The sequence below is a fragment of the Serratia sp. NA_112.1 genome (assembly GCF_052691715.1).
On the sequence record NZ_JBQZFO010000001.1, the window covers coordinates 680,748 to 911,433 of the forward strand.

Here is a 230,686-nt window from a genome sequence, read left to right on the forward strand (position 1 = left end):
TGCCTTCTGTGATAAAGCGCAGGAAATGACGATACCCAATGAAGTTGAGTTTTTTGCTGCCGGGCGTTTGGCCTCCTCGATTGAGGGTGAACACTTAAAAGAAAAGGCGGAACGTGCTGGTGTCCATTTACTCGGTTTTGTACCGGTTGAATCATTTTTAGCAAAAATCGATATGGTTTATTTACCGACAATGTGGAATGAGCCCTTTGGCCGTGTTGTTGCTGAAACTGCCTCTGCAGGAAAGCATGTCTTTACCTCCTACGCTGGCGGCGTAGCGGAAGTGGCTGAATATTATGAAAATATCTATGAGCTGAATGAGTTTACACTAGAGAAGTTAAGAACACTAAAGAATCACCATGTTGAAGCACTTGATGTGAACCCTTTTGATGTAGGGCAGTTGGCTGCTGATTATAAAGAGGTTTATAAAAACTAATATGGGATTATCATCAAAAAAAATCGTCGACTACTTCGTTATTACATACCTGATGGTTCTCTCGATCAGTGGAGTATTGAACATTGTTGCCCATAATACGACGCGTTTTTTATTAATCTATAAAGATATTTACTCGCTGATATTACCGGCTTTTTTACTTCTATACCTGGTGGCTAACAAGGCTAGATTAGGTCCTGGTTTCCGCAACTATCTGTTGTTATTTATTGGGATGGTAATGCTATCTTTGAGTTATGTATTGATATCTATACTCAATAATAATTTTAAAATGGGTAACATTGTCACTCAATTCCGTTTTGAACTATTTACCTATAGTGCATTACTGGTAGGTGCTTTCCTTGTTTGTTTAGAACGCGAACATCGGATGCAGTTGCTATTTAAAATAATCAAATTTTATATTGTCGTCACAGTTATCAATGCAATCTTCGCTATTTTGGAAAGTTTATTTTCCGGTGTGCTTTATGCTGTTGCTGGGGTAAATCCAGGTCTACAATTTACACAGGTAGGCAAAGATAACGGTTTGATTTTGCGTTCTGCCAGTGGCTTTTTCAGGGCCATTGGGCTTTTTAGTGGGCCTTTTACATTAGCTGAATTTTTGTTCTTCGGTCTGATATTAAGCCCATTTGTGAGCAACAAGCATAGATTTAAGTATATTATTATTGTCACTGCCGGTATTGTATGTTCTACATCTAAAACGGCCATGATTATGGCTGTTATCTATTTTGGTTATCTTTTCATCCGTCGTTTCTTGCCGCTGAAATTAAGTTTGGCAAGTGTGGCGATGGTTTGTATAGTTTTGCTGACATTCTTTTATACCACCATGACGGATTTGGGTGTATATAAATCACTTTATTCTAGTGACAATAACTATGCAGAACAAAGTATATTGGCAAGGATTCTATTAATAGAAGAGGTTAGGCATAGCGATACATATTCTATATTGAGTGGCGCCGGCTATGGTCTTAATGGCAACGCCGCAACCGGAGATATAGCTGCAATACCACTTGATAGTATTTATATTTTCTTGCTTTCGAATTATGGCGGCGTGGGGATATTTATTTTCTTATTAGCCTCTTCTATAATTTTACTCAGATTATATATGAAGGTATGTCGAGGATACTTTTTCCCAGGAGTATTTCTCTATTGGATGATCTCGATTTCGATTAATTTCGTATATAACAATCCAATTACAAACTATCCAGGTTATATTTTCTCAATAATCATTTCTACATTGCTTCTGTCCTTCCGGCAGGATGAGTTTTATAAAGTGGCTGATGCCAAACAACTCCACGAGAAGATACGTTAAGTTTATATTGTAAAATGGCATCGTCATTGAGGTATTTATGGTTTTTATTAACGCAAGATTTCTTACTCAGGAACTTACTGGTGTACAACGTTTTGCAGAGCAAATCAGCTTAGCATTGCAAGAAATTAGAGATGATATTGTCTTTATTTCTCCTGGTGATATTAAAAATAAAAAAACTGCTGATCTACTTAATGTTAAAGTCATCGGTAATAGAGCGGGGCACCAGTGGGAACAGCGTGATCTTCCTGTTTTCTTAAAAAATAATGGAAGTCCCTTGCTCGTCAATCTTGGGAATACAGCGCCATTATGGTATAAAAACAAAATTGTTACACATCATGATATTACCTATAAAAAATTTCCAGAAAGTTATTCGCGGAAATTCAGGTTAATGTATAACCTGCTAATTCCGGTAATGCTGAAGAATAGTCGTGCATTATTGACTGTGAGCGAGTTCTCCAAAAAAGAAATCACAAATGCTTATAATTATGATACTCAAAAAACTTTTGTGATCTCTAACGCAGTATCAGAAATATTTACTCGCAGAGAAACAGAAAGACAAGTTGTAGATGAACCATTTTTATTATCGGTTTCGTCCCCAAATTATCATAAGAATTTTCATGGGCTATTAGCTGCTTTCTCTGTCATATCAAAAAACTCTGATATCAAACTGAAGATTATTGGTGGCAAGAATAAGAATTTCTCTGGCATTGACTTTTCTGCTAACGGCGAAATTGACATGAAAAATGTTGAGTTTTTAGGCCGTGTTACTGATGAAGAGTTAGTCAGTATTTATCAAAGTGCTCTGGCATTTGTATTCCCTTCATTTTATGAAGGATTCGGTATACCTCCGCTTGAGGCGCAGGCTTGTGGTTGTCCGGTTGTATCATCAAACCAGGCTTCATTACCTGAAGTGTTGGCGGAAAGTGCCTTGTATTTTGATCCTTATAACCATAAAGACATGGTCAATGCTCTCGATAAGATTGTTCATGATGAAAAATTGCGAGATGAATTAAAGATTGCCGGATACAATAATATCCCAAACTATTCTTGGCATGAATCGGCTAAAAGATTAGATGATATTATCAATAAGTTGTAATGATGTTTCAAACTAATTGGGCTCTTGGAAATAATTAATTTTTCCTAACGCATTTGAAATTTTTCTCAATGGTTGTGTGAAAAATGAGTAATCTCGTTAAAAATATATTCTATTTGGTTACGGAAAAATTCGCAACGACATTTATTCTTTTGCTTTCTAATGTCATTGTTATCCGTTACCTGGGCGTTGAGGATTTTGGTAAGCTCGCTATTTTTCAACTTTATTATTTACTGGCGGTTACAGTATCTGAGTTTGGGATTCGTAGGGTCTATTCATCACTAAAGTCTCCAAGCCGTGAAGCATTAATATTTAATCAAGCTTTTAATATAAAGCTTGCGAGCTCTCTTTTCTTTTTTATTGTTGCTTTATTATATTTGTATATCAGTAATTATGATATAAAATTTTATGCACTTTTATTGGCATTTGTAGCTTCACCATTTGAGATATTCACCTATCATTTTGAAGCGAATTTAAAGAATGCAACTCTGGTGAAAATCAGAGTTACTGTTTCTCTCCTTATGGCATTATTGCGAATTTTTCTCTGTTTTGTAGGTGAGAATAATTTAATTTATATTATGCTGACATATGCATTCAGTAATCTCATTATTAACTTGCTTTGCGTATTTGCTACCCGCAAGCACAAAATGAAAATTACTAGAGTGAGAAGTCGGCTTTACCGTTCAGTTATCAGAAAGCATCTGTTCAGTCGCTCACTGTTTTTCTGGATATCAGTAGTTATTGTTCAGTTAAATATGCGAACTGACCAATTTATGTTATCACTTTTGGCTGGTACGGCTAGTGTGGGTATTTATGCGGGCGCATATAAATTAGTAGAGCAACTTCTCACCATACCTTCGTTGTTGGCTGGGGTTTTTCTTCCTTACATCAGTAAAAGTCAGTCCTTAGACAAAGAAAAGTACCTTGAGAACCTTTATCTGTACGGTCTGCTTGCCAGTATTCCTATCAGTTTGCTACTAGCATTTTCCGCTCCGTGGTTAATTCCATTTTTGCTTGGTAAAGAGTTCAGTGCATCAGTTCCTGTTTTTGCTGTATTGATGCTTTCATTGCCAGTATTAGTTATCGTCAACCTCAGTGGCTTATATTACAGTATATTTAAACTCGAACGCTTTGCTATTATACGAAACGCGTTTGGTCTGCTTTTGAGTATCTGTCTTAACTATTTCTTTATAAAAATTTATGGCGCTACTGGCGCCGCATTTTCCGTTATTATCAGCTACAGTTGTGTTGCTTTTATTATCGAATGGGTGACACCTCAAACACGGAAAAATGCAAATATTAAGCTTAAGGTTTTAATAGACCTTTTAAAACTAAATACCTATCAGGAATTAATTTTTAATGTTAAAGCTAAAATTTTCAAAAAATGACAAATTAAGAACGCGGGTTTTTTGGTGGGAGCCGAAGGATGGTATCCATAATGCTGGTGACCATTTGGCAAAAGTCATTGTTGAGCAAATGTTGACTCTTAAAGATAAAGGTATCCTCGATAAGAGTAATGCAAAGAACAAATTGCTTTCCATTGGTTCTGTTATGCATTTTGCCAATACGGGTGATTGCATTTGGGGTACCGGGATTAATGGGAAGATCAGCCACGAGCAAATGAAGTTCAGCAATCTTGATGTGCGTGCTGTACGTGGACCACTAACCCGTGAACTATTGCAAAAGCGTGGCATCTCGGTTCCTGAGGTGTATGGCGATCCAGCATTGTTATTGCCTACTTTTTTCAGTAAAGAGCTTCTGACTGATGAATCATTAAAGCGTGAAATGATCATTATCCCTCATATGAATGAGGATTTTAAAAAATATGATAAGTACGCAGATATCCTCTGTTCACCGCGGCAGGGTGCATTGGCCTTCACACAGGCTATTGTGAATAGTAAATTTGTAATTTCCAGCTCTTTGCATGGTGTTATTATTGCTGAGGCGTACGGAATCCCTGCGATTTTCCTTGATGGTAACAGCGGCGAATCCAAATTCAAGTATGATGATTACTATTTTGGTACGGGAAGAAAAGAATATCCCATTGCTTCTACGATTGAAGAGGCTTTGTCATTGACTCCAGCAGAGCCCATTGATATGCCGACAGTTTCTAAACGCCTTTTCAAAGCATTCCCTTACGATCTCTGGTAATCAATTCGCACCCGTCGATAGACTATGTTGGCGGGGCTAAATAAATTTGGTTGTGAAATGAAGATAGCATATTATCCGGAAAACACTGGAACCAATGATTACAGTAATAGATTTAAACATATCCTTTCTCAATTTGGTGAAGTGGAGGGCGTTTCATTCAAAAGCATTGTTAAGCGCTTCACTAAACTTGAATTTTGTAGACATGATGTGATTTTTATCAACTGGCTTGATTCTGGTATTATCGATAATCAAGGCAAGGTAAGAAATTCCTTGATGATAAAGGCAATCCTGAAAATATTACTCTTCAAGATTGTGGCGAAAAAAGTTATTTATGTTCGCCATAATTTATATCCTCACGGAACTCAGGTTGAAGATAGCCTTCGTGCAAAGCGTTATGCTGATATTTTAATGAAAATATCTGGAGTGGGCGTAGTCCATTCACCGGTGGCGGCCACTGCTGGGATGCATTATATACCCCATCCTTTGTATAAAACCGATAATGAATTTATAAAAAGAGAGTTATTGAGTGATGATAAGAAGGAGAGTTTTGTATTCTTTGGGCGGATAAATAAATATAAAAAGCTGGAAGAGTTAATTACAAATTTCCCCTTGGAAAAAAAATTAATCATTGCTGGAAGCTATGATGATGAAAGTTATGTTGAGAAATTAAAAAGCATTTCGTCAGATAATATATCAATCCTTGCGGGTTATATTGATGATGCTACTGCAGAGAAATTGATTTCATCATCACAAGGATTAATTATTTGTCATGCAGATCCAGATATGATTGTCAGCGGAAGCTTTTTCTATGCATTATCTGTAAAAAGTCGGATCATTTGTGTGGAAACTGACTTCCTTCGTTGGGCTAACAATATTTTCGGCGACAATGTGGTTGTTTGTTTCAAGGATATCGATGACCTACATGAGAAAATTAGTTTGTTGCCTCCAGTGAAGGAATTTGATCATGATGTTATTGAATTAATTAAAGATAACTTTGGTCAGCTTGTTATCACTGAAAAGATCAAATCATTAATTTAATATTTATTGTGGCTCTTTATTTTAGAATATGCTGGGAGAGGGTATGCCTGAACAGAGATTGAATGTAGGTGTTGTAGCTGATTGGCTAGTAACCTATGCTGGCGCAGAGCGCGTAATAAAAGAATTTATTGATATATACCCAGAATCCACTCTTTATTCTGTAGTCGATTTCTTATCTGATGCCGCCAGGAAGCAGATTCACAACAAGCATGCAAATACTACCTTTATACAAAACTTGCCTAAGGCTAAAACCAGCTATCAGAAATATTTGCCGCTGATGCCTTTAGCTATAGAGCAACTGGATGTTTCTTCCCATGACGTTGTTTTGTCGAGCAGTCATGCTGTAGCGAAAGGTGTCTTGACTGGGCCAGATCAATTACACATTAGTTACGTACATTCACCAATTCGTTATGCTTGGGATTTACAACATCAGTACCTTCGTGAAGCAAACCTTATGAAGGGGATAAAAGGCAAGTTGGCAAAGTGGTTGTTGCACAAAATTCGGATGTGGGACTACCGCACCGCTAATGGGGTTGACCACTTCATTGCAAATTCACATTTTATCGCTCGCCGAATCAAAAAGGTTTATGGGCGAGAAGCCGATGTGATTTACCCTCCGGTTGATGTTGACCGATTCTTACTGAATGAAAATAAAGATGATTTCTACTTCACGGCTTCCCGTATGGTTCCCTATAAACGTATGGATCTTATCGTTGAGGCATTTAGCACTATGCCTGATAAGAAACTCATCGTGATTGGTGATGGCTCTGAGATGGCCAAGATCAAGTCTAAAGCTGGGAAGAATGTTGAGATCCTGGGCTATCAAAGTAATGAAGTGTTGCAGGATCATATGTCGAGGGCCAAGGCCTTTGTTTTTGCCGCGGAAGAAGATTTTGGCATCACGCCGGTAGAGGCTCAGGCATGTGGAACACCGGTAATCACCTTTGGTAAAGGAGGGGCGTTGGAAACCGTTCGCCCATATGGAGTAGATAACCCAACGGGTATTTTCTTCTTTGAACAAAGTGTCCCCTCTTTGGTGGCTGCAGTGCAGCAATTTGAAAAAATTCAAGACGAAATCAGCCCCGTTGATTGCCGTACGCAGGCATGCAAGTTCTCTGCAGAGCGTTTTCGGGCCGAATTGGCTGAATATATAAATGTCAAATGGCATGAGTTTAATACGGCCAAAACCATAAAATACTGATCGGTGAGATTTATCATGAGTAATATTTATCCTGTTATTATGGCTGGCGGTACCGGAAGCCGTTTATGGCCTCTTTCCAGAGAATTATTCCCTAAACAATTTTTAACGCTATGTAGCGAGTTTTCTATGCTGCAAACAACGGTGAATCGTCTGGATGGCTTAGATATATCCAATCCTCTCGTTATTTGTAACGAAGAACACCGTTTCATTGTTGCTGAACAACTGCGTCAAATTACTCGCTTATCGCACAACATTATACTGGAGCCAGTAGGCCGTAATACAGCTCCTGCGATTGCGTTAGCTGCTCTGCAAGCAACTGGTAATGGAGAGGATCCTCTGCTGTTGGTTCTAGCTGCAGATCATGTTATTCAAGATGAGAAGACGTTCCGTGATGCTGTTCTTCAGGCAGTTCCATATGCTGATAAGGGCAATCTGGCTACTTTTGGTATTGTCCCTACTGGCCCAGAAACTGGCTATGGTTACATCCATAAGGGTGAAAGCATTGACGGTTCGGTAACTTGCCAGGTGTCACGCTTTGTAGAAAAACCCAATCTGGCTACAGCACAGGAATATATTAAAAGCGGAGACTATTTGTGGAACAGCGGTATGTTCCTATTTAAAGCCAGTCGTTATCTTGAAGAGTTAAATAAATATCGTCCAGATATTCTTGCTGCTTGCCGTCAGGCGTTACAGCATACTTCTCCGGACCTGGATTTTGTTCGTGTTGACCGCGAAGCCTTTATCGCTTGTCCGGACGAGTCTATTGACTATGCGGTTATGGAGCAAACGGCAGATGCGGTTGTAGTACCCCTGGATGCTGGTTGGAGCGATGTTGGCTCATGGTCAGCACTATGGGAAATTAGTGAAAAAGATCAGGCAGGTAACACTAATTTCGGTGATGTCATACAGCATGACTGCTCAAATAACTATATCAGGGCAGAACACAAATTAGTGGCGACCGTAGGTGTTGATAATCTGGTGGTGGTTGAGACCAAAGATGCTGTATTGATCGCTAATAAGGATAAAGTGCAGGACGTTAAGGAGATTGTAAATTATCTGAAACGTAACAAACGTCCTGAAAGTAAACAACATCGTGAAGTATATCGTCCTTGGGGTAAACACGATGCAATTGCGCAGGGGGATCGTTTCCAGGTACGGAAAATAACGGTCAAACCTGGTGAGAAGTTATCTCTGCAAATGCATCATCATCGCTCCGAACACTGGGTCGTCGTCTCTGGAACGGCGAAAGTGTTCAAGAACGGTACTGTTCAATTCGTGGGTGAAAACGAATCTATTTACATTCCATTAGGCGTCGAACACTCTTTGGAAAATCCAGGGAAAATTGCGTTGGACCTCATTGAAATCCAATCGGGTTCCTATTTGAGCGAAGATGATATTGTTCGATTTGATAATAATGGAAAGTACGATTAATTGCTTTACGTTTCAATTATTAGAACATAAATGTGTAACATCTTTGGTAAGGATTTTCAGATGGCTCAAACTTTAACCTGTTTTAAAGCATACGACATTCGTGGTCGATTAGGCGAAGAGCTGAACGCAGATATTGCCTATCGTATCGGTCGTGCATATGGCGAATTTTTAAAGCCGAATGAAGTTGTAGTTGGCGGCGATGTGCGTTTAACCAGCGAGGAGTTGAAACTTGCACTTGCAGATGGCCTACGTGACGCTGGCGTTAATGTGCTTGATATCGGGCTAAGCGGTACTGAGGAGATTTATTTCGCTACTTTTCATTTAGGTATTGATGGCGGAATCGAAGTTACTGCTAGCCATAATCCGATGGATTATAATGGGATGAAACTGGTGAGTAGCCAGGCGAAACCTATCAGTGGTGATACTGGATTGCGCGATATTCAGAAACTGGCTGAAGAGAACCGTTTTTCTCCGGTTGCCCCTGGCACTCGCGGTACTTATCAACAAATATCTATTGAAGAAGCTTATGTTGAGCATTTGCTTGGCTACGTTGACATTAAAAATCTGAAACCACTAAAACTTGTTATCAATTCCGGCAACGGTGCTGCAGGGCATGTGATTGATGCTATTGAGACACGGTTTAAAAACTTGAATGTTCCTGTCGAATTTATCAAGGTACATCACCTGCCCGATGGTAACTTCCCAAATGGTATCCCAAATCCTCTACTGCCTGAATGTCGGGAAGATACAGCACAAGCTGTACGTAAGCATAAAGCAGATATGGGGATCGCGTTCGATGGTGATTTCGATCGCTGCTTCCTGTTCGATGAGAACGGGGGGTTCATTGAGGGCTATTATATTGTAGGCCTATTGGCTGCCGCGTTCCTGGAAAAAGAAGCCGGTGCTAAAATCATTCACGACCCACGTTTGAGTTGGAACACTATTGACGTAGTTGCCGCTAGTGGTGGGGTGCCAGTAATGTCAAAAACTGGCCATGCCTTTATCAAGGAACGCATGCGTAAAGAAGATGCGGTTTATGGTGGGGAAATGAGTGCCCATCACTATTTCCGTGAGTTCTCTTACTGTGACAGCGGGATGATCCCGTGGTTACTGGTTGCAGAGCTTGTTTGCCTCAAAAATTTGACACTTGGGCAACTGGTTGAAGATCGTATGTCTGCATATCCTGCTTCTGGGGAGATCAACAGCCAGTTACAAGACCCTCAATCGGCGATCAAAAAAGTATTGGAGCGTTATCAACCTGATGCCTTATTGTTCGATCAAACCGATGGTATCAGCCTAGAGTTTGCAGACTGGCGTTTTAATCTTCGCAGTTCCAATACCGAGCCAGTGGTACGCCTCAACGTTGAATCGCGGGCAAACCCATTATTGATGAAGCAGAAAACAGAAGAGATCCTTGCCTTACTACGCAGTTAAACTTTGTAATTACGCTATATTGAAAGCCTGGGTCATGAACTACCCAGGTTTTATAGGAATATAGTTTGCAGAGAAAACTTACAAAAGGCATCTATACTATGATAGTGAATAGGTCGTTATCAATGAATGGTTTCCGTCGTGGGAGTTTTCATACCAATGCATCCCTGACATCAATGTTGCAACGATTTTCAGATATTTTTATCGTTTTCTGCGGGCTTTACTTATCCTGCCTTATGTCTGGTACCCGATTCTCAATGCAACACTGGGTTATGGTGTTAACTTCAATTGTTATTTTCCAGATGATAGGTGGTATTACTGATTTTTATCGTTCTTGGCGCGGTGTTCGTGCAGGATTAGAAATTCAGCTGATTTTGCAAAACTGGACGATAAGCTTATTGTTGACCTCCGGTGCTGTTGCTTTTGTTAACGATTTTAGTAACGAATATATCGTTTATATCCAGTGGTACTTGTTAGTCTGCTGTGGTTTGGTGATAACACGTAGTACTATCCGGCTGATGCTAGGCTATATGCGTAATTTGGGGTTTAACACTCGCAATGTAGCTATTATGGGGTCAATGCCGGTAGGGATTCGTTTGGCGGAAACGTTACGTGATGCGCACTGGATGGGATTTCGCGTTCTGGGCATTTATGATGATAGCGAAGAACCATTGAGCGCTATGCTTGAACGACGCGGTAATCTGGCACAATTGATTGAAGATGCAAAATGTGGGCGTATTGACCGCATTTATATCGCTATGTCGATGGAGCAAGAGAAATTAATAAAAGATACGGTTTCTGAGCTTTCAGATACTACCTGCTCGGTAATGTTGATTCCTGATATTTTCACTTTTAATATTTTGCAATCACGCTCAGAGGAAATAAATGGTGTGCCGGTGGTATCATTATTTGATACACCTATGAGCGGTGTTAATCAGGTCATTAAACGTGTAGAGGATATTGTCCTTTCAATATTTATTCTTCTGTTCATTTCCCCTGTTTTATTGCTTATTTCAGCTATGGTGAAGTTCACTTCTCATGGCCCCGTGATTTTCAAACAACGTCGATATGGCATGGACGGGAAAGCAATCGAAGTATGGAAGTTCCGTTCAATGAAGGTTATGGAGAATGGCGATAAGGTCATTCAGGCAACAAAAGGGGATGTCAGGATTACGCCTGTCGGTGCTTTCCTTCGTCGTACATCTTTAGATGAGTTACCTCAATTTATTAACGTACTGAAAGGGGATATGTCAATTGTTGGGCCTCGTCCTCATGCCGTTGCGCATAATGAACAATATCGCAAGTTAATTACAGGTTATATGCTCCGTCACAAAATGAAACCTGGAATTACCGGTTGGGCTCAGATAAATGGTTGGCGTGGCGAGACGGATACATTAGATAAAATGGAAAAACGGGTTGAGTTTGACCTTGATTATATCCGTAACTGGAGTGTTTGGTTAGACGTGAAAATTGTTTTTCTGACAATATTTAAAGGGTTTATCAGTAAAACAGCCTATTAGTTTTCTGATGGATATACATCAATGCCTGGCTCCTCATTTTTTTAAAACTCATGAGTAGTACTTTTTTATTCAGGAGGTTAAGTTGATATTTCAGCCAAACACAGGTCATTGTCATTCTGGCCGTTATACCAGGATGGTTAAAGCATTGGCAGCCGCAGGTATCATGCTGTTGGGATCCTATCAAGGTGCGAATGCTTTTGAGATTGGGGTGAATGTTCATTTGCGGAACTACCCTAAGCCGACAGATAATTATCTTACCCTTATTAAAGATTATGGGTTTACGTCATTTCGCACTGGCTTCCTGTGGGGAATGGTTGAAAGGACATCTGGCGATTTTAAAGTTGTCGGGCCTCTTATCAAGGAAGATGATGCATTCCAGCAAGGCGTTTCCAAATATGGATTGAATTCTTTACTTATTCTTGCATATGGCAATGCCGCTTATAATGTTCCTGATTATCCAACCACTCCTGAAGCCATCGATGGGTTTGCCAACTATGCTTATTGGACTGCCAAACGCTTCAAGGGAAAAGTAAAGTACTATGAGGTTTGGAATGAATGGACTGTGGGGACTGGGCTGAAGAAGAAAACAGGGGTTCCTCCTCCTGAGGTTTTTGCACAATTAGTGAAGAAAACATCGGCTGCTATTAAACGGGCTGACCCCGATGCGATTGTGATGGCAGGTTCTCTTAACCCTTTGGGGCAACGGGGCATTAGCTGGTTTGATAAGTTAATGGAATTAGGGATACTGAATGATATCGATGCTATATCACTGCATCCTTATTCGTATCGTAATGAAGATATGGCGTTGAGAAACCCCGAGGATAATCTTGCCGGCATTGATAAGTTTGAAGCCAGAGTAAGAGCATTCTCCAAAAAAACAGTTCCTTTATATATTACTGAAATGGGGGTTCCAACATATAATGGACCTGGTGGTTTGAGTAATGCCGCTGCCGCTCAATATATCGTAAAATACACTATGTTGGCAAAATCGCGCCCCTACATCAAAGGGGTGTGGTGGTACGATCTTATTGACGACGGCGATAATCCAAAAATAAATGAACACCGATTTGGTTTGTTGGACAGAAAGGAGAAACCGAAAGCGGCGGCATTGGCTTATGAAAAAATCGCCAAAGTTGCGCGCGATTATAGCGTGAGTGATTATAAGGTATCTGCTGATGGGGTGATTAGCATTGCGCTTAAGGGGCAAGGTAATCAGTATGCGATGTTGTCTTGGCAGAAGTCCAAGGTCGCGCAACCTTCGGAGCAACCAAATGGCTTGAGATCTTTAATGAGTAGTGTAACAGGGCAGTCATCAGCGAAGCCTGATGTAAATCCTCTCGTTGAGATGAATAATCAGAACGTAACATTACAGGGCGATACTCCAGTATTGGTCTTGTCTGATAAGCCTATAGCTGTGCCAACTCGTTGACATTTATTTTTGAATTAGGTGTTACTATTTTGTTCTTCATTCTATTTTATTGTTTTTTTAAATATGACCGAGAAGCACTTTACTCTCAATCAGGTGGTTTCTATGCAGGTCGTTGAGAAATTGAAACCCACCGCTGATAATAAAAATCCCACTCGTCTGGATTATGTTGACTCGATAAGAGGAATTGCGGCAATTAGCGTCGTTATTGCTCATTTTCTGGTGCCTATCTACGGATACGATAAATTTATTTTTTCCCATGTTTTTGATCTCGGGAAAATAGGTGTTGTGTTATTTTTTATTATCAGCGGATTTATCATACCTTTTAGTTTTAGACGTGAAAATGGTGGGGTGCAGGCATTCTTTATCTCACGATTTTTTAGACTTTATCCAGGTTATTGGTTTTCTTTGTTATTATATTTGGTTGTGTCTTACGCTTTGGGTATGCAATTCCCATGGCATCAGATCTTTGCCAATATTACGATGTTCCAAACTGCATTTCGTGTGAAAGATATTGTGGGTGTTTATTGGACTCTCTTTATCGAACTGGTTTTTTATTTCATGTGCGTATGTTCATTCATTTTGGGCCTGCTCAATAAAGTCAGGTTTAACTTCATATCTTCCCTTGTAATGCTGGTTATCGCCCTGGCGTTAGCCATTGCCAGACGCAAGCTGGATGAAGAGTTTCCTGTTGCCTTGCCTTTGGCTCTGTCATTGATGATGTTTGGTGGTTTATGGCGATCATATCTGCTTGATGGTGATTTCATCGCTAAAAAACTGGCTACATACTATATCGCTATTTATGTCTGTGTGATTCCAATAGTGAGTTTCTTTTCTTATGGAATAGAACCTGGTCATACAATGCGTTATACAGTGACATATTATCTTAGCATGTTACTTTTTATCGCTCTTACGACTCGTTTTAGGATCCATAACAAGTTTATGGTTTGGATGGGGGTGATCAGTTACTCAGTTTATCTTATTCATCCAAGTTTGTTGATAATTTACGAACATTTCACTGCTGATTTTTCTAACTTCAGTCGGTATCTGCTAGGAAGCATCGGAGTTCTTCTGACGCTGCCTGCGTCATATCTGGTGTATAGATTTATCGAGCAGCCTTCTATCAATCTTGGGCGTCGTGTAAAGTCTAGTATGGTTAAAGTAGCACAGCTTTGATTCCATTCGTTGTGAAGTGTTCTGGATAGTTGAAGTAGATGATAATATCAAAAGCACCTTCGTATCTCTTTACGATGGTGCTTTTTTTTTGCCGATTTTCAGGTTTTTATATTTTTTTCAATACGTTATTGCTGTTTTTAATGCTAAATAATTTGTTGAGTCGAAAAATTTTCCACTCGATCCATTTACTTTTTCTTGAGCCGTCAGCTACTTCGTGTTGTCCTCGTCAATAAACCCTTCTTGTTTACATGGTTTTTGTGCTGGCATTGAGTTGTTAACAGTATCGCCAATTATTCATATATTGAATATGTGAGTTTTTATTGACGTCTTTTAGTAATGTTAAAAATCCTTGCTTACCATAATGTTAACGCCTATACCGATGTTTTTATTCGAAGTAATAATAATCTCATGTCTTGTCTTGACAGAACCTGCTTTCAGCTACTTTACTCATTTTATAACTATGGGCGCTTAAAGGAGTTATTTAAATAAGTTTAATTTCATTGCTATTAATTCAGTGTTGAGTCTATGTGCAAGCCCAAACCTCTTTTAAGTCAGTAGCTAAGTTAGCATTACTGGTATTCAAGAGCTGTATGGGATCTATTTTTTACCTTAATTTTACTTAGGTTAGGAGTTTTTTATGGCTTCTTTAGCATCTCAGCATCAGGCAGCGGCTATCTTTTACTCGGTATTGGGGCGTACTCCATCTTTGACCGAGATCGATACTTATGGGCAACAGCTTCAAACTGGTGCTAAAACGCCTGCGCAGCTAGCACAAGCGTTTATTAGCTCTTCGTCAGGGGCCGCACTGTACGGCGGTAAAACTGACTCGGAAATTTTGCAAATTATTTATACCCGTGAGCATGGTGCCGCGGCTACAGAGCAGCAACTGACAGATTATCTGGCAGCTAACAGTTTGAGCTCTGCGGTATCTAATGTAGTCAATGATTTACTTAATTATTCTGGCAGTGATTCGACGTTGCTGTCTCAGCAAGCCGCATTTGAAAATAAAATCGATACGTTACTGTACCCTTCAACGGCGACCAGCGCTTTAGGGCAAGGGGCATCGGATATCCAGGCAATTTTGTATGTGGTTGGTTCTACTGCCACTGCTGATGCGGTGAACTATTTCGGGGCTAAAATCAATGCTGGTATGACCCTGACTCAGGCAGCAGCGGCGAACATCAGTGGTCGTTCTTATCTAACCTCGCTGACTGATGACGCGTTTATCGCTCGTCTGTTCCAATTTGGTTATGAACGTGCACCTACGTCTGCGGAAGCTTCAAGTTATCTTTCTCTGTTGCAGGGCGGCGCTACTCGTGCTGACGTGTTGGTAGATATTATCCAAGCCTTGAGAGGTACTGTTGGTGCTGGGGATCAAACCGCTCAGCAGCACTTTAACAGCGCTACAACCGTCTACCAGGCAGGGCATCTTCCTGGGTTGTCGTATCAGGAGCAGGTAGCCGCAGTTTATCTGGGAGTTGCCGAACGTGGTGTTGATGCTTCGGGTCTGGATACCTGGAGCAAACAAATGGCTGCCGGTACCTCCTACAGCACTTTGATTGGCAAGTTGGTTGGTTCTGCAGAGTTCCAACGCAAAGGCGGTCAACTGACTGGCGATGACTTCATTCAGCATGTTTTCAGTGCGGTGCATGGTGTCGCGGCGACAGCTGGACAGTTGGCAACATATAGTGCTCTTGGAAGCGATAAGTCATTAATCACTCAAGCGATTATCAACGATCTGCGTACCTCTACGGCGACTGATGCCGCGACAGTAACCCAGCAGCACGGTTTTGAATTTGATATCGGTACCAGCCTGCTGTACAAAACTGCAGCCTCACTGACGGCCACAGCAGCTGGCGGTAATGCTACCGGCACTGTGAATACAGGCGCATCGCACCAGATCAGCAATGCAGAAACTGCAGTGTTGACCGATGTTCAGCTTGCCGCTAACGCAGCCAGTGTTGTTAACCTGAAGTTTGCCGATCATCTGGCGAATCTGACCATTAACGGTACCAGCGCGGCAACGGTCAACCTGTCTGACAACGGTGTTAACCCGGGTGTAGATATCACTGTGAATAACGGTAACGTTATTCTGAATGCCAGTTCAGGGGCTGATGATGTCCTGGTCACCGCTACGGCAGCTGTTGCTACTGCTACTGGTGATTTTAATCTGGGAGCAGGTAACGACTCACTGAAATGGTTGGGTAATGCGGCAGTTGGCGGTGCCAACACCGTCGGCGCTGGCATTTCTGGCAACGGCGGCGATGGCGTTGATACCATTTCCGCCAACTTTATTACCAAAAACGTGGTGATGTCAGGTAACGCGGTTGTCCGCACCGCGACGATTACCAGCAATGCTTCGCAGTTCACCAATTTTGAGAAAATTGACCTGGCTGGCTACATCGGCAAAGCAACGGTTAACACTGGTTCCACAGCCGCAAACCACACCTTTGACTTTGGTTTGTTAACCGGTAATGCAGTTTCTGAATCCAGCACTACCGGTTTGACCAACAACGTCGTTCAGGCTGCCACCTCCAACATTGGCTCACAAGGTTTTGTGTTGTCTGGTTTGGCTGAAGCAGTGAAGGTGATTAATGCTGCCGGCGGTAACTCCGCGCAGTTGGAAGTGACCGGTAATGCGACGGCGGCGAGCAGCGTGGAAATTACTTTCCTGCAGAATGCCACTAACCACTTTAACGTCACTTTCGATGCCGTTAGCTCAACCGATGTGAATGCCGGCTCCCTGGCACTGAACAGCAGCAGCAGTGTATTGTTGCCAACCGTGCTGAGCACGCTGAACATTGCGTCTGGCGGTACTGGTAACTTTGACAATATTTTGTCACTGACCGGGACTAACGCGCAGGTTCAGAACATTGCCATCACTGGTGATCATGTCCTGGATCTGACTGTGGGCAGTGGTTTTAGCAACGTGCGTGATATTAACGCAACGGCTAATACTGCCGGCCTGAATTTGGATTCCAGCCATGCCGGTACCGGTGACGGTATTATTGTCCAGTTGCTGAACATTCTGCCGTTGAGTGTAGTAACAACGGGGTTGTTGGCACCGGTACTGACAGCTCTGGGTCTGAATGGTTATCAATTGAATGTAGAAGGTACCGGCGCTGCTGACAGTTTCAGCGTTCTGGGTAACACTACCTTGGCCGGCGGCAACGGCGTGAACACCTATGATCTGAAGTCCAGTACTACTCAAGCCGGTGTCACCATTACCGACTTTGATAGTACCAAAGACAAGATTGTTGACGCAGCTTCTGCCTTAACAATTTCTGGTGACACCAGCGGTACTGCGGTAGCAGATTACGGCACCCGTGCCTCCGATACCCTGGATGCTCTGTTGGGGACTCTGGTTGGCGGCCTGACCAACGGCGTTATCGGTCTGTTGGGCGGTATCCTCGGCCTGGACAACAGCAACTCATTGACCGCGAAAGTGGGCGTAGCGTCTGTGGTGTTCGGTGGGACAGGTAATAATGACAGTTCTTATGTGATTATTGATAACAACAATAACCACACACTGGATACCAGCGACAGCGTGGTTTACCTGACTGGGCAAAACCATCAGCAACTGTTGGATACTCTGCATTACGCGTGAGTGTATACTCAGTAGAGAAATAGTTTCCATGAACACTGTTAGTTATTAAATAATACGGGGGGGGGGTAACCTCCCCGTATTTTATTTTGTGATCGGAGTCATCGTCTTTAACTTACTCTTTCACTCATAATTCCCCTGTGCTTTTTATGCCATTTATCTTTTTGTTTTCGCAGGTTTTGCTGGGGGGGGGGTTAGAGTTTTTTTTGTATGCCGCCTTGCCGATATCCACTTTCTCTATCTATAGTTAAAAAAAGTATCTGCAGTCTCGAGCATGTTTGAGGGGGCTTCTTTAGGATTTTCTTTATTTTTAATTTTTTAAGAATTTCCTTAGAGGAAATCAATGCGGATTGGACTGACAGTGCACATGATGTAAGGGCAGAAAGTGAATCAATTTATACCGCGTAATGAAATTGCGGATGTTATACGGACACGCAGCAAAATCTTCTGGACCGTTGGCATATTCACCGCATTTATAAATATATTAATGTTAGTTCCCTCTGTCTATATGTTGCAGGTCTACGACAGGGTACTTCCTTCCCGTAATGAAATCACTTTGCTGATGTTAACGCTGATTATGCTGGGAATGTTCGGCATGATGGCGCTTCTTGAGTATGTTCGTAGCATGGTTGTTATCCGTATCGGCAGTCAGTTGGATATGCGATTGAACACCCGTGTTTACACTGCGGCCTATGAATCCAATCTGAAAAATGGCTCTTCCGACGCAGGACAGATGCTGGGTGATTTGACCACCGTACGGCAGTTCCTGACCGGCAGCGCATTGTTTGCGTTCTTCGATGCGCCCTGGTTCCCGATTTACCTGCTGGTGATTTTCCTGTTTAACCCGTGGTTGGGATTGTTCGCTCTGGTTGGCTCACTGCTGCTGGTTGCATTGGCGGTGGTCAACGAAATGGTTTCCAAGAAACCATTGGGGGAAGCCAGCAAGCTATCGATCATGTCCAGCAGTTTGGCGAGTACAAATTTGCGTAATGCCGAAGTGATCGAGGCATTGGGCATGTTACCTAATCTAAAGCGCCGCTGGTTCGGTTTGCATCAGAGATTTCTGAATAGCCAACGTGTCGCCAGTGAGCGTGCCACTACCGTTACCTCCATAACCAAGTTTGTTCGTCTTTCTTTGCAATCCCTGGTGCTGGGACTGGGGGGCTGGTTGGCGATTGATGGCCATATTACCCCCGGCATGATGATTGCAGGTTCTATCCTGATGGGGCGTACGTTGGCACCTATCGAGCAGGTGATCAACGTTTGGAAGAGCTGGAGTTCTGCCAAACTCTCCTATCAGCGCCTGGTGAAATTACTGGATAAACATCCGCCACGCGGTATGGGGATGTCTTTGCCACGGCCGGAAGGGGTCATCTCTGTTGAAGGTGTCACTGCCACGCCTCCGGGCTCCAAAGGCGATGCGGTATTACATAATGTCAGCTTCGCTATCCAACCGGGTGACGTACTGGGGATTATCGGGCCAAGCGCTTCCGGTAAGTCCACGCTGGCACGTTTGTTGGTAGGTATCTGGCCGGTCAGCGAAGGTATTGTGCGGCTTGATAACGCTGATATTTACCAATGGAACAAAGACGAACTGGGGCCCTACATCGGTTATCTGCCGCAGGATATTGAACTGTTCGCCGGCAGCATTGCTGAGAACATCGCTCGTTTTAACGACATTGATTCTGAGAAAGTGATTGAAGCCGCCAAGTTGGCCGGGGTCCATGAGCTGATCCTGCGTTTCCCTAACGGTTATGATTCAATCATTGGCAATGGCGGGGCGGGATTATCCGGCGGACAGAAGCAGCGTATTGGCCTGGCCCGGGCGCTGTATGGCGATCCTTCCCTGATCGTATTGGATGAACCCAACTCCAATCTGGATGATGCCGGTGAGAAAGCGCTGAATCAGGCGATCCTGTTCCTTAAACAGCGTAATAAAACGGTGATCCTGATTACCCATCGAACCAACCTGTTGTCGATGACCACCAAGCTGCTGCTGTTAGTGAACGGTACCGTCAATGCGTTTGGCCCAACTCAGCAGGTGCTGCAAGCGTTGGCCAATGCGCAGAAGGCGCAAACCCCACAGCAGGCGGTGCGCGCAGTCAACTCCGAGCCGGACGAAGGTAATATCCCAAAAACTCAAATTAATTAAGCTGTGTACTTGCCGGGCGGCGCCAAAATGCCGCCTGCAGTCAAAGGAGTTGGTATGTCTACGCACATTGGCGAGCCGCAAGACTCGTATTCAGAACAGATCCCGCAGGATGAACGGCGTTTCACCCGCATGGGTTGGTTAGTGGTAGGGATTGGTCTGTTTGGCTTCTTCGCCTGGGCTGCGTTTGCCCCTTTGGATAAAGGGGTCGCAGCACCGGGTTCGGTGACCGTTTCCGGCAACCGTAAAACCGTACAGGCGCCGGCCAGTGGCATCATCAAAAGTATTACGGTAAAAGAAGGCGACAAGGTTAAAGCGGGTGAGGTGTTGGTGCAGTTGAGCCAGGTTCAGGCCCAGGCGCAGGTTGACTCACTTCGCGACCAATATTACACCACGCTCGCCAGCGAAGGCCGTTTGTTGGCCGAACGTGATGGATTAAGCAAGGTCACTTTTTCTCCTGTATTTGAAGCCATTCAGGCTCAGCCGCGGGTCGCTGAGATCATTGCGCTGCAAACGCAGTTATTCTCTTCACGTCGCCAAGGATTACAAAGCGAAGTTGACGGTTATAAACAGTCAATGGACGGTATGCGTTTCCAACTGAAGGGTCTGCAGGACTCAAGGGTCAATAAGCAAATCCAGCTTTCCAGCCTGCGTGAACAGATGAACAGCATGAAGCAACTGGCGGCGGACGGTTATTTACCGCGTAACCGCTATCTGGAAGTACAGCGTCAGTTTGCGGAAGTGAACAGCAGTATCGATGAAACCGTTGGGCGAATTGGTCAGGTACAAAAACAGTTGCAGGAGTCACAGCAGAGGATCGACCAACGCTTTGCCGACTATCAACGCGAAGTCAGAACTCAGTTGGCGCAAACGCAGATGGATGCCAGCGAGTTTAGGAACAAGTTGGAAATGGCGAATTTTGACCTTGGCAACACGGCTATCACTTCGCCGGTAGATGGCACTGTTGTAGGACTGAATATCTTTACTCAGGGGGGCGTCGTGGGAGCGGGTGACCACCTGATGGACGTTGTACCAAGTCAGGCTACGCTGGTGGTGGATTCACGCCTCAAGGTAGAGCTGATTGATAAAGTGTACAACGGATTGCCGGTGGATCTGATGTTTACTGCTTTCAACCAAAACAAGACCCCGAAAATACCGGGGACGGTGACGTTGGTTTCTGCCGACCGTCTGGTCGACAAGGCCAATGGCGAACCCTACTACCAAATGCAGGTCACGGTTTCGCCTGAGGGCATGAAATTGCTCAGTGGCGAAGACATCAAGCCGGGGATGCCTGTTGAGGTGTTTGTGAAGACCGGCTCGCGCTCACTGTTGAGTTATCTGTTTAAACCTATTTTGGATCGCGCTCATACTTCATTAACCGAGGAATAATTTTGATTCAATTTAAACGACAGGTTGCTGGCCTTGCTATCAGTACCCTCTTGTTTGCGATAGCTGCGCCGGTTCATTCGATAGGGATTATAGACGCATATTCGCTGGCACTTGAAAAAGATCCGACCTTTAGGGCGGCTATAAAAGAGAAAGAGGCGGGAGACGAAAACGAAAACATCGGCAGGGCGGGGTTGCTGCCGAAGGTATCGCTTAATTACCAGAACTCACCGAGAAACTGGCAAACGCAGAAGTTTCCGCAAGGTGATCTCTTTGGCCGCGTCACTGAAACCACCAAACGGCAGCAGTACCGCAGTTATTCCAGCTCGGTTACGCTGACGCAACCGCTGTTCGATTACGAGGCTTATGCACGCTACAAGGCTGGCGTGGCGCAGACCCTGATGTCTGATGAACGCTACCGCAGTAAGTTTCTCGACTTGGCTGTACGGGTGATCTCCGCCTATGTGGAAGTGGCTTACTCCAAGGACCAAATCGCTTTAGCCTCAGCGCAAAAAGCAGCCTATAAAGAACAGTTGTCGCTGAACGATCGCTTAATGGGCGCGGGTGAGGGTACCATTACCGACGTTTCCGAGACTCAAGCGCGCTACAGCCTGGCAGAGGCGCAGGAAATTGAGGCGCGTGATGCGCTGGATGCGGCTCAGCGCGAGCTGGAAGTCATTATTGGTATGCCACTCAATCAGCTCGATGATGTACAGCTGCTACGCCCTGGCAAATTCCAGGTGGCGCCGTTGATCCCATCAAAGTTTGAAGAGTGGCAAAAAATTGCCCTCGAGAATAACCCGATGTTAGCGGCTTCTCGCCACGGGGTTGATGCGGCGAAATATGAAGTGGAGAGAAATCGTGCCGGTTTTATGCCGCAGGTGCAGCTCTACGCCTCGCATTCTGAGAATGACTCGAGCAGCGATAATACGGTTAACCAAAAATATCGCACTAACAGTATTGGCGTGCAGGTGAGTATGCCGATCTACGCCGGCGGAGGGGTTTCGGCATCGACTCGCCAGGCTGCATCTCGATATGGGCAGGCGATGTACGAAATGGATGCGCAGGTGGGCACCACGCTTAACGATCTGCGCAAACAGTATAATCTTTGTATCAGTAGCCGTGCCAAACTGGCGGCCTACGAGCTGGCGGTGAAGTCGGCGACAACTCAGGTAACGGCAACACGCCAGAGCGTGCTGGCGGGTCAGCGTGTCAACGTCGATGTACTTAATGCTGAGCAACAGTTGTACAGTGCTCAACGTGATCTGGCCTCGGCTAAGTACACTTACATAAAATCCTGGATTACGTTGCTGAGTGATTCGGGAACCCTTGATGAACGAGATGTAAAACGCGTGGCGCAGTATTTTTCCAGGAGCCATTGAACAGATAGTTACACTCATCATGACTATTTATCCGAAAGAGCAGCCTTGAGCTGCTCTTTTTTGTCTCAATACGTTATGTTTGCGGACAGCAACGCCATTGGATTTCTGTGGATGAAGGTTGAGAGCCGCTTTGACTGCTCTGACGTTTTGGCGATAAGTCGAGTAAGTTGTATCATGTCTGCCTGCATTAATATCTGAGTTGGCATTTTTCTCCTGATTTTTTGAACCAATAGATTATTTTTAACCAGTGAGGATTCTCCAGTAAGGCTGGGGAAGAGGGGTTGATATGGCGATTTTAGTCACCGGCGGAGCCGGTTATATCGGTTCTCATACCGTTCTGGCTTTGCTGGAGCGCGATGAGGATGTGGTGGTATTGGATAACCTGTCGAACTCTTCGGAAGAGTCTTTGCATCGTGTAGAAAAGTTAGCGGGCAAAGCGGCTGTGTTTTACCAGGGGGACATTCAGGATGGCGAATGCCTGAAGCGTATCTTCGACGCTCATGCGATAGATTCGGTTATCCATTTTGCCGGTTTGAAAGCCGTGGGGGAGTCGACTCGCAAGCCACTTGAGTACTATCAAAACAATGTTGCCGGCACGCTGGTGTTACTGGATGAAATGCGCCGTGCAGGTATTCACCAATTTATCTTTAGCTCTTCCGCTACAGTTTATGGCGCTAACTCTCCCGTGCCTTATGTGGAAACAACGCCGATTGGTGGTACCACTAGTCCTTACGGCACATCAAAGTTGATGGTTGAGCAAATTCTGCAGGATTTCGCTAAAGCGGAGCCACAGTTTTCCATTATCGCTTTGCGTTACTTCAATCCGGTAGGTGCGCACGAGTCAGGCTTGATTGGTGAAGATCCAAATGGTATCCCGAACAATCTGTTGCCCTATATCTCTCAGGTAGCCATTGGCAAACTGGATAAGTTGGGCATTTTCGGCGGCGATTACCCAACTGAAGATGGCACCGGTGAACGTGATTACATCCACGTGATGGATTTGGCCGAAGGGCATTTGGTGGCGATGGATCATTTGAAGAAAATTGTGGGTTTCAAAGCATACAATCTGGGAGCAGGAGTAGGGCACTCGGTTTTGGCAATGGTGCAGGCTTTTGAAAAGGCTTCTGGCATGAAGATCCCATATCAGATCTTGCCGCGTCGTGATGGCGATTTGCCTGCTTTCTGGGCTGACGCGAATCTTGCCCGTGAGGAGCTGGGTTGGGAAGTGCGGCGTGGTATCGATGAAATGATGCGCGATACCTGGAATTGGCAAAAGAATAACCCGCAAGGCTATAGCCGCAAAAGTTGAGTTGGGGTAACACTCCATTCTGACTAAGCCCGCAGTTCAACGCTGCGGGCTTTTTTTAAGGAACAGGTAGGTTGCAAAGGATATGACTTGCATTAATTAATAATCATTCTCAATTTTATTCTGTTTTAATTTGTATGTATAACTATAAGCACACTACTTATTTCGATTGGTATTTGTCCGATAAATGCTATGTGATTCATCAATCGATATCAAAAAATCGCGGTCTTTATAGAGGCTTGTCTTTTTTGTTTTTTCTTTAATTTCAATCTATTATGTTTATTATTGCCAGGTGGGGAGGTCGTTGCGTAGACAAATGATGTTTTGTCTACGTGTGGTTAATGTATTAACTTCTGACATGGGTGTATACTTCAGGCCGAATAAATTGATGTCATTTTCTGCTGTGTGCTATAACGCAACAATGCAATGCAACGGCATTGCGCTGATTTTATATGTGCTGCAGTAATGAAACAGTAATTGCTGGGAGTTCCCACAAAAATGCTAAAAGCTGTCATTCCCGTTGCAGGTCTAGGAACCCGCATGTTACCGGCCACCAAAGCTATCCCTAAGGAAATGTTGCCGGTCGTAGACAAACCCCTCATCCAATACATTGTGAATGAATGCGTTGCTGCTGGTGTTACGGAAATTATTCTTGTTACACATTCATCAAAAAATGCCATTGAAAATCACTTTGACACTTCGTTTGAACTGGAAAGCATGCTGGAGTCGCGCGTCAAGCGCCAACTGCTAGAAGAAGTGCAATCGATCTGTCCTAAAGGCGTTACGTTGATGCATGTACGCCAAGGTCAGTCCAAAGGCTTGGGGCATGCAATCTTGTGCGCTAGACCATTGATTGGTGACGAAGCTTTTGCGGTACTGCTACCCGATGTCTTAATTGACGATGTTGCCTCAGATCTTAAAAGAGATAATTTGGCTAGCATGATTGCTCGATTTGCGGAACATGGACGCAGTCAGGTCATGGTAGAACCCGTGCCGGAAGAAGATGTCTCCAAATACGGGGTGGTCGATTGCAGTGGTGTCGAAATTCATCCAGGTGAGAGCCTGCCAATGCGTGCAATTGTAGAAAAGCCACAGTTGGATAAAGCACCTTCAAATTTGGCTGTGGTTGGCCGTTACGTATTGGCTGCGGATATTTGGCCGTTGCTGGAGAAAACGCCTTACGGTGCTGGTGGAGAAATTCAGTTAACCGATGCGATTGCCCTGTTGATGGAACAAAAACCGGTTGATGCTTTTGCTATGGTAGGGCGTTCTCATGACTGTGGCGACAAGCTGGGCTACATGAAGGCCTTCGTTGAGTTCGGGCTCCGGCATCCGACGCAGGGAAAAGATTTTTCGGCGTGGCTGAAAAGGGTTTTCAATCACTGATACCACGTGTTTTTGTGTGTTAGGAATCCAGTCGATTCCTAGAGAAAAATGGTGCTGCTGAATGTAACGTAACAAGCAACCTGTGCGTGATAGCGGTAAGACCTAAAGATCCTGTAAACTGGATTTTTTGAAATATGTAGTAGAATCAATTGGTTGCTTGGTTTGTACTCTGGTTGCGATAATGCCAGGGGCGGTAGCGTGGTTGTAAATAGTGAAGAACCCTGAAGCTTGCCTTTCCTGGCGAGGCGCTCGTTAGCAAACGCAGTTGATAAGTATTACGTTTCTTATGTTAGGGAATTTTAATCTTAAATCGAGTTTTCATATGAAGTATAGCTTAGGTTACCTCTGGGATTTGGTTGCGGTCATCACAGAGAAAGAATTAAAAGTTAGATATAAAAGCAGTTTTTTTGGCTATTTGTGGTCAATTGCTAACCCATTACTCTTTGCGATGATCTACTACTTCATCTTTAAGTTAGTGATGAGGGTTCAAATACCAAACTATACGGTATTTATTATTACCGGGCTTTTCCCGTGGCAATGGTTCGCGAGTTCTACAACGAATTCTTTATATTCTTTTATTGCCAATGCACAAATAATAAAGAAAACAGTATTTCCTCGTTCCGTTATCCCTTTCAGTAACGTACTTATGGAATGTCTGCATTTTTTATGCACCATTCCTGTGATTATTGTCTTTCTCTATGTATACGGTATGCGTCCTTCGGTTGACTGGATTTGGGGAATTCCGTTAATTGGTATAGCCCAAATGTTGATGACTTTTGGCATTGCAATGATGTTGTCGACGTTGAACCTTTTTTTCCGTGATCTAGAAAGATTCGTGACCCTAGGTATTATGCTGATGTTTTATTGCACGCCAATTCTTTATTCTGGCGATATGATACCCAAAGAGTATCATTTCTTAATCGATTATAACCCGCTGGCAAATATGATACTCAGTTGGCGCGATCTTTTCATGAATGGGGTTATCGATTATCACCAGGTTGGTATGCTCTATGGATATGCACTTTTATTTGTCATCATCGGTACAAGCATATTTAATAAATTAAAGTACAGATTTGCAGAGATACTATAATGAGTTTGGCTATAGAGTTTAAAAATGTTACTAAGTGCTATCCATTATATCATCATATTGGATCTGGCATCAAAGAATTGATTTTTAATCCACGTAGAGCATTAAGCTTGCTAAGTGGTCGAAGCTATTTAGCGGTTGAAGACATTAGCTTTCAGGTTCAGAAAGGGGAGTCTGTAGCACTTATTGGTCGTAATGGCGCGGGAAAGAGTACTTCACTTGGTTTGGTCGCTGGTGTAATGAAGCCATCGTCCGGTACTGTAAGTGTCGTTGGGCGCGTTGCGTCCATGTTGGAATTGGGCGGTGGCTTTCATCCCGAGCTTACTGGAAGAGAGAATATTCGACTTAATGCCACATTGTTAGGGTTGCGTCGTAAAGAACTAAAACAACGTCTGGATAAAATTATCGAGTTCTCTGAATTAGGTGAGTTCATCGATGAACCCATTCGGGTCTATTCAAGTGGTATGCTGGCGAAGTTAGGGTTTTCGGTGATAACACAGGTAGATCCGGATATATTGATAATCGATGAGGTTCTGGCTGTGGGTGATATTGCTTTTCAGCGGAAATGTCTGAAGACTATTAATGAGTTCAAAAAGAAAGGGGTTACAATTCTTTTTGTTAGTCATAACCTTGAGGATGTTGAGAAAATCTGTGACAAAGTCATTTGGATTGAAAACCATAAAATGAGAGAGATGGGAGATGCCCACTCCGTTATCTCTCAATATAAAATAGCAATGGCCTGATTTTTATAATTCTGACTTTTAGGTAATTCACATGAGCTCTATTAAGATTTATACTTGTCATCACAAACCAAGCGCGTTTCTTGATTCATCGCTGATTCAACCGATTCACGTTGGTAAGGCAAATAACCCGAATGAGATCGGCTGTCTTGGTGATGATACTGGAGATAATATCTCTTTCAAAAACCCGTTTTACTGTGAGTTGACCGCGCATTATTGGGTGTGGAAGAATGCGCAACCGGCAGACTATGTTGGTTTTATGCATTATCGACGTCATTTTAACTTCTCAAAAGATCAACAGGTTCCGGAAGATAACTGGGGCGTAGTTAATTATGAGAAAATTGATGCGTCATATCATGATAAATTTGGTTTAAACGATAAAGATATTTCTCTATGTCTGATGGATGTTGACATTGTTTTGCCAAAGAAATGGGATGTCAGTGCTGCAGGTAGCAAGAACAACTATCATCATTACAAAGTTTCTAACTACCTGCATATTGAAGATTACGATGCTGCATTGGAAATCCTTGCTGACATTTACCCTGAGTATAGATCTGCTGCAGATAAGTTTAATAACGCTACGGATGGTTATTACACAAATATGTTTGTTATGCGAAAAGATATCTTTAATGACTATTCCAAGTGGCTATTCACTATTTTGGAAAGGTTAGAAAGTAAACTTCGATTCAAAAATTATAACTCACAAGAAAAGCGAGTTGTTGGTCATATCTCAGAGCGTTTGCTGAATATTTATATCGCGTACCAAATTGAACAACACGCTTTTAAAGTGAAAGAGTTACAACGTACTTTCATCGAACAAGAAACTTTTAATGCTACCTTAAAGCCAATCTTTTCGACCAAGAATGTCCCAGTGGTGATCTGCTTCGATGATAATTACTCTATCAGTGGCTCCGCGTTAATTAATTCTATTGTTAAGCATGCAAGTTCAGAACTCAATTATGACTTGATTATTCTTGAAAATGGAATTTCTTTATCAAACAAACGTCGTTTGTTGTCTCTAGTTGCTGATGTTGAAAACTTCAGTCTTCGTTTCTTTGATGTTAATGCCTTTAGTGAGATAAAAAACGTCTTTACCCGTGCTCATTTTAGTTCGGCAACCTATGCTCGTTTGTTCATTCCGAAACTTTTTTCCGAGTTTGAAAAAGTTATCTTTATTGACGCAGATACTGTTGTTGAAAGTGACCTGGCTGAATTGATGACCATCCCGCTTGGGAATAATCTGGTCGCTGCAGTAAAAGACATTGTCATGGAAGGGTTTGTCTTATTCGGTGCAATGTCTCAGTCCAGTGATGGTGTAATGCCAGCCAAAGAGTATTTGTCAAGCTCATTGGAGATGGTTAACCCTGATGGCTATTTCCAAGCCGGTATTTTGGTATTTAACATTGATTTGATGAACAAGGAAAATACGTTTTCCAACCTAATGGATGCGATGAAAAGCAAAACATATTGGTTCCTTGATCAGGATATAATGAATAAAGTGTTCCATGGCCGCGTGCACTATTTGCCATTGGAATGGAACGTATATCACGGTAATGGTAATACTGAAGATTTCTTCCCTAATTTACCTTTTAAAACCTACATGGATTATCTTGAGGCTCGCAGAAAACCGAAGATGATTCACTTTGCCGGTGAGAATAAACCGTGGAATACGCGCCACGTTGATTTTTTTGATAACTATCATAAAAACATCGTGAATACGCCATGGGCGTTTGAAGCTTATGAACGCCTGATTGGCACCTCGGTTTCACATGCTTCTGCAGCACAGCTTGTGAACAATACGCCCGTGTTGCTGCAGACCAAATTAAAACGCGCTTTGATGCCGACTCTTAATAAATGGGCACCAATAGGCACGTCTCGTCGCAACTTTATGACGAAATATTACTACAAAGTTAGACGCGTAATTCTTGGGTAACTTAATGATGAATAGCAAAAAAATCCTAATTGTAGGTGCCGGTTTCTCTGGCGCAGTAATCGGACGTCAACTGGCTGAACAGGGGCATTTGGTTCAAATCATCGACAGCCGGGATCATATCGCAGGTAACTGCTACGATGCCCGTGATGCGAAGACCGACGTTATGGTGCATACCTATGGTCCGCATATCTTCCATACTGACAACGAACAGGTATGGAATTTTGTTAATAGTTACTCCACCATGATGCCCTACGTTAATCGGGTTAAAGCGACGGTTGACGGACAGGTTTTCTCGTTGCCAATAAATCTTCATACGATTAACCAATTCTTTAAAAAAACCTGTTCACCAGCGGAAGCCAAGGCATTAATCGCTGAAAAAGGTGACAGCAGCATTACTGAACCGAAATCGTTTGAAGAGCAAGCGTTGCGTTTTGTCGGCAAAGAGCTTTATGAAGCCTTCTTTAAAGGTTACACCATTAAGCAATGGGGCATGTCCCCAGCTCAACTGCCAGCATCGATCCTTAAACGTTTACCTATTCGCTTCAATTATGATGATAACTATTTTAATCATAAATTTCAGGGTATGCCGAAAGACGGCTATACCAAAATGGTTGAAGGTATTTTAGACCATGCGAATATTGCCGTATCTCTCGGTGTACAATTCCAGCCGCAGGAACGCGAGCGATACGACCATGTGTTTTACAGCGGACCACTGGATGCGTTCTATGGATTCCAGTTCGGTCGTTTAGGGTACCGTACGCTAGATTTTGAAAAATTCTCTGTGGATGGTGATTACCAGGGGTGTGCGGTAATGAACTATTGCGAGCAATCAGTACCTTACACGCGTATCACCGAACATAAATATTTTTCGCCGTGGGAGCAGCATGAAGGCTCTGTTTGTTATAAAGAATATAGCCGTGCATGCGAGGAAAACGATATACCTTACTACCCAATTCGACAAGTCGGTGAAATGAGCCTGCTGGAAAAATATGTCGATTTGGCAGAAAAAGAAAATAACATGACCTTTATCGGGCGGTTGGGAACCTACCGCTATCTGGATATGGATGTGACTATTGCTGAGGCGTTGAAAACCGCTGAAATTTATCTGACCAGTCTGGAGAAAAAAACGACCATGCCGGTATTTACGGTCAGTATCAGATGAAAACCACGGCGTTAATTGTTACTTTCAATCGCCTGGAAAAATTGAAACAGTGCTGGATGGCAACTGCCGCGCTGCCTTTTGAGCATATTGTCGTTGTTGATAATGCTTCTACCGATGGTACTCAGACTTGGCTGAACGGGATTGAGGATGCTCGTCTGCATGTACTGCGTGCTGACCAAAATAATGGTGGTGCGGGTGGGTTTAAGCTTGGCGCAGAAATCATTGCTCAAAAAATAGATACTGATTGGGTATTTATGTTTGACGATGATGCTTATCCTCAAGCTGAGTTGCTGGTGCGTTTTGCCGAGTTGGTAAAAACTAATTATGCAGCATATTGTTGTCGGGTACTGGATAAGCAGGGTGTACTTTGTAAAATGAATGTGCCCTTCAGTAAGATGCCAACATCGCTGATGCGCACGCTCGATTATGTTGCAAGGCCTGCCCGCTATACCCCGACAGGACTGGAGGTGTCAGAGGTTGTGACGCTGTCATTTGTTGGTGCAATAATTCGCAAAGACGTTTTAGCCGCCAATATTGAGTCTATCTGGTCAGAACTTTTTATTTATTATGATGATCTTTACTTCTCTTACAGGTTGAATCAACAGGGATATCGATTCCGATACTCGCCAGAGCTGCTGTTCTTGCATGATGTAGCACCGGCTAATGGGGGGATCAACCCGCCGTGGAAGGTATACTATCTGGTCAGGAACTTGCTGCTCTCCAGAGTGTTGTTCAAAAAAAATGAGAGACCTTACTCATTTGGAGCCATCGTGTTACGTATTGCTAAATATTTACTTTCTGTTACCTCGCAAGCTAACAAGATAGAATATATTAGATATGTAGTACGCGGTATTGTTGACGGTATATCACGTAAAACTGGTAAACGACATTAGCCGGTAAGAGTTAAATGAAAAAGATTTGTTATTTTATCAACTCAGATTGGTACTTTGAACTTCACTGGGTTGAAAGAGCCTTGGCAGCTAAAGCTGCCGGCTATGAAATTCATGTTGTCAGCCACTTTGTGGGAGACGGCATTCAGCAAAATCTGGCAGAAAAAGGTTTTATCTGTCATGACTCTTCTGTTTCCGAGCTTTCCATCAACCCAATTAATTTTTTTGGCTCATTGGTTAAGGTCTGGCAGTTACTTAAGAAAATTAACCCGGATGTATTGCATTGTATCACCATCAAACCTTGCCTGATGGGGGGCTTCTTTGCCCGTTTTTATAATAAGCCTATCATTTTGGGCTTTGTAGGACTGGGCCGGGTATTTATGGAAGATAAGTTGTCGATGAACGTTATTCGTTTTCTGACATTACATTCCTATAATCATATATTTAAGAATAAAAAATGTCTGTTGGCCTTTGAACATGAGCACGATCGTGATCGGCTCATTGACCTTACTGATGCCGTAAAAAGCCAGACTGTAGTGATCGACGGGGCCGGTATCAATCCGGAGATCTATCACTATTCATTGGAAATCAATCGAGAAAAACCCATTGTGCTGTTTGCCAGCCGTTTGCTGTGGAGCAAAGGACTGGGTGATTTGGTGGAAGTGAAGAAGCGTTTAGCGCTTAAAGGCGTAGATTTTGTGCTCAATGTGGCAGGGATCTCGATCGTTGACGATCCCGATGCTATCCCATTGTCGCAAATTGAAGAATGGCATCAGCAAGGGTTGATAAACTGGCTTGGCCATTGTTCTGATGTTTACAGTCTTATCAAAGCTTCTAACGTTGTGGCGTTACCCTCTACCTATTCTGAAGGTATTCCTCGCATCTTGCTTGAGGCGTCGTCTGTCGGGCGCGCTTGCATTGCTTACGATGTTGGTGGATGCCAAAGCCTGATCATTGATGAATACACAGGGAGTTTGGTGGAGAAACGTAACATCAAACTTTTGGCAGAAAAGTTGGAAAAATTACTTACCAGCCCAAACAAACGTGTAGAGATGGGCGTTCGTAGTCGAGAGCGAATTGAGAGCAAATTCGCATCATCACTGGTTATTGATGACACGCTGAAACTCTATCAGCGTGCGATTGCCACCGGGAATTATTAATTTAAGGAGCACTATTTTGGCTTTTTTCGCGAAATTATGGACGAAAAGGCATAATAGGGATGTTCAGACTCCACCGATATCGAAGAAAACATTTTATTTGGTTTCAGCTGCAGGCATGCCAAATTTTGGCGATGACATGCTGACGCGATATTGGATAAATGAATTGCAACGACAGTTTCCTGGCAGCGTTATTTATCTTGATGCTGTGGATGCTGTGGTAGCTACGGAGCTGTTCCCAGGGGTTAAATGCGTTGATTATCTTTGGCGCTTGGCGCAGGCTCTGGGTGACGATGGGTCCGTTCAGGAAAAATTTGCTGATCCTTATACGCTGCCGCTTCGTGAGCGCTTGATGACCGAGGCATTTATCTCTGCGGAAAGCATCCATCTGTTAGGGGGCGGCTACATCAATGAACTCTGGGGAGCCAATGCGCGGTTGATAGAGCTTGCGGCTTACTTTGCCGAAAAACATCAGTTGGTCAGCTACGCAACCGGACTTGGATTGCAGCCGCTTTCGCCCGAAAATGCCACTAAATTCGCCCCCTCCATCCGCCAATTTAATCAGTTTGATGTGCGAGACGAAGCCAGTTACGAGGTATTGAAACCTTTCGAGCTGCCAGACCTGAGCTTTACTGGGGACGATTATTTTGCTTTCCCTGGTTCTCCTATCGGGCGTCTTGTCGAAAGTGAACAACCCACTCTTCATTTGTGTATCCACACTGAATTGTCTGAAGGCGGGATTCTGACAGATAATCTGCTGCTATTGTTGCAGAAGGCGGTAGCTAGTTTTTGTCGTACCCATCCTGCGGCCGCGATCAATTTTTATGAGTTTCGTCCAGGCTCAGATGGGGTATTTTTCCGTCAGGTGCAAGAACGTTTCCCACAGGCAAATTTCATACAGTTCGAACAGATTTGGCAAGATGGTTTAACATTCGCCACCAATGATTTTTGCATCAGTTCACGTTTTCATTTCCAGGTGATTGCTGCAAGCCTTGGTATCGCGGGGATTGCGCTATCGTGGTCAGATTATTACGACAACAAATTTGCCAGTTTGCAGCCGATGTCTGACTGGCCTATGGTTCGGCCGGATATCAGTGTGGATGCATTGGTGCCATTGCTATCACCAGAAGTCAGTATTGATCGCCAGTCAGGAAAGGAACTTATTCAGCAAGCCAAGCAACATTTATTGACACAACTGTATAATTTCTGATGGTTTATTATCTGTTGTAAAGCCTATCGCACCAATCACTACCCACGCGGTTCAATCCTGAGTTAACATGTGTGCCACATCACAAAACCTGTTGGCCAAAGTTGCTAACAGGGTCATCCTCAGACAGGAGTTCTTCAATGTCCAAGCAACAAATCGGCGTTGTCGGCATGGCGGTAATGGGCCGCAATCTGGCACTGAACATCGAAAGCCGTGGCTATACTGTTTCGATCTTTAACCGCTCAGGCGACAAAACCGACGAAGTTATTGCAGAGAATCCGGGTAAAAACTTGGTGCCGCACTACACCGTTGAAGAGTTTGTTGAATCTCTGGAAAAGCCACGCCGCATTTTGCTGATGGTGAAAGCGGGCGAAGCGACGGACAAGACCATTGCTTCCCTGACTCCGCACCTGGATAAAGGTGACATTCTGATCGACGGTGGCAACACCTACTATCAGGACACCATCCGTCGTAACCGCGAACTGTCTGATCAAGGTTTCAACTTCATCGGCACCGGCGTTTCCGGTGGTGAAGAGGGCGCATTGAAAGGCCCTTCAATCATGCCTGGCGGCCAGAAAGAAGCTTACGAGCTGGTGGCGCCAATCTTGAAGAAAATCGCTGCGGTAGCGGAAGGCGAGCCTTGCGTGACTTATATCGGCGCTGACGGTGCCGGTCACTATGTGAAGATGGTACACAACGGTATCGAGTACGGCGACATGCAGCTGATTGCAGAAGCCTATTCCCTGTTGAAACAGGCGCTGAACCTGAGCAATGAAGAACTGGCTGATACCTTTGCCGAGTGGAACAAAGGCGAACTGAACAGCTACCTGATCGACATCACCAAAGATATCTTCACCAAGAAAGATGAAGAAGGTAAATACCTGGTTGATGTGATCCTGGACGAAGCGGCCAACAAAGGCACCGGTAAATGGACCAGCCAGAGCTCTCTGGATCTGGGCGAGCCGCTGTCGTTGATCACCGAGTCAGTGTTCGCGCGTTACCTGTCCTCACTGAAAGACCAGCGTGTGGCTGCATCTAAAGTGCTGACCGGTCCTAAAGCGACCCCAGTGAGCGGTGACAAGGCTGAATTCATTGAGAAAGTGCGCCGCGCACTGTACCTGGGCAAAATCGTTTCTTATGCGCAGGGCTTCTCTCAATTGAAAGCCGCTTCCAAAGAAAACAACTGGGATCTGCACTACGGCGACATTGCCAAGATCTTCCGCGCCGGCTGCATCATCCGTGCACAGTTCCTGCAGAAAATCACCGACGCCTATGCACAGGACGCGGATATCGCTAACCTGTTGCTGGCACCTTACTTCAAGCAGATTGCTGACGAATATCAGCAGGCGCTGCGTGACGTGGTGTCCTACGCGGTGCAAAACGGCATCCCTACGCCGACCTTCTCTGCGGCTATCTCTTACTACGACAGCTACCGTTCAGCGGTTCTGCCTGCCAACCTGATCCAGGCGCAGCGTGACTACTTCGGTGCTCACACCTACAAACGTATCGACAAAGAAGGCGTGTTCCATACCGAATGGATGGAATAATCCCAGCGCTTGACGCATAAAAAAAGCCGCCGAGGTTAACGCCCGGCGGCTTTTTTATTGCCTGAAAAACAGGATTATCTCTGATGCCGCTCACGCAACCGGCCAATCACTTTGCTCAAGTCCAAATCCTGATCCTGCAACAGCACCAGCAGGTGATAAATCAGATCAGAAGCTTCGTTGGTCAGCTCTTCACGATCGTTCACCGTAGCGGCCAGTGCGGTCTCCACGCCTTCTTCCCCGACTTTCTGTGCGATGCGCTTGGTGCCGCTGGCATACAGGCTAGCGGTGTAAGAGCTGTCGGGGCTGGCGTTTTTACGTTCTGCCAGCAGTTGTTCCAACTGATACAGAAAACCCCAATCGCTGCTGGCCGGGTGGAAACAACTGGTGTTACCCAGGTGGCAGGTAGGGCCGATCGGATTGACCAAAATCAACAGCGTGTCGTTGTCGCAGTCCGGGGTGATGCTGACTACGTTGAGGAAGTGGCCGGAGCTTTCGCCCTTGGTCCACAGGCGCTGTTTGGTGCGTGAGAAAAAGGTGACCTTGCCGCTCTGTTCGGTCACGGTCAGCGCTTCCTGATTCATATAGCCGAGCATCAGCACTTCGCCGGATACGGCATGCTGCACGATTACCGGCAGCAGGTGGTCAGTTTTTTCCCAGTCGAGCTGGTTTCTTTGTTGTTCTGTTAACACAGGCGGATCTCCACACCTTGTTCGGACAAGAACCTTTTCAGGTCACCGATATTAATGATTTGTTTGTGGAACACCGAAGCGGCCAGTGCGCCATCGACATCGGCATCGCGGAAGGCTGCCAGGAAGTGTTCCATGGTGCCTGCGCCGCCGGAGGCGATCAATGGCACTTTGCACACTTCGCGAATCAGCCGCAGCTGTTCCAAATCGTAACCGTTACGCACGCCGTCCTGATTCATCATATTCAGCACAATCTCGCCGGCACCGCGTTTTTGCACTTCTTTCACCCAATCCAGGGTTTCCCACTCAGTGACGCGGGTGCGGTTTTCGTCCCCGGTGTACTGATTAACGTGGTACTTGCCGGTGTCGGCTTCGAACCAGGTATCAATACCGACCACAATGCACTGCACGCCAAAGCGATCTGCCAGGCGGCTAATCAGCGTCGGGTCGGCCAGCGCTGGAGAGTTGATGGAAATCTTGTCGGCGCCGAAAGACAGGATCTGGCTGGCGTCTTCCGGGCTTTTAATCCCACCGGCGACGCAGAAGGGGATGTCGATCACTTCTGCCACGCGTGATACCCAGCTTTTATCTACCACCCGGCCGTCGCTTGACGCGGTGATATCGTAGAACACCAGTTCGTCCGCGCCTTCCTGCGCATAGCGCTGCGCCAGCGGCACGATGTCGCCGATAATTTCATGATTGCGGAACTGCACGCCTTTCACTACCTGCCCGTCTTTAACATCCAGGCACGGGATTATCCGTTTTGCCAGCATGCGATCGCCTCCTTAACGCTAAACTTACCTTCCAACAGGGCGCGCCCCACAATCACACCTTCAACGCCACTGCCGCGCAGTTGGGCGATATCATCCAGATTGCCGATACCGCCAGAGGCCTGGAAGGCGATCTGCGGATATCGTTGGCTGATTTCCTGATACAGCGCCACGTTGGAACCGGCCAATGTCCCGTCACGGGAAATATCGGTGCACAGCACGTGCCTGAGGCCATAGGGTAAGAACTGTTCAACCACCTGTTCCAGTGTGGCGTCCGAGTTTTCCTGCCAGCCGCTGATCGCCACGCGTTTGGTGCCGTCTGCGTCAATGCGCACGTCCAGCGCCAGTACCATGGCATCGGCGCCGTAACGTTCAAACCAGCCCTGTACCAATTGCGGTTGTTTTACTGCGGTGGAGCCGATTACCACGCGGGTTGCGCCGGCCTCCAGCAGGGCAGCGACGTCCCGCTCGTTGCGAATGCCGCCACCAACCTGTACCGGTACGTTAACGCCCGCCAGCAGCTTGCGCAGCAGGGGGATTTGGCGCGCGGTCGGGTCTTTCGCACCGGTCAGGTCGACCAGATGCAGTACCTGCGCGCCCTGTTGTTGATAGTCCTGCAGGCGTAACAGTGGATCGTTACCGTAGTCGCGCTGCTGGCCGTAATCGCCCTGATGCAGACGCACCACGTTGCCGTCGATCAAATCCAAAGCCGGAATAATCATGCTGCCTACATCTCCAGAAAGTTTTTCAACAGTTGCGCACCGGCCGCGCCAGATCGCTCTGGATGAAACTGCACGCCGAAGAAGTTGTCTTTTTGTACGGCGGCGGTGAAGGGCTCGCCGTAATTCGCCTGGGCGATGGTACTTGGGCATATCGGCATCGCATAGCTATGAACGAAGTAGAAGTAGGCACCCTCTTCGATGCCACGGAACAGGTGATGGCCCGCCTGGGCAGAGACCTGATTCCAGCCCATGTGCGGCAGCGGCAGGCCAAAGTCGGTCATCTGGGTTACCGGGGTATCGATAATGCCCAGCGTGTCGATGCCACCGTTCTCTTCGCTGCTTTTTGCCAGCAACTGCATGCCGAGGCAAATCCCCAGCACCGGCTGGGTGCAGGCCTTGATCAACTCAATCAGCTCGCGCTGTTCCAGTTGATCCATCGCCGCCTGCGCGGTACCCACGCCTGGCAGGAACAGCTTGTCGGCGCGCAGGACCGTCTCCGGGTCACGGCTCACTTCCGGGCGGTAGCCCAAACGCTGCACCGCGTAGGTGACGGAGGCCAGGTTGGCGCAGCCGGTGTCCAGAATCACCACGTCCATCACAGCACTCCTTTCGAACTCGGGAGGGTGTTGCCCTCAACGCGGATCGCCTGGCGCAGCGTGCGACCAAACACTTTGAACAGGCTTTCGACGCGGTGATGGTCGTTTTTGCCTTTGGTTTTCAGATGCAGCGTGCAGCCCATGGTGTAGGATAGCGAACGGAAGAAGTGCTCGACCATTTCGGTGCTCAGATCGCCAACGCGCTGATAGTTAAATTCCGCTTTATATTCCAGGTGTGGACGGCCGGAGATATCCAGCGCGCAGCGTGCCAGGCACTCGTCCATCGGCAGTACAAAGCCGAAGCGCGCGATGCCGCGTTTGTCGCCGAGTGCCTTGTTCAGCGCTTCGCCCAGTGCCAGGCCAGTGTCTTCCACCGTGTGGTGATCGTCGATATACAGATCGCCTTTCACGTCGATGTCCATGCGGAAGCCGCCGTGGGTAGCGATCTGATCCAGCATGTGGTCGAAGAAACCGACACCGGTTTTGATCTTGCTGCCGCCTTCGCGATCCAGCCAAACGTTAACGTCGATCTGCGTTTCTTTGGTCACGCGGTTAACCTGCGCATGGCGATCGCGCTGGGTCAGTTGGCGCGTAATTTCTTTCCAGCCCAGGGTGTCGCGCTGATAGCGCAGCCCCTTAATACCCATGTTATCCGCTAGTTGCACATCGGTCGGACGATCGCCGATCACATAGCTGTGGGCGGTATCCATCACGCCCGGCTCCAGATAGCCTTTCACCAGCGCGGTCTTCGGCTTGCGGCAGTCGCAGTTGTCCGCCGGCAGGTGTGGGCAGATCAGGACATCTTCAAAGTGAACGCCCTGTGAGCTGAGGATCTGCATCATCAGGTTATGCGGCGGATCGAAGGTTTCCTGTGGGAAACTGGCGGTGCCGAGGCCATCCTGGTTGGTGATCATCACCAGTTGATAACCCGCCTGCTGCAGCTCCAGCAGGCAAGGGATCACGTCCGGCTCCAGCGCCAGCTTGTCCAGACGATCGACCTGGAAATCTTCTGGTGGTTCAGCAATCAGCGTGCCGTCACGATCAATAAAGAGGAATTTCTGGCTCACATTGGCTCCTGGCGAGTCTTGGTTGCACCGGGCAGGGCAGACAGCGCATCAACCACGCGCTGGCATTCTTCACGGGTGCCTATGGTGATGCGCAGGCAGCCGGATAACCCCGGTTGTTTATTTTGGTCTCTTAAGATGATGCCTTGATCCCACAAGGTTTTAAACACATTACTGGAAGCAGTGAATCGTGCCAGCAGGTAATTGCTGTCGCTGGTGAAAACCTGTTCAACACAGGCACAGTTTTCCAGTGCCTGCTGCAACCAACGACGGTTGGCTGCAATCTCGGTAACCCGTTGGCGCATGATGCGGATCCCCTCGGTGCTGAGCGCCTGGGCGGCGATATCGGCGACCGGAGTGGAGAGCGGATAAGGGGCGATCACCTTCAGCAGCAGAGCGATTAAATCTTCATTGCCGAGGGTAAAACCGCAGCGCAGCCCAGCCAGTGCAAAGGCCTTGGACAGGGTGCGTAAGATAGCCAGGTGCGGGTAGTCATTTAGCCAGCCAGCGACGCTTGCCTGTGGGCAGAATTCGATATAGGCCTCGTCGACCGCAACGATCGCCTTGTCCTTGGCCATTTCCAGCAGGCTGCGCAGATCGTTGGCATCGATCAGGTTACCTGTCGGGTTGTTGGGGCTGCAGACGTAAATCAGTTTCACGTTGTCCAGGCTGTCGGCGATAGCCGGCAAATCCAGCTGCCAGTCCTGTTTGGCCGCCACGGTACGACGCTCCACGTCAAAGGTTTCGGCGCTGACGGCATACATGCCGTAGGTCGGCGGACAGAACAGGATGGCGTCTTTTCCCGGCTCGCAGAATGCGCGGATCAGCAGTTCGATCCCTTCGTCAGCCCCACGGCTGACCAGCACCTGCTCCTTTTTAACCCCGGCGTACTCGGCGTAGCGTTCAATCACCAATGCCGGTTGGCACTCCGGGTAACGGTTAAAGGTTTGAGCGGTCAGTTGGAACTCGGGGGCAATCGGGTATTCGTTGGCGTTCAGCCACACGTCGCCGTTGCCACCCAGGCGGCGTGCCGACTGATAAGGGGTCAGATCGCGAACGTTGGCACGGGCCAGATTTTCAATGCTCATGCTTGCTCCTTCAGGGCGGCAACGCGCAGGGTCACGGCGTTTTTGTGGGCAATCAACTGCTCGGCGGCGGCCAGGGTTTCAATGGTGGCGGCCAGGTTCATAAAGCCCTGCGGCGTCAATTCCTGCACCGTCATGCGTTTTTGGAAATCCGCCAGCCCCAAACTGGAGCAGGTGGCGGTGTAACCATAGGTCGGCAGCACGTGGTTGGTGCCGGACGCATAGTCACCGGCAGACTCCGGTGACCAGTCACCAAGGAACACCGAACCGGCGCTGGTAATGCTATCGACCAGAGTGCGGGCGTCACGGGTCTGAATGATCAGGTGTTCCGGGCCATACTGGTTGCTGATGGCCACGCATTCGGCCAAATCTTTGGTGACAATCAGTCGGCTACTGGCCAGCGCCTGACGCGCAGTCTCGGCACGCGGCAATTGTGCCAATTGTTGCTCTACCGCCTCGGCCACTGCTTGCGCCATAGAGGCGTCCGGCGTCAACAAAATCACCTGCGAGTCCGGGCCGTGCTCTGCCTGCGACAGCAGATCCGAGGCGACGAAGGCCGGAGTGGCACCGGCGTCGGCGATCACCAGCACTTCGGAAGGGCCGGCTGGCATATCGATAGCGGCACCGTCCAGTCGTTGGCTGACCTGGCGTTTGGCTTCGGTGACAAAGGCATTGCCCGGCCCGAAGATTTTCGCTACACGCGGCACGGAATCGGTGCCGAATGCCATAGCGGCGATCGCCTGTGCCCCGCCGACCTGAAACACCTCTTCCACTCCGCACAGTTGCGCGGCATACAGTATCTCATCGGCAATCGGCGGCGGTGAACACAGCACTACGCGACGGCAGCCGGCGATACGTGCCGGTGTCGCCAACATCAATACGGTAGAAAACAGCGGCGCGGAGCCGCCGGGAATATACAGGCCGACCGAGTCTATTGGACGGGTTACCTGCTGGCAACGTACCCCCGGCTGGGTTTCCACATCGACCGGCGGCAGTTGCTGCGCATTGTGGAAAGTCTCCACATTACCGACCGCTACGGCCATCGCCTGTTTGAGCTCATCACCCAGGCGGGCGCTGGCAGCCGCTATTTGCTCTGCAGTGACGCGAAGTGCGTTAACCTCGGTTTTATCAAATTTGGCGCTGTAATCACGCAGCGCCCGATCGCCATTGGCCTTCACGTTGTCGAGGATTTCGCTCACCGTGCGGGTGATGCTGTCCGAAGCGGAGATCGCCGGACGCATCAGCAGTGCCGTGCGCTGTTCGGTGCTGCAGTCTGCCCAGTTGACCAGAGTATTGAAGTTCGACATGGGGTTACTCCATCATCTTCTCAATAGGCAATACCAGAATCGAGCTGGCACCGAGCGCTTTCAGTTTTTCCATGGTTTCCCAGAACAGGGTTTCGCTACTGACCATGTGCATGGCTACGCGGTTCTGTGCCCCGGCCAATGGCAGAATGGTCGGGCGTTCGGCACCCGGTAGCAGCGCGATGATTTCGTCCAGGCGTTCACTTGGCGCGTGCAGCATGATGTATTTGGATTCACGCGCCTGGATCACGCCCTGAATACGGGTCATCAGACGATCGATTAATTGCTGCTTGGCTTCCGGCATTTCGCCGTCGCGCTGGATCAGGCAGGCTTTCGAGCGGTAAATCACTTCAACTTCGCGCAGCCCGTTGGCTTCCAGCGTGGCACCGGTGGAGACCAGGTCGCAGATGGCGTCGGCCAAACCGGCACGTGGGGCGACTTCAACCGAACCGTTCAGCAAACAGGATTTGAAGCGTACACCCTGTTTGTCGAGATATTGCTTGAGCAGGTGTGGATAAGAGGTGGCGATACGGGCGTCTTGCAGGCTTTGCGGACCGGTGTATTCACTGTCGAGCGAGGTTGCCAGCGACAGGCGGCAACCGCCGAAATCCAGGCGACGCAGGGTGAAGTAACGCGGGTCTTCGCCCTGAGCGCGGCGGGTGAGCAGCTCTTCTTCCAGCACGTTCTCACCGATAATACCCAGGTCGACCACGCCATCCATCACCAGGCCTGGGATGTCGTCATCACGGACGCGCAGGATATCGATCGGCATATTCTCCGCGAAGGCGATCAGGCGTTGTTGCTGCAGGTTGATTTTGATACCGCAGCGCGCCAGCAATTCCTGAGACTCATCACTCAGGCGGCCCGATTTCTGCATGGCTATCCGTAAACGTGTTTTATCCAGCATGGTAACCTCTGTTTAATCTGTAATTTTATGAATTTATTATGAAAATTATTTTATCTGTCTGTCCGGAGCCAAAAAAAAACCCTCGGAAGAAATCTTCCGAGGGCTCTCTCTTGCATTCTGCGCGCCACTGGAAGATTAGAAAACTGTCTTCCAGCACACATCGCCTGAAAGACTAGTCAGGGTGATGGTGATGATGGTGGCTGAACTGAATGCGTGTCATGGTGTTTTCTCTGTATAAAGTCGCTACAAACTCAATTACTAATTAACCTAAACTATCCACTGTCTTTCACGCAACTCTTTTTTCTCGTCATAAATTTAATTTATTGAAACAGGATGAATTATTAGCAAGACACGACTTTACCTAAGCTTAGGTTAGTTGGATTGAATCACTACGCCGACTGGCGTAGCCTTAATGGGCAAAGCGCTGCAGTCTTCAAGAGAGGAAGCTGATGAAAAAGGTAGCCATTATTGGCCTGGGTTGGTTGGGTATGCCGCTGGCTCTGTCGCTGATGAGCCGTGGGTTTGACGTTGTTGGCAGTAAAACCACGCCGGATGGCGTCGAAGCCGCACGGATGAGCGGGATTGAATGCTATCAGCTGGAACTGATGCCGGAACTGGTTTGCGAACCGGAGGATCTGGAGGCGCTGCTACGTGTCGATGCGCTGGTGGTGACACTCCCGGCCCGCCGCACCGTCGAAGGCAGCGAGAACTATTTTAATGCGGTACGCATGCTGGTGGACAGCGCGATGGCCTTTGGTGTGCCGCGTATCCTGTTTACCAGTTCAACCTCGGTGTACGGGGAAACCACTGGCACGGTACGCGAAGACTCGCCGTTGAAGCCGGTTTCACCTTCCGGTTTGGTGCTGGCGGCGCTGGAACGTTGGTTGCATGAGCTGCCGAACACCTCAGTGGATATTTTGCGTCTGGCCGGGCTGGTGGGGGGCGATCGCCATCCTGGACGTTTCCTGGCGGGCAAAGTCGATGTCAAAGGCGGTTCGCAAGGGGTCAATCTGGTGCATCAGGACGACGTGATCGCCGCGATCCAACTGCTGCTGAAACTGCCGAAAGGCGGCCATGTTTATAACCTGTGCGCCCCGGCCCATCCCACCAAGCGTGAGTTCTATCCGGTGCTGGCCGAACAATTAAATCTGTCGCCGCCGCAATTTGCCGCCGAGACGGAGCAGGGCGGGCGACTGGTGGACGGCAGCCGTATCTGCAATGAACTGGGGTTTGAATATCAGTATCCGGATCCGGCGAGAATGCCAGTCAATTAAGCGTTTATACCCGTCATCTTTCAAATTGCAGTGTTGTTACCTGGTTACAAGACCCGTCCGTGGGTCTTGCCCCTTCGGGGCCGCTGCAAGCAGCGTTCAAATCTGTTCCCGACAGATTTGTCACTCACCCCAGTTACTTACTCGAGTAAGCGCCTGGGGATGAGCGAGCTGGGCGCCTAGCTGCAACTTGCAAGCTATAGGGTATAGATCTGTCTTGGCAAGTGCGGGGCTTTTTTTTGCGCTGTTCGCCGGATTGCTACTTCAACGCCATGGAGGCTGAAACCTCTCCGGCGTGCTGTAAATCCTCCAGCAATGCGCTCAGTGCCTCCTTCGGCAACCCCGGCCGGCTCACCAGACTCAATGCCGCCTGATAAGACAGCGCTTGCCCCCCTAACTGTTTCAATACGCCTTGCTCTACCCAACGCGCAGCATAATGGGTGGGCAGGTAACCGAGATACTCGCCGCTGAGCACCAAATGGGCGACCCCTTCCATATGATGAGCGACGGCGCCGAGGTTTAACGGTGCCAGCGGACAAAGTTGCTGTGCCAACAAATAACCGCGTTTAACCCAGCGTGCATTTTCAATCTGTTCACGCCCCGGTTGCTCCAGCGTAAACAGCGGGTGATCGCTGCTGCAATAAACCGCCTGCGTCTCTGCTATCCAGGGTTGATACTGCAACTCGTCCAACTGCTGACCGAAATAACCGATGCCCAAATCAAGCTGCTGATTCAGCAGCCCCTGTTCCAGTTCGCCGGGAGCGCAAATTCGGCACTGTAACTGCACATCCTGGTGTCGGCGTTGAAACTGTTTGATGGCATGGCTGAAAGGATTACCTGGCAGAGACACCAGATTATCTACCAGGCCAATCTGCAAATCCCCGGTCAGCAGGCCGTTCAGGGACTGACTGACGCGGGTAAAGTCCCGAGCGGCATTGAACAGCGTGCGGCAGGCGATCAGCATGCGTTCGCCTTTTGGGGTGAGCATGAAGCCGGAACGGCCGCGCTGACACAGGCGAAATCCCAACCGGGTCTCCAGGGTGGCGAGATGGGTGCTGATGGTGGACTGATTCATCATCAGTGCTTCCTGAGCGGCGCTGACGCCCTGCGCCTCCGCTACTGCGACGAACACCCGCAGCAGTTTGAGATCGATATCGCTTAGATTGGTGAGCATCTGTCCCTCCGCAGAAAATATCTTGCCGTTAACCCATTTTTAACATCGTTGAAGAGGGCGTTGGCGAGTGTAACTTGTCCTTTCTTATGGCATGGATTTTAAATAAAAATCAATAGTTCAAAGGTTTAGTAAACATCATCTTTTTCAATGCTTACAGGCGAAAGCGGGAATGGTAGCCAGACGAAGTTGCAGGGTAGCCTGTAATTGTTATTCAAATGTTGAAATGCTGACCCCAAAAACAAGGAAACGCCATGCTGAATCAACCTCAAAGCGGCAACGACATGCCGCGTTTCGCCGGTCTCCCCACCATGATGCGTCTGCCCGCGGCCGAAGATGCGCGCGAGCTGAATGCGGCCTTCGTCGGTATTCCTCTCGATATTGGTACCTCAAACCGCAGCGGCACGCGTTACGGGCCGCGGCAAATCCGTCAGGAATCGGTGATGATCCGCCCTTACAACATGGGCACCGCTGCCGCACCTTTTGAACGGCTGCAGGTTGCCGACCTGGGGGATGTTGCTATCAATCCTTACAGCCTGGAAGACAGCGTTCGTCGCATTGAGCAGGCCTATAACGGCATTCTGGCCTATGGCTGCATTCCACTGACGCTGGGGGGCGACCACACGCTGACGCTGCCTGTTCTGCGCGCCATGGCCAGCCAATATGGCCCGGTCGGATTAATTCACGTAGACGCTCACTCAGACACCAACGAAGAGATGTTCGGTGAAAAATTGGCGCACGGAACGACTTTCAGACGAGCCTTTGAAGAGGGGCTATTGCAGCCACAAAGAGTCATTCAGATTGGTCTGCGCGGCAGCGGCTATGAGGCTGATGATTTCGATTGGTCACGCAAGCAGGGGTTCCGCGTGGTCACGGCGGAAGCCTGCTGGCACCGCTCGTTAGCACCGCTGATGGCGGAAGTGCGCGAGCAGATGGGCAATGCGCCGGTTTACCTCAGTTTCGACATCGACGGTCTGGATCCGGCATTTGCACCGGGTACCGGCACGCCGGAGGTCGGTGGGCTGTCAGTCTGGCAGGGGCTGGAAATTGTCAGAGGCTGCCAGGGGCTGAACCTGGTCGGCAGCGACGTGGTAGAGGTTTCGCCACCTTACGATCGTTCCGGCAACACCGCGTTACTGGCGGCTAACCTGTTGTTTGAAATGCTGTGCGTACTGCCTGGGCGATAAGGCGACGGCGATAACCTGATCGGCGGAGCCGTTGCGCCTGAGACCGAATCATAACAAGCATGCGGAGTGACCGATGAATCTCGACCTGCTGGTAGTGGTGTTTTACTTTTTGGTGATAGGGGCGGTGGGTTGGCTTGGCGTTCGCCGGGCCACCACCAAGGAAGATTATCTGGTGGCCGGCCGCAATCTGGGGCCTTGTTTGTACCTGGGCACGCTGTCCGCTGTGGTGCTTGGCGGAGCCTCTACCATTGGCAGCGTTAAGCTGGGTTACACCTATGGGATCTCGGGCGTGTGGCTGTGCGGTGCGCTGGGCGCGGGGATTGTGGTGTTGAGCATGGTGTTGGCCAAACCCTTGCTCAAGCTAAAGCTCTATACCGTCAGCCAGGTGCTGGCGCGTCGCTATCATCCGGCTGCCAGGGTCACCAGCGGTGCCATTATGCTGGCTTATGACCTGATGGTGGCGGTGACCTCGATTATTGCTATCGGCAGTGTGATGCAGGTGATGTTTGATTTGTCGTTCACCGCATCGATTCTGCTCGGCGGTGGTTTGGTGGTGCTATATTCGACGCTGGGCGGCATGTGGTCGCTGACGCTGACAGACATCATTCAATTTATTATTATGACCGTTGGGATGATGTTGGTGCTGATGCCGATGAGCATCATCAAGGCTGGTGGCTGGGAGGCGTTCGGCAGCCTGCTGCCAGCGAGCTATTACCAGTTGTCCTCGATCGGATTGGATACCATCGTGGTATTTTTCCTGATCTACTTCTTCGGCATTCTGATTGGTCAGGATATCTGGCAGCGGGTATTTACCGCCCGTAGCACCAATATTGCTCGCTATGCCGGTTTGGGGGCTGGGGTGTATTGCGTGTTGTATGGGGTGGCCGGCGCTCTGATTGGCATGGCCGGCAAATTGGTACTGCCGCAACTGACCAATACCGACGGCGCCTTTGCCGCCATTGCGCAGGCGGTGCTGCCGCCGGGCGTTAGCGGGCTGGTGGCTGCGGCGGCGTTGGCGGCGCTGATGTCGACGGCCAGCGCCTGTTTGTTGGCGTCCTCAACCATCGCGCTGGAAGACGTATTGCCGGCAGTCCGCAAGCGGCCCTCCGGTGGGCTGGTGGCCGGGCGATTCACAACCTTGGTCATGGGTTGCATTATGTTGGGGCTGGCGTTCGTGGTGCGGGATGTGATGATGGCGCTGACGCTGGCTTATAACCTGTTGGTGGGCGGGATGTTGATCCCGCTGATCGGTGCGATTTTCTGGCAACGTGCCACCAGCACTGGTGCTATTGCCAGCATGCTGACCGGCAGTTTGAGCGTACTGGCACTGATGTATTACCACGGCCTTGAGGCCAACAGCCCGATCTACGGCGGTTTGTTGGCGGGCGGGGCGGCCTTTCTGATTGGCAGCCTGCTGACCCGGCCAAGTCCGCAGCCGCAGGTACAGCCGGAATAATGGGTAACCATGGGGCTGTGGCAGGCCGCCCCATTACCCGCTACAGCCAGCCGGACCTCTTCAGTTTTTGATACAGGAAGAAGCAGCCGATGGCGGTCACCCCGAGGATAGTGTGATAGGCCCAGGGGAATTTCAGTTCAGGCATATTGGCGAAATTCATGCCGTACAGGCTGAATATCACCGTTGGGAGCGCCAGGATCGCCCCCCAGCCTGCCAGTCGCTTTACCACTTCGTTCTGTTTTACCGTGACCAGCGCCAGGTTGACGTGCATGGCGTTAGTCAGCATTTCTCGCATATCGTCGATAGTACTGACCACTTGGCGCGCATGGTCTTGCACATCTCGCACGTAGGCGCGCAGCTCTTTCGGAATCACCTCTTCATGCAGGCGAATCAGCTGATTGCAGATTTCGTCCATCGGCATCGCGGCATTGCGCAACGCCAGCAGGTGGCGCCGCAGGGTATAGACGTTCTCAATGGCGGTCTGATCAAACTCGGATTTGAACATGTTGGTTTCGATGGCTTCGATCTCCGTCTCGAACTTCGCTACTACGGTGCGGTAGTTATCAACCACAAAGTCCATCACCGAATACAAGGCAAAGCCCGGCCCACGGCACATTTGTTTGTGGTTTTCCTCGGCCTTGAGACGGATAGGCGCATAGCTGGGCGAATCGCCGTGACGCACCGTGACCAGAAAGTTTTTGCCGACAAAAAAGTGGGTTTCGCCGTACTCGACTTCGTCCTGACCCCACTGCGCAGTTTTGACAACGATAAACAGCGAATCGCCGTAGGCTTCCAATTTTGGCCGCTGGTGGGCGCAAAGCGCGTCCTCAATCGCCAGATCGTGCAATCCAAACTCCTCCTGAACCTTGCGCATAAAGGCGTCTTCCGGCTGCCACAACCCTAGCCAGACGAAGGTGTCCGGCTGTTTGACCACTTCGCTGATATCATCAATGGTCACTTCACCCAGCCGTTGACCGGCCTTGTACGCCACGCAATTCACGACCATGGTTGCGTTTTCCATCAAGCCACCTGCTATTCAATAAGAGTTTTGGTGAGAACGTAACATTCGTGTTCCACCGGATAATTCTGCAGCGTCATCTGTAGTTGGTAACCGAGTTTCTCGTAGAAGGGCCGCGCCTGAAAGCTGAAGGTATCCAGGCGAACATAACGACAACCCCGCATTTTTGCCTCCTGTTCAGCCGCCAGCATCACCTTGCGACCTAACCCGCCGCCGCGCTGTGAATCATCCACCCACAGCCATTCCACGCTCAACCAGTTTCCCCAGGTCTCACCGGTCAGGCCTGCGACTACCCGACCGGCTTCGTCCTGGCTATAGACGGCAAGGGATTTGCGTTGGGTGGGGTCAATATAAGGACTATTATGGGCTCGCAGCCCCAAACGGATAACGTTGAGGGTTTCTTCGTCAGGTACCTCGGTAACGGTGATGTTCATATTTTCTCCTGGGTGAACCCTTAACTTAAGCACAGTCCGTGGAAAATGCAACATATTGAAATTTAAAACAAACGTTGAAATCAGCCAACTGGACTACACTAAGCAGGTCAGTTTTTAGCCAGGAGGGTGCCATGCCCCGATTGACCGTGATGACTGTTTTACTGTTATTGAGCGGGCTGCTGCATGCAGCGCCGACGGTGACGCAATTACAGGATAAATTGGAACACCCATGGTCGCTGGCGTTTTTGCCTGGCGATCGGGGAATGTTAATCACTGAAAGACCGGGCCGTCTGCGGTTGTGGCAGCAGGATAAAGGGCTGTCAGCGCCGATTAGCGGCGTGCCACAGGTGTATGCCCGGGGGCAGGGGGGGTTGCTGGAAGTGCTGTTGGCGCCGGATTTTGCCGACAGCAGGCGGGTTTACCTCAGCTTTGCCGAAGCGGGTGAGGATGGCAAGGCGGGGACTGCGGTGGGCTACGGTCAGTTAAGCTCCGACAGCCGGCGGCTGGAAAACTTCAGGGTGATTTTCCGTCAGCAGCCGAAGCTGTCGGTCGGTAATCACTTCGGTGGCAAGCTGGCGTTCGATCGTCAGGGATATCTGTTTATCGCACTGGGCGAAAATAACCAGCGGCCTACGTCGCAGGATCTGGACAAGCTGCAGGGCAAGATCCTGCGGTTAACCGCCGAGGGGGCAGTACCGCCGGATAATCCGTTTGTCGGTCAGGCCGATAAGCGGCCAGAAATCTGGTCTTATGGCCAGCGCAATCCACAGGGATTGGCGCTGAACCCGTGGAGCGGTGCCATCTGGGAGCACGAACATGGCCCGCGTGGCGGGGATGAGATCAATATTCCTCAGGCGGGGAAAAACTACGGTTGGCCGATCGCCACCTATGGCATTAATTATTCCGGATTGGCGATCCCGGAGGCTCAAGGGCAGAAGGTGGCCGGTACCGAACCGCCACTTCATTATTGGCCGGTGTCGCCTGGTATCAGCGGCATGGCGTTCTATGACTCGCAACGCTTCCCAGTCTGGCGACATTCGCTATTTATTGGTGGGTTGGCGCAAAAGGAGTTAATCCGGTTGACGCTGGACGGTAATAAAATTGTGGGGGAAGAACGGCTGCTGGCAGATCTTGGTGAGCGCATTCGCGAAGTGCGCACCGGACCGGATGGCTATCTTTATCTGCTGACGGATGAGAGTGACGGTAAGCTGCTGAAAGTTGGGGCGTCGTAAAAAGCGCCCCGTGAGAATCAGGTTAACTCACTCATCACACCCTGCTGATAGGCGGGACGTGTGGTTAACTGTTGGTACCAGCGTTCCATGTTCGGGCGGGGTTGACGCTCAATCGGCATAGAGAACCAGGCGTAAGCAAAGCTGCCGAGCGGGATGTCACCGATACCGAACGACTGGCCGGAAAGATAAGGCTGGCGGCCCAGGGTTTCTTCCACGATGTCGAAGTGCTTTTCCAGCGTGGCGATCGCCGCTTCAATTTTGGCCATGTCGCGCAGTTCCGGCTTGGTGCGTACCAGGCCCCAGAACACCACGCTAAAGTGGCTGACAATGGTGGCGGTGGTCCAGTCCATCCATTTCTCAGCGCTGGCGCGGGCCTGCAGATCCTGCGGGTAGAGTGGCTCACTGCCAAACTTTGCCGCCAGATAGCGCACGATGGTGTTGGATTCCCATAGCACGAAGTCATCGTCCTGTAGCAACGGCACCAGGCCGTTAGGGTTTAATGAACGGTAGAGCTCATCGTTCACCTTGCCGAATGCGCCACCGGCGTTGATATGGCTGTAGTTCAGTTCCAGCTCTGCGGCGCACCACAGCACTTTTCTGACGTTGTTCGAATTTTCACGACCCCAAATGGTCAGCATAGAACGCCTCTTTATACGGGTGAATAAACCTAAGCTGTTATTCGTACGCCACAATGGGAGCGTTGTCACACCGGAAGGCATTTTTTGCCGATAGGGTTGCCATTAACGCTCCCAGCGGCAAATTTCCCAACCCTGTTCCATCGCCAGAGCCTTGAGCTCAGTGTCCGGGTTGATCACAGTAGCGCTATCGACGTACTCCAGCATCGCCTTGTCGTTGAGAGAGTCGCTGTAGCCGTGGCAGTGTTCGAAATGCAGGTGCGGGTGCTGCGCCAACCAGTGCTGCAGGCGGATCACCTTGCCTTGTTGATAAGTCATGGTGCCGTAGGTGTGGCCAGTGAAACGGTCATCGATGATTTCAACGCCGATCGCCAACGCGTCGTCGGCCCCGAGCTGCTCGGCAATCGGCCTCACCAGATGTTCGCCGGTGGCGGAAATCACCAGGATGCAGTCGCCGCGTTCGCGATGCCACTGTAGGCGTTCACGGGCGGCCGGGTAGACTCGCGGCAGAATATCGCGGCGGATATAACGCTGCACCCAGCCGGCCACCGTCTGGGTGCTCAGACCGGCCAACGGGGCCAACGTGGCCTGCATGTAATCCTCCATTGACAGCTTGCCCTGATAATAGAGCTGCATTAGTTGCTGTTCCTGCTGTTCCAGTTCCGCCGGCGCAAACCCTTCGGTGACTAACCAGCGCATCCACAGGCTGGCGCTGTCATCATCAATCAGGGTTTCATCCAGGTCGAATAAGGCTAAATCCATCAGTATTTCTCCGGCAGGCAGGGAGTGAAATGGGGGTGTATACAGAATAGCGGATAGCGTAAGCCGCCAGCCAGTGGCGGCAAACAAATTGCGCAGAGCATAAGAAACCCTGATGACAGTTTTGCGACACTTTGTTGAATCTTTGCATAACTTAGAACGCAACAATATTGGCTGTCGTCTCTGATGGGGTGGTAACTATAGGTTTAATGCGCTGGTCATCCAGGAGTTAACGATGCTGATCATTCGCCTTTATAGCGGTCCGGTTTTTGTCGGCGATGAAGAGGAACAGGATAATGACGCCACCACTGACATTGAAGCCGCTGCCGCAGCTGAGTTTTTCGCAGCTTGAGACCTCATGCAGTACCTAATGGCTTAAATCGGGTCGAACACGTTTTCGACCCTGATTATTTTTGATTACTCCGCCAGCGCCTGCTGCAGATCGGCGATCAGATCTTCCGCATCTTCAATACCCACTGACAGACGCAGTAACTGTGGCGTGATGCCGGTTTTTAGCCGTTGCTCCAGCGGAATCGATGCATGGGTCATGCTAAACGGCTGGCTGATCAAACTTTCCACACCGCCGAGACTTTCTGCCAGGGTGAACAGTTTTGAACGCTTGATCACCCGGCGGGCAAAGGCATCGTCACCTTTCAGCCGTACCGAAATCATGCCGCCAAAGCGGCTCATCTGCTTTGCCGCCAACCCATGTTGCGGATGGCTTGTCAGGCCCGGATAGTAGACTTCTTCTACCTGCGGCTGGCTTTCCAGCCACTGGGCGATGCGTAGGGCGCTGTTACTGTGGCGCTCCATGCGCAGCGCCAGCGTGCGGATACCGCGTAGTGTCAGGAAGCTGCTGAACGGGTCGAGAATGCCACCCACCGCGTTTTGCAGGAAACCCAGCTGTTCGGCCAGCTCCGGGTTATTCCCTACCGCAGCCACACCGGCCACCACGTCGGAATGGCCATTGAGGTATTTGGTGGCAGAATGCACTACCACGTCAAAGCCGAGTTCCAGCGGACGTTGAATATAAGGTGAGGCGAAGGTGTTGTCCGCCACGCTGATCAAGCCGTGTTTTTTAGCGATCGCCGCGATGGCGCTCAGATCCGCGAGTTTCAATAGCGGATTGGTCGGCGTTTCCACCCAGATCATTTTGGTATCCGCTTCGATCGCCTGCTCCAGAGCGGCAATGTCCGCCGGGGAAACGTAGGTAACCCGCAGACCGGCAGTGCGGCTGCGTACCCTTTCCAGCAGGCGATAGGTCCCGCCGTACAAATCGTCAACCGCTACCAGGTGGCTGCCCTGATCGAGCAGCTCCAGCACCGTCGAGCAGGCTGCCAGGCCAGAAGCAAAAGCGTAGCCGCGGCTACCGCCTTCCAGTTCGGCGATGGCGCTCTCCAACGCGGTACGCGTTGGGTTGGCGCTGCGTGAATATTCATAGCCGGTATGCTCCCCCGGTGCCGGTTGGGCATAGGTGGAAGTGGCGTAAATAGCCGGCATTACGGCACCGGTAGCGTCCGGGGTATAACCGGCATGAACGGTCAACGTATCAAACTTGGTCATACAATCATCCTTATTAACGTAATTTTTGGCGCCAGGCGTTAAGCACGTCTGTGCGGGTAATCAGACCGAGGAAGCGCTCGCCGTCGAGCACCACCGCCACGTGGCCGTGGTTGAAGGTGGCGAGCAAATCCTGATAGCTGGCTTCTTTTTGCAAGGTTTTGACCGAATGGGTCATGGCGCGGGAGGCTGGCAGGCTGAAATGTTTGGCATCTGCCTGCACGGCATTTAGCAGATCCCACTCGTCGATCAGACCTATCACCCGATCGCCCTCCAGCACCGGCAACTGTGAAATGTCATACAGCCGCATGCGGGCATGGACGATAGCCAGGGTATCTTCCGATGCCACCGACACCGCCGCGCCTTCGTCGTGGCGGTAAGCGATCAGATCGCGCAGATCGCCGTGCTGCGGCTTGCTTAGCAGGCCCTGTTCCAGCATCCAGTGATCGTTATACATTTTAGACAGGTATTTGTTGCCGCTGTCGCACACAAAAGTGACCACCCGTTTGGATTCCGTCTGCGCCTGGCAATAGCGCAGCGCGGCGGCCAACAGGGTGCCGGTGGATGAACCGGCCAGCACGCCTTCTTTGCGCAGCAGATCGCGCGCGGTGGTGAAGGCTTCGGCATCGCCGATACGATAGGCGTTGCGCACCTGGTTGAAGTCGCTTAACGGCGGGACAAAATCCTCACCGATGCCTTCTACCAGCCAGCTGCCGGCCTCACCGATCTGACCGTTATCGAGGTAGTCCGCCAGGATCGAACCGGCGGGGTCAGCCAGCACAAATTCGGTCTGTGGCGACACTTCGGCAAAATAGTGGCTAAGACCGCCCAGCGTGCCGCCGGAACCGACGCCGACCACGATAGCATCCACCTGATGGCCCATCTGTTGCCACAGTTCCGGGGCGGTGGTGCGGGAATGGGCCGCCGGGTTTGCCGGGTTGTTAAACTGATCGATATAGAACGCGCCAGGTATCTCACTTGCCAGGCGTTTGGCGTAGTCCTGATAGTAAGCCGGGTGGCCCTTGCCCACGTCGGAGCGGGTCAGCAAAACTTCCACACCCAGTGCACGCAAATGGAAAATCTTCTCCCGGCTCATTTTGTCTGGTACCACCAGCAGCAATTTATATCCCTTCAGGGCGGCCACCAGCGCCAGCCCCAGGCCGGTATTGCCAGCGGTGGCTTCAATGATGGTCCCGCCTGGCTGCAGGCTGCCATCACGCTCAGCCTGTTCGATCATCGATAGTGCCACGCGGTCCTTGATCGAACCGCCGGGGTTTTGATTCTCCAGTTTGACGAACAGTCGGCAGGGGCCGGTATCGAACTGGGTCAGTTCCAACATCGGAGTGTTGCCGATCATATCGATGACGGAATGGGATATGGCCATGGGGTGCCTCCAAAATAATTCGGTTTAAAAGCCGTTATCTGGATGATAGCCCTGGCAATAAGCTCATTAAAAAGAACAAATAACCGTTAAATATGCATTTTTGGAATATATTAATTCAATTTGGACGTATGGAGGCACAGATGTGCAGCAGTTTAGATGTGCAGCCGTGTAGCGGTGGGTAGTATAAAAAAAACACTTACGGCTGGCTTTTTATCCAAATTACGCGTAACAGCGTACAGTTATGTAAAAATGATGAAAATTCATCCTAAACCCTGCAAAAATAAGATGAATCTAATAAACTCACAGCAAGGGCATTTTCGGTACGCCGCTCACCCGTCATGGGGCCGCAGGGAGTTTGCGGTTGGTAAATGCGTGCCGGGCCACTCTCGCTGGTTGGCTGAAAACGTGAATATGTTTGAAAGTTAACGCTATTTCAATGATTTGAATGGACACTCTGGCGACGTCATGATGAAAAGAAACTTACCTACCACACTGAAAAAATTAACTTTTAGCGTCAGCATACTGTTGCTGGCCGTGCCTGTTGTCCAGGCGGCCGAAGCGCCGGCGGCGCCGCAGGTGGACGCCAAGGCCTACGTGCTGATGGATTACAACAGCGGTAAAATCTTGGCGGAAGGCAATGCCGACACCCGTCTCGACCCCGCCAGCCTGACCAAGATCATGTCCAGCTATGTGATCGGCCAGGCAATCAAGGCCGGCAAGATTAAACCTGAGGATATGGTGACCGTCGGTAAGGACGCCTGGGCGACCGGCAACCCGGCGCTGCGCGGCTCCTCGCTGATGTTTATCAAGCCGGGCGATCAGGTACCGGTAATAGAACTGAACAAGGGCATCGTCATTCAGTCGGGTAACGATGCCAGCATCGCACTGGCCGATTACGTAGCAGGCAGCCAGGATTCGTTTGTTGGCTTGATGAACAACTATGCCAAATCGCTGGGCCTGCAGAATACCCATTTCCTGACGGTGCACGGCCTGGATGCGGAAGGGCAGTACAGCACCGCCCGCGATATGGCGCTATTGAGCCAGGCACTGATCCGCGATGTGCCGGATGAATACGCGCTGCACAAAGAAAAAGAGTTCACCTTCAATAAGATTCGCCAGGTTAACCGCAACCGTCTGTTGTGGAGTACCAACCTGAGCGTCGATGGCATCAAAACCGGCTATACCGGTGGCGCTGGGCATAACCTGGTGGCTTCCGCTACCGACGGCCCAATGCGTTTGATCTCGGTAGTGCTGGGTGCGCCAAGTGACCGTATCCGCTTTAGTGAAAGTGAAAAACTGCTGACCTGGGGTTTCCGCTTCTTTGAAACCGCCACGCCAATCAAAACGGACAAGCCGTTTGTGACCCAGAAAGTGTGGTTTGGCGACGTCGGCGAAGTGCCATTGGGCGTAGCGAAAGATGCCGCCGTCACTATCCCGAAAGGGCAGATGAAAAACCTGAAGGCCAGCTACAAGCTGAACCAGCCGACGCTGGAAGCTCCGTTGGCAAAAAATCAGGTGGTCGGCACCATTGATTTCCAGCTCGACGGCAAAACCATTGAGCAATATCCGCTGGTGGCGATGCAGGAAGTGAAAGAAGGGAACTTTTTCAGCCGTATCTGGGACATGGTGATGATGAAGCTGACCCAGTGGTTCGGTAGTGTGTTTGGTTAACTTCTCCGTTAATGCAGCCCAATGAGAAGGGTGTACTCAGTTACACCCTTTTTGTAATAACCAAAATAATTGGAGTTGCATCAAGGCGGCAAGAGCGAGAAGCTCCAGGAGCTTACTCACGTAAGTGACTGGGGTGAGCGCACGCAGTTAACACAGATGCAGCTTCAAGTATGAAGGGTATTCAGTTACAGGCTACCACCTTGATCGCCAGCCCACCTTGTGATGTCTCGCGATACTTGGCGTTCATGTCTTTGCCCGTTTCATACATGGTTTCGATCACCTTATCCAGGCACACGCGCGGCTCACTGGTGCGGCGCAGCGCCATACGTGCGGCATTGACCGCCTTCACCGCGGAAATGGCGTTACGTTCGATACAGGGCACCTGAACCTGACCGGCCAGCGGATCGCAGGTTAGCCCCAGGTGATGCTCCATGGCGATCTCCGCCGCGATGCAAACCTGAGCCGGGCTGCCGCCCATCAATTCCGCCAGACCGGCTGCCGCCATGGAGCAGGCGACGCCCACCTCGCCCTGACAACCCACTTCTGCACCCGAAATAGAGGCGTTCATCTTGTACAGCGCGCCAATGACGCCAGAGGTCAGGAAGTAACGGCTATAGGAATTAGGGTTCACCGGGCGAATAAACTGGTCGTAATAGGCCAGCACCGCCGGGATGATGCCGCAGGCACCGTTGGTTGGGGCGGTCACCACGCGGCCACCGGCGGCGTTCTCTTCGTTGACGGCAAAGGCGAACATATTGATCCAGTCGACCACGTTCATTGGGTCGATATTATTCTTGTCGCCGGTGACCAGCAGGCGGCGCAGGGCAGCGGCGCGACGCTGAACCTTCATCGGGCCTGGCAATAGGCCTTCGGTGTTCATACCGCGTTCGATGCCGGCGCGCATCACCTGCCAGACGTCAGCGAAGTGCGCGTCGATCTCGGCTTTGCTGTGCAGCGCCAATTCGTTTTGCATCACCAGGCCAGACAGCGACAAACCGGCGTCTTTACAATGTTGCTGCAAGTCTTGCGCCGAGTTGAACGGGAAGGGCACCTGAACCGGATTGGCCGCAGCCAGGCCGAAATGTTCTTTGTCGACGATAAAACCACCGCCGGTAGAGTAATAGGTTTTGCTGTGTAACAGTCGTTCACCGGCGAAGGCGCTGATGCGCATGCCGTTTTCATGCAGCGGTAAATTATCGCTGTGGAAATTCATGCTGGTTTGCAGCGGGAAATCCACTTCATGGTGGCCCTTGGCCAGCAACAGGCGGCCGCGTTGTTCAACGTCGCGGATAAAACCGGCGATACCGTCGATATCAACATCGTGCGGCAGGTTACCCGCCAGGCCCATAATAATCGCGATGTCGGTGTGGTGACCTTTGCCGGTCAGTGACAGCGAACCGTAGACGTCCACCACCACGCGAGTGGTGTCCAATAGCTGCTGGCTGGCAATCAATTCGTCGACAAACAGCTTGCCGGCTTTCATCGGGCCGACGGTGTGAGAGCTGGACGGGCCAATACCAATTTTGAAAATATCGAAAACGCTGACCATGGTCTCGCCTCCTTCTTCAGGTGTTAGGCGTTAATGCAGGAAAGGGGGCCGTGCTGAAAAGCCGGCGCAAGATAGCGCCGGCTGGTCTTGATTAGAAGCTGTACAGGATTGCGGAGATGGCGATCAGGCCCATCACTACCACGAACACGTTGCTGATGTGGCCGCTGTATTTGCGCATGGCCGGCACTTTACGGATAGCGTACATCGGCATCAGGAACAGCAGCATGGCGATGATTGGGCCACCCATGTTCTCGATCATGCCGAGGATGCTTGGGTTCAGGGTCGCAACAATCCAGGTAGTCACCAGCATAAACAGGGCAGTGATACGGTTCAGCTTGTTGGTGCTGATGGTTTTACCGCGGCTCTTCATCGATTTGGCAATCAGTCCGTTAAAGCCTTCACGTGCGCCCAGGTAGTGACCGAGGAACGATTTGGTGATGGCGATAAAGGCGATAACCGGCGCGATGTAGGCAATCATCGGGTTATTAAAGTGGTTAGCCAGGTAAGACAGAATGGAGATGTTCTGCGCCTTGGCTTCCGCCAGGTTTTCAGGCGACAGGCTCAGCACGCAACTGAACACGAAGAACATTACGGTCAACACCATCATGATGTGAGCGAAGCCCAGAATGCGCGAGCATTTCTTCTCGGCTTCTTCCTGACCGTACTCTTCACGTTTGGCCACCGCAAAAGCAGAGATGATTGGTGAGTGGTTGAAGGAGAATACCATCACCGGGATTGCCAACCACAGGGTGATAACCAGACCATTTCCCATACCCGTGCCTGCGCCGGACAGAGAAACGTTATCAAAGATAGCGGTGGTCCAATTCGGGATCAGGTACACAGCCAGCAGCATCAATACGGCGACAAACGGGAACACCAGGATACTCATGGTCTTCACGATAGCCTGCTCGCCGAAACGCACGATGGTCATCAGGCCGACAATCAGGATCAGCGACAGGATGGCACGTGGCGGCGAAGTCATACCCAGTTGGTGGGTAATAAAGCTGTCGACGGTGTTGGTGATGGCGACGCTGTAAACCAACAAAATGGGGTAGATGGCAAAGAAGTAAAGCAGAGTGATCAGCTTACCGGCGCTGATACCAAAGTGTTCTTCTACGACTTCGGTGATGTCTTCACCGGCATTTTTACCGGAAAGAACGAAACGGCACAGGCCACGGTGGGCGAAGAAGGTCATCGGGAAAGCGATGATGGCCATGATGATCAGGGGAATCAGCCCGCCGATACCGGCGTTGATTGGCAGAAACAAAACGCCCGCGCCGATAGCAGTGCCGTACAGGCCCAACATCCACATGGTATCGGTTTTACGCCAGGTACTGGTAGAGCCAGAAGCCGCAGAGGCAACAGTGCCGGTCTGTGTAGTGTCCATAAATATCTCCGAAGTGAACACGCTAATTTAAAATTAAAATCAAAACTTAAGGTTAAATCCGAATGACGCAATATCAGATGGCGGCATCGGTAAGAATCAGATGTTGCTTACGGGGATGGTTGGCGTCCCCCTGGTTGTTTAATAGGCTAATTACCCTTGGCAGCGATGCCGGATAATTAATCAAATGATATTTAGCCTGTCGAGGGCATCGTATCGGTACTGCTGCCGGGAGGTCATTGCCTGCCGATTTTCGTTGGCGGCAAGATAACGATTTACAGTAGAAACAACCGTGATCATGCTCTCAAATGCGCAATATGTGCGGGTAAATATGTTTTTATTGGTTTTTCATGCATGTGTTGCGCAATTGTGTAAAATTTAATGCTGAATTAGCTCTCATCAGTGTTTCAGAGTTTATCTGGCATGAACAATCTGTAACCAGATAAAACGCTGCGATTGTCAGCAAGTCGAGCAATATATTTTAAGCGTGAGTTAGGATCTAGCTAAAAACCCGAAATAAGCGGTTTTAGTGACGCAGATCACATTGCTATTTAAAGCGAAATTTCAACTAACTGATTGTTTTTTATTTTATTTATTGTGATTTTCCAGATAATAACGCGAGTAAACTAGCTAAGTGGTTAGCGGATAAAAATGCTTAATCATTCATCATATAAATAAGCTGAATTGGTTATATTTAAAGCTTGTTAGTTGCGCAATTGTTGATATTTATCGTGCGAACGTTACTGCGATTTATCATATAAAAGCGTTGTTATGCAGAGTGTAAAAGTAATATTCCCTAGGATTTATCTGTGAATAAGGAATAAGCCTGCAGAACTGTTTCAATTTATTAACCTATTTTTGGGTAGGGATAATAAAACAATCGAATCAATTGCGCATTATTTGTCCAGTTTCTTGCCGGGATAGAAGGGGAGATAGAAGAGCACCGCCGACCGGGGTCGACGGCAGGATGCAGATTAAAAACGAATGGCGATCGCTTTTTCGCTGAAAAACTCCGCAAACTCGGGATCGGGTTGACGATCGGTGATCACTCGGTCGAATTGGGTCAATGGCCCGATGCAGGCGGGTTTGGTTTTACCGAATTTATTGTGGTCAGCTACCAGGATTTTTTGTTGTGACATCATTATCGCCCGGTGCTTCATCTCAAGTTCATCAAAGTTAAAGCAAGTTGCGCCATGCTGCAGGCTCAAACCGGCGGCGGAGATAAAGGCGATATTGGGGCAGATATGATCCAGCTCGCTGTGGCGGCCGACGGCGGTGAATATGTAGTTGTTCGGCTTGAATTCGCCGCCGCACAGGATCACCTTACAGTTCGGTTTGTCCTGTAACGCCAGAAAGGTATTCAATGAGTGGCAGACTGCAGTGAAGACCAGGTCGTCAGCGATCGCGTCGATGATCGCCGGCGTAGTGGTGCCGCAGTCGAAAAATACGGTGTCATTTTCACTGATAAGCTGCGCGGCGAGCAGGCCGATACGGCGTTTCTCCGTGACCTGCTTGGCTTTTTGGTCGGAAACAAAATAATGGGTCACGCCGTTACTGCGAGGATCGGCCACCACGTAACCGCCCAGTAGCACCACGGCCGCCGGCTCAGCGCTGAGATCGCGGCGAATAGTCATTTCTGACACGCCCAACAGGACGGCGGCTTCTTTTAAGTGGATCTTGTCAGAGCGCTTTAACGCCTGGACTAATCGATTGATACGTTCTTCGCGCCGCGTTTCCATCAGTCTGTCTTCCCACAGGGTTAAGAGAGTTTCTCCAGGGCTGAACACACAAATGCGGGGTAATAGCGGTCCAGCCATCGGCTGAACTTATTACCCCGCATCAGATTATCTCGGCGTGCGCCCGGAACCCAGACGCCTCAGGTTATCAGTAGCTGCCGGTAGCAGCCTGATCACCGGAAACGATTGCTACGCCAGAGCTGGTGCCGATACGAGTTGCACCTGCTTTAATCATCTTCTCGGCGGTTGCGCGATCGCGCACGGCGCCGGATGCTTTAACACCCATCTCGCTGCCTACCGTTGCGCGCATCAGTTTGACGTGCTCTTCACGAGCACCGCCGGTGCTGAAGCCGGTAGAGGTTTTAACGAAGGCCACATCGAGTTCGCGGCAAATTTCACAAACCTGAACGATCTGCGCATCGCTGAGCAGGCAGGTTTCCAATATTACCTTCAACGGGATCGCCGCGCAAACCTCGCGCACTGCGGCGATGTCGGCTTTAACTTCATCCAGCAGGCCACTTTTCAGCCAACCCACGTTGATCACCATGTCAATTTCCTGCGCGCCGGCAGCAATGGCCGCTTTAGCTTCGAAAGCTTTGGTGACCGTCAGGCCGGCACCCAGCGGGAAACCAATCACCGAGCAGATTTTAACTTCGCTTTCCTGCAGCAGGTGCGCAGCCAATGGCACGTAACCAGAGTTAACGCAGACGGCGTAGAAGTTGTGTTGTTGCGCTTCTTCACACAGTTTGGCGATTTGCTCTTCAGTGGCATCCATAGCCAGCAGGGTGTGATCGACATAGCGGGCGTAATCAATGTTTTCGGTAGTCATCTCGATTCCTTATTAAGGTTATATCAAAGCAGGATGTGATTAATGTTATAATAATAACATTCAACTGGCGGTAAACATAGTGATGTTTAAAAATGAATACCAGATCATCGTTTATTGGCTGTTTAACGTATAACATGGGGTGATATGAATGTTATTTAAGTAACATTTTAGGCGTTGGTCGCGGGATCGCTCGCGTGAACACCCAGGGGGAAAAGTATGGAAATGATAATAAATTTAGCGCCAGAGCAATTCGGAGCGCAACCGTATGAAGTTTTCCGTAACGATGAATTCGTAGTCACCGTTGTTAACTGTGCAGCCGCAGGGCCGATATTGGCGCTGGCAAACCGCCGTGGCTCACTGCGAGTATTGCCTTACCGCGCGCTGACGATTTGGGATGCTGATTTTGATGGCTACTCATTGAAGTCGGGCCGGCGCAGTGTCAAAACTCTCGGGGGTAGGTCGGAGGGCAGTGTGGCCTTTCATTCACATTGGTCACCACAGGGGAGGGTATTAACAGACATGCAGTTTGTCTGGTTGCAGGTTGAGGGCGATACGCTGACGCTTTATGGCCGTGGGGAATCTGCCCATCAACCTTGTCGGCTGCGTCCGGCGGTCCGTTTGACGGCGGACAGCGCTCAATTCTCCATTGATATGCAAATCACCAATCTTGCCGACCACCCCCTGCCGCTAAGTTATGTTTGCCAGCTTAACTACGGCTGTGTTCCCACGGCAGTTTTCCGACAGAACCTGCCGACGTCAGCGCTGACACCACCGGGGAGTCTCACCGAAGAAGGACTGCAGTGCTCGGACGACTTGTCACTGTATGTTGATCAGGCCGAATTCTATATGTTGGCGTCGAAAGGAAGACGATATGTTACGCGCTTCTCCACTGAGCAGTTTAATTATGGTCTGCGACCTATCACCCAGCAGGGAAATCAGCGCTTGTTCAGGTTCATTCAGCCGGCCACCTGCAGCCTGCGAGGGCAGAGTGAAAGCTCAAGAATGATGATCGGGGCGGGAAAAACGCGTGAGTTCTGCGTGATAACCGGGGTGGTGTGATAGCCGGGGCGGAGCTGCCCCGGCCAAAATACAGGCTTACTCTTTCACCCAGCCCTTGCGGATCGGGAAGGCGAACAGGAGGCGGTACAGGCGCGTCAGCTTGTCGGCGATGCTATCGCCAAACAGGTTCCATACCAATTGAGCAAACAGACAACCGACCAGGCCGACCAGGAAGCCGCCTACCATATCCAGCGGCCAGTGCACGCCCAGATAGACGCGCGACCAGGCAATGCCGGCCGCGACAGCCAGCAATAAAATGCCTGACCAGACCCGATGCCAGAACAAAAAGGCCAGAGCGAAAGTGAAGATAGCGGTACCGTGATCGCTGGGGAAGGAGCTGTCCGGCGCGTGGGCCAGGAAGGTATAACCGACACCGGCCACAAACGGCCGTTCGTGTGGCAGCAGCATGCCAATGGTCGCGGAGGCAAGCATGGCGAACAGCAGAGCAATTGTCGTCTTGGCCACCACTTGACGCTGCGACACCAGTTGATTCTGCGGCCCCCACAGCCATAGCCCAACGATCAGCATAGGTACGATAGCGATCAGATCGCGCGCCAAAAAGGTGGCGATATCAATCAACCACTCGGGGGACGCCGGGGTCGCGTTGATCCAGGCGAAAAGAAGATAATTCAACTGCTCCATAAAAGTTACCTCGTCTTGCGGCGGATATACCCGCTCACCATCCAATAAACAGCCAGTTGGCTGAGCCAAACCCACCAACCTGCCCACAGGTTATGGGTAAGAAAATGCGCGCCACGCATCACCTGACCAAAACCCATAAGCATGCCGAGCACAATGCCGCCGAACCAGCACCAGTAGGCCAGGCGTGGCCGTTGCGGATAAAACAGGAAAAACAGTGCCATCACCGCAAAACCGCTGGAGGCATGGCCACCAGGGAAGCAACGACCCGGACCGGGTTCTGCTGGAATTGCGCCGAACAACGGATAGGACATCGCCTTGCCGCCGTATTCGATCAAATCCCAGGGACAGGAATGGGCGCTGGTGGCTTTAAGAATACCGACCACCAATGGACCAATGCCGATCAGCAACATGGTGACGATCATGCGCGGATTACGGCGGTAAATGCCCCAAAACAGCGCCAGCACTGCGCCGGTAATCACGCCAATTTTCAGCAAACGGTGGTTAATCAAGTCCAGCCAGCGATCGTTCTGCCAGGGGAAATGTCCGCTGGTGACATCGAACCAGTAATTGCTGACAGCCCAGTCCAGCTGTTCGTTACGCGACAGCCAAAGGAACAACAAGCCACTGACGACCAAGCCCAAAACCTGCCAACGGTAAAAGGATGCCGGCAGTGAGTAAAGTGCGTTAGTCTTAATTTGGGGCGTCGTTGAGGATTGATTTAATGAACGTTTTGGGTTCACGCGCAGGCTCGGTGACATTAACGGATGCTGCCACTGTAATAATTCTGTCTTAAGAAAACCTTAATGCCCAAATTACCGGGATTGAAAAGCAATAGGCGGATTATAGACTTTCGGTTAAGGTAATCGTTTGCTTTTATTGGAATGATGTAGTGATGACAATAAAATTGAATTTGGCGTTATTGGCAGCCTGCAGTGCGGTTTTGTCCCCCTTGGCATTAGCGCAGATTACCGGGCCGATTGTGGTGCAGGGCGCGATGCCAGTAGAGGCAGAACGTTTTGCCCAACGCCTGGAAAACCCGCGCGAAGAGCAGATTGGCGGCTGGCGTTTCTGGCGTGGTACGGTGGATGGGTATCCGGTGGTGGTGTCAGAAACCCTGAAAGGTATGTCTAATGCAGCGGCCGCTACGGCTATTGCCGCTACCCAATTTCATCCGGTAGCAATCATCAATCAGGGAACCGCCGGTGGTCACGATCCGGCACTGAAGGTGTACGACATCGTATTGGGCAAGTACTCGGTCAGTCTGGGTGCGTTTAAAACACCGAAGAAGGCGGCGGGGGAAGGCAGTGACTCGCGACAATGGCAGCCGATGGATTTACTGGCTTCGAAAGGCAGTGCCGGTGAAGATAAAAATGCCCATACCATCCGTCAGTTTCCGGCTGATGCTAAACTTTTGGCGATAGCTGAAAGTGTTAAGGGCAGCTATACCCAGGGCAAGGTGATTGAAGGGGTTATCGGTTCCGCCGATGTGTGGAACAGCGAACTGGACCGCATTGGTTACTTCCACGAAAACTACCATACCTCGGTTGAAGAGATGGAGACTGCCTCTGCCGCACAGATCGCCGCTTCCTTTAACATTCCTTTTGTCGGCATCCGCGTGTTGTCCAACAATATTACCAATCAGGGTAAATACGACCCACAGACTGGCCTGGCGTGCCAGGACTATGTCTATCAGGTGGTGAAGGCTTATATCGCCAAAAACTTACCCCGTTAATGATTTATCCTAATTAATGGTCAGTGGCGGGTTATTGCCACTAGTCACCATACATTGTAAAGAATATTAAACTACTGGCGAGCTAGCCGGTAGTGTATTAGCTTATGCCCGGAGTATTTAATAAATTGTAGGGATATAAACATGAACAAGGCATCCGTTATATTTTCCGGCCTGCTGATGGTCGCTTCCGCCAGCGCTATTGCTGCCACCTCTGCCGAGGACACCGATATCAGCAAGCAACCGCTGGAAAAGGTCGCGCCATACCCGAAAGCTGAGAAGGGCATGAACCGTCAGGTGATTTACCTGCCGAAGCAGGAACACGAAGAGAATTTCAAGGTTGAACTGCTGATGGGCAAAACGCTGGAAGTGGACTGCAACCGTCACATGATTGGCGGCACGCTGGAAACCAAAACCCTTTCCGGTTGGGGCTACGACTACCTGGTGCTGGAAAAACTGTCTGAGCCTGCTTCCACCATGATGGCTTGCCCGGACAAGACCAAACAGCAGAAATTTATCGCTGCCAACCTGGGTGATGCTGCCATGCAACGTTACAACAGCCGCTTGCCAATCGTGGTCTACGCACCGAAAGACGTGGAAGTGAAATACCGCGTGTGGAAGGCCGAAGACACCGTGAGCAAAGCTGAGCAGAAGTAATGCTGATGTGTGCTAACCATTAGCACGGCTAAGTTATTATCCGAGCATTAACCCGTTTGGGGAGTGAGTTGCGCTGTTGGCAATCGTTCCCCAGCGGGTTTTTTTGTGCCTCGTATAATAGCTTTAATCAATAGAAAACCACGGTGAAAGTCTGTAATTTGAGGAGAGAACAAGTACTGATAAAGGCCGCAGGATTAAAAAGTTAGCTTTAATGCTATGCGTGCAATAACGAAATCTACCTGGCTGGGAAAAAATGACAAAATTAATTGAATTTAGCGCCATAACTGAAGCGGCTGAGCGGCTAGTCGGAAAGGTAATTCGAACCCCCACCATCCCTGGATCAAAATTGACGGAAAAGATTCAGAGACCGGTTTTTCTGAAACTTGAAAACACTCAGCTTGGTGGTTCTTTTAAAGCACGGGGCGTGCTTAACAAGTTTTTGAGCCTGGCGGATGATGTGAAAGATAAGCGGTTTGTGGCGGTGAGTGGCGGTAATTTTGGCATTGCGATAGCCGAGGCGGCGAAGATCTTTGGGGCTGATGTCACTATTATTATGCCGAAAAGTGCCCCGGCAACTGCCATCGACCGGGTGGGGGGACTGGGCAGTACTGTTATCGTGGAATCTGATGTTCACGCTGCGTTTGAGCGGGCTAAGGCTTTGGCTGAGCAGGGATACGTAGTCATTGATGATTGCAACGACTCGCTGATCGCCGAAGGGCATGGAACCTTGGCGCTTGAGTTCATTGCCGACTGCCCAGAGCTTACCGACGTCCTGGTTGCGGTGGGTGGTGGCGGTATGCTGGCCGGTGTGGCAACTGCGCTAAAAGCCATAAAGCCAGAGATTAGAATTTGGGGTGTTGAAACCTCTGGGGCAAGTTCGATGCACCAGGCATTGCGCGCCGGCAAGCCGGTGAACATTGAGGTGACTTCAATTATTTCTACCCTCGGTGTGCCTGCCATTGATGAAGTGATGCTGGCCCATGCTCAAGCTTATATCGAGGAAGTGGTTGTGGTATCGGATAAGGCCGCGATAGAGGGAATGGTGGCCTTTGGCGAAGATGCAAAATTATGGGTTGAACTGGCGTCCGGGACGTTGATACCTGCGGCTATGACCATTGCTCCCAAACTTCCCGCTGAAGCCGTCATCGGGATTGTAGTATGCGGTGGAAATATCTCCCATCAGGACATGTCTAAATGGGTTGGCTACTCACAAACTCTGTGATTTAGCCCCTGTGGAGTTTATTCAGGCAATAAAAAACCCGCTTTCCTCACAGCAACAATAAAATCAATAACTTATTGTTTTTACAATAGGTTATTATTACGGTGTGGGGTGAGGAAATGCGGGGATTGCCAACCTATGCCGCCACTTGGCATGGTCGCTAGCGGGTTGAATTGCAGGGCTGTTTCGAGGTGTTCCGGCGCAAGGTGAGCGTAGCGCATGGTCATCTTGATTTCATAGTGTCCAAGGATACGTTGCAGTACCAATATGTTACCACCAGACATCATAAAGTGAGCGGCGAAGGTGTGGCGCAATACGTGAGTAAGCTGCCCTTTTGGTAACACGATGCTAGTGCCCTCGATAACCGACATAAACTTAAAATAGCACTCGCCGAAAAGGCGGCCATCTCCAATCTTGATCAGCTTTTTGTAAAGCTCCTTGCTGATCGGGACGCTGCGGTTCTTTTTCCCTTTGGTTCTGACAAACGTGATTTTATGCGGTGATTACCTCAGCACAATACATACCTTTATCTGTGCAAAAAATTGTATTAGCTCAGACTTGATCTGACATTGTCACAGCACAGAGCTTAACCTAACAGGGCAGCTCTGTGCCAAAAGCGGACTTTCTAGAGGGCTGCTATCGTCCCATAATCGACGGGCTCCCCGATAGTTATGCCGAGACTTTCATAGATGACATGATAGCACTGGCAAATCTGACCAAGGGTGCGTTGCATCATCATCTCGGTGACAAGAAAAGCCAAAGGGACTTTACCTTGTTGCACAGAAAATAATGTGTACTAGCGATCCATGTGACTAAAGCTACCAACACCAATATGAGATCACCCTATGGATACAAACTGGTGCCATAGGGTTTAAGTAATACTCCTCCGACAGTACGCTTGCTGAAGTAGAGCGTATTGCAGAGAAGAAGGATCTGTGCGCCCAAACATTTCCTCACATCGTGTTTTAGGCCTTTTGCAATAACGCCCTGTTCATTGCGAGAATCGTGCCTAACAACGAGAGGAGCAGAAGTCCGATAACACCCCATGCAAAGGACGCCAAGCCTGTTCGATCCAGCAAAATACCTCCGACAATCCCGCCAGCGGCAACGGCGGTGTTCCAACCAGTTGTATACATAGATTGCGCGACATCGACCGATTCACCGGCAAAACGAGACAATGCCGTTTGGGTGATAGTAGCAAATCCACCAACGGCCATTCCCCAGATCACCACGGAAGAATAAACCATCTTTGGAAGGCCCCCCCAAAAAGCAAGTAGTAGGGAAGCAAGAGTGAAGACCACGATGCTTGCAACAGCAAGGAGTTGCAGTCGGCGATCAACCATTGAGCCGACGAACCACAGGCCAATGATTGAGCCTATTCCGAAGACGAACAGAACAATATCTACATCCGCGGACAAGCCCGATGGTTCGAGAAGGGGCTCAATGTAGATATAGAGAATGTTGTGAGCGACAACGAAGGTAAAGACCACAAACAGTACGGCACGAATGCCAGTCTTTAGAAAGACTCCTGTAAGAGGCTGGCGCTGCTCCTTGGTCTGACCGGGAAAATCCGGAACGACAGTGATAACCCATACAATGAGCGCCAGTGCCAGGACAGTCATCAGACCAAAAGCACCTTGCCAGCCAATGGTTCGACCAAGCAACGCGCCGAGCGGTACGCCGAACACCAAAGCTATGGTCGCGCCAGCGCCGGATATCGCAATCGCCCGCCCGCTGAGATGTGTTGGTGAGATGCGTACAGCAAAGCCGGCTAGCAGCGACCAAACAATGCCACCGAAGACACCGGCAAAGAAGCGCGCTACCAATGAGATGCTATAGCTATCGGAAAGCGCGGTGACGAGATTGACAACCGAAAACCCAAAGATCGCCACCAACAGCAAAGGACGCCGCCGCCTACCCTGCGTAAGGGTTGTCACTGGAATAGCAGCGACCAGTGCCCCCACCGCGTAGGCAGTAATGAACTGACCGGCCAAACTTTCGGATACATTCAAGCCCCCCGCGATGGAGGAAAGCAATCCTGCCGGCATAATTTCGGTCAACAGCGTGATAAAGGCTGCCATCGCTAGGGCAAGCAGTGCCGGGATAGGCAGGGTCTCCGTGTTCCTACTTGAAGCCGATGTAGTCGTATGCATCAAAAAATTCCTCAAATCGAAGTTGTCTCAGCCCTTTGCAGAGCGCTACCCGACAGTGTGCTCGTTGGCGAAAAGAAGAAAAATAGGCAATAATTCACAACATATATGACAATTTAGTCCTTAATAAGGAAGCTCATGGAAAGCCTTGGTTCCCTCGATATCTTCGTTCGCGTCGGTGAGTCGCGCAGCTTCACGACTACTGGGCAACAACTAGGCATCTCAGCATCAGCAGTTAGCAAGGCTATCGCTCGTTTGGAGGAGCGGTTAGCTACGCGACTGTTCCATCGGTCGACTCGAAACGTCACTTTGACTCCAGAAGGAGCTCTCTTTCTGGAGCGTTGCAGGCGCATTCTGGGTGAGGTGGAGGCGGCGGAAAATGAGCTTGCACAATCTAACCAGATGCCTCGCGGCAAGCTTCGCGTTAGCCTGCCTTCCGTCGGTCTACTGTTCATGCCGCAATTCGCCGAATTTAAACGTCAGTACCCCGACATAGAACTGGATATCGACTGCTCTGATCGTCTGGTGGATGTAATCGAGGAAGGATTTGATGCGGTGATCCGTACGGGAGAGCCAAGTGATTCCCGGTTGATGGCACGTATGCTCGGAAGCTATCGTCGTATCATGGTGGGTGCCCCGAAGTACTTCGAACAATGTGGGGTGCCGAATACCCCCGAGGAACTAATGCAGCACCGCTGTCTACGCTACCGATTCCCCAGTAGTGGCAAGGTCGACCAGTGGCCCCTCAGTCGCGGAGGCCAAATACTCACTTTTGATCTAGCCAGTTCAATGACGGCCAATACACTTGAACCGCTGGTTTGCTTCGCAGAGTCAGGTCTTGGCATCGCGTGTATGCCAGACATTGCCATCCGTCAACAACTGGAAATCGGCAGCTTGGTATCCGTACTGGATGGATTCAATCAAGACCACACCATCTTGCGGGTGCTGTGGCCTTCAAGTCGGCATCTTTCACCCAAGCTGAGAGTCTTCGTTGATTACGTCACCACCGCTCTATTTCCAGATACAAGTAAGAAAACTGTTAGCAACGGTGCAAACGTGATCCCCCCAACGGTTGAAAACTGATCCAGAGGTGAATCTGCTCTCCTGACAACGGGGGAGCTGATGGTCACTTTTAAAACTGCTATGGAAATAAAAATCCTGCGCAAGCAGGGAATGAGTCATCGAGCCATCGCCATGCAGTTGGGTGTGTCTCGCAATACCGTCAAACGCAATCTGAAGGCCGAAAGCCAGCCGCCGAAATACTCTCCCATGCTTCGTGTAGCTTCCGTGTTTGATGATTATCGGGACTAGATCCGCCAAGGGTATACAGGCTATTCACCCCTATAAAATCCCAGCGACCGTTAGTTAGCGCGAGCTCCGTGATTTAGCCAGTAGGTCCACTTCTCGCTCAGAGCGGACTATCAGTTTTGATTGTACGCTGCTAGGCAATGTTGCCAGTTCAAGTCTGAGCTAATACAGCTAAATACCCTATGCATGCATTAGGTGCATGAATTTGCATGATGATCCGGTGTGAGTTTTACCCCCGAAGCGCCAGCACTGGCGCGGATCGCGCCGGATCATGCACCTGCATGAAAAGCGACACACGAAGCGGGCTGGCGAGGCGGGGATAGCATTGCGCGCAAGCGGTGTTTAGACCATTTCAAATTGTCCGTCAGCGGCCCATCGCGGCGATTTATCGAAGTATTCAAACATCCCTTTGGTTTTAGTTCACAGCACTATGCATTTCGATATCAAAATGTGACACCAAAAAACGACACCATAATACACTTACAATGGTGTCGCAAAGTGATACTATAAGCCCCGTGAACAAACGACACCAAAAAATGCTGTCGGATGTGTTTTCCCGGCCTGTCAACGGTTCTATAAAGTGGTCTGATATCGAGGCGCTTTTTACCGCGTTAGGGGCGGAGATTCACGAAAGGGGAGGTTCTAGGATCGCGGTGCTGTTGAAAGGTGAGAAACGAATCTTTCACCGACCACACCCCAGACCTACCACTGACAAGGGGGCGGTAAACTTCATACGGATCTGGTTGGATAGTTTAGGAATTAAACCATGATGAACAATACACTGAAAATCGACGGCCACGTTGCCGTCATCACCTTTGACCCTGAAATTGAAATGTTCCGGGGGGAGTTTGTCGGACTGAATGGCGGCGCTGACTTCTACGCCTACAGTGTTGAAGAGTTGAAAAAAGAAGGCTCTATTTCGCTGACGGTCTTTTTGGATGAGTGCAAAAAAGACGGCATTGCGCCTTACAAATCGTACAGCGGTAAAGTGACCACCCGGTTGTCGCCAGAACGTCATCAGGCGTTAGCGATCACGGCACAGGCCACCGGGCAGTCAATTAATGAACTGCTGAATGAAGGCGTTGATCTGGTCATAGAAAAACACTCCTGACTTACCGGCAACAAAAAGCCGCCAATCACTGGCGGCTCAGATTGATGACAAAGTCCACTGCGGTTAAAAGTTCTGATCTGAGAGCGAATAAAAACAAAGGATTATATCTTCTGATTTACCCCAAACATCCGAAAACCACGTTTTTCGGGTGTTTGTCATCAATCTGAAGCCTGCGAAAGCAGGTTTTTTTGTGTCCGCAAAACGGCCGTCGCCACTTTGTCGCCATCGGACAACACTATGCTGTGTAACTTGTTGTTTTATATGCTCATAATTTTATGGCAATAAAAAACCCGCTAGTCTTGAACCTAAAAAGGCGGGACTAACGGGCTCCACAAAATGGGGACATCAAAGAAAAGCAGTGGCACTAATTCAGACTACCCCCGGAAAGGAAAGTTCTCGCCGGCGATAAAAATTTCAAAATATATTTGCCACTGATTCATCTTCGTTGCTTATCAGTTAGCCGAGGATCCCCGGCCACAACACCACTATCAACGAGCCCGCCAGGGTTAACAATACGTTAGCGATGGCGTAGGTGCCGGCATAACCCAGCGCCGGAATGTTACTGCGTGCGGTATCACTGATAATTTCCATTGCCGGGGCGCAGGTACGGGCCCCCATAATTGCGCCGAATAGCAGGGCACGGTTCATGCGCAGTACATAGGCACCGAACAGGAAGCAAATCACTACCGGCACCAGGCTGACGATGAGCCCGGCGATCAGCATCTGGCCGCCAACGGCACCCAGACTGTTGCCGATACCGGCACCGGCGCTCAGGCCGACACCGGCCATAAACACCATCAGGCCAAACTCTTTTACCATGTTCAGCGCCCCCTGCGGAATGTAGCCGAAGGTCGGGTGGTTGGCGCGCAGGAAGCCGAGCATGATGCCGGCCATCAGCAAACCGGCGGCGTTACCTATGCCGAACGAGAAATTGCTGAACTGAATGGTGATCTGGCCAATCAACAGCCCGATGATAAAGAAGGCGCAGAATGCCAGCAGGTCGGTCACCTGGCTGTGGATCGAGATAAAGCCAATTTTCTCCGCCACGCTTTTCACCCGGCGGGCGTCGCCGCTGACCTGCAGTACATCGCCTTTATTGAGTACAATGCTGTCGTCGATAGGCATTTCAATCTGGCTGCGGATCACCCGGTTGAGGAAGCAACCGTGGTCGGTCAGCTTCAACTGGCTCAGGCGTTTGTTCACCGCATTGCTGTTTTTAACCACAATCTCTTCGGTAACGATGCGCATATCCAACAGGTCACGGTCGAAGACTTCTTTGCCGTTGCGGAAGCTGGGATCCAGTCGCGCATGAGCATCGGGGTAGCCGACCAGCGAAATTTCGTCACCCACCTGCAAGACCGCGTCGCCGTCCGGGTTAGCCAAAATACCGTTACGCCGGATACGTTCGATATAGCAACCGGTTTGGCGATAGATACCCAGCTCACGCAGATTTTTGCCATCGGACCAGGCCACCAGTTCGGGACCAACGCGATAGGCGCGGATGACCGGCAGGTAAACCTTGCGTTGGCTGTCGGTGTCCAGGCCGCGTTCGCGGGCAATCTGTTGGGCAGAGGTGGAAAGATCCTGGTGTTGCAGCTTGGGCAGGTAGCGCGCGCCGAAAATCAGGCTCACCAAACCGATCAGGTAGGTCAGTGCGTAGCCAAGGCTCAGATGATCCTGCGCTGCCAGCAGTGCCGGGCCATTGGTGATGGTATTACGTAGTGTATCACCGGCGCCAACCAGAACCGGGGTCGAGGTCATTGAGCCGGCGAGCATACCGGCGGTAAGCCCGATATCCCAATGGAACAGTTTGCCCAGACCGATGGCGATCACCATCGCGGAACCGACCATCACTAGCGCCAGCATCAGGTAATTTTTGCCGTCGCGGAAAAATATCGAGAAAAAGTTTGGTCCGGCTTCCACGCCAACGCAGAAAATAAACAGCATAAAGCCGAGATTCAGCGCTTCAGTGTTAATGGCGAAGTGTTGTTGGCCGAGCAGCAGCGAAACCACCAAAACGCCAATGGAATTACCGAGTTGAACGGAGCCCAGACGGACTTTACCGAGGCACAGCCCCAGCGCGAGTACCACGAACAGTAACAGGATGTAGTTACCGTTTAACAAACTAGCGACGTTTATGTTCACGTAGGATAACTTATTGTTTACCAGTAAGTGCTTGATATAGATAAATATAAGATATAAATTCAGTCAAAAAGCGACTTCATAAATAACTAACCAGCGAAAGGCGATTCGAAGCATCGATCGGCGGCGTTTATTCTAGTCGCTATGGCGCGTGACAGCCAGCATAAAGCTGGGTTCATGCCCTGCCGAAAGCATTTAACTCTCTTAAGGCCAAGGAAAAAGTTCAGTTTAGCGTTGTCGGTTTACGACCAAGCGTCATCGGCATTGTGGCACGGCTGATTTCTACGGTGTGGTAATGAGGTTAAAGGGGGGAGGGGGCATGGCGAATGAACGGTATTGGTGGGGGATTTTAAGCTGTTTTCTGCTGTTCAGCCTGGTGTATCTCGGCCAGCAGAGCGGGGTGTTTGGCAGCACGGATCATGAACACAGGGGGGAGACCGGCCTGTTGTTGTTTGTGATACCCGGCGTGGTCGCCAGCTATCTATCGAGCAAAAAACGCATTCTCTGCCCGTTACTCGGGGCGTTGTATGCGTTGCCGCTGTGTCTGATCATCCGCCATTTCTGGCTAACGCCGTCTGCCTCGGTTTGGCAGGAATTGGCTTATGCCACCAGCGCGGTGTTCTGGTGTGTGTTCGGGGCGTTGCTGGCTTTGTTTGCGCGCAGCCTGTTGCAGACCTACCGGCAGTGTCATCGTGGCTAATGGCAATAAAAAAGGCGCATTTAGCGCCTTTTCGTCTTTCTGCCTGAGTCTTACTGGAACAGATTCAGGTTTTCTTTGGCATAGGCTTCGAAATCGGTGCAGCCGCCGATGTGTTTCTCATCGAGGAAAATCTGCGGTACGGTTTCTACCGGCTTGCCGACGGTTTTTTCCAGGTCGGCCTTGGTGATGCCTTCAGCGTGGATATCAACATAACGGAAGTTGAAATCGTCACGTTCTTCAGTCAGTTTTTCCGCCAACTCTTTCGCACGGACACAATAAGGACAGCCTGGGCGCCCGAAGATAACTGCAAACATGCAACACTCCTTAGATTGATATTCAATAATTTGATCGCAACTGCAATGACTTTCTGTCAGTCGAAAAAGACTTGAGCCTGAACATTACCCGCATTGATAGCGCTTACTATGCCCGTTGGTTCGGCGAAAAAAAAGCAGGAATTACCTGTTAATCTGATTCATGTAACCGATTAAGCCGCCGGGGGTGTCGCCGCCGATGGGAATTCACTACACTGGAGGCAGAACTTCTGGAGAAGAAAAATATGCGTTCATTCGGTGACTTACCGCGTACCGTGCTGGTTTTGGAAGGGCTGGGCATGCTGTTGTTGGTGCTGGCCTATTTGAGCATTCATAGCCACGTTCAATTACCCGGCTGGTTGGCCTCACAGCAGGCGGCGGTGGGAATGATTTTCCTCGGCGTGGCGCTGATGGTGCCGGCGGCGGCATTTCTGGTTTGGCGGGTGGTGCAAGGATTTGGCCCATTGATGCGCGGTGGTCTGCCGCCGCAGAACGATAGGCACAAGCCAGATTTGCCTGAAGATAAAAACGACAGTGAGCCGCGTGCCTGAATAATGGCTACCGGAGACATACCTGCCAGACAGGTGCTTGCCTTTTTGGGGTGACGAGTGAAAATTGCCATTCTTTCGCGCGATGGAACGTTGTACTCATGTAAACGCTTGGTGGAGGCGGCGGAACAGCGCGGCCACAGCATCGAGGTTATCGATCCACTCTCTTGTTATATGAACATCAACCCAGCCGCGCCGACTATCCACTACCGCGGCCGCCAATTGGAGCGTTACGACGCGGTTATCCCACGCATCGGCTCCGCCATTACCTTTTATGGCACTGCAGTGCTGCGCCAGTTTGAACTGTTGGGCAGTTATCCGCTTAATGAGTCGGTTGCGATCACCCGTGCGCGCGACAAGCTGCGTTCGCTGCAGTTGCTGGCGCGGCAGGGGATCGATTTGCCGATCACCGGTTTTGCGCATTCGCCCGACGACACCGGCGATTTGATCGAACTGGTTGGTGGCGCGCCGCTGGTGGTCAAACTGGTGGAAGGTACGCAAGGTATTGGCGTGGTACTGGCGGAAACTCGCCAGGCGGCGGAAAGCGTGATTGATGCCTTTCGCGGCCTTAACGCCCATATTCTGGTGCAAGAATATATTCGCGAGGCGCAGGGCAGTGATGTGCGCTGTCTGGTGGTGGGGGACAAAGTGGTGGCAGCCATTGAGCGGCAGGCCAAACCCGGGGAGTTTCGTTCCAATCTGCACCGTGGTGGCACTGCCCGCAAGGTAAGCATCACTGCCAAAGAGCGGGCGATTGCGGTCAAGGCCGCCACCACACTGGGACTGGATGTCGCCGGGGTGGATATCCTGCGTGCGGCCCGTGGCCCGCTGGTGATGGAAGTTAATGCTTCTCCGGGGTTGGAAGGGGTGGAAAGCACCACCGGGTTGGATATCGCCGGCAGGATGATCGAGTATATTGAGCAGCGCGGCAGGCCGGGTTTCAGGCTGAAATCGGGCGGATAAGTTTGCCGTAAAAATTCGCCATTTTGGGGCTGGAGTTGTGGCTTTTTGTCGACCATATTTACCCTAATAGCGAATTAAGCCGCATTGATCGTGGCGTCGCGGGGCAATATTCCGTAAGCTATGCGCCTTTTCGCGTTTTGAATATTGTGAGGCTGGTATTATGGATTCACTCATTGTCCCTGATTTGGCGTTGCTGCGACGCTGGCTGGATCAATCGGGCATTTCATTCTTTGAGTGCGATTCCTGTCAGGCGCTGCACTTGCCGCACATGCAAAATTTCGATGGCGTGTTTGATGCCAAGCTGGATCTGGTCGACAACGTGATCCTGTTCTCTGCGCTGGCCGAAGTTAAGCCGACATCCTTGATCCCGCTGGTGGCCGATCTCAGCCAGATCAACGCCAGTTCGCTGACTATTAAAGCGTTTGTTGATATTCAGGACGACAATCTGCCGAAACTGATCGTTTGCCAGTCGCTGAGCATTGCCGTTGGCGTCACGCTGGAGCAGTTCACCCACTTTATGCAGCAGGGCGAAGAGCAAATCTCGATGGTGATCCTCGAGGCCCGGGCGAACGATCTGCTGTTTATGGGTGACGAAGAAGATAACAAGGCTGCGCCTGACCGCCTGCCAATGCTGCACTGATCCCCTCTGTACATGATGCGTGCCGTCCCTCTGGCGGCATGCTGTCGTTATTCCCTTCCGCAATAATATATTCTGTGTTTTACACTTTGCTGCCAGATATTCCTCTTCGTTTATGCCACTAATGGCGTATCACATACAGACAAACTGCATAAAAAATCGATAAAAGCCGGTTTTATCCCCGGAGGCTGGTGCGTTGTGGCAACAGCGGTTATGCTGCTGATTCTGCTAAGGGCTTGCGATTCCCCTGGTGACCATGCGGGCTGGGCACCTGAAAAAGGTGTATGCAATCAACTGCATAGACATTCAATCCGCGGTTGCAACGATTGCGCTCGATCAGGAAAGGTTTTGTATCGTTTGCGGTACAAGTTCAATTCTATGATTCACCCCTGTTTTGGAGGAAGTTACGGATGGTCACCCAACGTAAAAAGTGGTTATCGGGTGTGGTTGCCGGCCTGCTGATGGCAGCAAGCGTCACGGCGTCAGCCGAGGAAAAAACGCTGCACATCTATAACTGGTCCGACTATATCGCGCCGGACACCTTGGCCAAATTCCAGAAAGAAACCGGCATTAAAGTGGTGTACGACGTCTTTGACTCCAACGAAGTGTTGGAAGGCAAACTGATGGCGGGCAGCACCGGTTATGATCTGGTGGTACCTTCATCCAATTTCCTTGAGCGTCAGTCGAAGGCCGGTATTTTCGAGCCGCTCGACAAGAGCAAGATGCCGAACTACAAAAACCTTGATCCCGAGATGTTGCAACTGGTGGCGCACAATGACAAGGACAACAAGTACGGTATCCCTTATCTGATGGTGACTACCGGCATCGGCTATAACGTCGACAAGGTGAAGGCGGTGCTGGGCAAAGACGCTCCGGTTGACAGCTGGGATCTGATCCTCAAACCGGAAAACCTCGAGAAGTTGAAAAGCTGCGGTGTTTCCTTCCTGGATGCGCCAAGCGAAGTCTATGCCACCGTGCTGCACTACCTGGGTAAAGATCCCAACAGCACCAACGCGGCAGACTACACAGGTGCGGCCAACGATCTGTTGCTCAAGCTGCGGCCGAACATCCGTTATTTCCACTCTTCCCAGTATATCAACGATTTGGCAAACGGTGATATCTGCGTAGCGATCGGCTGGTCCGGCGACGTGATGCAGGCGGCCAACCGTGCCAAAGAAGCTAAGAACGGCGTGAACGTGGCTTATGCAATCCCGAAAGAGGGGGCGCTGACCTACTTTGACATGTTCGCCATGCCGGCTGACGCCAAAAACAAGGACGCTGCCTACCAGTTCCTGAACTTCCTGATGAAGCCTGACGTAATGGCGGGGATCAGTAACTTCGTGTATTACGCCAACGCGGTGAAGGACTCTACACCGCTGGTCAATGCCGAAGTCCGCAACAATCCGAACGTGTACCCACCGGCCGATCTGCGCGCCAAGCTGTTTACGCTGAACGTGCAGTCGCCGAAGCTGGATCGTGTGATTACCCGCGCCTGGACTAAAGTTAAAAGCGGGAAATGACATACCCTAAATAATTCGAGTTGCATCAAGGCGGCAAGGCCGTAAATCCCTGGGAGCTTAGTCAACTAAGTGACTGGGGTGAGCGGGTGCAGCCAACACAGAGGCAGCTTGAAGGATGATGGCTAGGGGCTCAGTACGCTGAGCCCGGTATCATACCAGCAGGCGGGTGCTCCCCGCCTGCGTTGCCATTTTGGGCCATGGCAATCGCCGTGGTTTTTTGTACTGTTTGCACCGGAGAGCCCCCCGATTGAACGACGTCATCCCTCGTCCTCAAGCCAAGTCGCAGAAGGTCTTCACCCCTCTGCTGGAAATCCGTAACCTCACCAAAACCTTTGACGGTCAAAACGCGGTCGAAGACGTCAGCCTGACCATCTATAAAGGCGAAATATTCGCTTTGCTGGGGCCATCTGGCTGCGGGAAGTCGACGTTGTTGCGCATGCTGGCCGGTTTTGAACAGCCGACGGAAGGGCAGATTGTGCTCGATGGGCAGGACATGTCGCATGTTCCCCCTTACCAGCGTCCGATTAATATGATGTTCCAGTCCTACGCGCTGTTCCCGCATATGACGGTAGAGCAAAACATCGCCTTCGGTCTGAAACAGGACAAAATGCCGCGTGCGGAAATAGCCGATCGGGTAGCGGAAATGCTGTCACTGGTGCACATGCAGGAGTTCGCCAAGCGTAAACCGCACCAGCTATCCGGTGGTCAACGCCAGCGGGTGGCGCTGGCACGCAGCCTGGCCAAACGGCCGAAACTGCTGCTGCTCGATGAGCCGATGGGTGCGCTGGATAAAAAGCTGCGTGACCGCATGCAGCTGGAAGTGACGGATATTCTTGAGCGGGTTGGTGTGACCTGCGTGATGGTCACGCATGATCAGGAAGAGGCGATGACCATGGCAGGGCGCATCGCCATCATGAACCGTGGCAAATTTGTGCAGATCGGCGAGCCGGAAGAGATCTACGAGCATCCGAACAGCCGTTTCAGCGCTGAATTTATCGGCTCGGTCAACGTTTTTGATTGTGTGCTGCAAGAGCGCCATGACGATGGCTTGATCCTGCAAAGTCCCGGTTTACGTCATGCGATTAAGGTGGACTCCGACGCCTCGGTAGTGGACGGCGTGCCGATCCAGGTCGCGCTGCGGCCGGAAAAAATCATGCTGTGCGAAGAGGTTCCGCAGGATGGTTGCAATTTTGCGGTAGGGGAAGTGGCACATATCGCCTACCTCGGTGACCTGTCTATCTACCATGTGAAGCTGCTCAGCGGCCAAATTATTAGCGCCCAATTGCAAAACGGTCACCGTTTCCGCAAAGGGATGCCGACCTGGGGCGACGAAGTGCGATTGTGCTGGGAAGCTGACAGCTGTGTCGTGTTGACGGTGTGAGTCGAGAAGGTGAGGAATAATCATTATGGCAATGCTTGCTGAACACACACCGCCGGAGCCGCCGGCCAAAGGGCCCGGCCCACTAAAAGCCGTTTTCCAGCGCCTGCAGATGGCCCATGGTCGCAAACTGGTGATCGCGGTGCCGCTGCTGTGGTTGACGTTGCTGTTCCTGCTGCCGTTCCTGATCGTGTTCAAGATCAGCCTGGCGGAACTGGCGTTGGCGGTCCCGCCCTACACTGACCTAATGAGCTGGGCAGAGGGTAAGCTGGACATCGCGCTCAATTTTGCCAATTATCTGCAACTGACCGACGATCCGCTGTATATAGACGCTTATCTGCAATCACTGCAGGTGGCGGCGGTATCGACGGTTTGTTGTCTCATCATTGGGTACCCGCTGGCTTGGGCAGTGGCGCACAGTAAATCATCAACCCGCAATATTTTGCTGTTGTTGGTGATCCTGCCGTCGTGGACCTCGTTCCTGATCCGCGTTTACGCCTGGATGGGCATTTTGAAAAATAACGGCATCCTCAATAACTTCTTGTTATGGACCGGGGTGATCGATCAGCCGTTGGTGATCCTGCATACCAATCTGGCGGTGTATATCGGCGTGGTGTATTCCTACCTGCCGTTTATGGTGCTGCCGATTTATACCGCGCTGACGCGGTTGGACTATTCACTGGTGGAGGCTTCGCTGGATCTGGGGGCTAAACCGCTGAAAACCTTTTTCAGCGTGATTATGCCGCTGACCCGCGGCGGGATTATTGCCGGCTCGATGCTGGTGTTTATCCCGGCGGTCGGTGAATTCGTGATCCCGGAGCTGCTGGGTGGGCCGGACAGTATTATGATCGGCAGGGTACTGTGGCAGGAGTTCTTTAATAACCGTGACTGGCCCGTAGCCTCGGCAGTGGCTACCGTCATGCTGCTGCTGTTGATCGTACCGACTCTCTGGTTCCACAAGCATCAGAACAAGGAAATGGGGGGGCAGGGATGAACAACTTGCCGGTAGTACGTTCGCCGTGGCGTATCGCTATTTTGGTGTTGGGTTTCACCTTCTTGTATGCGCCGATGCTGATGCTGGTGATCTACTCGTTCAACAGTTCCAAACTGGTGACGGTGTGGGCCGGTTGGTCAACGCGCTGGTATACCGAATTGTTCCATGATTCGGCGATGATCAGCGCCGTCGGGCTCAGCCTGACTATCGCCGCCGCCTCGGCGACCGCCGCGGTGGTGCTGGGGGCAATTGCGGCAGTGGTGATGGTCCGTTTTGGCCGTTTTCGTGGTTCAACCGGTTTTGCCTTTATGCTGACGGCACCGCTGGTGATGCCGGACGTGATCACCGGCTTGTCGCTGCTGCTGCTGTTTGTGGCGATGGGGCATGCCTTTGGTTGGCCGTCTGAACGGGGGATGTTCACCATCTGGTTGGCGCACGTTACTTTCTGTACTGCCTACGTTTCGGTGGTGATCAGTTCGCGCCTGCGTGAGTTGGATCGCTCTATCGAAGAAGCGGCGATGGATCTGGGCGCGACACCGCTGAAAGTGTTTTTCGTGATCACTTTGCCGATGATTGCACCGGCGCTGATCGCCGGTTGGATGTTGGCCTTTACCCTGTCGCTGGATGACCTGGTGATTGCCAGTTTTGTCGCCGGGCCGGGAGCGACCACCTTGCCGATGCTGGTGTTCTCCAGCGTACGCATGGGGGTTAATCCGGAAATTAACGCGCTGGCGAGTTTGATCCTGCTGGTGGTCGGCGTTATCGGCCTGATTGCATGGTGGTTTATGGCACGCTCGGAAAAACAGCGATCGCGCGAATTACAAAAGGCTGCCCGTAGCTGAGTCTGATTAAACCTGCTATTTTTGCAATTATTGGTATTGCAATTGATTACCTGACTTTATATATGCCACCTGAATAGGCCGATCCTGAACGTTGAAAAGTTCGAGATACCCGGGGCGACCCGGGGGTGGGGCATCCCTCTGGGAACCCCATCCCCCGGTTTCCCCTAATATTGGGCTGAAGCGAGTGGGATGAGTTTGAATAGGTGGCGTTTTGTTGCGGAACATGGACATGTCAGACATGCTGAACAGCAGGCAGGGAATAAGAATGAATTTGGATGCGCCAGTGCCGGTGATGGTGGCCGGAACGGCGATGGTGGCTATCAAGTGCATCAGCGTGCTGTTGCTGTTGGGGGAACTGGGGGTCGATGGCGCTCAGGAGTTCGTCAGCACCAGTGCCCAGGCCTGGGATTCCACCCTGATCTTTTTGGCTGGCCTGGTATTACTGTGCCTGCAAATCAGTTGCGGTTTTGCGGTGATGCGCGGCCGCAACTGGGGGCGTTGGGGCTATGTGGCCTGCCAGTGCTTGGTGGTCGGTTATCTGCTGTTGGCCACCATTGGCGGTTTTCTGCCGGAGGTGTTTACCGTTGAAGGTGAAACCAGCGGCCAAATTCTGCACGTCCTGATCCTGCAAAAAATTCCTGATATCGTCATCCTGGCATTATTGTTTGTTCCTGCTACCAGTCGCCATTATTTCGCCGCGCGCAATTGAGATTTTAACGGCGTAGAGTGATAAACTCTGCGCCCTTAATTATTCACCCCGAACTCAGGGTTATCTTCATGCAATGCGCTTTGTATACGGCGGGCACCTGCCGTTCCTGTCAGTGGTTGGAAAAGCCGTACCCGCAGCAACTGACGGACAAACAGCATCATCTGCAATCACTGCTGGGCGAACGTGACGTTGCGCAGTGGCTGCAGCCGGTCGCCGGCGAGCAGAGCGCATTTCGCAATAAAGCCAAAATGGTGGTCAGCGGCAGCGTAGAGCGTCCGCTACTGGGCATGCTGTATCGTGATGGCACGGCGGTGGATCTCAGCGCCTGTCCGCTGTATCCCGCCAGCTTCTCGCCGTTGTTTGATGTGCTGAAAAGCTTTATCGCCCGCGCCGGCCTGACGCCCTACAACGTGGCGCGTAAACGCGGTGAACTGAAGTACCTATTACTGACTGAAAGTACCCACAGTGGTGGTGTAATGCTGCGCTTCGTGCTGCGTTCGGACAGCAAGCTGGCGCAGTTGCGTGCCGCACTGCCGTGGTTGCAACAGCAGTTGCCGCAGCTCAGGGTGATTTCTGCCAATATTCAGCCGGTACATATGGCGATTATGGAAGGGGAGCGCGAGATCCCACTGACCGAGCAACAGGCGCTGGAAGAGCAATTTAATCAGGTGCCGCTGTATATCCGTCCGCAAAGCTTCTTCCAGACCAATCCGCAGGTGGCTGCCGAACTGTACGCCACCGCCCGTGACTGGGTGCGGGTATTGGGTATCAACAGCATGTGGGATCTGTTCTGCGGTGTGGGTGGATTTGGCCTGCATTGCGCACTGCCGGAAACACGCCTGACCGGCATCGAGATCAGCGCCGAGGCGATTGCCTGTGCACGCCAGTCGGCGGAAACTCTGGGTTTGCGACACGTCGATTTCCAGGCGCTAGATTCTACCCGGTTCGCTACCGCTGAAGGCAGCGTGCCGCAGCTGGTGCTGGTTAATCCGCCGCGACGCGGTATTGGCAAGGCACTGTGCGACTATCTGAACCAGATGGCACCGGGCTATATTTTGTATTCGAGCTGCAACGCCGAGACGATGGCGAAAGACATTGAGATGTTGCCGGATTACCGCATCGAGCGCGTACAGCTGTTTGATATGTTCCCGCATACCGCCCATTACGAAGTGCTGACGCTGCTCGTTCGTCATTAAAAGCGTTTTTTGGCTGAAGTATAGGCCTCGGAGCGCTCACGTTGACCTATCGAAAGTACCTGCACCCAATCTCCTCGCCGATGACGCGATAGACCAGACGGGATACGTACTAGCCGGAAATCTTTCCATTGGTAAGCAGGGCATGGTATTCCACGCCCTGAACTGTGGCTACTGAGGGAACCACTTGTCGTTAATGGCTTTGTAGGTGCCGTCGGCCTTAATGGCGTCCAGCGCGCTGTTGAGCTTGGCCAGCAGCGCCTGATTGTCCGGACGTACCGCAATACCCAGACCGGTACCGAAGTATTGTGCATCGGTAACGTGTTCACCTACCGGAGCCAACTGAGGATTGTTCTTCAGCCACTCATTCACCACGGCGGTATCACCGAATACGCCGTCAATACGGCCATTTTTCAACTCGAGAATGGCGTTCTGATAGCTGTCGTAAGAGACGGTGCTAATCTCCGGATGCTTGTCCTGCATGTATTTCTGGTGGGTGGTGCCGTTCTCCATGCCGATCTTTTTCCCTTTCAGATCCGCCAGCGAGCTGAATTTACCTTTTTCGGCAATCACAATTGCCGAGTTGGCGTAATAGGGCTGAGTGAAGGCAACTTGCTTGCTGCGCTCTGGCGTGATGTCCATACCGGAGATTACCGCGTCGTATTTCTTGAATTTCAGCGCGGCGATCAGGCTGTCAAACGCCTGGTTGGTGAAGGTGCATTCGGCCTTCATTTGTTTGCACAGCGCGTTAGCCAGATCGATATCAAAGCCCACGATCTTGTTGTTGGCATCCAGCGACTCGAACGGCGGGTAGGTGGCGGAAGCGGCGAAACGAATGGTCTCGGCTGCGCTGGCGTTAAAGGTGATGCCTGCTAATACTGTGGCGGCCAGCAATAGTTTTTTCATGCTTAAAGCTCCTGTCTGCAAGTCTGCGTGTTTTTATCTCGTCACCGCTTGATTTTACTGACAATAACCCAGGGGTTTTGGCGGCTGTCGGTTGGTGTTAACCCTGCCACTTAATGAATTAATATGCAATATAAATGATTAAAAATTTGTTTCGGGTGTAAAAAAGCCCCACGCGATGGCAGGGCTTTGAGAGTATCGCTTGACTCAGTTGCGACGTTCAAACGCCAATGCACGGCGCTCGACCAAGCGCATCAGCAGCGTCAGCAAGCCGTTGACGCACAGATACACCAGTCCGGCAGCGCCAAACACCATCACGTCGTAGGTACGGCCATACATCAACTGGCTGTAGCCCATGACTTCCATCAGGGTGATGGTATAGGCCAGCGAGGTACTTTTGAACACCAGCACCACTTCGTTGGAGTAAGACGACAGCGCACGCTTGAAGGCAAACGGCAGCAGGATACGCAGCGACTGCGAACGCGACATGCCGAGGGCTTCACAAGATTGCCATTGGCCGGCCGGTATCGCCCGTACCGCCCCGTAAAACAGTTGGGTGGTATAGGCGGCACTGTTTAGCGCCAATGCGATCATCGCACACAGCCACGGCTGCGACAGCAAATTCCATAACCACGGATACTCGCGGATCGCCGGGAACTGACCGGGGCCGTAGTAGATCAGGAAGATCTGCACTAGCAGCGGCGTACCGGTGAACAGGGTGATATAGATTTTTACCAACGGCGTCAGGATCGGCGTTTTCAGCGTCAGGATCACCGTCAGCACCAGTGATAGCACCAGCGCCACGATCAGCGCGGTGATGGTCAGCGTCAGGCTGGTGTGCAGCCCTTTGATAATTTCCGGCAAGAACTCAAACATCAGGATGGCCCCCGCTCAAAACGCGTGGTGCGCAGTTCGATGCGTTTAATGATGTACTGGCTGAACAGGGTGACCACCAGATAAATCGCCGCCGCTATCACATACCAGGTAAAAGGCTCCTGGGTGCGGGTGGCAATGCTTTTGGTTTGCAGCATCAGATCGTTAACGCTGATCAGTGACACCAACGCGGTATCTTTCAGTAATACCAACCATTGGTTGCCAAGACCGGGTAGCGCGTGACGCCACATCTGCGGCATGATCAGGCGGAAGAAGATTGCCGCGGTGCTCATTCCCAGCGCCTGACCGGACTCCCATTGACCCTGTGGCACGGCCTTCAGCGCGCCACGCAGCGTTTGCGACGCATAGGCCGAGTAGAGCAGGGCAAGGGCAATAACGCCGCACAGGAACGGGCTGACTTCAAAGTTATCAATCGCCAGTTGGATCGGCAGTTGGAACAGGCCGAGGTTCAGGGTGAAGCCATCGGACAGCATCAACAACAGCTGCGATGAGCCGAAATAGATGAACAGCACCACCAGAATTTCCGGCAGGCCGCGCAACACAGTGACCCAGGCGGTGCCGAGCCAGCTAACCACTTTCCAGCGTGATGACTCCCAGACGGCAAACAGCATCGCCAGGATCAGCCCAAGGATAAGGGCACAAACGGCAAGGCCGACGGTCATCCCGGCGGCGCTTGCTAAAGGTTGAATTTCATTCATCAGAGTTGATTACTGCTGGAACCATTTTTTGTAGATGGTTTCGTAAGTCCCATCCTGTTTGATCTTGTCCAAAGCGGCGTTGAACTTGCCTTGCAGATCGGTATTTTTCTGGCGAACGGCAATGCCCAGGCCGGTACCGAAGTAGTCTTTATCGGTCACTTTGTCGCCCACGGCGGCCAGAACCGTATTCTGTTTCAGCCATTCGTTGACCACTGCAGTGTCGCCGAATACCGCATCAACGCGGCCATTTTTCAGATCCAGAATGGCGTTCTGATAGCTGTCGTAAGGCACGGTGGTGATTTCCGGGTGCTTATCGGTCAGGTATTTCTGATGGGTGGTGCCGTTCTGCACGCCCACTTTCTTGCCTTTCAGCGCGGCTACGTCAGCCACCTTGCCTTTTTGGGCTACAAACAGGGCTGAGTTATCGTAATACGGCTTGGTAAACAGCACCTGCTTTTCACGCTCCGGCGTGATGTCCATACCGGCCATCACCGCGTCGAAGCGCTTGAACTTCAGGCTCGGGATCAGGCTGTCAAAAGCCTGATTGGTGAAAGTACATTCGGCCTGGATCTCTTTACACAGCGCATTGGCCAGATCGACATCAAAGCCCTGGATCTTGTTGCTGGCGTCAATAAACTCAAATGGAGGATAAGAAGCTTCGGTAGCGAAACGGATGGTTTCGGCTGCAGAGGCGGAAACGCTGATGCTAGCCAGAACGGCGGCGATTATTAGTTTTTTCATCGCAAACTCCCCAAATTACAGCAAGTAAAATTGTTAGTGTGATAAGTAATTGGCAAACTCGGTGGTCTGTGGACTCTTGAAGTGGCTGGCATCGCCCTGTTCCACTACGTGGCCGTTTTCCATGTATACCACGCGGCTGGCGGTTTTGCGTGCCACTTCCACCTCGTGGGTTACGATCACCTGGGTGATCCCGGTGCCAGCCAATTCGCGAATGATGCTGACGATTTGGGCGGTGATCTCAGGGTCTAGCGCGGCGGTCGGTTCATCAAACAGCAATACCTGCGGTTCCATCATCAGCGCGCGGGCAATAGCCACACGTTGCTGTTGGCCGCCGGAAAGGTGCAGCGGGAAACGATCGGCAAAGTCGGTCAGACGCAGACGTTTGAGCAACTTGTCGGCACGCTCCATCGCCTGAGCCTTGGTCAGGCCCAGCACGCGGCAAGGCGCTTCGATCAGGTTTTGCACTACGGTGAGGTGAGGCCAGAGATTGTATTGCTGGAATACCATGCCGACATTCTGACGTAGCTCGCGAATGGCTTTTTCGCCCGGAGCCTGCTTAAAGTCGAATTGGTTACCGGCGATCTGCAGCTGGCCCGAACGCGGCATTTCCAACAGGTTTAATACCCGCAATAACGAGCTTTTCCCCGCGCCGCTTGGACCCAGCAGCACTAAGGTTTCCCCTGCTGGGCAATCCAGCGTGATGTCAAACAGCGCCTGATGTGCGCCGTAATAGCAGTTGATACCGTTAAGTTGAATGCTCATGCGCCAGAATTGAATAGATATTGATGCCGCGAATGTTAACTTCCACAGAATACTTATGCAATCTTTGTGCGTTAAAATTTATTACTGCGCGGCAGAATAGTAAAAGGATAGCACAAGATACCGCGAGTCAGGTTCGAAGGGGGGATTTGTCGTGCATGCTGTGAGGCAGGTAGCGAAATTTCTCAAATTGAACAAATATTGCGCGCAATCAAAGTCTTTATCTAACCACCGGAACCCAAGGGCACCGGTGGTTGAGTTGGCTTACTGGTTTTCCAATACCTGACGCAGCGTGCCGCTGGCGGCGTGCGGCGGTACGTTCAGATAGCGGATATCGTCCACGACCCAACAGGTGCCTTCGCGCACCATCAGCACTTCATCCTGCCAGTTGACTGCGCTGCCGCCATCCTTCTGGTAGCTTAGCTGAACGCGCAACGGGATATTTTTGGCATCGGTATTAGGAATGGTCGACGCGCTGGCGACGGTAGCGCTGGTCGGCCCCTGGGCATTGCCGGTAAACAGATCGCCGGTGACCTGATGTTTGCCAGGGTTCTGGTTAGCCGTCACCAGATCCTGGTACAGTACTTTACTCAGGTAAGGCTGCAATTGTGCCAGACGGTTGCTGTCCGGCAGGGCGGTTCCGGCACCTTGCTGCAGGCGCAGATCGTAAAATTTCTGTGCGACCGCATCCGGGCCGCCTTCCACACAACCGCCGGTACGGGTGCCGATATCCTTGAATGCCGGTTCAACGGTGGTGCAGGCACTCAGTAACAGCGCTAAGGGAAAAACAGCCGCAATCGTTTTTGTTTTCATCTCATTACCTTATGTGAAAGTCTCTACCATGAAGACCACTAGCCTACAGTATAAATGCGATTTCAGGCCTTGCATTCGTAGTGCGTGCCATTTCAAGACAGAACATAATGCTAAAACGATGGTCAGATTAATACCATGAATCAATCAAGCAAGGAGTTTTGATGCAGCTTTCAACCACCCCGACCCTGGAAGGGTTTACCATTACCGAATACTGCGGCGTTGTCACCGGCGAGGCTATTTTGGGTGCCAATATTTTCCGCGATTTCTTCGCAGGCGTGCGTGACATCGTCGGCGGCCGTTCCGGGGCTTATGAGAAAGAGCTGCGTAAAGCGCGTCTGATCGCCTTCAAGGAGCTGGAAGAGCAGGCACAAGAGTTGGGCGCCAACGCAGTGGTCGGTATTGATATCGACTACGAAACCGTGGGTAAAGACAGCAGCATGTTGATGGTCACCGTCAGCGGTACCGCAGTGAAAATCAGTCGTTAATCCTTTCCTCTGACGTCCCGGTTTTTGCCGGGGCGTCCTCTTATTATCCGGCTTTAGGTTCTTCAATTTTGACTGGGCGGTGTTCCTGCGGTTTGGCTACCGGATCAGGACGATGTTGCACCTGTTGAACTTGCTGTGGGTGGAACGGCTGCGGCGCGTTATGCGGCTTCAGGGTATTTGGCCGTTGTTGCATTTGCTGTGGGCGGAAAACGTTGGCCTCGGGTGCCGTATGGGCGATCGGTTTAGCCGTCGGTATATGGGCTGCCTGCTGAAGGTACCGCTACATGTGGTGTAGTGACTGCCCCTATATGGGTAAAGTTCGGGGCTGTCATTGGCTGACGGGCAACTGCCGTTGGTACCTCAATGGGGTATAGGCCGTCGCTGCAGGGGAGGACGTTGCGGACGCCGGGGTTGCCCCCATCGCGTTCGCCACGGTCTTTTGGTCACAGCCACTGAGCGGCAGCATGGCGAGGCAGATCAGCCATGTGAGGGAGTTTGGCTTGAACATGGTGACTCACTTTTTTCAGCACAGGTAATATTATGAAGCTACCATCTGCCATAGAGTCTGCCAGCGTAGAGCAACACTCACTTGCACATCTGGCCAGTCTGTCATCATTAATTGAATAAGTTGATTATTGGATGCAAGTTAATCAATCCGAGTTACAAATTGGCGTATTTAAACCGCAGGAGGGATTCGTGAAAATTTGGCCAGGGATATTTGCCGCAGCGCTGCTTGCAGGTTGCCAAAGCATGCCGCAGGACAGCCTCGTCGATCATGGTGGCTATCAGCTTGAAACTCTGCATCAGGCTCAGGGCACAGACCAGCGCATTCGTTTTCTGGTGATGCATTACACTGCCGAAGACTTCCATTCCTCATTGAAAACCCTGACGGATGAACACGTCAGCGCACATTATTTGTTGCCGGCGCATCCGCTGATGGCTCAGGGAAAACCGGTGGCATTCCAACTGGTGCCGGAAGCGCTGCGAGCATGGCATGCCGGAGCCAGTAGTTGGCGTGGCAGAACCAACCTCAATGACACCTCTATCGGTATTGAGATAGTTAATCGCGGGTTCAACCGCACGTTGCTGTTTACCCACTGGCAGCCTTATACGCCACAGCAAATTGCCCTGTTGATCCCACTGAGCCGCGATATTATCCAGCGCTACGGTATTTTGCCAACGGACGTGGTGGGGCACAGCGATATTGCGCCGCAGCGCAAGCAGGATCCAGGTCCGCTATTCCCCTGGCAACAGTTGGCGCAGGCGGGTATAGGTGCCTGGCCGGATGAGGATCAGGTGCAGAAATTCTTGGCCGGGCGGGATAAGTATGCCGAAGTGCCGCTGGCACCATTGATGGCCAAGCTGGCGAGTTACGGTTATGGCATGGATGCGCGCTGGGATGCCAGACAGCAAAAAAACGTGCTGGCGGCGTTTCAGATGCATTTCCGACCCAGCGATTATCGCGGTGAGCCGGATGCGGAGAGTGAGGCGATTGTCGACGCGCTGTTGCTGAAATATGGCGCTGCCCGTTAATTACAGACCGTGCAGCTTGCCGTGATCCTTCAGCCAGCGGGCGGTGCGCGAGATACCTTCATCCAGCGAAATAATGGGTCGATAGTCCAGTTCTTGCTGGGCGCGCGTGGTGTCCAGCGTCAGATCAAAATTAAGTTTGGCGACGCCATAGTGGGTCAGCACCGGCTCTTTTTCACTTTTGCTGCCGAGCTTTTCCATGCCGCGCGCCATCATGTCGAGCATCGGGTAGGGTACCGAGCGGATCCGACACTTCATGCCCAACTCGTCGATTAATTGCTGCACCACGCTGCGTAGCTGACGCGGCTGCTGATTGGTGATGTTATAGGCGCGGCCCGACGGGGTATTTTCTTTCTGGGTCGCCAGCCACATAGCGTGCACTGCGTTTTCCAGATAGGTCATGTCCACCAGCGCGGCACCGCCGCGTGGCAGCAGCAGGTTGCCATAACGTTTAATCATCTGTAACAGACGCGGCAGCATCACCTTGTCGTGCGGTCCGAATAACCCCTGAGGACGCAGGATGGTGAAGTGGGTCTGAGGATTGGACAGCGCCAACTGCTGGATCACTTGTTCACCGGCGGCTTTGCTGCGGGCAAACTCGTTGGCATAGCGTACAGGGCGGAAGTCTTCGGTAACGTTGCGATGGTGATGATAGTCGAAGTAAACCGCTGGCGAAGAGATATGGATAAACTGCGAAACGCCGTAGGCCGCCGCCCATTCGCCCAGGCGACGGGTAGCGCGCACGTTAGCCAGTTCAAAGGCTTCTTCGGTACCCCAGGGAGACGTGAAACTGGAGCAGTGCCACAGCACGTCCACATCGGCCAGCATGGCTTTGGCCTGCGATGAGATCAGATTGGTGAGATCGGCATGAATGAATTCCGCACCCATTTTTTCCAGCAGACTGCCCATCGCCTGGTTGCGACCGGTGGCGCGTACTTTGATGCCCTGACGGCGCAGATATTCAACGGCGTTACGGCCTAACCCACTGGTTGCACCGGTGACCAATACCTTCATAACGAACTCTATTCTCACCAAAAATCAGAATGCTGACGGCCTTCAGCGGCGCTCCAGCAAATAAGATGCCATTCTTCCGTTATTTCGTGCTCTATGCAATCGGAAAGGACCTAACCGCAGCAGCAAAGTGTGCGGTTGATCGACAAATGAGCACTATACTCGTCATCTTTCAAGCCGCAGCTAGGCGCCTAGCCGCAATTTGAAAGCTATAGGGTATGGTTAAGGCTGATTGCGCGGGTGTTCTTCAGCCAGCCTGGCGATACGCCGGGCCATACCGCGAAAAATAAACAGATGAGCGGGCATCATGGCGAACCAATACAGCAGCCCACTAAACCCGGCGGGGTGCCACCAGGCCCGTACATCCAGGGTCCGATGGTCGCCGTGATCTTTGATGGTGAAGGTCAGCCGACCCAGCCCAGGGGCTTTCATGCCGAATAGCAACGCCAGTTGTCGTTGTGGCTTGAGGGTGATCACCTTCCAGCCGTCGACGACGTCGCCAACCTCCAGCGTGTCGCGCTGTGGCCGGCCATAAACCACGCGATTGCCAATCATATCGTCCATACGTGCTCGGATCTGCCACAGGATATTGGCGTAAAAATAGCCCTCTTTGCCACCCAGTTGCTGCACCGTATGCCACAGAGCCTGGCTGGATGCCTGGGTTTCTATCGAGCAACCCGCCTGCTTCGGATAAAAACCATAGCCCGGCCGCCAGCGCGCCCGCGCTTCCGGGTCGTAACCCCAGTCGGCGGAATCGACCACCTCTTCTTCGCGTTGCAGGGTGGCCGTCACCGCCTGATCGAAGGTTTGCAGCTTTTGCGGGATCAGCGCCTGCAGCGGTTTACCGTCGGCGGGCAGATCGTGGTTCAATCCCTGGATCAGTGCGCTGGCAATAGACGTGGGCACTGAGGTGATCATGCTGATAAACCAGACCGAGATAAAACGGGTCGGTAGCGGGATCGGGATCAGCCAACGTTTTTTGCCGCTGATGGCGATAAAGCGTTCAAACATGGTTTGATAGCTGATGTATTCCGGGCCGGCGACGTCAAAAATGCGGCTTTCTTCCGCCGGATGTGACAGCAGATCGGCCAGATACACCAACAGGTTTTCCAACGCCACCGGTGACGATTTGGAACGTACCCAGCGCGGCGGCGTAAGCACCGGCAGGTTGTACACCATATCGCGCATGATTTCGAATGCGGCCGATCCTGGGCCGACAATAATACTGGCTCTTAGCTCGGTGACGGGAACACCACTCTGACGCAGGATCTCCCCGGTCAACTTGCGTGCCACCAGGTGTGGCGAGCTGTCGCCCTCGGGCTGCAATGCGCCGAGAAAAATCACCTGTTTGACGCTGGAATTGCGCAGCGTGTCACGAAGGTTTTCAGCGGCCTGGCGTTCCTTTTCAATAAAATCATCGCCGTCGCCCATACCGTGGATCAGATAATAAACCGCGTCGATCTCCCACAGTGCGGCGGTCAGGGTTTCCGGTCGGTAAACGTCGACATATTGGCAGTTAACCTGCGGCCAGTGTTGTTCCTGCAGCCATTCAATGCGACGTGCGGCGGCGGTAATGTGATGTCCCTGTTCGATCAGATGGGGGATCAGGTTTTGGCCAATATAGCCGCTGGCTCCAAGAACCAGTACGCGTTGAGCTGTCATTAGCGCCACCTTTGCGGTGAAAGTCTGTTTAGCATAGTCACAGGATGCCAAACTCGTGGTTTAAATGCACTTTTTGTATGGTTATGCGGGCATTGCATCCGCTTGCGGGGGACGTCACACTATCCGCCGTTTGTCTGCGCTAAGCCGGAAAATATGAAACTCAATGCTGTTTGTTATGCCCTGTTGGGGCTGGCGCTGATCGCCAGTTTGTTTTTCCTGCATCCGATCTGGATGTGGTGGCTGTTGGCTAACCTGCTGACGCTGGTGGTCTATGGTGCGGATAAGTTTGCTGCACGCAGAAGCTGGCAACGGGTGCCGGAAAGCACGCTGCTGGTGTTCGGGCTGGTGGGCGGTTGGGTAGGGGCGATAGTTGCGCAGCAGGTATTTCGCCATAAAACCCAGAAACAGCCGTTCAAAAGCGTTTTTATCGTCAGCGTGGTGCTGAACATTGTGGCGACGCTGGCGATTTGGTACTGGGTTTATGGCCGCTGGATACTTTGATTTACAGCAGTAACGGCAGGGTAGCGCTCGCCGTTTCCTGCACCGCCAGGCCGTAAGCGGGGCCATTACTCGTCCGCAGCAGATCACCCGTCGCTTCGTGGCCGCTCTCGGTAACTGATGTGAATCTCCCTGACGGTGATGTCAGGGAGATTCGGAACTCAGGCGTGCTGCCTGAGGAACTGCTGCCATAAATCGACCACTTGCTGCAAATCCTGACGGCTGACGTCAAGGTGGGTCAGAATGCGCGTCAGTGGCCCACTGCTGATCAGCACGCCGCGCTCACGCATCCAGGGACCCAGTTTGGCTGCCAGCTCTGGTGACTGGCGCAGGTACAATACGTTGGTTTGCGCGCCCGGTTCAACAATCTCAACGCCAATCTGTTGCAGTTGCTGCTCCAGCCATTTGGCATTGTCGTGATCCTCTCGCAGGCGTTCGACATTGTGCTCCAGCGCATAGAGACCGGCCGCGGCCAGAATACCGGCCTGGCGCAGGCCACCCCCGGTCATTTTACGCCAGCGCAGGGCCTGCTGGATAAAGGCTTCACTGCCGCACAGCAAGGAGCCCACCGGGGCGCCCAATCCTTTCGACAGGCAAATGGTGAAGGTGTCGCAGTACTGCACAATCTCTTTTAAGGGCAGGTTCAGCGCGACGGCGGCGTTAAAGATGCGTGCGCCGTCGATGTGCAACGCCAACTGATGTTCACGGCTGAACTGCCAGGCTTGCTGCAGGTATTCCAGCGGAAGCACGCGGCCACTGATGGTGTTTTCCAGGCTCAGTAGGCGAGTTTTGGCAAAGTGGATATCGTCGGGTTTGATGGCCGCCGCGACCTTATCGAGCGGCAGGGTGCCGTCCGGGTTAGCTTCAATCGGCTGTGGTTGGATGCTGCCGAGCACCGCCGCACCGCCGGCCTCGTATTTATAGTTATGCGCCTGCTGGCCGACAATATATTCGTCACCGCGCTGGCAATGGCTTAGCAACGCCACCAGGTTGGCCTGGGTACCGCTTGGCAAGAACAGCGCCGCCTCTTTACCGGACAGGCGGACCGCCTCTGCCTCCAGAGCGTTGACCGTAGGGTCATCGCCGTAAACATCATCACCCACTTCCGCCTGGGCCATGGCATCGCGCATAGCGGCGCTGGGGCGGGTCACGGTGTCACTGCGTAGATCGATAAGCATAAAAATTCCTTATCCCCTTCATCTTTCAAGCCGCAGCGTTGTTGGCTACACATGCTCACCCCAGTCACTGACTTGAGTCAGTGACTGGGGTGAGCATGCTTGTCGCCTAGCTGCAACTTGAAATCTATTGGGGATAGCTAATGTGAAAGAGAATGCGGTTTTCATCATAGCCAGATTTTCTGATGGCAACAGAGAAAAAATACCGGGAACAGCGATCGTTGAACCCGGGATGGGTCATTAACGCAGCCAGTTGGTTTTTGCCAGCTCGACCACTTCGTCACCGCGGCCATTGATAATGGCACGCAGCATATACAGGCTAAAGCCTTTGGCCTGCTCGAATTTGATCTGCGGCGGCATCGCCAGTTCCTGTTTGGCGGTGACGACGTCCAGCAGTGCCGGGCCGGGATGCGCCAGCATTTCCTGCAACGCACCATCCAACTCCGAAGCTTTCTCCACGCGAATGCCTTTGATGCCGGCAGCGTTGGCGATTGCCGCAAAATCAGGGTTGTGCAGATCGGTGCCGTCGGTCAGGTAGCCACCGGCCTTCATTTCCATCGCCACGAAGCCCAGCACGCTGTTGTTGAAGATCACAATCTTGACCGGCAGATTCAGTTGGGCCAGCGACAGGAAATCCCCCATTAGCATGGTGAAGCCGCCGTCGCCGCACATGGCGATCACCTGTTTGTCCGGTTCGGTTGCCTGTGCGCCAATCGCCTGTGGCATGGCGTTAGCCATCGAGCCATGGTTGAACGACCCGAGCAGACGACGTTTTCCGTTCATCTTCAAATAGCGTGCCGCCCAAACGGTGGGCGTACCGACATCGCAGGTGAAGATGGCGTCATCGCTGGCGTACTGGCTGAGCTGTTGCGCCAGATACTGCGGGTGAATTGGCTGATCATCATTGGCCGTCGCCAGGCCGTCGAGGTCCTTGCGCGCTGTGTGGTAGTGTTCCAGCGCCTTGTCGAGGAAGGTGCGGTCGCTTTTTGGTTCTATCTGCGGCAGCAGGGCGGTGAGGGTGGTATGGATATCACCCACCAGTGCCATATTGACCGGGCAGTGTGCGCCGATGCTGCCGGGGTTGATGTCAATCTGAATGATATTGGCATTGGTCGGATAGAAGGCGCGGTACGGGAACTGGGTACCGAGCAGCACCAGGGTGTCGGCGTTCATCATGGCGTGGTAGCCGGAAGAGAAACCTATCAGCCCGGTCATGCCGACGCTGTAGGGGTTATCCCATTCGATATGCTCTTTACCGCGCAGCGCATGAACCACCGGAGCCTGCAACAGTTCGGCCAACTTGACCACTTCGTCATGGGAGCCGGCGCAACCACTGCCGCACATCAGCGTAATGTTTTTCGCCTTGTTCAGGGTCTCCGCCAGCTTGTTCAGTTCGCTCATTGGCGGCTGCACCAGCGGCAGTGCCGGGGTGTGCCACACCATGCTGGCGTCTTCCGGTGCCATACGCAGCGCCACGTCGCCCGGCAGGACGATCACCGACACGCCGCGATTGAGGATCGCCTTGCGCATGGCGATTTCCAGTACCCGGGGCAACTGTTCCGGGTTAGAGACCAGTTCGCAGTAGTGGCTGCATTCGCGAAACAGCTCCTGTGGGTGAGTTTCCTGGAAATAGCCGCTGCCGATCTCGCTAGAGGGAATGTGTGCGGCAATTGCCAACACCGGCACATGGTTGCGGTGGCAGTCAAACAGGCCGTTAATCAGATGCAGGTTGCCGGGGCCACAGGAACCGGCACAGACCGCCAACTGGCCGGTTAACTGGGCTTCCGCTCCGGCGGCGAAGGCGGCGGCCTCTTCATGGCGGGTTCCCAGCCATTCGATGGTGCCCATACGGTGCAGGCTGTCGCTGAGACCGTTGAGCGAATCGCCGGTGACGCCCCAAATGCGTTTCACACCGGCCTGTTCCAGCGTTTTGGCGATCAGTGTGGCTATAGTTTGCTTCATAATTCCCCCAAGCGTTGTAAAGGTCCCCTCATCTTTCAAGCCACAGCGTTGTTAGCTGCACGTGTGCACCCCAGTCACTGACCTGAGTCAGCTCCTGGGGATACCCACGTTTGCCGTCTAGCTGTGACATGAAATCTATTGGGTATGACTTATCAATCTTTCTCAAGTAAACGCAGTAACACGGATGGAACCGGAAAAGTGTAGAAGGGGAAGGGAAGGCATGCTTGCCGATAAATGCCCCATCCTGACCGACGGGGCGCAAATTTCAGGCGAGGGTGACGTCACCTTGCAGTTGGCAACTGCAGGCCAGCACATAGCCCTGGGCGATTTCAGCCGGGGTCAGGGTCATGCTGCTGGTGGTGGTGTAGTCACCTTCGAGGATGCGGGTTTTGCATGATCCGCACACCCCGGCGCGACAGGCGGCGTTGACCGGCAGCGCGTGAGCTTCCATTGCCGCCAGTAGCGTGCTGCCGACTGGTACGTGAAACTCACGCAGAGGGTGGGCGGCGCGCAGTGTTAATCCTTCGCCCTGTTCGCCATCGGTGGTTGCCGGGGTATGGAACTGCTCTTTATGGAAACGGTCGGCCGGTACGCCAAGCTGCAGGCAAAGCTGTTCTGCCTGCGCCATATAGGGGGCAGGACCACAGGTCATCACGGTGCGCTCGCTGATATCCGGCGTCGTCTGGCGCAGCACTTCGGCACTGATTCGCCCTTTAAGATAACCCGGTTGAACATCCTGTTCGGCCATCAGCGTCAGTCGCAGTTGCGGGTGGCTGGCGCACAACTTGCGCCATTGCTCGGCAAAAAGGGTATCGGCGGGAGTGCGTACGTTAAAGATCACCGCGATATCACAGGTAGGGCGGTTCGCCACCAGCCAGCGACACATGGAGATAATAGGCGTAACGCCGCAACCGGCCGCCAGCATCAGGTAGCTGTTCGCCGGATGTTGTTCACAACTGAACTCGCCTTGCGCATCGGACAGCCACAGGGTGTTGCCGGGGTTGACTTCGCCGGTTAGCCAGAGTGAACCCGCGCCGTCCGGTAGGCAACGCACACTGATGCTGAGAAAACGACTCTGGCCGGGTGAGGAGGACAGCGTATAGGCGCGCAGAGTGTCTTCGCTATTACGGATACTGACCAGCGCAAACTGGCCGGGTTGATAAGGGTAAAAAACATCGCAGATCAGGTTGAGTGTCCAGACGTCGGCGGTTTCCTGCTGGATCGAATGCACCTGCATACGGTTGGGGCAAAGTGGACTGGGTTGGGTCATGGGGCACCTCAAAAGCAAAGGGGCCAACATCGGCAGCCCCGAGAAACAGCGGCATTAGCCGAGCAGGGCTTGCAGATCCTGATCAACGGTGGTGATCGGACGCATGCCGAATTTATCGTTCAGGATCGCCATCAGGTTGTCGGTCAGGAAGCCTGGCGCGGTCGGCCCGGTGACAATGTTTTTGACCCCCAATGACAGCAGCGTCAGCAGGATGACGATCGCTTTTTGCTCAAACCACGACAGCACCAGGCTCAGCGGCAGTTCGTTGACCGAGCAGCCGAGGGTATCGGCGAGTTTGACCGCCAGCATGATGGCGGAATAGGCGTCGTTACACTGACCGACGTCAAGCAGGCGTGGCAAGCCTTCCAAGGTACCGAAATCCAGCTTGTTGAAGCGGTATTTTCCGCAGGCTAGCGTCATTATTAGGCAGTCTTGCGGAACGCTGCGGGCGAAGTCGGTGAAATAGCTGCGCTCGTCGCGGCTACCGTCACAACCGCCGACCAAAAAGACGTGACGCAGTTTCTTTTGTGCTACCAGGTCGATCACCGTATCGGCGGCATTGAGCAGCGTTTGGCGGCCGAAGCCGACGGTGATCATATGTTCGATTTCGGTATAGGGGAAACCACTCATGCCCTGTGCCTGAGCGATCACTTGGCTGAAATCGTCCCCTTCCAGATGGTTGACGCCTGGCCAGCCGACGATGCTGCGCGTCCAGATACGATCGCCATAGTTACCGACATACGGATCGATAATGCAGTTAGATGTCATCAGGATCGGGCCGGGGAATTTGGCGAACTCGGTCTGCTGGTTCTGCCAGCCGCTGCCGTAGTTACCCACCAGATGTTTGAATCTTTTCAGTTCCGGGTAGCCGTGCGCCGGCAGCATTTCACCGTGGGTGTAAACGTTCACGCCCTGGCCCTCGGTTTGCTCCAGCAGTATGCGTAGATCTTTCAAATCATGACCGGAGATCAAAATTGCCTTGCCGGCCACCGGACGCACGTTCACCGCACTTGGCACCGGATCGCCGTAGGCCTGAGTTTCGCCGTGATCGAGGATCGCCATCACGTTGAAGTTCATTTTGCCGATGCCCATGGCGTTGTTCAGTAGGGTATCTACGTCATGTGGCTGAGTGCCGAGCCAGGCCATAAAGGCGTGGTAGTCGGCGTAGATTTGGTCATTGGACTGACCCAGCACGTGGGCGTGTTCCATATAGGCAGCAGCACCTTTCAGGCCGTACAGGCACAGCATGCGCAGGCCGTGCACGTCGTCGCCGACCTCGGCCTTATCGGTATTCAGGGCAAACTGTGCGGCCTGCTGTAGCAGCGAAGGCATATCATCGCCGGCCAACTGCAGACTGGCCAATGGGTGTTCGACATGGACACTGGCATCCAGCAGACGGCAGCGGGTGGCCAGGGATTCGCGCAGGGCGATGGTTTCACGTGCGTAACCGATGATGCGATCTGAATCGAAGTTGACGTTGGTCAGGGTAGAGAAGAAAGCTCGCGGGGCAAAGCTGTCGATATCATGAGCGACGATCCCGAGCGCCCGGGCTTGCAGCGCCCAGGCGGAAAGCCCCTGTAACGCCGCGACCAACAGATCCTGCAGGTCGGAGGTTTCCGCCGTTTTGCCGCACATACCCTGGGTATAAGAGCAGCCGTTGCCTGCCGGGGTACGGATGGTTTGTTCACATTGCACACAAAACATAATCGCTTCCTTTTTAAAGTTGCATTTATGATGCCTGTTTATGAGCATAGATCGGCAACCGGGGCTTAAAAAGGCTTTTATGATGCTACCAAGGGCAAGTTTGATTTATCGCAATTTTACCGTGCGGATGGGAATTATTACGCTTTCCGGGGGGGCTCCCCCGGAGAGAGATCAAGAGAATAGGGCGATCAGTACCGGTGCCAGCAGACTGAGCAGAAAGCCATGCACGATGGCTGGTGGCACTATCTCCATCCCGCCGCTGCGTTGCAGCACCGGCAGGGTAAAGTCCATGGAGGTGGCACCGCATAGACCCAGTGCCGAGGAGCGGCTACGACGTACCAGAGTGGGGATCAGCACTATGGCGACCAGTTCACGTGCCAGATCGTTAAAGAAGGCCGCGCTGCCCAACACCGGGCCATAGGCGTCGGTGATTAAAATGCCGGAAAGCGAATACCAGCCAAAACCAGACGCCATCGCCAGCCCGGCCTTAATCGGCAACCCCAGCAGTTGCGCCGCCAGCGCACCGCCGGCCAGTGAACTGACCACCACCACCACGGCCACTATCATGCCGCGTCGGTTGAGCACGATTTGGCGCAGCGTCATGCCGCTGTTGCGCAGTTGAATGCCCACCAGCAGCAACAGGAAGATCAAGGCGTATTCGCTGCCTTTGTTGGCAAACTGCAGCCATTGCCACTGCGTCAGGCCGAGCAGGAAGCCGCCGAGCACCACACCGCACAGCTTGAGCGATTCGAGTGCCATATGCAGGCGTGAGGGCAGCTTTTCCTGTTTATGGCTGTTGTGCCACGGCATTTTTCGTTCCAGCAGCGCCAGCATCAGCAAACTGGCGACAAGAATGCACAGGAAGAACACCGAGGCATACTGGAAAATCAGCACCAGGTTGCTGCTCAAATCCTCCAGAAACGCCAGGCTGATACCCATGAAAAACAGGATCACGTAGACCATCCAGCTCAGCAGGCGGTTGATGGTTTGCAGGAACGTCCGGCTACGTAGCGCAATGAGGTAACCGGCAATCAGCGGTAACAGAATAATCAGCAGTCCTGAATACATGGTGAAGCTTGCGTCCTTTTTTCTGAGGGCGGCGCCTGGATGAGCGGCGAGGCCCCACACGCTAACCAAAACCACGTCCGGAGTAAAGCGACAGATTTGATGTTGTCCGCTTGACCTGCAAGGGGTTTTTTGACCATGCTCTGAGGAGGTCGCCCCATAAGGACGGTGACCGCGCGCACGGGAGGCGACAGATGTTCTTAGAGCGAATCGAGATTGTAGGTTTCCGCGGCATTAACCGGCTGTCACTGATGCTGGACGACAACACGCTGCTGCTCGGCGAAAATGCCTGGGGTAAATCCAGCCTGCTTGACGCGCTGACCCTGCTGCTGGCACCGGAAGCCAAGCTGTACCGTTTTGAAGCGCACGACTTCCATTTCCCGCCCGGTGAGGAAGAGGCCAAAGATCGGCATCTGCAGGTGGTATTTACCTTCTGCGAGAAAGATATCGGCCATGCTCATCTGCCGCGTTACCGCCATCTATCGCCGCTGTGGGTCAAGGGCGGGGATAACCTGAACCGCATTTATTATCGTTGCGAAGGTGAACTGGCCGATGACGGCACGGTTTGCACCTGGCGCGGTTTCCTGGATGCCGACGGTAACCCGATGCAGTTGCACCATATTGAGCAACTGGCACACGCCATTATCCGTATCCACCCGGTACTGCGCCTGCGCGATGCGCGTTTTATCCGCCGCCTGCGGCCCAGCACGTTGAATGATGAACACCCGGCCGATAATAAGGCACTGGCCCAGCAGTTGGATCAACTGACGCGTGAGCTGGTGCGCAACCCACAAAAGCTGACCAATGCCGAGCTGCGTCAGGGGCTGGCGGCTATGCAGCAACTGTTGGAACACTACTTTGCCGAGCAGGGATCACAGTTGACACGGCCACGCCGACAACGCCTGGATCAAGATCAGGATCAACAGGCATGGCGCTCGCTGGACAGCATCAACCGTATGGTGGCCGAACCCAATAGTCGCAGTATGCGTCTTATTCTTCTGGGCATGTTTTCTACGCTGTTACAGGCCAAGGGCAGCGTCAAACTGGATCCGCACGCCCGGCCGCTGCTGCTGGTGGAGGACCCGGAAACGCGCCTGCATCCGATCATGCTTTCGGTGGCCTGGGGGCTGCTTAACCAACTGCCGCTGCAACGCATCACCACCACCAACTCCAGCGAACTGGTCTCCCTGGTGCCGGTTGAGCATGTTTGTCGGTTGGTGCGTGAGTCGGGACGGGTGGCCACTTATCGCCTTGGGCCGCGCGGGTTGGGGCCGGAAGATGGGCGGCGCATTTCTTTTCATATTCGTTTTAATCGACCGTCGTCATTGTTTGCCCGCTGTTGGCTGCTGGTAGAAGGCGAAACCGAAGTCTGGCTGCTCAACGAGCTGGCGCGCCAGTGCGGTTATCATTTTGAGGCGGAAGGGGTGCGGGTGATCGAATTCGCCCAGTGCGGCCTGAAGCCGCTGCTGAGGTTCGCCCGGCGTATGGGCATTGAGTGGCATGCGTTGGTGGATGGCGATGAGGCAGGGCGAAAATATGCCGGCACCGTCCGCGGCATGCTGGATAACCATGAGGATAACGAGCGCGACCGGCTGACCGCGTTACCTGCGCCGGATATGGAACACTTTATGTTCCGTGAAGGTTTCAGCCCGGTCTATTACCGGGTCGCCTCCGTGCCAAGCAATGCTCAGATGCCGGTCCGCAAGGTGATCCTCAAGGCAGTGCATCGCTCTTCAAAGCCCGACCTGGCCATTGAGGTGGCGATGCAAGCGGGCGAGTGGGGTACGGACTCGGTGCCACCATTGCTGAAAAAAATGTTCTCACGCGTGATCTGGCTGGCGCGTGGCCGGGCCGACTAGGCCCCTGCAAAACAGGGCTGGGTGCTGAAGTGCTCGGCCATCCCTTGTTCCAACTGGTCCAGCAATTGATAACGACGGCGGTATTCTGCACGTTTTTTGCTGGCCACCTCATCGATCGGTTTACGGGCGATCTGTTCCGGCAGCAGGAAATAGCCGCTTTCCAGCATTTTGCCGCCCATTGATGTCCAGAATTGATCGTAATCGGCATGCAGCTGATCTTTCTTTTTACTGTGATAACGCCAGTTTTGATAGATATGGGTCGCGTTGCCGACCGCTATAATTTGCTGAATGCCCAAATGGCACGCCAGAGTACAAATCCCTTCCAGCGCCAGGCGTTTCGGGAACAGACCGTGGCACTCTTTGGTGGCCTGCTGGATTTCTGCATGCGGTACCTGCTGATTGGCACCTTGTATCCCCCCGATAAACAGCGTCGGTCGCTGCTGATAGTGCACCAGGGCGAAGGTAATTTCGGCCAGCATGATGCCGTTGGCGTTACGCAGCAGCAGGGTGGCTTCCCCTTCCTTATTCAGGTGATCTATGGACGCCAGTTCCAGTGTAACCATTTCGCCGCTCTTGCCGCTGGCTTTGGCCAGTACAAAGGTTTTGTTCAGATGACCGAGCAGCATTTTCATCGGCATACGTTGCTTGCTGAGAGCGTAATGATCGCGCAGGGCGAGCAGGCTCTCGATTTTGCTCATATTCGCTGCCAAATATGGGCGATGCAGTTTGCATGGCAGATTGGGTTGCGCTTTCAGTATTTCATCCAGTAAAGGGTTGGATGCCAGGGTGTTGAGCAAGGCACTGGTGGTCGGCCAGCGAAATAATGAGCGGCCGATAAACTTCAGGCGGAATGATGTTTTCTTCCAGGCTTTGCTGGGTGCCTTGTCGCCAGTGGCCAGCGCTGCCATCAATTGCCAGCCGTTAAGCGGGCGTGCAGATACGAGTGGATAGCTGAGTTGAGACATGATGAAATCCTTGGCTGTGTTGAATGGTGCTATTTCACCAAGCCTTCACTAAACGGGAGTTCAATGCAGAATGTAACCAAGGGTGTCTCCACATTGTGTTGAACCAAGGTTTAGTTATTCGTCATCGTGCGTGATAATTTAGCCTCGCTGCCGCTGTTGGCAGCATGAATTGCAACAGGCAGGAACCTATTTTGACGTGGTTTAAAGGACATAATCGACGCTGGATCATGGCGCTAATCGTACTGGTGGCGATCGTTGCGATGGCGGTCTGGCACTTCAGCCACCCGGCCCCGACGCCATATAAAACGGTGAAGGTAGCCAAGGGCGATCTACAGCAAAACGTACTGGCGACCGGACAGCTTGACGCGGTACGCAAGGTTGACGTGGGCGCGCAGGTCAGCGGGCAGTTGGAAAGCCTGTATGTCGAGATCGGCGACCGGGTTAAAAAAGGCCAGTTGCTTGGGGTTATCGATCCGCAACAGGCGCAAAACAGCATCCGTGAGGGTGAGGCGACGTTGCGTGAGCTGCACGCCCAGTTACAACAGGCGCAGGCTGAGCAACAACTGGCGGCGGTAACGCTGCAGCGTAATCAGGCGTTAGCCAAATTGCAGGCGGTGTCACGCCAGGATCTGGATCAGGCGGCGACACAGCTGGCGGTGAAGAAGGCGCAAGTGGGTACCATTCAGGCGCAGATAGCCAGGAATCAGGCCAGCTTGGATACCGCCAAGATCAATCTGGCGTTTACCCGTATAGAAGCACCGATGGACGGTGACGTGGTGCAAATTACCACGCTGCAAGGCCAGACGGTGATTGCCGCGCAGCAGGCTCCGAACATTTTGACGCTGGCGGATCTCAGCACCATGTTGGTGAAGGCCCAGGTGTCGGAGGCGGACGTCATCAGCCTCAAGCCGGGCCAAAAAGCCTGGTTTACCGTATTGGGCGATCCTAACCGACGGTTTGACGGCGTGCTGAAAGATATCCAGCCAACTCCGGAAAAGGTCAATAACGCCATCTTTTACTATGCGCGTTTTGAAGTGCCCAATCCCGAGGGATTATTACGACTGCAGATGACGGCGCAGGTGCATATTCAACTGGCGGGCGTCAATCAGGTGCAGGTCATTCCTCTGGCGGCGTTGGGCGATCAAATCGCCGATAATCGCTACCATGTTTCGATATTGAAACAGGGCAAGGAGGAAAAGCGCGAGGTGGCCATTGGCCTGCGTAATAATATCGACGTGCAAATTCTCAGCGGACTGAACATTGGCGATGAAGTTATTGTCAGCCGCGGCGGCGCGGAGGCTCTCTGATGGCCGTGCTGTTGGAACTGAGCGGTATTAGCCGCAGCTATCAGTCGGGCGATCAAACCGTAGCGGTGCTGAAGAACGTGAGCCTGAGCATCAACGCCGGTGAAATGGTGGCGATTATGGGCACCTCCGGCTCCGGCAAGTCGACGCTGATGAATATTCTTGGCTGTCTGGATAAGCCCAGCGCCGGCGTTTATCGGGTGGCCGGGCAGGACGTGGCGACGCTGGATGGCGATGCGCTGGCCCGGTTGCGGCGTGAGCATTTCGGTTTTATCTTTCAGCGTTATCATTTACTGCCTCATCTGAGCGCGGCGCATAACGTTGAGGTTCCGGCGGTGTATGCCGGACTGGGTAAGGCAGCGCGGCGTGAGCGTGCGATTGCGCTGTTACAGCGTTTGGGGCTGGGTGAACGCGTTGGTTACCGGCCAAGCCAGCTTTCCGGCGGTCAGCAGCAGCGGGTCAGTATTGCCCGTGCGCTGATGAACGGGGGGCAGGTGATCCTGGCGGATGAGCCGACCGGCGCCCTCGACAGCCAGTCAGGCGAGGAGGTGATGAGCATCCTCAAGCAACTGCGTGAGCAGGGACATACGGTGATTATCGTCACTCACGATCCGACCGTGGCCCAGCAGGCTGAGCGGATCATTGAAATTCGTGACGGGGAGATCATTGCCGATTCACGCCCGGATCGGCAGAGTAACCCGAACGGCAAACCGCTGGAGATGGTGGCACCGGCGCCATCCTGGCAGCAAACGACCGGCCGTTTTCGTGAGGCATTGGTGATGGCCTGGCGAGCGATGGCGGCAAGTAAAATGCGCACCGCGCTGACCATGCTGGGCATTATTATCGGCATTGCCTCGGTGGTGTCGATTCTGGTGATCGGTGACGCCGCCAAGCAGATGGTGTTGGCGGATATCAAGTCCATCGGTACCAATACGGTCGACATTTACCCCGGCAAGGACTTCGGTGACGACGATCCTACCTTCCGTCAGGCACTGAAATACGACGATCTTGAGGCACTGCGCGAGCAGCCTTACGTCAATGCATTGTCCCCAACGATTGCCAGCAGTATGCGGCTGCGCTTGGGTAACGTCGATGTGGCGGCCAATGTTACCGGCGTCAGCGAACAGTTTTTCCGCGTCTACGGCATGACCTTTACCCAGGGCGTCGGTATTGATCAACTGCAGGTGCAATCGCAGTCGCAAACGGTGGTCATCGACGCCAATACCCAGCGCCGGCTGTTCCCCAATCAAAAGGATGTGGTAGGCCAGGTGATCCTGGTGGGTAATATGCCGGCGACGGTGGTTGGGGTGGCGAAAGAGAAGCAGTCGATGTTCGGCAGCAGCAAGACGCTGAACGTCTGGGTGCCCTATAGCACTATGGCCAACCGGCTGATGGGCAACGCCTATTTTGATTCGATCACCGTGCGTATCCGCGAGGGCTACAATAGCCAGGAAGCGGAGCAGAAGTTGACGCGTTTGCTGACGCTGCGCCATGGCAAGAAAGACATTTTCACCTACAACATGGACAGCCTGGTGCAGACTGCAGAAAAAACTACCCGCACGCTTCAAATGTTCCTGACGTTGGTGGCGGTGATTTCACTGGTGGTTGGCGGGATCGGTGTGATGAACATTATGTTGGTGTCGGTGACGGAGCGCACTCGCGAAATCGGTATTCGTATGGCGGTAGGCGCTCGCTCCGGGGATGTGTTGCAGCAGTTTCTGATTGAAGCGGTACTGGTGTGTCTGGTGGGCGGTGCCTTGGGCATCACGCTGTCGTTTGCCATCGGCCTGTTGGTGCAGCTGGTGCTGCCGGGCTGGCAGATCAGTTTCCCGCCGGCGGCGTTGTTGAGTGCGTTTGTCTGTTCTACCGCCATCGGCGTGGTGTTTGGCTATCTGCCGGCACGCAGCGCAGCGCGGCTTAACCCGATTGATGCGCTGGCACGCGAATAACAAGCCCATAAAAAATGCCAGTCATACGGCGGCTGGCATTCTTTTCGCTGTTTCAGACTGACTCGGTGGAAGCGTTTAGGCCAACGCCTCGCTTTCCACTGGCACAATAAGACTTGCATGATTCCCTTTTGGCCCCTGGTGCACGTCAAAACTGACCTGTTGGCCAGCTTTTAGCGTCCGGTACCCATCCATCTTAATCGTAGAATAGTGGGCGAAGATGTCTTCGCCACCGCCTTCAGGACAGATAAACCCAAACCCTTTGGCGTTGTTGAACCATTTAACAGTACCCGTCTCCATGCTTTTACATCCCTCGCAACGCTATTTTTAGGTGAGATGAATAACTGAATTCGCACCCGCCAGTGGCAGGTAGCAGATGAGCCTAAAAGTGGTTAAAACACCACCAGCCCATGAATTTACACTCTAGAGCAAATGATCATCACGTCAAGGGATCGGCTTTTGTCGTCAGCGAGCAGTTCATCAAAGTTTGAAGCAGGTAACGCTATTGACATTGTTTGGTAACAATTCGTCAGAGATATTTGCGCACGTTCCAGTGCGGCGGGATGCCGGCGAAGATGATAAAATAGTATGGATACCCCACTTTGAATAACCGGAACTTGTCCCCATATAAAAGGACAGAGCAGAGAAGATGAGCAGCGATGGGCAATAACAACGATTGGCTAAATTTTGAACACTTGGCCGAAGAAAAACAAATCGATGCGGTAAAACCGCCGTCTATGTATAAAGTTATACTTAACAACGACGATTACACACCGATGGAATTTGTGATTGACGTTCTGCAAAAGTTCTTTTCTTATGATATTGAACGCGCAACGCAACTGATGCTCACGATCCACTATCAAGGCAAGGCGATCTGCGGTGTATTTACCGCCGAGGTGGCGGAAACCAAGGTCGTGCATGTGAACCGTTATGCCAGGGAGAACGAGCATCCGTTGCTTTGTACGCTGGAAAAAGCCTGAATAAGGCAATCTATTGGGGAGGTGCTTATGCTCAATCAAGAACTGGAACTCAGTCTCAACATGGCTTTCGCCAGAGCGCGTGAGCACAGACACGAGTTTATGACCGTGGAGCACCTGTTGCTGGCGTTACTCAGCAACCCTGCCGCGCGGGAAGCGCTTGAGGCATGTACGGTGGACCTGGCCGCACTGCGCCAGGAACTCGAAGCCTTTATCGAACAAACCACGCCGACGCTGCCTGTCAGCGAAGAAGAGCGCGACACTCAGCCGACGCTTAGCTTCCAGCGCGTACTGCAGCGTGCGGTATTCCATGTCCAATCTTCCGGCCGCAGCGAAGTCAGCGGCGCCAACGTGCTGGTGGCAATTTTCAGCGAGCAGGAGTCGCAGGCGGCTTATCTGCTGCGCAAACACGACGTCAGTCGTCTTGACGTAGTGAACTTCATTTCACATGGCACACGTAAAGACGAGCCGGGCCAAGCGCCGAATGCGGAAAACCCGGTGAATGAAGAGCAGTCCGGAGGGGAAGACCGTATGGAAAACTTCACCACCAACCTCAACCAACTGGCTCGGGTGGGCGGTATCGATCCCTTGATTGGCCGTGGTCCTGAGCTGGAGCGTGCCATTCAGGTGTTGTGCCGTCGCCGCAAGAATAACCCGCTGCTGGTGGGTGAGTCCGGCGTGGGTAAAACTGCGATTGCCGAAGGGCTGGCCTGGCGCATCGTGCAGGGCGACGTCCCGGAAGTGATGGCGGACTGTACGCTGTATTCACTGGATATCGGCTCGTTGCTGGCCGGTACCAAATACCGTGGCGACTTCGAGAAACGCTTCAAAGCGCTGCTGAAACAGTTGGAGCAGGACAAGAACAGCATCCTGTTTATCGATGAGATCCACACCATCATCGGCGCCGGTGCGGCTTCCGGTGGGCAGGTCGATGCCGCCAACCTGATCAAACCGCTGCTTTCCAGCGGCAAGATCCGGGTCATCGGCTCGACCACTTACCAGGAATTCAGCAACATCTTTGAAAAAGATCGCGCCTTGGCCCGTCGCTTCCAGAAAATCGACATTATCGAGCCGACGCCGGAAGAGACCATTCAGATCATCAACGGCCTGAAAACCAAGTACGAAGCGCACCACGATGTGCGTTATACCGCCAAAGCGGTGCGTGCTGCGGTTGAGCTGTCGGTGAAATACATCAACGACCGTCATCTGCCGGACAAGGCTATCGACGTGATCGACGAGGCGGGGGCTCGCAGCCGGCTGATGCCGGTCAGCAAGCGCAAGAAAACCGTTAACGTTTCCGACATTGAGTCGGTGGTAGCACGTATTGCACGTATCCCGGAAAAAACCGTGTCGGCGAGCGATCGTGATGTGTTGAGAAGCTTGGGCGACCGTCTGAAAATGCTGGTATTTGGCCAGGATCAGGCGATTGAAGCACTGACCGAGGCAATCAAGATGAGCCGTGCGGGTCTGGGCCACGATCGCAAGCCGGTCGGTTCCTTCCTGTTTGCCGGGCCAACCGGGGTCGGGAAAACCGAGGTTACGGTACAGCTGGCGAAGGCGATGGATATCAAACTGCTGCGCTTTGACATGTCCGAGTATATGGAACGTCATACCGTTAGCCGTCTGATTGGTGCGCCTCCGGGCTATGTCGGTTACGACCAGGGCGGTCTGCTGACCGACGCGGTGCTCAAGCATCCGCACTCTGTCGTACTGCTAGATGAAATCGAGAAGGCGCATCCGGACGTGTTCAACCTGCTGCTGCAGGTGATGGACAACGGGACCCTGACTGATAACAACGGCCGTAAGGCGGACTTTCGCAACGTGATCCTGGTGATGACCACTAACGCCGGGGTGCGCGAGACAGAACGTAAATCGATCGGCCTGGTCCAGCAGGATAACAGCACCGACGCGATGGAAGAGATCAAAAAAGTGTTCACGCCGGAATTCCGTAACCGTCTGGACAATATTCTTTGGTTCAACCATCTGTCGACTGAGGTGATCCAGCAGGTTGTCGATAAGTTTATCGTCGAACTGCAGGCGCAGCTGGATGCGAAGGGCGTGTCGCTGGAAGTGAGTGACGAAGCGCGTGACTGGTTGTCAGTGAAAGGCTACGACCGTGCGATGGGGGCTCGTCCAATGGCACGTGTGATGCAGGAAAACCTGAAGAAACCGCTGGCCAACGAACTGCTGTTCGGCTCGCTGGTGGACGGTGGCTCGGTGAAAGTCGAGTTGGATAAAGAAAACCAGAAACTGACTTATCAATTTATCAGCGCGTCAATGCGCAAGGCGGACGAAGGTGCGGTTCACTAAGTCTGGGGTTAGATTCAGATTCAGATAAAGAAAAAGCGATGCTTCGGCATCGCTTTTTTTATGGGTGAAAATCATCACCAAAACAGAAATGATTGAGCCCTCTCAGTTTACCTGCGCACCTGCAACTCGGTGTTGAACGTTGCTACGGGGGTAAACGGAAAGGGCTCCGGAGGCATTACATCCTCGGTGCCGCCATCGGCTGGCGACGAGTGAGCCGATTAACGGCTACGGAAGACAATGCGGCCTTTGCTCAGGTCGTACGGGGTCAGCTCTACAGTGACTTTGTCGCCCGTCAGGATGCGGATGTAGTTCTTGCGCATTTTACCGGAGATATGTGCGGTAACCACGTGCCCGTTTTCTAATTCAACGCGGAACATGGTGTTTGGCAGCGTATCAAGAACGGTGCCCTGCATTTCAATATTGTCTTCTTTGGCCATCGAATCCTCTAGGTCTAACTACCTTAGTTTTTAACCGGCAAGATAATGCCGAAAAACCCACATTATGTAAAGAAGTGTCGGTGAACATTGCACCGTTTCCGCAAAATTAGTTTGTTGGGGAGGGTGGTTCAACCTGCTGTGGGGGTAACACTTGCGGTGCCCAGCATTCTGGCGCTAATGGCTTGCGCTGAAGTTGGCTGAGCTGCTGCAAAAATTGTCTTCGGGGGATCTCTTTTGCTCCCAGCGTGGCAGTGTGAGCGTTAAGCACCTGACAGTCAATCAATTCTCCGCCATAAGCGGCAAAATGGCGGCAAAAAGTCATCAGGGCACACTTGGAGGCGTTGGTGGTACGACTAAACATGGATTCGCCGCAGAACAGCGCGCCCTGAGCCACGCCGTACATGCCGCCGACCAGTTCGTCACCCTGCCATACCTCGATTGAATGAGCGAAGCCAAGGCGGTGCAGATGCAAATAAGCGCGCTGTACTTCCGGGCCAATCCAGGTGCCTTCTTCCGGTCTATCGGCGCAGGCGGCGATCACCGCGGCAAAGTCGTGATTCAGCGTCACGCGAAAGGGGTTACTGCGCAGGAAGCGTTTCAGACTGCGGCTGATATGGCGCTCGGCCGGGAACAGCACCGCGCGTGGGTCTGGCGACCACCACAAAATGGCTTCCCCCGGTGAAAACCAGGGGAAAATGCCGCGCTCATAAGCAGCCAGCAAGCGCGGCGCAGTCAAATCGCCACCAATCGCCAGTAGACCGTTAGGATCGCGCAACGCGCCCTCAGGAGAGGGGAACGCCAGTGAATGCGGTGACAGCTTAACTATGCGCATAAAAGGTCTCAGCGTCCTCTACAGGCCATTTTACAGCGGGATACCGCTGATACGTTGGCGGAACTGGGCATAACGCCCTTGTTGACGTATCAGGGTCAGATGGTCGCCTTGCTCGACAATCTGGCCGCCGTCCATCACGCAGATACGGTCCAGATGCTCCAGCCCATACATACGGTGGGTCACCAGGATCAGCGTTTTACCCCGGCAGTGCCGGCGCAGCAGCGCCAGGATCTGCTGTTCGGTTTCGGCGTCCAGTCCTTCGGTCGGTTCATCGAGCAATAGTAAGGGGGCCTGATGCAAAAGCGCGCGGGCTATCCCCAGACGGCGCTGCTCACCGCCGGAAAGTTGGCGACCGCCATCTCCCAGCCAGGCGTTCAGCCCTTCGTTGTCCAGCAGCTTGTCCAGGCCGACCTGCTGCAATACTTCGCGCAATTGTTCATCGGTTGCTGCAGGCGCGGCGATGCGCAGGTTGTCACGCAGCGTATCGCTGAAAATATGCACCCGTTGGCTGACCACGGTGGTCATCTGGCGCAGCGTGGTTTCATCGTAAGCACTCAGTGGCTGGCCATTGAGCAGCACCTGGCCGCTGTCGGCGTTCCAGGCGCGGGTTAGCAACTGCAGCAGAGTCGATTTGCCGCAGCCGGTACGCCCGAGCAGCGCAATGTGTTCGCCGGCGGCAATTTCCAGTGTGACATCCTGCAATACCGGCAGCGGCTGGTCGGGGTATGTGAAAGTGAGCTGTTGCAGGCTCAGCGTGGCAACGCCCTCGGCCGCCGGGCCATGGGCCGGGAAGGTCACTTCCGGCTGTCGGTCGATGACCTGCTTCACCCGCGTGGCGGAAGCGATCACCTGACCCAGATGCTGGAAAGCACCGGCCACCGGCATCAGCGCTTCAAACGAGGCCAGTGCGGCAAACACGAACAGCGCAATCAGCGCACCGGGCTGGCTGTCGCCACCAATACCGCCCGCGGTGAGCCACAGCATCAAAGTGACCGTCAGGCCACTGGCCAGGATCATCAGTGCCTGTGCCATGCCACCCAGAGAAGCCTGTTGCCATTGACGGCGCTGCCAGCGCTGCTCGGTGGCATCCAGATCGGTACGGAAGCTTTCAACGGCACCGAACACCACCAGTTCGGCCTGGCCCTGCAGCCAGGCGGTCAAATCGGTACGGTACTGGCCGCGCAGCGCGGTCAACTGACCGCCAATCGGCTTACCGGCACGATAAAACACCGGTGGTACCAACAGCAGCAACAACAGCAGAATGCCACCCAGCGTCAGGGCCAGCGTGGTGTCCAGCCAGCTCAGGCCATAGGTCACCACCACAATCACGGCGGCGGCGCTGACCAGTGGGGAGATCACCCGCAGGTATAAATGATCCAGCGTATCGACATCCGCCACCAGGCGATTAAGCAGATCGGCCTGGCGGAAGCGAGCAATGCCGCCCGGCGACAGCGGCAGGATCTTTTTAAAGGTAAATACCCGCAGATGGGACAGCACGCGGAAAGTGGCATCGTGGCTGACTACGCGTTCGGCGTAGCGCCCGGCGGTGCGGAAAATAGCGGCACCCCTGACACCGGCGGCCGGCAGCATATAGTTGAAGGTAAACAAACCGGCCAGCCCGGCCAGGGCCGATGCGGCGAGGAACCAGCCGGATAGCGCCAGCAGGCCGATGCTGGCCAGCAGAGTGACGATGGCCAGTACGATGCCTAAACAAATCAGCAGGCTGTGACGACGGTATAGCGCCAGAAATGGCAGCAAAACGCGCATGATTAGAGATCCCCGCTGCGGTGTGCGATCAGATTGGCAAACAGGCCCGGCTGAGCACTCAGCGTGGCGTAATCACCTTGCTGAACGATCTGCCCACCTTCCATCACCCAAATCTGGTCGTAATCTTCGGTATCTTCCAACTGGTGGGTGACCAGCAGGGTGGTTTGCTGGTGTGAGGCGACATTCAGCGCCTGCATCACCCGGCGTTCACTGTGGGCGTCAAGACTGGCGGCCGGTTCATCGAGCAGCAGTAAACGGCGCGGACTGATCAGCGCCCTGGCTACGGCTACGCGTTGAGCCTGGCCGACGGATAAGCGGGCGGCGTTATCGCCCACTTCAGTCTCTAATCCCTGCGGCAGATGCGGCAGGATCTCGCCGACGTAGGCTTGCTCCACCGCCTGTTGCAACTGGGCTTCGCTGGCCTGTGGGTTCCCCAGCAGAATATTGGCCCGCAGCGTCTGAGCCGGCAGGTGCGGGTTTTGACCTACCCAGCCAAGCTGCTGACGCCAGCCTTCGGCCGCCAACTCGCGCAGTTCGGTTCCATTGACGGTTAATGAACCGCGATAGGGCAGAAAGCCGAGCAGCAGATTCAGCAACGAGCTTTTACCGGCACCGCTTAACCCGACCAGGGCAATACGCTGGTTCGCCGGCAGGGTGAAACTCAGTGGGCCGGCCAGCAGCGCGCCATTTGGTGACAGTATCTCCAAATTCTGCGCCTGCAGTTCCAGCGGCACATCGGTACCCAGCATTTGCGTGCCGCTGCCCATTTGCTCACCTTCGGCACTGAGGAAGGTTTCCAGCGTTTCAGCAGCGCCCACCGCTTGCGCCTTGGCATGGTAGAAAGCCCCCAGGTCACGCAGGGGTTGGAAGAACTCCGGAGCCAGGATCAGCGCCAGGAAACCGGCAAACAGCGTGACGCCGGTGCCGTAGCTGCCAAAATTAAGTTCGCCAAGGAAGGAAAAACCGAAATAGACCGCCACCACGGCGATGGAGATAGAGGCAAAGAACTCCAATACTGCCGAGGACAGGAATGCCAACCGCAGCACTTCCATGGTGCGGCTGCGGAAGTCCTCGGACGATTTGGCGATCTGCGCGGTTTCTGCTTCAGCCCGGTTGAACAGGCGCAGCGTATCCAGCCCGCGCAGGCGGTCGAGAAAATTACCGCTCAACCGTGCCAGGGCCACGAAGTTACGACGGTTGGCATCGGCGGCACCCATACCGACCAGCGCCATAAACATCGGGATCAGCGGCGCGGTGGTCAACAGGATCAGACCGGCAGCCCAGTTGATTGGGAATACGGTAATCAGGATCAGCACCGGGATAAACACCGCCAGGTACATCTGCGGCAGATAGCGGGAGTAGTAATCCTGCATATCTTCGATTTGTTCGACGATGATGCTGGCCCAACTGCCTGCCGGCTTGCCCTGGATCCAGGCCGGGCCGAGCTGTTGCAGTTTATCCAGCACCTGTTGACGCATACGCTGGCGGATCACCTGTCCGCAGATAAAACCGACGCGCTCACGTAGCCAACTCAACACCGCCCGTAGTGCGAAAGTGGCAGCCAGCCAGATAAACGAGGGGATCAGTTGTTCACGCGGGGCGTGTTCGATAATCAGGGCGTGGAGCAGGGCGGCCAACAGCCATGCCTGTGCGACGATCAAAACGCCGCTTATCAGCCCCAACAACATGGAAAGGCGCAACCAACGCTGCGCCAGGGTGCTCTGAGTTTTGAGCCAACGGGTTAACTGTTGCTGTCTGGTTTTTTTCATCAGATATGAGTCTGCGTCGCCGGCGCCTGTTGTTACAGACAAGGTTAACGTACTGTTAAAAAAAGTGTTTGCCCCAACCTGAAGCGAACAAGTGAAGGCCAATGTTACCTCTTCACCCGGCAGACTGAAAATAATAAAGCGGTCAAATATCGCTATAACAGACGGCGGCCGCCGGGTTATTTCACCTCCTGACTCGCGGCTTCCGCGGCCAGGGCGGCCTGGACCGATTCGCGTTGGGCGATCTGAGCCCTATATCGGGTTAACGATGGCCAGTCTTTCAGTTCGATGGAAAACTGGGCCATCCAACGCAGCACGGTAAATAAATAGGCATCCGCTACGCTAAAGCATTCACCCAGTAGGAAAGGTTGTTCGTCCAGCGCCTGTGCAAGGTAATTGAGGCGGCGACGCAGCTTGTCGCGAAACAGCGTTTTGACCTCTTCCGGCAGCGCCGGGTTGAACAAAGGACTGGAGCCGGCGTGGATCTCGCTGGTAATGAAGTTCAGCCATTCCTGTAGACGTACCCGTTCGAAAGACGCGGCTGGAGGGGCCAGTGCGGCGTCGGGGCGCAGATCTGCCAAATATTGCACTATGGCAGTCCCTTCGGTAATCACCCGTTCGTCGTCCAGCATCAGGGCGGCGACGTAGCCTTTGGGATTCACCTGATAAAAGTCCCGGCCGTCGGCGCCGCGTTTGGTGCGGTTATTGACCCGGATCAGTTCGAACGGCAACCCCAATTCTCGTAAAACGATATGTGGAGAGAGTGAACAGGTATCGGGGGCAAAGTAGAGTTTCATGGCAGTTCCTGGCTAAGAAGCGAAATCGCTTGCTCGCCAGAATGCCGTTGGTGCTGCCAACTGAAAAATTAAAATATCAGAAACCTGTTATCAGCTCAGCTACTGACGGGCAGGTGCTGTTGCAAATATTGCAGCAGGGTCTGTACCGGCGCTGAAGCTGCGCCGCCAAACGAACAGACCAGACCAAAATGACGATAAAGCGGTGTAGCCAAAGGCAATGCGCAAATACCCGAGATACCGGCCGGTATCACCGAGGCTGGTATCAACGACACACCGGTGTCTTCCCGTACCAGCGTCAGCGCGGTGTTCCAGTCACTGACGGTCACGCGTACATCGGTTAACGCCAACCCGGCCTGCTGTGCCAAGAGTTGCGCATTAAAATAGCAGCCGCCGGTTGCCAGCACAAACGGCTGTTTGACCAGTGTGCTGAACGCCACCGGTTGTCGCCCCCTGGCCAGGGGATGATGACTGGCGGTCACTGCCAGCCACGGATCCTGGCCCAATGGGGAGCTTTGCCGTTCTCGATTTGGGTTCAACACTACACCGACGTCGGCGGTTTCCAGCGCCAGCCAGTTTTCTACTTCCAAGTCGGTACCTTCCAACTGAATTAGTTCTATCGCGGGATAGCGACGGCGGAATTTACGTAATAACGGCGGCAGTAACAGGGAGAATGCGGAGGGGAAACTGGCCAGGCGTATCTTGCCGGCGTGCGCGCTTTTTGCCTGCTGCGCGTAGTGTTGGATAGCATCCAGCCCGACCAGCATGGCGCGAGCGTGAATGACAATTTGTTCACCACTCTGGGTAAGTGCAACGCTGTGCGGCAGGCGAACCAGTAGCAGAGTTTGCAGTTGCTCTTCCAACTGAGCGATGGCCTGACTGGCGGCGGATTGGGTCATGCCGCATTGGCTTGCCGCTTGGGTGATTTTACCTCTGTCGGCTACCGCAACCAATAAACGCCAGTGGAGAAGATTGTGCATCGAATCACCGTCCGACTTAACTTGCAGGAACAAAAAAAGCGGCTGTGATAGCCGCTTTTCAAAATGACAGTGTGTGGTTACAGCACTTCTGCGCCAGCGATGCCGTCCAGATAACGTTCAGCGTCCAATGCCGCCATACAACCGGTCCCGGCAGAGGTGATCGCCTGGCGGTAGATGTGGTCCATCACGTCGCCGGCGGCGAATACGCCCGGAATGGTGGTCTGGGTGGCATTGCCGTGAATGCCGGACTGCACCTTGATGTAGCCGTTCTCAAGCTCCAGCTGACCACCGAAAATACTGGTGTTCGGGCTGTGGCCGATAGCGATAAACACGCCGGCCAGTTCCAGTTCCTGCGTTTGGTTTTCCGCTTTGGTGCTACGGATACGTACGCCGGTCACGCCCATTTGATCGCCCAGCACTTCATCCAGAGTATGGTCGGTGTGCAGCACGATATTGCCGTTTTTCACTTTCTCCATCAGCCGGTTGATCAGGATCTTCTCGGAACGGAAGCTGTCACGGCGGTGAATCAGGTGAACTTCGGCGGCGATGTTGGACAAATACAGTGCTTCTTCCACGGCAGTGTTGCCACCACCGACCACCGCGACTTTCTGATTACGGTAGAAGAAACCGTCACAGGTGGCACAGGCAGACACGCCTTTGCCTTTGAAAGCTTCTTCGGTAGGCAGACCAAGGTAACGGGCCGAGGCGCCAGTGGCGATAATCAGTGCATCACAGGTGTATTCGCCGCTGTCGCCAAACAGGCGGAACGGACGGTTCTGCAGGTCAACGCTGTTGATGTGATCAAACACAATCTCGGTCTGGAATTTTTCAGCATGCTCGCGCATACGCTCCATCAGCGCCGGGCCGGTCAGGCCTTCGGCATCACCCGGCCAGTTTTCCACTTCGGTGGTGGTGGTCAACTGACCCCCTTGCTCCATACCGGTAATTAACACCGGGTTCAGGTTGGCGCGCGCTGCGTAAACTGCGGCGGTATAGCCCGCCGGGCCGGAGCCCAGGATCAATAATTTGCTGTGTTTAGCCGTGCCCATGAATATCCTCTTTTCCCACAATGGCGGACAATGGATCCGATTGTAGGGAAAATGCAGCATTAAAAAAAGCGCCAGGGGATGTTGTTAACGATTTGTTTGATAGCCATTACCTATTAATTATTAAATTGCCGCTAAAGAGAGCGTAAAGCGCAGCAATTTAACTTATGGAAATCACTCATCTCCGCTCTTTACTCCATTGACCGGAAACAGCCCATTTAGCGGGTTTAAGCGCATTGACTGTGGGCTTTTCAAGCCAGCGATTCATAACTAAAAACGGGGTGCTAACTTTTCATGACGGTACGTTCTTCTGATTTTGCTTCTTTTACTTTGACAATCCGCTGCGCATTTGCGAAAACATCATAGGAAGAAGAAATTATCCCTGTCCCTACAGTAAATCGTACGTATTTACAGCGTTGGTGCAGAATTTTGCGCCGTTGCTGAAGGTTCGTGCGGCAGGTGAGGGGACAGCGTGCAAGCAGGGGAATTCTTCTTGCAAATAACATCATTTAAAAACCCGGTGCAGGATTTGACAGACAGGCTGCACCAGGGGAGATGATGGTAGTGAAGCATAAACAGGCATCGGGTCTTCGCTTGGAACGAACCCTTACACATTGACGTTGGTTAGGGTGTGGCAAGTGCAGGGAAGAAAATAAGAGAGACAATAATAATGGCAGACAATAAGAAACGCCCGGGTAAAGATCTCGACCGTATCGACCGCAATATCCTGAACGAACTGCAGAAGGATGGGCGTATTTCGAACGTTGAGCTTTCCAAGCGCGTGGGGTTATCCCCAACCCCATGTTTAGAACGTGTGCGCCGCCTTGAGCGCCAGGGTTTTATTCATGGTTATACCGCTTTGCTCAATCCGCATTATCTGGATGCGTCCCTGCTGGTCTTCGTAGAAATCACGTTGAACCGCGGTGCGCCGGATGTGTTTGAGCAATTCAACTCGGCAGTACAGAAACTTGAAGAAATTCAGGAGTGTCATCTGGTGTCCGGTGATTTCGACTATCTGTTGAAAACCCGCGTGCCGGATATGTCGGCTTACCGTAAGTTGCTTGGTGAAACCTTGCTGCGTCTACCGGGGGTTAACGACACCCGTACGTACGTGGTAATGGAAGAAGTGAAACAGAGTAACCGTCTGGTTATCAAAACACGGTAGGGTGCAGGTGCAAAACCTGATTAAATTGGTTACACTCCTGTTTATTCATACAGTTTCGGCGCCGGGGAAGCTTCTCGGCGCTGTTGCTATGTCAGCTAACAGGAACCTGGAGAGCCTTTCTTGAGCCAGGAATATACAGAAGATAAAGAAGTTACCTTGAGAAAACTCAGTAGCGGCCGCCGTTTGCTTGAAGCTGTGTTGATTGTGGTAGCCATTTTTGCCATTTACCTCATGGCTGCCTTGGTCAGTTTCAATCCGTCTGATCCGAGCTGGTCGCAGACCGCGTGGCATGAGCCTATTCATAACCTGGGCGGTGGCGTCGGGGCCTGGATGGCCGACACATTGTTCTTCACCTTCGGGGTACTCGCCTATGCGATACCGCCGATCATGCTGGTGTTGTGCTGGGCCGCTTATCGCCAGCGCGGCGGCGGCGAATACATCGACTATTTTGCGCTTTCACTGCGCCTGATCGGCACGTTGGCGCTGGTACTCACTTCATGTGGCCTGGCGGCATTGAATGTCGACGATCTCTATTACTTCGCATCCGGCGGTGTGATCGGCAGTTTGCTGAGCAACGCCATGTTGCCGTGGTTCAACGGTATTGGCGCCACCCTGGGGCTGCTATGCGTTTGGGCTGCAGGGCTGACGTTGTTTACCGGCTGGTCCTGGCTGGTGATCGCCGAGCGTATCGGCGGCGTGGTGCTGGGGACGGTGACCTTTATGACCAACCGTTCACGCCGTGAAGACCGTTATTACGACGATGACGACCGCTACGTCGAAGAGCAGCCCGAGTCTGCAGACAAGGAAGCCGCGCTTGCGGTAGCTGCCACGACGACGGCGGCCAATGCAGCGGAAGATGACGTATTGTTCTCTGCGCCTTCGGTCACGGAAACCGCCAAAATGGCGGCGGAAGATGCCGAAGATCCGTTGCTCAGCGGCCTGCGGGCTAATGATGACGATGATGCGAATATCACACCTGTTGCGCCAGCGCCAACCAGTGTACCGGCCACAGCGGCACCTGTTGTGGCCCAGGCCTCGTCGGTCACTGCGGCCCCCCCGGCTCCGGCTTCGGTGAACCAGCATCCGATGACCGCGGTAGCGGAAAACACTGCGCCGCCGCTGTATTCGTTTGAGATCCCTGAAGAGACACCAACGCCTAAGACGACACGTCCGATTGATCCTTACCAGGACGACGACGAGCCGCGTATGGGGAATTGGGATGCTCCGGCCGCATCGCCGTCGCACGAGCATTCTCCATTTGATTTCTCTGCCGCCCAACGTGAGCACGTGGATGTCACTGCTCCGGCCGGTTTCAGTGCCGCCGAGCCTGCCGTTTCACCCTTTGGCAGCGCGAAACCTCAGGCACCTGCCGCAGCGACGGCAATTGCCGGTGCTGTTGCCGCCAATACCTTTATGCCGGCCTTTAGCGCCACCAGTGACGCGAATTCACAGGTGAAACAAGGCCTCGGCCCTGAATTGCCGCGCCCGAACCCGGTGCGCATTCCGACCCGGCGTGAACTGGCTTCCTACGGCATCAAGCTGCCTTCGCAGCGTATGGCCGAACAGGAACAGCGCACCCGGGGGGACGACGAGCCATTGCAACAGGCTGAAAATCTTTCGCAAGATGATGAAGCTGCTCTGCAGGAAGCCGCGCTGCGTCAGGCGTTTGCCGAGCAGCAAAGCCAGCGTTACGGCGGGGAGTCCGAGTCGGATAATCTGGATGATGAAGCTGTTCTGCAGGAAGCCGCGCTGCGTCAGGCGTTTGCCGACCAGCAAAGCCAGCGTTATGGTCAGCCAGAGGCTCCATCGGTGGCGCCAACTACGCCGGTAGATACCCGCAATGCATTTGGCTTCTCGCCGATGGATGATTTGGTTGATGATGGCCCGGTTGAGCCACTGTTTACCCTGTCGCCACAGTTGGAAGAACGTATTGAGCTGCAAAGCGAGCGTGAAGATGATGTGCCTTTCGGTCAGTTTGAGCCCACCGCGCCGGTTTATCCGTCGCCGCCTCAGCCTCAGACCCCGCCGGTACAACAATCCTATCAGCCTGCGCAGCCAGCTTATCAACCAGCGCAGCAGCAACCGGTGCAGCAACAGCCACCTGCCTATCAGCAGCCTGTGGCACAACCGGAGCCTGCTGCCGTGCAGCAGCCGGGAATGGACAGCCTGATCCACCCGTTCCTGATGCGTAACGAAATGCCGTTGCAAAAACCGACCACGCCGTTGCCGACGCTGGATTTGCTGACAGAAGCCCCGAAAGAGGTGGAGCCGGTAGATTCCTTCGCGTTGGAACAAAAGGCGCGTTTGGTAGAAGCCAGCCTGGCCGATTACCGGGTGAAAGCCGATGTGGTAGATATTTTGCCAGGGCCGGTCATCACCCGTTTCGAGCTGGATTTGGCTCCGGGTGTCAAGGCTGCACGCATTTCCAACCTGTCGCGTGACCTGGCGCGTTCACTGTCAACCTCGGCGGTACGTGTGGTGGAAGTGATCCCCGGCAAGCCTTATGTCGGGTTGGAACTGCCTAACGTCAAACGTCAGACGGTCTATCTGCGAGAAGTGCTGGACTGCCCGGCGTTCCGCGATAATCCGTCGCCGCTGGCAATCGTCCTGGGTAAAGATATTTCTGGCGAACCGGTGGTGGCCGACCTGGCGAAAATGCCGCATCTGTTGGTAGCAGGTACCACCGGTTCCGGTAAGTCGGTTGGGGTCAATGCCATGATCCTGAGCATCTTGTATAAGGCCACGCCGAAAGAAGTGCGCTTTATCATGATCGACCCGAAAATGCTGGAGCTGTCGGTTTATGAAGGTATTCCGCACCTGTTGACGGATGTGGTCACCGACATGAAAGACGCCGCTAACGCCCTGCGTTGGTGCGTCGCCGAGATGGAGCGTCGCTACAAGCTGATGTCTGCGCTCGGTGTGCGTAACCTGGCCGGCTATAACGAACGCGTCGATCAGGCCGAAGCCATGGGGCGTCCGATCCCGGATCCGTTCTGGAAACCGACCGACAGCATGGACATGACGCCGCCGGTACTGGAGAAAGAGCCTTATATCGTGGTGATGGTCGACGAGTTTGCCGATCTGATCATGACGGTCGGCAAAAAGGTTGAGGAACTGATCGCTCGTCTGGCGCAGAAAGCGCGTGCAGCGGGGATTCACCTGGTGCTGGCAACCCAGCGTCCGTCGGTGGATGTGATCACCGGTCTTATCAAGGCCAACATCCCGACCCGTATCGCCTTTACCGTGTCCAGCAAGATTGACTCCCGTACCATCCTCGATCAGGGCGGTGCTGAATCCCTGCTAGGGATGGGGGACATGCTTTATCTGGCCCCTAACTCCTCGATTCCGGTCCGTGTGCATGGTGCATTTGTGCGCGATCAGGAGGTGCATGCGGTGGTTAAGGATTGGAAAGCGCGTGAGCGCCCTCAATATAAAGAGGGTATCCTCAGCGCTGGTGACGACGGTGAGGGTGGAACTGGCGGCGGTCTGGACGGTGACGAAGAGCTGGATCCGTTGTTTGATCAGGCGGTGGAGTTTGTGGTGGATAAACGCCGCGCCTCTATCTCCGGCGTACAGCGTCAGTTCCGCATCGGTTATAACCGCGCTGCGCGTATCATCGAACAGATGGAAGCGCAGGGCATCGTCAGCGAGCAGGGGCACAACGGTAACCGCGAGGTGCTGGCACCGCCACGGCATGACTGATGAAGTTTTAATCGTTGTTATTTAATTAAAAGGGCCGCTTAGCGGCCCTTCAGACTGATGACAAACCTCATTCCTGCACAGAGCGAATAGAGTTCGATAAATAAAAAACAAGGAAAATCAATTTATTGATTTTCGGCTGGTCACCACAAAGCAGGAAAAACCACGCTTTTTCCTGCTTTGTCAGCAACATATAAGGGCCGCTTAGCGGCCCTTGTGCAAAGAAGCGTAAACCCATCGGCTTCTCGGAACATTGGCCTATCTGCCGGCGAATGGCTTCGGGTAGAGTAAAGGTGTTGAGGGTTCATTTGACCCGCACGGCACCGCCTTGCGGTTAACGCATTTCATAAGGTATCTGGAATAATGAAAAAACTGTTAGTTGCCTGTTGTCTGCTTTCGGGATTCGCTTCCACCTCTGTGCTGGCCGACGCCGCGCAGGATTTGCAAAGTCGCCTGGCGAAAGTGAACAGTTTCCACGCCAGCTTCTCCCAGACCGTGACCAGCAGCGATGGCGCTGCGGTACAGCAGGGTGAAGGTGAGCTTTGGGTGAAACGTCCCAACCTGTTTAACTGGCACATGACCTCGCCAGACGAGAGCGTGCTGGTGTCAGACGGTCAGACCCTGTGGTTCTACAACCCCTTTGTTGAGCAGGTAACCGCCACCTGGCTGAAAAATGCTACCGGCAATACGCCGTTTATGCTGATTACCCGCAATAACGCCAATGACTGGAAACAGTACAACGTTAAACAGAAAGGTAATGATTTTGAGCTGACGCCAAAATCAAGCAGCGGTAACCTGAAGCAGTTCGCCATTAGCGTGGATAACAGCGGCACTATCCGCAGTTTTGCCGCGGTTGAGCAGGACGGGCAGCGCAGTTCTTACGCGCTGAAAAGCCAGCAGAACGTTGCTGCCGATGCCAGCAAATTTAAATTTACCCCGCCGAAGGGGGTGACGCTGGACGACCAGCGCCAGTGAGGTCCGCGTGAGTAATATGTCGCTCGATTTTTCCCAGAATGAGTTCCAACCGTTGGCCGCGCGGATGCGGCCGACCACATTGGCACAGTATATCGGCCAGCAGCATCTGCTGGCCGCCGGCAAGCCTTTGCCGCGCGCTATCGAGGCGGGGCAACTGCATTCGATGATTCTGTGGGGGCCTCCGGGCACCGGGAAAACGACGCTGGCAGAATTGATCGGCCGTTATGGCCAGGCGGACGTCGAGCGTATTTCTGCCGTCACGTCCGGGATCAAAGAGATCCGCGAGGCGATCGAGCGTGCACGCCAAAACCGTGACGCCGGTCGCCGCACTATTCTGTTTGTCGATGAGGTTCATCGCTTCAACAAAAGCCAGCAGGATGCCTTCCTGCCACATATTGAAGACGGCACCATCACTTTTATCGGCGCCACCACCGAAAACCCGTCTTTTGAGCTTAACTCGGCGCTGTTGTCACGGGCCCGTGTTTATTTGCTGAAGGCGCTGACCGCCGAGGATATCAGCCAGGTGCTGGATCAGGCGATGCAGGACAGCAGCCGGGGCTTTGGCGGCCAGAATATCGAACTGCCGGAAGAGACGCGTCGCATGTTATCAGAGCTGGTCGGCGGCGACGCTCGCCGGGCGCTGAACAGCCTGGAGATGATGGCGGACATGGCGGAGATCAACGCCAAAGGCATTCGCGTGCTGACGGCGGAATTACTGAAAGAGGTCTCTGGCGAACGCAGTGCGCGTTTCGATAATAAAGGCGACCGCTTTTACGATCTGATCTCGGCGCTGCATAAATCGGTGCGTGGTTCAGCGCCGGATGCGGCGTTGTACTGGTATGCACGTATTATCACCGCCGGGGGCGATCCACTGTACGTGGCGCGCCGGTTGCTGGCGATTGCTTCAGAAGATGTGGGTAATGCCGACCCGCGCGGCATGCAGGTCGCCATCGCGGCCTGGGACTGCTTTACCCGCGTCGGCCCGGCGGAAGGCGAACGGGCGATTGCCCAGGCTATCGTCTATCTGGCCTGCGCGCCAAAAAGTAACGCGGTTTACACCGCCTTCAAAGCGGCAATTCGTGATGCCAAAGAGATGGCTGATTATGACGTCCCCGAACATCTGCGCAATGCGCCAACCAAGCTGATGAAGGAAATGGGGCTGGGTGCAGAATATCGTTACGCCCACGATGAACCTAATGCCTATGCTGCCGGCGAGGATTACTTCCCACCCGAAATGGCCAAAACACGTTACTATCATCCAACCTCACGTGGGCTGGAAGGTAAAATTGGTGAAAAGCTGGCATGGCTGGCTGAGCAGGATCAAAATAGCCAGACAAAACGCTATCGCTAGCGTTGCCGTTGCGGTAAGGTTAGCGGGTATCACTCTTCCTTTATACGGCTATAAATTCAGCCGAATAAAACATCAAATTTTCTTTCAATAACAATAAGCACAGGATTAGCATGCTCGATCCCAATCTGCTGCGTAATGAGCTAGACGCAGTCGCCGTCAAACTGGCTCGCCGAGGCTTTAAACTCGATCTGGATCTGCTGCGTTCTCAAGAAGAGCGTCGCAAAGTTCTGCAGGTAGAAACCGAAACGCTGCAGGCAGAACGTAACTCCCGATCGAAATCCATCGGCGCGGCTAAAGCGCGCGGGGAAGACATTGAGCCGCTGCGTCGCGAAGTAAACGAACTGGGTGACAAGCTGGACACGGCCAAGGCCGCGCTGGATCAGCTGCAGGCTGAAATCCGTGACTATGCGTTGGCGATCCCGAACCTGCCTGACGATGAAGTACCAGACGGCAAAGATGACAGCGATAACCTGGAAGTCAGCCGTTGGGGCGAACCGCGCCAGTATGATTTCCCGGTACGCGATCATGTCGATCTGGGCGAAATGGCCGGTGGTCTGGACTTTGCCGCTGCGGTAAAACTGACCGGTTCTCGCTTTGTGGTGATGAAAGGGCAAATTGCCCGCATGCACCGTGCGTTATCCCAGTTCATGCTGGATCTGCATACCGAACAACACGGCTACCAGGAAACTTACGTTCCTTACCTGGTTAACCATGCCACATTGTTCGGTACCGGCCAGTTGCCGAAATTTGGTGAAGACCTGTTCCACACCAAACCGCTGGAAGAAGAATCCGACAGCAGCAACTACGCGCTGATTCCAACCGCAGAAGTGCCATTGACCAACCTGGTGCGCGACGAGATCCTGGAAGAGGAGTCTCTGCCGCTGAAGATGACTGCGCATACGCCTTGTTTCCGTGCCGAAGCCGGTTCTTATGGCCGTGACACCCGTGGTTTGATCCGCATGCACCAGTTCGACAAAGTTGAGATGGTGCAGATCGTCCGTCCGGAAGACTCGATGGCTACGCTGGAAGAGCTGACCGGTCATGCAGAGAAAGTGCTGCAGCTGCTGAACCTGCCGTACCGTAAAATGTTGCTGTGTACCGGTGACATGGGCGCAGGCTCGTGCAAGACCTACGATCTCGAAGTGTGGCTGCCGGCGCAGGACACTTACCGCGAGATCTCATCCTGCTCCAACATGTGGGATTACCAGGCACGCCGCATGCAGGCCCGCTGCCGCAGCAAAACCGAGAAGAAGCCGCGCCTGGTGCATACGCTGAACGGTTCTGGTCTGGCGGTCGGTCGTACGCTGGTGGCCGTGCTAGAAAACTACCAGCAGGCTGATGGCCGTATTCAGGTACCGGAAGTATTACGCCCATATATGGGTGGGCTGGAATATATCGGTTAACAAATTAGTGACGAGTCCTGATATAGGCTGACACTTTTCAGTCTTATAACGCCCGGTGAACTTCATCGGGCGTTTTGTATTGTAGCGACAGATGCGGTCGCTGTGTGTTGTAGATTTCCACCGACTCCCTGACCATCTTCCTTACCTGCCCGATATCTTTCGGTCTGCTGAGCAGGTATTCCATTTTCAGTATCCCGTTTACCCGTTCCGCCAGCGCATTATGGCGGGGGCGGTGATCGGTGGCAATCTGAATGAGCAGCAGAACCGGGCGGTTCATCGCTCAATGTTCTTTGTGGTTGCTGATGGGCATCGCTTTTGTCGCTACTACGCTACATCTGGGGGCACCGTTACGTGCGTTCAACTCGTTAAACCGCGTTGGCGCTTCGGCGTTGAGCAACGAAATTGCCAGTGGCGCGTTGTTCTTTGCCGTCGGGGGTTTTTATTGGCTGCTGGCGATACTGGGCAGAATGCCATCGACGTTGGGGAAAGTATGGCTGTGGGTGACCATGGCGCTGGGCGTGGTCTTTGTTTACGCCATGACGCGGGGGTATCAAATCGATACTGTGCCAACCTGGCATAACGGTTACACTACGCTGAACTTTTTCCTGACGACGCTGATCGGCGGGCCGTTGCTGGGCGTTTTATTGCTGCGTGCGGCTGGATTAGCGGTATTAGCCCGTTATCCACTGGCTATTCTTAGCGTGGTGGCACTGTTGGCAAGCCTGTGCGCAGTGATGATGCAAGGCTATGAGTTGGCCAGTATCAATAGCTCGGTACAGCAGGCGTCAACGCTGATACCGTAATATGGCCAGTTAATGGTTGGGCGGCTGGTGTTGGTGGTGTCAGGTTTAGGCTGTTGGATTTGCCCACTGTTACGCCGGGGTAACGCGAGCGTGATAGGGATGGGTTTAGGTTTGATTTTGGTTATCGCCGGTGAGTTGGTAGGCCGTGGTGTGTTCTACGGCCTGCATATGACCGTTGGCATGGCGGTAACCGGTTAATATTGTCGTCAGGCACAGTTTGCTGTGCCCTTAACAGGATCCTTGATTTATGACGCTTGAAAATATCGCTTTAACGGGCCGGGTGCTGGGTGTGTTGTTGTATGCACCGCCAGAAAGTGTAGACGGTCAACAACTGTTGGCAACCTTGTCTGAATCTGAGTGGGTCAAAGAGTGGCCTTATGGCGACGCCGAACAGTTGCAGACGGCGGCAGCACTGATCGCCAGCGGCATTGAAGATGAACAAGAGGAGTCGCTGGCGGAGGCTTACCAACGTTTGTTTGTCGGGCCTGACACTTTACCGGCTCCGTTATGGGGTTCGGTGTATCTGGACAAAGAGAACGTGCTGTTTGGCAATTCCACTTTGCGCCTGCGCAGGTGGTTGCGTTCCAATGGTATCGACGCGCAACACGATCGCAACGAGCCGGAAGATCACATCGGTACTTTGTTGATGATGGTGGCATGGTTAGCCGAAGAGCATCAGGGTGGGTTGGTGGAGCAATTGCTGACCAAACATTTGTTGCCTTGGGCACCGCGCTATCTGGAATTGCTGCAGGCGAATGCGCAACATCCTTTCTATCAGGGGCTGGCGCAATTGGCGCAGATCACTCTGAGCGCTTGGGCTGCCGAATGCTCTGCTGAAGTTGAAACTTTAGATCTGCATTTCTGATACCAAGGAACGGCCGCCAAAGTAGGCGGCTGTTCCTGGTTTACCCTCCGCATCGAGCCATAAAAGGGGCTGGTTATCGCCAGTGCCTCCTCCCCTGTTTCCTCATCAATCCCCTGAATGTTTAAGTTTAATGAATTATTAAATCAATCTTAACATTTCATTGACATGCTTTATCGATAGGTGTAGTTTTTTTGCGGATTATATGAGTAAAAGCTTCTTGGCATCGTTCTTAAGGCTTTGCTGTACAAGGATTGTAAAATCACCTTAGTGGTTTTTTAATGCGCAGGTTACACATTATGATTGGCAATTTTAAAAATATTTTCATCGCTATTCTTAGCGGTTTTTTTCTTACCTTAATGTTTCAAGCCAACAGCGCTCTGTCTGAACAAACCTCTTCTGTCGTCGCCTCATGGGTGGCTCACGGTATTGGCATGTTGAGTTCATTGTTGCTTATTTTATTATTTGTTAAAAAAAATCCTAAGGAATCGAATAATAAACCACAGAAACGATCCTGGTGGCTCTATCTTGGTGGTATTCCCGGAGCCTTTACCGTCATTTTGGCGACGATGGCAATTAACGGTGGCATCCCTCTCTCCAGTACAATTTCTCTTGGTTTGGTTGGGCAATTATTATTCGGCTTTGTCTCAGATCACTTTGGTTTATTCGGCTCAAAAAAACGAAAAATGACACGTAGTAGCCTGTATATCTCTGCTCTGATTATTTCCGGCTGTTTTCTTATTATCTATAGCCTTTAGGGAGCGATGACGTGGATACGCTTATTTTTATTGCCCTATTAAACGGGATGATTATTAGCTCTGCCAGGGTGATTAATGGTCAGTTGAGCGCCTCTATTGGCGCCTTCCGCACCTCCTTATGGAATCACTCGGTGGGTTTCTTATTTCTGACCCTGCTGGTGGCGGCGTTTTATTGGCAACAGCTGGGGCAGTTTCATTGGGGGCAGGTTCCGGCATACGCCTGGGTTGGTGGCGGGTGTGGCGCACTGTTCGTGGCAACCAGCAGCTACGTGTTCCCCAAAATGGGGGCGCTGAATACTTCGGTATTAATTATTGGCGGTCAGATGTTCTCGGCCGTGCTGTTTGATGTGATTAATCAAGGTGGGCGCAGTCATCTCATTCAGCTATTGGGAGTGGCGCTGATCACCATTGGGATCATCCTATCGACACTTGAGAAATATCATCATGATAAATGAACTGTTAGATGATCAGCGGTATGACATAGAGTTTAACGGGCATCTCACCAATCATGTTAAACATGCCGTTATCGCTTTGGCTGGGTTGGGTGTGCCGGATGAACGTATCCTTTGGTATTACCGCCGCTATGCCGCCATGACGCCTTACGGCATGGGGTTGGAGCCACCAAGAAAAGCCAGGTATCAGATTGACGACGCAAACTGGCGTAGCCTGCTGGGCAAGCGCAGCAGCTTCAGTGCCTATTGCGATTTTTTCCGGCAGCAGATACGCGAGCGGGGTCGTGAACAGGTGCTCGCCAGCTACCTGCCGGAGCTGATCGACGGTTGGGTGGGCTCGTTGACGCACGGCACCATTCATCTGGGCTGGGCATTGCTGGCCGAGCATGAAGTGATGATCGTCGAAGGCTTGGCCTATATGGCTTATTCGTATGTTCCCTGTCATTACCGACGCTCCCGATACGACCCGCATCTTGGGGAGTCAAAGGCCTTCGACTCGGTGTTACGTTTAGCGAACTGCTGGGAGCAACGGCGGGAAGAGATGTTGGCCTGGCAGAGCGCAGTGATTGAAACGCCTGCTGAGGAAATCAAGGCGCGCATCCATCCTGAATTACAGCGTTCCGGTCTGCAATATCGCATTGCCTGCGTGTTGCATCAGGGGCATGAGGAAATTTATCGACAACCGGAGTGGCTGACGCAACAGAGCCTCGAGCAGGCCTGGGCGCAACTCTATCAAACGGTCACATTAATCTACCTGACCACTCCGGGGAATTTTCTGCTGCTGCACTTGTTGACGTCATTGTTGGCCATGGAACAAATCGCCGGGCATTTACCTGAGCAAGAGGCGCGCGAGGTGCTTTGCAGCTACTGGGTCGGGATGCAGTGCATGTTGTTTGCTACCGATAGTTTGGCTCACCCCGATAAGTTACAATCTCTCCAGCATCTTTATGCCGATGAATACGACGATATCCGCGATCCGTTATGGGAACGCGAGTGGCTGCAGCTCACCGCGCGAGCCGTGGAGGAGGAAGAGGAGCATAACCCAAAACTGGTTTATGTGATGAAACTGCTATGGTTGCGTACCAAATGCACCCTGTATCGCGCCACCGCACATCAGTTCACCACAACACCCCAATTGCCACCGTCGTTTGAACATGCACCTAATCTGGAGTGAGAGGTCAACAGAGTGAATAACAATCCTGCTGCAAAGTTCATTGATAAATTAGGCTGGGTTTATATCCAGGATAAAAAAGTCCTGATGGCTCGTTCGTATAACAAGACGACGTTTTATATTCCTGGCGGCAAGCGGGAAATCGGAGAGAACGATCGAGAAGCTCTGACCCGAGAAATTAAAGAAGAACTTTCCGTTGATTTAATTAATGACAGTATTATTTCATTGGGCGAATTCCATGGGCAGGCCGACGGTAAACCTGCAGGCGTGATGGTTAAGATACATTGTTTTTCTGCCGACTTTATTGGCGAAGTAAAAGCCAGTGCCGAAATAGAAGAAATAACCTGGTTGACCCATGCTGACAGCCATCGTTGTTCTGCAGTTGCAGCAAAAGTATTGCACGAGTTAAAGGAAATGCATCTTATCGACTGATTATTACCTGTTGATATTGATAAGTTACAGACTGACTTTTATTTTTAATCGATATAAGCTCTCCTTTCATCCAAACAGGTGAAGGGCGATGCTTATGTATCTATTACTCTGTTAAAAGAACAAGGTTATGAAACTTTCTAATATTCATCTGCTGGCCCCAAGTCATTATCTTACTTATTTGCACACTCAGATCCGTAATAAGCAGGCGGAGCACGCTTGCTTTGAATATTATAGCGATCAACTGCTGCGCCAACTGTTGGTGCAGGCTGCCACCTTACTGCCTTATGAAAAAAATGAGGTGATTACGCCAATTGGCGAAACCTACACGGGGCTAAAACTTGCCCGTGGTATTTGCGGTGTTTCGGTGATCCGCGCCGGGGAAAGTTTTGAGGGTGAGTATCGCAGAATGTTTAGCGGCCAGCCGATAGGCAAAATACTTATTCAACGCAATCCGCAAAGTAAGCTTCCCAAATATTTCTACTCTCATTTCCCCGACGACATTGCCGAACGCGCAGTGTTGCTATTTGAACCTATGCTGGCCACGGGCGGATCGCTGATCATGGCAATCGAAACGCTGTTGGAGCAAGGCGTTCCGGTGGAGAATATCTATGTTGTTAATGTATTGGCATCGCCGGTAGGGGTCGATCGTTTGTTTACCCGCTTCCCGTCGATCCAACTGGTGACGTCGTCCATTGAACAGGGACTCTCGGATCAGGCTTTTATGAAACCGGGGATCGGCGACTTCGGTGACCGTTACTTTGGTACCCGTCACGGGTAATTAAACTCTACAAAGGAAAAACATGCCGCACGTGAAAATTCAGCATTTTCCGCAGGTACTTTCCCAAAGCGCCAAGAATACATTGGCAGAGGAGATAACGCGGGTTATTACGCAAGCATTACAGTGCGATGCCGGCGTCGTTTCCATTGCAATAGAGCAGGTGTCTGCCGATGACTGGCAGACGCAGGTCTATCGGCCGGAAATAGAAAATAAAAAAGACTGCTTAATTAAAGTCCCTAATTACTGACCCTAAAAAAGGTGACATCCATGAAACCTGAACTCCGAGTCATTATGTTTGACCTTGACGGCACCCTGTTTGATACGGCGAGAGCGATTGTGTCCGCTTTTCGTGCCACCTTTCAACAACTGCAATTACCACAGCCGGCCGACGATGAGCTGATTCGTGAAACGATAGGCCTGCCGTTGGAGCGTGCCTTTGCTCAATTGCTGTCTCAGGAGGCCGATGGAAGGGCTGTGACTGACTGCGTGGCGGAGTATCAACGGCAGTTTCAGACGCTGATTTTACCGATGGCGGCATCGCTGTTATTTCCTGGCGTCGCCGCGGGCCTGCAACAGTTGAAAAGTGAGGGTTTTCATCTGGCAGTGACTACCAATAAGTTCGCACGCAGTGCAAATTCGCTATTGGCAGCGGCGGGCATTGCCCCGCTGTTTGATGTGGTGGTTTGCGCCGATCAGGTGACGGAAAAAAAACCGGCGCCGGAGTCTGGCAACAAAATCCTGGATCACTATCAGGTCAGGGCGAGCGATGCGGTGATGGTGGGGGATACTACGCACGACATATTGATGGCTCATCAGGTTGGCTGTCAGGTGATCGCGGTGGATTATGGTATTCAAAATCGTCAGGTACTGGCCGCGGCCGAGCCCAGCATTATTGTAAGCTCTTTTGCCGCCGTGGTTGACTGGTGCCGTCACAGAGACGTTAGTCGCGCAGCAGCAGGCTAACAACAGCAAAAGAATTACTGGTTATTCAGGGCCGCAGACAGCGCTATTTCTTAATGGTGAAAGTTTACGGGCGATAAATATCGCCATGCTTACGCTGATAACGCAATTAGCGCCATGACAAATAAATAGATCCAAAGGATATGGGCAAAAGTCGCTCAGGCTCATGCCTGCGAAAAAATGACGTCAGTTGTCATCTGCCAACTGGCAACTATTAACTCTGAAAGAGGGTGAATGCCGAAAAGCTGCATGGATAACGACAGTAATGACAACGACAGATATCCCCTAATGGTATAAGGCCGGCATTTTCCCTGAATGGGGGGGCTAAAGCACGTCGTCATTACAACCCTATCGGGATCCTGGCAAATGTGAGGCGTTCATAGAGTAAAAATGGATATTTCGGCGGGACTATTTGAACAGTTGGCTCAACACTACAGCCGGCAACCCGAAGCCCTTGCGGTGCAAGACGCGGACAGCGTACTGAGTTATCGCGACTTCTGCCATCATGTTTTCAGTATTTCTTCCTGTTTGCGGCAGTGGATTAACACAGATAGCGTTTGTATCGGTTTATTCTGCGAGCCTTCCACGACTCTGGTAAGCGGTGCCTGGGGGATTTTGGCCAGTGGCTATGCTTATTTACCTTTGGCGCCAGAATATCCCGATGAACGGCTGCGTTATATGATTGCCGACTCAGCGGTAAAAGTTATTTTTTGCCAATATCATCTCAAAGAAAAATTGCAAACGCTGATCGGGCCAGATGTCACGATTATTACCGACAATAACATTCCTTATCTTTCTGATTTGTCCGAAACGGTTTTTGACACTGCTGATGCCAGTGATACCGCGCGGCTGGCCTATGTGATTTACACCTCCGGCAGTTCGGGCAAACCGAAAGGCGTAATGGTCAGTTACTCTAATATTTCTCGTCATATGCATTACCTGAGCGGTCGGTTCGCTTTTGGCGCACACAGCAAAATTTTGCAGAAAACGCCCATGAGCTTTGATGCGGCACAGTGGGAGATCCTGGCACCGGCGATGGGATGTTCGCTGGTGATGGCCCCGAAGGATTGCTACCGCGATCCGGATATGATGGTGATGACCTTGCTGCGTCATCAAATCACCAGCCTGCAATGCGTCCCCACGCTGCTGCAAGCGCTGGTCGAGCAGCCGTTGCTGCAGGATTGCAAGGCGTTAACGCAGGTGTTTTGCGGCGGCGAAATATTGACACGCAACCTGGCGCGGCAGTTCTTTCAGTGTGTGCCACAGGCCGGCCTGGTCAACCTGTATGGTCCAACGGAATGCACCATCAATGCGTCGGTGCATGAGGTTGAGAAAGACAGACTGGAACAGTCGCCGGACGCTGTTTCGATAGGCCGGCCGGTGGTGGATACCGCTTTTTATGTGCTTGATGCGCACCGTCAGCCGGTGATGGAGGGTGAAAAAGGTGAGCTTTACATTTCCGGTGTGCAGGTGGCCAATGGTTATTTGCAGCGTCCCGAGTTGACGGCAGAACGATTTCTGACGAATCCATTTAACACTGCGGCCGAACATGCGCGTATGTATCGTACCGGCGATGTGGTTTATCGGGATAGCCTCGGCGACTATCACTTTTCCGGCCGGGCTGATAACCAGATTAAACTGCGCGGTTACCGTATCGAGCTCGATGAAATTCGCCTGGCCATTGAGCGTCACCTCTGGGTGAAAAGGGCGGCGGTAATGGTCAATGAGGATGAGCGAACTCATTATCAAAACCTGATCGCCTGCGTCGAGCTGGACTCGCAGCATGCGGTGTTGATGGATCAGGGAGTCCATGGCGAGCATCATCAGTCCAAGGCCAGCAGGCAACAGGTCAAGGCGCAGCTGTCCAATGCGGGATGCCGCAGCGAAGACGAGTGTCGGGCATTGCCCGCGATCGCGCTTGCCGGCGCACAGGCTACCGCGCAGCAAAGCTATCGGGCTTTCAGCCGCAAAAGCTACCGTTTCTTTGAAGGGACGACGCGGGTCACCGAGGCGCAATTATTGTCGATCCTGGGGCGCAGCCCGCGTGCCGTATCAGCGAGTGATTTGCAGGCGCTGTCGGCTGAGGATTTTGGCGCGTTGCTGCGAAACTTTGGCCAGTTCGCCAGTGAAAAACGTTTATTGCCCAAATACGCCTATGCGTCGCCGGGGGCGCTGTATTCGGTTCAGATGTACCTCGAGCTTCACCACATGTTTGGCTGGCCAGCGGGGATCTATTATTACCACCCGGTGCACCATCGTCTGTATTGCATATGCGAACTGTCGGAACAGGCAACGGCGAGCCTGAAAATCCACTTTATCGGCAAACGCGCGGCTATCGATCAGGTCTATCAGAACAATATTCAAGAAGTTCTGGAGATGGAGACAGGCCATATGTTGGGGCTGTTCGATGAACTGCTGCCTGAATATGGTTTGCAGGTCATCACCGATGCCAAACCGGAGGCATTGCCACAGTGGTATGACGGAGCCGCAACTGACTATTATTTTGGTGATTATCGCATTCAGCCAGCTAATAGGGAGGCCGTTGTCGAGCATCCAGAATTTTTTGTCCAGGTGCATGCACAGGGCGTCGCCGATATGTCTCCTGGGCTGTACCACTATCGCCAGGGATCGCTGCATTTTATGGATGAGGAGATCCTGGCGCGCCATCACGTTATTGCCATCAATCAGCAGGTCTATCAGCGCGCGGGCTTTGGCATCATGCTGGTGAACAACCATGCTGATGCTCAGGGGCATTACATTATGCTGGGGCGTGCTCTGCATCGCCTGCAAGCCAATCCACTGGGGCTGGGGATGATGTCGGCCGGCTATAGCTCGAAAAGCGGGCACGACTTGCCTGCCGCAAAGGCGATGAGGACGCTGTTGACCCGCCACGGGTTACCGATGCAGAGCTGTTATTTCTGTATCGGCGGCCCGCTCAGTCAGTCGCAACTGAGCCATGACGGTATGGATGAGGACCGGGTGCATATGCAAGGGCCAACTGAAATGCTGAAAGCCGATTTAGCCGCGCAGTTGCCACAATACATGATCCCCAACCGCGTGCTGGTCATGGACAAGCTGCCGCTGATGGCCAACGGTAAGGTCGACCAACAAACGCTTAATCGTATGTATGCTTGCCAACTGAATACCGAAAAACCAATCCTGGTGCCAGAGGGCGAATTACAACAGCGTTTGGCCGAAATCTGGTGCCGGGTCATGAAGTGGGAAAGGGTCTCTGCGGATGATGATTTCTTTGAAAGCGGGGGTAACTCCCTCACCGCAGTCATGTTTATCAACCAGGTAAACAAAGCGCTCGATATTAAATTGCCGATGCAGATCCTGTTTCAAACGCCAAACATCGTTGCTTTGGCCGACTGGATAGAACGCAATGCCTATCTCGCGCCACAGCTGTCGCGTTTGGTGCCCTTTAATCGACAGCAGGCGCCGGCGATTTTCTGCTGGCCAGGTTTGGGGGGCTATCCGCTGAGTCTGAAAGCGCTGGGGGAGAGCCTGAGCCAGGCGCGTGCTTTTTATGGCGTGCAAGCGCTGGGAATTAACGAAGGGGAATTGCCACTGGAGTCCATTCAACAGATGGCGGCGGCCGATATCGCGCAAATCCGACGCTTGCAGCCCCATGGGCCCTATACCTTGTGGGGATACTCGTTCGGCGCACGTGTGGCTTTCGAGGCTGCCTACCAGTTGGAGGCTGAAGGCCAGGAAGTCGAGGCGCTGTATCTGATTGCTCCCGGTTCGCCGAAAACACAGTTTGACCGAGAGCAAGAGGGTAACCAACAAGTCAGCTTCACCAACCCGGTGTTTGTGGCGATTTTATTTTCCGTTTTTGCCCGCCAGGTGGAGGGGCCATTGCTTGAACGCTGTCTGACAGAGTGCCGTGAAGAGGAGGACTTTGTGCGTTTTATTTGCCGCTGTTTCCCACAGCTTCAGGTGGAACTGGTGGTGCGGATCATTGAGATCGTCAAGCAAACCTATGCCTTCGGTTATAACTTCGAAGAACTGCAGCAACGCCAGGTTCAGGCACCGATAACTGTCATTAAAGCGGCCGGCGACCATTATTCCCAACTTGAAAATTCGCCAGCTCTGCAAGCTAATCCGCCACGGGTGATCCAACTGGCGGTCGACCATTACCAATTGCTGCAGCCTGAAGGTGTCGCGCAACTGCAAGCGGCGCTGTTTCCTTCTGTTTCCGTTAATGTGATAAGTGAGTCATGATGCAAGCTAATTTACTGCCTTTGGTTATTCATCCTGAAGTGAAAGCTGCCCTGGAAAGTCGCCACGCGGTGGTTGCGTTGGAGTCAAACGTTATTACCCACGGGCTGAACTATCCTGCCAATGTGGAGACGGCGCTGGCGGTGGAGGCGGCAGTACGTCGCAGCGGCGCGGTTCCTGCAACCATTGGTATCTGTGATGGCGAAATTTTGGTGGGCATGCATCGCGAACAGATCGAGCGGTTCGCCACCACGCCTGGCATCGCAAAAGTATCCAGCAATAATTTGCCTTTTGTGCTGGCGCAAAAAGGCATGGGGGCCACCACGGTGGCTTCGTCACTGATGTTGGCCGAACTGGCCGGCATTCGTTTCTTTGCCTCAGCAGGTATTGGTGGTGTCCATCGCGGGGGGGAGGACAGTATGGATATCTCTTCCGATTTGATCCAATTTACCCGCACAGACGTGACGGTGGTGTGTGCAGGTGCCAAAAATATCCTCGATATCGGGCGTACGCTGGAGTTTCTGGAAACCCAGTGCGTTCCCGTGGTGACCTATCAGACGGACGATTTCCCGGCCTTCTATTGCCGCAGTAGCGGTTTTCGCAGTCCGCAACGTCTGGACAGCCTGGAGGATATTGCCCGGGCGATTGATATTAACCGTGCATTACCGGGCAGTGCGGCGATGGTGGTGGCAGCACCGACCAAACCGGCGGATGCGATTGACAGCGGTGACGTTCAGGCCGCGATCCAGGCCGCGATAGAGGACGCGACTGCTGAAGGGGTGACTGGCAGCCAGGTAACCAAATTCATTATGAAAGCGGTTGAGCAGGCAACCCAGGGACGTTCGGCCATGGCCAATGCGGCAGTATTGGTGAATACCGCCGAAATAGCGGGTCAGTTGGCGATGGTTTATCACCGGCCGCGTTAATAAAGTTTGGCGTCGTCTATAAGGAAGGGGCGACGCCGAAACACCATTGATACACGGCGTAAAGCGGTCATTGAGAGCCCGTTTCCGGAAGATGTTACTCTGCGCTACGGCGGCAAAAACAAATCGTGCGATCTACTGATAAGAGCTGATTGACTTTTTTATCGCCAGTGGCATGATGCGCGCACTCTCATTGCGCGTTCGGTTTCAATCTCACTATGTCCGCATATTCCCGCCCAGTGCTTCTGCTGCTCTGTGGTCTGTTGTTGCTCACGGTTTCTATTGCCGTATTGAATACGTTAGTTCCTCTTTGGTTAACCCATGCTCAGTTGTCAACCGGGCGGGTGGGAATGGTAAGCTCCTCTTACTTTACCGGTAATCTGTTTGGCACGCTGATGGCGGGCAAACTGATCCAGCGCATTGGATTTACCCGCAGTTATCATCTTGCCTGCGTGGTGTTTGCCGTGGCGACCGCTGGTATGGCGTTGTCGCTCGATTTCTGGAGTTGGATGGGCTGGCGTTTCTTTGCCGGTATCGGCTGCGCGTGGATTTGGGTGATTGTTGAGAGCGCCTTATTGCGCAGCGGAAACCTTTCCAACCGTGGCCAACTGCTGGCGGCCTATATGATGGTCTACTATCTGGGGACGGTGGTCGGCCAGTTGCTGCTGAGTAAGGTGTCTACCGAACTGTTGAACGTGGTGCCCTGGGTGACGGCCATTGTGATCAGTGCCATATTGCCGATGTTGTTTGCTCGGATTAACAGCCAGCACGACGAACCTCAGCACGCCGCGGTTTGGCCAATGTTGAAACGCCGCAGCGCGCGGTTGGGCATCAATGGTTGTATTATCTCCGGTATTGTTCTCGGCTCGTTGTATGGCCTGATGCCGCTGTATTTATCCCATCAGGGGATGAGCGACGCCAACGTCGGTTATTGGATGGCATTGCTGGTTAGTTCAGGCATTGTCGGGCAATGGCCGGTAGGGCGTCTGGCTGACCGCTATGGGCGCCTGCTGGTGCTGCGCATTCAGGTATTTGTGGTGATCCTCGCCAGCATGGCGATGCTCAGTCACTCCGCCATGGCTCCGGCGCTATTCATTCTCGGCTGTGCCGGGTTTACGCTGTATCCGGTCGCGATGTCCTGGGCCTGTGAGAAAGCGATGCCGCATGAGCTGGTGGCGATGAATCAGGCACTGTTGATGAGTTACACCATTGGCAGCCTGCTCGGGCCGTCGATGACCGCGCTGCTGATGCAGAATTATTCCGACCAATCGCTGTTTGTGATGATTGCCGCCGTAGCACTGGTCTATCTGATGATGCTGCTGAAAAAGCCGGATCCTCAGCACACTCCGCTGGCTGCTGCCTGAGCATGAAAAAACCCGGCCATAGTGCGCCGGGTTTTTTTATGCTCAGGCCTCAGTACATCACTTTGTGGCCGTAGCTTTCCAGAATGCCTTTGACGCGTTCCATGGTGTCCGCTTTTGGTGGATGGACGCCGTCCAGCTTGTACTCTTCCCCCATCGCCACCCACTTATGCTTGCCCAGTTCGTGGTAAGGCAGCAGTTCGATTTTCTCGATGTTGGTCATGTCCTTGGTGAACTCACCCAGCAGGTGCGTCGACTTGTCATCATCTGACCAACCCGGCACCACGACGTAACGGATCCAGGTGCGCTGATTGCGCTTTGCCAGATAGCGGGCGAACTCCAGGGTGCGGTGGTTGGAAACGCCGACCAGATTTTGGTGAATGTCGTCGTTCATCTGTTTGAGATCCAGCATCACCAGATCGGTGGCATCCAGCAGTTCGTCGATCACCGGATCGTAACGGCGGACAAAACCATTGGTGTCCAGACAGGTATTGATACCTTCTTCGTGGCAGGCACGGAACCAGTCGCGGACGAACTCGGCCTGCAATATCGCTTCGCCACCGGAAGCGGTTACGCCGCCGCCGGAAGCGTTCATAAAGTGGCGATAAGAGACGGCATCTTTCATCAGCTCTTCCACAGTGACTTCTTTCCCGCCGTGGGTATCCCAGGTATCACGGTTGTGGCAATACAGGCAGCGCATCAGGCAGCCCTGGAAGAAAACGATAAAGCGGATCCCTGGGCCGTCTACGGTGCCACAGGATTCGAAGGAGTGGATTCGGCCTATTACTGACATTGCAGGGTTTTCTCCAATATTGACTGTCAAACGCAGTCTAAAAGTAGGCTTGTAACCGCCAGCCAGGGATCAGCGATGCAGCAAGCAGGCAGGGCCCGATGACTGGGGTGGAACGATTCCTGTTGGCCGGTTAATGCGCCGGATAACTGTTTTGCCGGATAGCCATTCCATTGAGTATAGCCATCTGGCAAAACAGACTCGCGCTGAGTCAGGGGACTGCATTTATTAAAAAGGCCGGAAAGATCCGGCCCCGGGGTTCAGCTTAACCACCGGACGGGAAACCCCGCCCGGATGGGGCAATTACATCGACTGAGTGAAAGTACGGGTAATTACGTCTTGCTGTTGTTCTTTGGTCAGCGAGTTGAAGCGAACGGCATAACCGGATACGCGGATGGTCAGCTGAGGATATTTCTCAGGGTTTTCCATCGCGTCCAGCAGCATTTCACGGTTCATCACGTTAACGTTCAGGTGCTGGCCACCTTCGATAGAGGCTTCGTGGTGGAAGTAACCGTCCATCAGACCTGCCAAGTTGGCTTTACGCACGTCGTCATCTTTACCCAGCGCGTTTGGCACGATGGAGAAGGTGTAGGAGATCCCGTCTTTCGCATAGGCAAACGGCAGTTTGGCTACGGAGGTCAGGGACGCTACGGCACCTTTCTGGTCACGGCCGTGCATTGGGTTGGCACCTGGACCGAATGGAGCGCCTGCACGGCGGCCATCTGGGGTGTTACCGGTTTTCTTGCCGTAAACCACGTTAGACGTGATGGTCAGTACGGACTGAGTAGCTACTGCATTACGGTAGGTGCGCAGTTTCTGAATTTTCTTCATGAAACGTTCTACCAGGTCACAGGCGATGTCATCTACGCGAGCATCGTTGTTACCGAACTGCGGGTATTCACCTTCGATTTTGAAGTCCACGGCCAGGCCGTCTTCGTCACGGATGGTGGACACTTTAGCGTATTTGATAGCAGACAGGGAGTCAGCCGCAACCGACAGGCCGGCGATGCCGCAAGCCATGGTGCGATAAACGTCACGGTCATGCAGCGCCATCAGTGCAGCTTCATAGCTGTACTTGTCGTGCATGTAGTGAATGATGTTCAGCGCGGTCACGTACTGCTTGGCCAGCCAGTCCATAAAGTGGTCCATGCGTTCCATGACTTTGTCATAGTCCAGCACGGTATCCATCATTGGCGCTTCTTTCGGGCCGACCTGGATTTTCATTTTTTCATCAACGCCGCCGTTGATGGCGTACAACATGGTTTTCGCCAGGTTGGCACGGGCACCGAAGAACTGCATTTGTTTGCCGACAATCATTGGGCTGACGCAACAGGCGATGGCATAGTCATCGTTGTTGAAGTCAGGACGCATCAGGTCGTCGTTTTCATACTGTACGGAGGAGGTGTCGATAGACACTTTCGCAGCGTATTTTTTGAAGTTCAACGGCAGTTTTTCAGACCACAGGATGGTCATGTTCGGTTCCGGAGACGGCCCCATGGTGTACAGGGTGTTCAGGAAACGGAAGCTGTTTTTGGTGACCAGGGTACGGCCGTCAACGCCCATACCTGCCAGGGACTCAGTCGCCCAGATTGGGTCACCGGAGAACAGTTCATCATACTCAGGGGTACGCAGGAAGCGAACCATACGCAGTTTCATCACCAGGTGGTCAATCAGTTCCTGCGCCTGTTCTTCGTTCAGTTTGCCCGCATCGAGGTCGCGTTGGATAAACACATCAAGGAAGGTGGACACGCGGCCGAAGGACATGGCTGCACCGTTCTGGGATTTCACTGCGGCCAGGTAGCCGAAGTAGGTCCACTGTACGGCTTCCTGCGCGGTGGTAGCCGGGCCAGAGATATCGCAGCCGTATTTGGCCGCCATTTCTTTAATTTGACCCAGAGCGCGATGCTGTTCAGCAATTTCTTCACGCAGCTGGATGGTCATTTCCAGATCTTCGCCGTTTTCCAGTTTGGTCTGCAGTGACTTGAACTGGTTCAACTTGTCGGCCATCAGGAAATCGATGCCGTACAGCGCTACCCGACGGTAGTCACCGATGATGCGGCCACGGCCGTATGCATCTGGCAGACCGGTCAGCACGCCGGATTTACGGCAGTTCAGAATGTCTTTGGTGTAAACATCGAATACGCCCTGGTTGTGGGTTTTGCGGTATTCGGTGAACACTTTCTTCAGCTGTGGATCCAGTTCGCGGCCGTAGACCTTACAAGAACCTTCCACCATTTTGATGCCGCCGAATGGAATCAGCGCGCGTTTCAGTGGTGCATCAGTCTGCAAACCAACGATGGTTTCCAGCTCTTTGGCAATGTAGCCCGCGTCGTGGGAGGTAATGGTAGCGGCAATGTTGGTGTCGAAATCAACTGGCGCATGGGTGCGGTTTTCCAGTTTGATCCCTTCCATAACCTTGTCCCACAAGGTGGAGGTGGCCTGAGTTGCGCCAGCCAGGAAGGATTCATCACCCTCGTAAGGAGTGTAGTTATTCTGGATGAAGTCACGAACGTTGACTTCATTCTGCCAGTCACCCTTGCTGAAACCTTCCCAGGCTTTGGCTAACTTCTCGTTAAGTTCGGTCATTATACACCTACCTTTAATTGTGGAGTTCTAACTCGGCGCGCGGTAACTAACAGCTTAATGCTGTTGTTCACCACCACGCAGATAAATTACCCAGTAAGTCAACCCAACCAGCAGGCCGCCACCAATGATATTGCCAATGGTGACCGGGATCAGGTTGTCGATGATAAAGTTGCTTACAGTCAGATGAGCAAATTGCTCAGGTGTTGCCCCTACGGCTTGCCAGAATTCTGGCGTGGCGAAGTTTTTAACCACGATACCCATAGGGATCATAAACATGTTGGCGATGCTGTGTTCGAAACCGCTGGCGACAAACATGCCGACCGGCAGGATCATGGCGAACATTTTGTCCATCAGGCTGCGGCCAGAGTAGCTCATCCATACCGCCAGGCAGACCATCAGGTTAGCCAGAATGCCGAGGCAGACGGCCTCAACAAAGGTGTGATGCAGCTTGTGATCCGCGGTTTGCAGGACGTTCATGCCCCACTGACCGTTGGCGACCATGTGTTCACCAGAGAACCAGATGAGTGCCACAAAGAACAGTGCGCCAATCAGATTGCCGATATAGACATTCAGCCAGTTGGCACCCAGTTGGCACCAGTTAATACGGCCACTGGCCTTGGCAATGACAATCAGCACGGTGGAAGTGAACAGGTCGGCGCCCGAAACTACCACCAGCATTAACCCCAGAGAGAAACAGATGCCGCCGACCAGTTTTGCCAGTCCGAAAGGCACACCGGCAGTGCCGGTAGTCGCAGTGATATAAAATACGAATGCGATTGAAATAAAGACGCCGGCAGTGATCGCCAAATAAAAGGTTTTCAGCGGATGCTTGGTGGCTTTATACACACCTGCATCCTCAGCGATTTTCGCCGTTGCTGCAGGTAATATCAGATCGAAAGGGTTGTCAGCTTTCACACTAACTCTCGCTTTTAAGGGTTAAAACAACGCAATAAGATACTAACAAAGCAGTATAGGGTAAAAATTGATTTGGATCATAAGGCGAGAAACTAAAGCGGTCAAAAACCAGATGAATTGCAAGGGTTATCGATATAAGTTATTGAATTTAATTCAAAAACAATTTTTTAATGTTTGCAAATAATTTTGAAAAGACGGTGATAACAACCTCGATAAGGTTAAATTTTAACGCATTTTGTCACTTTTCAGGTGGTAGGGTTTAATTATCGGTTAATTATTATTTCACCAACCAGTAACAATTGCCGTTTTATTTATCTTGTTTGCCGATAAGTGCGTAATTAGGCGAAAAAAATAAACAGAAAACCCGCTTATTTAACCGTCAAAATAAGAGGGTGATATTATTGAACAGAGGCTTTAGGGGTATAACGCCGGCAGAGATCCACCGGCGCAAAAGGTACTGAGATTATGCCTGGGCCCAATAGCGGCGCTTGGCGTTCTGCAGTTTTTCGTAGGCCGCTAACAGTGCCTGATGAGCCGGTAAGGCTTTCAGACTGCTATCGACCGCGAACAGGCCGTTAAAGCGCTCCTCGCCGCTGATGGCCGCAGAGGCTGCATCCACCGCTTCCTGACCGTACATTTTCACGAAGGCCGCGTAATACTGCGCCGGATCGCGTTCTGGCTCTTGTGTTAGCAACAGCAGGGTTTGCAGGCAACGGTAGTAGTTGCTGCGTGCCGGGCTCAACACCGAAGCGTTGAAGTCCTGCGTCCATTCGGCCCAGATCAGTGCCTGATCCATATCGCCGCCGGCCAGCGCCAGCATTGATTTCAGCTCGCCCACGCGCAGGGTATTCCAGGCGTTGTCTTTACCGGTGGCAATACCCAACAGCTCACGCACGCGGGTGAAATCGTCCAGGCCTTCGTCGTCAAAGCGTTCAATCAGCGCCAGATATTCTTGTGGCTCCCACTCACTGCCCGGCAGCGCCAGCAGAAGATCACGCAGGTGCGCACCCATGCTGTTGTTGGCCAGCAGCAGGTCTTCCGCAGGATAGATGTCGGACATGCCCGGTACTATGATACGGCAGGCGTACACGTCCAGATGCTCGTAGTCGGCGATATACACTTCCGCGCCTTCCTTGTCGAAAATGCTCATCAGGGTGGCGAACTCTTCCTGCGTGCTGCCGCTGAAGCTCCAGTCGACAAACGGGTAATCCGCGTCCTGCTTGAACATATCCCAGGAGATCAAACCGCTGGAATCGATAAAGTGGGTTTCCAGATTGGTGTGCTCTGCCACTTCTTCGTCATCGAAGGTTGGCGCGGTGAACACGTCAAGATCCTTCAGGCTGCGGCCCTGCAGCAACTCAGTGACGGTACGCTCAAGCGCCACGCCAAAATCAGGGTGGGCACCGAACGAGGCGAAACAGGTGCCGTTAGCCGGATTGAACAGTACAACGCAGATCACCGGATAGTTACCGCCCAGCGAGGCATCGTAGGACAGGATTGGGAAACCTTCTTCCTCCAGCTTGGCGATGGCTTCCACCACGCCCGGATAGCGGTTTAACACCTCCGCCGGGATCTCCGGCAGGCTGATGGATTCGGCGATGATGCGGTTTTTCACATAGCGCTCGAACACCTCTGACAAGCCCTGCACACGAGCTTCGTTGGCGGTGTTGCCGGCAGACATGCCATTGGACACATAAAGGTTACCGATGATGTTCATCGGGATATAAACCGTCTGCTGGTCTGACTGACGGGAAAACGGCAGGGCACAAATGCCACGATCGCCATTACCGGACTGCAGATCGATCAGATCGCTGGCGTTAACATCCTGATCCGGATTGTAGAATGCATGCAGACGTTCATCGAGAATACCGGCCGGCAGCGAATCATCGGCTGGGATCGGGAACCATTTCTCGTTCGGGTAATGCACGAAATCGCCTTCGGCAATCTGCTTGCCCAGATAGAAGTCGGCAAAGAAATAGTTGGTAGAGAGGCGTTCGAAATATTCGCCCAAAGCGGAGGCCAGCGCAGCTTTTTTGCTGGCGCCTTTACCGTTGGTGAAGCACAGTGGGCAATCGCGATCGCGGATGTGAACCGACCATACGTGCGGCACTGGGTTCAGCCAGGAGGCCTCTTCGATATTAAAACCCAGATCGCTTAATTTCTGTTGGAAACGGGCGATAGAGTCTTCCAGCGCGGCATCTTTGCCAGGGATAAAAGTTTGCGTCATTGTCTTCACTTTTTGAGCGTACTAAAAACGCGCAATGATACGGGGTTTTACGCCCAAGCTCCACGTATTCCTAAAGCGGTGGCAAAGTCACAGTTTTTTTGAGGATAAGGGCCATAATTCAGCGGGTTATCTATCATGGAGAAACCTAATGAAATCAGTGAAACTCAGCGTTGTAGCGCTACTGTTGGCGGGGGCAAGCGGTTCTGCGTTGGCATTGCCCACCATCACCTTGCTGGCGACCGGCGGCACCATTGCCGGTGGCGGCGAGTCGGCGACAAAATCCAACTATACAGCGGGCAAACTGGGCGTTGATGCTCTGGTGAATGCCGTACCGGAGCTGAAAAATGTCGCCAATGTCCAGGGCGAGCAGGTGGTAAACATCGGTTCGCAGGATATGAATGATGAGGTTTGGCTGAAGCTGGCGAAGAAAATCAACGCCGACTGCACTAAAACCGACGGTTTTGTAATCACCCATGGCACCGATACGCTGGAAGAAACCGCCTACTTTCTTGATCTGACGGTTAAATGTGACAAACCGGTGGTGATTGTTGGGGCGATGCGCCCGGCCACGGCGATGAGTGCCGACGGCCCGTTTAATCTGTATAACGCGGTGGTGACGGCGGCAGATCCGCAATCGGCCAAACGCGGGGTGCTGGTGGCTATGAATGACAGCGTGCTGGATGGGCGTGATGTGACAAAAACCAACACCACATCGGTACAGACTTTCCAGTCGCTCAACTTTGGCCCGCTTGGTTATATCCATAACGGCAAGGTTGACTATCAGCGTTCGCCGCAGCGCAAGCACACCACGGATACGCCGTTTGACGTCTCCGGTCTGACTGAGTTGCCCAAAGTCGGCATTATCTATAATTATGCCAACGCCTCCGATGCGCCTGCCAAGGCATTGATTGCCGAAGGTTATCAGGGCATCGTCAGCGCCGGAGTCGGTAACGGTAACCTGTATAAAACGGTGTTCGACACGCTGGCGACGGCCGCCCATAACGGCGTCGCCGTGGTGCGTTCTTCCAGAGTGCCGACCGGCGCCACCACCGAGGATGCGGAAGTGGATGACACCAAATTTGGCTTTGTTGCCGCCGGCACGCTGAACCCGCAAAAGGCGCGTATTTTGTTGCAGTTGGCGCTGACCCAGACCAAAGACACCAAGCAGATCCAACAGATGTTTAATCAGTTTTGAGCCGTGAGCGACGGGGAGCTTCGCTCTCCGTTTTTTGTCGCTGGGCTATGTTTTCGATGGGGGGGATGCAGGAGACCGGTGGTGTAAGCCTCTGCTTTTTGAAACGGTGAAAAACTTTGCAACAAGTAGATATATCTATTTTTAAAGCCTTTTCAGGGGATGATAATTATGTTTAGTATAATTATGGCAAATCTCTAGCGTTAAGTTGTTCGAGCAACCATAATATTTTTTAACCCCGTTACTGTGCTCAGAAGTCGTAAGCGTTTATAACTTCCAGGGTGTTTTCATCTTTTTGGTATTTTTTATTGAGTTTTTCTTTCTGCCTTTTGGCGTTATTACAAGTGGTATTAGCTTCCTTCTCTATTTCCTGTTGCCTCTTTATCGGTAATGTTGAGTCCCATTCGCCGGATAAATATTGGCAATCATCGGCGTTTTTTAGATATTCATTGACATCGTTGGGATAATTCTTAGGGGCTTGAACACATGAGGATAAAAATAAAATTGAAATGAGCAAGGCAGGTATTTTCATGTTATCGTCCATCTGTTGACCAGTGCGGTTTGTCTTTAGAGCCACCATGATATTTTATAACGCCGAAGCTTTTGCCCACGTCATGCAACTGAGAGTTCATACCATCAGTTGGAAGACTATTGATAATCACTGTTTCCCCCTTCTTATTTTTCAGTTCTAAACTACCTACCCATGTTATATCCATATCTATAGCATTACCTTCAGTATGCCTACTTTTTAGGGCCGGGGCAACATTAAGATTCGTCATTTTATACGCGATTACCATATCTTTTGCCGCTTGAATGCTTTTGTTTCGATCAATTTTCCCATCACCGTTTCTATGACACCACTCTATATTAACGCCTGTTTTTTTGGGCACATTGTCAGGATTAATAAGTGCACGAGCGAGTTTCCACGACCAGTGCATCAGATAGGCTCTTTCCGAAGTCCTCTGTGTTGCCGAGATAGTTACATGTGCCCACGCATTTTTTAAACTTTGTAAAAATGCGTTAACGTTTGACTCGAACGTTGGGCTTAAGGTTGTTGTTGAATTACTGCCTTGAAAACGAGAGACCCATTTTTTACCGCTTAATTCATTCACTAAATAACTCCTTTTTATTTATTTAAAATATCCAGTTGTATAGGAAAACCTTCCTTATTATTTTGGTGGATAACAATTAAGTATGACAAGCATAAAGTCTATACGGGTTAAAATTTCAGAATAGAGATGGAGCTTTTATCTTATTTTTTAGATACGGTAGCACTATTAGCCGATACCGGAGGGAGTTTGGCCTGGTGTAAGCGTTCTGATTAACCCATTGAGTGGGGAATGAGGGCATCGTCAGCGCTGGAGTCGGTAACGGTAACCTGTATAAAACGGTGTTCGACACGCTGGCGACGGCCGCCCAGAACGGCGTCGCCGTGGTGCGTTCTTCTAGGGTGCCTATCGGGGCGACTACCGAAGATGCCGAAGTAGATGACACCAAATTTGGCTTTGTTGCCGCAGGCACGTTAAACCCGCAGAAAGCGCGGATCCTGCTGCAATTGGCGTTGACGCAGACCAAAGACGCCAAACAAATTCAGCAGATGTTTAATCAATACTGAGTGCCTTTTCTTCATTCGGGGGCCTGCGCGGCCCTCAGCCATGTCGGCTGAATACAGCATAAAAAACCGCGTTAACCCACTGAATTGGCCGCTGTCATAGCGTTTTATGGCAAAAATTACCGATGATTTGGCAGAGCCTGTTATTGCAGGGATAGCGCGTTTCCCGGCGCTGGGCGAATAACCATTGCAGGCAGGGGGCGCGAGTGATAAAACCGATGGGTTAATTCGGGCGTATTTCGGTAGGCCAGTTTCATTGGCGAATAGTGAATGTGGTGAGGGGAAATGACTCAGGTTTATAATTTTAGCTCTGGTCCGGCCATGCTGCCGGTTGAAGTTTTGCGTCGTGCGGAACAGGAGTTGTGCAACTGGCACGGTCTTGGCACGTCGGTGATGGAAATCAGCCACCGCAGTAAAGAATTTATCGAAGTTGCTCAGCAGTCCGAACAGGACCTGCGCGATCTGCTGAAAATCCCCTCCAATTATAAAGTTCTGTTCTGCCATGGCGGGGCCCGTGCACAGTTTGCCGCGCTGCCGCTGAACCTGCTGGGTGACAAAACGACCGCGGACTATATCGACGGCGGTTACTGGGCGCACAGCGCCATCACCGAAGCGCAAAAATACTGCACGCCAAACGCCATCGACGTGAAAACCTCCGTTGACGGCCTGCTCGGCATCAAGTCGATGAAAGAGTGGCAGTTGAACGACGACGCGGCCTACGTGCACTACTGTCCGAATGAAACCATCGACGGCGTGGCTATCGATGAGCTACCGGATTTCGGCGATAAAGTCGTGATCGGCGATTACTCCTCCACCATTTTGTCTGGCCCGCTGGACGTTAGTCGTTTTGGCGTGATTTATGCCGGCGCACAGAAAAACATTGGCCCGGCCGGCCTGACGCTGGTGATCGTACGTGAGGATCTGCTGGGCAAGGCGCGCCGCGAAGTGCCGTCGATCCTCGATTACACCGTGCTGGCTGAAAACGACTCGATGTTCAACACACCGCCGACCTTTGCCTGGTATCTGTCCGGTCTGGTGTTCAAATGGCTGAAAGAGCAGGGCGGTCTGGTAGAGATGCACAAACGCAATCAGGCCAAGGCCGAGTTGTTGTATGCGACTATCGATAAGTCTGATTTCTATCGCAGCCGGGTGGCGCTTGCCAACCGTTCCTGGATGAACGTACCCTTCCAGTTGGCGGATCCCGCGCTGGACAAGGTGTTTCTCAGCGAAGCCGAAGCCATTGGCTTGCAGGCGCTGAAAGGCCACCGAGTAGTTGGCGGTATGCGCGCTTCTATTTACAATGCCATGCCGCTGGCTGGCGTGAAGACATTAACCGACTTTATGACCGACTTCGAACGTCGTCACGGCTAAGCCGGGTAACCTGCCTTGAGCGGGCCGCCTTCGCTGTTGTCCTTTTTGAATTAAAGCGGCTCCGGCATTTTCCCGGGGCCGTTTCGTTTATCAGATTTTGGAGATTTTTGTTCACATGGTGGATTCCCTGACGTTACAACCGGTTGCCCTGGTCAATGGCACCATCAACTTACCCGGCTCCAAGAGCGTATCCAATCGTGCTCTGCTGCTGGCTGCGCTGGCGGAGGGAACGACACGGCTTACCAACCTGCTGGACAGCGACGATGTGCGCCATATGCTAAATGCGCTGCAGGCGCTGGGTGTGAGCTATCAGCTGTCAGCTGATCGCACCACCTGTAAAGTTGAAGGTGTGGCCGGCCCGCTGGTAGCCAGTCAGCCGCTTGAACTGTTCCTCGGCAATGCCGGTACCGCGATGCGTCCATTGGCCGCCGCTTTGTGCCTGGGCAATAGCGATGTGGTGCTGACCGGTGAGCCACGCATGAAAGAGCGTCCAATCGGTCATTTGGTCGATGCTCTGCGTCAGGGCGGCGCACAGATTGATTACCTGGAACAGACCGATTATCCGCCATTGCGCCTGCGCGGCGGTTTTCACGGCGGCGATGTCACCGTTGACGGTAGCGTCTCCAGCCAGTTCCTGACCGCATTGCTGATGACGGCTCCCTTGGCCGAACAGGACACCAATATTCATATCAAGGGCGAACTGGTTTCCAAACCGTACATTGATATTACGCTGCACCTGATGCGTACTTTCGGCGTCGAGGTTAGCCACGAAAACTATCGCGTGTTCCACATTAATGGCCGCCAAACCTACCGTTCTCCGGGCGATTACCTGGTGGAGGGCGATGCTTCTTCCGCCTCTTACTTCCTGGCCGCCGCTGCGATTAAAGGCGGCACCGTGCGCGTCACCGGCATTGGTAAAAAAAGCGTTCAGGGCGATACCAAATTCGCCGATGTGCTGGAAAAAATGGGCGCGCGCATTACCTGGGGCGATGATTATATCGAGTGCAGCCGCGGTGAACTGCGCGGCATCGACATGGATATGAATCATATTCCTGACGCGGCGATGACCATTGCGACGGCGGCCCTGTTTGCCGAAGGCCCAACGACCATTCGCAACATCTATAACTGGCGGGTAAAAGAGACCGACCGCCTGGCCGCGATGGCGACTGAGTTGCGTAAAGTGGGCGCTGAGGTAGATGAAGGTGAGGACTATATTCACGTCGTACCGCCAGCTAAGCTGAAGTTTGCCGATATCGGCACCTACAACGATCACCGTATGGCGATGTGCTTCTCGCTGGTGGCGTTGTCTGATACGCCGGTGACCATTCTTGATCCTAAATGTACCGCGAAAACCTTCCCGGACTATTTCGAACAGCTGGCGCGCATTAGTCAATTGGCGTGATCCGCAGTCAGATACTTTCTTTTAAGGCCCTTGATAGGGCCTTTAGGTTGCTGACAAAGCAGGAAAAAGCGTGGTTTTTCCTGCTTTGTGGTGAGCAGCCGAAAATCAATAAATTGATTTTCCTGATTTTTATTTATCGGCCTCTACTCTCTCTGGGCAGGAATGAGGTTTGTCATCAGTCTGAAGGCCCTTGATAGGGCCTTTATTGTTTTTAACGCCCGTAGCCTGGATCCGTCCGCTATACTTTTGCGCGGTCATACGCTTATTTTCAACAATCAGGCACTTCCAGTGTAACAGTTCGCCGCTTGGCAGCGTATAATGCGCCACCGTAACTGCCCCGATGGGCGGGCGGCAGGGACGGTTTTAATTATGCTTTCGCATTGTGCTGGCGGCAGGTTATGTCCCTGTGAGGTTTTCTACCTGAAGGAGAGAGAAATGACGGCTACAGCCCCAGTGATAACCGTTGATGGACCAAGTGGCGCAGGCAAAGGCACCTTGTGCAAGGCGCTCGCCGAATCCCTTGGTTGGCGTTTGCTTGACTCAGGCGCGATTTATCGCGTACTGGCGTTGGCAGCGCTGCATCATCAGGTTGATATCACGTCTGAGGAGGCGCTGGTTCCACTGGCCGCACATCTCGATGTTCGCTTTATTGCCCAGGATGGCAAACTGCAGGTTATTTTGGAAGGTGAGGATGTCAGCAATGAAATCCGCACTGAAACCGTCGGCAATACCGCTTCGCAGGCTGCGGCTTTCCCGCGCGTGCGTGAAGCCCTGTTGCGGCGCCAACGGGCATTTCGTGAAGCCCCTGGCCTGATTGCCGATGGTCGCGATATGGGCACGGTGGTGTTCCCCGATGCGCCGGTCAAGATTTTCCTGGACGCCAGTTCTGAGGAGCGTGCGCACCGCCGCATGCTACAGTTGCAGGAAAAGGGCTTTAATGTTAACTTTGAACGTCTTTTAGCCGAGATAAAGGAACGGGATGACCGTGACCGTAATCGGCCTATCGCGCCACTGGTGCCTGCTTCTGACGCCCTCGTGCTGGACTCGACCAGCATGTCGATTGACGAAGTCATCCAGCGTGCGTTGACTTATGCACATGAAGTTTTAGCGTTGCCGCAGCAGTAAGCGCGGCGGCGTTATTGGCTTTTTGTCATATTTGTCATGGTAGTATCGAACTATATCGGGTAAAATTTTACCCCTGTAACCTAAACCCTGTCGGCATGGAGCCAATGGCGGGGTATGTGAAACAACCCCATTCGGCGGGATGCTAAATGGACGTTAAACTATAGAACCCTGAAGATTAAACATGACTGAATCTTTCGCTCAACTCTTTGAAGAATCCCTGAAAACAATCGAAACCCGTCCGGGTTCCATCGTTCGTGGCGTTGTAGTTGCTATCGACAAAGACGTAGTACTGGTTGACGCCGGTCTGAAATCTGAGTCTGCCATCCCGGCTGAGCAATTCAAAAACGCACAGGGCGAGCTGGAAATCCAGGTAGGCGACGAAGTTGATGTTGCGCTGGACGCTGTTGAAGATGGCTTCGGTGAAACTCTGCTGTCCCGTGAGAAAGCTAAGCGTCACGAAGCTTGGATCACGCTGGAAAAAGCTTACGAAGAAGCTGAAACTGTCGTCGGTGTTATCAACGGCAAAGTTAAGGGTGGCTTCACTGTAGAGCTGAATGGTATTCGTGCGTTCCTGCCAGGCTCCCTGGTTGACGTGCGTCCAGTACGTGACACTCTGCACCTGGAAGGCAAAGAGCTTGAGTTCAAAGTCATCAAGCTGGACCAGAAACGCAACAACGTTGTAGTTTCTCGCCGTGCGGTTATCGAATCAGAGAACAGCGCAGAACGTGATCAACTGCTGGAAAACCTGCAGGAAGGCATGGAAGTTAAAGGTATCGTTAAGAACCTCACTGACTACGGTGCATTCGTTGATCTGGGCGGCGTAGACGGCCTGCTGCACATCACTGACATGGCTTGGAAACGCGTTAAGCATCCGAGCGAAATCGTCAACGTTGGCGACGAAATCACTGTTAAAGTGCTGAAGTTCGACCGCGAGCGTACTCGTGTTTCCCTGGGCCTGAAGCAACTGGGCGAAGATCCATGGGTTGCTATCGCGAAACGTTACCCAGAAGGCACCAAGCTGACTGGTCGTGTAACCAACCTGACTGATTACGGCTGCTTCGTAGAAATCGAAGAAGGCGTTGAAGGTCTGGTACACGTTTCTGAAATGGATTGGACCAACAAAAACATCCATCCGTCCAAAGTTGTTAACGTGGGCGATGTAGTGGAAGTTATGGTTCTGGACATCGATGAAGAACGTCGTCGTATCTCCCTGGGTCTGAAGCAGTGCAAAAACAACCCATGGCAGCAGTTTGCAGAAACCCACAACAAGGGCGACCGCGTTGAAGGTAAAATCAAGTCTATCACTGACTTCGGTATCTTCATCGGCCTGGATGGCGGCATCGACGGCCTGGTTCACCTGTCTGACATCTCCTGGAACGTTGCAGGCGAAGAAGCAGTTCGTGAATACAAGAAAGGCGACGAAATCGCAGCGGTTGTTCTGCAAGTTGACGCAGAGCGCGAGCGTATCTCCCTGGGCGTGAAGCAACTGGCTGAAGACCCGTTCAATAACTACCTGTCTATGAACAAGAAAGGTACTATTGTTACTGGTAAAGTCACTGCAGTTGACGCCAAAGGTGCTACAGTTGAATTAGCAGGCGGCGTAGAAGGTTACCTGCGTGCTTCTGAAGCCTCTCGCGACCGCATTGAAGATGCAACTCTGGTTCTGAATGTGGGTGACGACGTTGAAGCTAAATTCACCGGCGTTGACCGTAAGAACCGCGTAGTAAGCCTGTCCGTACGTGCTAAGGACGAAGCTGACGAGAAAGATGCAATCGCTACTGTTAACAGCAGCAGCAAGCAAGAAGAAAGCAACTTCTCTAACGCAATGGCTGAAGCTTTCAAAGCGGCTAAAGGCGAGTAATGACGGGGGGCGGTTTTTGACCGCCCCGATACGGTAGTTTAGCTGCAAAGCTTGGAGGAACTATGACCAAGTCTGAACTTATTGAAAGACTTGCTGGCCAGCAATCTCATGTACCGGCGAAAGCCGTTGAGGATGCAGTGAAAGAGATGCTAGAACATATGGCTGCTACGTTAGCCGATGGGGAACGCATCGAGATCCGCGGATTCGGCAGTTTTTCTCTTCACTACCGTGCTCCGCGTGTGGGCCGTAACCCGAAAACTGGTGATAAAGTTGAGTTGGACGGCAAGTACGTTCCTCACTTCAAGCCAGGCAAAGAGCTGCGTGACCGCGCCAATATCTATGGCTAGTCGCTGACTACCCATAGAGTTGTTGCTTGTAAAGAAATATAAAACGGTGCCTTAGGGCGCCGTTTTTTTTGCCTGTTATTTATTGGCAACTGGCTCGGCGCTTCTTGCGAGCTACGCCGCAGCTTACGGTTGGCCGCGGTAACGGCCGCTATTATTGTGCGGAGAGGATCGCGTACTGTCAGATTGCAGATGGTGAGTATTGGCCAATGCGTAAACAATCCCGTGAAGTTGGCAGCCTGGATTGCTGCCTTATACCGGGAGAGTGCCTATCAAAAACTCGTTGGATTTGGCAGTAAGTGCAGTTATCTGCGGCATTTTTCCGCTGCTCATCATGCCGTACTTACCCGATGTGCGAATCGCTCTGTGGTTCACTCTACCCGTTTGTCTCTGCCTGTGGGGGAGGGGGTGCGTAGGCCGCTTTATGGCATGGGGGGGATTGGGTTTTCTTTGGGCGGTATTCACCGCCGGGACCCTGGAGAATCAAATCAATCGTCTGAGCCAGGGCCCGGTGGTGAGCGCCATGGTTCAGGTTAGCAGTATTGCACTGGCTGGCGCGACACGAAAGCAGACGGTTATGCGTATCGAACAGCTCAATGGCCGGTGGCTGGTGCCCTCCATCGCTTTCTCAACCCTCTGGCAGCCCAAGGATCGCCCCTTGTGCGCCGGGCAACGTTGGCAGTTACAACTGCGCTTACGGCCGATACACGGCAATCTTAATGAAGGGGGCTTTGACAGCCAGCGCTGGGCGATGTCGCAGCGTCAACCACTGACGGCACAGGTGAAAAGCGCTGTCCTTCTGGATCAGGACTGCGGTTGGCGGCAACGGATTATCACTTATACCGAAAACAATATTGGCACTCTTCGTTATAAACCGGTGTTACTCGCGTTGGCATTTGGTGAGAGGGCTGCACTGGAACCGGTGTTGAGAACTCTGATGTTGAGAACCGGCATTGCTCACCTGATGGCTATCTCTGGGTTGCATGTGGCGATGGTGGCCATTTTGATTTTGGGCCTGCTGCGGGCGATGCAATTTTTTCTGCCGGCAAAGATGATTGACTACCGCTTTCCACTGATCGTCAGTTGGCTCGGCGCCTTAGGTTACGTTTGGTTGGCTGGCGCTAATCCGCCGGCGCTAAGAACGGGTCTGGCGCTGACATTGTGGATGCTGTTACGCATACGCGGCATCCATTGCTCATCCTGGCAAATCTGGTTGTGGTGCGTTGGCTTAATTCTGGTTTGCGATCCTCTGGCGGTACTATCCGACAGCTTTTGGCTCTCGGCCACCGCGGTATTTTGCCTGATTTTCTGGTTTGAATGGGTGCCGTTAAATCCCCGTTTTGGTTCGGGATGGCACTGGGCGCCATTGCGCTGGTTGCATATCCAGCTTGGCATTACGCTGCTATTGGTGCCCATGCAGGCAGGATTGTTTCATGGCCTGACACTTAGCTCCATACCGGCCAATCTGTGGGCGGTGCCTTTGGTTTCGTTGATAACGGTGCCGCTGATCCTGCTGGCAGTGGTGGTTGGTATTTCCCCGGCGTTGAGTGCGGGACTATGGTGGTTGGCGGATCTTACGTTGGCAGGGGTATTTGCCCCATTACACTATCTGCAGGTCGGCTGGGTTGATCTCGGTGCCGCATCTTTGGCTGTCAGTCTTGTCGGTTGGTTACTGGTGGTTTTTTGGCGTTTCCACTGGTGGCTGCGTTATGCAATGGCGCTGGCAACTTTGGCACTGTGTTGCGTACTCTGGCGTGAAAGAGAAGCCCAATACCGTTGGCGCGTAGACATGCTTGACGTTGGCCATGGCCTGGCTGTGGTGATCGAAAAGAACGGCCGGGCAATATTGTATGACACAGGCCCCCGCTGGGGCACCGGCAGCGCTGCCGGGCGGAATGTTTTGCCATTTCTTAACTGGCGAGGATTACCTGTGGAGCAAATCATTCTCAGTCACGATCATCTGGACCATATCGGTGGTCTTGAAGAGATACAGCGTGCATTTCCACAAGCGACGGTAAGGAGCCCACGTCTTGATGCCGGCCACTTACCCTGTGTGGCGGGAGAGCGATGGCAATGGCAATCGCTTCAGTTTCAAGTGCTGTGGCCGCCAAAGGCGGTAAAACTAGCGGGGAACGATGATTCATGCGTCATCCGTATCGATGATGGTAAATATAGTTTGTTGCTGACGGGGGATGCAGAAAAAAGGGCGGAGGCACAGTTAGTGAGATATCAACGCCCTTCATTGAGCGCTACTGTGTTACAGGTGCCGCATCATGGCAGTAAAACCTCGTCTACCCCGCCTTTTTTGCGTGCTGTAGCGCCGAAAGCGGCAATCGCCTCGGCATCACGTTACAATAAATGGCGATTACCTGCGGTTAAAGTGGTTGCCAGATATCTGGCAAATGACATCATTTGGCACGATACTTCGCGCTCCGGTCAGTTATCCGTACTTTTTTTCGACAACGATTGGCAAATTAATGGCTTTCGTGAACAATTAATGCCCCGTTGGTACCATCAGCGGTTTGGCGTAGAGGGTGATAATGAGTAAAATGGGCCGCTATTTCTTCCGATGCTGGTATTTGCATGATGAATGATAAAGATCTCTCCACCTGGCAGACTTTCCGTCGCCTCTGGCCGATGATCACACCTTTTAAGACCGGGCTGATCGTGGCGGCTATTGCGTTGGTACTGAACGCGGCCAGCGACGCCTTTATGTTGTCTTTGCTTAAACCTTTATTGGATGACGGTTTTGGGAAAACGGAAAGCAGCATTCTGCTGTGGATGCCATTGGCGGTAATTGGCCTGATGGTGGTGCGTGGAGCGACTGGCTTTGTCTCCAGCTACTGCATTTCATGGGTATCCGGCATGGTGGTGATGCATATGCGTCGCCGGCTGTTCGGCCACATGATGAGAATGCCGGTATCGTTTTTCGATCAGCAGTCTACCGGTACCTTGCTGTCACGAATCACCTATGATTCCGAACAGGTAGCGTCATCGTCCTCCAGCGCGCTGGTGACCGTGGTGCGTGAAGGGGCGTCGATAATCGCGCTGTTCACCATGATGTTCTACTACAGCTGGCAGCTGTCTGTGATCCTGATCGTTCTGGCACCGGTTGTCTCTATTGCTATCCGCGTTGTTTCCAAGCGCTTCCGTAATATCAGCAAAAACATGCAGAACACCATGGGGCAGGTGACGACCAGCGCAGAGCAGATGCTCAAAGGCCATAAGGAAGTGCTGATTTTTGGTGGCCAGCAGGTTGAAACCGATCGCTTCAATTCAGTCAGCAACCGCATGCGCCAGCAGGGCATGAAACTGGTTTCTGCGTCCTCGATCTCTGACCCTATTATTCAGCTTATCGCTTCACTGGCGTTGGCCTTTGTGCTGTATGCCGCCAGCTTCCCAAGCGTGATGGCTACCCTCACCGCTGGGACCATCACCGTGGTCTTCTCTTCGATGATCGCCCTGATGCGCCCGCTGAAATCACTGACCAACGTTAATGCCCAGTTCCAGCGTGGGATGGCGGCGTGTCAGACCCTGTTCTCAATCCTGGATATGGAACAGGAAAAAGATACTGGTACCCGCGAAGTCGCACGAGCCAAGGGCGATATCGAATTCCGTAACGTCACTTTCTACTACCCAGGGAAAGAAACGCCTGCGCTGCGTGATATCAATCTGAGTATTTCAGAAGGTAAAACGGTGGCGCTGGTGGGCCGTTCCGGCTCTGGCAAGTCAACCATCGCCAATCTGCTGACCCGTTTTTATGACGTCCAGGAAGGCGAGATCCTGATGGATGGTCACGATCTACGCGAGTACACATTGGCATCGCTGCGTGATCAGGTGGCCCTGGTTTCGCAAAACGTGCATTTGTTCAATGACACTATTGCCAACAACATCGCTTACGCGCGCGAAGAACGCTACAGCCGCGAAGAGATAGAGAAGGCTGCGCGCATGGCCTATGCCATGGACTTCATTGAAAAAATGGAGAACGGCCTGGATACGGTGATCGGTGAGAACGGGGTAATGCTGTCCGGCGGTCAACGCCAGCGTATCGCTATTGCCCGCGCCTTGCTGCGTGACTGCCCGATACTGATCCTCGATGAAGCCACCTCGGCACTGGACACTGAATCGGAACGTGCTATTCAGGCGGCGCTGGATGAATTACAGAAAAACCGTACTTCACTGGTGATTGCGCACCGCCTGTCGACCATCGAGAAGGCTGATGAAATCCTGGTGGTTGAGGATGGCCGTATTGTTGAACGTGGCGAACATGCGGTATTGCTCGAAAAGCAGGGCGCTTATGCCCAGCTCCATCGCATGCAGTTTGGTCAATAATGATCGAGCGCATCTGGTCAGGCAGTTCGCTGGTTTATTTGCTGCTGTTACCGCTGTCCTGGCTGTATGGCCTGGTCAGCGGCCTGATTCGGCTCAGTTACCGTTGCGGCCTGCGTAAAAGCTGGCGCGCACCGGTACCGGTGGTGGTGGTAGGGAACCTCACTGCTGGTGGCAACGGCAAAACCCCGATGGTGATCTGGCTGGTGGAACAGTTGCAGCAGCGTGGATACCGAGTGGGTGTGGTTTCTCGCGGTTATGGTGGTAAAGCAGAAGCTTATCCGCTGTTACTTAACGCGGGTACTACCACCCAGCAGGCGGGTGATGAGCCGGTGTTGATTTATCAGCGTACTGCTGCGCCAGTGGCAATTTCACCAAAGCGTTCTGAAGCAGTACAAGCACTACTTAAGCAGCAGCCACTTGATGTGGTGATTACCGATGACGGCCTGCAGCATTACGCTTTACAGCGTGATTTTGAACTGGTGGTGATCGATGGCGTCCGCCGCTTTGGCAATGGATGGTGGTTGCCGGCAGGGCCGATGCGTGAACGAGCTTCGCGTCTGAACAGCGTTGACGCCCTGATTGCCAACGGGGGTGTGGCTCAGCCTGGTGAAATCGCCATGCGGTTGCAGGCGCGTGACGCGGTTAATGTTGCCAGCGGTGAGCGCCGGCCGGCAGTCGAACTTCCACACGTGGTGGCAATGGCCGGTATCGGCCATCCCCCGCGCTTCTTCGCCACATTGGAAAAGCTGGGCGTAGCGGTCGAAAAGGAAGTGGCGTTTGCCGATCATCAGGAATATCAGCATGGCCCATTGGCAGCGCTGGTATCTTCAGAGCAAACGTTATTGATGACCGAGAAAGACGCGGTTAAATGCCGCGCTTTTGCTCAGCCCAACTGGTGGTATTTACCCGTTGATGCGGTACTTCCCTCCGAGCAGGCTGAGCAGTTGCTACACAGTATTGAAGCCTTACTGAAAAAGTAAATCAGACTGCCAGCGCGTGCAGCCCCAGTGCTTGCGCGCAGGCGTCTATCGAACGCTGCTGCGTTTGCTGATATAACGCCAATTCATCGATCACTTCTGCTCCCAACGCCAGTTCAAATGCCGCCCTGCTTGAGGCTGCGTTGTACTGAGTGTGGCCACTGTCGCCCAAATTCGATTGGAAAATGCCTGCGGCACTGACCGGCAGAAAGTCCTCATAGACCAGCGGCTGAAAGCGAATGTATTCCTGGGCGATCAGCTGTTCCAGCGTGCTGTGTTGATCCAGGGTTTCTTTAGCCGCCAGCCCACATTCGGTCGGGAAATAGCGGAACCAGGCCAACTGCTGCTCACGCAGGGTGGCGTAATCATCTGGAAACGCCTGGAAATTTTCCGCCAGCAACTGATTGTAGCGGTCAGCATTTTTTTCGCTCGGCGGTGCCTGCAATGCGTCGTTGGTAGCCTGTAGCAGGCGATCGTACAGTGCACGTCCTTTGGTTGTCAGCGCGACACCGCGTTGTTCAATCTCACCGAAGCGCGCAGTGTGGTGTCCGGCAACGGCGCTACCGTCATGTTCAACAAAGTCGACGTTTTCTTCTAGCGCTTTGAAACTGGTCTGGCGCAGCAGAATAGGGCGACGACGTGGCGGTGGGCCCTCAATCACAGCTTTTGGGGTGATACCTCGGTCAGGCATGGCCATTTGGACACGGTCAATATCGAGAGTGCGTGGCGTCAGATGGTTGATATGCGGGCCTTTAAAGGCCACTACGTCGGCGATCAGACGGTGCTGGTCGTGCAACTGCTGATATTCGGCTGCGCTAACCGTCGCCCGGCTGTGCCAACGGAAGGTTTCCAGCGCCTGTTCGACAAATTCATCTGCCTGACTGTCGTCCAGTCCACCCTGAGCCTCTTGCAATACGATCAGTTCAAGTGCCCGTTCAGTGAAGATACGGCGACGAGCCAACAGGCATTGCGCTAGCTCACGCAGCTCTGGGTTTTCAATCAGTTCCAGCCGCAATAAAGAGGTGAATACTCGGAATGGACTGATCTGCAGAGCATCCTCATGTTCTGCCCGAAATGCGGTAGAGTGAACCGGAACCCCGGCCATGGCCAGATCGTAATAGCCCACCGGAGACATGCCCATCACGTTAAACAGCCGTCGCAGGGTGGACAGTTCCTCTGCGGTGCCAACCCGAATAGCTCCGTGGCGCTCCATGGCCAGTCGTTCGACTTCGCCGGTAATTTGTAATTGATGAGCCAATGCGGCATCTTCGCGCAGGACCTGTCGGTTGGTCTCCGCCACCAGTTCGAGCAAATCGCCATACAGAGGTACCTCTTTCTGGTACATATCTGACATGGCGTGGGAGAATCTGGCGCGGATTTCATTCGGTGAGACGAACTGCTGGGCGGTCATGCGCATAGCTCCTTTATTCAGTATAATCTGAAAAATATCATTCTTGGCGGCAAACGTGCTGGTTGAGAGGTCATTTGCCTTGTTTTCACCTCAAGTTTAGCTAGGTCGATTAGGTTTTGTTATAGCCAGGCCAAGCATATTAGATTTTTATGCGTTAGCTCTCATTTGAACAGTGAAAAACGGAAAATACGGCCATCCAGAAGGCAATGCCTCCAAGAGATTTACGTAAAGAAAGACAAAATAATTCATTAACAATCATAGGTATAAAAACAAATGTGGCGAAATGCTAAAAACAGGGCAATAAACCTCTTGTGTAAAAGATAGATTTATGAGTAAATGCAACTCGGCCTGTGATACAGACCTATTTATGTTCGAGTTTAGAATTAAGCAGTTCCTCCAAAAACGTTATCATCTGATTCCGCTTCAAAGACGAACCTTCTAAGTACCTCCCATAAGTAATGTTTCTAAGAACGGCCAAAATTGCCTTATGGCAGGTTTTGTATATATATTTAAAAGGTAAATGAGTAATGTCTAAGAAGACGGGTCAAGTGAAGTGGTTCAATGAAAGCAAAGGTTTTGGTTTTATTGAACAGAACGACGGTGGTAAAGATGTATTCGTACACTTCTCCGCAATCGCGACCGACGGTTTCAAAACTTTGGCTGAAGGCCAGCGTGTTGAGTACACCGTAGAAGACAGCCCGCGCGGGCCGGCTGCTGCCAACGTTGTTGCCCTGTAAATAAACAGGGAATAACGTAAAGAGAACTTAATACAACCATGATGAGGCGTTTACGCTGATTCATTGGGCAAGATATTAAGTTCAACAAGCCCGCCAGAGTGCGGGTTTTTTATTTTTTGCTCACGAGAGGTTTGTTACGAAAAACTTTAGGATGGGCTGGTAGCGTCCAACAATAATAAAAATAACGTTGTTACGGATGCTCAAGTAAAAGGAAATAAGTTATGTTTAAAAATACTGTGTTACAAATGGGCCGTGTGAAATGGTTTGATCAGGCTGCAGGCTATGGTTTTATTTCACCGGTTGATGGTAGCGACGAAATCTATGTAAGCCGTCGTTCTATCGCCAATACTAAAAATAAATCGTTAAACGAAGGTCAGAACGTTGAGTTCTCGATCTATCGCAGCTCCCACGGGCTGTCAGCGGCAGACGTTATCGCGTTCTGACCCACCCCCTTCCTCGCCAGTGCCGGTGCCGCCACCCCAAGCACTGGCGAAGATAAATTCCCCGATATCTACTATTATCAAGCGATTGTTCAATCACTTCGGATATCAGGATGTACACCCCGGTTATTTCTCTTACTGCCGCCCGTGCGATCCACCTTGCCGCACAGGGGCTGCTATCCCCGATGAAACGCAAAGTCAGGCCCGACGACGTGGTTGCCGCCATTACACGTATGGGGCTACTGCAAATTGATACCATCAGCGTGGTTGCACGCAGCCCATACCTGGTCCTGTTCAGCCGCCTGGGCGACTACCAGCCGGAGTGGCTGGAACAGGCCCTGGCTGGCCGCCGGCTATTTGAGTACTGGGCGCACGAGGCCTGCTTTTTGCCCATTGAGGATTTTGGCCTGCTGCGTCATCGAATGTTGCAGCCGCAGGGGATGGGGTGGAAATACTCTGAAGAGTGGATGCGGGAACATCAGACGGCAATAGATGCTCTGTTGCAACATATTGAAACTGCTGGGCCGGTGCGCTCAGCAGATTTCAGCGCCGAGAAGAAGGGCAACAGCGGTTGGTGGGATTGGAAGCCGGAAAAACGCCATCTCGAAATCCTGTTCACCGCCGGTAAATTGATGGTAGCCGAACGGCGCAATTTCCATCGCGTTTACGATCTGACGGAAAGATTATTACCTCACTGGGATGATAGTCGGGATGTATTGTCTGTCGATGATGCTCGACAGGAAATGCTAAGGCGCAGCTGTCGTTTCCTGGGGATCTTCAGAGCCGAATGGTTGGCAGATTACTACCGTTTGAAGCGAGTGGCGCCGAAAGCGCTACTGACGTCGTTACAACAGCAGGGCGAAGTGTTGCCCGTGCGGATCGACGGTTTGGATGGAGAGTTTTACGTACACCATTCGCTGGCGGCAGAGCTGCAGCTGGCAGAGCAAGGAGCGTTAAAATCCAGCGTGACCACTTTACTTTCTCCATTCGACCCGGTGGTTTGGGATCGCCGTCGTGCGTTGGAGCTTTTCAACTTTGATTATCGGTTGGAATGCTACACGCCGAAAGAAAAACGGCAGTATGGTTACTTTACGCTGCCGGTGTTGCAACGCGGTGAGTTGATTGGCCGCATCGATGCAAAAATGCATCGTCGGCAGGGTATTTTCGAAATCATCAGTTTCCACCCGGAGGCCAAAGTTCGCTTTGGTAAGCAGCGTGTACAGGATATTTGGCAGGCGATAACCCGCAGTGCAAAATGGCACGGTGCGTCACAAGTTATTTTGGGGGATATTCCGGCGGTGCTGGCTCTAGAGTGGAGAACTGGCTGGCAAGTTGAATAACGAACGGCGTTGTCGGCTTGGGTAAAACGAATGTTCAGCGCCGCTCGTTACAAGGGGGTCTCAGTTGCTGAAGTTGGCAAACAGGGCGATGATTTTATGAAGACGTTTGATCATGATGATGTTTTTTGTGACTTGCATCACAAAATTCTACACTTGCGTCGGGGGCAATTCAATCCCCCTGGCAGATTAAAATGCAGCGACAAAACAGCCGGTGATTAACCTGGCGCATAGCGTTATGCTATCCTCACGCACTTTCCTGACGTTAAATCTCCACCCTGGAGGAAGCATGGATCACCGTTTACTCGAAATCGTCGCCTGCCCGGTCTGTACCGGTAAGCTTTATTTTAATAAAGAAAACCAGGAATTGGTCTGCAAAGTAGATGGCCTGGCCTATCCGTTGCGTGACGGCATTCCCGTGCTGTTGGAAAATGAAGCGCGAGCGCTGTCATTGGATGAGAAACACGCATGAGTTTTATCGCTATTATTCCAGCCCGTTATGCATCAACCCGCCTACCGGGCAAGCCGCTGGCCGATATCCACGGCAAGCCGATGGTGGTGCACGTAATGGAACGTGCGCGTGAGTCGGGCGCCAGCCGCGTTATCGTCGCGACCGATCATCCGGCGGTGGCCGAAGCGGTCAAGGCGGCAGGCGGTGAAGTCTGCATGACCCGAGCCGATCACAATTCCGGTACCGAGCGCTTGGCAGAGGTGATCGAGCACTATGGGTTTGCTGATGACGAAATTATCGTTAACGTTCAGGGTGATGAACCACTGATCCCACCGGTGATTGTACGTCAGGTGGCTGAAAATCTGGCGGGCAGTCAGGCCGGTATGGCCACCCTGGCGGTGCCGATCGACAGTGCAGAAGAAGCGTTTAACCCCAATGCGGTCAAAGTGGTGATGGATGCGCAGGGTTATGCGCTCTATTTCTCACGCGCCACCATTCCATGGGATCGCGAACGTTTTGCCCAATCCAAAGAAAGCATTGGCGACAGCCTGTTGCGCCACATAGGCATTTACGCCTATCGCGCCGGTTTTGTTCGCCGTTACGTGACCTGGGCGCCAAGCCAATTGGAGCAAATTGAGCTGCTGGAACAGTTGCGGGTGCTGTGGTACGGCGAAAAAATCCACGTGGCGGTTGCCAAGGCAATGCCGACCGTGGGTGTCGATACGCCGGAGGATTTGCAGCGCGTGCGTGACAGTATCAAAGGCTGAGCATTGAATGCCGGTGCGTCACGCAACGCGCCGGCAATATGATTTCCCTTCTTAATAATCCCCATTTTGTTGATCTGCGTTGAAGAATTTTTCTGCTCAGCGTTCGATGATGTCAGCGTCTCTTCTCTTTCTCTTGAGGCTATTCCCTTATGGAGCAGTTACGCGCCGAACTGAGTATGGTGCTGGGTGAGTCCATCAGCCGGCTGGAACGCGTTAGCGAACAACCTTATGCCCACATGTATTCACTGTATGACCAACAGGGCCACGCGATCCCGCTGATGGCAAAAAGCTTTGTCTGCCAGGGCATTGCCCAACAAGAAGCTTACAAGCTGTCGATGCTGTCGCGTGAAGGGGATATTCGCCTGCCGACGGTGTATGGCGTGGTCTATACCCACCAGGCACCCTATAAAGAAATATTGTTGATCGAACGCTTGCGTGGCGTATCCGTAGAGGCACCGACACGCACGCCGAACCGCTGGACTACCCTGATGGAGCAGATTGTCGATGGCGTATTAGCCTGGCACCGGATTGACAGCCATGGCTGCGTGGGCACGGTAGACAGCACCCAGGAGAACGATTGGTTCTGTTGGTATCAACAACGGGTCGAAGTGCTATGGTCAACCTTGGGTAATCTCAACTCACCGTTGCTGACGATGGATGATCGTCGCTTGTTATATCGCACGCGTGAAGCATTGACCCACTTTTTTGTCGGTTTCGACGATCCTTGCGTATTGGTGCACGGTAACTTGTCGCTGCGCAGTATGTTGAAAGATCCGAAAAGCGATCAGCTTTTGGCAATGCTCAACCCCGGAATGATGCTGTGGGCACCGCGTGAATATGAGTTATTCAGGTTATGTGAAGTGGGAATGCCGAGCCAGTTGCTGTTTTATTATTTGCAACGTGCGCCGGTAGCGGAGTCCTTCCTGATGCGGCGTTGGTTGTATGTGGTGTGGGAAGCAGTAGGACGGTTGATTCATACCGGCAAACTGGAGCGGCAGCCGTTTGACTATGCGTCCAAACAACTGCTGCCCTGGATTACCGGTTAACGCCGATTAGTCGACAGAAACTTCATCGGAACCTTTCAACCGTTGCCACAGGCTGCCCAGCGTTTCATACCAGGCTCGTTCGCTGTGGCCGAGGAACATCGCCGACGGCATCACCCGATCCCAGATATTCAATCGCGAACTGATGGCCAACTGATTGGCCGGCGCGGGGATCGGGTGCAGCCCCTTGGCTTCAAAGAAGCGCATGGCCCGCGGTAAATGGTTGGCTGAAGTCACCAGAATAAACGGCTGCTGACCGACCAGCTTCGACACCTGCAATGCCTCCTGCTCGGTATCCAACGGGCGATCCAACAGAACGATATCAGCGCGGGGGACTCCCAGGCTTTCCGCCACCTGCGCCGCAGTTGCCGCGTTACTCTGGGTTTGGGGACTACCGGCGCCGGTGAACACCATTTTGGTCCCTGGATGGGCGAGATATAAGCGCACACCTTCTGTGACTCGTGGCAGGCTATTGCCGATCAGATTGGAACTGGGTGCCCAATCCGGATTAAAGGTATAGCCGCCGCCCAGCACCACGATATAATTCACCGGGTCATTGCCACGATAGGTGACATACTCAGATTCTATCGGGCGCAGTAATCTGTCGGCCACCGGCTGCAGGCTGAAAAGCAGTAAAAACAGCCAGCCCAGCGTGAAAATGACTTTACCGCTTTTTTGCCAACGGGTGAACCACAGCAGCAACAGCGCCAGTCCCATCAGTAGCAACAACGCGGGCAACGGCATTAAAATGGCACCAATGAATTTTTTCAGGTTAAACAGCATCAAAAATCAGGTCCTTTTGGGCGAAAAAACGACATCCGGGCACAATCGGGCCGCAAGAAGATTCATTCTAAGCCAGTCTGTGCCAAAATAGCAGGTTTGAATGGGCTGGTACTTTGCCCCCAGCCGGATAAGATCAGCGGAGCCGTTGTCCATGCAGGATCGCAATTTTGACGATATTGCTGAAAAGTTTGCGCGTAATATTTACGGCACCACCAAAGGCAAAATCCGCCAGGCGGTAGTTTGGCAGGATCTGACCACGCTGTTGGCCCAGTTGCCGCAGCGGCCGCTGCGCATTCTGGATGCCGGCGGTGGCGAAGGCCATATGGCCTGCCAATTGGCACAATTAGGACATCAGGTGTTGTTGTGCGATCTTTCTGGTGAGATGATCCAACGCGCCGCGTTGCTGGCTGAGCAGAAAGGTGTGAGCCAGAACATGCAATTCATACAAAGTTCAGCTCAGGATATTGGTCAACACTTGGAACAGCCGGTTGATCTGATATTGTTCCATGCGGTGCTTGAATGGATCGCCGAACCTGAGGCTGCGCTGCAGGCGCTCTTTAATTGCCTGTTGCCGGGGGGCGCACTGTCATTGATGTTCTTCAACGCCAATGGCCTCTTGATGCGTAACGTGGTGTTGGGTAATTTCCAACTGGTTAACCCAGAGGTCAGAAGACGCAGAAAGCGTTCGTTGTCGCCGCAGTATCCACATAGTCCGCCTCAAGTGTATGGCTGGCTGGAACAGTTGGGCATGCGCATCAGCGGGAAAACCGGCGTGCGGGTGTTCCACGATTATCTGCAGAGCAGGCAGTTACAGACACAAAAATTTGAAGAGTTACTGGCGCTTGAACAGCACTATTGCCGGCAGGAGCCGTACGTGAGTTTGGGGCGCTATATTCACGTCATGGCGCATAAACCAAACCTGAAGGACGAACTATGAGTGAATTTTCCCAGACAGTACCCGAACTGGTCGCCTGGGCACGGAAAAATGATTTCTCTATTTCGCTCCCTACGGAGCGTCTCGCGTTTTTGCTTGCTATCGCCACTTTGAACGGCGAGCGGCTGGACGGTGAGATGAGCGAAGGTGAGCTGGTTGATGCATTTCGCCATGTCAGCAAGGGTTTCGAACAGACGCATGAAACGGTGGCCGTGCGCGCCAACAATGCGATTAACGACATGGTGCGCCAGCGCCTGTTAAACCGTTTTATCAGCGAACTGGCGGACGGTAACGCGATTTACCGTCTGACGCCGCTGGGCATCGGCATTACCGATTACTATATCCGTCAGCGTGAATTCTCCACGCTGCGTTTATCGATGCAGTTGTCGATCGTGGCGCAGGAGCTCAAACGCGCGGCCGACGCCGCCGATGAGGGCGGTGATGATTTCCACTGGCACCGCAACGTGTTTGCCCCGCTGAAATATTCGGTGGCGGAAATCTTCGACAGTATCGATTTGACTCAGCGGATCATGGATGAACAACAGCAGGGCGTGAAGGACGATATCGCAGCGCTGCTGAACAAGGATTGGCGTGCGGCGATCTCCAGCTGTGAGATGCTGCTGTCCGAAACCTCGGGTACCCTGCGCGAACTGCAGGATACGCTGGAGGCGGCGGGCGATAAACTGCAGGCCAACCTGTTGCGAATTCAGGATGCCACGCTGGGTGGTGCGGAACTGGGCTTTATTGACAAACTGGTGTTCGACCTGCAAAGCAAGCTCGACCGCATTATCAGTTGGGGCCAGCAGGCGATTGACCTGTGGATTGGCTACGACCGCCATGTGCATAAATTTATCCGTACCGCGATCGACATGGACAAGAACCGGGTGTTCGCCCAGCGTTTACGTCAGTCGGTGCAAAACTATTTCGACAACCCATGGACACTGACCCATGCCAATGCCGACCGTCTGCTGGATATGCGAGACGAAGAACTGGCGTTGCGCAGCGAGGAAGTGACCGGGGAACTGCCGCCGGATCTGGAGTTCGAAGAGTTCAGCGAAATCCGTGAGCAACTGGCGGCAATGATCGAACAGGCACTGAAGATTTATCAGGAACAACAGATGCCGCTCAATTTAGGGGCGGTAATGCGCGATTATCTGGCGCAATATCCGCGTGCTCGTCATTTCGACGTGGCACGTTTAGTGGTCGACCAGGCAGTGCGCCTTGGTGTGGCTGAAGCAGATTTTTCAGGGTTGCCGGCACAGTGGCAGGCAATCAATGATTACGGAGCCAAGGTCCAGGCCCATGTCATCGACAAATATTGAACAAATAATGCCAGTCAAGCTGGCCAAGGCATTGTCTAACGCGCTGTTCCCAGCGCTGGACAGCCAACTGCGTGCGGGTCGTCACATCGGTATCGATGAACTGGACAACCACGCTTTCTTAATGGATTTCCAGGATGAACTGGAAGAATTCTATACCCGCTACAGCGTAGAGCTGATCCGCGCGCCGGAAGGATTCTTCTACCTGCGTCCACGCTCTACCACGCTGATCCCGCGCTCGGTACTGTCCGAGCTGGATATGATGGTGGGGAAAATCCTGTGCTTTCTGTATCTCAGCCCGGAGCGTCTGGCGCATGAGGGTATTTTCAGCCATCAGGAATTGTACGACGAACTGCTGAGCCTGGCGGACGAGAGCAAATTGCTGAAGTTCGTTAACCAGCGTTCTACCGGCTCGGATCTCGATCGCCAGAAGCTGCATGAAAAAGTACGTACTTCACTGAACCGCCTGCGTCGTTTGGGCATGGTCTATTTCATGGGCAACGACAGCAGCAAGTTCCGTATCACCGAGGCGGTGTTCCGCTTTGGCGCCGATGTGCGCAGCGGTGACGATCCGCGTGAAGCGCAGTTGCGTATGATCCGCGACGGCGAAGCAATGCCGGTTGAAAACAGCCTGTTGCTGAATGATGAGAGCGATGCAGAAGACGCGTCGCTTGATACCACACCGGACAGTGCAGAGGATGAACAGGAATGATTGAACGCGGTAAATTTCGCTCGCTGACGTTGGTTAACTGGAACGGCTTCTTTGCCCGCACCTTTGATCTCGATGAGTTGGTGACCACGCTGTCCGGCGGTAACGGGGCAGGGAAATCCACCACTATGGCGGCCTTCGTCACTGCGCTGATCCCCGATTTGACGCTGTTGCACTTCCGTAACACCACTGAAGCCGGTGCCACCAGTGGCTCTCGCGACAAGGGCCTGCACGGTAAACTGCGCGCCGGTGTATGTTATTCGACTCTTGATGTGCTCAACTCGCGCCACCAGCGTGTAGTCGTGGGTGTTCGTCTGCAGCAGGTCGCCGGCCGTGACCGCAAGGTCGACATCAAGCCGTTCGTGATCCAGGGCCTACCGACGGCCATGCAGCCGACGGAGCTTTTGACCCAAACGGTGGGCGAGCGCCAGGCGCGCGTACTGTCGCTGCAGGAACTGAAAGATCGCGTCGAAGAGATGGAAGGGGTGCAGTTTAAGCAGTTTAACTCCATCACCGATTACCACTCATTAATGTTCGATCTGGGCGTGATCCCGAAACGCCTGCGTTCATCGTCCGATCGCAGCAAGTTCTATCGTCTGATTGAAGCCTCGCTGTACGGCGGTATTTCCAGCGCCATCACCCGCTCACTGCGCGACTACCTGTTGCCGGAAAACAGCGGCGTGCGCAAGGCATTCCAGGATATGGAAGCGGCGCTTCGTGAAAACCGCATGACGCTGGAAGCGATCCGCGTGACCCAATCCGACCGTGACCTGTTCAAACATTTGATTTCCGAGGCCACTTCTTACGTGGCGGCGGACTACATGCGTCATGCCAATGAGCGGCGCATTCATCTGGACGGGGCACTGGTGCTGCGCAATGATCTGCTGGGCAGCCGCAAACAGCTGGCCGCCGAGCAATTCCGTCATGTTGAAATGGCGCGTGAGCTGGCGGAGCAGAGTGGTGCGGAATCCGATCTGGAAACCGATTATCAGGCGGCCAGCGATCACCTGAATTTGGTACAAACGGCGATGCGTCAGCAGGAAAAGATCGAGCGTTATGAAGGCGATCTGGAAGAGCTGACCTACCGATTGGAAGAACAAAATGAAGTGGTTGCGGAGGCCAGCGAACAGCAGGCCGAAAACGAAGCGCGTGCCGAGGCCGCCGAACTGGAAGTGGATGAGCTGAAAAGCCAACTCGCCGACTATCAGCAGGCGCTCGACGTGCAGCAGACCCGTGCCATTCAGTATCAACAGGCATTGCAGGCACTGGAACGTGCGCGTGCGTTGTGCCAATTGCCGGAACTGACCGCCGAAAATGCCGAACACTGGCTGGATACTTTCCAGGCGCGCGAGCAGGATGCGACAGAAGCGCTGCTGATGCTCGAGCAAAAGCTGAGCGTGGCCGACGCCGCGCACGGCCAGTTTGAACAGGCTTATCAGCTGGTGGGTAAAATCGCCGGCCAGGTCAGCCGCAGCGAAGCCTGGCAGTGTGCGCGCGAATTGCTGCGCGACTGGCCATCACAGCAACACCTTGCCGAACGCGTGCAACCCTTGCGTATGCGCCTGAGCGAGCTGGAACAGCGTCTGCGCTCCCAGCAGGATGCCGAGCGTCTGCTGCAGGAATTCTGCAAACGCCATGGCCAGCAGTATCAGCCGGACGAACTCGATGCCCTGCAACAAGAACTGGAAGAGCGTCTGGAATCGCTGTCGCAGGGCGTTAGCGATGCCGGTGAGCGTAGGATGGAAATGCGCCAGGAACTGGAGCAAATTCAGCAACGCATCCGCGAACTGACTACCCGCGCACCTATCTGGTTGGCGGCGCAGGATGCTCTGAGCCAGCTCGGTGAGCAAAGCGGCGAAGCGCTTGAAAACAGCCAGCAGGTTACGGAGTACATGCAGCAACTGCTGGAGCGCGAACGTGAAACTACTGTTGAGCGTGACGAAGTGGCTGCCGGTAAACGTGCTGTTGAAGCGCAAATTGAACGTCTCAGCCAGCCAGGTGGTGCCGAAGATCAGCGTCTGGTCACGCTGGCCGAACGTTTTGGCGGTGTGTTGCTGTCCGAAATCTACGACGACGTTACCATCGACGATGCACCCTACTTCTCCGCTTTGTACGGTCCGTCACGCCACGCCATCGTGGTGCCGGATCTGTCGCTGGTACGCGAGATGCTGGAAGGGTTGGAAGACTGCCCGGAAGATCTCTATCTGATCGAAGGGGATCCGCAGTCGTTTGATGACAGCGTATTCGCCGTCGAAGAACAAGACCGCGCGGTGTTGGTTAAAACTGCCGAACGCCAGTGGCGTTACTCACGTTACCCGGCAGTGCCGTTGTTTGGCCGTGCCGCACGTGAGAACCGCCTGGAAATATTGCATGCCGAGCGGGAAAAGTTGGCAGAGCGTTATGCCACCCTGTCGTTCGACGTGCAGAAAACCCAGCGTTCGCACCAGGCCTTCAGCCGTTTTATCGGTAACCATCTGGCGGTAGCCTTTGACGCCGATCCGGAAGCCGAAATCCGTGGCCTCAATACCCGCCGTGGTGAAATCGAACGTGCGCTGAATAACCATGAAGCGCAGAACCAGCAGCAGCGTCAGCAGTACGAGCAGGCGAAAGAGGGCATTTCTGCACTGAACCGTCTGACGCCGCTGGTTTCATTACTAAACGATGAAACCCTGCAGGATCGGGTTGAAGAAATCCGTGAAGAGCTGGAAGAGGCGCAGGATGCCGCGCGTCATATTCAGCAGCACGGCGTTTCCCTGACCAAGCTGGAGCCGCTGCTGTCGGTGCTGCAGAGTGATCCGCAGCAGCATGAGCAGTTGCAGCAGGATTACACTCAGGCGCAGAGCGTGCAGCGTCAGGCCAAGCAGCAGGCGTTTGCCCTGATTGAAGTGGTGCAGCGTCGTGCACACTTCAGCTATACCGACTCTGCCGGCATGCAAAATGCCAATAACGATCTGAACGACAAGCTGCGCCAACGTCTGGAACAGGCGGAAGCGGAACGTACCCGTGCCCGTGAGCAGCTACGCCAGTATCAGACCCAGTTCACCCAGTACAGCCAGGTGTTGGCATCGCTGAAAAGCTCGTATGACGCCAAGCGCGACATGCTCAAAGAGCTGAGCCAGGAACTGGTAGACATCGGTGTGCAGGCGGATGCCAATGCCGAAGCCCGTGCGCGCACTCGTCGTGATGAATTGCATGCGGCCCTGAGCACCAACCGTGCGCGCCGTAACCAACTGGAAAAACAGCTGACCTTCTGCGAAGCGGAAATGGACAGTCTGCAGAAGAAACTGCGCAAGCTTGAGCGCGATTATTATCAGCTGCGTGAGCAGGTGGTTACCGCCAAGGCAGGCTGGTGCGCCGTGATGCGCCTGGTGAAAGACAATGGGGTTGAGCGTCGTCTGCACCGCCGCGAACTGGCCTATATGGACGGTGACGAGCTGCGCTCAATGTCGGATAAGGCGCTCGGTGCGCTGCGTCTGGCGGTGTCGGATAACGAACACCTGCGCGATGTGCTGCGCCTGTCGGAAGATCCCAAGCGCCCGGAACGCAAGATCCAGTTCTATATTGCGGTCTATCAGCATCTGCGCGAACGTATTCGTCAGGATATCATCCGTACCGACGATCCGGTTGAAGCCATCGAACAGATGGAGATCGAACTGGGCCGCCTGACCGAAGAGTTGACCGCGCGTGAACAGAAACTGGCAATCAGTTCCAAGAGCGTAGCGAACATCATTCGCAAAACCATCCAGCGTGAACAGAACCGTATTCGCATGCTCAACCAGGGCCTGCAGGCGGTTTCCTTCGGGCAGGTGAAGAGCGTGCGATTGAACGTCAACGTGCGTGAAGCGCATGCGACGCTGCTGGACGTGCTTTCCGAGCAACAGGAACAGCATCAGGACCTGTTCAACAGCAACCGACTGACCTTCTCGGAAGCCTTGGCCAAGCTGTATCAGCGTCTGAATCCGCAGATTGACATGGGACAGCGTACGCCACAGACCATCGGCGAAGAGCTGCTGGATTACCGCAACTATCTGGAGCTGGAAGTGGAAGTCTTCCGCGGCTCGGACGGTTGGCTGCGTGCCGAGAGTGGCGCGTTGTCTACCGGGGAAGCGATTGGTACCGGGATGTCGATTCTGGTGATGGTGGTGCAGAGCTGGGAAGAAGAGTCACGCCGTCTGCGTGGTAAAGATATTTCTCCATGCCGACTGTTGTTCCTCGATGAAGCGGCGCGACTGGATGCCAAATCCATCGCCACGCTGTTCGAGCTGTGCGACCGTCTGGAAATGCAGCTGATTATCGCAGCACCGGAAAATATCAGCCCGGAAAAAGGCACGACTTATAAACTGGTGCGTAAAGTGTTCCAGAATCATGAACATGTACACGTAGTAGGGCTGCGCGGTTTTGCCAATGAGCCGCCGGTTCTGGGTGTTACTGCGGCAGAAACGCCGTAAACGCAAAAAAAGCCCGCTAATAATCTGAAAATAGCCGCCCTGGGGTGGCTATTTTTTTGTGCGGGAGGATGATAGTCCTGCTTTTTTCTGCGCTGAAAACCGAGTAGCCTAATGAAATAGCAGTTATTCATAGGCACTCAAAGGGCAAAATGGCTTTTCTGTTCGTATACTGAAACTAATAAGTTGTCTTGGTTATATTTTTTGTGAGCATACAGGGGGCAATGGATGTTGCTTAGAAATGGAAACACTGTACGGCGGCTGGCGTTAAGTTGCGCAATCGCATGTGGTCTTGCGTCGTCTTTACCCGTATGGGCAACCGTTCCTGCGTTTCCGGTAGCGTCATCCGGCATGTCAGTGGCGCAAAGCCGTTCGGAAATAATGGCGGCATTACCGAAAGGTGCCACACCCTATTATCTTTCGACGCTGGCTCCTTTATATGCAGCGAACCGGATGCAATTGATGTGGCAGGACCACGAAGCGGTTCAGCAATTTCAACAGCAACTGGCCGAGTTGGCGATGTCTGGCGTACAGCCGCAGTTTACCCAATGGGTGAAGCTGTTGACCAACCCGGCGATTACCGATGTGGCGCGCGATGTGGTGCTGTCTGATGCGATGCTGGGCTATTTGCAGTTCGTTTCGTCCATCGGTGCCAACGGTAATAATTGGCTCTACAGCAATATTCCCTACAAACTCGGTCTGCCGCCCAATACGGTGATTAACCAATGGCAGTTGGCGGTACGTCAGGGGAAAACTCTGGCTTATGTCAATACGCTGGCGCCACAGCATCCGCAATACGCCAAGATGCATCAGGCCCTGCGGGATATGCTGGCCGATGGTCGTCCGTGGCCGCAAATGGCTAATGGCCCAAGCCTGCGTCCCGATCAACTGAGCGATGGTATCCCAGCTTTGCGTGAGATCCTGGCGCGTAACGGCATGCTGACGCCTTCTACGGTACCGGTGGAAGCGCAGGATCCCCCTGCGGTATTGACCGGTTCGCGTAATGAACCTGACGATGGTGGCCTGTCGGTCGATGAAGAAAAAAGTCGAGAAAGCCAGAGTGCCGTGGTCAGTCCGGCCGCAGCTCCAGTGAAAGAGCTGGTCCCAACGCCGCAGTCGCCTTTTTCGCAGCAGTCAGAGAGCCCGGTGACCGTTACCGATAATCGCTATACTCCCGATCTGGTGGAGGGCGTCAAGCGCTTCCAGAAATGGCAGGGTCTGAGTGCAGACGGCATCATTGGCGTGCGCACTCGTGAGTGGCTTAATGTGACTCCGCAAATGCGCGCTTCGCTGTTGGCACTGAATATCCAGCGGTTACGGATACTCCCCGGCCATGTCGATACCGGTATTATGGTTAACATTCCCAACTACTCGTTGACCTACTATCAGAACGGCAATGAAGTGCTTTCCTCGCGGGTGATTGTCGGGCGGCCGAGCCGTAAGACGCCGCTGATGAGCAGCGCATTGAATAATGTGGTGGTGAACCCGCCGTGGAACGTACCGACTACGCTGGTGCGTGAAGATATCGTGCCGAAGGCGATGCGTGACGGCAGCTACTTCCAGAAGCATGGCTATACCGTTCTTTCGGGTTGGAGCAACGATGCCGAGGTGATTAACCCGGCAATGATCGACTGGAGTATGATTTCGCCTCGTAATTTCCCGTATCGGATCCGCCAGGCTCCGGGAGCGACCAACTCACTGGGGCGTTTTAAATTCAACATGCCGAGTTCGGACGCTATCTATCTGCACGATACACCCAACCATAATCTGTTCCAGAAAGACATTCGTGCCTTAAGCTCCGGCTGTGTTCGGGTCAACAAGGCATCGGATTTGGCGAATATGTTGTTACAGGATGCCGGCTGGAACAACACCCGTGTTTCTTCCACCCTGAAACAGGGGAATACCACCTTCGTAAATATTCGCCAGCATATCCCGGTTAAATTGTATTATTTAACCGCTTGGGTCTCTGATGATGGAAAACCACAATTCCGCACAGATATTTACAATTATGATGAAACGGTGAGATCGGGCGCACAAATTTTGGCTCAGGCCGAAAAATTAATGCAATAAATGCAGTAATTATAAATAAATAACGGTCAGAATATCGGGCCATGTTGCAGGCACTCATTGCGTGAGTGCCTGCAAACCGCAGGACATCACGGGTTGACTCAGCCAGCGTGGGCGGTTATGGTTCGGGCAGTGCGCTGTTTTGTGCATATATTTTGATATTCTTGCCGGGTTTAACAGAAACATGGACAAAATTGATCATCATCGCCGTAAATGGCTGGCGTTAGGTAGCGCCGCTGTGGGCATAGCGCTGCTCCCAGGGCAAGCCTTTGCCAGCCTTTCTACTTCGCGCCCGCGTATTCTTGTTGTAAATAATATGCATACGGGCGAATCGCTTAAAGCCGAATTCTTCGACGGCAAGGGATATAATAAAGACGAATTAGTCCGCCTTAATCATCTCTTCCGTGATTATCGAGCCAATAAGGTCAAGTCGATCGATCCTCGTCTGTTCGATCATCTCTATCGTCTGCAAGGTCTATTGGGCACCAACAAGCCGGTGCAGTTGGTTTCAGGTTATCGCTCCCTTGACACCAATAATGAGCTGCGTGGACGCAGCCGCGGTGTGGCCAAGCACAGTTACCACACCAAAGGCCAGGCGATGGACTTCCATATCGAAGGCATCCAACTGAGTAATATCCGTAAAGCGGCGTTAAAAATGAGCGCCGGTGGTGTAGGATATTACCCACGTAGCAACTTCGTACACATTGATACCGGCCCGGTGCGGACCTGGTAATCGCTGTGCACCATAAGTGAGTCGCGTCAGCCCGGCAGGGTATGGCGCCGTTGTCGTTGGAGCCTTATGAAATACCACATTATTCCCGTTACCGCTTTTAGTCAGAACTGCAGCCTGATCTGGTGTGAGAGCACTCAGCAGGCGGCGTTGGTCGATCCCGGCGGTGAACCTGAAAAACTGAAGGCCGAAATAGCCAGACAGGGCGTAACTGTTACGCAGATCCTGCTGACTCATGGCCATCTCGATCACGTTGGCGCTGCCGCTGAGCTGGCTGAGCATTACCAGGTGCCGATCTTCGGCCCGGATAAGAGAGATGCTTTCTGGCTGGACGGCCTGCCTGCGCAGAGCCGCATGTTTGGGCTGGAAGAGTGCGCACCGCTGACGCCAACCCAGTGGCTGGAAGAAGGGGATAGCGTGCAGGTGGGCGAGATGACGTTCAAGGTGCTGCATTGCCCTGGCCATACTCCTGGCCATATCGTGTTTATTAATGATCAGGCGCGATTGGCGCTGGTGGGCGACGTGCTGTTTAACGGTGGCGTTGGGCGCAGTGATTTCCCACAAGGCGATCACCAGGCGTTGATTAACTCGATCCGCACCAAACTATTGCCGCAGGGTGATGACATGGCGTTTATTCCAGGTCATGGGCCAATGTCGACCTTCGGTCAAGAGCGTGAAACCAATCCGTTCCTGCGTGAAGAGCCGGCCATCTGGTAAGTTATTTCCGGCAGAAATAACTCCTGGTAGAAATAACGAAGGGGCGCTTTGAGCGCCCCTTTTGCTATGTGTCATGCGACGGTTTTACAGCACGGCGACGATGGCTTCGCACAGCGGCGCCATATTGTCCGGTGTCATGCCGGCAACGTTAACGCGACCGGAGTTAACGGCGTAGACGCCAAACTCGTCACGCAGACGCAGCACCTGTTCTTTGGTCAGCCCGCTGAACGAGAACATGCCGTTCTGATTGATGATAAAGCTGAAGTCTTGCTCAGCGCCTTTCTCCTGCAGGGTATTCACGAACAGCTGGCGCATACGATGAATGCGTTGACGCATGTCGGTCAGCTCCTGCTCCCACAGCGCACGTAACGCATCGTCGCCCAGGATGGTTGCCACAATGGCAGCACCGTGTGACGGTGGGTTAGAGTAGTTGGCGCGGATGGCGGCTTTCACCTGGCTGAAGGCGCGGTCGGCGGTTTCTGTGTCAGCAGCAACGACGGTGCAGGCACCCACGCGTTCGTTGTAAAGACCGAAGTTCTTCGAGTAAGAACTGGCGACGATCAGCTCCTGATGTTTGGCGGCAAAAATGCGCAGGCCCTGGGCATCTTCTTCCAGACCATTGGCAAAGCCCTGGTACGCGAAGTCGAACAGCGGCAACCAGCCGTTAGCCACAGACAGCTCGGCCAATTGTGCCCACTGCTCTGGCGTTGGGTCGATGCCGGTTGGGTTATGGCAGCAGCCGTGGAACAGCACCACATCGCCGGTCTGAGCCTGTTTAAGGCTGCGGAGCAGACCATCGAAGTCCAGCGCATGATTGGCTGCATCGTAGTAGGCGTATTCCAACACTTCCAGACCGACCGCACCAAACACGTTGTTGTGGTTCGGCCAGCTTGGGTTGCTGATCCAGATGCGTTTCGCGCTGGTCTGGTTGGCGATGAAGTCAGCTGCTACACGCAGGCCGCCGGTGCCACCAGGCGTTTGTGCGGTACGCGCACGCTTGTCGGCAATGATTGGGCTTTGTTTGCCGAACAGCAGCTCTTGCGTGCAGTTGGCGAACGCCGGAATACCTTCAATGCCGAGATAGTTTTTGGTGGTCTCATTTTCCAGGAGATACTGCTCAGCTTTTTTAACGCTGGTCAGCACCGGAGTTTTACCGGTTTCATCTTTATAAACGCCAATCCCCAGGTTGATTTTGTTAGGGCGGGTGTCAGCGCGGAAAATGTCGGTCAGACCCAGGATAGGATCGGCAGGTGCAGCAGTGATTTTTTCAAACATGTCAGGTGTTTCCATGGCTCGGAGTTAAGCAGACAGAAGCATCAGGGTAGCGCCAGTGATGCCCTTTGCCAACCGTTTGCGAGAAAAACACCGCGATCTTGTGAAGGGGGCAGGTTAGGCAGAAAAAATGGCGGGGAAGGGCAAATCGGCAGGATAAAAATTCACAGATGGCGCACAAACAAAAACAGGGCCGAAGCCCTGTTTTTTTAACTTATCCGACAGTGAACCGCCGTTAAGCGCGACAACTTAGAACTGGTAAACCAGGCCTACACCAACAACGTTGTCTGTTGATACACCGTTAGCGCGGGTGTAATCATTTTCGTCCAGCAGGTTGATTTTGTAATCAACGTAGGTGGACATGTTTTTGTTGAAGTAGTAGTAGGTAGCTACATCAATGTATTTCACCAGGTCAGCATCGCCGCCGGTGAATGCGCCGTTGCCTTTCAGCTGCTTGCCTTTAGACTGCAGGTAAGCCAGGGAAGGTCGCAGGCCGAAGTCGAATTGGTATTGGGCAACCAATTCAAGGTTTTGAGTTTTGTTAGCGATCTGATTAGCAGAACCGTATGGCGTGGTATTACGAGATTCGCCGTAGAACGCTGCCAGGTAAACGTTGTTGGCATCGTATTTGGTACCCAGGGCGTATGCATCAGCTTTATCGCCGTTGCCGTCAGCTTTCTGGTATTTAGTACGGTTTGAAGAGAAGTATGCGCCGCTAACGCTAACGCCTGCGCCGATGTCATAGGCAACAGATGTACCCCAACCGTCACCGTTCTGATCTTTCAGGCTACGGTTGTCATTTTCATTCTTACCCTGGTATTGAACGGCAAAGCTCAAGCCGTCCACCAGCCCGAAGAAGTTGCTGTTACGGTAGGTAGCCAGACCGTTAGAACGACCAATCATAAAGTTGTCGTTGTTCTGATACATAGTATCGTCACCGAACACCGGCAGTTGGTCAGTGTAGGCCATAACGTCATAGATTACGCCATAGTTACGACCGTAGTCGAAGGAGCCGTAGTCAGCGAATTTCAGACCAGCGAAGCCCAGACGAGTCTTGGTGCCTTCGGTGCCCTGAGATTCAGCGTGGTTAGCCTGAACGTTGTATTCCCACTGGCCGTAACCGGTCAGTTGGTCGGCAATCTGAGTTTCACCTTTGAAGCCGAAGCGAACGTAGGTCTGATCGCCATCGTCGCCATCGTTTTTAGAGAAAGTATGGCGTGCATCAACTTTACCGTACAGATCCAGCTTGTTGCCGTCTTTGTTATAGATCTCAGCAGCGTTTGCTGCACCAGCCGCTAACAGAGCCGGGATTACCACTGCAAGAATGTTGCGCTTCATCATTATATTACCCTCATTGGTGTTATTCGGACACCTTTGCCACTGCCGCCAATAATTCTTTTGAACTATTGTTGATAGATTGGTGTCGTCCTGTGTCTGCACGCAGTGTTCCATTCACAGCCGGGTTAATCTAGAACGAAAATGCTACTAATGTCCCAATGAGGTTTCAAAAAGAAAGTATTTGTAACTAAATGTAATATTAAGGGAACTTTGTGACGTGGGTCAATATAAATAAATGCGAAAGGCCAGCAAAGCTGGCCTTGGTTTTGTAACTAAATTAATTGGGAAATGTATTATCTGATTAATTAAAAGGTTGCATTACGTGGTGTACGTGGGAACGGAATGACATCACGCACGTTTTGCACGCCGGTTACATAGGCGATTAAACGCTCAAAGCCCAAACCGAAACCGGCATGAGGCACGGTGCCGTAACGACGCAGATCGCGATACCACCAGTAGTCTTCTTTATTCAGCCCCATGGCTTCCAGACGCTGATCCAGTACGTCCAGACGTTCTTCACGCTGAGCACCGCCGATGATTTCACCAATGCCCGGAGCCAGAACGTCCATTGCGGCAACGGTTTTACCGTCATCGTTCATACGCATATAGAAAGCTTTGATGTCTTTCGGGTAGTTTTTCACGACTACCGGCGCTTTGAAGTGTTTCTCAGCCAGATAACGCTCATGTTCGGAAGACAGGTCGATCCCCCAGGAAACCGGGTTTTCGAAAGTCTGGCCGGAAGCGATCAGGATTTCCACCGCTTCGGTGTAATCAACCTGAGCAAAATCGGAAGAAACAAAACGTTGCAGGCGGTCAATGGCATCTTTGTCTACGCGCTCGGCGAAGAACTGCATGTCATCCATGCGCTCGTTCAATACGGCCTGGAATACATACTTCAGCATTTTTTCCGCCAACTCGGCGATGTCTTCAAGATCGGCAAATGCCACTTCCGGTTCGATCATCCAAAACTCCGCCAGGTGGCGGCTGGTGTTGGAGTTCTCGGCGCGGAAAGTCGGGCCGAAAGTGTAAATTTTCGACAGCGCACAGGCATAAGTTTCGCCGTTCAACTGGCCGGAAACGGTCAGGAAGGCTTCTTTACCGAAAAAGTCCTGGCTAAAATCGACAGCACCTTTATCGGTTCGCGGCAGATTTTCCAGATCCAGGGTTGAAACGCGGAACATTTCACCGGCGCCTTCGGTATCCGAGGCGGTGATCAGCGGGGTGGAAACCCAGAAGAAGCCATTCTCGTGATAGAAACGGTGAATGGCTTGTGCCAGCGTATGACGTACGCGGGCAACGGCACCGATCAGGTTGGTGCGTGGGCGCAGGTGAGCCACTTCGCGCAGGTATTCGATGCTGTGACGTTTGGCCGCCATCGGGTAGGTGTCTGGATCGTCAACCCAGCCAACCACTTTAATCGCGGTTGCCTGCAGTTCGAAACTCTGACCTTCGCCCGGAGATGCTACCACAATGCCGGTGACTTCAATGGAACAGCCGGTGGTCAGATGCAGCACTTCATCCTGATAATTCGGCAGAGAATTATTAACGACGGCCTGTAACGGATCAAAGCAGGAACCGTCATAGACGGCCAGGAAGGAGATACCAGCTTTAGAATCTCTCCGGGTACGCACCCAACCGCGCACGGTGACTTCACTGTCAACCGTAGCACGGCCTTGCAGTACGTCGACTACAGGCACTACGCTCATAGATTTCTCTCTTTAATAATTTGGTTTAGAAATAGCTTATAACCCAGGAATATGGGGATGTTGCTATGTTACTTGGCACGGTGCAGAGCACAAGTAGAAATCGCCGTATCGGCGCAACATTTCTTGGGGCTGGGTGAAAAGGGAGCAACGGAAAGGACTATATAAAGAAGAAAAAGCCGACATGAGGTGTCAGCCGGCTTTTTAACGTTCATCGGGCAGGAGGCTAGCTCGCTTTTTTTACCAGCGGCAGATCGAAGGCTTTGCGTAACGCTTTTACAAAGGCCTGATCCTGACAGATGGTTTTACCTGGGCTGTCGGAGAGTTTTGCCACCGGTTTGCCTTTGCATTCGACCAGTTTGATAACGATATTCAGCGGTTTAACCCCGGGAATATCGCAGGTCAGGCGCGTGCCTATACCGAACACCAGGTTGACGCGCTGGTAAAAGTGGCGATAAAGCGCCAGCGCCTTGTCCAGATCCAGGTTATCGGAGAACACCAGCGTTTTGCTCATCGGATCAATCCCCAGCTTCTGGAAATGCGCGATGGCTTTTTCGCCCCATTCAAACGGATCGCCCGAGTCATGGCGTAGGCCCTGATAGCGCTGGGCAAACTGCGGGCCGAAGTCACGCAGGAAGGCATTCATGGTGATGCAGTCGGTCAGGGCAATGCCGAGCTGATCGGGATATTCATCCAGCCAGGCTTGCAGTGCTGCCCGCTGACTGTTGGCTAACACCGGGCTTATCTGTTGATGCGCCTGGAACCATTCATGGGCCTGGGTACCTACTGGCGCAAGACCAAGCTGGTGCGCCAGATCGTAATTGCTGGTACCTACCAGATAGGGGAATTCGCTTTTCAGCGTGCTGACGATAGCGTGCTGTACAGGTTGTGAAAAACGGCGGCGAGTGCCGAAGTCCATCAGCTTGAAACGCGAAATATCAACATCGCTACTCACGGCTTTAAACTGCGCGAGTTTGTTACGCAGGTGGGCTACCGCCATCTCTGGCGTGACCTCCGGTGAGCGGTGGCGATGTACCACTTCGCTGATCACCGCCAGCAGCGGAACCTCCCACATGATCACTTCGCGCCACGGGCCAGCAATACGAATATGTAGCTTGCCCTGGAGGTTTTCGATCTGGACCTGTTGCGGATCGTAGCGGAAATCGCGCAGCCAGTTCAGGTAATCCTCACGGAAGAAGGGTAGCCCTGAGAGATAGTCGAACTCAGCGTCTGTCAGCGCCAATTGGCTCATCAGTGCGATTTGCGCACCAATTTCGTCGGCATATTCGCCAAGCAGCTCATCACCACGGCAGCGGAATTCTGCCGCCACGCTGATAGCGGGGTAGCGATGAAACACTGCTTGCTGCATATGAAGCTTGTAGGCATCAGTATCAAGCAGAGATGTCAAAATCGGGGAGGCGTATTGAGTCATAGCGCGTTACTGCATCCTCGTCAGGCGCGTGTCCAAATCCGGATAATCAAAAAAAGTGGGGGGAGTATACCCGGATTATCCTGTTATTGAAGCTGCATCACACCACAATTCATCGGAGCGGGTCGAGGATTAAACGTGCCTTTATCTTGGCTTGCCATCAGGATGGCGGCTGAAAACTCAGATAAGCCTGTAAGGTGAATGACTTAGGCTAATTAGTCATAAAAATTATAATGTTAATTATTTTAAACAACAAATCAGATAAAACCGCTCGGGGTGTGAATGCCGATCCGGTCCTTGCCGTTATTTTTGCTGAAATAGAGCGCTTCATCCGCTTGTTTGATAGCCATTGGCAACAGCCGGATGTCTCTCACCTGGGCAATGCCACTGCTGGTGGTGAAACGAACATTTTGCCCGTCGGCTATTGTCAGGGTTAATTGGTGGGTTCGCTCGCGTAGCTTGGACATCACTTCGCGTGCGTTCTCCAACGTACAATGCCTGAGGATCACGGCGAATTCTTCACCGCCATAGCGACAGAAAATATCACTGGAGCGGAAGGTACTCTGCAGCAGTTTACCAAAAGCCACCAACACCAGATCGCCGACATGGTGGCCGTAGCTGTCATTGATATTTTTGAAGTTATCGATATCAATCAGGCAAAAGGCCAGCGGATAGCTGCTGGCGGCCAGCGATTCGCACTCGCGGAAAAATTTGCGCCGGTTATAGATGTTGGTCAAAGGGTCAAGAAATGAAGAAGCTTCCAGCTCTTTGATCAGCAAATGTTTTTCATTCTCCAGCGTCACCTTTTCCATCTGATACTGTTTCAGCTGTTTAATGGCATCGCTGATGGCCATTAACTCCTGGCCGTAGAACACCTCATTGCGATCGATGTTCATATTACCGCGCGACAGCCGCAAAATATTATTATGTGTTTTCGTTAACCAGCGGCTGATATTGGAGCAATAAACCAGCGTCGGCAGAAAAATAAACAGTGCAATCAGACCGGCTAGGGAAATCATGCCGTAAATGGCGGTTTGGCTGCCATAGATTTGATGCTGATAGGCGGTAACCTCCAGCTCAAAACTACGCTGGAAAAGCCGCTGGGACAGTTCACTGAGGTTTCTAACATACTGACGGATAGATTCAGTGGGATAAGCCGTATGGGTATCCACAGCGGTATACAGCTCGGTGGTAATGCGGCTGATTTGCTGGGGCGACAGATGTTCGAGGGCCTCATTGACCAACAGGGTGGTCTGCACATCATTATAGGTCAGCTTCATAAATATCAGCCGGGTGCTTAGCGCCCTCAAGACTCCGGTCAACTGAACGGCTTTCAGATAGGCGACCTTACGCTCCAGTGGGTTGGTATTGACGTCGATAACCTGATCGACCAGCTCAGTGACGGACAAATTCAGCCGGTTATTTAACCGCACAGCCTCCAGAAATAAAAATGAATCGGCATCGACCATGCGGTTGTCGTAGCTATAACGGTAATAGCTCTTGCTGGCCTGAGAAATATAATAGGCGCTATTGATATTAAACAAATTGGCATTGATGTCGGTTATATGAGAAAGCTGCAGGTTGTCGTTATTCAACAGCTGTTCCATCAGGCTGAGCATGGACAGTGCGGCGATTTTTTGCCGAATGCCAAGCTGTTGCGATATGGCACTGTCGAGATGCGGCCGAAAACGGGCGATTTTCACCCGTGCCAATCGATCGGCGTCCTGCCACTGCTGTGGCGTAATTTCAGGATCTATCAGACTCAGACGTTTTAAACGGTGCGCTAATAAAGTGGCTTGAAAAGCTTCGGAAATCTCTTTGGCTCGGGTAATTTTGTACAGGTTAAGCTGATTGTCGCGATAGTCGGTATTGGCCTCGAGCAGCTCATCGGAAATGAACAGGGCGAAAGAGGACATCAGGGCAAAGGTAAAAAAATAGATCAGATATTTTACTTTCATATGCACCGCGCGTCCTTGAGCCAGATTAGTTAATTATATCACTGCGGCTCCCAGGCTGTCTTGGCTATACCCGCCTGGGCGCTGTGACCAGCAAAGTGCTGCTGAATAAGAGTTGCTTGCCCGTGGGCCCTGAGAAAGTCGAGCTGTTTACCCAGCGACTGACGCCCGTGAAGCGTAAATCCCTAAGAATATTTTTTAGCATTAAATGCTGATTTTCATTCTGTCTGAGGTCAGGGAGGCTGACCGTGTGGGCAATTCGTCGACAATATTAGGATCCACCTCCGATTTCTCTGCTCTGGTAGCCCGGCATCTCTGGGTTTTTTTTGTAGCTGTGATACAGTTTATTTACAATCAGGCTCATCAAAATTTCTGCTCTTTCCCCACTGCGAAATAACCCCAAGATGAAAGCCTGGCACCTGTAACTCACTGAGACGTCGAAGGGTTTTTATGACACAACAGCCACAGGCGAAGTATCGCCATGATTATCGCGCGCCAGATTACACCATTACTGACATTGACCTGGATTTTGAGCTGGACGCAGAGACCACTCGCGTCACCGCCGTCAGCAAGATTAAACGCCAGGGCGCAGCTGACGCGGCACTGGTACTGAACGGTGAAGATCTGACGCTGGTGAGTATTGAGATCAACGGCCAGCCATGGACTGCCTATCAGTTGCAGGATAACAAACTGGTTATCATGCAACTGCCAGCACAATTTACCATGACCATCGTCAATGATATTCACCCGGCGAAAAACACCGCGCTGGAGGGGTTGTATCTGTCCGGTGAGGCGCTGTGTACTCAATGTGAGGCCGAAGGTTTCCGCCACATTACCTATTATCTGGATCGCCCGGACGTGCTGGCCCGCTTTAGCACCCGCATTGTGGCTGACAAGGCTCGTTATCCGTTCCTGTTGTCAAACGGTAACCGCGTAGGCCAGGGTGAGCTGGAAGACGGACGCCACTGGGTGCAGTGGCAAGATCCGTTCCCAAAACCTTGTTACCTATTTGCGCTGGTGGCCGGTGACTTCGACGTGCTGCGCGACAGCTTCACTACCCGCTCTGGGCGTGAAGTGGCGCTGGAACTGTTCGTTGACCGTGGCAACCTGGATCGCGCCGATTGGGCGATGACCTCGCTGAAGAACTCAATGAAATGGGACGAAACCCGTTTCGGACTTGAGTACGATCTCGATATTTATATGATCGTCGCGGTTGACTTCTTCAACATGGGAGCGATGGAGAATAAAGGGTTAAATATTTTTAACTCCAAATACGTGCTGGCAAAAGCCGAAACCGCCACCGACAAAGATTACCTGAATATTGAAGCGGTGATTGGCCACGAATACTTCCACAACTGGACCGGCAACCGTGTGACCTGCCGCGACTGGTTCCAGCTCAGCCTGAAAGAAGGGCTGACGGTGTTCCGCGATCAGGAGTTCAGTTCTGATCTGGGTTCACGTCCGGTTAACCGTATCGATAACGTGCGCGTGATGCGCGGCGCGCAGTTCGCTGAAGACGCCAGCCCGATGGCGCACGCTATTCGTCCGGACAAAGTGATCGAAATGAACAACTTCTACACCCTGACGGTGTATGAGAAAGGGTCTGAAGTGATCCGCATGCTGCACACGCTGCTGGGCGAAGAGCAGTTCCAGAAAGGCATCCAGCTGTATTTCGAGCGTCATGACGGTAGCGCGGCCACCTGCGATGATTTCGTTCAGGCGATGGAGGATGCATCCAACGTTGACTTGTCGCTGTTCCGCCGCTGGTATAGCCAGTCCGGTACGCCATTGCTCACCGTGCGCGATGAATACGATGCCGAACTCCAGCAGTATCGCCTGCACGTCAGCCAGAAGACCGAACCGACCGCCGACCAGCCGCAGAAATTGCCACTGCATATTCCGCTGGATATCGAACTGTACGACGCGCAAGGCAATGTAATTGCTTTGCAGAAAGACGGCTCTGCGGTCAATAACGTCTTGAACGTGACCGAGGCGGAGCAGACTTTCGTGTTCGACGGCGTGGCGCACAAGCCGGTACCGTCCCTGCTGCGTGAGTTCTCCGCGCCGGTGAAACTGGATTATCCGTATAGCGATCAGCAACTGACTTTCCTGATGCAGCATGCGCGCAATGAATTTGCCCGCTGGGATGCGGCCCAGAGCCTGCTGGCCACCTACATCAAACTGAACGTGGCCAAACATCAGCAGAAACAACCGTTGTCGCTGCCACTACACGTTGCTGATGCGTTCCGCGCCGTGCTGTTGGACGAGACGCTGGATCCGGCATTGGCCGCGCAAATTCTGACGTTGCCATCAGAAGGTGAAATTGCCGAGCTGTTTGCGACCATCGATCCCGAAGCAATTGCTGCGGTGCATGAAGCGATCGTCCGTTGCCTGGCGAAGGAAATGGCCGACGAGTGGCTGGCGGTTTATAACGCCAATAAAACAGACGGTTACCGGGTGGAACACGCTGACATCGCCAAACGTTCGCTGCGCAATGTGTGTCTGGGTTATCTGGCCTTTGGTGACGAGGCCCTGGCCGACCGACTGGTGTCCGAGCAGTATCGTCAGGCAGACAATATGACCGACTCACTGGCGGCACTGGCGGCGGCGGTAGCTGCACAGTTGCCTTGTCGCGATGCGCTGTTAACGGCATTCGATGAGCGCTGGCACCAGGATGGTTTGGTGATGGACAAATGGTTCGTGCTGCAGGCGACCAGCCCGGCGGCGGACGTGTTGACCAAGGTGCGTAGCTTACTGAAACACCGTTCATTCAGCCTGAGCAATCCCAACCGTACGCGTTCGTTGATTGGCGGTTTCGCTTCCGCCAACCCGGCGGCGTTCCATGCAGCTGATGGCAGTGGTTATCAGTTCCTGGCCGAGATCCTCAGCGATCTGAACCAGCGCAATCCGCAAATTGCCGCACGCCTGATTGAGCCGCTTATCCGCCTGAAACGCTATGATGCTTCACGTCAGGCGTTGATGCGCAAAGCGCTTGAACAACTGAAAGGGCTGGAGAATCTGTCCGGCGACCTGTTCGAGAAGATCACCAAAGCGCTCGATGCGTAGACCTAAGAAGGGACAGCATTCTGTAATGCTTGTCAGTTAAGGTGAATTGTTTCCTCTCCGTTGGGAGAGGGTTAGGGTGAGGGGATACAGGCAGCAGGAACATTAAAGCCCCTCACCCCGGCCCTCTCCCTCTGGAGAGGGGGACGCCCACTTAAACAACGCCGCACATTCTTATTCAGAACTTTGTTCAACTGGACGGCATGCCGTCCTTTGTTTAATTAGCTACCTGGCGCGAAGCTTCAGCCAGCGGCGGTGGTGACAGCACCCGATCCAGCACTTTGGCCTCCAGTTCCGCCAGCCTGGATGATCCCTTACGGCGTGGACGCGGCAGGTCAATGGTCAAATCCAGCCCGATACACCCTTCCTCAATCAAAATCACCCGATCCGCCAGCGCAATAGCTTCACTGACGTCGTGCGTCACCAGCAGTACGGTAAAACCATGTTGTTGCCATAGCCCTTCGATAAGGCCTTGCATTTCAATCCGCGTTAACGCGTCCAGCGCGCCCAAGGGCTCATCCAGCAGCAACAGGCGTGGACGGTGGATCAGTGCACGAGCCAGCGCCACCCGCTGTTTTTGCCCGCCGGACAAGGCTGCCGGCCATTCATTGGCGCGATCGGCCAGCCCAACGGTTTCCAGCGCTTGTAATGCGTCGGCTCGCCAATCCCTCCGCAGGCCGAGGCCGACATTGTCGATCACCTTTTTCCACGGCAGCAGGCGCGCATCCTGAAACATCAGGCGAGTATCTTCCCTGGCACTGGCGAGCGGTGTATTGCCGGTTAATAACGCGCCGCTGCTGGCATTTTCCAGCCCGGCCATCAGACGCAGCAGCGTGCTTTTGCCGCAACCACTGCGGCCAACCACGGCGACGAACTGGCCGGCGCTGATTCGTAACTGGATATTGTCGAGTACCCTGCGGTTACCGTATTGCTTGGCAATGGATTCCAGCGTGACCGGGGTCCCCTGAGGAATACGTGAGGGAGTCGTCATAGCGCTTCTCCTTGCTTGAGTTGATAGGCCGGATGCCAGCGTAGCCAGACGCGCTCCAGCAATTGGGCGCTGAGGTCCGCCAGCTTGCCGAGCAGGGCGTACAACACAATGGCCACCACCACCACGTCGGTCTGCAGGAATTCACGGGCATTCATCGCCAGGTAGCCAATCCCCGAATTGGCGGAAATGGTTTCGGCGACGATCAGCGTCAGCCACATAAAGCCCAATGCAAAACGCACGCCGACCATGATCGAGGGGAGGGCACCCGGTAAAACCACCTGGGCGAATAACTGGAATCCGCTCAGGCCGTAGCTGCGAGCCATTTCAAGCAGGCCCCGATCGATATTTTTGATCCCGTGATAGGTATTCAGATAGATAGGGAATAGGGTGCCCAACGCCACCAGAAAAATCTTGGCGGACTCATCAATGCCAAACCACAGGATCACCAGTGGGATTAATGCCAGATGCGGCACGTTGCGGATCATCTGTACGGAACTGTCCAGCAAGCGTTCACCCCAGCGTGACAGGCCGGTGATAAAGCCCAGCGCCAGCCCGATGCTGCCGCCAATGCTAAAACCGATCAACGCGCGCCAACTGCTGATGGTCAGGTGTTGCCACAGCTCGCCGCTCTTGCTCAGGGTCCAGAAAGCGGTCACTACGGCGCTCGGCGCCGGCAGAATGCGGTTCGACAGCCAGCCCGCTTCCACGGATATTTGCCAGACTGCCACCAGCGCTACCGGCAATGCCCAGGGGGCCAAGCGGTGCAAGATTCGTTGTGTGCCGTTTGCCATAGTGCGGCTCCTCAGCTTTGCGATGCTTTTTGTGGAATATAAATATTGGCCACCACTTCGCCCTGTGCTTTGGCCGGTTGGTGTGACGCGGGCGCCTGGGTTTTCACCAGATCAAGATGCGGAAACAGCAGCTCGCCAACGCGATAGGCTTCTTCCAGATGCGGGTAGCCGGACAATATAAAGGTGTCGATGCCCAAATCGGCGTATTCCTGCATACGCGCTGCCACCGTCGGGCCATCGCCAACCAGCGCGGTACCGGCACCGCCGCGTACCAAACCTACCCCAGCCCACAGATTGGGACTGATCTCCAGATTGTCTTTTTTGCCGCCGTGCAATGCCGCCATCCGTTGTTGCCCTACGGAATCAAACCGGGCGAAGGCCTGCTGGGCATCGGCGATGGTCTTTTCATCCAGATTGGCAATCAGCCGGTCGGCAGCTCGCCAAGCTTCCTCGGTGGTTTCGCGCACGATGACGTGCAGGCGGATACCGAAACGCACCTGGCGACCTTTGGCTGCGGCCCTGGCACGTACCTCGGCAATTTTTTCTTTTACCTGCGCCGGCGGCTCGCCCCAGGTGAGATACATTTCAACCTGATCGGCTGCAAGATCCTGTGCCGCGGCGGAGGAACCGCCAAAGTAGAGCGGTGGGCGCGGTTGTTGCACTGGCGGGTACAGCAGTTTTGCGCCCTTTACCTGAATATGTTTACCGTTAAAGTCGACGGTTTCTCCTTCCAGCACCTTGCGCCAGATATGGGTGAACTCCGCCGAGGCCTCGTAGCGTTCTTCGTGATTCAGGTGCAGGCCTTCCGCCGCCAATTCATCAGGATCGCCACCGGTGACCAGATTAAACAATGCCCGGCCGTTGGAAAAACGATCCAGCGTCGCTGCCTGGCGAGCCGCCAGAGTGGGCGAAATAATGCCGGGGCGCAGGGCGACCAGAAATTTCAGTCGTTGGGTTACCGGTATCAGCGAGGCGGCCACTAGCCAGGAGTCTTCACATGAGCGGCCGGTAGGGATCAGTACGCCACCAAAACCCAATCGATCGGCAGCTTGGGCAATTTGCTGTAAATAGCCGTAATCGACGCAGCGGGCACCTTCCGTGCTGCCAAGATAGTGACCGTCACCGTGGGTGGGTAAAAACCAAAATACGTTCAGGCTCATCGTCAGTTCTCCTAAATTATTGTGCGCTTGGGTGCCAGATGCGTTGCGAAATATCAACTTTCACCGGCACCAGATGGTTGGCATAAAACAGATCGGCGGTTTGCTGCTGAGCGGTGATGGTGTGTGCGTCCAGCGGTTTGATGGCGGTGGGCGGACGGTGATCCAAATAGGTCGAAATCACTTTCTCCGGCAGGCCCATGGCATTAGCCAGCAGCGTGATGCTTTGTGCGCGATCGCTCAGGGTCAGCGCATCGGCCTGGGTCAGCGTATCGAGCACCTGTTGAATAAACGGCCCGTTGGCCTCGGTATAAGTTCGCACCGCCAGATAGAAGGAGCCGGTTTGATTCAGGTCGGTACCGTCACCCAGTACCCGTACGCCGCCCTGCAACAAGGCCGCGGAGTAGTAGGGATCCCAAATCGTCCAGGCATCGACATTGCCCTGCTGGAAGGCGGCGCGGGCATCGGCCGGGGTCAGATAGACTGGCTGAATATCGGTGAACTTCAGCCCGGCTTTTTGCAATGAGCGCAGCAGCAAATTGTGTGAGCTGGAGCCTTTCTGGAAGGCCACCTTGTGGCCCTTTAGCTCTGCGACGGTTTTGATCGGGCTGTTCTCCGGAACCAAGATCACTTCTGCCTTGGGTTTTGGCGGCTCTACGCCAACATACAGCAGGTCTGCTCCGGCAGCCTGGGCGAAGATCGGCGGGATATCACCGGTACTGCCCAGATCGATACTGCCGACGTTCAGCGCTTCAAGCATCTGCGGGCCAGCGGGGAATTCGATCCAACTGATTTTGGTGTTGGGAAAACGCTGTTCCAACAGCCGGTGGTTTTTTGCCAGGACCAAACTGACCGATCCTTTTTGGTAGCCAATACGAAACTGCGCCGGATCCTGTGCGCTGGCGGAATTGATCCATGCCAACGAGATGATGCCCGCCAATGCGCTGGTGCCAAGCCAACGGCCCAGTGAAGAAAGTCGTTTCATGTTTATTTCCTTATATACTGCGCCGTCAGGCGGTTTGGCGGGCAAACAGAGAGGGTGAGAGCTTGGCTCTTGGCGGCTTGCGGCGGCCCAATGCCAGATAAAAGCTTTCCAGGGCTTCTTCCAGCCGGGCAGCCAGATTCTCGGCCAGGGTGACTTCTTCGCCGTCCAGCACCACCTGACTGTTATCGGCAAATACCCCGTGCAGCACTTCCTGCGCTTTCAGCGCCGCCAGAACCGGCTTGAGGGCATAGTCCACCGCCAACATATGGCCAATGGAGCCGCCGGTGGCTAGCGGTAATACTACCTTGTGGTCCAGCGCACGCTCCGGCAGCAGATCCAGCAGGGGCTTCAGCGCCCCGGAAAACGAAGCCTTATACACCGGTGTCGAGACCAGCAGGCCATCTGCCTGTGCCAGTTGCTCGGTAAAGGCTTTGATCGCCGGGCTGTTAAAATTGGCATACAGCAAGTCTTCGGCATCAAAATCGTGAAGGGTGTAGGAGATCACCTCCACGCCTTGCTGCTGCAACCAGTTTTTACTTAGAGAAAGCAGTGCTGCCGAGCGTGATGGGATGCGTGGACTGCCAGCCAGTGATATAACGCGCATTACCACTCCTTATAACTAAAAGTTAGGTTTGATCAGAAAATTTTCAAGAAGTGTTTTAAACCTATCAGCAATAAGGTGGGTTACTTAAATCTCATTTTTCGATTTTGTTATGCGCAAATGCGGATTGGCGGCGGTTTGAGCCTATGCGGGGGAAAACGATTGCGTAAAAAACGTTTTTTTTGCTTTTAATCAATTCCAATTGGTCAGGGGATACCGGATAATACGCCCCCGGTTTGCAACCGGGAAATCAGGAGAGTACATGTACTACCCCCTCATCAGAAAAGCGTTGTTCCAGCTCGATCCCGAGCGTGCGCATGAATTGACTTTTCAACAGCTTCGCCGTGTCACCGGCACCCCGTTAGAATTCCTTATTCGTCAGTCTGTGCCGACCAAGCCGGTAAGCTGCATGGGGCTCTCTTTTAAAAACCCATTGGGCTTGGCCGCCGGTCTGGATAAAGACGGCGAGTGTATCGATGCGTTTGGTGCCATGGGCTTTGGTTTTGTCGAAGTCGGCACCGTAACGCCGCGCCCACAGTCGGGCAACGACAAACCGCGTCTGTTCCGCATTGTAGAAGCCGAAGGCCTGATCAATCGCATGGGCTTTAATAACCAGGGCGTGGATAATCTGGTTGAAAACGTTAAGAAATCCCATTTCGGCGGCATTCTTGGGATTAATATCGGCAAGAATAAAGACACCCCGGTTGAGCAAGGAAAAGACGATTATCTAATCTGTATGGATAAGGTTTATCCGTATGCCGGTTATATCGCGATTAACATTTCGTCACCTAATACCCCAGGATTACGATCCCTACAGTATGGCGAAGCTTTGGACGATCTTCTGGCCGCGATTAAAAATAAGCAGCAGGAATTACATGAACGTCATCACAAATATGTGCCGGTGGCAGTAAAGATCGCGCCGGATCTTTCTGAAGAGGAATTGATCCAAATAGCCGACAGCCTGGTACGCCATAATATAGATGGCGTGATCGCGACCAATACCACGCTGGATCGTAAATTGATCCAGGGGCTGAATTATTGTGAGCAAATGGGGGGCCTGAGTGGTCGTCCGCTGCAGGCGAGCAGCACCGAAGTGATCCGCCGTCTGTCACTGGAGCTGCAAGGCCGCTTGCCGATTATCGGCGTTGGCGGAATTGATTCCCTGATGGCGGCGCGGGAAAAAATGGCTGCAGGGGCTTCGCTGGTACAAATTTATTCCGGATTTATCTTCAAAGGTCCGCGCCTGATTAAAGATATCGTTAACTACATCTAATATTTTTCCTTTCATTTTCCGCCGGGGGTTTATTTCTTCCCCCGGCTCGTCTATATTTTGTTCACTAGCATAAATATCGTTCGCGGAATTATCCGATGTTTAAGCGACTTTAATGGTGATAAAATCACCTTTTAGGGTAAATATTGCGTGGCATGGGCAGCGAGAAGGATAAGAGATGAAGATAAAACCTGACGATAATTGGCGTTGGTATTTTGACGCTGAACACGATCGGCTAATGCTGGATTTAGCTAATGGGATGATCTTTCGCTCGCGTTTCCCTGCCAAAATGTTAACCCCGGATGCCTTCGATGAATGCTCTTTCTGTGTCGATGACGCTGCACTTTATTTTAATTATGAAGAGCAGTGCAAACAGATAAAGCTTAGCCATGAGCAGCGTGCTGAACTGGTATTAAATGCCCTGGTGGCTTATCGCTTCCTGAAACCGCTGATGCCGAAGAGCTGGCATTTTTCTCAGCAGCATTATCCGTTGCAGCCGAAGAACGGCGAACTGGCGGCGGTAAAAGTGATGGAAAGCGGCATTGAAGCCCGCTTGCTAGTGGTGGAAGCCGGCGATAACGCCAGCCTGTGCCTGCTGGCTCAAAATCAGCTTTCACTGGCCGGCCGTACCATGGTGCTGGGCGATGCCATCAAAGTGATGCACGATCGCCTTAAACCTTGCGCGCAAGATGAAGCCTCAGCCCCGGCTTACGACAGGGCGATGTAAGGCAATTACGCCAGCGTCAGATCGCTTTTGGGAATACAGCTGCAGCAAAGAATGGTGCCATTGTTGGCCACCGCACTTTTCTTCAGCGGTGCCACTTCGCCATTGACCAAAGTAATACGACAGCTTCCGCAAATTCCCGCACGGCATGAATAAGGCACGCGAAGCCCTTGCTGTTCCAACTGCTCCAGTAATATCTGCTGATTGTTGCCGGTAAACACTGTTCCCGCGTAGTCAATAGTGACGCTCTGCGTACTGTCCTGTGGTGCCTGCACGCTTTCTACCACTTTACCTGCGCCATAAGGGCGTGGCGGCTTGGTGGATAACACTTCAACTGCATCGCCAACGCGGATAATGCCGGTGTTGCGCGCCACCATATTCTGGCCAAAATCGACATCGCCATTATCGGCGGTGCGGAATTTTTGCAAGGTACTCAGCGGTTCACCACTCGGATGTTTGCGTCCACGTTCAGTACTGACGGTGGTCAGCACGCAGCGGCTGCAAGGTTTCACCAGGTCAAACATCACGTCACCGACGCGGATCACCTGCCAGCCATCTTCTGCCCAGGCGCCAGCGCCGGTCACCACCAGATTCGGACGAAACTGTTCCAGCTTGATGCTGCCGGGGCAGCGCTGTTGCAGGTCGTTGAACGAGGCTTGGTTAATTAACAGGTAGGGATAACCGTCGGCGAAGGACAGCGGGATTTCCGGGTGTTTTTTAACGCGGCGGGTCAGCTCCGGGCCAAGCCAACGCAATTGCACTTCACGCTGGAAATAGCCACTCAGCCAGCTATTAATCGCCTGCGGTGCGATCAGGGCAGTGAAATGGTTGCCCCAGACTTCGGTCGGTTGCGCTTCGGCGGCGAAATCGCTAAAGCGGATAGCGGCACTTTCTCCGTCCGGTGCAGTCAGGAACAGGCCGTCTGCCAGCAGTGCCGGAGTGAATAACACCATCTGCGGATATTGCCGCGCAGTAATAAAGGTGCCATCCGGCTCGGTGATCATAAAAGTGCGATCGAAAGCCAGGCCACTACTGGAAACCTGGGCGTGAGAAAGCTGCAAACCCCGAAGCGATTTAACCGGATGAACGTAAAGTTTGGCTAGCGTAATCACCCTTGTCTCCGCGCGATTAGTAAATAGAAGGGAGCAACTTTATGACAAGCGGTCTGGATTAGCTATAATGCGCAACAATTTTCTTTTTGGTGATAAGTACGATATGAACTCTCTGTTTGCCAGCACGGCGCGTGGACTGGAAGAACTGTTAAAAAGCGAACTCGAAGCGCTGGGCGCTCACGCCTGTAAAGTGGTACAGGGTGGGGTACATTTTCAGGGTGACGATCGTCTTCTGTACCAAAGCTTGCTGTGGAGCCGTTTGGCCTCACGTATTTTGCTGCCGTTGAATGAATTCCGCGTACACAGCGATCTGGATTTGTACCTGGGCGTACAGGCGATCGACTGGACGAGCATTTTTGGTGTGGATAAAACTTTCGCCGTTCACTTCAGTGGCGTTAACGAAGAGATCCGCAACAGCCAATATGGCGCACTGAAGGTCAAAGACGCCATTGTCGACAGTTTTACCCGCAAAATTGAACAGCGCCCGACGGTGGCGAAGCAGCAGCCGGACATTCGCGTCAATGTGTTCCTGCAGCGCGATATGGCCAGCGTAGCGCTTGATTTGAGCGGTGAAGGCCTGCACCAGCGTGGCTATCGTGACCTGACCGGTCAGGCACCGCTGAAAGAAAGCCTGGCAGCGGCGATTGTGCAGCGTTCCGGCTGGCAGCCAGGCACGCCGATGTTGGATCCCATGTGTGGCTCGGGCACCTTGCTGATCGAGGCGGCGATGATTGCTTCCGATCGCGCACCTGGCCTGCATCGTCAACACTGGGGCTTTACCGCTTGGAATGGTCACAACGTCGATCTGTGGCGTGAAGTGATCACCGAAGCGCAGGTACGTGCTCGTCGTGGCCTGCAGGAAACCACCTCGCGTTTCTTCGGCTCTGATATCGATCGCCGGGTGATTGAAATGGCTCGTGGCAACGCCCGTCGTGCCGGTGTCGCCGAACTGATTACCTTTAACGTCAACGACGTAGCCAAACTGACCAACCCGCTGCCGGAAGGCCCTACGGGTACTGTGGTCTGCAACCCGCCGTACGGTGAACGTCTGGAAAGCGAACCGGCGTTGATTGCCTTGCATAATATGCTGGGTCGTATCATGAAAAGCGCTTTTGGTGGCTGGCAGTTGTCACTGTTCAGCGCCTCACCGGAGCTGTTGAGCTGTCTGCAACTGCGTGCCGAGCGTCAGTTCAAGGCCAAAAATGGTCCGTTGGACTGCGTGCAGAAAAATTACCAACTGGCAGAAAACCCATTGGGTGCCGGTGGCGTGCAGGTGGCGGAAGATTTTGCCAACCGTCTGCGCAAAAACCTGAAGAAGCTCGACAAGTGGGCCAAACAGCAGGGCATTGAGTGCTACCGTCTGTACGATGCCGACCTGCCGGAATACAACGTGGCGGTGGATCGCTACGGCAGCAAAGTCGTGGTGCAGGAATATGCACCGCCGAAAACCGTTGATGCGCAGAAGGCGCGTCAACGTCTGTTCGACGTGATCAACGCCACGCTGGCGGTGCTGGAATTGCCGTCCAACCAGTTGATCCTGAAAACCCGCGAGCGCCAGAAGGGCAAAAACCAGTACGAAAAGCTGGCGCAGAAAGGCGAATTCCTGCTGGTGGAAGAGTTTAACGCCAAGCTGTGGGTTAACCTGACCGACTATCTCGATACCGGTCTGTTCCTCGACCACCGTATTGCCCGCCGCATGCTGGGCGAGATGAGCAAAGGCAAAGACTTCCTCAACCTGTTTGCCTATACCGGTACCGCCAGCGTGCATGCCGGACTGGGTGGGGCGCGCAGCACCACTACCGTGGATATGTCGCGCACCTATCTGGAATGGGCAGAGAAAAACCTGCGGGTTAACGGCTTGACCGGCAAACAGCACAGATTGATCCATGCGGATTGTTTGTCATGGATGCAAAATGCCGACGAACAATTCGACGTGATCTTTATCGATCCGCCGACCTTCTCCAACTCCAAGCGAATGGAGAACACTTTTGACGTTCAGCGCGATCACCTGGCGCTGATGCAAGATTTGAAACGGTTGCTGCGTCGTAACGGGACCATCATGTTCTCGAACAACAAGCGCGGTTTCCAGATGGATATGGCCGGCCTGAGCGCATTGGGTCTGGAGGCGAAAGAAATTACCGCCCAGACGCAGTCGCAGGACTTTGCCCGTAACCGTCAAATTCATAACTGCTGGCTGCTTACCCATGCCGGCGAAGGAAAATAATTACTATGTCGTTAATTAGCATGTCCGGTGCCTGGCTGTCTTTCAGCGATGCCCCCCTTTTAGACAACACCGAAATTCATATTGAAGACAACGAACGCGTTTGTCTGGTTGGGCGCAATGGCGCCGGTAAATCCACGCTGTTGAAGATCCTCGGTAAAGAGATTCCGCTGGATGACGGCCGGGTTATTTACGAGCAGGATCTGATTGTGGCTCGTCTGCAACAGGATCCCCCACGCAATATCGGCGGTACGGTGTTTGATTTCGTGGCTGAAGGCGTCGCCGAGCAGGCGGAACACCTGAAAGCCTACCACGCGATTTCGCATCTGGTGGAAACCGATCCAAGCGAAAAAAATCTGACGCGCATGGCACAGATTATGGAGATCCTCGATCACCAGGGCCTGTGGCAGCTGGATAGCCGCATCAGCGAAGTGCTGTTGCAGTTGGGCCTGAATGGGGATGCGGAACTTTCCTCGCTCTCCGGCGGCTGGCTGCGTAAAGCGGCGCTGGGTCGTGCGTTGGTCAGCTCTCCGCGCGTACTGTTGCTCGATGAACCGACCAACCACCTGGATATTTCAACCATCGATTGGCTGGAAGGCTTCCTGAAAGAGTTCCAGGGCAGCATCGTGTTTATTTCCCACGACCGTTCATTTATCCGCAATATGGCGACGCGCATTGTCGATCTCGATCGCGGCAAGCTGGTGTCCTGGCCGGGTAATTATGATTTATACCTGCTGAGCAAAGAAGAAGCGCTGCGGGTGGAAGAGCTGCAAAACGCCGAATTCGACCGCAAGCTGGCGCAGGAGGAAGTGTGGATCCGTCAGGGTATCAAGGCGCGTCGTACCCGTAACGAAGGCCGCGTTCGTGCGCTGAAGGCATTGCGTAACGAGCGTTCCGAACGCCGTGAAGTGATGGGCACAGCTAAAATGCAGGTGGAAGAAGCGGTTCGCTCCGGCAAAATCGTGTTTGAGATGGAAGACGTTAACTATCAGGTTGGCGGCAAAGTGTTGGTCCGTAATTTCTCCGCCCAGGTACAGCGTGGCGACAAAATTGCGTTGGTCGGCCCGAACGGCTGCGGCAAAACTACGCTGCTGAAACTGATGCTCAGCCAGTTGAAAGCCGACAGTGGCCGCGTGCACTGCGGTACCAAGCTGGAAGTGGCCTACTTCGACCAGCACCGCGCGGATCTGGATCCGGAGCGCACTGTCATGGACAACCTGGCGGAAGGTAAACAGGAAGTGTTGGTCAATGGCCGTTCCCGTCACGTGTTGGGTTATCTGCAGGACTTCCTGTTCCACCCTAAACGGGCGATGACGCCGGTGAAAGCCTTGTCGGGCGGTGAGCGTAATCGTCTGTTGCTGGCCAAGCTGTTCCTGAAGCCTAGTAACTTATTGATCCTCGATGAACCTACCAACGACCTGGATGTTGAAACGCTGGAGTTGCTGGAAGAGCTGATCGACGGCTACCAGGGCACCGTGATGTTGGTAAGCCACGATCGTCAGTTTGTTGATAACTCTGTAACTGAGTGCTGGATCTTTGAAGGCAACGGTGAGATCAGCACCTTCGTCGGCGGTTATTACGACGCGCATCATCAACGCGCTACGGCAAAACCGATCCGCCAGGTCACGGCCGAGCAGAACAAGCCTTTGGCAGAAAAAAAGGCTGAACAGCCAAAGAAAACAGCGGTTAAACTGAGCTATAACCTGTTACGTGAGCTGGAGCAGTTGCCGCAACGCCTGGAACAGCTGGAGGCAGAAATTACGGCGCTGCAGGCGCAAATGAGCGATGCTGATTTCTTCACTCGTCCTCACAGCGAAACGCAACAGGTGCTGACGGCACTGGCCGCGGCCGAAGGGGCGCTGGAAGAGGCATTCGCCCGTTGGGAAGAATTGGAAGCGATGAAAAACGGCTAACCGTTGAGAATACCGCCCACGCGCTGCTGCGGGCGGTATTGCCGTACCGGTGAGCAACGTTATTAAGGAGGATTATGGTGTGTTCCCACGAGAATCACGAGCAGCACAGCCATGCAACGCACGCGAAACAGCAACAGGACAATCTGATGCTGTGCCCGCAGTGCGACATGCTGGTGGCGTTGCCGCCGCTGGCATATGGTTCGAAAGCGGTATGCCCGCGTTGTAAGACTACCCTCAGTTCCCGCTGGGAGGAACCGCGCAAGCGGCCAATCGGCTACGCCCTCAGCGCCTTGTTTATGCTGCTGCTGGCGAATATTTTCCCGTTTATCAATATGCGCGTTGCCGGCCTTGGTAACGAAATCAAACTGATCCAAATCCCGCAGGTGATGGTGGCTGAAGACTATGCCAGCATGGCCACGCTGTTTATGGTGTTTGTTCAACTGATCCCGGCCTTTTGCATGGTGGCGATCATTGTGCTGTGCGCCAAGGTGCCTATCCCCACCGGTTTGAAAGAGTGGATGGCCAAAATGCTGTTCCAGTTTAAAACCTGGTGCATGGTGGAGATTTTCCTGGCCGGGGTACTGGTCAGCTTCGTTAAGCTGATGGCTTATGGTGATATCGGCGTCGGTAGCAGCTTTGTGCCGTACTGCCTGTTTTGTCTGCTACAGGTGCGTGCTTTCCAGTGTGTCGATCGCCGTTGGCTGTGGAATGACATTGAACCCGCACCGCACCTTGATCGTCCGATGGAAGTCGGGCGTACCGGGCTGCGTCAGGGGCTGCGTTCCTGCCAGTGTTGCACGGCTATTCTACCGGCGGAACTGACCCAGTGTCCGCGCTGCCATTCCCGTGGTTATGTGCGCCGTCGGCACAGTCTGCAATGGACGTTGGCGCTGCTGCTTACCTCTATCTTGCTGTATATTCCGGCAAACCTGATGCCGATTATGGTTACCGAGGCACTGGGCAACAAGCTGACTTCTACTATCATGGCCGGGGTGATCCTGCTGTGGGGAGAAGGATCTTACCCGGTAGCGATGGTGATCTTCATCGCCAGTATCATGGTGCCTTCGCTAAAAATGTTGGCGATTGGCTGGCTGTGTTGGGACGCTAACGGTACCGGTAAGGCACGGGCCGACAGTGAGCGAATGCATCTGATTTATGAGGTGGTTGAATTCGTTGGCCGCTGGTCAATGATCGACGTGTTTGTGATTGCCGTGCTTTCGGCATTGGTACGGATGGGACAATTGATGAGCATTTATCCTGCTACTGGCGCACTGCTGTTCGCTCTGGTGGTGATTCTCACTATGTTTGCAGCTATGACCTTTGATCCCCGATTAACCTGGGATCGCGTGAACGAAACAATAAAAAAGGAGCCGCAAGGTGACGGAAAATAATCATAGCGTCGCGGACGTCGAGAAGATCAAGCGCTGGTCACCAGTGTGGATCATCCCGATTGTCACCGCACTGATCGGCGCCTGGATCCTGTTTTACCATTTCAGCCACCAGGGGCCGGTGGTCACATTGGTCACCACTACCGCAGAAGGGCTGGAGGCGGGTAAAACCAAAATCAAAAGCCGTAGCGTTGACGTTGGGGTGGTGGAAACGGTGACCCTGAGCGAAGACTTGAGCAAGGTGGTGGTCGAGGCGCGTCTGAACTCCGGCATGGAGAAGCTGTTGCGCCAGGATTCTGCCTTCTGGGTAGTGAAGCCGCAAATTGGTCGCGAGGGCGTTTCCGGTCTGGGGACGCTGCTTTCCGGCGCCTATATCGAACTGCAGCCGGGCACTAAAGGCAAGGCAGGCAAGGAGGACTACCAATTGCTGGATGCGCCGCCTCTGGCCTCTCCTGACGCTAAAGGGTTACGCATTGTTCTGGACAGCGAAAGATCCGGACAGTTGAACGCCGGCGATCCGGTGTTGTTCCGTGGTTATCGCGTTGGCTCGGTGGAAACCAGTTATTTTGATCCCAAGATGCGTGCCATGCGTTATCAATTATTTATCTCCGCACCTTACGATCAGTTGGTGACCAGTAACGTACGTTTCTGGAAAGACAGCGGTGTGGCGTTCGATATGTCGGCACAGGGAATGAGGGTGGAAATGGGCTCGTTGGCGACCTTGTTCAGCGGCGGCGTCAGCTTTGACGTACCGGACGGGTGGGACCGCGGTGAACTGGCGCAACCGAAAGCGGAGTACCACCTGTTCGACAACCAGCGCAGCATTCAGGATTCGCTGTATACCGTGCATAAAGACTACCTGCTGTTCTTCGCCGATTCGGTTCGCGGGCTGCAGCCTGGTGCGCCGGTGGAATTCCGTGGCATCCGTCTGGGTACCGTTGGCCAGGTGCCGTTCTACAAAAAAGGGATGATACAGCGTCTGGACAACGACTACCGGATCCCGGTGCTGATCCGCATCGAACCGGATCGCTTCCAGAAACAGTTGGGTGGCAACTTCGACTTTGAGAGTCATTTGAAAGACGCAGAGTCGCGCGGCATGCGTGCCTCTTTGAAATCCGCTAACCTGCTAACAGGTTCGCTGTATATCGATCTGGATTTCTATCCGCAAGAGAAACCTTATAAAGGGCCACGTGAGCTGTTTGGTTATCGACTGATGCCAACCACCAGCGGTGGCCTGGCACAGATCCAGCAGAAATTGATGCAGACGCTGGATAAAATCAACTCGATGCCGCTGAATCCGATGATCAATGAAGCGACCAAAACGTTGGCTGAAAGTCAGAAAACCATGCAGACGACGCAGAAAACCATGCAGTCGCTGAATGATATTATCGCCAGCAGAGAGATGAAGGCACTGCCACAGGATATGCAGAAAACCTTGCAGGAACTGAACCGCAGCATGAAAGGGTTCCAGCCAGGCTCTCCGGCCTACAACAAGATGGTCGGCGATATGCAACGTCTTGATCAGGTGCTGCGTGAACTGCAGCCGGTGCTGCGCACCCTGAACGAAAAGAGCAACGCGCTGGTATTTGAAGCCGCGGGCAGTAACGATCCTCAGCCGAAGAAGGCCAATAAATGATGAAATGGATCCCGGTAGCCCTGGCGCTGTTACTCAGCGCCTGTAGCAGTACACCACAGAAGACCTACTATCAATTGCCGGCGTTGGGCTCGCCGGCACAGGTCAGCGGTAGCACGACGTCGCGCCAGCTTTGGCTGGAGCATGTTAGCGTGGCGGATTACCTGGCACAGAGCGGTGTGGTTTACCAGACCAATGACGTGCAGTATGTGATTGCCCAGAATAACCTGTGGGCCAGCCCGCTGGATCAACAGTTGCAGCAGACGCTGGTCACTAACCTGAGCAGCGCGCTGCCGGGTTGGGTGGTGTCCTCGCAGCCGATGAGCAGCGATCAGGATGTGCTCAACGTCACCATCAGTGGTTTCCACGGCCGCTTTGACGGCAAGGCGATCATTCGTGGCGAGTGGGTGCTGAACCATCAGGGCAATCTGACTAAACGTCCATTCAGCCTAGAGCTTAAACAGGGTGAAGACGGCTATGATGCGTTGGTGCGGACATTGGCACAGGGCTGGCAACAAGAAGCTCAGGATATTGCCACGCAAGCTGGTCGTTTTTAGAAATAATTTGTACTAAATCGGTCTAACCCCTTTCGGCGAGAAATATTGGGTTTTCTCGTCGCAAGGGGTTTTTATTTTATTTCAATAAGTTAGCTTCCTTCCTATCTATCAGTCAGTTAGCAAATTCTGCGTGCGTAGCTCACAAATATGACATTGGCGTGAATTTTGCGCATTGATTTTCGCTCCATTTAGCGCTATTGCTTAAACGTGGCTGCACAAAAAGCAGCCATTGTTTTCTTTCCACCAGACCAAAAAAGTGAGGGAAACGAGGCATGAAGAGACAGAAACGCGATCGTCTGGAAAGGGCGCATTCGAAAGGTTATCAGGCAGGTATTTTAGGACATCCGAAAGATCTTTGTCCTTATAAAACGACTGTGGACAGCCGGTCTCAATGGCTGGGAGGTTGGCGAGAAGCCATGGAAGACAGGGCTGTGACCGCTTAAGCGGCTCCCTGTCAAATAAAAGGAACAACCTCCGCCCAGCGCGGAGGTTTTTGTTTCAGGCAATATTACCCTTGCCAGCGTTTCAGCAAAATGCTCGCATTCACACCACCAAAACCAAAGCCGTTTGACAGTGCATAGTTTATGGCCATGGGCTGCGCTTTGTTCGCAACCAGGTGCAGCCCCTCGGCCGCCGGATCCGGACTTTCCAAATTCAGCGTGGCCGGTGCAATCTGATCGCGCAGCGCCAGTGCAGTAAAGATGGTTTCCAGCCCGCCAGCGGCACCGAGCAGATGACCGGTTGCTGATTTGGTTGAGGTGACCGCTACGCTGCCCTGAGTACCGAACAGATGTTTAATGGCGTTAATCTCGCCCAAATCACCCACTGGGGTGGATGTCGCATGTGCGTTCAGATGTTGAACCTGCTCTGGTGTTACGCCAGCCTGTTTGAGGGCAATTTTCATGGCACGGTAGGCACCGTCACCATCCTCGGCGCCAGAGGTCATATGGTAGGCATCTGCACTGGTGCCGTAACCGACAATTTCAGCTAACGGCGTTGCCCCACGGGCCAGCGCATGCTCCAGTGTCTCAATCACCAGCATGCCGGCACCTTCACCCATAACAAAACCGTTGCGTGCGCTGTCAAAAGGGCGTGAAGCGGTGACTGCAGCTTCCGCAGGCGTTGTGGACATGGCACGCGCCGCCGCAAAGCCACCCAAGCTAACAGTGTCGATAGCCGCTTCCGTACCGCCACACAGCGCGATATCCGCTTCATCGTTGCGAATCATGCGCACAGCATCGCCAATGGCTTGTACCCCTGCGGCACAGGCCGTCACGGGGGCGCCAATAGGGCCCTTGAACTGATGTTTAATCGATACATGGCCGGCGGCCAGATTAACCAGGAACGAAGGGATGGTGAAAGGCGACAGGCGTTTGGCACCACGGCTGTCGGTGGTGCGTACCGCATGGGCAATGGCTGGGAAGCCACCAATGCCGGAAGCGATCACTGTTGCCGTACGTTCCTGTTTGTCTTCAGTATCAGCTACCCAACCTGCCTGGCGGATAGCCTCATCGGCTGCTGCCATGGCGAGCAGGATAAAGCGGTCCATTTTCTTCTGGTCTTTTGGCGCAACCGAAAGGTCGGGATCGAAGCCCGCTTCGGGGTCCTGTTCCAAAGTGGGCACCTGACCGCCGATTTTCACCTGCAGGTCGGCGATGATCTCTTCTGGCAGCGGGCGAATGCCGGACTGGCCGTTCAGCAGACGCTGCCAGATAGCCTCTACGCCGCATCCCAGTGGCGAAACGGCGCCCATGCCGGTAATGACTATACGACGAGTGTTCATAGTGACTCCTTGGATGATTCAGGGGGGAATGCAGAAAGGTTCTGCAGCATCAGGGCCGCGCGCTGGCGCATGCCTTCGGTCGCTGCCGGCCCTGGCGCTAAAGTAATGTTATGCAGCGCAATCGGCTGCTGAGTACTGCTGTCTATCAGTTGCACGCGTATGGGTTGCCCGGTACGACGATCGACCAGTTCAGCACTGATACCGTCATCGGCCAGGTGGGTATTCCCCCAGTGAAACAGGGCTGCAAGCACTGGGAAAAAATCTTTGCCGCGCTCAGTGAGCAAGTACTGGTAGCGTATCGGTCGTGTTTGGTAGCGTTGTTTATACAGTATGCCGCTTTCCACCAGATACTTCAGGCGACGGGTCAATATGGTGGGTGAAAGCCCAAGGCTCTGTTGGAACTCATCAAATCGGGACAAACCGTGAAACGCATCGCGAAGTATCAGAATGCTCCACCATTCCCCGACGCGGTCCAGTGAGCGAGCTACCGGGCATGGCATGTTATCAAAACGAGTTTTTTGCATGGCATACCTCCTTGTTACTACAATTATTGTAGTTACTATTTAGTCGCTATGGATACAACGATTAAAAGATAACTAAGGGAAATAAACGGCGACCGAGAAGGCCGCCGTGATTGCGGTTAGAACGCCGCAGTGTCCTTGAACAGGCCCACTTTCAGATCGCTGGCGGTGTAAATGACCTGACCGTCGACCAGGACTTCACCATCGGCCACACCCATAATCAGTTTACGGATGATCACACGCTTGAAGTTAATGCGATAGGTGACTTTCTTTGCGGTTGGCAGAACCTGGCCGGTGAATTTAACTTCACCCACGCCCAGCGCACGACCTTTACCTTCGCCGCCCAGCCAGCCGAGGTAGAAACCGACCAACTGCCACATGGCATCCAGACCCAGGCAGCCTGGCATTACCGGATCGCCGATAAAGTGGCAACCAAAGAACCATAGGTCCGGATTAATATCCAGTTCCGCTTCCACATAACCCTTGTTGTAGGTACCACCGTCTTCGGTCATTTTGACCACGCGGTCCATCATCAACATGTTACCTGCCGGCAACGGCGGGCCACCAGCGCCAAACAGTTCGCCACGGCCGGATGCTTCGAGGTCTTCTTTCGTATAGGAGTCGCGTTTTTCTACCATGTTCTCAGTAAACCTTATTTTATTGAAGGGCGCAGATTAGCTTACACGTGTACGCTGAACAAGTCCGATCAGCCGTGGTTGAACCAGTTGAGCCAACGAAGTGGCCATGGCCAGCGCCGGCGTTCCTGCGGATTCACCTGTGCTATCCGTTCCTGAATGGCCGCCAACAAGTTCGGTTGCTGTTCATCAGAGTAGGGGTAACCAGTGAGTAATGGCAAGGCTTCCGCAGCGCTATTGACGGCCCACAGATGGAACTGCCCCTCACGGACTGCATCGACCACGTCCTGATGCAGACACAGATGGCGCACATTGGTGGCGGGCAGGATAATACCCTGTTTGCCAGTCAAACCACGACGTTGGCAAACTTCAAAAAAGCCTTCGATTTTTTCGTTGACGCCGCCAATCGGCTGTACATTACCGAATTGGTCGACAGAACCGGTTACTGCAATCTGCTGGGTAATTGGCTGTAACGACAGTGCGCTGATAAGCGCGCACAGCTCAGCCAATGAGGCGCTGTCCCCGTCCACTTCACCATAAGATTGTTCAAACACAATCGAAGCAGAGAAGGGCAGCGGTTGGTCCAGCTCCAGTTCGGAAATCAGGAACGCCTGCATAATCATCATGCCTTTGGCATGCAGATTACCACCAAGCTCGGCCTTGCGCTCAACGTCGGTGAACTCACCATCGCCAAGATGCACGACACAGCTGATACGGGAGGGTTCACCAAAGCTGCGCGGATGGCCAGGGTATTCCAGCACCGACAAACCGTTGATCTGACCGACGACTTCGCCTTCGGTTTCAATCAGGATTTGGCCCAGCTCAATTTCATCCTGCATCCGTTCGGCAAGGTAGCTTTCACGCCACTCGCGCGCATTCAGCGCGGCTTCAAACGCTTTGGCATTGATGCTTTCTTCTTCGACATACAGCGCGGCTTCGGAAAGTTGCTGGCCGAGCCACAGCGGGGACAGTGGCAGGTTGCCTTGATCACCACTGTGACGTACTGCCTGTATCATCAGCGGGTACCAGGCATCGGCTGCCAACGGCGGCAGTTGCTGCTCTTCGATGAGGCTATTGACGTAGCCACACCATTGCACCATGTCATCGACTTCGGTGAGTTGCAGATCTTCCTCGTATTCTCCGTAGACTGACTGCTCACTCAGCTCCGGTTCAATATCATGGAAATCGGCAAGGCCGTGACGATCGCCTACCACAATCAACCGCAATTCCAGCGGCATGGCAGGAATGGTAATTGGCAATGGGCGTGTTTCATCCGGGGAAACCCAGTGGAACTGACGTTGGGTGATCATCTGCTTCAAACGCAGCCACAGCAGCGGCTGAGCCAGCAGAGAACGCGCAGACAGGATAAGTACACCACCGTTGGCCTGATGCACCAGGCCGGGCTGCAGGTTGATTTCACCATTGTGGATCCGAACGCAGCCAAACAGCTGTTCAGGTTCAACCCACTCTTGATACACGCAGGAACCACCGGCGGCAAAGGGTTCATCACCCTGGCTGGCGGGTTCTACGCTGACCTTGCTGCCCTGGATCACATAGTGACTGCCCTTGAACGCGGTGTTCTGCGGCTGCAGTTGTTCAACTGCTTGGGCGATCAGCGCCAGATACTCACGCGTTTCTTGCGCTTTCAACAACATGAAACGCGGTGGTGACTGTGGATGGCAAAACAGCGTCAGTGCGTTTTCCAGCCGAGGCTGAATAGAGGCAAAGGACACGGGGGCCAACTGCGCGGCGGTATCAAATATCGCTTGATAAGGCGTAACGTCCGGCAACAGTGATTGCCATTCAAGTCGGTTATTGGTCAAAGTGTTAGATGCAATCGTCAAAAAGGGAAAGGGCGATTATACAAGAATAACGGCAGCTTGATAGATGCAGAGTTACAGTTGATGTCAGGGAGTTTGACATCGCGCGATGACTGTGCAAAAAACAGTCTAAAACGAGGTGTAATTGCCGGGGAAATTCGGCGTAAAGCTGTTATGCTTAATAAAGTTACGCGGTCACTGAAGAGCTCACGATGAAATATCAGCAACTGGAAAATCTGGAGAGCGGTTGGAAATGGAAGTACCTGGTGAAAAAGCACCGGGAAGGGGAAGCTATTACCCGCCACATTGAAAACAGCGCTGCTCAGGAAGCCATTGACGAGCTGCTGAAGCTGGAAAATGAGCCGGTAAAAGTGCTGACGTGGATTAGCCACCATATGAATCCGGAACTGGATAACCGGATGAAGCAAACTATCCGCGCACGCCGTAAACGTCATTTTAACGCAGAACACCAACATACGCGTAAAAAATCTATCGATCTGGAGTTTCTGGTTTGGCAGCGTTTGGCCGCGCTTGCCCGTCGCCGTGGGGTGACTCTGTCAGAAACAGTGGTGCAGTTAATCGAAGATGCGGAACGTAAAGAGAAGTATGCCAGCCAGATGTCATCATTGAAGCAGGATTTAAAAGCTATTCTCGGTAAAGATAAAGAGTAAACCCACTAGCCAGCCAGCTCCTATCACGGAAGGGGTTCCTGGTTGCCAATACCACTGTAATTTAGCCGAAAAAAAACCCCGCATTGCGGGGTTTTTTACTAAGAGTGGTAGCTTAGCCTTGTGGCTGAGTTACAACGTCTTTGATACCTTTAACTTCGATCTCTACGCGACGATCTGGTGCCAGGCAAGCGATCTGTGCTTTGGTAGCACGACCAGCTTTGTAGCCACAGGTGTTGCCAGTGACGGCATCAGCTTCGCCCATACCACGTGCAGAGATTTTGTCTGAAGGAATACCTTTAGATACCAGGTAATCAACAACGCTTTGAGCGCGTTTTTCAGACAGTTTCTGGTTGTACTGGTCAGAACCAACGGCGTCGGTGTAACCCAGAACTACAACAGAACCATCTTTAGGATCCATGGAGCTCAGCTGAGTGTACAGCTGATCCAGAGCCTGTTGGCCTTCAGTTTTCAGGGTAGATTTGTTGAAGTTGAACAGCACGTCAGACTTCAGAGTGAAACGCTTGGTTTCAACAACTGGAGCCGGAGCTGGTGCTGGAGCAACTGGAGCAACAACATCATCCTGACCGAAACGGTAAGAAACACCCAGGCTCAGCATGGTGTTGTCTGGACGAGCGCCGACAGTACCTGCATCACCGATGTTGCTAACGAATTGGTAGTCCAGGCGGGTAGCCCAGTTTTTGGTCAGTGCGTATTCAACACCAACTGCTGCCAAAGGAGAAACGCCGGTGTCGTGGTCGCTCAGACGAGTGCCATTACCGTAGTTAGCTTTGGAATCTGCACGCCATACCATACCACCCAGACGAGTGTAGATGTCCAGATCGTCTATGATTGGGTAGCTCAGTTTAGCGGCCAGTTGAACGCCCTGCGCTTTGAAAGCACCGTTGTTCACGCTGCCTTTGTAAGGCATACGGCCAAGCCAGTCATAGCCCAGCTCGAAGCCCAGGTATTGGTTCGCCTGGTAACCCAGGAACGCGCCAGCACCCAGTTGATCTTTATGGGTCGGACCATTGCCGATACCATTCTGGTAACCGTTGCCGTAGAAACCAGTGTCATGGTACTGGGACCAGCCCAGTTTAGCACCGGTGTACCAGGTATTATCTTTTGGGGCGGCTTGCGCTACTGTTGCGAAACCTGCCAGTGCCACTGCTAATGCGATAGCTGTCTTTTTCATTTTGCGCCTCGTTATCATCCAAATAGGCAATGAGCTTTAAAGCTGTTTTAAGCCCTTGGTTAAATTCCTTCGCCAAGGTTTGAGCCCTCGTTTGTTACTCTGCCAGTTTATCTGGCGTTATAGAGCAACCTTGGCGATGTAAAGTCTACAACGTGGCGCGAAAGTTACAAGTGTGATGTGATAAAGCTCTAAAAAAAAACGCAGAAATATACATATTTACTAACATTAACCGGCAAAAAAAACGAGCATTTTAACCTTGGTTTTGGGGCGCGGAACCGCAGCCACACTCGCTTTGTCCCTGATCCCATAAAGGTTCCCTTACCTAGAGAAGAAAATGATGGGAAAAATCCTAAATTTACTTAATGATACAAAGAAGAGTGAATTTTTAGGGTGGAACAGTGTCCGTGAATCGGGTTTATGTCACGTTGAGGACGCATAATGAACCCATAAGCGTTACCTAATTCTGCCGCACGCCTTAATTTTAGACGATCTTCTTCTGTAAGATCGGGCAGCCATCCAAGTACTACACTATAGTTACCCGTCAGCAGCGCTTTTTCCATCGCTTCAACCGTGTCCAGCGGGTTAATTTGGCTCAGCTGTATCACTTTTCCAACCGGCAAGCCGGACTGTTGTAGCCATAACTTACTCAGTTTTTGCTGTGGCGTCAGCCATAACAACCAACGTGACTGCATTCCCAGTTGTTGCAGCAGAGGTAGCAACAATTGCGCTACTGCGGGCTGATGCTCGTTGTAAACAAGTTCACTGATAAGGCCATTCGCTTTGCCGGCATCGGTGCTCTGTGCAGCATTATTCAGCGCAAAAGAGGTGTGGCTGAAATGGGGTTTGTAGAGTGATTGAGTACGCATAAAGTATCCCGCCCGTAGTGTCACTGTATGTTTATACAGTACATCCAGTTGTGTTTAAGATCAACTCAAATATTCGTAGTACATCGCATAATTGCGATCATTTTTCATACACTGGACGTTTGTGATTGGCATGACTGCAGATAGTGCGTATTTTTCTAATTACTTGTTCACGTTACTTTTATTTCATTGGTGTGGGGAATGATAGAACACTAATCTACACAAGGAGAAGGCTATGAAAGGGACATCAAGTGGAAGGATCATGCAGGCCAAAGCGTATTTTTACGCATTAGGCGGCATTACTACACGCTCGCAATTTGGCGGTTATGGGCTGCTGGCTGATGGCGTCATGTTCGCTGTGATTGCCGAAGGGGAGCTATATCTTCGTGCGACGGATAGCCTGGAGCCAGCTTTTCGCTCTCGCGGCATGGTCAATATGGTGTACTCCAAGCGAGGGGTACCTATTACCATGCGTTATTACTGGGTCGATGAAACGCTGTGGCGCGACAGGAGGGAGCTTGTGGAGTTAGCCTGGCAGGCTATTCGTGAAGCGCGACGAGAACTTAAGGTTAAAACGGATAATCAGGGGCGGCTGAAAACCTTACCCAACATCGACATCAATATGGAACGGTTACTTTGGCGTGCAGGCATTCGTAATGTTTATGATTTGCGCCTGAATGGTGCCAAACACAGCTATCTTCGTCTTTTGCAGCAGAAGCGCAATTTAGGATTGCGGGTACTGCTTTCTCTGGGCGGGGCCATTGCCGGTTATCATCATGAGGCTCTACCTTCGGAAATACGCAGTGAGCTGACGCATTGGTTTGAACGTACTATGTCATTGCTTAGTCACGGACATAATCCGGGAGTCCGGGGCCTGATAAAAGGCCCCGGGTGATCAAGCCAATTTGCTGATTTGGGTATTAAGCAGGGTAAGTTCCGGCAGCAGCTCAATGACCAGTCCAATTTGCTGCAACACCAACTGATCTTTGCTTTCCGGTTCCGGCGCAGCGTGCACAATACGTTCAGCCAGGCTTTCCAATGCCTGAGTGATGCGCCGGTCGTCCAGTTCTTCCTGATGCAGGGCTCCATCAACATAACAAACCGCATCATTTAACAGCGCCAGCGTAGCAGGGTTGTTCAGACGCTCACGGTGTGCACCCAACGCAGAGATATAACTCAACAAGGTGTGGTTTAAACACAACAGGCGGAAGGCGGCTTCCTGAACCCCTTTATCCGCTTTTGGATCGGCAGACATATTTGATATCACCGAAGCCAGCTCTGCATCACTGTTGTGTGCATCCCGGCGAGCGATACGATAGGGAAGGCCGTTGTCTTTACCCTGATGATATTGCACCAGAATGGCATCCAGATAACGGCAGTTGGCGTCCAGCGTTTTAGTGACGACTGCCGATAATTGGCGAAACTTCCAGTCTGGCCAGATAAAACTGACTGCCGCCCAGGCGATGGCGCATCCCAGAATCGTGTCATAAACCCGAGGTGCGGCCACCTCAAAACCTTCACCCAGCAAGTTAAAGCACAGCAATACCAGCAGGGTAATAAACATTGTGGCATGGGCGTATTGCACGGTCCGAAAAGCGAAGAACAGAACGCCGCTGATGACGATCAGCACCATCTGGCCTTCCAGCGAGGGTACAAAATAGAGGATTGGCAGGCCGATAAGAATACCGGCCAGCGTGCCGATAATTCTAAGCGCCAGCCTGCGACGCGTGGCGTTGTAATTGGGTTGGCAGACAAACAGGCTGGTTAACAGGATCCAATAACCGTGCTGCATGCCGGTAAACTGAATAAAGGCGTAGCCCACGCACAGTACCACTGACATGCGGATAGCATGACGGAACAAGGCAGACTGAGGTGTTAGATGGCGGCTGATACGCAAGCGAATATCGCTCCAGCCAGTGAGCCGGTCATCCGACAGACTATTCTCTTCCGCCAGGCCACTGGCCAGTGCCTGCTCGGACTCAATATTTGCAAGTTGGGCGTCAATCGCGCGCAAATTTTTCAACAGGTGCGATAGTGCTTTGGTCAGCTCACTGTTTTCCGGGGTGATGGCAATGCGAGTCAGTGCTTCTTCAATACGGCCAAAGGCCGGTTCGAAACGAAGGTTGTGCTGATACTTTTGCCGCAGCAAAATCGACTGTGCCAACTGTTGGCAGGCGCGAGCCTGCATGCTGAGCAAGCGCTGGAAACGAAACAGAATATCACTGTGACGAAACTGTCGACTCAGCGCCTGATATTGAACGTGGGAGGAACTTGCGCGCTCATGGATATCCTGTGCAACGAAATAATAATGCAGCGTGCGGCGAGTTCCGCGTTGACCCCGATCGCCTTTTAGCCGCGTCAGCAATGAAACTTTGGTCTGGTTAAGAATGGTCACCAGGGCGCTGTTGGCCATGGCAACGTCCATCCACGGCAGGTCTGCATCATGCTCGACGTCCGGGTCAAACAGGTTGGCCTTGGCATCCAGATAACTTGCCAATTGGTTGTAACAACGCGCCAGATTTTCCTGCAGAGGTCGGATAGGAAAGATCAGGTGACCAATCAGCGTCAGCAGGTTGTACCACAGGGCGCCAATGATCAGCAGCGTCGGCTGTTGATACCAGGCGTCATACATTGAGGTGCCGAGCATGGTATAGACCGCGATCAGCAAGGCACCAAAAGCAATGGTGGCGTAACGTTGCCCCAGGGCACCCAGCAAAATAAAACCGCAGGTAGAGGCAGTGAGGCCAAGAGCGAACAGCCACGGATAAGGAAACAGCAGCTCAATGGAGGCGGAAGCGACAAAAAAACACACCAGTGTGATCAACAGATTGTGTAGTCTGCCAGCCAAGCGATCGTCCAGATCGGTCAACGCCGCTGCCACCACCCCCAGAGTCAGGGGAATGGTGAGCTTGGGAATGGCTAACCACCAGGGTACGGCGGCCGCACCAGCCAGTGCAATGAAGATGCGCAGATCATAAAGCAGATTACTGTTGTAGGCATAACGGCGTATTGCTGGTGCAAAAGAGAGCACGAAAAACTCCTCAGGCGGAGAAAAAATTAACGCTGCTGATACTGACGTCGGGCATTTTCAGTTCTGGCCTGTTGCGCCATTTCAACGGATACCACTCGTCGCCCGACCGGCCACAGGGCAATGGCGGCGATTTTGAAATTGGCTATACCCACCGGGATGCCAATAATCGTTACACACTGCACAATCCCGGCGGCAATATGCGACAGGCACAGCCACCAGCCGAACAGGATCAGCCAGATAATGTTCAGCAGTGAACCACTGGCGGAAAGCAGTACATTGCTTTTTTCCGGGTACAATTCATTAACGTGAATGGCTTCGTTACCGAATGGCAGTAACGACAGCTTGGTGATTTCCCAGCAGGAGCGGGTTAGGGGGAGTGTGATGATCAGCACCACGCTAAACACTGTTGCGACCAGCCAGCCAAGGGTGGTGAAAAAGCCGCCTAACACAAAATTAAGAATATTCAGTACAGTACGCATAGTCGTCATTCTGCTCTAATGATGGCCAAACCGCGATGCGGTGCGTTTGCTATCAAAACGCAAAATCTATTCTACCCTTTTTTTAGCGCTAGAGTGCCACTGCTTATCGCAGGTAAACTGGCAGATATCCGTTATTTAATCTCAACATAGTCATGGCGCGACGATATGGAACTTAAAGCGACATCGCTGGGGAAACACCTGGCTCAACACCCTTATAACCGTGTGCGGTTGCTGCACGCCGGTGTCGAGGTGAGCGGTGAGAAGCATGAATATCTTATTCCTTTCAATCAGTTGATTCATGTTCGGTGTAAGCGGGGCATCGTCTGGGGCGAACTGGAGTTTGAGCTGCCGGAGGAGAAAGTGGTGCGCCTGCATGGTACCGAATGGCAGGAAACTCAGCGCTTCTATCACTATCTCCAGCTGGCCTGGCAGCAGTGGAGCTTGGAGATGAGTGAAGTCAGCGCCGGCGTGTTGCAGCAACAGGTTGAACATATCCAGCGTATTGAACAGCAGGATAAGTGGCTTAAAAAATCCGAGCTGGGCAAGCTGCAGCAACAAATTCGTGAGTCTTTCGGTGCCTTGCCCATGCCGGTGGCGCGGCTGGAGCAATTTGACAATTGTCGGGATGATTATCTGCTTTGTCAGCAATGGCTGCTGCATGGGTTGCACAGTGTCGGGCAGCGTAATCAGCAGTGGACCGAACGTATGCTGGAGAGTTACCACGACTTCTTCCAGAATATCGAAACCTCCCCCCTGAACGACTCGCAAAGCCGCGCAGTAGTTAATGGCGAAGATTCAGTGTTAGTCCTGGCCGGGGCCGGCAGTGGGAAAACCTCGGTGCTGGTGGCGCGAGCCGGTTGGCTGCTGCGTCGCCAGGAGGCTGAACCGGGGCAAATACTGTTGCTGGCGTTTGGCCGTCAGGCGGCGGAAGAGATGAACGAGCGCATTCAGGAGCGTCTGGGCAGCGTGGCGATTCAGGCCAAAACCTTCCACGCATTGGCGCTGCAGATTATCCAGCAGGGCAACCGCAAGGTGCCGGCGATCAGTAAACTGGAAACCGACAGCAAGGCTCGAAGAGCTTTGTTGATAACCCATTGGCAGCAGCAGTGCGCAGAGAAAAAAGCACAGGCCAAAGGGTGGCGTCAATGGTTGCTTGAAGAGCTGGAATGGGAAGTGCCGGAAGGTGATTTTTGGCAGGATAAACGCCTGGCAGAACGGCTGGCGGGCCGACTGGAACGTTGGCTGGGGTTGATGCGGATGCACGGCGGTAGTCAGGCGGAAATGATCGAACAGGCAGATGAAGAGGTCCGTGACCTGTTTTCAAAACGTATCCGGCTGATGGCACCGTTGCTCAAAGCCTGGAAAGGCGCACTGAAAGAGGAAGGCGCGGTAGACTTCTCCGGCCTGATCCATCAGGCGGTCAATATTCTGGAGAAAGGGCGTTTTGTCAGCCCATGGAAACATATCCTGGTCGATGAGTTTCAGGATATCTCACCGCAACGGGCACAGCTGCTGGCGGCGCTACGTAAACAAAACAAACAGACTTGCCTGTTTGCCGTGGGTGATGACTGGCAGGCCATTTATCGTTTCAGCGGTGCTGAACTGACGCTGACCACAGCATTTGCCGAGAACTTTGGCGAAGGGGCACAATGTGCGCTCGATACCACTTACCGTTTCAATGAGCGCATTGGTGAGGTGGCAAACCGCTTTGTACAGCAGAACCCACACCAGTTGAAAAAACCGTTGAACAGCCTGAGTAAAGGCAACAAGAAATCGGTAGTCCTGCTAGCGCATGAACAGCTCGAATATTTGTTGGATAAGCTGAGTGGCTATGCTAAGCCCGAAGAGCGGATTCTGGTGTTGGCACGGTACCATCATCTGAAGCCGCAGGTGTTGTCAAAAGCGGCAACCCGCTGGCCTAAGTTGACCATTGAGTTTATGACCATTCACGCCAGCAAGGGGCAGCAGGCTGAGTACGTGATTATCGCTGGTTTGCACCAGGGTAATGACGGTTTTCCTGCAGTTGCGCGTGAATCGATATTAGAAGACGTTCTGTTGCCGCAGCCGGAAGACTTCCCGGATGCCGAGGAGCGGCGGCTGCTGTATGTGGCGCTAACTCGCGCCAAGCATCAGGTGTGGTTATTGCAGGATCGCGAGCGCCCGTCGGTGTTCGTTGAACAACTGCAGGCTCTTGGCGTACCGTCGCAGAAGAAACCCTAAACCCAATGCCTGGCGAAAACCATGCCGTGCTGGTTACTTCAGACGATCCTGCAAGTAGCGCTGGTAGTCAGGGATGGTGATTTCCACTTCGCTTTTGAACAATGGGGAGTCAATCAGGAAGTCTGCGGTGGAGCGGTTGGTGGCGACGGGGATATTCCATACGGTCGCCAGGCGCAGCAGGGCTTTCACATCCGGATCGTGGGGCACCGCGTTCAATGGATCCCAGAAGAAGATCAACATATCGATTTTGCCTTCGGCGATCAGCGCGCCCACCTGCTGGTCGCCCCCCATCGGCCCGCTCAACATGCTATTTACCGGAATACCGCTGGCTTGCTGGATCAGGTTGCCTGTGGTTCCGGTGGCGTAAAGTTGGTGTTGTTCCAGCACGGACTTATTGTCTTCAACCCATGCCAACAGGGCTTGTTTACGGTGATCGTGCGCCACCAGTGCAATGTGTTTGCGCGCGGCGATAGTGCGGGTAGTAAATTCCATCTGGATTTCCTTCGCTAATCGGGTGATGTGCGACAGATTACTGAAACTGTTTTTCACTGCCTAGCGTTTACACCTGAAAATGCGAAGAAAGCGCGCCTTTAAAAAAGGCGTCATCAATCTTGCTTAGCGCATTGGCTGTTTATTTACCCAATGAAGAAAACGTTTCTGCGTTTCTTTGTCTGCCTGTTGGAACCAGTATTGCAGCATTTGCTCGGAAACGTTTTCACCTTTCAGTGTCTCTGTGGGCGAGTTTAACGCTGCACTTGCCAGCGGTGAACCGGGTGCGGTGGCGCGAACATGGGTGAACGCCGGTACGGAAGCCGGATGTTTCTGACTGTTGTAATCTGCCATCAGCTTTTCCAGGTCGATGTTAAGCGTGATGTCGTCGGGGCGTAATACGTCGTGTTTCATTGCCAATGCATTGCCGTTTTTATCAATTACCTGGTAATTGAACGTTTTATCAAATCGCTGACCATCCCGGACATTTTCAATGCGCGGCAGCTCAATGGCGACGGAGCTGACATTTTGCGTATTGAAGGTGGCGATCAGCGGAGGTGAAGTATAGACAGTTTGTTGGTTTGGCCCTGAGCGTACAGACTTGGCCACTTTAAACAGTAATTGATGTTGTCCGCCATCCAGCTCGAGGCTGTCAGCGCCTTTTAACAACGAACCTGTCATTTTCTTGCCATCGACCACCAGCAGGCCGATGTCAGGAGAGAGTTTCAGGGTCGTAGCCACGGCAGGCATGCTGATACCGATGCTGAGCAGCGCCGCAACCATCAGACCAAATTTCATTGTTATCTCCATATAAGCGCATCGCTATTAGTGTTGAACACGCCATAGATTGTGTCAAAGTTTTTCAGCATTGCGCTTTTAGTTACAAGTGTACATATTTATATTTATTTTGACACTATTTAGCCTGCAGAGGCTGACAGTGACAGCATCAGACCGCAAAAGTTGCTGGGAGTTTCAGTAACTCAGGGTTGAGCCGATTTTAGGTCAGTGGGTTACACTCGAAACAGGGAAATCCCTCGTCGATAATTGGGAGCGGAAAATGCAAGACAACGATATTGCCAGCCTGCTGCAGCAGGTGAAAACCATTGCGCTGGTGGGTGCCAGTGATAATCCGGCGCGGCCGAGTTTTGGCGTTATGGCCTATCTGCTTGCTCAGGGGTATCAGGTTACGCCGGTCAGTCCAAAACTGGCGGGGCAAACCTTGCTGGGCCAGCAGGCCTATGCCACGTTGAAGGGTATCCCGCACCCGGTGGACATGGTTGACGTGTTCCGTAATTCAGAGGCAGCATATGCGGTAGCGCAAGAGGCCATTGCTATTGGTGCCAAAGTACTGTGGCTGCAAATCGGCGTCATTAATGAACAGGCCGCGGCATTGGCAAACGAGGCGGGGCTGAAGGTGGTGATGGATCGCTGCCCTAAAATCGAAATTCCGCGTTTGGGGCTGGAGCGTTGAAAAAGAGAAGGCCTGGCATTGTGCCAGGCCTTCGTCGTTTGTTTCTCAGGCCTGACGCATCAGTTGCGCAGGCGTGGAGCCTGTAGCTGGTGGCGGATAGACTCCGCCAACTCGTCCAGCGAAGGTTGTTCAGGATGAGCTTCCTGGGCTTCTCCATCTAACTGCGCTTCCGCCAGATAGGTATGCACAGGTTGGCCTTCTTCGTCTTCCATCACCACGTGGTACCAAGGGGCGAAACGTAGATCGGTATTCGCTGCTATTTCATCAGCTTTAGGCTGTTCCATAGAGTATTCAGGGTCGATATCAATCACCACCCCCAAGTACCCCAGCAGCTTATGCCGAACCTGTTGTCCGATACCGAATTTGCTGGCAATCATGATGACCTCCTGAGAAACAGTGCCTTGCTCTCTATATGAGGGCAAAACAGCGTATTTCAAGTTACATCACCCGACACGCAAACCCTTTCAAATACAGCCCTTCAGGATAAGTCGCGATAACCGGGTGATCGGCAGCCTGACGATACTGCTCTATAAATTGTACATCACGCCCGGCATCTACAGCGGCATCGGCCAAAATTTTCTGGAATAAATCGGTTGGCATCAGACCGGAACAAGAGAAACTGAGCAAAATGCCGCCTGGGTTCAGCAGCTGCAGCGCCAACATGTTGATATCTTTGTAACCGCGGCAAGCGCCGGCCAGCTGGTTCTTGTTTTCGACGAACTTCGGCGGATCCATAATAATCAGGTCGAATTTTTCCCCCTGGGTGCGATAAGCGCGTAGCAGTTGGAACACGTCATCACGGACAAATTCGGCTTTGCTCAGGTCTAACTGGTTCAGTTCGACGTTCTGTTTGGCGATATCCAATGCAGCTTGCGACGTATCAACGCTGATCACCTGAGTACAGCCACCCATCAGAGCTGATACGGCGAAGGCACCGGTATAGGAAAAGCAGTTAAGTACGCGGCGGCCGGCGGAATAGTTACGTGCGGCCAGACGGCTGTCGCGTTGGTCGAGGTAAAAACCCGTCTTATGGCCTTGCTGAATATCCACTAGCAGCTTCATGCCATGTTCGGTGATAGGCAGCAGAGCAGGGGGCAGATCGCCCACGACTTGGCCCTGAGCCAAGGGTAAACCTTCTTTTTTACGTACCGCGACGTCTGAACGATCGTAGATGGCACATTCCGGGTAACAATGCTGCAAAGCGGTAATCAACGCGGCACGCTGATATTCAGCGCCAGCGGACAGCAACTGCAACACCAGGAAGTTCTGGAAGCGATCGATAGTAATGCCCGGCATACCGTCGGATTCGCCGGCGATCAGGCGGTAGCCGTCCAGCCCATCACGTTTGGCAATCCAATCACGCCAGCTTTGCGCCTGTTGTAAACGGCGGATGAAGAATTCGATGTTAATCTCTTCGTCCGGTAAAAAGGTCCAGACGCGGGCGCGGATTTGCGACTCTGGAGAGTAGGCTCCGCGAGCCAGCCATTTGCCGTGGGCGTCGTGAATATCGATGGTTTCGCCAGAAAGGGCTTTACCTTCGACACGTTGAACAGCGCCGGAAAACACCCACGGGTGGCGACGGAGTAAGGACTTTTCACGTCCTTTGGCGAGAAACAGGCGTACGGTCATAATTAAGAATGCTGCCAGCTAGATAAAATGAGTGGCATCGCCGTGCAGACGCACAGGCAATACCATAAACGAAAGTCGATAAGGGGGCGATTATGACACAAGTTTGCATTGCTGCGTATGTCTATGGCGTGGTGCAAGGAGTGGGATTTCGTTACAACACCCAGCATCAGGCGACGGCATTGGGGTTAAGCGGCTACGCGCGTAATCTTGATGATGGGAGCGTTGAAGTACTGGCCTGCGGCGAACAACCGCAGGTGGACAAGCTGGTGGAATGGCTGAAAAATGGCGGACCGCGCAGTGCACGGGTCGATCGCGTGCTGGTGGAGCCGCGAGGCACGGCTGATTTTCAAGGCTTCGGCATTCGCTATTAGCGTTTCAGATACATTTTACCGGTTTCGGCAGGCCGGCTATCTTGGTTGCCTGCTTGGCCGGGCCTTTGGGGAATAAACGGTAGAGATAACGGCTGTTGCCTTTCTCTTCGCCGTACTTCTGCGCCATGGCCTTGACCAGCATGCGGATTGCCGGTGAAGTATTAAATTCCAGGTAAAAGCCGCGTACGAAACGCACCACTTCCCAATGTGCTTCGGTTAGCGTTACTTCTTCCTCTGCGGCCAGCAGCGGTGCCAGGGCCTCATGCCAATCGGCGCTGTTTTTCAGGTAACCCTGTGCGTCAGTTTCAATAACCTGACCTTGATACTCCAACATACTGCCTCGGTAATGGGTAATTCAGAACGGCCGTCAGTTTAGCAAACTTTTGTCGCTGCAAAAACAAAGCCCCGCGGGAGCGGGGCCAACACACCTGACAAGGTTCTTGGCAGTTAAAAGTCCCGTTTTGAGGGCTAATAAAAACAAAGGATTATATCTTCTGATTTAGCCCAAACACCCGAAAACCACGTTTTTCGGGTGTTTGTCATCAAACAAAGCCCCGCGGGAGCGGGGCCTTGGGCCTTTCTCAGGCGTTAAATCAGTTGCTGCGTGCGAAGCCCAGAATGCTCAACAGGCTGATGAACATGTTGTACAGCGAAACATACAGGCTAACGGTAGCGCGGATGTAGTTGGTTTCGCCGCCGTGGATAATATTGCTGGTCTCCCACAGGATGGCACCGGCGGAGAACAGGATAAACAGCGCGCTAATGGCCAGATGCAGGGCTGGGATCTGCAGGAACAGGTTGGCGATGACCGCAACCAGCAGCACCACGAAACCGGCCATCATCATCCCGGAAAGGAACGACATATCCTTGCGGGTAGTCAGTACATAGGCGGAACAGCAGAAGAACACCACCGCGGTGCCACCCAGCGCCAGCATGATCAGGTCACCGGCTCCGGTATTAATGAACGAACTGAGGATCGGCCCCAGAGCGTAGCCCATAAAACCGGTCAACGCGAAGGCTGCCAGAATACCGGCTGGGCTGTTTGCCAGCTTATGGGTCAGGAACATCAACCCATAGAAACCGACCAGCATCAGCAACAGGCCCGGTGCCGGCAGCCCCAGCATGGTGCTGGCGGTAGCGGTAAGTGCCGAAAATGCCAACGTCAGTGAAAGCAGGAAGTAGGTGTTACGCAGAACCTTATGCGTACTCAGTAACGAGTCGCGTGAGGAAGATGAGACGACAATGCGGTCCATAATGATCTCTCTTATCAGGTCATCACAAAATTAGTGATGATGATAGGCAGCGCAAGCGTTTGATTAAAGTTTGTTTACCAATCTTTACCCTTAGTTATCATTGTTGCAACCTTGAGCCGGAGTTGGCGTTTTATTCAACGCTCACACGCCAGGTGCTGTTTTTTCGCTCGGTTGAACGGTGATGGGCTTTACAAGCGGATCGGCTATGTTTATAGTTCGGCTCGTTGCGGAGGGGTGGCCGAGTGGCTGAAGGCAACGGTCTTGAAAACCGTCGACGGGAAACCGTTCCAGAGTTCGAATCTCTGCTCCTCCGCCATTTTTTTAGCTCATGTCATTGATTGACATGAGCTTTTTTGTTTTACGTTCCCCTCGTTATGCCATCCAGTATGCCAATTCCGTCTGGCTTGAGCTGGTAGCCTTGAGAATACATCGGACAGGTTATCATCCATCTCCGGTTTCATTTCTTTGCCAGTGCTCCCGGATAGTGTCTGGCGATAATGTCATTCAGCTTAACAACCAGTTCCGAACGCTTAAATGTGATATGTGCCGTTCCCTTCTGAAAGTATTTAATAGTAAACATTTCATCCTCATAATGGGTGCTGTGCCGGTTTTCATGGATATGAGCGCCGAGACGGCGGGTAACGTCGGCGCGGCTGTCGGGAATGGGCTGCCCATCAAGGATCATCAGCATGCGTTCAAGGTCGGTTAACCGATCCCGCTGCCAGCTCCAGCTAAGCCTAAATCCCCACCGGTCGCATTTCACCAGTGCGGTCACGATGATTTTCTTGCCAAACTTACAGGGCGAGTTCGTCTTAAAATTCCATGATAGGCTTTTGAATATATTAATGACACCGCGTTCAAACACGTCACCCTTGCTCTGATGTAGTTGCTCAAAGGTACTGATAATATTGGCTTCAGAGATCTCAGGAATCTCATCCTTTTCCAGACTGTTATACCACTGGTCTCTGGCCTGAGCGTCCATGAGCGATAGCATTCCGGACTTCTTCACCAGGTCTCGCCATATACCGCGATCGATATTGCGGGTGATGACTTTCATCGCCGTTTCTGTTTTCTCCATCAGCCAGCATCAGCGCCTCCTGTATCCTGCAGGTGATTTGCCGGTCGGAATCGCTTGGGGTCTGCATGTCCCGACGGGGGGGGGCAGTGCGCCAGCAGGACCGCTGCTGCGTTGTGCTCCAGCGCCGACTTCACCATTTCGCGGGGATGGACTTTGGTACTGTTAATACTGCCGGTAAACAAGGTTTCATGGGGCAACAGACGGTGTTGATTGTCGAGGTAAAGCACCATAAAGGCTTCACGCTCCAGTCGCGAGCGGCATTTGCGGAGGTGAAATAAACACCTGGTTGCCATAGATGCTGTTCCAGCAAGGCTGCTGTGCTTCAGAGTGTTGCACTCGAGATAGGCGGAGATGCAGCCGCAACATGTGAAGCCATTAGTAGCAGATGGAATAAGGGGCTTTCGAGTGACATGTAAATCGCCTGAAGATGTTGATGTGGCAGATGTACGGACGGACTGGGTTCGAGCTACTGAGGTGGTGGGGGCACGATGGGGGCCACCTGGGTTTCGGAATGCTCATTTTTAATCCGTTGATGACAGCTAAGTTTCTGTTGGCCGGGGATGAGTCGGTGTGCAAAGCTGCTTTTCAGTTGAATGACCTACATGCTGCCGTCTTGGCACCGCTACGAATTACATTGCAGCCTGAGTAGTAAAACAGATGTTCTCAGCCGGGTTGCACAACCAATGATTTCTTCTCGAGCTCCATTCTGTGAAAATCAGTAAACATCATTTAAGTGAAAGACAGAAATCTTTGCTACTGAGACGGGCCGTTATCTTTTTGTTTGTTCAGTCATGCGCAGCCTCTCATTTTTTTATAAATTATAAAATCAGGCTTTTCTCGCAAAACGGTCGCAATTTGTTCAATTTTAACCTTAAGTCGGATTGATCATTTACCGCACACCCTTATCCCATGCGGTTTATGGTGGTTATCTAGGAAAGCTCTTATTAATCAACTGGATGATCTTTTTTTTGTTAAAAGCATAAACCGTAACACTTAGTTACAAATAATGAGTTTTAATCATATTCATAATGTTTTTACACTCAAATCAATAGGTAACATTCTGAAATCATCACTTTTCAGATAAAGACCTAAAAATACTGTGTCATGCTCGCTAGTGAATGGAATGCGCTCGCTTTTGACCCCAGTTTTGATTTGCGCCGGATGGCGCGAGCAGGGATGTTGTTTTGGCAAGGTAAGCCTTTCTTATTAATTTCTCACTGGCATTGACCGTTTCTACTACTCCATAGAACAGGGACAGCCATGTCTAACTCTTCCTTTCAGTCCGAAATCCCTAAAGCGCGCATTAATCTGAAACTCGATTTGCATACGGGGGGCGCGAGCAAGAAAACTGAGCTCCCCCTGAAATTACTGGTGGCGGGCGACTTCAGTAATGGTCAGGAGTCTGCACCACTGTCTGAGCGCAAAAAAGTTAACTTGAACAAAAATAATTTTGATTCAGTTCTTTCCGAATATTCCCCAAAAGTCAATCTGACCGTTAAAAACACGCTTGCCAATGATGGTAGTGAAGACAATATCAGTCTGACCTTCCAGAGCATGAAGGATTTCACCCCTGAGCAGGTTGCCCGTCAAATACCTCAGTTGAAGGCGATGCTTTCCATGCGCAACCTGCTTCGCGATTTAAAAGCGAACCTGCTGGACAATCAGGCTTTCCGAAAAGAGCTGGAAAAAATTCTGCTCGACCCGGCATTAAGTGCAGAACTCAGAGCCGAACTTTCAGCCCTGGCTCCGAAACAGCCATAACGGTCACGATGATTTAATGGATTAATAAGGAAGATGCTGATGTCTGTAAAAAATGAGAATGCGGCTGGTAGCGAGAGTGTGGTGCTGGAACGTCCTGCTGCGGGTGGCGTTTACGCGTCCCTGTTTGAAAAAATCAACCTGAACCCGGTCTCTGAGCTGAGCGCGTTGGACATCTGGCAGGACGCGCAGGCGATGTCGGATGCGACCGCGGATGAACGTTTAACGGCGGGGATGCAGGTGTTCCTGGAGTGCCTGACAAAATCGGGCTCAAGAGTTGAAAAACTCGACAAAAACCTGATTGACCACCATATCGCGGAACTGGACTACCAGATTAGTCGTCAGCTGGATGCGGTAATGCATAGCGAAGAATTCCAGGCGGTAGAAAGTCTGTGGTGTGGTGTTAAGTCCCTGGTTGACAAAACCGATTTTCGCCAGAACGTGAAGGTTGAACTGCTGGATATGTCCAAAGAAGACCTGCGTCAGGACTTCGAAGACAGCCCGGAAATCATCCAGAGTGGACTGTATAAACACACCTATATTGATGAGTATGACACCCCGGGCGGTGAGCCGCTTGGCGCGCTGATTTCCGCTTACGAATTTGATGCCTCGGCGCAGGACGTGGCGCTGTTGCGTAACATTTCCAAAGTGTCAGCGGCGGCGCACATGCCGTTTATCGGCTCGGCGGGGCCGAAGTTCTTCCTCAAAGACAAGATGGAAGAGGTAGCGGCGATTAAAGACATTGGCAACTACTTTGACCGTGCGGAGTACATCAAGTGGAAATCCTTCCGCGAGACGGATGATTCCCGCTATATCGGCCTGGTGATGCCACGCGTGCTGGGTCGCCTACCGTACGGCCCGGACACCGTGCCGGTGCGCAGCTTCAACTATGTTGAAGAGGTGAAAGGCCCGGATCACGACAAATACCTGTGGACCAACGCCTCGTTTGCGTTCGCATCCAACATGGTGCGTAGCTTCATTAACAACGGCTGGTGTGTACAAATTCGTGGTCCGCAGGCCGGTGGTGCCGTCCAGGACCTGCCTATCCACCTGTATGATCTGGGTACCGGCAATCAGGTGAAAATCCCGTCTGAGGTGATGATCCCGGAAACCCGCGAATTTGAATTTGCCAACCTGGGCTTTATCCCGCTAAGTTATTATAAAAACAGAGATTATTCCTGTTTCTTTAGCGCTAACTCCACCCAGAAGCCAGCACTGTATGACACCGCCGATGCGACGGCCAACAGCCGTATTAACGCCCGTCTGCCGTACATCTTCCTGCTGTCGCGTATTGCCCACTACCTGAAGCTTATCCAGCGTGAAAACATCGGCACCACCAAAGACCGCCGTTTGCTGGAGCTGGAGCTCAACACCTGGGTGCGCAGTCTGGTCACCGAAATGACCGATCCGGGCGACGAGCTGCAGGCGTCTCACCCGCTGCGTGACGCGAAAGTGGTGGTGGAAGATATTGAGGACAACCCAGGCTTCTTCCGCGTGAAGCTGTATGCCGTGCCGCACTTCCAGGTGGAAGGGATGGACGTCAACCTGTCGCTGGTTTCCCAGATGCCGAAGGCGAAATCATAAGCTAAGGCAGGAAGCCAATGAAAACGGAACAACCGTTATGGGGCAGAGGCGTTATGGTCTCTCCCCAGCACTTTCAGCAACAGGCCGCGTATGCGGCCTGGTCTGCGGAATGCATCGCCCGACTGGGTCTATCCCATCCCTGGGGTATGATTGATGCCACTTTTGAACTGGATGCACTGAAACTGGGCCGCCTGCAGGCTCGTCATCTGCACATCCGTTTCCCCGATGGCACGCTTATCGACACGGATAATGCTGACGACCTGCCACCAGTGCTGGCGCTTGAGAGTGAATCACAGGACGTGGTGGTGGTTCTGGCCCTTCCGCTGCTGCGGGCGAATGGCGGTAACTGTCTTAAACCCGATGAGGTGGCCGATCGCCCTGTTCGCTATCGCCAGCGCTGGCGGGATGTCCGTAACACCTTTGGGGACGATACCCGCCAGATTGCGGTGATGCAGCCTGAGCTGACGCTGCGGTTCGCCCATCAGAACAACAGTGATTACCTGACCTGCCCGGTTGCCCGTCTGCAGCAGGATTCGCAGGGGAGCTGGGCACTCGATGAAACCTATCTTCCGCCACTGCTGGCTCTGCAGGGCAGTCACTGGCTGGTAACTCAGCTGGAACAGCTGATGACGCAACTGCGAGCCCGTCTGAGTCGCCTGATGGCAATGCGCCGGGAAAGTAACGAACGCATGGCCGATTTTGCCGTGGCTGATGTGTCTCTATTCTGGTTGCTCAATGCCCTGAACAGCGCAGAACCTGTGCTCGGGCAGTTTCAGCGACACCCGCAAAGCCCGCCTGAACGTTTGTATCCGGAGCTGGCACGCCTTGCGGGCAGCCTGCTGACCTTCTCGCTGGAACACCAGGTGAGTGCTATTCCTGTCTGGCAGCATGAGCAACTGAATAACGTCTTCCCGCCGCTCTTTGACTTACTGGGCGATCTGCTGGAGGCCAGTCTGCCGTCGCGTGTGGTAGCGATTGAGCTTGAGCATGATGTCCGGCTTCACTTCTGGCAGGCGCGTCTGCATGACCCACGCCTGCGCGAAGGGGCGGATTACTACCTCTCCGTGCGCTCATCGATGCCGGTGGCACAACTGCAGGAACAGTTCCCGCGTCAGTGCAAGGTCGGCAGTCCCGATCATGTCAGGAGTATCGTCAATTCATCACGGGTGGGTGTGCCGCTGACGCCGCTGCGTCATGTGCCGGCCGCCATTCCACTGCGTCTGGAAAACCAGTATTTCAGCCTCGATGTCTCTCATCCTCTGGCCACCGAAATGCTCCAGGGTGGGACCTGTATGTTTTACGTTCCGGGCATGCTCGGCGAGCCTGAACTTGAACTCTTTGCGGTACTGAGAACATGAGTGAGCGCAAACGCGGCGTGGCCGCGTCCATTGATATTGATGCCCTGCTGCAGGACACCTGGCTGCAGGTGATCAGCCTGCGTCACGGCCCGACGTTTCAGGATGGAGAAGGGCGCACGCTGTGGGAGCGCTGCATTGCTGATGTCGAACGTGTGCAGCGTGAACTGAAGGCGAGCGAACTCGATGAAGCCAGCTGTCAGCATATTCTCACTGCACAGTGTGCGCTGCTTGATGAGGCGGTCAAAGGTCGCGGTGTGGAGGATGACGCCTGTGTGCAGTGGTATGACATTCCCCTGCAGGGGCACTTCCTCGGCACCATGGATGCCGGTGATACGTTGTGCGCCCGAATGCGCGATGTGCTGCGTGAACCAGATCCTGACAATGCCGTTGTGACCTGCTTTCAGCGGGTCATGATGCTGGGGTTCCTCGGCAGTTTCCGCTCCCTGAGCGACACGGAGCGCCAGAAACTCGTTAACGCGCTCAGTGAACATGTCACGCCGTTCAGCTATCCACAAACTCATCCGGTACTGGCGGAAAGCCGTGCCGGACGGGGAATGGGCGGCTGGTTGGCGTCATGGCCCGTGCGTATTGGCCTGAGCGTGGTGGTGGTTGCTGCGCTCTGGTGGGGACTGAGCCACTGGCTGGATCAAACGCTGCTGACCCTGTTGCCGGGAGCCGTGAAATGAGTCCTGCACAACAGCGCGGGCTTGCGCTGTGGGCCGCCCTGCTGAGTGCAGTGGTTTGCCTGGGTTTTCTGCCAGTATCCCGGCTGGTTTCTGTGCTCGTTCTGCTTACCGTTCTGGGGCTTATCCTGGCGTTCTGGACTGTCGCCAGCCGTCGTGCGGAGCATGACGTCACCCTGAGTCTGGACGACCTTCCGGAAGCCACTTACCGTCAGCCTGTGGTGCTGTTATGTGGCGATCTGCCGCTGGCCTGGCCGCAGCAGTCGCCGGTGCTTACGGTTACACAGGGATGCTGGATCCGCGTGGGGGAGCAGCAGGATCTGGAGCAGGCCGCCCGTCAGGTACTGCGGCTGCGCCCTGACTGGGGGCGTCAACTGTCGGTGATGGTCAGCGTCTGTCCGCAGAAACACGCCGACAGCGAGCGGCTTACCAGCCGTCTGCTGGCCCTGCGCTGGCAAATCAGCCAGTTGCGTAAAGAGACGGGGCATTCTGTGCCGCTGGTTCTGAATGGTCAGGTTGGCAGCGCGATGACGAATGAGCTGCTCTGGCAGGCGGCTATCCCGGGGGAAGGGGTGAGGGTCTGGCGTGAATCTTCAGCGCCGAGTTCAATCGCTGCTTGGGTTACCACCGGTGGGTCGCCTGCAATGCAGCAACAGGTGCTGATGAACAGCCTGATGGGCTGGTTCCATCAGCACGTCAACGCTGTCTTTATGGATGAGAACCCCGATGTTCCTGTCATTGCACCTGCCGCGGTGCTGTGGGGAATGGGACCCATCCTTGCCGGAAGCCTGGCCACATCGGTCTGGACGGCGTGGTTGTCCCGTCACACTGCGATGCAGCAGGTGGCGGGTTGGCAGCCGGTGGGAACAGACAGCACGGTAATTTCCCCCTTCCCGGATTTTATTTTGCCGCTGCTGCCGGAAGGGCGAGGCCTGACGCCGCGTGGGCGAGCCTTCCGTTGTGCGCTCGGGATCTTCACGCTGGCGGCCATTGCTGCGCTGCTCAGCAGTGGATGGAACAATCGCCAGCTGCTGCAGCGTGTGAGCTTCGATATTGCCCGCTATGACCGTATCCCGATGCATGATTTCGGACCGAAAGCCAAGGCCGTTGCCGTTCTGCGTGACGATGCGGCAGAGCTGGATGAACAGGCGCGTAATGGCGTACCGGCGCGGATGGGCCTCGGTCTATATCAGGGAGAGCGTCTGCGAATGCCGGTGCTGGATGCGATCCGCTCCTGGGTGCCTCCGCCACCGCCGCCAAAACCACAGCCGAAACCCAAACAGGCACCGAAAATTGTCCGTCTCGACAGCATGTCGCTGTTCGATTCCGGCAAATCTGACCTAAAGGCTGGCTCAACCAAAATGCTGGTGACTTCTCTGGTTGGTATCAAGGCAAAGCCGGGCTGGCTGATTGTGGTCAGTGGGCATACCGACAACACCGGCAACCCGAAACTCAATCAGACGTTATCCATGAAGCGTGCCGAAGCGGTACGCGACTGGATGCGTGATACCGGCGATGTGTCGGAGAGCTGTTTTGCGGTTCAGGGCTATGGCGAAAGCCGTCCGATCGCAACTAACGACACGCCGGAAGGGCGTACGCTTAACCGGCGTGTCGAAATCAGTCTGGTACCGCAGGCAGATGCCTGCCAGATACCGGGCAACACCCCGGCGTCATCGGATGATGACGTTTCGTAAAACAAGATACACAAAATCATTCGGGCTGGGTCGCGGCGGCAACTGAATGCGTCCCCGGGGGCAGAGATAACTCTGTGACCGGGGCAAATGTAGGCAGCCAACAAAGAGGCAGCCTGAAGGATGAAGTGTATAAATGGAGATAATATCATGGCAATTCCAGTCTATCTTTGGCTGAAAGACGACGGCGGCGCGGACATCAAAGGTTCCGTAGACGTGCAGGATCGCGAAGGCAGCATCGAAGTGGTGGCACAGGAGCATAACCTGTACATCCCGACCGATAACAACACCGGCAAGCTGACCGGGACCCGTATCCACACTCCGTTCCTGTTCACCAAGGAAATCGACTCGTCCAGCCCGTACCTGTACAAGGCAGTAACCACTGGCCAGACTCTCAAGTCTGCCGAATTCAAATGGTACAAAATCAACGACGCGGGCCAGGAAGTGGAGTACTTCAACACCAAACTGGAAAACGTGAAGGTGGTGAAAGTGAATCCTGAAATGTACGACATCAAGGATCCTTCTAA

The 230,686-nt window shown here is 52.6% G+C and carries 195 protein-coding genes, 1 tRNA gene, 7 pseudogenes and 1 other annotated feature (2 of these 204 only partly in view); of the genes and pseudogenes, 119 read left to right on the plus strand and 84 right to left on the minus strand.

The window, feature by feature from the left end:
• The 26 genes from ACUTQ5_RS03360 to gndA form a co-directional block, all read left to right on the plus strand.
• A protein-coding gene (locus ACUTQ5_RS03360) for a glycosyltransferase family 4 protein (protein WP_445650078.1) crosses the window boundary here: on the plus strand, window positions 1-433 show its end. It extends 704 nt beyond the left edge of the window; 433 of the gene's 1,137 nt are visible here — the last part of the coding sequence; its start codon lies beyond the left edge, outside the window; its stop codon occupies window positions 431-433.
• Between the two features lie 286 nt (window positions 434-719).
• The gene (locus tag ACUTQ5_RS03365) at window positions 720-1,757 is read left to right on the plus strand and encodes a hypothetical protein (RefSeq protein ID WP_445650079.1); all 1,038 of its coding nucleotides are present in this window, start codon (window positions 720-722) and stop codon (window positions 1,755-1,757) included.
• A gap of 37 nt (window positions 1,758-1,794) precedes the next feature.
• Window positions 1,795-2,853: a glycosyltransferase family 4 protein gene (locus ACUTQ5_RS03370; protein WP_445650080.1), complete on the plus strand. Its 1,059-nt coding sequence runs from the start codon at window positions 1,795-1,797 to the stop codon at window positions 2,851-2,853.
• Between the two features lie 83 nt (window positions 2,854-2,936).
• Window positions 2,937-4,238, plus strand: coding sequence for a flippase (locus ACUTQ5_RS03375; protein ID WP_445650081.1), 1,302 nt, complete (start codon window positions 2,937-2,939; stop codon window positions 4,236-4,238).
• Window positions 4,210-5,001: a polysaccharide pyruvyl transferase family protein gene (locus tag ACUTQ5_RS03380; protein WP_445650082.1), complete on the plus strand. Its 792-nt coding sequence runs from the start codon at window positions 4,210-4,212 to the stop codon at window positions 4,999-5,001. The genes ACUTQ5_RS03375 and ACUTQ5_RS03380 overlap by 29 nt, the downstream gene beginning before the upstream one ends.
• A gap of 24 nt (window positions 5,002-5,025) precedes the next feature.
• On the plus strand, window positions 5,026-6,039 hold the full coding sequence (locus ACUTQ5_RS03385; protein WP_445650083.1) for a hypothetical protein: 1,014 nt from the start codon (window positions 5,026-5,028) through the stop codon (window positions 6,037-6,039).
• 43 nt (window positions 6,040-6,082) lie between these two features.
• Window positions 6,083-7,240: a glycosyltransferase family 4 protein gene (locus ACUTQ5_RS03390; RefSeq protein WP_445650084.1), complete on the plus strand. Its 1,158-nt coding sequence runs from the start codon at window positions 6,083-6,085 to the stop codon at window positions 7,238-7,240.
• Window positions 7,241-7,255: 15 nt separating this feature from the next.
• The gene (locus ACUTQ5_RS03395; protein WP_445650085.1) at window positions 7,256-8,671 is read left to right on the plus strand and encodes a mannose-1-phosphate guanylyltransferase/mannose-6-phosphate isomerase; all 1,416 of its coding nucleotides are present in this window, start codon (window positions 7,256-7,258) and stop codon (window positions 8,669-8,671) included.
• Between the two features lie 60 nt (window positions 8,672-8,731).
• Entirely contained in the window at window positions 8,732-10,105 is a 1,374-nt protein-coding gene (gene cpsG, locus ACUTQ5_RS03400; protein WP_445650086.1) for a phosphomannomutase CpsG, read from the plus strand.
• A gap of 122 nt (window positions 10,106-10,227) precedes the next feature.
• A complete protein-coding gene (wcaJ, locus tag ACUTQ5_RS03405) occupies window positions 10,228-11,622 on the plus strand; it encodes an undecaprenyl-phosphate glucose phosphotransferase (RefSeq protein ID WP_445650087.1) in 1,395 nt (464 codons plus the stop codon).
• Window positions 11,623-11,704: 82 nt separating this feature from the next.
• Window positions 11,705-13,051 (plus strand): cellulase family glycosylhydrolase, encoded by a 1,347-nt coding sequence (locus ACUTQ5_RS03410; protein ID WP_445650088.1) that lies wholly within the window; start codon window positions 11,705-11,707, stop codon window positions 13,049-13,051.
• Window positions 13,052-13,153: 102 nt separating this feature from the next.
• Window positions 13,154-14,224, plus strand: a complete 1,071-nt coding sequence (locus ACUTQ5_RS03415) for an acyltransferase family protein (protein WP_445650089.1) — start codon at window positions 13,154-13,156, stop codon at window positions 14,222-14,224.
• Window positions 14,225-14,861: 637 nt separating this feature from the next.
• A complete protein-coding gene (locus ACUTQ5_RS03420) occupies window positions 14,862-17,831 on the plus strand; it encodes a beta strand repeat-containing protein (protein WP_445650090.1) in 2,970 nt (989 codons plus the stop codon).
• A gap of 382 nt (window positions 17,832-18,213) precedes the next feature.
• The gene (locus tag ACUTQ5_RS03425; RefSeq protein WP_445650091.1) at window positions 18,214-19,980 is read left to right on the plus strand and encodes a type I secretion system permease/ATPase; all 1,767 of its coding nucleotides are present in this window, start codon (window positions 18,214-18,216) and stop codon (window positions 19,978-19,980) included.
• A gap of 54 nt (window positions 19,981-20,034) precedes the next feature.
• The gene (locus ACUTQ5_RS03430; protein ID WP_445650092.1) at window positions 20,035-21,366 is read left to right on the plus strand and encodes an HlyD family type I secretion periplasmic adaptor subunit; all 1,332 of its coding nucleotides are present in this window, start codon (window positions 20,035-20,037) and stop codon (window positions 21,364-21,366) included.
• A 2-nt stretch (window positions 21,367-21,368) separates the two neighbouring features.
• Complete coding sequence (locus ACUTQ5_RS03435) at window positions 21,369-22,745, plus strand: TolC family outer membrane protein (protein ID WP_445650093.1); 1,377 nt, start codon at window positions 21,369-21,371, stop codon at window positions 22,743-22,745.
• Window positions 22,746-23,031: 286 nt separating this feature from the next.
• Window positions 23,032-24,054 (plus strand): UDP-glucose 4-epimerase GalE, encoded by a 1,023-nt coding sequence (gene galE, locus ACUTQ5_RS03440; protein ID WP_445650094.1) that lies wholly within the window; start codon window positions 23,032-23,034, stop codon window positions 24,052-24,054.
• Between the two features lie 495 nt (window positions 24,055-24,549).
• Complete coding sequence (gene galU, locus ACUTQ5_RS03445) at window positions 24,550-25,437, plus strand: UTP--glucose-1-phosphate uridylyltransferase GalU (RefSeq protein WP_445650095.1); 888 nt, start codon at window positions 24,550-24,552, stop codon at window positions 25,435-25,437.
• A 322-nt stretch (window positions 25,438-25,759) separates the two neighbouring features.
• On the plus strand, window positions 25,760-26,527 hold the full coding sequence (locus ACUTQ5_RS03450) for an ABC transporter permease (protein WP_445650096.1): 768 nt from the start codon (window positions 25,760-25,762) through the stop codon (window positions 26,525-26,527).
• Window positions 26,527-27,267 (plus strand): ABC transporter ATP-binding protein, encoded by a 741-nt coding sequence (locus ACUTQ5_RS03455; RefSeq protein WP_445650097.1) that lies wholly within the window; start codon window positions 26,527-26,529, stop codon window positions 27,265-27,267. Before ACUTQ5_RS03450 ends, ACUTQ5_RS03455 begins: the two co-directional genes overlap by 1 nt.
• 31 nt (window positions 27,268-27,298) lie before the next feature.
• Window positions 27,299-29,197, plus strand: a complete 1,899-nt coding sequence (locus ACUTQ5_RS03460; RefSeq protein WP_445650098.1) for a DUF4422 domain-containing protein — start codon at window positions 27,299-27,301, stop codon at window positions 29,195-29,197.
• Between the two features lie 7 nt (window positions 29,198-29,204).
• Window positions 29,205-30,359: a UDP-galactopyranose mutase gene (gene glf / locus ACUTQ5_RS03465; protein ID WP_445650246.1), complete on the plus strand. Its 1,155-nt coding sequence runs from the start codon at window positions 29,205-29,207 to the stop codon at window positions 30,357-30,359.
• The gene (locus ACUTQ5_RS03470) at window positions 30,356-31,252 is read left to right on the plus strand and encodes a glycosyltransferase (RefSeq protein WP_445650099.1); all 897 of its coding nucleotides are present in this window, start codon (window positions 30,356-30,358) and stop codon (window positions 31,250-31,252) included. Before glf ends, ACUTQ5_RS03470 begins: the two co-directional genes overlap by 4 nt.
• Before the next feature lie 14 nt (window positions 31,253-31,266).
• Window positions 31,267-32,409: a glycosyltransferase family 4 protein gene (locus tag ACUTQ5_RS03475; protein ID WP_445650100.1), complete on the plus strand. Its 1,143-nt coding sequence runs from the start codon at window positions 31,267-31,269 to the stop codon at window positions 32,407-32,409.
• A gap of 16 nt (window positions 32,410-32,425) precedes the next feature.
• The gene (locus ACUTQ5_RS03480; protein ID WP_445650101.1) at window positions 32,426-33,616 is read left to right on the plus strand and encodes a polysaccharide pyruvyl transferase family protein; all 1,191 of its coding nucleotides are present in this window, start codon (window positions 32,426-32,428) and stop codon (window positions 33,614-33,616) included.
• 137 nt (window positions 33,617-33,753) lie between these two features.
• The gene (gene gndA / locus ACUTQ5_RS03485) at window positions 33,754-35,160 is read left to right on the plus strand and encodes an NADP-dependent phosphogluconate dehydrogenase (RefSeq protein ID WP_442230629.1); all 1,407 of its coding nucleotides are present in this window, start codon (window positions 33,754-33,756) and stop codon (window positions 35,158-35,160) included.
• A 74-nt stretch (window positions 35,161-35,234) separates the two neighbouring features.
• On the opposite strand, the gene hisIE is transcribed toward gndA, so the two are convergent.
• The 9 genes from hisIE to hisL all read right to left on the minus strand — a co-directional run bounded on the left by hisIE (window position 35,235) and on the right by hisL (window position 42,514).
• Window positions 35,235-35,849: a bifunctional phosphoribosyl-AMP cyclohydrolase/phosphoribosyl-ATP diphosphatase HisIE gene (gene hisIE / locus ACUTQ5_RS03490; RefSeq protein ID WP_445650102.1), complete on the minus strand. Its 615-nt coding sequence runs from the start codon at window positions 35,847-35,849 to the stop codon at window positions 35,235-35,237.
• A complete protein-coding gene (gene hisF / locus ACUTQ5_RS03495; RefSeq protein WP_445650103.1) occupies window positions 35,843-36,619 on the minus strand; it encodes an imidazole glycerol phosphate synthase subunit HisF in 777 nt (258 codons plus the stop codon). The genes hisIE and hisF overlap by 7 nt, the downstream gene beginning before the upstream one ends.
• Window positions 36,601-37,338 carry a 1-(5-phosphoribosyl)-5-[(5-phosphoribosylamino)methylideneamino]imidazole-4-carboxamide isomerase gene (gene hisA / locus ACUTQ5_RS03500; RefSeq protein WP_445650104.1) on the minus strand — a complete coding sequence of 246 codons (738 nt, stop codon included), beginning with the start codon at window positions 37,336-37,338 and terminating at the stop codon, window positions 36,601-36,603. Before hisA ends, hisF begins: the two co-directional genes overlap by 19 nt.
• A gap of 5 nt (window positions 37,339-37,343) precedes the next feature.
• Window positions 37,344-37,934 (minus strand): imidazole glycerol phosphate synthase subunit HisH, encoded by a 591-nt coding sequence (gene hisH, locus ACUTQ5_RS03505; protein WP_174352906.1) that lies wholly within the window; start codon window positions 37,932-37,934, stop codon window positions 37,344-37,346.
• Window positions 37,934-39,001: a bifunctional histidinol-phosphatase/imidazoleglycerol-phosphate dehydratase HisB gene (hisB, locus tag ACUTQ5_RS03510; RefSeq protein WP_445650105.1), complete on the minus strand. Its 1,068-nt coding sequence runs from the start codon at window positions 38,999-39,001 to the stop codon at window positions 37,934-37,936. Before hisB ends, hisH begins: the two co-directional genes overlap by 1 nt.
• Window positions 38,998-40,086 carry a histidinol-phosphate transaminase gene (gene hisC / locus ACUTQ5_RS03515; protein WP_445650106.1) on the minus strand — a complete coding sequence of 363 codons (1,089 nt, stop codon included), beginning with the start codon at window positions 40,084-40,086 and terminating at the stop codon, window positions 38,998-39,000. The genes hisB and hisC overlap by 4 nt, the downstream gene beginning before the upstream one ends.
• A complete protein-coding gene (hisD, locus tag ACUTQ5_RS03520) occupies window positions 40,083-41,390 on the minus strand; it encodes a histidinol dehydrogenase (protein ID WP_445650107.1) in 1,308 nt (435 codons plus the stop codon). The genes hisC and hisD overlap by 4 nt, the downstream gene beginning before the upstream one ends.
• Window positions 41,391-41,394: 4 nt before the next feature.
• On the minus strand, window positions 41,395-42,294 hold the full coding sequence (gene hisG / locus ACUTQ5_RS03525; RefSeq protein WP_445650108.1) for an ATP phosphoribosyltransferase: 900 nt from the start codon (window positions 42,292-42,294) through the stop codon (window positions 41,395-41,397).
• A gap of 70 nt (window positions 42,295-42,364) precedes the next feature.
• Window positions 42,365-42,491, minus strand: a sequence feature (His leader region).
• The gene (gene hisL, locus ACUTQ5_RS03530; protein ID WP_101495319.1) at window positions 42,467-42,514 is read right to left on the minus strand and encodes a his operon leader peptide; all 48 of its coding nucleotides are present in this window, start codon (window positions 42,512-42,514) and stop codon (window positions 42,467-42,469) included. (Overlaps the previous feature by 25 nt.)
• A 229-nt stretch (window positions 42,515-42,743) precedes the next feature.
• Here hisL and ACUTQ5_RS03535 point away from each other — a divergent pair, with 229 nt between their 5' ends.
• On the plus strand, window positions 42,744-43,568 hold the full coding sequence (locus ACUTQ5_RS03535; RefSeq protein ID WP_445650109.1) for an SDR family oxidoreductase: 825 nt from the start codon (window positions 42,744-42,746) through the stop codon (window positions 43,566-43,568).
• Between the two features lie 256 nt (window positions 43,569-43,824).
• Here ACUTQ5_RS03535 and ACUTQ5_RS03540 read toward each other — a convergent pair whose 3' ends face one another.
• Complete coding sequence (locus ACUTQ5_RS03540) at window positions 43,825-44,739, minus strand: LysR family transcriptional regulator (protein WP_445650110.1); 915 nt, start codon at window positions 44,737-44,739, stop codon at window positions 43,825-43,827.
• Window positions 44,740-44,990: 251 nt separating this feature from the next.
• Between ACUTQ5_RS03540 and speB the strand changes: the two genes are divergently transcribed.
• Together speB and ACUTQ5_RS03550 are read left to right on the plus strand one after the other, a co-directional pair.
• The gene (gene speB, locus ACUTQ5_RS03545; protein ID WP_445650111.1) at window positions 44,991-45,923 is read left to right on the plus strand and encodes an agmatinase; all 933 of its coding nucleotides are present in this window, start codon (window positions 44,991-44,993) and stop codon (window positions 45,921-45,923) included.
• 73 nt (window positions 45,924-45,996) lie between these two features.
• The gene (locus tag ACUTQ5_RS03550; RefSeq protein WP_445650112.1) at window positions 45,997-47,379 is read left to right on the plus strand and encodes a sodium:solute symporter; all 1,383 of its coding nucleotides are present in this window, start codon (window positions 45,997-45,999) and stop codon (window positions 47,377-47,379) included.
• A gap of 40 nt (window positions 47,380-47,419) precedes the next feature.
• Here ACUTQ5_RS03550 and corA read toward each other — a convergent pair whose 3' ends face one another.
• Window positions 47,420-48,400, minus strand: a complete 981-nt coding sequence (corA, locus tag ACUTQ5_RS03555) for a magnesium/cobalt transporter CorA (RefSeq protein ID WP_445650113.1) — start codon at window positions 48,398-48,400, stop codon at window positions 47,420-47,422.
• Between the two features lie 11 nt (window positions 48,401-48,411).
• The gene (locus tag ACUTQ5_RS03560) at window positions 48,412-48,831 is read right to left on the minus strand and encodes a GNAT family N-acetyltransferase (protein ID WP_445650114.1); all 420 of its coding nucleotides are present in this window, start codon (window positions 48,829-48,831) and stop codon (window positions 48,412-48,414) included.
• A 131-nt stretch (window positions 48,832-48,962) separates the two neighbouring features.
• Here ACUTQ5_RS03560 and ACUTQ5_RS03565 point away from each other — a divergent pair, with 131 nt between their 5' ends.
• Complete coding sequence (locus tag ACUTQ5_RS03565) at window positions 48,963-50,063, plus strand: PQQ-dependent sugar dehydrogenase (protein WP_445650115.1); 1,101 nt, start codon at window positions 48,963-48,965, stop codon at window positions 50,061-50,063.
• 17 nt (window positions 50,064-50,080) lie between these two features.
• Here the strand turns inward: ACUTQ5_RS03565 and ACUTQ5_RS03570 are convergent, their stop codons facing one another.
• From ACUTQ5_RS03570 to ACUTQ5_RS03585, 4 genes are all read right to left on the minus strand, one after another.
• A complete protein-coding gene (locus ACUTQ5_RS03570; RefSeq protein WP_445650116.1) occupies window positions 50,081-50,701 on the minus strand; it encodes a glutathione S-transferase family protein in 621 nt (206 codons plus the stop codon).
• Window positions 50,702-50,803: 102 nt separating this feature from the next.
• A complete protein-coding gene (locus ACUTQ5_RS03575; RefSeq protein ID WP_445650117.1) occupies window positions 50,804-51,460 on the minus strand; it encodes an HAD family hydrolase in 657 nt (218 codons plus the stop codon).
• A gap of 414 nt (window positions 51,461-51,874) precedes the next feature.
• The gene (locus ACUTQ5_RS03580) at window positions 51,875-53,020 is read right to left on the minus strand and encodes a trans-sulfuration enzyme family protein (RefSeq protein ID WP_445650118.1); all 1,146 of its coding nucleotides are present in this window, start codon (window positions 53,018-53,020) and stop codon (window positions 51,875-51,877) included.
• A 13-nt stretch (window positions 53,021-53,033) separates the two neighbouring features.
• Entirely contained in the window at window positions 53,034-54,401 is a 1,368-nt protein-coding gene (locus tag ACUTQ5_RS03585; protein WP_445650119.1) for a pyridoxal-phosphate dependent enzyme, read from the minus strand.
• Between the two features lie 465 nt (window positions 54,402-54,866).
• Between ACUTQ5_RS03585 and ACUTQ5_RS03590 the strand changes: the two genes are divergently transcribed.
• Complete coding sequence (locus tag ACUTQ5_RS03590; RefSeq protein ID WP_445650120.1) at window positions 54,867-56,072, plus strand: serine hydrolase; 1,206 nt, start codon at window positions 54,867-54,869, stop codon at window positions 56,070-56,072.
• A 181-nt stretch (window positions 56,073-56,253) separates the two neighbouring features.
• Here ACUTQ5_RS03590 and ACUTQ5_RS03595 read toward each other — a convergent pair whose 3' ends face one another.
• From ACUTQ5_RS03595 to deoC, 4 genes are all read right to left on the minus strand, one after another.
• Entirely contained in the window at window positions 56,254-57,621 is a 1,368-nt protein-coding gene (locus tag ACUTQ5_RS03595) for an L-serine ammonia-lyase (RefSeq protein ID WP_445650121.1), read from the minus strand.
• 91 nt (window positions 57,622-57,712) lie between these two features.
• A complete protein-coding gene (locus tag ACUTQ5_RS03600) occupies window positions 57,713-59,008 on the minus strand; it encodes an HAAAP family serine/threonine permease (protein WP_445650122.1) in 1,296 nt (431 codons plus the stop codon).
• Window positions 59,009-59,979: 971 nt separating this feature from the next.
• Entirely contained in the window at window positions 59,980-60,744 is a 765-nt protein-coding gene (gene deoR / locus ACUTQ5_RS03605) for a DNA-binding transcriptional repressor DeoR (protein WP_445650123.1), read from the minus strand.
• A 145-nt stretch (window positions 60,745-60,889) separates the two neighbouring features.
• Window positions 60,890-61,570 (minus strand): deoxyribose-phosphate aldolase, encoded by a 681-nt coding sequence (deoC, locus tag ACUTQ5_RS03610; RefSeq protein WP_261410950.1) that lies wholly within the window; start codon window positions 61,568-61,570, stop codon window positions 60,890-60,892.
• 519 nt (window positions 61,571-62,089) lie between these two features.
• Here deoC and ACUTQ5_RS03615 point away from each other — a divergent pair.
• Window positions 62,090-62,629, plus strand: a complete 540-nt coding sequence (locus ACUTQ5_RS03615) for a hypothetical protein (protein ID WP_445650124.1) — start codon at window positions 62,090-62,092, stop codon at window positions 62,627-62,629.
• A 36-nt stretch (window positions 62,630-62,665) separates the two neighbouring features.
• Here the strand turns inward: ACUTQ5_RS03615 and ybjG are convergent, their stop codons facing one another.
• Entirely contained in the window at window positions 62,666-63,271 is a 606-nt protein-coding gene (gene ybjG / locus ACUTQ5_RS03620) for an undecaprenyl-diphosphate phosphatase (protein ID WP_445650125.1), read from the minus strand.
• Window positions 63,272-63,276: 5 nt separating this feature from the next.
• Entirely contained in the window at window positions 63,277-64,029 is a 753-nt protein-coding gene (locus ACUTQ5_RS03625; RefSeq protein WP_445650126.1) for a phosphatase PAP2 family protein, read from the minus strand.
• A gap of 134 nt (window positions 64,030-64,163) precedes the next feature.
• Between ACUTQ5_RS03625 and ACUTQ5_RS03630 the strand changes: the two genes are divergently transcribed.
• The 3 genes from ACUTQ5_RS03630 (at window position 64,164) to ACUTQ5_RS03640 (ending at window position 66,879) form a co-directional block, all read left to right on the plus strand.
• Entirely contained in the window at window positions 64,164-65,003 is an 840-nt protein-coding gene (locus ACUTQ5_RS03630; protein WP_445650127.1) for a 5'-methylthioadenosine/S-adenosylhomocysteine nucleosidase, read from the plus strand.
• A 141-nt stretch (window positions 65,004-65,144) separates the two neighbouring features.
• Window positions 65,145-65,657, plus strand: coding sequence for a serine protease inhibitor ecotin (gene eco, locus ACUTQ5_RS03635; RefSeq protein WP_445650128.1), 513 nt, complete (start codon window positions 65,145-65,147; stop codon window positions 65,655-65,657).
• A gap of 253 nt (window positions 65,658-65,910) precedes the next feature.
• Window positions 65,911-66,879: a threonine ammonia-lyase gene (locus ACUTQ5_RS03640; protein WP_445650129.1), complete on the plus strand. Its 969-nt coding sequence runs from the start codon at window positions 65,911-65,913 to the stop codon at window positions 66,877-66,879.
• An 80-nt stretch (window positions 66,880-66,959) separates the two neighbouring features.
• Here the strand turns inward: ACUTQ5_RS03640 and ACUTQ5_RS03645 are convergent.
• Together ACUTQ5_RS03645 and ACUTQ5_RS03650 are read right to left on the minus strand one after the other, a co-directional pair.
• Window positions 66,960-67,373 (minus strand): annotated as a pseudogene (locus tag ACUTQ5_RS03645) (tyrosine-type recombinase/integrase); the annotation flags it as partial.
• Window positions 67,374-67,841: 468 nt separating this feature from the next.
• Window positions 67,842-69,029: an MFS transporter gene (locus ACUTQ5_RS03650; RefSeq protein ID WP_445650130.1), complete on the minus strand. Its 1,188-nt coding sequence runs from the start codon at window positions 69,027-69,029 to the stop codon at window positions 67,842-67,844.
• Window positions 69,030-69,164: 135 nt separating this feature from the next.
• Here ACUTQ5_RS03650 and ACUTQ5_RS03655 point away from each other — a divergent pair, with 135 nt between their 5' ends.
• The 4 genes and pseudogenes from ACUTQ5_RS03655 (at window position 69,165) to ACUTQ5_RS03670 (ending at window position 71,445) form a co-directional block, all read left to right on the plus strand.
• Window positions 69,165-70,109: a LysR family transcriptional regulator gene (locus tag ACUTQ5_RS03655; RefSeq protein ID WP_445650131.1), complete on the plus strand. Its 945-nt coding sequence runs from the start codon at window positions 69,165-69,167 to the stop codon at window positions 70,107-70,109.
• A gap of 39 nt (window positions 70,110-70,148) precedes the next feature.
• Window positions 70,149-70,389 (plus strand): annotated as a pseudogene (locus ACUTQ5_RS03660) (helix-turn-helix domain-containing protein); the annotation flags it as partial.
• Between the two features lie 481 nt (window positions 70,390-70,870).
• A complete protein-coding gene (locus tag ACUTQ5_RS03665) occupies window positions 70,871-71,104 on the plus strand; it encodes a type II toxin-antitoxin system HicA family toxin (protein WP_445650247.1) in 234 nt (77 codons plus the stop codon).
• A complete protein-coding gene (locus ACUTQ5_RS03670) occupies window positions 71,101-71,445 on the plus strand; it encodes a type II toxin-antitoxin system HicB family antitoxin (protein WP_445650132.1) in 345 nt (114 codons plus the stop codon). The genes ACUTQ5_RS03665 and ACUTQ5_RS03670 overlap by 4 nt, the downstream gene beginning before the upstream one ends.
• 456 nt (window positions 71,446-71,901) lie before the next feature.
• Here ACUTQ5_RS03670 and ACUTQ5_RS03675 read toward each other — a convergent pair whose 3' ends face one another.
• Entirely contained in the window at window positions 71,902-73,590 is a 1,689-nt protein-coding gene (locus tag ACUTQ5_RS03675) for an aspartate:alanine antiporter (protein WP_445650133.1), read from the minus strand.
• 316 nt (window positions 73,591-73,906) lie between these two features.
• On the opposite strand from ACUTQ5_RS03675, the gene ACUTQ5_RS03680 reads away from it, so the two are divergent.
• Window positions 73,907-74,287, plus strand: coding sequence for an inner membrane protein YbjM (locus tag ACUTQ5_RS03680; RefSeq protein WP_426508646.1), 381 nt, complete (start codon window positions 73,907-73,909; stop codon window positions 74,285-74,287).
• Window positions 74,288-74,337: 50 nt separating this feature from the next.
• Here the strand turns inward: ACUTQ5_RS03680 and ACUTQ5_RS03685 are convergent, their stop codons facing one another.
• Window positions 74,338-74,601 carry a GrxA family glutaredoxin gene (locus ACUTQ5_RS03685; protein ID WP_012006074.1) on the minus strand — a complete coding sequence of 88 codons (264 nt, stop codon included), beginning with the start codon at window positions 74,599-74,601 and terminating at the stop codon, window positions 74,338-74,340.
• Window positions 74,602-74,843: 242 nt separating this feature from the next.
• On the opposite strand from ACUTQ5_RS03685, the gene ACUTQ5_RS03690 reads away from it, so the two are divergent.
• The 9 genes from ACUTQ5_RS03690 (at window position 74,844) to rlmC (ending at window position 83,385) form a co-directional block, all read left to right on the plus strand.
• Entirely contained in the window at window positions 74,844-75,149 is a 306-nt protein-coding gene (locus ACUTQ5_RS03690; RefSeq protein ID WP_445650134.1) for a YbjC family protein, read from the plus strand.
• 57 nt (window positions 75,150-75,206) lie between these two features.
• Window positions 75,207-76,109 (plus strand): 30S ribosomal protein S6--L-glutamate ligase, encoded by a 903-nt coding sequence (gene rimK, locus ACUTQ5_RS03695; protein ID WP_445650135.1) that lies wholly within the window; start codon window positions 75,207-75,209, stop codon window positions 76,107-76,109.
• Between the two features lie 160 nt (window positions 76,110-76,269).
• Entirely contained in the window at window positions 76,270-76,749 is a 480-nt protein-coding gene (locus ACUTQ5_RS03700) for a YbjN domain-containing protein (RefSeq protein ID WP_445650136.1), read from the plus strand.
• Between the two features lie 407 nt (window positions 76,750-77,156).
• Complete coding sequence (potF, locus tag ACUTQ5_RS03705; RefSeq protein ID WP_174352880.1) at window positions 77,157-78,266, plus strand: spermidine/putrescine ABC transporter substrate-binding protein PotF; 1,110 nt, start codon at window positions 77,157-77,159, stop codon at window positions 78,264-78,266.
• Window positions 78,267-78,513: 247 nt separating this feature from the next.
• Window positions 78,514-79,647: a putrescine ABC transporter ATP-binding subunit PotG gene (gene potG / locus ACUTQ5_RS03710; protein ID WP_012006079.1), complete on the plus strand. Its 1,134-nt coding sequence runs from the start codon at window positions 78,514-78,516 to the stop codon at window positions 79,645-79,647.
• Window positions 79,648-79,672: 25 nt separating this feature from the next.
• Complete coding sequence (gene potH / locus ACUTQ5_RS03715; protein WP_445650137.1) at window positions 79,673-80,638, plus strand: putrescine ABC transporter permease PotH; 966 nt, start codon at window positions 79,673-79,675, stop codon at window positions 80,636-80,638.
• On the plus strand, window positions 80,635-81,480 hold the full coding sequence (potI, locus tag ACUTQ5_RS03720; RefSeq protein ID WP_261089128.1) for a putrescine ABC transporter permease PotI: 846 nt from the start codon (window positions 80,635-80,637) through the stop codon (window positions 81,478-81,480). The genes potH and potI overlap by 4 nt, the downstream gene beginning before the upstream one ends.
• Window positions 81,481-81,709: 229 nt before the next feature.
• Window positions 81,710-82,189: a YbjO family protein gene (locus ACUTQ5_RS03725; protein WP_445650138.1), complete on the plus strand. Its 480-nt coding sequence runs from the start codon at window positions 81,710-81,712 to the stop codon at window positions 82,187-82,189.
• 68 nt (window positions 82,190-82,257) lie between these two features.
• A complete protein-coding gene (gene rlmC, locus ACUTQ5_RS03730) occupies window positions 82,258-83,385 on the plus strand; it encodes a 23S rRNA (uracil(747)-C(5))-methyltransferase RlmC (protein ID WP_445650139.1) in 1,128 nt (375 codons plus the stop codon).
• 168 nt (window positions 83,386-83,553) lie between these two features.
• On the opposite strand, the gene artJ (ACUTQ5_RS03735) is transcribed toward rlmC, so the two are convergent.
• The 6 genes from artJ (ACUTQ5_RS03735) to ACUTQ5_RS03760 form a co-directional block, all read right to left on the minus strand.
• The gene (gene artJ, locus ACUTQ5_RS03735) at window positions 83,554-84,288 is read right to left on the minus strand and encodes an arginine ABC transporter substrate-binding protein (protein WP_445650140.1); all 735 of its coding nucleotides are present in this window, start codon (window positions 84,286-84,288) and stop codon (window positions 83,554-83,556) included.
• 204 nt (window positions 84,289-84,492) lie between these two features.
• The gene (artM, locus tag ACUTQ5_RS03740) at window positions 84,493-85,161 is read right to left on the minus strand and encodes an arginine ABC transporter permease ArtM (RefSeq protein ID WP_012006086.1); all 669 of its coding nucleotides are present in this window, start codon (window positions 85,159-85,161) and stop codon (window positions 84,493-84,495) included.
• Window positions 85,161-85,877 (minus strand): arginine ABC transporter permease ArtQ, encoded by a 717-nt coding sequence (gene artQ / locus ACUTQ5_RS03745; protein ID WP_445650141.1) that lies wholly within the window; start codon window positions 85,875-85,877, stop codon window positions 85,161-85,163. The genes artM and artQ overlap by 1 nt, the downstream gene beginning before the upstream one ends.
• A 9-nt stretch (window positions 85,878-85,886) precedes the next feature.
• The gene (artJ, locus tag ACUTQ5_RS03750; protein WP_445650142.1) at window positions 85,887-86,618 is read right to left on the minus strand and encodes an arginine ABC transporter substrate-binding protein; all 732 of its coding nucleotides are present in this window, start codon (window positions 86,616-86,618) and stop codon (window positions 85,887-85,889) included.
• Window positions 86,619-86,651: 33 nt separating this feature from the next.
• Complete coding sequence (gene artP, locus ACUTQ5_RS03755; protein ID WP_017892236.1) at window positions 86,652-87,380, minus strand: arginine ABC transporter ATP-binding protein ArtP; 729 nt, start codon at window positions 87,378-87,380, stop codon at window positions 86,652-86,654.
• Between the two features lie 261 nt (window positions 87,381-87,641).
• Complete coding sequence (locus tag ACUTQ5_RS03760; protein WP_445650143.1) at window positions 87,642-88,190, minus strand: lipoprotein; 549 nt, start codon at window positions 88,188-88,190, stop codon at window positions 87,642-87,644.
• Between the two features lie 161 nt (window positions 88,191-88,351).
• Here ACUTQ5_RS03760 and ACUTQ5_RS03765 point away from each other — a divergent pair, with 161 nt between their 5' ends.
• The 3 genes from ACUTQ5_RS03765 to ACUTQ5_RS03775 all read left to right on the plus strand — a co-directional run bounded on the left by ACUTQ5_RS03765 (window position 88,352) and on the right by ACUTQ5_RS03775 (window position 90,208).
• Window positions 88,352-88,675 (plus strand): heavy metal-binding domain-containing protein, encoded by a 324-nt coding sequence (locus ACUTQ5_RS03765; RefSeq protein WP_209632527.1) that lies wholly within the window; start codon window positions 88,352-88,354, stop codon window positions 88,673-88,675.
• Between the two features lie 112 nt (window positions 88,676-88,787).
• Window positions 88,788-88,970, plus strand: coding sequence for a hypothetical protein (locus ACUTQ5_RS03770; RefSeq protein WP_445650144.1), 183 nt, complete (start codon window positions 88,788-88,790; stop codon window positions 88,968-88,970).
• 401 nt (window positions 88,971-89,371) lie between these two features.
• Window positions 89,372-90,208: an N-acetylmuramoyl-L-alanine amidase gene (locus tag ACUTQ5_RS03775; protein WP_445650145.1), complete on the plus strand. Its 837-nt coding sequence runs from the start codon at window positions 89,372-89,374 to the stop codon at window positions 90,206-90,208.
• Here the strand turns inward: ACUTQ5_RS03775 and ACUTQ5_RS03780 are convergent, their stop codons facing one another.
• Both ACUTQ5_RS03780 and ACUTQ5_RS03785 read right to left on the minus strand, forming a co-directional pair.
• Window positions 90,209-91,219: an NAD-dependent epimerase/dehydratase family protein gene (locus ACUTQ5_RS03780; protein ID WP_012006093.1), complete on the minus strand. Its 1,011-nt coding sequence runs from the start codon at window positions 91,217-91,219 to the stop codon at window positions 90,209-90,211.
• A gap of 219 nt (window positions 91,220-91,438) precedes the next feature.
• Window positions 91,439-92,878: a DUF2867 domain-containing protein gene (locus ACUTQ5_RS03785; RefSeq protein WP_445650146.1), complete on the minus strand. Its 1,440-nt coding sequence runs from the start codon at window positions 92,876-92,878 to the stop codon at window positions 91,439-91,441.
• A 153-nt stretch (window positions 92,879-93,031) separates the two neighbouring features.
• Between ACUTQ5_RS03785 and ACUTQ5_RS03790 the strand changes: the two genes are divergently transcribed.
• A complete protein-coding gene (locus ACUTQ5_RS03790; RefSeq protein ID WP_445650147.1) occupies window positions 93,032-93,379 on the plus strand; it encodes a DUF1294 domain-containing protein in 348 nt (115 codons plus the stop codon).
• Window positions 93,380-93,537: 158 nt separating this feature from the next.
• On the opposite strand, the gene ltaE is transcribed toward ACUTQ5_RS03790, so the two are convergent.
• From ltaE to ACUTQ5_RS03815, 5 genes are all read right to left on the minus strand, one after another.
• Window positions 93,538-94,554, minus strand: coding sequence for a low-specificity L-threonine aldolase (gene ltaE, locus ACUTQ5_RS03795; RefSeq protein WP_445650148.1), 1,017 nt, complete (start codon window positions 94,552-94,554; stop codon window positions 93,538-93,540).
• 237 nt (window positions 94,555-94,791) lie between these two features.
• Window positions 94,792-96,513 (minus strand): ubiquinone-dependent pyruvate dehydrogenase, encoded by a 1,722-nt coding sequence (poxB, locus tag ACUTQ5_RS03800; RefSeq protein WP_445650149.1) that lies wholly within the window; start codon window positions 96,511-96,513, stop codon window positions 94,792-94,794.
• A gap of 265 nt (window positions 96,514-96,778) precedes the next feature.
• Window positions 96,779-97,783, minus strand: a complete 1,005-nt coding sequence (hcr, locus tag ACUTQ5_RS03805) for an NADH oxidoreductase (protein ID WP_445650150.1) — start codon at window positions 97,781-97,783, stop codon at window positions 96,779-96,781.
• A 54-nt stretch (window positions 97,784-97,837) separates the two neighbouring features.
• On the minus strand, window positions 97,838-99,487 hold the full coding sequence (gene hcp / locus ACUTQ5_RS03810; RefSeq protein ID WP_445650151.1) for a hydroxylamine reductase: 1,650 nt from the start codon (window positions 99,485-99,487) through the stop codon (window positions 97,838-97,840).
• A gap of 171 nt (window positions 99,488-99,658) precedes the next feature.
• Window positions 99,659-100,555, minus strand: a complete 897-nt coding sequence (locus ACUTQ5_RS03815) for a lysine exporter LysO family protein (protein ID WP_445650152.1) — start codon at window positions 100,553-100,555, stop codon at window positions 99,659-99,661.
• A 191-nt stretch (window positions 100,556-100,746) separates the two neighbouring features.
• Here ACUTQ5_RS03815 and ACUTQ5_RS03820 point away from each other — a divergent pair, with 191 nt between their 5' ends.
• Window positions 100,747-102,411, plus strand: a complete 1,665-nt coding sequence (locus ACUTQ5_RS03820) for an ATP-dependent endonuclease (protein WP_445650153.1) — start codon at window positions 100,747-100,749, stop codon at window positions 102,409-102,411.
• Here ACUTQ5_RS03820 and ACUTQ5_RS03825 read toward each other — a convergent pair.
• Complete coding sequence (locus tag ACUTQ5_RS03825) at window positions 102,408-103,376, minus strand: VirK/YbjX family protein (RefSeq protein ID WP_445650154.1); 969 nt, start codon at window positions 103,374-103,376, stop codon at window positions 102,408-102,410. The two genes, ACUTQ5_RS03820 and ACUTQ5_RS03825, sit on opposite strands and share 4 nt — an antisense overlap.
• Before the next feature lie 191 nt (window positions 103,377-103,567).
• Between ACUTQ5_RS03825 and macA the strand changes: the two genes are divergently transcribed.
• Window positions 103,568-104,683: a macrolide transporter subunit MacA gene (macA, locus tag ACUTQ5_RS03830; RefSeq protein WP_445650155.1), complete on the plus strand. Its 1,116-nt coding sequence runs from the start codon at window positions 103,568-103,570 to the stop codon at window positions 104,681-104,683.
• On the plus strand, window positions 104,683-106,629 hold the full coding sequence (gene macB / locus ACUTQ5_RS03835) for a macrolide ABC transporter ATP-binding protein/permease MacB (RefSeq protein WP_445650156.1): 1,947 nt from the start codon (window positions 104,683-104,685) through the stop codon (window positions 106,627-106,629). The genes macA and macB overlap by 1 nt, the downstream gene beginning before the upstream one ends.
• 75 nt (window positions 106,630-106,704) lie before the next feature.
• Here the strand turns inward: macB and cspD are convergent, their stop codons facing one another.
• Window positions 106,705-106,926: a cold shock-like protein CspD gene (gene cspD, locus ACUTQ5_RS03840; RefSeq protein WP_012006105.1), complete on the minus strand. Its 222-nt coding sequence runs from the start codon at window positions 106,924-106,926 to the stop codon at window positions 106,705-106,707.
• A 359-nt stretch (window positions 106,927-107,285) separates the two neighbouring features.
• Here cspD and clpS point away from each other — a divergent pair, with 359 nt between their 5' ends.
• Window positions 107,286-107,606 carry an ATP-dependent Clp protease adapter ClpS gene (gene clpS / locus ACUTQ5_RS03845; protein ID WP_445650157.1) on the plus strand — a complete coding sequence of 107 codons (321 nt, stop codon included), beginning with the start codon at window positions 107,286-107,288 and terminating at the stop codon, window positions 107,604-107,606.
• Window positions 107,607-107,633: 27 nt separating this feature from the next.
• Window positions 107,634-109,913 (plus strand): ATP-dependent Clp protease ATP-binding subunit ClpA, encoded by a 2,280-nt coding sequence (gene clpA, locus ACUTQ5_RS03850; protein ID WP_153857337.1) that lies wholly within the window; start codon window positions 107,634-107,636, stop codon window positions 109,911-109,913.
• 218 nt (window positions 109,914-110,131) lie between these two features.
• Here clpA and infA read toward each other — a convergent pair whose 3' ends face one another.
• The 7 genes from infA to trxB all read right to left on the minus strand — a co-directional run bounded on the left by infA (window position 110,132) and on the right by trxB (window position 117,538).
• Window positions 110,132-110,350: a translation initiation factor IF-1 gene (gene infA / locus ACUTQ5_RS03855; protein WP_002211347.1), complete on the minus strand. Its 219-nt coding sequence runs from the start codon at window positions 110,348-110,350 to the stop codon at window positions 110,132-110,134.
• 106 nt (window positions 110,351-110,456) lie between these two features.
• The gene (gene aat / locus ACUTQ5_RS03860) at window positions 110,457-111,182 is read right to left on the minus strand and encodes a leucyl/phenylalanyl-tRNA--protein transferase (RefSeq protein ID WP_012006107.1); all 726 of its coding nucleotides are present in this window, start codon (window positions 111,180-111,182) and stop codon (window positions 110,457-110,459) included.
• Window positions 111,183-111,212: 30 nt separating this feature from the next.
• The gene (cydC, locus tag ACUTQ5_RS03865; RefSeq protein WP_445650158.1) at window positions 111,213-112,949 is read right to left on the minus strand and encodes a heme ABC transporter ATP-binding protein/permease CydC; all 1,737 of its coding nucleotides are present in this window, start codon (window positions 112,947-112,949) and stop codon (window positions 111,213-111,215) included.
• 2 nt (window positions 112,950-112,951) lie between these two features.
• Window positions 112,952-114,718: a heme ABC transporter permease/ATP-binding protein CydD gene (gene cydD, locus ACUTQ5_RS03870; RefSeq protein ID WP_445650159.1), complete on the minus strand. Its 1,767-nt coding sequence runs from the start codon at window positions 114,716-114,718 to the stop codon at window positions 112,952-112,954.
• Window positions 114,719-114,894: 176 nt separating this feature from the next.
• Window positions 114,895-115,512 (minus strand): glutathione transferase GstA, encoded by a 618-nt coding sequence (gene gstA, locus ACUTQ5_RS03875; RefSeq protein ID WP_445650160.1) that lies wholly within the window; start codon window positions 115,510-115,512, stop codon window positions 114,895-114,897.
• 95 nt (window positions 115,513-115,607) lie between these two features.
• Window positions 115,608-116,489, minus strand: a complete 882-nt coding sequence (locus ACUTQ5_RS03880) for a LysR family transcriptional regulator (protein ID WP_445650161.1) — start codon at window positions 116,487-116,489, stop codon at window positions 115,608-115,610.
• A gap of 77 nt (window positions 116,490-116,566) precedes the next feature.
• Window positions 116,567-117,538, minus strand: coding sequence for a thioredoxin-disulfide reductase (trxB, locus tag ACUTQ5_RS03885; RefSeq protein ID WP_153857332.1), 972 nt, complete (start codon window positions 117,536-117,538; stop codon window positions 116,567-116,569).
• A gap of 667 nt (window positions 117,539-118,205) precedes the next feature.
• Here trxB and lrp point away from each other — a divergent pair.
• The 5 genes from lrp to serS all read left to right on the plus strand — a co-directional run bounded on the left by lrp (window position 118,206) and on the right by serS (window position 126,128).
• Window positions 118,206-118,700: a leucine-responsive transcriptional regulator Lrp gene (gene lrp, locus ACUTQ5_RS03890; RefSeq protein WP_004928318.1), complete on the plus strand. Its 495-nt coding sequence runs from the start codon at window positions 118,206-118,208 to the stop codon at window positions 118,698-118,700.
• Window positions 118,701-118,820: 120 nt separating this feature from the next.
• On the plus strand, window positions 118,821-122,402 hold the full coding sequence (locus ACUTQ5_RS03895) for a DNA translocase FtsK 4TM domain-containing protein (protein ID WP_445650162.1): 3,582 nt from the start codon (window positions 118,821-118,823) through the stop codon (window positions 122,400-122,402).
• 360 nt (window positions 122,403-122,762) lie between these two features.
• Window positions 122,763-123,374, plus strand: a complete 612-nt coding sequence (gene lolA / locus ACUTQ5_RS03900) for an outer membrane lipoprotein chaperone LolA (protein WP_135315908.1) — start codon at window positions 122,763-122,765, stop codon at window positions 123,372-123,374.
• Between the two features lie 7 nt (window positions 123,375-123,381).
• Window positions 123,382-124,725, plus strand: a complete 1,344-nt coding sequence (locus tag ACUTQ5_RS03905) for a replication-associated recombination protein A (RefSeq protein ID WP_445650163.1) — start codon at window positions 123,382-123,384, stop codon at window positions 124,723-124,725.
• 110 nt (window positions 124,726-124,835) lie between these two features.
• The gene (gene serS, locus ACUTQ5_RS03910; protein ID WP_135315910.1) at window positions 124,836-126,128 is read left to right on the plus strand and encodes a serine--tRNA ligase; all 1,293 of its coding nucleotides are present in this window, start codon (window positions 124,836-124,838) and stop codon (window positions 126,126-126,128) included.
• Here the strand turns inward: serS and ACUTQ5_RS03915 are convergent.
• Window positions 126,125-126,348, minus strand: a pseudogene (locus ACUTQ5_RS03915) (integrase core domain-containing protein); the annotation flags it as partial. The gene serS and the pseudogene ACUTQ5_RS03915 overlap by 4 nt on opposite strands.
• A 70-nt stretch (window positions 126,349-126,418) precedes the next feature.
• Between ACUTQ5_RS03915 and ACUTQ5_RS03920 the strand changes: the two are divergent.
• The 12 genes and pseudogenes from ACUTQ5_RS03920 to ACUTQ5_RS03975 form a co-directional block, all read left to right on the plus strand.
• Window positions 126,419-127,129 (plus strand): annotated as a pseudogene (locus ACUTQ5_RS03920) (DmsC/YnfH family molybdoenzyme membrane anchor subunit); the annotation flags it as partial.
• 49 nt (window positions 127,130-127,178) lie between these two features.
• Window positions 127,179-127,796: a Tat proofreading chaperone DmsD gene (dmsD, locus tag ACUTQ5_RS03925; protein WP_445650164.1), complete on the plus strand. Its 618-nt coding sequence runs from the start codon at window positions 127,179-127,181 to the stop codon at window positions 127,794-127,796.
• 296 nt (window positions 127,797-128,092) lie between these two features.
• Entirely contained in the window at window positions 128,093-128,551 is a 459-nt protein-coding gene (locus ACUTQ5_RS03930) for a DMT family transporter (protein WP_445650165.1), read from the plus strand.
• An 11-nt stretch (window positions 128,552-128,562) separates the two neighbouring features.
• Window positions 128,563-129,006 carry a DMT family transporter gene (locus ACUTQ5_RS03935; protein ID WP_445650166.1) on the plus strand — a complete coding sequence of 148 codons (444 nt, stop codon included), beginning with the start codon at window positions 128,563-128,565 and terminating at the stop codon, window positions 129,004-129,006.
• Window positions 128,996-130,177, plus strand: a complete 1,182-nt coding sequence (locus ACUTQ5_RS03940) for a questin oxidase family protein (protein WP_445650167.1) — start codon at window positions 128,996-128,998, stop codon at window positions 130,175-130,177. The genes ACUTQ5_RS03935 and ACUTQ5_RS03940 overlap by 11 nt, the downstream gene beginning before the upstream one ends.
• 12 nt (window positions 130,178-130,189) lie before the next feature.
• Window positions 130,190-130,606, plus strand: coding sequence for an NUDIX hydrolase (locus ACUTQ5_RS03945; RefSeq protein ID WP_445650168.1), 417 nt, complete (start codon window positions 130,190-130,192; stop codon window positions 130,604-130,606).
• 127 nt (window positions 130,607-130,733) lie between these two features.
• Window positions 130,734-131,384, plus strand: coding sequence for a uracil phosphoribosyltransferase (upp, locus tag ACUTQ5_RS03950; RefSeq protein WP_445650169.1), 651 nt, complete (start codon window positions 130,734-130,736; stop codon window positions 131,382-131,384).
• A 22-nt stretch (window positions 131,385-131,406) separates the two neighbouring features.
• On the plus strand, window positions 131,407-131,631 hold the full coding sequence (pptA, locus tag ACUTQ5_RS03955; RefSeq protein WP_445650170.1) for a tautomerase PptA: 225 nt from the start codon (window positions 131,407-131,409) through the stop codon (window positions 131,629-131,631).
• 20 nt (window positions 131,632-131,651) lie between these two features.
• Complete coding sequence (locus ACUTQ5_RS03960) at window positions 131,652-132,347, plus strand: HAD family hydrolase (protein ID WP_445650171.1); 696 nt, start codon at window positions 131,652-131,654, stop codon at window positions 132,345-132,347.
• Window positions 132,348-132,734: 387 nt separating this feature from the next.
• Window positions 132,735-136,571 carry an amino acid adenylation domain-containing protein gene (locus tag ACUTQ5_RS03965; protein WP_445650172.1) on the plus strand — a complete coding sequence of 1,279 codons (3,837 nt, stop codon included), beginning with the start codon at window positions 132,735-132,737 and terminating at the stop codon, window positions 136,569-136,571.
• Window positions 136,568-137,494: a pseudouridine-5'-phosphate glycosidase gene (locus ACUTQ5_RS03970; RefSeq protein ID WP_445650173.1), complete on the plus strand. Its 927-nt coding sequence runs from the start codon at window positions 136,568-136,570 to the stop codon at window positions 137,492-137,494. The genes ACUTQ5_RS03965 and ACUTQ5_RS03970 overlap by 4 nt, the downstream gene beginning before the upstream one ends.
• 215 nt (window positions 137,495-137,709) lie before the next feature.
• A complete protein-coding gene (locus ACUTQ5_RS03975; protein ID WP_445650174.1) occupies window positions 137,710-138,855 on the plus strand; it encodes an MFS transporter in 1,146 nt (381 codons plus the stop codon).
• Window positions 138,856-138,904: 49 nt separating this feature from the next.
• Here the strand turns inward: ACUTQ5_RS03975 and pflA are convergent, their stop codons facing one another.
• The 4 genes from pflA to ycaO form a co-directional block, all read right to left on the minus strand.
• Window positions 138,905-139,645 (minus strand): pyruvate formate lyase 1-activating protein, encoded by a 741-nt coding sequence (pflA, locus tag ACUTQ5_RS03980; RefSeq protein WP_445650175.1) that lies wholly within the window; start codon window positions 139,643-139,645, stop codon window positions 138,905-138,907.
• A gap of 300 nt (window positions 139,646-139,945) precedes the next feature.
• Window positions 139,946-142,228 carry a formate C-acetyltransferase gene (pflB, locus tag ACUTQ5_RS03985; RefSeq protein WP_445650176.1) on the minus strand — a complete coding sequence of 761 codons (2,283 nt, stop codon included), beginning with the start codon at window positions 142,226-142,228 and terminating at the stop codon, window positions 139,946-139,948.
• Window positions 142,229-142,282: 54 nt separating this feature from the next.
• On the minus strand, window positions 142,283-143,143 hold the full coding sequence (gene focA / locus ACUTQ5_RS03990) for a formate transporter FocA (protein WP_445650177.1): 861 nt from the start codon (window positions 143,141-143,143) through the stop codon (window positions 142,283-142,285).
• A gap of 463 nt (window positions 143,144-143,606) precedes the next feature.
• Window positions 143,607-145,370, minus strand: a complete 1,764-nt coding sequence (gene ycaO, locus ACUTQ5_RS03995) for a 30S ribosomal protein S12 methylthiotransferase accessory factor YcaO (RefSeq protein WP_017892273.1) — start codon at window positions 145,368-145,370, stop codon at window positions 143,607-143,609.
• A gap of 148 nt (window positions 145,371-145,518) precedes the next feature.
• Here ycaO and ansB (ACUTQ5_RS04000) point away from each other — a divergent pair, with 148 nt between their 5' ends.
• Window positions 145,519-146,565 carry an L-asparaginase 2 gene (gene ansB, locus ACUTQ5_RS04000; protein WP_445650178.1) on the plus strand — a complete coding sequence of 349 codons (1,047 nt, stop codon included), beginning with the start codon at window positions 145,519-145,521 and terminating at the stop codon, window positions 146,563-146,565.
• Between the two features lie 247 nt (window positions 146,566-146,812).
• On the opposite strand, the gene ACUTQ5_RS04005 is transcribed toward ansB (ACUTQ5_RS04000), so the two are convergent.
• The gene (locus tag ACUTQ5_RS04005) at window positions 146,813-147,094 is read right to left on the minus strand and encodes a hypothetical protein (RefSeq protein WP_445650179.1); all 282 of its coding nucleotides are present in this window, start codon (window positions 147,092-147,094) and stop codon (window positions 146,813-146,815) included.
• A gap of 1 nt (window position 147,095) precedes the next feature.
• Complete coding sequence (locus tag ACUTQ5_RS04010; protein WP_445650180.1) at window positions 147,096-147,674, minus strand: peptidoglycan-binding domain-containing protein; 579 nt, start codon at window positions 147,672-147,674, stop codon at window positions 147,096-147,098.
• 224 nt (window positions 147,675-147,898) lie between these two features.
• Between ACUTQ5_RS04010 and ansB (ACUTQ5_RS04015) the strand changes: the two are divergent.
• The 9 genes and pseudogenes from ansB (ACUTQ5_RS04015) to lpxK form a co-directional block, all read left to right on the plus strand.
• Window positions 147,899-148,177, plus strand: a pseudogene (ansB, locus tag ACUTQ5_RS04015) (L-asparaginase 2); the annotation flags it as partial.
• A 282-nt stretch (window positions 148,178-148,459) separates the two neighbouring features.
• On the plus strand, window positions 148,460-149,545 hold the full coding sequence (gene serC / locus ACUTQ5_RS04020) for a 3-phosphoserine/phosphohydroxythreonine transaminase (protein ID WP_445650181.1): 1,086 nt from the start codon (window positions 148,460-148,462) through the stop codon (window positions 149,543-149,545).
• Window positions 149,546-149,660: 115 nt separating this feature from the next.
• The gene (gene aroA, locus ACUTQ5_RS04025) at window positions 149,661-150,947 is read left to right on the plus strand and encodes a 3-phosphoshikimate 1-carboxyvinyltransferase (protein WP_445650182.1); all 1,287 of its coding nucleotides are present in this window, start codon (window positions 149,661-149,663) and stop codon (window positions 150,945-150,947) included.
• 435 nt (window positions 150,948-151,382) lie between these two features.
• Entirely contained in the window at window positions 151,383-152,072 is a 690-nt protein-coding gene (gene cmk, locus ACUTQ5_RS04030; RefSeq protein ID WP_012006138.1) for a (d)CMP kinase, read from the plus strand.
• A 181-nt stretch (window positions 152,073-152,253) separates the two neighbouring features.
• Complete coding sequence (rpsA, locus tag ACUTQ5_RS04035; protein ID WP_012006139.1) at window positions 152,254-153,933, plus strand: 30S ribosomal protein S1; 1,680 nt, start codon at window positions 152,254-152,256, stop codon at window positions 153,931-153,933.
• A 62-nt stretch (window positions 153,934-153,995) separates the two neighbouring features.
• Window positions 153,996-154,280, plus strand: coding sequence for an integration host factor subunit beta (gene ihfB, locus ACUTQ5_RS04040; RefSeq protein ID WP_004942652.1), 285 nt, complete (start codon window positions 153,996-153,998; stop codon window positions 154,278-154,280).
• Between the two features lie 262 nt (window positions 154,281-154,542).
• Window positions 154,543-156,825, plus strand: a complete 2,283-nt coding sequence (locus ACUTQ5_RS04045) for a ComEC family protein (protein ID WP_445650183.1) — start codon at window positions 154,543-154,545, stop codon at window positions 156,823-156,825.
• A 35-nt stretch (window positions 156,826-156,860) separates the two neighbouring features.
• On the plus strand, window positions 156,861-158,609 hold the full coding sequence (msbA, locus tag ACUTQ5_RS04050; RefSeq protein WP_130380008.1) for a lipid A ABC transporter ATP-binding protein/permease MsbA: 1,749 nt from the start codon (window positions 156,861-156,863) through the stop codon (window positions 158,607-158,609).
• On the plus strand, window positions 158,609-159,589 hold the full coding sequence (gene lpxK, locus ACUTQ5_RS04055; RefSeq protein WP_445650184.1) for a tetraacyldisaccharide 4'-kinase: 981 nt from the start codon (window positions 158,609-158,611) through the stop codon (window positions 159,587-159,589). The genes msbA and lpxK overlap by 1 nt, the downstream gene beginning before the upstream one ends.
• A gap of 1 nt (window position 159,590) precedes the next feature.
• On the opposite strand, the gene hglS is transcribed toward lpxK, so the two are convergent.
• On the minus strand, window positions 159,591-160,997 hold the full coding sequence (gene hglS / locus ACUTQ5_RS04060; protein WP_445650185.1) for a 2-oxoadipate dioxygenase/decarboxylase HglS: 1,407 nt from the start codon (window positions 160,995-160,997) through the stop codon (window positions 159,591-159,593).
• Window positions 160,998-161,524: 527 nt separating this feature from the next.
• Here hglS and cspE point away from each other — a divergent pair.
• From cspE to ACUTQ5_RS04090, 6 genes are all read left to right on the plus strand, one after another.
• Window positions 161,525-161,734, plus strand: coding sequence for a transcription antiterminator/RNA stability regulator CspE (gene cspE, locus ACUTQ5_RS04065; RefSeq protein ID WP_004717375.1), 210 nt, complete (start codon window positions 161,525-161,527; stop codon window positions 161,732-161,734).
• Between the two features lie 221 nt (window positions 161,735-161,955).
• Window positions 161,956-162,177, plus strand: coding sequence for a cold-shock protein (locus ACUTQ5_RS04070; protein WP_006320799.1), 222 nt, complete (start codon window positions 161,956-161,958; stop codon window positions 162,175-162,177).
• A 110-nt stretch (window positions 162,178-162,287) separates the two neighbouring features.
• A complete protein-coding gene (locus ACUTQ5_RS04075) occupies window positions 162,288-163,514 on the plus strand; it encodes a winged helix-turn-helix domain-containing protein (RefSeq protein ID WP_445650186.1) in 1,227 nt (408 codons plus the stop codon).
• A 286-nt stretch (window positions 163,515-163,800) separates the two neighbouring features.
• Window positions 163,801-163,983: a Trm112 family protein gene (locus tag ACUTQ5_RS04080; RefSeq protein WP_012006145.1), complete on the plus strand. Its 183-nt coding sequence runs from the start codon at window positions 163,801-163,803 to the stop codon at window positions 163,981-163,983.
• The gene (kdsB, locus tag ACUTQ5_RS04085; RefSeq protein ID WP_445650187.1) at window positions 163,980-164,729 is read left to right on the plus strand and encodes a 3-deoxy-manno-octulosonate cytidylyltransferase; all 750 of its coding nucleotides are present in this window, start codon (window positions 163,980-163,982) and stop codon (window positions 164,727-164,729) included. Before ACUTQ5_RS04080 ends, kdsB begins: the two co-directional genes overlap by 4 nt.
• 149 nt (window positions 164,730-164,878) lie before the next feature.
• The gene (locus tag ACUTQ5_RS04090) at window positions 164,879-165,775 is read left to right on the plus strand and encodes a YcbJ family phosphotransferase (RefSeq protein ID WP_445650188.1); all 897 of its coding nucleotides are present in this window, start codon (window positions 164,879-164,881) and stop codon (window positions 165,773-165,775) included.
• Window positions 165,776-165,781: 6 nt separating this feature from the next.
• Here the strand turns inward: ACUTQ5_RS04090 and elyC are convergent, their stop codons facing one another.
• Entirely contained in the window at window positions 165,782-166,555 is a 774-nt protein-coding gene (elyC, locus tag ACUTQ5_RS04095) for an envelope biogenesis factor ElyC (protein ID WP_445650248.1), read from the minus strand.
• A gap of 151 nt (window positions 166,556-166,706) precedes the next feature.
• Here elyC and cmoM point away from each other — a divergent pair, with 151 nt between their 5' ends.
• The 7 genes from cmoM to ACUTQ5_RS04130 all read left to right on the plus strand — a co-directional run bounded on the left by cmoM (window position 166,707) and on the right by ACUTQ5_RS04130 (window position 177,476).
• Window positions 166,707-167,492, plus strand: coding sequence for a tRNA uridine 5-oxyacetic acid(34) methyltransferase CmoM (cmoM, locus tag ACUTQ5_RS04100; RefSeq protein WP_445650189.1), 786 nt, complete (start codon window positions 166,707-166,709; stop codon window positions 167,490-167,492).
• The gene (gene mukF / locus ACUTQ5_RS04105) at window positions 167,489-168,811 is read left to right on the plus strand and encodes a chromosome partition protein MukF (RefSeq protein ID WP_012006150.1); all 1,323 of its coding nucleotides are present in this window, start codon (window positions 167,489-167,491) and stop codon (window positions 168,809-168,811) included. Before cmoM ends, mukF begins: the two co-directional genes overlap by 4 nt.
• Window positions 168,792-169,520 carry a chromosome partition protein MukE gene (gene mukE, locus ACUTQ5_RS04110; RefSeq protein WP_153857307.1) on the plus strand — a complete coding sequence of 243 codons (729 nt, stop codon included), beginning with the start codon at window positions 168,792-168,794 and terminating at the stop codon, window positions 169,518-169,520. The genes mukF and mukE overlap by 20 nt, the downstream gene beginning before the upstream one ends.
• Window positions 169,517-173,965 carry a chromosome partition protein MukB gene (gene mukB / locus ACUTQ5_RS04115; protein WP_445650190.1) on the plus strand — a complete coding sequence of 1,483 codons (4,449 nt, stop codon included), beginning with the start codon at window positions 169,517-169,519 and terminating at the stop codon, window positions 173,963-173,965. Before mukE ends, mukB begins: the two co-directional genes overlap by 4 nt.
• A 225-nt stretch (window positions 173,966-174,190) precedes the next feature.
• Window positions 174,191-176,032 carry a L,D-transpeptidase gene (ldtD, locus tag ACUTQ5_RS04120; protein WP_445650191.1) on the plus strand — a complete coding sequence of 614 codons (1,842 nt, stop codon included), beginning with the start codon at window positions 174,191-174,193 and terminating at the stop codon, window positions 176,030-176,032.
• 181 nt (window positions 176,033-176,213) lie between these two features.
• Entirely contained in the window at window positions 176,214-176,762 is a 549-nt protein-coding gene (locus ACUTQ5_RS04125) for a YcbK family protein (RefSeq protein ID WP_112350332.1), read from the plus strand.
• 66 nt (window positions 176,763-176,828) lie between these two features.
• Window positions 176,829-177,476 carry an MBL fold metallo-hydrolase gene (locus ACUTQ5_RS04130; RefSeq protein ID WP_445650192.1) on the plus strand — a complete coding sequence of 216 codons (648 nt, stop codon included), beginning with the start codon at window positions 176,829-176,831 and terminating at the stop codon, window positions 177,474-177,476.
• Window positions 177,477-177,560: 84 nt separating this feature from the next.
• Here the strand turns inward: ACUTQ5_RS04130 and ACUTQ5_RS04135 are convergent, their stop codons facing one another.
• From ACUTQ5_RS04135 to ACUTQ5_RS04155, 5 genes are all read right to left on the minus strand, one after another.
• Window positions 177,561-178,751, minus strand: a complete 1,191-nt coding sequence (locus ACUTQ5_RS04135) for an amino acid aminotransferase (protein WP_445650193.1) — start codon at window positions 178,749-178,751, stop codon at window positions 177,561-177,563.
• Window positions 178,752-178,997: 246 nt separating this feature from the next.
• Entirely contained in the window at window positions 178,998-180,089 is a 1,092-nt protein-coding gene (gene ompC / locus ACUTQ5_RS04140) for a porin OmpC (protein WP_445650194.1), read from the minus strand.
• 302 nt (window positions 180,090-180,391) lie between these two features.
• Complete coding sequence (gene asnS / locus ACUTQ5_RS04145; RefSeq protein WP_445650195.1) at window positions 180,392-181,792, minus strand: asparagine--tRNA ligase; 1,401 nt, start codon at window positions 181,790-181,792, stop codon at window positions 180,392-180,394.
• A gap of 223 nt (window positions 181,793-182,015) precedes the next feature.
• Complete coding sequence (pncB, locus tag ACUTQ5_RS04150; protein ID WP_445650196.1) at window positions 182,016-183,221, minus strand: nicotinate phosphoribosyltransferase; 1,206 nt, start codon at window positions 183,219-183,221, stop codon at window positions 182,016-182,018.
• A 254-nt stretch (window positions 183,222-183,475) separates the two neighbouring features.
• Entirely contained in the window at window positions 183,476-185,176 is a 1,701-nt protein-coding gene (locus tag ACUTQ5_RS04155) for a GGDEF domain-containing protein (RefSeq protein WP_445650197.1), read from the minus strand.
• Window positions 185,177-185,623: 447 nt separating this feature from the next.
• Between ACUTQ5_RS04155 and pepN the strand changes: the two genes are divergently transcribed.
• A complete protein-coding gene (gene pepN, locus ACUTQ5_RS04160; protein WP_445650198.1) occupies window positions 185,624-188,239 on the plus strand; it encodes an aminopeptidase N in 2,616 nt (871 codons plus the stop codon).
• Between the two features lie 214 nt (window positions 188,240-188,453).
• On the opposite strand, the gene ssuB is transcribed toward pepN, so the two are convergent.
• The 5 genes from ssuB to ssuE are packed head-to-tail and all read right to left on the minus strand — an operon-like array spanning window position 188,454 to window position 192,764.
• The gene (ssuB, locus tag ACUTQ5_RS04165) at window positions 188,454-189,227 is read right to left on the minus strand and encodes an aliphatic sulfonates ABC transporter ATP-binding protein (RefSeq protein WP_445650199.1); all 774 of its coding nucleotides are present in this window, start codon (window positions 189,225-189,227) and stop codon (window positions 188,454-188,456) included.
• A complete protein-coding gene (ssuC, locus tag ACUTQ5_RS04170; protein ID WP_445650200.1) occupies window positions 189,224-190,018 on the minus strand; it encodes an aliphatic sulfonate ABC transporter permease SsuC in 795 nt (264 codons plus the stop codon). Before ssuC ends, ssuB begins: the two co-directional genes overlap by 4 nt.
• Window positions 190,019-190,029: 11 nt before the next feature.
• Window positions 190,030-191,178, minus strand: a complete 1,149-nt coding sequence (gene ssuD / locus ACUTQ5_RS04175) for an FMNH2-dependent alkanesulfonate monooxygenase (RefSeq protein ID WP_445650201.1) — start codon at window positions 191,176-191,178, stop codon at window positions 190,030-190,032.
• Window positions 191,179-191,194: 16 nt separating this feature from the next.
• The gene (locus tag ACUTQ5_RS04180) at window positions 191,195-192,160 is read right to left on the minus strand and encodes a sulfonate ABC transporter substrate-binding protein (protein WP_445650202.1); all 966 of its coding nucleotides are present in this window, start codon (window positions 192,158-192,160) and stop codon (window positions 191,195-191,197) included.
• Window positions 192,161-192,185: 25 nt separating this feature from the next.
• Window positions 192,186-192,764, minus strand: coding sequence for an NADPH-dependent FMN reductase (ssuE, locus tag ACUTQ5_RS04185; protein WP_445650203.1), 579 nt, complete (start codon window positions 192,762-192,764; stop codon window positions 192,186-192,188).
• Between the two features lie 259 nt (window positions 192,765-193,023).
• Between ssuE and pyrD the strand changes: the two genes are divergently transcribed.
• Both pyrD and ACUTQ5_RS04195 read left to right on the plus strand, forming a co-directional pair.
• Window positions 193,024-194,034, plus strand: coding sequence for a quinone-dependent dihydroorotate dehydrogenase (pyrD, locus tag ACUTQ5_RS04190; protein ID WP_012006167.1), 1,011 nt, complete (start codon window positions 193,024-193,026; stop codon window positions 194,032-194,034).
• A 175-nt stretch (window positions 194,035-194,209) separates the two neighbouring features.
• Window positions 194,210-194,758, plus strand: a complete 549-nt coding sequence (locus tag ACUTQ5_RS04195) for a cell division protein ZapC (protein ID WP_012006168.1) — start codon at window positions 194,210-194,212, stop codon at window positions 194,756-194,758.
• 5 nt (window positions 194,759-194,763) lie between these two features.
• On the opposite strand, the gene ACUTQ5_RS04200 is transcribed toward ACUTQ5_RS04195, so the two are convergent.
• Window positions 194,764-195,867, minus strand: coding sequence for a YcbX family protein (locus tag ACUTQ5_RS04200; RefSeq protein WP_445650204.1), 1,104 nt, complete (start codon window positions 195,865-195,867; stop codon window positions 194,764-194,766).
• A 103-nt stretch (window positions 195,868-195,970) separates the two neighbouring features.
• Here ACUTQ5_RS04200 and rlmKL point away from each other — a divergent pair, with 103 nt between their 5' ends.
• From rlmKL to rmf, 6 genes are all read left to right on the plus strand, one after another.
• Complete coding sequence (gene rlmKL, locus ACUTQ5_RS04205; RefSeq protein ID WP_445650249.1) at window positions 195,971-198,091, plus strand: bifunctional 23S rRNA (guanine(2069)-N(7))-methyltransferase RlmK/23S rRNA (guanine(2445)-N(2))-methyltransferase RlmL; 2,121 nt, start codon at window positions 195,971-195,973, stop codon at window positions 198,089-198,091.
• 5 nt (window positions 198,092-198,096) lie between these two features.
• A complete protein-coding gene (locus ACUTQ5_RS04210) occupies window positions 198,097-200,001 on the plus strand; it encodes an ABC transporter ATP-binding protein (RefSeq protein ID WP_445650205.1) in 1,905 nt (634 codons plus the stop codon).
• Window positions 200,002-200,078: 77 nt separating this feature from the next.
• Window positions 200,079-201,392 (plus strand): membrane integrity-associated transporter subunit PqiA, encoded by a 1,314-nt coding sequence (gene pqiA, locus ACUTQ5_RS04215; protein WP_445650250.1) that lies wholly within the window; start codon window positions 200,079-200,081, stop codon window positions 201,390-201,392.
• Complete coding sequence (gene pqiB, locus ACUTQ5_RS04220) at window positions 201,379-203,025, plus strand: intermembrane transport protein PqiB (protein WP_445650206.1); 1,647 nt, start codon at window positions 201,379-201,381, stop codon at window positions 203,023-203,025. Before pqiA ends, pqiB begins: the two co-directional genes overlap by 14 nt.
• Window positions 203,022-203,579, plus strand: coding sequence for a membrane integrity-associated transporter subunit PqiC (gene pqiC / locus ACUTQ5_RS04225; protein ID WP_153857289.1), 558 nt, complete (start codon window positions 203,022-203,024; stop codon window positions 203,577-203,579). The genes pqiB and pqiC overlap by 4 nt, the downstream gene beginning before the upstream one ends.
• Window positions 203,580-203,851: 272 nt before the next feature.
• The gene (gene rmf / locus ACUTQ5_RS04230) at window positions 203,852-204,022 is read left to right on the plus strand and encodes a ribosome modulation factor (RefSeq protein WP_013812328.1); all 171 of its coding nucleotides are present in this window, start codon (window positions 203,852-203,854) and stop codon (window positions 204,020-204,022) included.
• 65 nt (window positions 204,023-204,087) lie between these two features.
• On the opposite strand, the gene fabF is transcribed toward rmf, so the two are convergent.
• The 4 genes from fabF to ACUTQ5_RS04250 all read right to left on the minus strand — a co-directional run bounded on the left by fabF (window position 204,088) and on the right by ACUTQ5_RS04250 (window position 208,341).
• Window positions 204,088-205,362: a beta-ketoacyl-ACP synthase II gene (fabF, locus tag ACUTQ5_RS04235; RefSeq protein ID WP_445650207.1), complete on the minus strand. Its 1,275-nt coding sequence runs from the start codon at window positions 205,360-205,362 to the stop codon at window positions 204,088-204,090.
• Entirely contained in the window at window positions 205,359-205,886 is a 528-nt protein-coding gene (locus ACUTQ5_RS04240; RefSeq protein ID WP_445650208.1) for a winged helix-turn-helix transcriptional regulator, read from the minus strand. The genes fabF and ACUTQ5_RS04240 overlap by 4 nt, the downstream gene beginning before the upstream one ends.
• 116 nt (window positions 205,887-206,002) lie before the next feature.
• Window positions 206,003-206,521: a bifunctional 3-hydroxydecanoyl-ACP dehydratase/trans-2-decenoyl-ACP isomerase gene (gene fabA, locus ACUTQ5_RS04245; protein WP_037419266.1), complete on the minus strand. Its 519-nt coding sequence runs from the start codon at window positions 206,519-206,521 to the stop codon at window positions 206,003-206,005.
• 68 nt (window positions 206,522-206,589) lie between these two features.
• Window positions 206,590-208,341: an AAA family ATPase gene (locus ACUTQ5_RS04250; protein WP_445650209.1), complete on the minus strand. Its 1,752-nt coding sequence runs from the start codon at window positions 208,339-208,341 to the stop codon at window positions 206,590-206,592.
• A gap of 209 nt (window positions 208,342-208,550) precedes the next feature.
• Between ACUTQ5_RS04250 and matP the strand changes: the two genes are divergently transcribed.
• Window positions 208,551-209,009 (plus strand): macrodomain Ter protein MatP, encoded by a 459-nt coding sequence (gene matP, locus ACUTQ5_RS04255; protein WP_445650210.1) that lies wholly within the window; start codon window positions 208,551-208,553, stop codon window positions 209,007-209,009.
• Window positions 209,010-209,121: 112 nt separating this feature from the next.
• Here matP and ompA read toward each other — a convergent pair whose 3' ends face one another.
• Both ompA and sulA read right to left on the minus strand, forming a co-directional pair.
• Window positions 209,122-210,201, minus strand: a complete 1,080-nt coding sequence (gene ompA, locus ACUTQ5_RS04260) for a porin OmpA (RefSeq protein WP_445650211.1) — start codon at window positions 210,199-210,201, stop codon at window positions 209,122-209,124.
• A 359-nt stretch (window positions 210,202-210,560) separates the two neighbouring features.
• On the minus strand, window positions 210,561-211,067 hold the full coding sequence (gene sulA / locus ACUTQ5_RS04265; RefSeq protein ID WP_445650212.1) for an SOS-induced cell division inhibitor SulA: 507 nt from the start codon (window positions 211,065-211,067) through the stop codon (window positions 210,561-210,563).
• A gap of 232 nt (window positions 211,068-211,299) precedes the next feature.
• Between sulA and ACUTQ5_RS04270 the strand changes: the two genes are divergently transcribed.
• Window positions 211,300-211,959, plus strand: coding sequence for a TfoX/Sxy family DNA transformation protein (locus tag ACUTQ5_RS04270; RefSeq protein WP_445650213.1), 660 nt, complete (start codon window positions 211,300-211,302; stop codon window positions 211,957-211,959).
• Here the strand turns inward: ACUTQ5_RS04270 and yccS are convergent, their stop codons facing one another.
• Both yccS and ACUTQ5_RS04280 read right to left on the minus strand, forming a co-directional pair.
• A complete protein-coding gene (gene yccS, locus ACUTQ5_RS04275) occupies window positions 211,960-214,095 on the minus strand; it encodes a YccS family putative transporter (protein ID WP_445650214.1) in 2,136 nt (711 codons plus the stop codon). It abuts the gene before it with no gap.
• A 26-nt stretch (window positions 214,096-214,121) separates the two neighbouring features.
• Complete coding sequence (locus ACUTQ5_RS04280; protein ID WP_445650215.1) at window positions 214,122-214,574, minus strand: YccF domain-containing protein; 453 nt, start codon at window positions 214,572-214,574, stop codon at window positions 214,122-214,124.
• Window positions 214,575-214,739: 165 nt separating this feature from the next.
• Between ACUTQ5_RS04280 and helD the strand changes: the two genes are divergently transcribed.
• A complete protein-coding gene (gene helD / locus ACUTQ5_RS04285) occupies window positions 214,740-216,794 on the plus strand; it encodes a DNA helicase IV (RefSeq protein WP_445650216.1) in 2,055 nt (684 codons plus the stop codon).
• 33 nt (window positions 216,795-216,827) lie between these two features.
• Here the strand turns inward: helD and ACUTQ5_RS04290 are convergent, their stop codons facing one another.
• Together ACUTQ5_RS04290 and ACUTQ5_RS04295 are read right to left on the minus strand one after the other, a co-directional pair.
• Window positions 216,828-217,286 (minus strand): methylglyoxal synthase, encoded by a 459-nt coding sequence (locus ACUTQ5_RS04290; RefSeq protein ID WP_261088943.1) that lies wholly within the window; start codon window positions 217,284-217,286, stop codon window positions 216,828-216,830.
• Window positions 217,287-217,409: 123 nt separating this feature from the next.
• Entirely contained in the window at window positions 217,410-218,081 is a 672-nt protein-coding gene (locus ACUTQ5_RS04295; protein WP_445650217.1) for a DUF2057 family protein, read from the minus strand.
• A gap of 259 nt (window positions 218,082-218,340) precedes the next feature.
• Here ACUTQ5_RS04295 and ACUTQ5_RS04300 point away from each other — a divergent pair, with 259 nt between their 5' ends.
• Window positions 218,341-218,754 carry a CoA-binding protein gene (locus ACUTQ5_RS04300; RefSeq protein ID WP_445650218.1) on the plus strand — a complete coding sequence of 138 codons (414 nt, stop codon included), beginning with the start codon at window positions 218,341-218,343 and terminating at the stop codon, window positions 218,752-218,754.
• 59 nt (window positions 218,755-218,813) lie between these two features.
• On the opposite strand, the gene hspQ is transcribed toward ACUTQ5_RS04300, so the two are convergent.
• Together hspQ and rlmI are read right to left on the minus strand one after the other, a co-directional pair.
• The gene (gene hspQ / locus ACUTQ5_RS04305) at window positions 218,814-219,131 is read right to left on the minus strand and encodes a heat shock protein HspQ (RefSeq protein WP_012006190.1); all 318 of its coding nucleotides are present in this window, start codon (window positions 219,129-219,131) and stop codon (window positions 218,814-218,816) included.
• 61 nt (window positions 219,132-219,192) lie between these two features.
• Window positions 219,193-220,383 carry a 23S rRNA (cytosine(1962)-C(5))-methyltransferase RlmI gene (rlmI, locus tag ACUTQ5_RS04310; RefSeq protein ID WP_445650219.1) on the minus strand — a complete coding sequence of 397 codons (1,191 nt, stop codon included), beginning with the start codon at window positions 220,381-220,383 and terminating at the stop codon, window positions 219,193-219,195.
• A 92-nt stretch (window positions 220,384-220,475) separates the two neighbouring features.
• Between rlmI and yccX the strand changes: the two genes are divergently transcribed.
• Window positions 220,476-220,754, plus strand: a complete 279-nt coding sequence (yccX, locus tag ACUTQ5_RS04315) for an acylphosphatase (RefSeq protein ID WP_445650220.1) — start codon at window positions 220,476-220,478, stop codon at window positions 220,752-220,754.
• Window positions 220,755-220,758: 4 nt separating this feature from the next.
• On the opposite strand, the gene tusE is transcribed toward yccX, so the two are convergent.
• Both tusE and yccA read right to left on the minus strand, forming a co-directional pair.
• Window positions 220,759-221,088 (minus strand): sulfurtransferase TusE, encoded by a 330-nt coding sequence (gene tusE / locus ACUTQ5_RS04320; RefSeq protein ID WP_445650221.1) that lies wholly within the window; start codon window positions 221,086-221,088, stop codon window positions 220,759-220,761.
• 259 nt (window positions 221,089-221,347) lie between these two features.
• The gene (yccA, locus tag ACUTQ5_RS04325) at window positions 221,348-222,007 is read right to left on the minus strand and encodes an FtsH protease modulator YccA (protein WP_004942825.1); all 660 of its coding nucleotides are present in this window, start codon (window positions 222,005-222,007) and stop codon (window positions 221,348-221,350) included.
• Window positions 222,008-222,235: 228 nt separating this feature from the next.
• Here yccA and ACUTQ5_RS04330 point away from each other — a divergent pair.
• A tRNA-Ser gene (locus tag ACUTQ5_RS04330) sits at window positions 222,236-222,323 on the plus strand.
• A 141-nt stretch (window positions 222,324-222,464) separates the two neighbouring features.
• Here the strand turns inward: ACUTQ5_RS04330 and ACUTQ5_RS04335 are convergent.
• Both ACUTQ5_RS04335 and ACUTQ5_RS04340 read right to left on the minus strand, forming a co-directional pair.
• Window positions 222,465-223,094: pseudogene (locus tag ACUTQ5_RS04335) on the minus strand (DUF4942 domain-containing protein); the annotation flags it as partial.
• Window positions 223,084-223,398, minus strand: a pseudogene (locus ACUTQ5_RS04340) (JAB domain-containing protein); the annotation flags it as partial. The pseudogenes ACUTQ5_RS04340 and ACUTQ5_RS04335, both read right to left, overlap by 11 nt.
• 947 nt (window positions 223,399-224,345) lie before the next feature.
• Here ACUTQ5_RS04340 and tssB point away from each other — a divergent pair.
• The 6 genes from tssB to hcp (ACUTQ5_RS04370) form a co-directional block, all read left to right on the plus strand.
• Window positions 224,346-224,846, plus strand: a complete 501-nt coding sequence (tssB, locus tag ACUTQ5_RS04345) for a type VI secretion system contractile sheath small subunit (RefSeq protein WP_445650222.1) — start codon at window positions 224,346-224,348, stop codon at window positions 224,844-224,846.
• Window positions 224,847-224,879: 33 nt separating this feature from the next.
• On the plus strand, window positions 224,880-226,427 hold the full coding sequence (gene tssC, locus ACUTQ5_RS04350) for a type VI secretion system contractile sheath large subunit (protein WP_445650223.1): 1,548 nt from the start codon (window positions 224,880-224,882) through the stop codon (window positions 226,425-226,427).
• A 17-nt stretch (window positions 226,428-226,444) separates the two neighbouring features.
• Window positions 226,445-227,785 carry a type VI secretion system baseplate subunit TssK gene (gene tssK / locus ACUTQ5_RS04355; protein ID WP_445650224.1) on the plus strand — a complete coding sequence of 447 codons (1,341 nt, stop codon included), beginning with the start codon at window positions 226,445-226,447 and terminating at the stop codon, window positions 227,783-227,785.
• Complete coding sequence (gene tssL, locus ACUTQ5_RS04360) at window positions 227,782-228,471, plus strand: type VI secretion system protein TssL, short form (protein WP_445650225.1); 690 nt, start codon at window positions 227,782-227,784, stop codon at window positions 228,469-228,471. The genes tssK and tssL overlap by 4 nt, the downstream gene beginning before the upstream one ends.
• The gene (locus tag ACUTQ5_RS04365) at window positions 228,468-230,162 is read left to right on the plus strand and encodes an OmpA family protein (protein WP_445650226.1); all 1,695 of its coding nucleotides are present in this window, start codon (window positions 228,468-228,470) and stop codon (window positions 230,160-230,162) included. The genes tssL and ACUTQ5_RS04365 overlap by 4 nt, the downstream gene beginning before the upstream one ends.
• 147 nt (window positions 230,163-230,309) lie before the next feature.
• Window positions 230,310-230,686, plus strand: partial view of a type VI secretion system effector Hcp gene (gene hcp, locus ACUTQ5_RS04370; protein ID WP_024558534.1) — the 5' portion only. It continues 115 nt past the right edge of the window; 377 of the gene's 492 nt are visible here — the first part of the coding sequence; it begins with the start codon at window positions 230,310-230,312; its stop codon lies beyond the right edge, outside the window.

Excerpts from the sequence above, each read along its gene's own strand:
- ACUTQ5_RS03365 (WP_445650079.1), top strand. The coding sequence starts at position 720 with ATGGGTAACATTGTCACTCAATTCCGTTTTGAACTATTTACCTATAGT.
- ACUTQ5_RS03370 (WP_445650080.1), top strand. The coding sequence starts at position 1,795 with ATGGTTTTTATTAACGCAAGATTTCTTACTCAGGAACTTACTGGTGTA.
- ACUTQ5_RS03375 (WP_445650081.1), top strand. The coding sequence starts at position 2,937 with ATGAGTAATCTCGTTAAAAATATATTCTATTTGGTTACGGAAAAATTC.
- ACUTQ5_RS03380 (WP_445650082.1), top strand. The coding sequence starts at position 4,210 with ATGTTAAAGCTAAAATTTTCAAAAAATGACAAATTAAGAACGCGGGTT.
- ACUTQ5_RS03385 (WP_445650083.1), top strand. The coding sequence starts at position 5,026 with ATGTTGGCGGGGCTAAATAAATTTGGTTGTGAAATGAAGATAGCATAT.
- ACUTQ5_RS03390 (WP_445650084.1), top strand. The coding sequence starts at position 6,083 with ATGCCTGAACAGAGATTGAATGTAGGTGTTGTAGCTGATTGGCTAGTA.
- ACUTQ5_RS03395 (WP_445650085.1), top strand. The coding sequence starts at position 7,256 with ATGAGTAATATTTATCCTGTTATTATGGCTGGCGGTACCGGAAGCCGT.
- cpsG (WP_445650086.1), top strand. The coding sequence starts at position 8,732 with ATGGCTCAAACTTTAACCTGTTTTAAAGCATACGACATTCGTGGTCGA.
- wcaJ (WP_445650087.1), top strand. The coding sequence starts at position 10,228 with ATGAATGGTTTCCGTCGTGGGAGTTTTCATACCAATGCATCCCTGACA.
- ACUTQ5_RS03415 (WP_445650089.1), top strand. The coding sequence starts at position 13,154 with ATGCAGGTCGTTGAGAAATTGAAACCCACCGCTGATAATAAAAATCCC.
- ACUTQ5_RS03420 (WP_445650090.1), top strand. The coding sequence starts at position 14,862 with ATGGCTTCTTTAGCATCTCAGCATCAGGCAGCGGCTATCTTTTACTCG.
- ACUTQ5_RS03430 (WP_445650092.1), top strand. The coding sequence starts at position 20,035 with ATGTCTACGCACATTGGCGAGCCGCAAGACTCGTATTCAGAACAGATC.
- galE (WP_445650094.1), top strand. The coding sequence starts at position 23,032 with ATGGCGATTTTAGTCACCGGCGGAGCCGGTTATATCGGTTCTCATACC.
- galU (WP_445650095.1), top strand. The coding sequence starts at position 24,550 with ATGCTAAAAGCTGTCATTCCCGTTGCAGGTCTAGGAACCCGCATGTTA.
- ACUTQ5_RS03450 (WP_445650096.1), top strand. The coding sequence starts at position 25,760 with ATGAAGTATAGCTTAGGTTACCTCTGGGATTTGGTTGCGGTCATCACA.
- ACUTQ5_RS03455 (WP_445650097.1), top strand. The coding sequence starts at position 26,527 with ATGAGTTTGGCTATAGAGTTTAAAAATGTTACTAAGTGCTATCCATTA.
- ACUTQ5_RS03460 (WP_445650098.1), top strand. The coding sequence starts at position 27,299 with ATGAGCTCTATTAAGATTTATACTTGTCATCACAAACCAAGCGCGTTT.
- glf (WP_445650246.1), top strand. The coding sequence starts at position 29,205 with ATGAATAGCAAAAAAATCCTAATTGTAGGTGCCGGTTTCTCTGGCGCA.
- ACUTQ5_RS03470 (WP_445650099.1), top strand. The coding sequence starts at position 30,356 with ATGAAAACCACGGCGTTAATTGTTACTTTCAATCGCCTGGAAAAATTG.
- ACUTQ5_RS03475 (WP_445650100.1), top strand. The coding sequence starts at position 31,267 with ATGAAAAAGATTTGTTATTTTATCAACTCAGATTGGTACTTTGAACTT.
- gndA (WP_442230629.1), top strand. The coding sequence starts at position 33,754 with ATGTCCAAGCAACAAATCGGCGTTGTCGGCATGGCGGTAATGGGCCGC.
- hisF (WP_445650103.1), bottom strand. The coding sequence starts at position 36,619 with ATGCTGGCAAAACGGATAATCCCGTGCCTGGATGTTAAAGACGGGCAG.
- hisA (WP_445650104.1), bottom strand. The coding sequence starts at position 37,338 with ATGATTATTCCGGCTTTGGATTTGATCGACGGCAACGTGGTGCGTCTG.
- hisH (WP_174352906.1), bottom strand. The coding sequence starts at position 37,934 with ATGGACGTGGTGATTCTGGACACCGGCTGCGCCAACCTGGCCTCCGTC.
- hisC (WP_445650106.1), bottom strand. The coding sequence starts at position 40,086 with ATGAGCATTGAAAATCTGGCCCGTGCCAACGTTCGCGATCTGACCCCT.
- hisD (WP_445650107.1), bottom strand. The coding sequence starts at position 41,390 with ATGTCGAACTTCAATACTCTGGTCAACTGGGCAGACTGCAGCACCGAA.
- hisG (WP_445650108.1), bottom strand. The coding sequence starts at position 42,294 with ATGCTGGATAAAACACGTTTACGGATAGCCATGCAGAAATCGGGCCGC.
- ACUTQ5_RS03535 (WP_445650109.1), top strand. The coding sequence starts at position 42,744 with ATGAAAAAGGTAGCCATTATTGGCCTGGGTTGGTTGGGTATGCCGCTG.
- ACUTQ5_RS03540 (WP_445650110.1), bottom strand. The coding sequence starts at position 44,739 with ATGCTCACCAATCTAAGCGATATCGATCTCAAACTGCTGCGGGTGTTC.
- speB (WP_445650111.1), top strand. The coding sequence starts at position 44,991 with ATGCTGAATCAACCTCAAAGCGGCAACGACATGCCGCGTTTCGCCGGT.
- ACUTQ5_RS03550 (WP_445650112.1), top strand. The coding sequence starts at position 45,997 with ATGAATCTCGACCTGCTGGTAGTGGTGTTTTACTTTTTGGTGATAGGG.
- corA (WP_445650113.1), bottom strand. The coding sequence starts at position 48,400 with ATGGAAAACGCAACCATGGTCGTGAATTGCGTGGCGTACAAGGCCGGT.
- ACUTQ5_RS03560 (WP_445650114.1), bottom strand. The coding sequence starts at position 48,831 with ATGAACATCACCGTTACCGAGGTACCTGACGAAGAAACCCTCAACGTT.
- ACUTQ5_RS03565 (WP_445650115.1), top strand. The coding sequence starts at position 48,963 with ATGCCCCGATTGACCGTGATGACTGTTTTACTGTTATTGAGCGGGCTG.
- ACUTQ5_RS03570 (WP_445650116.1), bottom strand. The coding sequence starts at position 50,701 with ATGCTGACCATTTGGGGTCGTGAAAATTCGAACAACGTCAGAAAAGTG.
- ACUTQ5_RS03575 (WP_445650117.1), bottom strand. The coding sequence starts at position 51,460 with ATGGATTTAGCCTTATTCGACCTGGATGAAACCCTGATTGATGATGAC.
- ACUTQ5_RS03580 (WP_445650118.1), bottom strand. The coding sequence starts at position 53,020 with ATGACCAAGTTTGATACGTTGACCGTTCATGCCGGTTATACCCCGGAC.
- ACUTQ5_RS03585 (WP_445650119.1), bottom strand. The coding sequence starts at position 54,401 with ATGGCCATATCCCATTCCGTCATCGATATGATCGGCAACACTCCGATG.
- ACUTQ5_RS03590 (WP_445650120.1), top strand. The coding sequence starts at position 54,867 with ATGATGAAAAGAAACTTACCTACCACACTGAAAAAATTAACTTTTAGC.
- ACUTQ5_RS03595 (WP_445650121.1), bottom strand. The coding sequence starts at position 57,621 with ATGGTCAGCGTTTTCGATATTTTCAAAATTGGTATTGGCCCGTCCAGC.
- ACUTQ5_RS03600 (WP_445650122.1), bottom strand. The coding sequence starts at position 59,008 with ATGGACACTACACAGACCGGCACTGTTGCCTCTGCGGCTTCTGGCTCT.
- deoR (WP_445650123.1), bottom strand. The coding sequence starts at position 60,744 with ATGGAAACGCGGCGCGAAGAACGTATCAATCGATTAGTCCAGGCGTTA.
- deoC (WP_261410950.1), bottom strand. The coding sequence starts at position 61,570 with ATGACTACCGAAAACATTGATTACGCCCGCTATGTCGATCACACCCTG.
- ACUTQ5_RS03615 (WP_445650124.1), top strand. The coding sequence starts at position 62,090 with ATGCAGTTTGTCTGGTTGCAGGTTGAGGGCGATACGCTGACGCTTTAT.
- ybjG (WP_445650125.1), bottom strand. The coding sequence starts at position 63,271 with ATGGAGCAGTTGAATTATCTTCTTTTCGCCTGGATCAACGCGACCCCG.
- ACUTQ5_RS03625 (WP_445650126.1), bottom strand. The coding sequence starts at position 64,029 with ATGTCACCGAGCCTGCGCGTGAACCCAAAACGTTCATTAAATCAATCC.
- ACUTQ5_RS03630 (WP_445650127.1), top strand. The coding sequence starts at position 64,164 with ATGACAATAAAATTGAATTTGGCGTTATTGGCAGCCTGCAGTGCGGTT.
- eco (WP_445650128.1), top strand. The coding sequence starts at position 65,145 with ATGAACAAGGCATCCGTTATATTTTCCGGCCTGCTGATGGTCGCTTCC.
- ACUTQ5_RS03640 (WP_445650129.1), top strand. The coding sequence starts at position 65,911 with ATGACAAAATTAATTGAATTTAGCGCCATAACTGAAGCGGCTGAGCGG.
- ACUTQ5_RS03650 (WP_445650130.1), bottom strand. The coding sequence starts at position 69,029 with ATGCATACGACTACATCGGCTTCAAGTAGGAACACGGAGACCCTGCCT.
- ACUTQ5_RS03655 (WP_445650131.1), top strand. The coding sequence starts at position 69,165 with ATGGAAAGCCTTGGTTCCCTCGATATCTTCGTTCGCGTCGGTGAGTCG.
- ACUTQ5_RS03665 (WP_445650247.1), top strand. The coding sequence starts at position 70,871 with ATGCTGTCGGATGTGTTTTCCCGGCCTGTCAACGGTTCTATAAAGTGG.
- ACUTQ5_RS03670 (WP_445650132.1), top strand. The coding sequence starts at position 71,101 with ATGATGAACAATACACTGAAAATCGACGGCCACGTTGCCGTCATCACC.
- ACUTQ5_RS03680 (WP_426508646.1), top strand. The coding sequence starts at position 73,907 with ATGGCGAATGAACGGTATTGGTGGGGGATTTTAAGCTGTTTTCTGCTG.
- ACUTQ5_RS03685 (WP_012006074.1), bottom strand. The coding sequence starts at position 74,601 with ATGTTTGCAGTTATCTTCGGGCGCCCAGGCTGTCCTTATTGTGTCCGT.
- ACUTQ5_RS03690 (WP_445650134.1), top strand. The coding sequence starts at position 74,844 with ATGCGTTCATTCGGTGACTTACCGCGTACCGTGCTGGTTTTGGAAGGG.
- ACUTQ5_RS03700 (WP_445650136.1), top strand. The coding sequence starts at position 76,270 with ATGGATTCACTCATTGTCCCTGATTTGGCGTTGCTGCGACGCTGGCTG.
- potF (WP_174352880.1), top strand. The coding sequence starts at position 77,157 with ATGGTCACCCAACGTAAAAAGTGGTTATCGGGTGTGGTTGCCGGCCTG.
- potH (WP_445650137.1), top strand. The coding sequence starts at position 79,673 with ATGGCAATGCTTGCTGAACACACACCGCCGGAGCCGCCGGCCAAAGGG.
- potI (WP_261089128.1), top strand. The coding sequence starts at position 80,635 with ATGAACAACTTGCCGGTAGTACGTTCGCCGTGGCGTATCGCTATTTTG.
- ACUTQ5_RS03725 (WP_445650138.1), top strand. The coding sequence starts at position 81,710 with ATGTCAGACATGCTGAACAGCAGGCAGGGAATAAGAATGAATTTGGAT.
- rlmC (WP_445650139.1), top strand. The coding sequence starts at position 82,258 with ATGCAATGCGCTTTGTATACGGCGGGCACCTGCCGTTCCTGTCAGTGG.
- artJ (WP_445650140.1), bottom strand. The coding sequence starts at position 84,288 with ATGAAAAAACTATTGCTGGCCGCCACAGTATTAGCAGGCATCACCTTT.
- artM (WP_012006086.1), bottom strand. The coding sequence starts at position 85,161 with ATGTTTGAGTTCTTGCCGGAAATTATCAAAGGGCTGCACACCAGCCTG.
- artQ (WP_445650141.1), bottom strand. The coding sequence starts at position 85,877 with ATGAATGAAATTCAACCTTTAGCAAGCGCCGCCGGGATGACCGTCGGC.
- artJ (WP_445650142.1), bottom strand. The coding sequence starts at position 86,618 with ATGAAAAAACTAATAATCGCCGCCGTTCTGGCTAGCATCAGCGTTTCC.
- artP (WP_017892236.1), bottom strand. The coding sequence starts at position 87,380 with ATGAGCATTCAACTTAACGGTATCAACTGCTATTACGGCGCACATCAG.
- ACUTQ5_RS03760 (WP_445650143.1), bottom strand. The coding sequence starts at position 88,190 with ATGAAAACAAAAACGATTGCGGCTGTTTTTCCCTTAGCGCTGTTACTG.
- ACUTQ5_RS03765 (WP_209632527.1), top strand. The coding sequence starts at position 88,352 with ATGCAGCTTTCAACCACCCCGACCCTGGAAGGGTTTACCATTACCGAA.
- ACUTQ5_RS03770 (WP_445650144.1), top strand. The coding sequence starts at position 88,788 with ATGTTGCACCTGTTGAACTTGCTGTGGGTGGAACGGCTGCGGCGCGTT.
- ACUTQ5_RS03780 (WP_012006093.1), bottom strand. The coding sequence starts at position 91,219 with ATGAAGGTATTGGTCACCGGTGCAACCAGTGGGTTAGGCCGTAACGCC.
- ACUTQ5_RS03785 (WP_445650146.1), bottom strand. The coding sequence starts at position 92,878 with ATGACAGCTCAACGCGTACTGGTTCTTGGAGCCAGCGGCTATATTGGC.
- ACUTQ5_RS03790 (WP_445650147.1), top strand. The coding sequence starts at position 93,032 with ATGAAACTCAATGCTGTTTGTTATGCCCTGTTGGGGCTGGCGCTGATC.
- ltaE (WP_445650148.1), bottom strand. The coding sequence starts at position 94,554 with ATGCTTATCGATCTACGCAGTGACACCGTGACCCGCCCCAGCGCCGCT.
- poxB (WP_445650149.1), bottom strand. The coding sequence starts at position 96,513 with ATGAAGCAAACTATAGCCACACTGATCGCCAAAACGCTGGAACAGGCC.
- hcr (WP_445650150.1), bottom strand. The coding sequence starts at position 97,783 with ATGACCCAACCCAGTCCACTTTGCCCCAACCGTATGCAGGTGCATTCG.
- hcp (WP_445650151.1), bottom strand. The coding sequence starts at position 99,487 with ATGTTTTGTGTGCAATGTGAACAAACCATCCGTACCCCGGCAGGCAAC.
- ACUTQ5_RS03815 (WP_445650152.1), bottom strand. The coding sequence starts at position 100,555 with ATGTATTCAGGACTGCTGATTATTCTGTTACCGCTGATTGCCGGTTAC.
- ACUTQ5_RS03820 (WP_445650153.1), top strand. The coding sequence starts at position 100,747 with ATGTTCTTAGAGCGAATCGAGATTGTAGGTTTCCGCGGCATTAACCGG.
- ACUTQ5_RS03825 (WP_445650154.1), bottom strand. The coding sequence starts at position 103,376 with ATGTCTCAACTCAGCTATCCACTCGTATCTGCACGCCCGCTTAACGGC.
- macB (WP_445650156.1), top strand. The coding sequence starts at position 104,683 with ATGGCCGTGCTGTTGGAACTGAGCGGTATTAGCCGCAGCTATCAGTCG.
- cspD (WP_012006105.1), bottom strand. The coding sequence starts at position 106,926 with ATGGAGACGGGTACTGTTAAATGGTTCAACAACGCCAAAGGGTTTGGG.
- clpS (WP_445650157.1), top strand. The coding sequence starts at position 107,286 with ATGGGCAATAACAACGATTGGCTAAATTTTGAACACTTGGCCGAAGAA.
- clpA (WP_153857337.1), top strand. The coding sequence starts at position 107,634 with ATGCTCAATCAAGAACTGGAACTCAGTCTCAACATGGCTTTCGCCAGA.
- infA (WP_002211347.1), bottom strand. The coding sequence starts at position 110,350 with ATGGCCAAAGAAGACAATATTGAAATGCAGGGCACCGTTCTTGATACG.
- aat (WP_012006107.1), bottom strand. The coding sequence starts at position 111,182 with ATGCGCATAGTTAAGCTGTCACCGCATTCACTGGCGTTCCCCTCTCCT.
- cydC (WP_445650158.1), bottom strand. The coding sequence starts at position 112,949 with ATGCGCGTTTTGCTGCCATTTCTGGCGCTATACCGTCGTCACAGCCTG.
- cydD (WP_445650159.1), bottom strand. The coding sequence starts at position 114,718 with ATGAAAAAAACCAGACAGCAACAGTTAACCCGTTGGCTCAAAACTCAG.
- gstA (WP_445650160.1), bottom strand. The coding sequence starts at position 115,512 with ATGAAACTCTACTTTGCCCCCGATACCTGTTCACTCTCTCCACATATC.
- ACUTQ5_RS03880 (WP_445650161.1), bottom strand. The coding sequence starts at position 116,489 with ATGCACAATCTTCTCCACTGGCGTTTATTGGTTGCGGTAGCCGACAGA.
- trxB (WP_153857332.1), bottom strand. The coding sequence starts at position 117,538 with ATGGGCACGGCTAAACACAGCAAATTATTGATCCTGGGCTCCGGCCCG.
- lrp (WP_004928318.1), top strand. The coding sequence starts at position 118,206 with ATGGCAGACAATAAGAAACGCCCGGGTAAAGATCTCGACCGTATCGAC.
- lolA (WP_135315908.1), top strand. The coding sequence starts at position 122,763 with ATGAAAAAACTGTTAGTTGCCTGTTGTCTGCTTTCGGGATTCGCTTCC.
- serS (WP_135315910.1), top strand. The coding sequence starts at position 124,836 with ATGCTCGATCCCAATCTGCTGCGTAATGAGCTAGACGCAGTCGCCGTC.
- dmsD (WP_445650164.1), top strand. The coding sequence starts at position 127,179 with ATGACGCTTGAAAATATCGCTTTAACGGGCCGGGTGCTGGGTGTGTTG.
- ACUTQ5_RS03930 (WP_445650165.1), top strand. The coding sequence starts at position 128,093 with ATGATTGGCAATTTTAAAAATATTTTCATCGCTATTCTTAGCGGTTTT.
- ACUTQ5_RS03940 (WP_445650167.1), top strand. The coding sequence starts at position 128,996 with ATGATAAATGAACTGTTAGATGATCAGCGGTATGACATAGAGTTTAAC.
- upp (WP_445650169.1), top strand. The coding sequence starts at position 130,734 with ATGAAACTTTCTAATATTCATCTGCTGGCCCCAAGTCATTATCTTACT.
- pptA (WP_445650170.1), top strand. The coding sequence starts at position 131,407 with ATGCCGCACGTGAAAATTCAGCATTTTCCGCAGGTACTTTCCCAAAGC.
- ACUTQ5_RS03960 (WP_445650171.1), top strand. The coding sequence starts at position 131,652 with ATGAAACCTGAACTCCGAGTCATTATGTTTGACCTTGACGGCACCCTG.
- ACUTQ5_RS03965 (WP_445650172.1), top strand. The coding sequence starts at position 132,735 with ATGGATATTTCGGCGGGACTATTTGAACAGTTGGCTCAACACTACAGC.
- ACUTQ5_RS03970 (WP_445650173.1), top strand. The coding sequence starts at position 136,568 with ATGATGCAAGCTAATTTACTGCCTTTGGTTATTCATCCTGAAGTGAAA.
- ACUTQ5_RS03975 (WP_445650174.1), top strand. The coding sequence starts at position 137,710 with ATGTCCGCATATTCCCGCCCAGTGCTTCTGCTGCTCTGTGGTCTGTTG.
- pflA (WP_445650175.1), bottom strand. The coding sequence starts at position 139,645 with ATGTCAGTAATAGGCCGAATCCACTCCTTCGAATCCTGTGGCACCGTA.
- pflB (WP_445650176.1), bottom strand. The coding sequence starts at position 142,228 with ATGACCGAACTTAACGAGAAGTTAGCCAAAGCCTGGGAAGGTTTCAGC.
- ycaO (WP_017892273.1), bottom strand. The coding sequence starts at position 145,370 with ATGACGCAAACTTTTATCCCTGGCAAAGATGCCGCGCTGGAAGACTCT.
- ansB (WP_445650178.1), top strand. The coding sequence starts at position 145,519 with ATGAAATCAGTGAAACTCAGCGTTGTAGCGCTACTGTTGGCGGGGGCA.
- ACUTQ5_RS04005 (WP_445650179.1), bottom strand. The coding sequence starts at position 147,094 with ATGAAAATACCTGCCTTGCTCATTTCAATTTTATTTTTATCCTCATGT.
- serC (WP_445650181.1), top strand. The coding sequence starts at position 148,460 with ATGACTCAGGTTTATAATTTTAGCTCTGGTCCGGCCATGCTGCCGGTT.
- aroA (WP_445650182.1), top strand. The coding sequence starts at position 149,661 with ATGGTGGATTCCCTGACGTTACAACCGGTTGCCCTGGTCAATGGCACC.
- cmk (WP_012006138.1), top strand. The coding sequence starts at position 151,383 with ATGACGGCTACAGCCCCAGTGATAACCGTTGATGGACCAAGTGGCGCA.
- rpsA (WP_012006139.1), top strand. The coding sequence starts at position 152,254 with ATGACTGAATCTTTCGCTCAACTCTTTGAAGAATCCCTGAAAACAATC.
- ihfB (WP_004942652.1), top strand. The coding sequence starts at position 153,996 with ATGACCAAGTCTGAACTTATTGAAAGACTTGCTGGCCAGCAATCTCAT.
- msbA (WP_130380008.1), top strand. The coding sequence starts at position 156,861 with ATGATGAATGATAAAGATCTCTCCACCTGGCAGACTTTCCGTCGCCTC.
- lpxK (WP_445650184.1), top strand. The coding sequence starts at position 158,609 with ATGATCGAGCGCATCTGGTCAGGCAGTTCGCTGGTTTATTTGCTGCTG.
- hglS (WP_445650185.1), bottom strand. The coding sequence starts at position 160,997 with ATGACCGCCCAGCAGTTCGTCTCACCGAATGAAATCCGCGCCAGATTC.
- cspE (WP_004717375.1), top strand. The coding sequence starts at position 161,525 with ATGTCTAAGAAGACGGGTCAAGTGAAGTGGTTCAATGAAAGCAAAGGT.
- ACUTQ5_RS04070 (WP_006320799.1), top strand. The coding sequence starts at position 161,956 with ATGTTTAAAAATACTGTGTTACAAATGGGCCGTGTGAAATGGTTTGAT.
- ACUTQ5_RS04075 (WP_445650186.1), top strand. The coding sequence starts at position 162,288 with ATGTACACCCCGGTTATTTCTCTTACTGCCGCCCGTGCGATCCACCTT.
- ACUTQ5_RS04080 (WP_012006145.1), top strand. The coding sequence starts at position 163,801 with ATGGATCACCGTTTACTCGAAATCGTCGCCTGCCCGGTCTGTACCGGT.
- kdsB (WP_445650187.1), top strand. The coding sequence starts at position 163,980 with ATGAGTTTTATCGCTATTATTCCAGCCCGTTATGCATCAACCCGCCTA.
- ACUTQ5_RS04090 (WP_445650188.1), top strand. The coding sequence starts at position 164,879 with ATGGAGCAGTTACGCGCCGAACTGAGTATGGTGCTGGGTGAGTCCATC.
- elyC (WP_445650248.1), bottom strand. The coding sequence starts at position 166,555 with ATGCTGTTTAACCTGAAAAAATTCATTGGTGCCATTTTAATGCCGTTG.
- cmoM (WP_445650189.1), top strand. The coding sequence starts at position 166,707 with ATGCAGGATCGCAATTTTGACGATATTGCTGAAAAGTTTGCGCGTAAT.
- mukF (WP_012006150.1), top strand. The coding sequence starts at position 167,489 with ATGAGTGAATTTTCCCAGACAGTACCCGAACTGGTCGCCTGGGCACGG.
- mukE (WP_153857307.1), top strand. The coding sequence starts at position 168,792 with ATGTCATCGACAAATATTGAACAAATAATGCCAGTCAAGCTGGCCAAG.
- mukB (WP_445650190.1), top strand. The coding sequence starts at position 169,517 with ATGATTGAACGCGGTAAATTTCGCTCGCTGACGTTGGTTAACTGGAAC.
- ldtD (WP_445650191.1), top strand. The coding sequence starts at position 174,191 with ATGTTGCTTAGAAATGGAAACACTGTACGGCGGCTGGCGTTAAGTTGC.
- ACUTQ5_RS04125 (WP_112350332.1), top strand. The coding sequence starts at position 176,214 with ATGGACAAAATTGATCATCATCGCCGTAAATGGCTGGCGTTAGGTAGC.
- ACUTQ5_RS04130 (WP_445650192.1), top strand. The coding sequence starts at position 176,829 with ATGAAATACCACATTATTCCCGTTACCGCTTTTAGTCAGAACTGCAGC.
- ACUTQ5_RS04135 (WP_445650193.1), bottom strand. The coding sequence starts at position 178,751 with ATGTTTGAAAAAATCACTGCTGCACCTGCCGATCCTATCCTGGGTCTG.
- ompC (WP_445650194.1), bottom strand. The coding sequence starts at position 180,089 with ATGATGAAGCGCAACATTCTTGCAGTGGTAATCCCGGCTCTGTTAGCG.
- asnS (WP_445650195.1), bottom strand. The coding sequence starts at position 181,792 with ATGAGCGTAGTGCCTGTAGTCGACGTACTGCAAGGCCGTGCTACGGTT.
- pncB (WP_445650196.1), bottom strand. The coding sequence starts at position 183,221 with ATGACTCAATACGCCTCCCCGATTTTGACATCTCTGCTTGATACTGAT.
- ACUTQ5_RS04155 (WP_445650197.1), bottom strand. The coding sequence starts at position 185,176 with ATGAAAGTAAAATATCTGATCTATTTTTTTACCTTTGCCCTGATGTCC.
- pepN (WP_445650198.1), top strand. The coding sequence starts at position 185,624 with ATGACACAACAGCCACAGGCGAAGTATCGCCATGATTATCGCGCGCCA.
- ssuB (WP_445650199.1), bottom strand. The coding sequence starts at position 189,227 with ATGACGACTCCCTCACGTATTCCTCAGGGGACCCCGGTCACGCTGGAA.
- ssuC (WP_445650200.1), bottom strand. The coding sequence starts at position 190,018 with ATGGCAAACGGCACACAACGAATCTTGCACCGCTTGGCCCCCTGGGCA.
- ssuD (WP_445650201.1), bottom strand. The coding sequence starts at position 191,178 with ATGAGCCTGAACGTATTTTGGTTTTTACCCACCCACGGTGACGGTCAC.
- ACUTQ5_RS04180 (WP_445650202.1), bottom strand. The coding sequence starts at position 192,160 with ATGAAACGACTTTCTTCACTGGGCCGTTGGCTTGGCACCAGCGCATTG.
- ssuE (WP_445650203.1), bottom strand. The coding sequence starts at position 192,764 with ATGCGCGTTATATCACTGGCTGGCAGTCCACGCATCCCATCACGCTCG.
- pyrD (WP_012006167.1), top strand. The coding sequence starts at position 193,024 with ATGTACTACCCCCTCATCAGAAAAGCGTTGTTCCAGCTCGATCCCGAG.
- ACUTQ5_RS04195 (WP_012006168.1), top strand. The coding sequence starts at position 194,210 with ATGAAGATAAAACCTGACGATAATTGGCGTTGGTATTTTGACGCTGAA.
- rlmKL (WP_445650249.1), top strand. The coding sequence starts at position 195,971 with ATGAACTCTCTGTTTGCCAGCACGGCGCGTGGACTGGAAGAACTGTTA.
- ACUTQ5_RS04210 (WP_445650205.1), top strand. The coding sequence starts at position 198,097 with ATGTCGTTAATTAGCATGTCCGGTGCCTGGCTGTCTTTCAGCGATGCC.
- pqiC (WP_153857289.1), top strand. The coding sequence starts at position 203,022 with ATGATGAAATGGATCCCGGTAGCCCTGGCGCTGTTACTCAGCGCCTGT.
- rmf (WP_013812328.1), top strand. The coding sequence starts at position 203,852 with ATGAAGAGACAGAAACGCGATCGTCTGGAAAGGGCGCATTCGAAAGGT.
- fabF (WP_445650207.1), bottom strand. The coding sequence starts at position 205,362 with ATGAACACTCGTCGTATAGTCATTACCGGCATGGGCGCCGTTTCGCCA.
- ACUTQ5_RS04240 (WP_445650208.1), bottom strand. The coding sequence starts at position 205,886 with ATGCAAAAAACTCGTTTTGATAACATGCCATGCCCGGTAGCTCGCTCA.
- fabA (WP_037419266.1), bottom strand. The coding sequence starts at position 206,521 with ATGGTAGAAAAACGCGACTCCTATACGAAAGAAGACCTCGAAGCATCC.
- matP (WP_445650210.1), top strand. The coding sequence starts at position 208,551 with ATGAAATATCAGCAACTGGAAAATCTGGAGAGCGGTTGGAAATGGAAG.
- ompA (WP_445650211.1), bottom strand. The coding sequence starts at position 210,201 with ATGAAAAAGACAGCTATCGCATTAGCAGTGGCACTGGCAGGTTTCGCA.
- sulA (WP_445650212.1), bottom strand. The coding sequence starts at position 211,067 with ATGCGTACTCAATCACTCTACAAACCCCATTTCAGCCACACCTCTTTT.
- ACUTQ5_RS04270 (WP_445650213.1), top strand. The coding sequence starts at position 211,300 with ATGAAAGGGACATCAAGTGGAAGGATCATGCAGGCCAAAGCGTATTTT.
- ACUTQ5_RS04280 (WP_445650215.1), bottom strand. The coding sequence starts at position 214,574 with ATGCGTACTGTACTGAATATTCTTAATTTTGTGTTAGGCGGCTTTTTC.
- helD (WP_445650216.1), top strand. The coding sequence starts at position 214,740 with ATGGAACTTAAAGCGACATCGCTGGGGAAACACCTGGCTCAACACCCT.
- ACUTQ5_RS04290 (WP_261088943.1), bottom strand. The coding sequence starts at position 217,286 with ATGGAATTTACTACCCGCACTATCGCCGCGCGCAAACACATTGCACTG.
- ACUTQ5_RS04295 (WP_445650217.1), bottom strand. The coding sequence starts at position 218,081 with ATGAAATTTGGTCTGATGGTTGCGGCGCTGCTCAGCATCGGTATCAGC.
- ACUTQ5_RS04300 (WP_445650218.1), top strand. The coding sequence starts at position 218,341 with ATGCAAGACAACGATATTGCCAGCCTGCTGCAGCAGGTGAAAACCATT.
- hspQ (WP_012006190.1), bottom strand. The coding sequence starts at position 219,131 with ATGATTGCCAGCAAATTCGGTATCGGACAACAGGTTCGGCATAAGCTG.
- rlmI (WP_445650219.1), bottom strand. The coding sequence starts at position 220,383 with ATGACCGTACGCCTGTTTCTCGCCAAAGGACGTGAAAAGTCCTTACTC.
- yccX (WP_445650220.1), top strand. The coding sequence starts at position 220,476 with ATGACACAAGTTTGCATTGCTGCGTATGTCTATGGCGTGGTGCAAGGA.
- tusE (WP_445650221.1), bottom strand. The coding sequence starts at position 221,088 with ATGTTGGAGTATCAAGGTCAGGTTATTGAAACTGACGCACAGGGTTAC.
- yccA (WP_004942825.1), bottom strand. The coding sequence starts at position 222,007 with ATGGACCGCATTGTCGTCTCATCTTCCTCACGCGACTCGTTACTGAGT.
- tssB (WP_445650222.1), top strand. The coding sequence starts at position 224,346 with ATGTCTAACTCTTCCTTTCAGTCCGAAATCCCTAAAGCGCGCATTAAT.
- tssC (WP_445650223.1), top strand. The coding sequence starts at position 224,880 with ATGCTGATGTCTGTAAAAAATGAGAATGCGGCTGGTAGCGAGAGTGTG.
- tssK (WP_445650224.1), top strand. The coding sequence starts at position 226,445 with ATGAAAACGGAACAACCGTTATGGGGCAGAGGCGTTATGGTCTCTCCC.
- tssL (WP_445650225.1), top strand. The coding sequence starts at position 227,782 with ATGAGTGAGCGCAAACGCGGCGTGGCCGCGTCCATTGATATTGATGCC.
- ACUTQ5_RS04365 (WP_445650226.1), top strand. The coding sequence starts at position 228,468 with ATGAGTCCTGCACAACAGCGCGGGCTTGCGCTGTGGGCCGCCCTGCTG.